The organism is Bacillus sp. FSL R5-0434 (assembly GCF_038004745.1).
GTDB lineage: Bacteria > Bacillota > Bacilli > Bacillales > Bacillaceae > Bacillus > Bacillus halotolerans.
In genome coordinates, this window is the sequence record NZ_JBBORV010000001.1 from 1,506,517 (window position 1) to 1,737,202 (window position 230,686).

231 protein-coding genes, 2 pseudogenes, 2 riboswitches and 1 other annotated feature (2 of these 236 running past the window's edge) are annotated in these 230,686 nt (G+C 43.6%); of the genes and pseudogenes, 207 read left to right on the forward strand and 26 right to left on the reverse strand.

Annotation, left to right across the window (positions count from 1 at the left end):
* Both ktrC and ade read left to right on the forward strand, forming a co-directional pair.
* A protein-coding gene (ktrC, locus tag NYE43_RS07865; RefSeq protein ID WP_010334094.1) for a Ktr system potassium transporter KtrC crosses the window boundary here: on the forward strand, positions 1–149 show its final stretch. 517 nt of this gene lie to the left of the window's left edge; only the last 149 of its 666 coding nucleotides appear in the window; its start codon lies off the left edge, out of view; its stop codon occupies positions 147–149.
* A 156-nt stretch (positions 150–305) separates the two neighbouring features.
* A complete protein-coding gene (gene ade / locus NYE43_RS07870; RefSeq protein ID WP_341061509.1) occupies positions 306–2,039 on the forward strand; it encodes an adenine deaminase in 1,734 nt (577 codons plus the stop codon).
* Positions 2,040–2,073: 34 nt separating this feature from the next.
* On the opposite strand, the gene rnjA is transcribed toward ade, so the two are convergent.
* Positions 2,074–3,741: a ribonuclease J1 gene (rnjA, locus tag NYE43_RS07875; RefSeq protein ID WP_127695317.1), complete on the reverse strand. Its 1,668-nt coding sequence runs from the start codon at positions 3,739–3,741 to the stop codon at positions 2,074–2,076.
* Between the two features lie 5 nt (positions 3,742–3,746).
* Positions 3,747–3,956: an RNA polymerase subunit omega 1 gene (gene rnpZA, locus NYE43_RS07880; RefSeq protein WP_010334097.1), complete on the reverse strand. Its 210-nt coding sequence runs from the start codon at positions 3,954–3,956 to the stop codon at positions 3,747–3,749.
* Positions 3,957–4,337: 381 nt separating this feature from the next.
* Here rnpZA and NYE43_RS07885 point away from each other — a divergent pair, with 381 nt between their 5' ends.
* Positions 4,338–5,111, forward strand: a complete 774-nt coding sequence (locus tag NYE43_RS07885; RefSeq protein WP_101860680.1) for a Cof-type HAD-IIB family hydrolase — start codon at positions 4,338–4,340, stop codon at positions 5,109–5,111.
* Between the two features lie 41 nt (positions 5,112–5,152).
* Here the strand turns inward: NYE43_RS07885 and def (NYE43_RS07890) are convergent, their stop codons facing one another.
* Both def (NYE43_RS07890) and NYE43_RS07895 read right to left on the reverse strand, forming a co-directional pair.
* Positions 5,153–5,707 carry a peptide deformylase gene (gene def, locus NYE43_RS07890; RefSeq protein ID WP_044156028.1) on the reverse strand — a complete coding sequence of 185 codons (555 nt, stop codon included), beginning with the start codon at positions 5,705–5,707 and terminating at the stop codon, positions 5,153–5,155.
* Between the two features lie 109 nt (positions 5,708–5,816).
* Positions 5,817–5,972, reverse strand: a complete 156-nt coding sequence (locus tag NYE43_RS07895) for a YjcZ family sporulation protein (protein WP_024121259.1) — start codon at positions 5,970–5,972, stop codon at positions 5,817–5,819.
* 218 nt (positions 5,973–6,190) lie between these two features.
* On the opposite strand from NYE43_RS07895, the gene NYE43_RS07900 reads away from it, so the two are divergent.
* From NYE43_RS07900 to lpdA, 5 genes are all read left to right on the forward strand, one after another.
* Positions 6,191–6,862, forward strand: coding sequence for a YkyA family protein (locus NYE43_RS07900; RefSeq protein ID WP_103671635.1), 672 nt, complete (start codon positions 6,191–6,193; stop codon positions 6,860–6,862).
* A gap of 408 nt (positions 6,863–7,270) precedes the next feature.
* Positions 7,271–8,386: a pyruvate dehydrogenase (acetyl-transferring) E1 component subunit alpha gene (gene pdhA, locus NYE43_RS07905; protein ID WP_024121261.1), complete on the forward strand. Its 1,116-nt coding sequence runs from the start codon at positions 7,271–7,273 to the stop codon at positions 8,384–8,386.
* Positions 8,387–8,389: 3 nt separating this feature from the next.
* Positions 8,390–9,367, forward strand: coding sequence for a pyruvate dehydrogenase complex E1 component subunit beta (gene pdhB, locus NYE43_RS07910; protein ID WP_014113660.1), 978 nt, complete (start codon positions 8,390–8,392; stop codon positions 9,365–9,367).
* A gap of 114 nt (positions 9,368–9,481) precedes the next feature.
* Complete coding sequence (gene pdhC / locus NYE43_RS07915) at positions 9,482–10,810, forward strand: pyruvate dehydrogenase complex dihydrolipoyllysine-residue acetyltransferase (protein ID WP_024121262.1); 1,329 nt, start codon at positions 9,482–9,484, stop codon at positions 10,808–10,810.
* Positions 10,811–10,814: 4 nt separating this feature from the next.
* The gene (gene lpdA, locus NYE43_RS07920) at positions 10,815–12,227 is read left to right on the forward strand and encodes a dihydrolipoyl dehydrogenase (protein ID WP_024121263.1); all 1,413 of its coding nucleotides are present in this window, start codon (positions 10,815–10,817) and stop codon (positions 12,225–12,227) included.
* 45 nt (positions 12,228–12,272) lie between these two features.
* Here lpdA and slp read toward each other — a convergent pair whose 3' ends face one another.
* Positions 12,273–12,647 (reverse strand): peptidoglycan-associated lipoprotein Slp, encoded by a 375-nt coding sequence (gene slp / locus NYE43_RS07925; protein WP_024121264.1) that lies wholly within the window; start codon positions 12,645–12,647, stop codon positions 12,273–12,275.
* A gap of 431 nt (positions 12,648–13,078) precedes the next feature.
* Here slp and NYE43_RS07930 point away from each other — a divergent pair, with 431 nt between their 5' ends.
* Complete coding sequence (locus NYE43_RS07930; RefSeq protein ID WP_010334106.1) at positions 13,079–13,198, forward strand: GapA-binding peptide SR1P; 120 nt, start codon at positions 13,079–13,081, stop codon at positions 13,196–13,198.
* A 36-nt stretch (positions 13,199–13,234) separates the two neighbouring features.
* On the opposite strand, the gene speA is transcribed toward NYE43_RS07930, so the two are convergent.
* Positions 13,235–14,707: an arginine decarboxylase gene (gene speA, locus NYE43_RS07935; RefSeq protein ID WP_024121265.1), complete on the reverse strand. Its 1,473-nt coding sequence runs from the start codon at positions 14,705–14,707 to the stop codon at positions 13,235–13,237.
* A 185-nt stretch (positions 14,708–14,892) separates the two neighbouring features.
* Between speA and NYE43_RS07940 the strand changes: the two genes are divergently transcribed.
* Entirely contained in the window at positions 14,893–15,159 is a 267-nt protein-coding gene (locus tag NYE43_RS07940; protein WP_024121266.1) for a UPF0223 family protein, read from the forward strand.
* Positions 15,160–15,222: 63 nt separating this feature from the next.
* On the opposite strand, the gene NYE43_RS07945 is transcribed toward NYE43_RS07940, so the two are convergent.
* A protein-coding gene (locus NYE43_RS07945) for an IS3 family transposase (RefSeq protein ID WP_341061516.1) occupies positions 15,223–16,373 on the reverse strand; the annotation gives its coding sequence in 2 pieces (ribosomal slippage) (positions 15,223–16,100 and positions 16,100–16,373; 1,152 coding nt in all).
* A 113-nt stretch (positions 16,374–16,486) separates the two neighbouring features.
* Entirely contained in the window at positions 16,487–17,125 is a 639-nt protein-coding gene (locus NYE43_RS07950) for a YktB family protein (RefSeq protein WP_341061517.1), read from the reverse strand.
* A gap of 238 nt (positions 17,126–17,363) precedes the next feature.
* Here NYE43_RS07950 and NYE43_RS07955 point away from each other — a divergent pair, with 238 nt between their 5' ends.
* From NYE43_RS07955 to NYE43_RS07965, 3 genes are all read left to right on the forward strand, one after another.
* Complete coding sequence (locus tag NYE43_RS07955; protein WP_010334110.1) at positions 17,364–17,552, forward strand: hypothetical protein; 189 nt, start codon at positions 17,364–17,366, stop codon at positions 17,550–17,552.
* Between the two features lie 137 nt (positions 17,553–17,689).
* The gene (suhB, locus tag NYE43_RS07960; protein WP_095714834.1) at positions 17,690–18,487 is read left to right on the forward strand and encodes an inositol-1-monophosphatase; all 798 of its coding nucleotides are present in this window, start codon (positions 17,690–17,692) and stop codon (positions 18,485–18,487) included.
* Positions 18,474–18,929, forward strand: a complete 456-nt coding sequence (locus NYE43_RS07965) for a GNAT family N-acetyltransferase (RefSeq protein WP_341061520.1) — start codon at positions 18,474–18,476, stop codon at positions 18,927–18,929. The genes suhB and NYE43_RS07965 overlap by 14 nt, the downstream gene beginning before the upstream one ends.
* Positions 18,930–19,028: 99 nt before the next feature.
* Here the strand turns inward: NYE43_RS07965 and NYE43_RS07970 are convergent, their stop codons facing one another.
* The 3 genes from NYE43_RS07970 to NYE43_RS07980 all read right to left on the reverse strand — a co-directional run bounded on the left by NYE43_RS07970 (position 19,029) and on the right by NYE43_RS07980 (position 22,178).
* Positions 19,029–19,943 carry a class I SAM-dependent methyltransferase gene (locus NYE43_RS07970; RefSeq protein ID WP_216394602.1) on the reverse strand — a complete coding sequence of 305 codons (915 nt, stop codon included), beginning with the start codon at positions 19,941–19,943 and terminating at the stop codon, positions 19,029–19,031.
* 232 nt (positions 19,944–20,175) lie between these two features.
* Positions 20,176–20,274, reverse strand: coding sequence for a hypothetical protein (locus tag NYE43_RS07975; protein ID WP_232350979.1), 99 nt, complete (start codon positions 20,272–20,274; stop codon positions 20,176–20,178).
* 338 nt (positions 20,275–20,612) lie between these two features.
* Positions 20,613–22,178 (reverse strand): M4 family metallopeptidase, encoded by a 1,566-nt coding sequence (locus NYE43_RS07980; protein WP_095714832.1) that lies wholly within the window; start codon positions 22,176–22,178, stop codon positions 20,613–20,615.
* A gap of 349 nt (positions 22,179–22,527) precedes the next feature.
* Between NYE43_RS07980 and NYE43_RS07985 the strand changes: the two are divergent.
* Both NYE43_RS07985 and NYE43_RS07990 read left to right on the forward strand, forming a co-directional pair.
* Positions 22,528–22,716: pseudogene (locus NYE43_RS07985) on the forward strand (RNA polymerase sigma factor); the annotation flags it as partial.
* A complete protein-coding gene (locus NYE43_RS07990; RefSeq protein WP_095714831.1) occupies positions 22,713–23,006 on the forward strand; it encodes a zf-HC2 domain-containing protein in 294 nt (97 codons plus the stop codon). The pseudogene NYE43_RS07985 and the gene NYE43_RS07990, both read left to right, overlap by 4 nt.
* 44 nt (positions 23,007–23,050) lie before the next feature.
* Here NYE43_RS07990 and NYE43_RS07995 read toward each other — a convergent pair whose 3' ends face one another.
* Both NYE43_RS07995 and NYE43_RS08000 read right to left on the reverse strand, forming a co-directional pair.
* Entirely contained in the window at positions 23,051–23,656 is a 606-nt protein-coding gene (locus NYE43_RS07995; protein WP_341061525.1) for a hypothetical protein, read from the reverse strand.
* A 272-nt stretch (positions 23,657–23,928) separates the two neighbouring features.
* Positions 23,929–24,117 carry a YlaF family protein gene (locus tag NYE43_RS08000; RefSeq protein ID WP_010334117.1) on the reverse strand — a complete coding sequence of 63 codons (189 nt, stop codon included), beginning with the start codon at positions 24,115–24,117 and terminating at the stop codon, positions 23,929–23,931.
* A 111-nt stretch (positions 24,118–24,228) separates the two neighbouring features.
* Between NYE43_RS08000 and typA the strand changes: the two genes are divergently transcribed.
* Entirely contained in the window at positions 24,229–26,067 is a 1,839-nt protein-coding gene (gene typA, locus NYE43_RS08005) for a translational GTPase TypA (protein WP_010334118.1), read from the forward strand.
* Between the two features lie 55 nt (positions 26,068–26,122).
* The gene (locus NYE43_RS08010; protein ID WP_024121276.1) at positions 26,123–26,440 is read left to right on the forward strand and encodes a YlaH-like family protein; all 318 of its coding nucleotides are present in this window, start codon (positions 26,123–26,125) and stop codon (positions 26,438–26,440) included.
* Between the two features lie 58 nt (positions 26,441–26,498).
* Here NYE43_RS08010 and NYE43_RS08015 read toward each other — a convergent pair whose 3' ends face one another.
* Entirely contained in the window at positions 26,499–26,708 is a 210-nt protein-coding gene (locus tag NYE43_RS08015) for a YlaI family protein (protein WP_105954170.1), read from the reverse strand.
* Positions 26,709–26,794: 86 nt separating this feature from the next.
* Positions 26,795–27,424 carry a YhcN/YlaJ family sporulation lipoprotein gene (locus tag NYE43_RS08020; protein WP_024121277.1) on the reverse strand — a complete coding sequence of 210 codons (630 nt, stop codon included), beginning with the start codon at positions 27,422–27,424 and terminating at the stop codon, positions 26,795–26,797.
* 154 nt (positions 27,425–27,578) lie between these two features.
* On the opposite strand from NYE43_RS08020, the gene NYE43_RS08025 reads away from it, so the two are divergent.
* Positions 27,579–28,907, forward strand: coding sequence for a PhoH family protein (locus NYE43_RS08025; RefSeq protein ID WP_268498753.1), 1,329 nt, complete (start codon positions 27,579–27,581; stop codon positions 28,905–28,907).
* 4 nt (positions 28,908–28,911) lie between these two features.
* Here NYE43_RS08025 and NYE43_RS08030 read toward each other — a convergent pair whose 3' ends face one another.
* Positions 28,912–29,397: a hypothetical protein gene (locus NYE43_RS08030; RefSeq protein WP_103671640.1), complete on the reverse strand. Its 486-nt coding sequence runs from the start codon at positions 29,395–29,397 to the stop codon at positions 28,912–28,914.
* A 103-nt stretch (positions 29,398–29,500) separates the two neighbouring features.
* On the opposite strand from NYE43_RS08030, the gene glsA reads away from it, so the two are divergent.
* The 4 genes from glsA to pyc all read left to right on the forward strand — a co-directional run bounded on the left by glsA (position 29,501) and on the right by pyc (position 35,744).
* A complete protein-coding gene (gene glsA, locus NYE43_RS08035) occupies positions 29,501–30,430 on the forward strand; it encodes a glutaminase A (RefSeq protein ID WP_341061528.1) in 930 nt (309 codons plus the stop codon).
* Between the two features lie 97 nt (positions 30,431–30,527).
* Positions 30,528–30,809, forward strand: coding sequence for a YlaN family protein (locus NYE43_RS08040; protein ID WP_003221339.1), 282 nt, complete (start codon positions 30,528–30,530; stop codon positions 30,807–30,809).
* A 202-nt stretch (positions 30,810–31,011) separates the two neighbouring features.
* Positions 31,012–32,223 carry an FtsW/RodA/SpoVE family cell cycle protein gene (locus NYE43_RS08045; protein WP_106020361.1) on the forward strand — a complete coding sequence of 404 codons (1,212 nt, stop codon included), beginning with the start codon at positions 31,012–31,014 and terminating at the stop codon, positions 32,221–32,223.
* 74 nt (positions 32,224–32,297) lie between these two features.
* Positions 32,298–35,744 carry a pyruvate carboxylase gene (pyc, locus tag NYE43_RS08050; RefSeq protein WP_341061532.1) on the forward strand — a complete coding sequence of 1,149 codons (3,447 nt, stop codon included), beginning with the start codon at positions 32,298–32,300 and terminating at the stop codon, positions 35,742–35,744.
* 410 nt (positions 35,745–36,154) lie between these two features.
* On the opposite strand, the gene ctaA is transcribed toward pyc, so the two are convergent.
* Positions 36,155–37,075 carry a heme A synthase CtaA gene (ctaA, locus tag NYE43_RS08055; RefSeq protein WP_095714822.1) on the reverse strand — a complete coding sequence of 307 codons (921 nt, stop codon included), beginning with the start codon at positions 37,073–37,075 and terminating at the stop codon, positions 36,155–36,157.
* A 350-nt stretch (positions 37,076–37,425) separates the two neighbouring features.
* On the opposite strand from ctaA, the gene cyoE reads away from it, so the two are divergent.
* The 6 genes from cyoE (at position 37,426) to ctaG (ending at position 43,431) form a co-directional block, all read left to right on the forward strand.
* Positions 37,426–38,343, forward strand: a complete 918-nt coding sequence (gene cyoE, locus NYE43_RS08060) for a heme o synthase (RefSeq protein ID WP_010334129.1) — start codon at positions 37,426–37,428, stop codon at positions 38,341–38,343.
* 238 nt (positions 38,344–38,581) lie between these two features.
* Complete coding sequence (gene coxB, locus NYE43_RS08065) at positions 38,582–39,652, forward strand: cytochrome c oxidase subunit II (protein WP_326230661.1); 1,071 nt, start codon at positions 38,582–38,584, stop codon at positions 39,650–39,652.
* 32 nt (positions 39,653–39,684) lie between these two features.
* Positions 39,685–41,553 (forward strand): cytochrome c oxidase subunit I, encoded by a 1,869-nt coding sequence (gene ctaD / locus NYE43_RS08070; protein WP_024121286.1) that lies wholly within the window; start codon positions 39,685–39,687, stop codon positions 41,551–41,553.
* Positions 41,553–42,176, forward strand: coding sequence for a cytochrome c oxidase subunit III (gene ctaE / locus NYE43_RS08075; protein ID WP_010334132.1), 624 nt, complete (start codon positions 41,553–41,555; stop codon positions 42,174–42,176). Before ctaD ends, ctaE begins: the two co-directional genes overlap by 1 nt.
* 2 nt (positions 42,177–42,178) lie before the next feature.
* The gene (gene ctaF / locus NYE43_RS08080) at positions 42,179–42,511 is read left to right on the forward strand and encodes a cytochrome c oxidase subunit IVB (protein WP_024121287.1); all 333 of its coding nucleotides are present in this window, start codon (positions 42,179–42,181) and stop codon (positions 42,509–42,511) included.
* A 26-nt stretch (positions 42,512–42,537) separates the two neighbouring features.
* Complete coding sequence (ctaG, locus tag NYE43_RS08085) at positions 42,538–43,431, forward strand: cytochrome c oxidase assembly factor CtaG (RefSeq protein WP_024121288.1); 894 nt, start codon at positions 42,538–42,540, stop codon at positions 43,429–43,431.
* Between the two features lie 33 nt (positions 43,432–43,464).
* Here the strand turns inward: ctaG and NYE43_RS08090 are convergent, their stop codons facing one another.
* Entirely contained in the window at positions 43,465–43,827 is a 363-nt protein-coding gene (locus tag NYE43_RS08090; protein WP_106020356.1) for a YugN family protein, read from the reverse strand.
* 139 nt (positions 43,828–43,966) lie between these two features.
* Here NYE43_RS08090 and NYE43_RS08095 point away from each other — a divergent pair, with 139 nt between their 5' ends.
* From NYE43_RS08095 to coaD, 8 genes are all read left to right on the forward strand, one after another.
* On the forward strand, positions 43,967–44,413 hold the full coding sequence (locus NYE43_RS08095) for a CBS domain-containing protein (protein WP_010334136.1): 447 nt from the start codon (positions 43,967–43,969) through the stop codon (positions 44,411–44,413).
* 85 nt (positions 44,414–44,498) lie between these two features.
* The gene (locus NYE43_RS08100) at positions 44,499–45,536 is read left to right on the forward strand and encodes a CAP domain-containing protein (RefSeq protein WP_024121290.1); all 1,038 of its coding nucleotides are present in this window, start codon (positions 44,499–44,501) and stop codon (positions 45,534–45,536) included.
* A 439-nt stretch (positions 45,537–45,975) separates the two neighbouring features.
* Complete coding sequence (locus NYE43_RS08105) at positions 45,976–46,374, forward strand: YlbD family protein (RefSeq protein WP_103671645.1); 399 nt, start codon at positions 45,976–45,978, stop codon at positions 46,372–46,374.
* Positions 46,375–46,389: 15 nt separating this feature from the next.
* A complete protein-coding gene (locus NYE43_RS08110) occupies positions 46,390–46,629 on the forward strand; it encodes a YlbE-like family protein (protein ID WP_024121292.1) in 240 nt (79 codons plus the stop codon).
* Positions 46,630–46,756: 127 nt separating this feature from the next.
* A complete protein-coding gene (ricF, locus tag NYE43_RS08115) occupies positions 46,757–47,206 on the forward strand; it encodes a regulatory iron-sulfur-containing complex subunit RicF (protein ID WP_010334140.1) in 450 nt (149 codons plus the stop codon).
* 54 nt (positions 47,207–47,260) lie between these two features.
* On the forward strand, positions 47,261–47,533 hold the full coding sequence (locus NYE43_RS08120) for a YlbG family protein (protein ID WP_024121293.1): 273 nt from the start codon (positions 47,261–47,263) through the stop codon (positions 47,531–47,533).
* A gap of 322 nt (positions 47,534–47,855) precedes the next feature.
* Positions 47,856–48,413 (forward strand): 16S rRNA (guanine(966)-N(2))-methyltransferase RsmD, encoded by a 558-nt coding sequence (gene rsmD, locus NYE43_RS08125; protein ID WP_105954181.1) that lies wholly within the window; start codon positions 47,856–47,858, stop codon positions 48,411–48,413.
* A gap of 1 nt (position 48,414) precedes the next feature.
* The gene (gene coaD / locus NYE43_RS08130; protein ID WP_024121295.1) at positions 48,415–48,900 is read left to right on the forward strand and encodes a pantetheine-phosphate adenylyltransferase; all 486 of its coding nucleotides are present in this window, start codon (positions 48,415–48,417) and stop codon (positions 48,898–48,900) included.
* A gap of 12 nt (positions 48,901–48,912) precedes the next feature.
* Here coaD and ylbJ read toward each other — a convergent pair whose 3' ends face one another.
* Positions 48,913–50,139, reverse strand: coding sequence for a sporulation integral membrane protein YlbJ (gene ylbJ, locus NYE43_RS08135; protein WP_103671646.1), 1,227 nt, complete (start codon positions 50,137–50,139; stop codon positions 48,913–48,915).
* A gap of 180 nt (positions 50,140–50,319) precedes the next feature.
* Here ylbJ and NYE43_RS08140 point away from each other — a divergent pair, with 180 nt between their 5' ends.
* A complete protein-coding gene (locus NYE43_RS08140) occupies positions 50,320–51,099 on the forward strand; it encodes a patatin-like phospholipase family protein (RefSeq protein WP_024121297.1) in 780 nt (259 codons plus the stop codon).
* Between the two features lie 4 nt (positions 51,100–51,103).
* Positions 51,104–52,129, forward strand: coding sequence for a protease DdcP (gene ddcP / locus NYE43_RS08145; RefSeq protein ID WP_185847990.1), 1,026 nt, complete (start codon positions 51,104–51,106; stop codon positions 52,127–52,129).
* A gap of 44 nt (positions 52,130–52,173) precedes the next feature.
* Here ddcP and NYE43_RS08150 read toward each other — a convergent pair.
* From NYE43_RS08150 to NYE43_RS08160, 3 genes and pseudogenes are all read right to left on the reverse strand, one after another.
* Positions 52,174–53,324 (reverse strand): IS3 family transposase gene (locus NYE43_RS08150; RefSeq protein ID WP_341061539.1). Its coding sequence is split into 2 segments (ribosomal slippage): positions 52,174–53,051 and positions 53,051–53,324, totalling 1,152 coding nucleotides; the frame shifts between segments, so codons are not numbered across the junction.
* A 110-nt stretch (positions 53,325–53,434) separates the two neighbouring features.
* The gene (locus NYE43_RS08155) at positions 53,435–54,682 is read right to left on the reverse strand and encodes a nucleotidyltransferase (protein WP_340927219.1); all 1,248 of its coding nucleotides are present in this window, start codon (positions 54,680–54,682) and stop codon (positions 53,435–53,437) included.
* Positions 54,679–54,862, reverse strand: a pseudogene (locus NYE43_RS08160) (hypothetical protein). The gene NYE43_RS08155 and the pseudogene NYE43_RS08160 overlap by 4 nt, the downstream one beginning before the upstream one ends.
* A gap of 27 nt (positions 54,863–54,889) precedes the next feature.
* On the opposite strand from NYE43_RS08160, the gene NYE43_RS08165 reads away from it, so the two are divergent.
* From NYE43_RS08165 to gerR, 3 genes are all read left to right on the forward strand, one after another.
* On the forward strand, positions 54,890–55,408 hold the full coding sequence (locus tag NYE43_RS08165; RefSeq protein ID WP_024121301.1) for a YceD family protein: 519 nt from the start codon (positions 54,890–54,892) through the stop codon (positions 55,406–55,408).
* 21 nt (positions 55,409–55,429) lie between these two features.
* Positions 55,430–55,609, forward strand: a complete 180-nt coding sequence (gene rpmF, locus NYE43_RS08170; protein ID WP_003154457.1) for a 50S ribosomal protein L32 — start codon at positions 55,430–55,432, stop codon at positions 55,607–55,609.
* Between the two features lie 144 nt (positions 55,610–55,753).
* A complete protein-coding gene (gerR, locus tag NYE43_RS08175) occupies positions 55,754–56,335 on the forward strand; it encodes a sporulation-specific transcriptional regulator GerR (RefSeq protein ID WP_185847988.1) in 582 nt (193 codons plus the stop codon).
* 53 nt (positions 56,336–56,388) lie between these two features.
* Here the strand turns inward: gerR and NYE43_RS08180 are convergent, their stop codons facing one another.
* Positions 56,389–56,871: an N-acetyltransferase gene (locus NYE43_RS08180; RefSeq protein ID WP_024121303.1), complete on the reverse strand. Its 483-nt coding sequence runs from the start codon at positions 56,869–56,871 to the stop codon at positions 56,389–56,391.
* A 160-nt stretch (positions 56,872–57,031) separates the two neighbouring features.
* Between NYE43_RS08180 and NYE43_RS08185 the strand changes: the two genes are divergently transcribed.
* The 53 genes from NYE43_RS08185 to sirC all read left to right on the forward strand — a co-directional run bounded on the left by NYE43_RS08185 (position 57,032) and on the right by sirC (position 115,751).
* The gene (locus NYE43_RS08185) at positions 57,032–57,928 is read left to right on the forward strand and encodes a 2-dehydropantoate 2-reductase (RefSeq protein ID WP_185847987.1); all 897 of its coding nucleotides are present in this window, start codon (positions 57,032–57,034) and stop codon (positions 57,926–57,928) included.
* 70 nt (positions 57,929–57,998) lie between these two features.
* The gene (gene bshC / locus NYE43_RS08190) at positions 57,999–59,618 is read left to right on the forward strand and encodes a bacillithiol biosynthesis cysteine-adding enzyme BshC (protein ID WP_185847986.1); all 1,620 of its coding nucleotides are present in this window, start codon (positions 57,999–58,001) and stop codon (positions 59,616–59,618) included.
* Between the two features lie 125 nt (positions 59,619–59,743).
* A complete protein-coding gene (mraZ, locus tag NYE43_RS08195; protein ID WP_003221402.1) occupies positions 59,744–60,175 on the forward strand; it encodes a division/cell wall cluster transcriptional repressor MraZ in 432 nt (143 codons plus the stop codon).
* 68 nt (positions 60,176–60,243) lie between these two features.
* Positions 60,244–61,179: a 16S rRNA (cytosine(1402)-N(4))-methyltransferase RsmH gene (rsmH, locus tag NYE43_RS08200; protein ID WP_044155985.1), complete on the forward strand. Its 936-nt coding sequence runs from the start codon at positions 60,244–60,246 to the stop codon at positions 61,177–61,179.
* A 39-nt stretch (positions 61,180–61,218) separates the two neighbouring features.
* Positions 61,219–61,572: a cell division protein FtsL gene (gene ftsL, locus NYE43_RS08205; RefSeq protein WP_003232200.1), complete on the forward strand. Its 354-nt coding sequence runs from the start codon at positions 61,219–61,221 to the stop codon at positions 61,570–61,572.
* A gap of 5 nt (positions 61,573–61,577) precedes the next feature.
* Positions 61,578–63,722 (forward strand): penicillin-binding protein 2B, encoded by a 2,145-nt coding sequence (gene pbpB, locus NYE43_RS08210; RefSeq protein ID WP_445662055.1) that lies wholly within the window; start codon positions 61,578–61,580, stop codon positions 63,720–63,722.
* Positions 63,723–63,847: 125 nt separating this feature from the next.
* Positions 63,848–65,788, forward strand: coding sequence for a stage V sporulation protein D (locus NYE43_RS08215; RefSeq protein WP_024121311.1), 1,941 nt, complete (start codon positions 63,848–63,850; stop codon positions 65,786–65,788).
* Between the two features lie 174 nt (positions 65,789–65,962).
* The gene (locus NYE43_RS08220; RefSeq protein ID WP_024121312.1) at positions 65,963–67,447 is read left to right on the forward strand and encodes a UDP-N-acetylmuramoyl-L-alanyl-D-glutamate--2,6-diaminopimelate ligase; all 1,485 of its coding nucleotides are present in this window, start codon (positions 65,963–65,965) and stop codon (positions 67,445–67,447) included.
* Positions 67,448–67,558: 111 nt separating this feature from the next.
* Positions 67,559–68,533, forward strand: a complete 975-nt coding sequence (gene mraY, locus NYE43_RS08225; RefSeq protein WP_185847985.1) for a phospho-N-acetylmuramoyl-pentapeptide-transferase — start codon at positions 67,559–67,561, stop codon at positions 68,531–68,533.
* The gene (gene murD, locus NYE43_RS08230) at positions 68,534–69,889 is read left to right on the forward strand and encodes a UDP-N-acetylmuramoyl-L-alanine--D-glutamate ligase (protein WP_024121315.1); all 1,356 of its coding nucleotides are present in this window, start codon (positions 68,534–68,536) and stop codon (positions 69,887–69,889) included.
* Positions 69,890–69,948: 59 nt separating this feature from the next.
* A complete protein-coding gene (spoVE, locus tag NYE43_RS08235; protein WP_003221421.1) occupies positions 69,949–71,049 on the forward strand; it encodes a stage V sporulation protein E in 1,101 nt (366 codons plus the stop codon).
* A 123-nt stretch (positions 71,050–71,172) separates the two neighbouring features.
* Complete coding sequence (gene murG, locus NYE43_RS08240) at positions 71,173–72,264, forward strand: undecaprenyldiphospho-muramoylpentapeptide beta-N-acetylglucosaminyltransferase (protein WP_024121316.1); 1,092 nt, start codon at positions 71,173–71,175, stop codon at positions 72,262–72,264.
* A gap of 31 nt (positions 72,265–72,295) precedes the next feature.
* A complete protein-coding gene (murB, locus tag NYE43_RS08245; protein WP_185847984.1) occupies positions 72,296–73,207 on the forward strand; it encodes a UDP-N-acetylmuramate dehydrogenase in 912 nt (303 codons plus the stop codon).
* Between the two features lie 129 nt (positions 73,208–73,336).
* Positions 73,337–74,128, forward strand: coding sequence for a cell division protein FtsQ/DivIB (locus tag NYE43_RS08250; RefSeq protein ID WP_024121318.1), 792 nt, complete (start codon positions 73,337–73,339; stop codon positions 74,126–74,128).
* Positions 74,125–74,820, forward strand: coding sequence for a DUF881 domain-containing protein (locus NYE43_RS08255; RefSeq protein WP_059292825.1), 696 nt, complete (start codon positions 74,125–74,127; stop codon positions 74,818–74,820). The genes NYE43_RS08250 and NYE43_RS08255 overlap by 4 nt, the downstream gene beginning before the upstream one ends.
* A gap of 21 nt (positions 74,821–74,841) precedes the next feature.
* Positions 74,842–75,549 carry a DUF881 domain-containing protein gene (locus NYE43_RS08260; protein WP_095713794.1) on the forward strand — a complete coding sequence of 236 codons (708 nt, stop codon included), beginning with the start codon at positions 74,842–74,844 and terminating at the stop codon, positions 75,547–75,549.
* A gap of 17 nt (positions 75,550–75,566) precedes the next feature.
* Positions 75,567–75,932 (forward strand): small basic family protein, encoded by a 366-nt coding sequence (locus NYE43_RS08265; protein ID WP_010334164.1) that lies wholly within the window; start codon positions 75,567–75,569, stop codon positions 75,930–75,932.
* A 174-nt stretch (positions 75,933–76,106) separates the two neighbouring features.
* On the forward strand, positions 76,107–77,429 hold the full coding sequence (gene ftsA, locus NYE43_RS08270) for a cell division protein FtsA (RefSeq protein WP_024121323.1): 1,323 nt from the start codon (positions 76,107–76,109) through the stop codon (positions 77,427–77,429).
* Between the two features lie 35 nt (positions 77,430–77,464).
* Complete coding sequence (ftsZ, locus tag NYE43_RS08275) at positions 77,465–78,613, forward strand: cell division protein FtsZ (protein WP_024121324.1); 1,149 nt, start codon at positions 77,465–77,467, stop codon at positions 78,611–78,613.
* A 307-nt stretch (positions 78,614–78,920) separates the two neighbouring features.
* Complete coding sequence (locus NYE43_RS08280) at positions 78,921–83,228, forward strand: S8 family serine peptidase (protein WP_341061548.1); 4,308 nt, start codon at positions 78,921–78,923, stop codon at positions 83,226–83,228.
* Positions 83,229–83,422: 194 nt separating this feature from the next.
* Positions 83,423–84,352 (forward strand): sigma-E processing peptidase SpoIIGA, encoded by a 930-nt coding sequence (spoIIGA, locus tag NYE43_RS08285; protein WP_341062721.1) that lies wholly within the window; start codon positions 83,423–83,425, stop codon positions 84,350–84,352.
* A 62-nt stretch (positions 84,353–84,414) separates the two neighbouring features.
* Positions 84,415–85,134 carry an RNA polymerase sporulation sigma factor SigE gene (gene sigE / locus NYE43_RS08290; protein ID WP_024121327.1) on the forward strand — a complete coding sequence of 240 codons (720 nt, stop codon included), beginning with the start codon at positions 84,415–84,417 and terminating at the stop codon, positions 85,132–85,134.
* A gap of 139 nt (positions 85,135–85,273) precedes the next feature.
* Positions 85,274–86,056, forward strand: a complete 783-nt coding sequence (sigG, locus tag NYE43_RS08295; RefSeq protein ID WP_010334169.1) for an RNA polymerase sporulation sigma factor SigG — start codon at positions 85,274–85,276, stop codon at positions 86,054–86,056.
* A 156-nt stretch (positions 86,057–86,212) separates the two neighbouring features.
* On the forward strand, positions 86,213–87,007 hold the full coding sequence (locus NYE43_RS08300) for an ABC transporter ATP-binding protein (protein WP_103671382.1): 795 nt from the start codon (positions 86,213–86,215) through the stop codon (positions 87,005–87,007).
* An 8-nt stretch (positions 87,008–87,015) separates the two neighbouring features.
* A riboswitch (TPP riboswitch) is annotated at positions 87,016–87,118 on the forward strand.
* 90 nt (positions 87,119–87,208) lie between these two features.
* Positions 87,209–88,489, forward strand: coding sequence for an acetylornithine deacetylase (locus tag NYE43_RS08305; protein ID WP_341061551.1), 1,281 nt, complete (start codon positions 87,209–87,211; stop codon positions 88,487–88,489).
* Positions 88,490–88,571: 82 nt separating this feature from the next.
* Positions 88,572–88,817, forward strand: a complete 246-nt coding sequence (locus NYE43_RS08310) for a YlmC/YmxH family sporulation protein (protein WP_010334173.1) — start codon at positions 88,572–88,574, stop codon at positions 88,815–88,817.
* Positions 88,818–88,978: 161 nt separating this feature from the next.
* Complete coding sequence (gene pgeF, locus NYE43_RS08315) at positions 88,979–89,815, forward strand: peptidoglycan editing factor PgeF (RefSeq protein ID WP_095713799.1); 837 nt, start codon at positions 88,979–88,981, stop codon at positions 89,813–89,815.
* Positions 89,816–89,821: 6 nt separating this feature from the next.
* Positions 89,822–90,514, forward strand: coding sequence for a YggS family pyridoxal phosphate-dependent enzyme (locus NYE43_RS08320; protein ID WP_024121332.1), 693 nt, complete (start codon positions 89,822–89,824; stop codon positions 90,512–90,514).
* On the forward strand, positions 90,511–90,963 hold the full coding sequence (gene sepF / locus NYE43_RS08325) for a cell division protein SepF (RefSeq protein ID WP_024121333.1): 453 nt from the start codon (positions 90,511–90,513) through the stop codon (positions 90,961–90,963). The genes NYE43_RS08320 and sepF overlap by 4 nt, the downstream gene beginning before the upstream one ends.
* Positions 90,964–90,969: 6 nt before the next feature.
* Positions 90,970–91,242, forward strand: a complete 273-nt coding sequence (locus NYE43_RS08330) for a YggT family protein (protein WP_003221463.1) — start codon at positions 90,970–90,972, stop codon at positions 91,240–91,242.
* Between the two features lie 61 nt (positions 91,243–91,303).
* Entirely contained in the window at positions 91,304–92,077 is a 774-nt protein-coding gene (locus NYE43_RS08335) for a YlmH family RNA-binding protein (RefSeq protein WP_103671385.1), read from the forward strand.
* A gap of 94 nt (positions 92,078–92,171) precedes the next feature.
* A complete protein-coding gene (gene divIVA, locus NYE43_RS08340; protein WP_010334179.1) occupies positions 92,172–92,666 on the forward strand; it encodes a septum site-determining protein DivIVA in 495 nt (164 codons plus the stop codon).
* 62 nt (positions 92,667–92,728) lie between these two features.
* Positions 92,729–92,956 (forward strand) — a binding site (T-box leader).
* A 51-nt stretch (positions 92,957–93,007) separates the two neighbouring features.
* A complete protein-coding gene (gene ileS, locus NYE43_RS08345; protein WP_198097469.1) occupies positions 93,008–95,773 on the forward strand; it encodes an isoleucine--tRNA ligase in 2,766 nt (921 codons plus the stop codon).
* A gap of 144 nt (positions 95,774–95,917) precedes the next feature.
* Positions 95,918–96,292, forward strand: coding sequence for a sporulation-related RNA polymerase-binding protein YlyA (gene ylyA, locus NYE43_RS08350; protein WP_024121336.1), 375 nt, complete (start codon positions 95,918–95,920; stop codon positions 96,290–96,292).
* Positions 96,293–96,402: 110 nt separating this feature from the next.
* Positions 96,403–96,867: a signal peptidase II gene (gene lspA / locus NYE43_RS08355; RefSeq protein ID WP_010334181.1), complete on the forward strand. Its 465-nt coding sequence runs from the start codon at positions 96,403–96,405 to the stop codon at positions 96,865–96,867.
* 1 nt (position 96,868) lies between these two features.
* Positions 96,869–97,780, forward strand: coding sequence for an RluA family pseudouridine synthase (locus NYE43_RS08360; protein WP_024121337.1), 912 nt, complete (start codon positions 96,869–96,871; stop codon positions 97,778–97,780).
* Positions 97,781–97,963: 183 nt separating this feature from the next.
* Positions 97,964–98,509, forward strand: a complete 546-nt coding sequence (gene pyrR / locus NYE43_RS08365; RefSeq protein ID WP_024121338.1) for a bifunctional pyrimidine operon transcriptional regulator/uracil phosphoribosyltransferase — start codon at positions 97,964–97,966, stop codon at positions 98,507–98,509.
* A gap of 175 nt (positions 98,510–98,684) precedes the next feature.
* A complete protein-coding gene (pyrP, locus tag NYE43_RS08370; RefSeq protein ID WP_341061560.1) occupies positions 98,685–99,992 on the forward strand; it encodes a uracil permease PyrP in 1,308 nt (435 codons plus the stop codon).
* 146 nt (positions 99,993–100,138) lie between these two features.
* Positions 100,139–101,053 carry an aspartate carbamoyltransferase catalytic subunit gene (locus NYE43_RS08375; RefSeq protein ID WP_216394497.1) on the forward strand — a complete coding sequence of 305 codons (915 nt, stop codon included), beginning with the start codon at positions 100,139–100,141 and terminating at the stop codon, positions 101,051–101,053.
* Positions 101,037–102,323 (forward strand): dihydroorotase, encoded by a 1,287-nt coding sequence (locus NYE43_RS08380; protein ID WP_198097466.1) that lies wholly within the window; start codon positions 101,037–101,039, stop codon positions 102,321–102,323. Before NYE43_RS08375 ends, NYE43_RS08380 begins: the two co-directional genes overlap by 17 nt.
* On the forward strand, positions 102,320–103,414 hold the full coding sequence (locus NYE43_RS08385) for a carbamoyl phosphate synthase small subunit (RefSeq protein ID WP_059352883.1): 1,095 nt from the start codon (positions 102,320–102,322) through the stop codon (positions 103,412–103,414). Before NYE43_RS08380 ends, NYE43_RS08385 begins: the two co-directional genes overlap by 4 nt.
* The gene (gene carB, locus NYE43_RS08390; protein WP_341061564.1) at positions 103,399–106,614 is read left to right on the forward strand and encodes a carbamoyl-phosphate synthase (glutamine-hydrolyzing) large subunit; all 3,216 of its coding nucleotides are present in this window, start codon (positions 103,399–103,401) and stop codon (positions 106,612–106,614) included. The genes NYE43_RS08385 and carB overlap by 16 nt, the downstream gene beginning before the upstream one ends.
* A complete protein-coding gene (pyrK, locus tag NYE43_RS08395) occupies positions 106,611–107,381 on the forward strand; it encodes a dihydroorotate oxidase B electron transfer subunit (RefSeq protein WP_024121343.1) in 771 nt (256 codons plus the stop codon). Before carB ends, pyrK begins: the two co-directional genes overlap by 4 nt.
* The gene (locus NYE43_RS08400; protein ID WP_024121344.1) at positions 107,381–108,316 is read left to right on the forward strand and encodes a dihydroorotate dehydrogenase; all 936 of its coding nucleotides are present in this window, start codon (positions 107,381–107,383) and stop codon (positions 108,314–108,316) included. The genes pyrK and NYE43_RS08400 overlap by 1 nt, the downstream gene beginning before the upstream one ends.
* Complete coding sequence (gene pyrF, locus NYE43_RS08405) at positions 108,285–109,004, forward strand: orotidine-5'-phosphate decarboxylase (RefSeq protein ID WP_024121345.1); 720 nt, start codon at positions 108,285–108,287, stop codon at positions 109,002–109,004. Before NYE43_RS08400 ends, pyrF begins: the two co-directional genes overlap by 32 nt.
* A complete protein-coding gene (gene pyrE, locus NYE43_RS08410) occupies positions 109,001–109,633 on the forward strand; it encodes an orotate phosphoribosyltransferase (RefSeq protein ID WP_024121346.1) in 633 nt (210 codons plus the stop codon). The genes pyrF and pyrE overlap by 4 nt, the downstream gene beginning before the upstream one ends.
* A 144-nt stretch (positions 109,634–109,777) precedes the next feature.
* A riboswitch (SAM riboswitch) is annotated at positions 109,778–109,883 on the forward strand.
* 158 nt (positions 109,884–110,041) lie between these two features.
* Entirely contained in the window at positions 110,042–110,743 is a 702-nt protein-coding gene (locus NYE43_RS08415) for a phosphoadenylyl-sulfate reductase (protein ID WP_024121347.1), read from the forward strand.
* Positions 110,744–110,754: 11 nt separating this feature from the next.
* A complete protein-coding gene (gene cysP, locus NYE43_RS08420; RefSeq protein WP_044155948.1) occupies positions 110,755–111,819 on the forward strand; it encodes a sulfate permease in 1,065 nt (354 codons plus the stop codon).
* Between the two features lie 48 nt (positions 111,820–111,867).
* Complete coding sequence (gene sat, locus NYE43_RS08425) at positions 111,868–113,016, forward strand: sulfate adenylyltransferase (RefSeq protein ID WP_024121349.1); 1,149 nt, start codon at positions 111,868–111,870, stop codon at positions 113,014–113,016.
* A 12-nt stretch (positions 113,017–113,028) separates the two neighbouring features.
* The gene (gene cysC, locus NYE43_RS08430; RefSeq protein WP_010334195.1) at positions 113,029–113,622 is read left to right on the forward strand and encodes an adenylyl-sulfate kinase; all 594 of its coding nucleotides are present in this window, start codon (positions 113,029–113,031) and stop codon (positions 113,620–113,622) included.
* Positions 113,623–113,722: 100 nt separating this feature from the next.
* Complete coding sequence (cobA, locus tag NYE43_RS08435; RefSeq protein WP_103671396.1) at positions 113,723–114,496, forward strand: uroporphyrinogen-III C-methyltransferase; 774 nt, start codon at positions 113,723–113,725, stop codon at positions 114,494–114,496.
* Complete coding sequence (sirB, locus tag NYE43_RS08440; RefSeq protein ID WP_284560615.1) at positions 114,497–115,282, forward strand: sirohydrochlorin chelatase; 786 nt, start codon at positions 114,497–114,499, stop codon at positions 115,280–115,282. It abuts the gene before it with no gap.
* Complete coding sequence (sirC, locus tag NYE43_RS08445) at positions 115,263–115,751, forward strand: precorrin-2 dehydrogenase (protein ID WP_106020671.1); 489 nt, start codon at positions 115,263–115,265, stop codon at positions 115,749–115,751. Before sirB ends, sirC begins: the two co-directional genes overlap by 20 nt.
* A 38-nt stretch (positions 115,752–115,789) precedes the next feature.
* Here sirC and rqcH read toward each other — a convergent pair whose 3' ends face one another.
* Entirely contained in the window at positions 115,790–117,502 is a 1,713-nt protein-coding gene (rqcH, locus tag NYE43_RS08450; RefSeq protein ID WP_341061570.1) for a tRNA modification protein RqcH, read from the reverse strand.
* Between the two features lie 121 nt (positions 117,503–117,623).
* On the opposite strand from rqcH, the gene NYE43_RS08455 reads away from it, so the two are divergent.
* From NYE43_RS08455 to spoVM, 17 genes are all read left to right on the forward strand, one after another.
* Complete coding sequence (locus NYE43_RS08455) at positions 117,624–120,296, forward strand: calcium-translocating P-type ATPase, SERCA-type (RefSeq protein WP_341061572.1); 2,673 nt, start codon at positions 117,624–117,626, stop codon at positions 120,294–120,296.
* Between the two features lie 84 nt (positions 120,297–120,380).
* Positions 120,381–121,256: a YicC/YloC family endoribonuclease gene (locus NYE43_RS08460; RefSeq protein WP_024121354.1), complete on the forward strand. Its 876-nt coding sequence runs from the start codon at positions 120,381–120,383 to the stop codon at positions 121,254–121,256.
* Between the two features lie 76 nt (positions 121,257–121,332).
* On the forward strand, positions 121,333–121,602 hold the full coding sequence (gene remA / locus NYE43_RS08465; RefSeq protein WP_003154355.1) for an extracellular matrix/biofilm regulator RemA: 270 nt from the start codon (positions 121,333–121,335) through the stop codon (positions 121,600–121,602).
* A gap of 7 nt (positions 121,603–121,609) precedes the next feature.
* A complete protein-coding gene (gmk, locus tag NYE43_RS08470; RefSeq protein WP_168747782.1) occupies positions 121,610–122,224 on the forward strand; it encodes a guanylate kinase in 615 nt (204 codons plus the stop codon).
* Positions 122,225–122,227: 3 nt separating this feature from the next.
* The gene (gene rpoZ / locus NYE43_RS08475) at positions 122,228–122,431 is read left to right on the forward strand and encodes a DNA-directed RNA polymerase subunit omega (protein WP_003221520.1); all 204 of its coding nucleotides are present in this window, start codon (positions 122,228–122,230) and stop codon (positions 122,429–122,431) included.
* 79 nt (positions 122,432–122,510) lie between these two features.
* Positions 122,511–123,731 (forward strand): bifunctional phosphopantothenoylcysteine decarboxylase/phosphopantothenate--cysteine ligase CoaBC, encoded by a 1,221-nt coding sequence (gene coaBC / locus NYE43_RS08480; protein ID WP_341061576.1) that lies wholly within the window; start codon positions 122,511–122,513, stop codon positions 123,729–123,731.
* Complete coding sequence (priA, locus tag NYE43_RS08485; RefSeq protein ID WP_341061578.1) at positions 123,728–126,145, forward strand: primosomal protein N'; 2,418 nt, start codon at positions 123,728–123,730, stop codon at positions 126,143–126,145. The genes coaBC and priA overlap by 4 nt, the downstream gene beginning before the upstream one ends.
* A gap of 26 nt (positions 126,146–126,171) precedes the next feature.
* Positions 126,172–126,654 carry a peptide deformylase gene (gene def, locus NYE43_RS08490; RefSeq protein WP_024121358.1) on the forward strand — a complete coding sequence of 161 codons (483 nt, stop codon included), beginning with the start codon at positions 126,172–126,174 and terminating at the stop codon, positions 126,652–126,654.
* 4 nt (positions 126,655–126,658) lie between these two features.
* Complete coding sequence (gene fmt / locus NYE43_RS08495; protein WP_059292801.1) at positions 126,659–127,612, forward strand: methionyl-tRNA formyltransferase; 954 nt, start codon at positions 126,659–126,661, stop codon at positions 127,610–127,612.
* Positions 127,599–128,942 carry a 16S rRNA (cytosine(967)-C(5))-methyltransferase RsmB gene (gene rsmB / locus NYE43_RS08500; protein WP_341061582.1) on the forward strand — a complete coding sequence of 448 codons (1,344 nt, stop codon included), beginning with the start codon at positions 127,599–127,601 and terminating at the stop codon, positions 128,940–128,942. The genes fmt and rsmB overlap by 14 nt, the downstream gene beginning before the upstream one ends.
* 3 nt (positions 128,943–128,945) lie before the next feature.
* Complete coding sequence (gene rlmN / locus NYE43_RS08505) at positions 128,946–130,037, forward strand: 23S rRNA (adenine(2503)-C(2))-methyltransferase RlmN (RefSeq protein ID WP_024121361.1); 1,092 nt, start codon at positions 128,946–128,948, stop codon at positions 130,035–130,037.
* A gap of 6 nt (positions 130,038–130,043) precedes the next feature.
* On the forward strand, positions 130,044–130,808 hold the full coding sequence (gene prpC, locus NYE43_RS08510; protein ID WP_044155932.1) for a protein-serine/threonine phosphatase PrpC: 765 nt from the start codon (positions 130,044–130,046) through the stop codon (positions 130,806–130,808).
* Entirely contained in the window at positions 130,802–132,751 is a 1,950-nt protein-coding gene (gene pknB / locus NYE43_RS08515) for a Stk1 family PASTA domain-containing Ser/Thr kinase (RefSeq protein WP_341061585.1), read from the forward strand. Before prpC ends, pknB begins: the two co-directional genes overlap by 7 nt.
* 14 nt (positions 132,752–132,765) lie before the next feature.
* Complete coding sequence (gene rsgA, locus NYE43_RS08520; RefSeq protein ID WP_024121364.1) at positions 132,766–133,668, forward strand: ribosome small subunit-dependent GTPase A; 903 nt, start codon at positions 132,766–132,768, stop codon at positions 133,666–133,668.
* Between the two features lie 3 nt (positions 133,669–133,671).
* Positions 133,672–134,325 (forward strand): ribulose-phosphate 3-epimerase, encoded by a 654-nt coding sequence (gene rpe / locus NYE43_RS08525; RefSeq protein ID WP_024121365.1) that lies wholly within the window; start codon positions 133,672–133,674, stop codon positions 134,323–134,325.
* 74 nt (positions 134,326–134,399) lie between these two features.
* On the forward strand, positions 134,400–135,044 hold the full coding sequence (locus NYE43_RS08530; protein ID WP_316961226.1) for a thiamine diphosphokinase: 645 nt from the start codon (positions 134,400–134,402) through the stop codon (positions 135,042–135,044).
* 83 nt (positions 135,045–135,127) lie between these two features.
* Complete coding sequence (gene spoVM, locus NYE43_RS08535; protein WP_003221545.1) at positions 135,128–135,208, forward strand: stage V sporulation protein SpoVM; 81 nt, start codon at positions 135,128–135,130, stop codon at positions 135,206–135,208.
* 71 nt (positions 135,209–135,279) lie between these two features.
* On the opposite strand, the gene rpmB is transcribed toward spoVM, so the two are convergent.
* Complete coding sequence (rpmB, locus tag NYE43_RS08540) at positions 135,280–135,468, reverse strand: 50S ribosomal protein L28 (protein ID WP_003221548.1); 189 nt, start codon at positions 135,466–135,468, stop codon at positions 135,280–135,282.
* A gap of 278 nt (positions 135,469–135,746) precedes the next feature.
* Here rpmB and NYE43_RS08545 point away from each other — a divergent pair, with 278 nt between their 5' ends.
* The 13 genes from NYE43_RS08545 (at position 135,747) to ftsY (ending at position 150,789) form a co-directional block, all read left to right on the forward strand.
* On the forward strand, positions 135,747–136,109 hold the full coding sequence (locus tag NYE43_RS08545; protein ID WP_024121367.1) for an Asp23/Gls24 family envelope stress response protein: 363 nt from the start codon (positions 135,747–135,749) through the stop codon (positions 136,107–136,109).
* A gap of 15 nt (positions 136,110–136,124) precedes the next feature.
* Complete coding sequence (locus NYE43_RS08550) at positions 136,125–137,768, forward strand: DAK2 domain-containing protein (protein ID WP_101861204.1); 1,644 nt, start codon at positions 136,125–136,127, stop codon at positions 137,766–137,768.
* Between the two features lie 139 nt (positions 137,769–137,907).
* Positions 137,908–138,570, forward strand: a complete 663-nt coding sequence (gene sdaAB / locus NYE43_RS08555; protein ID WP_024121369.1) for an L-serine ammonia-lyase, iron-sulfur-dependent subunit beta — start codon at positions 137,908–137,910, stop codon at positions 138,568–138,570.
* 23 nt (positions 138,571–138,593) lie between these two features.
* Complete coding sequence (gene sdaAA / locus NYE43_RS08560; RefSeq protein ID WP_024121370.1) at positions 138,594–139,496, forward strand: L-serine ammonia-lyase, iron-sulfur-dependent, subunit alpha; 903 nt, start codon at positions 138,594–138,596, stop codon at positions 139,494–139,496.
* A complete protein-coding gene (recG, locus tag NYE43_RS08565) occupies positions 139,474–141,522 on the forward strand; it encodes an ATP-dependent DNA helicase RecG (protein WP_326374116.1) in 2,049 nt (682 codons plus the stop codon). Before sdaAA ends, recG begins: the two co-directional genes overlap by 23 nt.
* A 107-nt stretch (positions 141,523–141,629) precedes the next feature.
* Positions 141,630–142,196, forward strand: a complete 567-nt coding sequence (fapR, locus tag NYE43_RS08570) for a transcription factor FapR (protein WP_095713823.1) — start codon at positions 141,630–141,632, stop codon at positions 142,194–142,196.
* A 13-nt stretch (positions 142,197–142,209) separates the two neighbouring features.
* A complete protein-coding gene (gene plsX, locus NYE43_RS08575; RefSeq protein ID WP_024121373.1) occupies positions 142,210–143,208 on the forward strand; it encodes a phosphate acyltransferase PlsX in 999 nt (332 codons plus the stop codon).
* An 18-nt stretch (positions 143,209–143,226) separates the two neighbouring features.
* Entirely contained in the window at positions 143,227–144,180 is a 954-nt protein-coding gene (fabD, locus tag NYE43_RS08580; RefSeq protein ID WP_095713824.1) for an ACP S-malonyltransferase, read from the forward strand.
* The gene (fabG, locus tag NYE43_RS08585) at positions 144,173–144,913 is read left to right on the forward strand and encodes a 3-oxoacyl-[acyl-carrier-protein] reductase (RefSeq protein ID WP_101863348.1); all 741 of its coding nucleotides are present in this window, start codon (positions 144,173–144,175) and stop codon (positions 144,911–144,913) included. Before fabD ends, fabG begins: the two co-directional genes overlap by 8 nt.
* Before the next feature lie 83 nt (positions 144,914–144,996).
* Positions 144,997–145,230, forward strand: a complete 234-nt coding sequence (acpP, locus tag NYE43_RS08590; RefSeq protein WP_003154310.1) for an acyl carrier protein — start codon at positions 144,997–144,999, stop codon at positions 145,228–145,230.
* A 139-nt stretch (positions 145,231–145,369) separates the two neighbouring features.
* Entirely contained in the window at positions 145,370–146,119 is a 750-nt protein-coding gene (gene rncS, locus NYE43_RS08595) for a ribonuclease III (protein WP_010334220.1), read from the forward strand.
* A 100-nt stretch (positions 146,120–146,219) separates the two neighbouring features.
* On the forward strand, positions 146,220–149,780 hold the full coding sequence (smc, locus tag NYE43_RS08600; RefSeq protein ID WP_283912979.1) for a chromosome segregation protein SMC: 3,561 nt from the start codon (positions 146,220–146,222) through the stop codon (positions 149,778–149,780).
* A 19-nt stretch (positions 149,781–149,799) separates the two neighbouring features.
* Complete coding sequence (gene ftsY, locus NYE43_RS08605; RefSeq protein WP_044155917.1) at positions 149,800–150,789, forward strand: signal recognition particle-docking protein FtsY; 990 nt, start codon at positions 149,800–149,802, stop codon at positions 150,787–150,789.
* A 39-nt stretch (positions 150,790–150,828) separates the two neighbouring features.
* Here the strand turns inward: ftsY and NYE43_RS08610 are convergent, their stop codons facing one another.
* A complete protein-coding gene (locus NYE43_RS08610) occupies positions 150,829–151,314 on the reverse strand; it encodes an Ig-like domain-containing protein (protein WP_095713826.1) in 486 nt (161 codons plus the stop codon).
* A gap of 178 nt (positions 151,315–151,492) precedes the next feature.
* Between NYE43_RS08610 and NYE43_RS08615 the strand changes: the two genes are divergently transcribed.
* From NYE43_RS08615 to rnjB, 83 genes are all read left to right on the forward strand, one after another.
* Positions 151,493–151,825: a putative DNA-binding protein gene (locus NYE43_RS08615; protein ID WP_024121379.1), complete on the forward strand. Its 333-nt coding sequence runs from the start codon at positions 151,493–151,495 to the stop codon at positions 151,823–151,825.
* Between the two features lie 13 nt (positions 151,826–151,838).
* Entirely contained in the window at positions 151,839–153,179 is a 1,341-nt protein-coding gene (ffh, locus tag NYE43_RS08620) for a signal recognition particle protein (protein ID WP_024121380.1), read from the forward strand.
* A gap of 105 nt (positions 153,180–153,284) precedes the next feature.
* The gene (gene rpsP / locus NYE43_RS08625; RefSeq protein WP_003220815.1) at positions 153,285–153,557 is read left to right on the forward strand and encodes a 30S ribosomal protein S16; all 273 of its coding nucleotides are present in this window, start codon (positions 153,285–153,287) and stop codon (positions 153,555–153,557) included.
* Positions 153,557–153,802 (forward strand): KH domain-containing protein, encoded by a 246-nt coding sequence (locus NYE43_RS08630; RefSeq protein ID WP_024121381.1) that lies wholly within the window; start codon positions 153,557–153,559, stop codon positions 153,800–153,802. The genes rpsP and NYE43_RS08630 overlap by 1 nt, the downstream gene beginning before the upstream one ends.
* Positions 153,803–153,923: 121 nt before the next feature.
* A complete protein-coding gene (locus tag NYE43_RS08635; RefSeq protein WP_024121382.1) occupies positions 153,924–154,310 on the forward strand; it encodes a YlqD family protein in 387 nt (128 codons plus the stop codon).
* Positions 154,311–154,314: 4 nt separating this feature from the next.
* Complete coding sequence (gene rimM, locus NYE43_RS08640) at positions 154,315–154,839, forward strand: ribosome maturation factor RimM (protein WP_044155911.1); 525 nt, start codon at positions 154,315–154,317, stop codon at positions 154,837–154,839.
* Positions 154,836–155,567: a tRNA (guanosine(37)-N1)-methyltransferase TrmD gene (gene trmD / locus NYE43_RS08645; RefSeq protein ID WP_101861208.1), complete on the forward strand. Its 732-nt coding sequence runs from the start codon at positions 154,836–154,838 to the stop codon at positions 155,565–155,567. The genes rimM and trmD overlap by 4 nt, the downstream gene beginning before the upstream one ends.
* A gap of 139 nt (positions 155,568–155,706) precedes the next feature.
* Complete coding sequence (gene rplS, locus NYE43_RS08650; RefSeq protein ID WP_010334229.1) at positions 155,707–156,054, forward strand: 50S ribosomal protein L19; 348 nt, start codon at positions 155,707–155,709, stop codon at positions 156,052–156,054.
* A gap of 144 nt (positions 156,055–156,198) precedes the next feature.
* Positions 156,199–157,047, forward strand: a complete 849-nt coding sequence (ylqF, locus tag NYE43_RS08655; RefSeq protein ID WP_010334231.1) for a ribosome biogenesis GTPase YlqF — start codon at positions 156,199–156,201, stop codon at positions 157,045–157,047.
* A 70-nt stretch (positions 157,048–157,117) separates the two neighbouring features.
* Positions 157,118–157,885: a ribonuclease HII gene (locus NYE43_RS08660; RefSeq protein WP_268509082.1), complete on the forward strand. Its 768-nt coding sequence runs from the start codon at positions 157,118–157,120 to the stop codon at positions 157,883–157,885.
* 28 nt (positions 157,886–157,913) lie between these two features.
* Positions 157,914–159,644 (forward strand): hypothetical protein, encoded by a 1,731-nt coding sequence (locus NYE43_RS08665; protein ID WP_341061606.1) that lies wholly within the window; start codon positions 157,914–157,916, stop codon positions 159,642–159,644.
* Positions 159,641–159,922, forward strand: coding sequence for a FlhB-like flagellar biosynthesis protein (locus NYE43_RS08670; protein ID WP_095713833.1), 282 nt, complete (start codon positions 159,641–159,643; stop codon positions 159,920–159,922). Before NYE43_RS08665 ends, NYE43_RS08670 begins: the two co-directional genes overlap by 4 nt.
* Before the next feature lie 173 nt (positions 159,923–160,095).
* The gene (sucC, locus tag NYE43_RS08675) at positions 160,096–161,253 is read left to right on the forward strand and encodes an ADP-forming succinate--CoA ligase subunit beta (protein ID WP_003238568.1); all 1,158 of its coding nucleotides are present in this window, start codon (positions 160,096–160,098) and stop codon (positions 161,251–161,253) included.
* Positions 161,254–161,281: 28 nt separating this feature from the next.
* A complete protein-coding gene (gene sucD, locus NYE43_RS08680) occupies positions 161,282–162,184 on the forward strand; it encodes a succinate--CoA ligase subunit alpha (protein ID WP_024121388.1) in 903 nt (300 codons plus the stop codon).
* A 60-nt stretch (positions 162,185–162,244) separates the two neighbouring features.
* Positions 162,245–163,144: a DNA-processing protein DprA gene (dprA, locus tag NYE43_RS08685; RefSeq protein WP_326323818.1), complete on the forward strand. Its 900-nt coding sequence runs from the start codon at positions 162,245–162,247 to the stop codon at positions 163,142–163,144.
* Positions 163,145–163,334: 190 nt separating this feature from the next.
* A complete protein-coding gene (topA, locus tag NYE43_RS08690; protein WP_044155905.1) occupies positions 163,335–165,410 on the forward strand; it encodes a type I DNA topoisomerase in 2,076 nt (691 codons plus the stop codon).
* Positions 165,411–165,485: 75 nt separating this feature from the next.
* The gene (trmFO, locus tag NYE43_RS08695; protein ID WP_101861212.1) at positions 165,486–166,793 is read left to right on the forward strand and encodes an FADH(2)-oxidizing methylenetetrahydrofolate--tRNA-(uracil(54)-C(5))-methyltransferase TrmFO; all 1,308 of its coding nucleotides are present in this window, start codon (positions 165,486–165,488) and stop codon (positions 166,791–166,793) included.
* Between the two features lie 67 nt (positions 166,794–166,860).
* Positions 166,861–167,775 (forward strand): tyrosine recombinase XerC, encoded by a 915-nt coding sequence (xerC, locus tag NYE43_RS08700; RefSeq protein ID WP_127695235.1) that lies wholly within the window; start codon positions 166,861–166,863, stop codon positions 167,773–167,775.
* A gap of 12 nt (positions 167,776–167,787) precedes the next feature.
* The gene (gene clpQ, locus NYE43_RS08705) at positions 167,788–168,333 is read left to right on the forward strand and encodes an ATP-dependent protease subunit ClpQ (RefSeq protein ID WP_014663962.1); all 546 of its coding nucleotides are present in this window, start codon (positions 167,788–167,790) and stop codon (positions 168,331–168,333) included.
* A 16-nt stretch (positions 168,334–168,349) separates the two neighbouring features.
* A complete protein-coding gene (gene hslU / locus NYE43_RS08710; RefSeq protein ID WP_024121393.1) occupies positions 168,350–169,753 on the forward strand; it encodes an HslU--HslV peptidase ATPase subunit in 1,404 nt (467 codons plus the stop codon).
* Between the two features lie 38 nt (positions 169,754–169,791).
* Complete coding sequence (gene codY / locus NYE43_RS08715; RefSeq protein ID WP_003220850.1) at positions 169,792–170,571, forward strand: GTP-sensing pleiotropic transcriptional regulator CodY; 780 nt, start codon at positions 169,792–169,794, stop codon at positions 170,569–170,571.
* Positions 170,572–170,952: 381 nt separating this feature from the next.
* Complete coding sequence (gene flgB, locus NYE43_RS08720; RefSeq protein WP_326323819.1) at positions 170,953–171,342, forward strand: flagellar basal body rod protein FlgB; 390 nt, start codon at positions 170,953–170,955, stop codon at positions 171,340–171,342.
* Positions 171,342–171,794: a flagellar basal body rod protein FlgC gene (gene flgC / locus NYE43_RS08725; RefSeq protein ID WP_101861215.1), complete on the forward strand. Its 453-nt coding sequence runs from the start codon at positions 171,342–171,344 to the stop codon at positions 171,792–171,794. The genes flgB and flgC overlap by 1 nt, the downstream gene beginning before the upstream one ends.
* A 10-nt stretch (positions 171,795–171,804) precedes the next feature.
* Positions 171,805–172,125, forward strand: coding sequence for a flagellar hook-basal body complex protein FliE (gene fliE / locus NYE43_RS08730; RefSeq protein ID WP_024121395.1), 321 nt, complete (start codon positions 171,805–171,807; stop codon positions 172,123–172,125).
* A gap of 45 nt (positions 172,126–172,170) precedes the next feature.
* Entirely contained in the window at positions 172,171–173,781 is a 1,611-nt protein-coding gene (gene fliF / locus NYE43_RS08735) for a flagellar basal-body MS-ring/collar protein FliF (protein ID WP_326323820.1), read from the forward strand.
* A 12-nt stretch (positions 173,782–173,793) separates the two neighbouring features.
* Positions 173,794–174,810, forward strand: a complete 1,017-nt coding sequence (gene fliG / locus NYE43_RS08740) for a flagellar motor switch protein FliG (RefSeq protein WP_003231981.1) — start codon at positions 173,794–173,796, stop codon at positions 174,808–174,810.
* Positions 174,803–175,555 carry a flagellar assembly protein FliH gene (gene fliH, locus NYE43_RS08745; RefSeq protein WP_316961233.1) on the forward strand — a complete coding sequence of 251 codons (753 nt, stop codon included), beginning with the start codon at positions 174,803–174,805 and terminating at the stop codon, positions 175,553–175,555. The genes fliG and fliH overlap by 8 nt, the downstream gene beginning before the upstream one ends.
* A complete protein-coding gene (gene fliI / locus NYE43_RS08750) occupies positions 175,552–176,868 on the forward strand; it encodes a flagellar protein export ATPase FliI (protein ID WP_095713837.1) in 1,317 nt (438 codons plus the stop codon). The genes fliH and fliI overlap by 4 nt, the downstream gene beginning before the upstream one ends.
* Before the next feature lie 3 nt (positions 176,869–176,871).
* A complete protein-coding gene (gene fliJ, locus NYE43_RS08755; protein ID WP_010334249.1) occupies positions 176,872–177,315 on the forward strand; it encodes a flagellar export protein FliJ in 444 nt (147 codons plus the stop codon).
* An 11-nt stretch (positions 177,316–177,326) separates the two neighbouring features.
* Positions 177,327–177,941, forward strand: coding sequence for a MotE family protein (locus NYE43_RS08760; protein ID WP_024121399.1), 615 nt, complete (start codon positions 177,327–177,329; stop codon positions 177,939–177,941).
* A gap of 11 nt (positions 177,942–177,952) precedes the next feature.
* Complete coding sequence (locus NYE43_RS08765; RefSeq protein ID WP_216394481.1) at positions 177,953–179,419, forward strand: flagellar hook-length control protein FliK; 1,467 nt, start codon at positions 177,953–177,955, stop codon at positions 179,417–179,419.
* Positions 179,416–179,841 (forward strand): flagellar hook assembly protein FlgD, encoded by a 426-nt coding sequence (gene flgD / locus NYE43_RS08770; protein ID WP_024121401.1) that lies wholly within the window; start codon positions 179,416–179,418, stop codon positions 179,839–179,841. The genes NYE43_RS08765 and flgD overlap by 4 nt, the downstream gene beginning before the upstream one ends.
* Before the next feature lie 21 nt (positions 179,842–179,862).
* Positions 179,863–180,657 carry a flagellar basal body rod protein FlgG gene (gene flgG, locus NYE43_RS08775; protein WP_024121402.1) on the forward strand — a complete coding sequence of 265 codons (795 nt, stop codon included), beginning with the start codon at positions 179,863–179,865 and terminating at the stop codon, positions 180,655–180,657.
* Positions 180,658–180,696: 39 nt separating this feature from the next.
* Positions 180,697–180,912 (forward strand): flagellar FlbD family protein, encoded by a 216-nt coding sequence (locus NYE43_RS08780; RefSeq protein WP_010334253.1) that lies wholly within the window; start codon positions 180,697–180,699, stop codon positions 180,910–180,912.
* Positions 180,909–181,331: a flagellar basal body-associated protein FliL gene (gene fliL / locus NYE43_RS08785; protein ID WP_024121403.1), complete on the forward strand. Its 423-nt coding sequence runs from the start codon at positions 180,909–180,911 to the stop codon at positions 181,329–181,331. Before NYE43_RS08780 ends, fliL begins: the two co-directional genes overlap by 4 nt.
* Before the next feature lie 33 nt (positions 181,332–181,364).
* Entirely contained in the window at positions 181,365–182,363 is a 999-nt protein-coding gene (gene fliM, locus NYE43_RS08790) for a flagellar motor switch protein FliM (RefSeq protein WP_326230111.1), read from the forward strand.
* Positions 182,353–183,489, forward strand: coding sequence for a flagellar motor switch phosphatase FliY (gene fliY, locus NYE43_RS08795; protein ID WP_101861219.1), 1,137 nt, complete (start codon positions 182,353–182,355; stop codon positions 183,487–183,489). The genes fliM and fliY overlap by 11 nt, the downstream gene beginning before the upstream one ends.
* Positions 183,490–183,516: 27 nt before the next feature.
* Positions 183,517–183,879 carry a chemotaxis protein CheY gene (gene cheY, locus NYE43_RS08800; RefSeq protein WP_010334256.1) on the forward strand — a complete coding sequence of 121 codons (363 nt, stop codon included), beginning with the start codon at positions 183,517–183,519 and terminating at the stop codon, positions 183,877–183,879.
* A gap of 14 nt (positions 183,880–183,893) precedes the next feature.
* Positions 183,894–184,553, forward strand: coding sequence for a flagella biosynthesis regulatory protein FliZ (fliZ, locus tag NYE43_RS08805; RefSeq protein WP_044155883.1), 660 nt, complete (start codon positions 183,894–183,896; stop codon positions 184,551–184,553).
* Positions 184,546–185,211, forward strand: a complete 666-nt coding sequence (fliP, locus tag NYE43_RS08810) for a flagellar type III secretion system pore protein FliP (protein WP_024121406.1) — start codon at positions 184,546–184,548, stop codon at positions 185,209–185,211. Before fliZ ends, fliP begins: the two co-directional genes overlap by 8 nt.
* Before the next feature lie 14 nt (positions 185,212–185,225).
* Entirely contained in the window at positions 185,226–185,495 is a 270-nt protein-coding gene (gene fliQ / locus NYE43_RS08815; protein WP_010334259.1) for a flagellar biosynthesis protein FliQ, read from the forward strand.
* Between the two features lie 7 nt (positions 185,496–185,502).
* A complete protein-coding gene (gene fliR, locus NYE43_RS08820; RefSeq protein ID WP_024121407.1) occupies positions 185,503–186,282 on the forward strand; it encodes a flagellar biosynthetic protein FliR in 780 nt (259 codons plus the stop codon).
* Entirely contained in the window at positions 186,282–187,364 is a 1,083-nt protein-coding gene (gene flhB, locus NYE43_RS08825) for a flagellar biosynthesis protein FlhB (protein WP_024121408.1), read from the forward strand. The genes fliR and flhB overlap by 1 nt, the downstream gene beginning before the upstream one ends.
* 32 nt (positions 187,365–187,396) lie before the next feature.
* Entirely contained in the window at positions 187,397–189,430 is a 2,034-nt protein-coding gene (gene flhA / locus NYE43_RS08830; protein ID WP_024121409.1) for a flagellar biosynthesis protein FlhA, read from the forward strand.
* A complete protein-coding gene (gene flhF / locus NYE43_RS08835) occupies positions 189,430–190,527 on the forward strand; it encodes a flagellar biosynthesis protein FlhF (protein ID WP_185847971.1) in 1,098 nt (365 codons plus the stop codon). Before flhA ends, flhF begins: the two co-directional genes overlap by 1 nt.
* Complete coding sequence (locus tag NYE43_RS08840; protein WP_081638301.1) at positions 190,518–191,414, forward strand: MinD/ParA family protein; 897 nt, start codon at positions 190,518–190,520, stop codon at positions 191,412–191,414. The genes flhF and NYE43_RS08840 overlap by 10 nt, the downstream gene beginning before the upstream one ends.
* 1 nt (position 191,415) lies before the next feature.
* Complete coding sequence (gene cheB / locus NYE43_RS08845; protein WP_024121412.1) at positions 191,416–192,483, forward strand: protein-glutamate O-methylesterase CheB; 1,068 nt, start codon at positions 191,416–191,418, stop codon at positions 192,481–192,483.
* 5 nt (positions 192,484–192,488) lie between these two features.
* On the forward strand, positions 192,489–194,501 hold the full coding sequence (cheA, locus tag NYE43_RS08850; protein WP_024121413.1) for a chemotaxis protein CheA: 2,013 nt from the start codon (positions 192,489–192,491) through the stop codon (positions 194,499–194,501).
* A 21-nt stretch (positions 194,502–194,522) separates the two neighbouring features.
* Positions 194,523–194,993: a chemotaxis protein CheW gene (gene cheW / locus NYE43_RS08855; RefSeq protein ID WP_268543887.1), complete on the forward strand. Its 471-nt coding sequence runs from the start codon at positions 194,523–194,525 to the stop codon at positions 194,991–194,993.
* Between the two features lie 18 nt (positions 194,994–195,011).
* Positions 195,012–195,641, forward strand: a complete 630-nt coding sequence (gene cheC / locus NYE43_RS08860; protein WP_024121415.1) for a CheY-P phosphatase CheC — start codon at positions 195,012–195,014, stop codon at positions 195,639–195,641.
* The gene (cheD, locus tag NYE43_RS08865; protein ID WP_101861223.1) at positions 195,638–196,138 is read left to right on the forward strand and encodes a chemoreceptor glutamine deamidase CheD; all 501 of its coding nucleotides are present in this window, start codon (positions 195,638–195,640) and stop codon (positions 196,136–196,138) included. Before cheC ends, cheD begins: the two co-directional genes overlap by 4 nt.
* A 22-nt stretch (positions 196,139–196,160) precedes the next feature.
* On the forward strand, positions 196,161–196,925 hold the full coding sequence (sigD, locus tag NYE43_RS08870) for an RNA polymerase sigma-28 factor SigD (protein WP_010334270.1): 765 nt from the start codon (positions 196,161–196,163) through the stop codon (positions 196,923–196,925).
* Between the two features lie 29 nt (positions 196,926–196,954).
* A complete protein-coding gene (locus tag NYE43_RS08875) occupies positions 196,955–197,458 on the forward strand; it encodes a hypothetical protein (protein WP_024121417.1) in 504 nt (167 codons plus the stop codon).
* Between the two features lie 143 nt (positions 197,459–197,601).
* On the forward strand, positions 197,602–198,342 hold the full coding sequence (rpsB, locus tag NYE43_RS08880) for a 30S ribosomal protein S2 (protein WP_024121418.1): 741 nt from the start codon (positions 197,602–197,604) through the stop codon (positions 198,340–198,342).
* Positions 198,343–198,441: 99 nt separating this feature from the next.
* The gene (tsf, locus tag NYE43_RS08885) at positions 198,442–199,323 is read left to right on the forward strand and encodes a translation elongation factor Ts (protein ID WP_024121419.1); all 882 of its coding nucleotides are present in this window, start codon (positions 198,442–198,444) and stop codon (positions 199,321–199,323) included.
* A gap of 145 nt (positions 199,324–199,468) precedes the next feature.
* On the forward strand, positions 199,469–200,191 hold the full coding sequence (gene pyrH, locus NYE43_RS08890; protein WP_010334275.1) for a UMP kinase: 723 nt from the start codon (positions 199,469–199,471) through the stop codon (positions 200,189–200,191).
* Between the two features lies 1 nt (position 200,192).
* Positions 200,193–200,750 carry a ribosome recycling factor gene (gene frr / locus NYE43_RS08895; RefSeq protein WP_024121420.1) on the forward strand — a complete coding sequence of 186 codons (558 nt, stop codon included), beginning with the start codon at positions 200,193–200,195 and terminating at the stop codon, positions 200,748–200,750.
* A 130-nt stretch (positions 200,751–200,880) separates the two neighbouring features.
* On the forward strand, positions 200,881–201,663 hold the full coding sequence (locus tag NYE43_RS08900; protein WP_024121421.1) for an isoprenyl transferase: 783 nt from the start codon (positions 200,881–200,883) through the stop codon (positions 201,661–201,663).
* 3 nt (positions 201,664–201,666) lie between these two features.
* On the forward strand, positions 201,667–202,476 hold the full coding sequence (gene cdsA, locus NYE43_RS08905) for a phosphatidate cytidylyltransferase (protein WP_081638302.1): 810 nt from the start codon (positions 201,667–201,669) through the stop codon (positions 202,474–202,476).
* A gap of 60 nt (positions 202,477–202,536) precedes the next feature.
* Positions 202,537–203,688 (forward strand): 1-deoxy-D-xylulose-5-phosphate reductoisomerase, encoded by a 1,152-nt coding sequence (gene dxr / locus NYE43_RS08910; protein ID WP_024121423.1) that lies wholly within the window; start codon positions 202,537–202,539, stop codon positions 203,686–203,688.
* Positions 203,689–203,694: 6 nt separating this feature from the next.
* A complete protein-coding gene (rseP, locus tag NYE43_RS08915; RefSeq protein ID WP_103671416.1) occupies positions 203,695–204,963 on the forward strand; it encodes an RIP metalloprotease RseP in 1,269 nt (422 codons plus the stop codon).
* Positions 204,964–204,995: 32 nt separating this feature from the next.
* Complete coding sequence (gene proS / locus NYE43_RS08920) at positions 204,996–206,690, forward strand: proline--tRNA ligase (RefSeq protein ID WP_024121425.1); 1,695 nt, start codon at positions 204,996–204,998, stop codon at positions 206,688–206,690.
* 107 nt (positions 206,691–206,797) lie between these two features.
* Complete coding sequence (locus tag NYE43_RS08925; RefSeq protein WP_341061625.1) at positions 206,798–211,111, forward strand: PolC-type DNA polymerase III; 4,314 nt, start codon at positions 206,798–206,800, stop codon at positions 211,109–211,111.
* Between the two features lie 332 nt (positions 211,112–211,443).
* A complete protein-coding gene (gene rimP, locus NYE43_RS08930; RefSeq protein WP_024121427.1) occupies positions 211,444–211,914 on the forward strand; it encodes a ribosome maturation factor RimP in 471 nt (156 codons plus the stop codon).
* Between the two features lie 33 nt (positions 211,915–211,947).
* Positions 211,948–213,066, forward strand: a complete 1,119-nt coding sequence (gene nusA / locus NYE43_RS08935; RefSeq protein ID WP_095713844.1) for a transcription termination factor NusA — start codon at positions 211,948–211,950, stop codon at positions 213,064–213,066.
* Positions 213,067–213,079: 13 nt separating this feature from the next.
* Complete coding sequence (gene rulR, locus NYE43_RS08940; RefSeq protein ID WP_010334283.1) at positions 213,080–213,355, forward strand: glucose-induced regulator RulR; 276 nt, start codon at positions 213,080–213,082, stop codon at positions 213,353–213,355.
* 1 nt (position 213,356) lies between these two features.
* Complete coding sequence (locus NYE43_RS08945; RefSeq protein WP_024121429.1) at positions 213,357–213,659, forward strand: YlxQ family RNA-binding protein; 303 nt, start codon at positions 213,357–213,359, stop codon at positions 213,657–213,659.
* 19 nt (positions 213,660–213,678) lie between these two features.
* The gene (infB, locus tag NYE43_RS08950) at positions 213,679–215,829 is read left to right on the forward strand and encodes a translation initiation factor IF-2 (protein ID WP_024121430.1); all 2,151 of its coding nucleotides are present in this window, start codon (positions 213,679–213,681) and stop codon (positions 215,827–215,829) included.
* Positions 215,826–216,104 (forward strand): DUF503 domain-containing protein, encoded by a 279-nt coding sequence (locus NYE43_RS08955; RefSeq protein WP_003220950.1) that lies wholly within the window; start codon positions 215,826–215,828, stop codon positions 216,102–216,104. The genes infB and NYE43_RS08955 overlap by 4 nt, the downstream gene beginning before the upstream one ends.
* Positions 216,105–216,120: 16 nt before the next feature.
* Positions 216,121–216,474, forward strand: a complete 354-nt coding sequence (rbfA, locus tag NYE43_RS08960) for a 30S ribosome-binding factor RbfA (RefSeq protein ID WP_010334286.1) — start codon at positions 216,121–216,123, stop codon at positions 216,472–216,474.
* A gap of 84 nt (positions 216,475–216,558) precedes the next feature.
* Complete coding sequence (truB, locus tag NYE43_RS08965) at positions 216,559–217,488, forward strand: tRNA pseudouridine(55) synthase TruB (protein ID WP_341061628.1); 930 nt, start codon at positions 216,559–216,561, stop codon at positions 217,486–217,488.
* An 18-nt stretch (positions 217,489–217,506) separates the two neighbouring features.
* Entirely contained in the window at positions 217,507–218,457 is a 951-nt protein-coding gene (gene ribF, locus NYE43_RS08970) for a bifunctional riboflavin kinase/FAD synthetase (RefSeq protein WP_341061630.1), read from the forward strand.
* A gap of 156 nt (positions 218,458–218,613) precedes the next feature.
* Positions 218,614–218,883, forward strand: coding sequence for a 30S ribosomal protein S15 (gene rpsO / locus NYE43_RS08975; RefSeq protein ID WP_003154182.1), 270 nt, complete (start codon positions 218,614–218,616; stop codon positions 218,881–218,883).
* A gap of 173 nt (positions 218,884–219,056) precedes the next feature.
* Positions 219,057–221,174, forward strand: coding sequence for a polyribonucleotide nucleotidyltransferase (gene pnp / locus NYE43_RS08980; protein WP_341061633.1), 2,118 nt, complete (start codon positions 219,057–219,059; stop codon positions 221,172–221,174).
* Between the two features lie 115 nt (positions 221,175–221,289).
* Positions 221,290–222,249: a polysaccharide deacetylase family protein gene (locus NYE43_RS08985; protein ID WP_024121435.1), complete on the forward strand. Its 960-nt coding sequence runs from the start codon at positions 221,290–221,292 to the stop codon at positions 222,247–222,249.
* A gap of 38 nt (positions 222,250–222,287) precedes the next feature.
* On the forward strand, positions 222,288–223,517 hold the full coding sequence (locus NYE43_RS08990; protein WP_024121436.1) for a M16 family metallopeptidase: 1,230 nt from the start codon (positions 222,288–222,290) through the stop codon (positions 223,515–223,517).
* 78 nt (positions 223,518–223,595) lie between these two features.
* Entirely contained in the window at positions 223,596–223,853 is a 258-nt protein-coding gene (locus tag NYE43_RS08995) for a YlmC/YmxH family sporulation protein (RefSeq protein ID WP_010334291.1), read from the forward strand.
* A gap of 191 nt (positions 223,854–224,044) precedes the next feature.
* Entirely contained in the window at positions 224,045–224,938 is an 894-nt protein-coding gene (gene dpaA, locus NYE43_RS09000; RefSeq protein ID WP_024121438.1) for a dipicolinic acid synthetase subunit A, read from the forward strand.
* 2 nt (positions 224,939–224,940) lie between these two features.
* Entirely contained in the window at positions 224,941–225,543 is a 603-nt protein-coding gene (gene dpaB / locus NYE43_RS09005; RefSeq protein ID WP_101863323.1) for a dipicolinate synthase subunit B, read from the forward strand.
* Positions 225,544–225,668: 125 nt separating this feature from the next.
* Positions 225,669–226,709: an aspartate-semialdehyde dehydrogenase gene (gene asd, locus NYE43_RS09010; protein ID WP_024121440.1), complete on the forward strand. Its 1,041-nt coding sequence runs from the start codon at positions 225,669–225,671 to the stop codon at positions 226,707–226,709.
* 91 nt (positions 226,710–226,800) lie between these two features.
* The gene (gene dapG / locus NYE43_RS09015) at positions 226,801–228,015 is read left to right on the forward strand and encodes an aspartate kinase (protein WP_024121441.1); all 1,215 of its coding nucleotides are present in this window, start codon (positions 226,801–226,803) and stop codon (positions 228,013–228,015) included.
* A gap of 30 nt (positions 228,016–228,045) precedes the next feature.
* Complete coding sequence (gene dapA, locus NYE43_RS09020; protein ID WP_024121442.1) at positions 228,046–228,918, forward strand: 4-hydroxy-tetrahydrodipicolinate synthase; 873 nt, start codon at positions 228,046–228,048, stop codon at positions 228,916–228,918.
* Between the two features lie 177 nt (positions 228,919–229,095).
* Positions 229,096–230,686, forward strand: partial view of a ribonuclease J2 gene (gene rnjB / locus NYE43_RS09025; RefSeq protein ID WP_101861229.1) — the 5' portion only. Its footprint extends 77 nt past the window's final position; only the first 1,591 of its 1,668 coding nucleotides appear in the window; it begins with the start codon at positions 229,096–229,098; its stop codon lies off the right edge, out of view.

Consider the following 230,686-nt stretch of genomic DNA (forward strand, 5'->3'; position numbering starts at 1 on the left):
GTATTAATATTGTAGCGATTAAAAGGGGCAAGGAAGTCATCGTGTCGCCGCTTGCGACTGAAGTGATACATCAAGAAGATATTCTCATCGTCATTGGATCGGTTACGGATATTTCACGTTTTGAGAAAAGAGTTCTTCATACGAAATAGAAGAAATATAAGCCGTCCTTAGGGACGGTTTTTTCATATTATCAGAATATAACAACTTTAATGAACTAAGCGCCAATTTACTAAAATTTTATTGACTACGGATAAGCGTTCCGATAGCATATTGTACCATATAAATAAAAAAGAGGAGGGGGCCATTTGAATAAAGAAGCGCTGGTCAAAAGGCTGAATGCTTCAGCCCGCAGACAAAAAGCTGACATCGTCATTAAGAACGGGAAAATCATGGACGTATATAATCATGAGTGGATTTATGAAGATATTGCGATAACAGACGGAGTTATTGTAGGCCTCGGCCAGTATGAAGGTGAAGAAACCATAGATGCAGAGGGGCAAGTCATTGTGCCGGGATTTATTGATGGTCATGTACATATTGAGTCATCAATGGTGACACCGATCGAGTTTGCAAAAGCCGTATTGCCGAATGGCGTGACGACCATCATTACCGATCCGCATGAAATAGCGAACGTGTCCGGTCAGGAAGGGATCAAATTTATGATTGAACAGGCTCGCCAAACACCGCTGAATATCCATTTTATGCTTCCCTCCAGTGTGCCTGCCGCCAGCTTTGAGAGATCCGGTGCGGTACTTCAGGCGGCCGATTTGAAGCCATTTTACGAAGAGAAAGAGGTATTGGGTCTGGCTGAAGTGATGGATTATGTATCGGTTGAGCAGGGTGAAGCAGACATGGTTAATAAGCTGTTTGATGCCCGGAGCGCGGGGAAACGGATTGACGGACATTTAGCAGGCTTGTCAACTGATCTCATCAATATTTACAGAACCGCTTTTGTCTTGACCGATCATGAGGTAACGACGAAGGAAGAAGCGCTGGATCGTATCAGAAGAGGAATGTACGTCATGATGCGAGAAGGGTCAGTCGCCAAAAATACAATGAAAGTGCTGCCGGCTGTTAATGAAAAGAATGCGCGCCGTTTCTTTTTCTGTACTGATGATAAACACGTAGATGATTTATTGTCAGAGGGAAGTGTGAATCATCAGGTGAAAATGGCTATTCAAGCAGGTCTCGATCCGTTTTTGGCATACCAATTAGGAAGCCTGAATGCAGCGGAATGCTACGGACTAGATACAAAGGGAGCGGTTGCTCCGGGATTTGACGCCGATTTGCTCTTTATTTCAGATGTGGAAAATGTCACTGTCACAAAGACGTTGGTAAAAGGACAAACTGTTGCTGAAGATAATAAAGCAGTCTGTCAGGCACAAGCTCATACGCTAACACCAGATCCGGCGCTGCTTCATTCCGTTAACCTTGCTGCTCCTCTTTCCGAACAGGATTTTCATATGCCAATTGATCCCCAGCAGCAGATGAATGTCATTCAAATCATACCAAATCAGCTTGAAACACGCCTGGTGAGTATTCCGGCTCCGGAAGCACCCATTTTTCAGCCAGACATCGATCTTGACTTGTTAAAGATTGCAGTCGTCGAACGGCATAAGGGATTAAAAGAAACAGGACTTGGTATTGTGAAAGGATTTGGTTTGAAAAGCGGGGCGATTGCAACAACGATTTCACACGATTCGCATAATATCATTGCCGTGGGGACAAATGACACCGATATCGCAGCCGCAGTAAATAAGCTGCAGGAAATTGGCGGCGGATTAACAGTTATAAAAGACGGGGAAGAACTTCACTCGGTTCCTCTGCCGATTGCGGGGTTATTATCCGACCAATCTGCAGAATTGGTGAATCAAAGCTTAATGACGCTTCATGAAAAGCTCTCATTCATCGGTTTCAAAGACCGGTTTAACCCATTTTTGACGCTTTCATTTTTGGCTTTGCCTGTCATTCCTGACATCAAAATGACGACAACAGGGTTGTTTGATGTAAAGTCATTTCAGCATATAGCACTGCAATAAAAAAGATGCACTCCTAAGTGAGTGCATCTTTTTTTTAAACCTCCATAATGATCGGAAGGATCATTGGGCGGCGTTTCGTTTTTTCATATAAGAACGGAGCAAGCGTATCCGTGATCTCATTTTTGATTTCTGACCATTGAGTGGTTTTTCGTTCCATGACTTTTTGCAAGTGGTTTGAAATGAGCTCCTGGGCGTCATTGATCAAATCACCTGATTCTCTCATGTAAACAAACCCTCTGGAAATCAAGTCAGGGCCCGCTGAAATCTTAAATTCATCCATATCTATGCTGACAACGACGATCACAAGACCTTCTTCAGAAAGAATTCTGCGGTCGCGAAGCACGATATTTCCAATATCACCGATACCGCTACCGTCGATATATACTGAACCGGATGGGATTTTACCGGCAACTGAAGCTTCATCGCCTTTAAGCGCCAATACTTCACCGTTATCCATGATAAAGCAGTTTTCTTCAGGGATGCCGCAATCTGTCGCAAGCTTGACATGCATCTTTTGCATTCTGTACTCACCGTGAATCGGCATGAAGAATTTAGGCTTGATTAAACGAAGCATCAGCTTTTGTTCTTCCTGTCCGCCGTGACCGGATGTATGGATATCATTAAGAGGTCCGTGAATAACCTCGGCCCCCGCACGATACAGCTGGTTAATTGTGCGGCTCACGCTGATTGTGTTGCCCGGGATAGGGGATGAAGAAAATACGACTGTATCTCCAGGATTGATTGAAATCTGCCGGTGTGTGCCGTTTGCAATTCTGGATAAAGCCGCCATCGGTTCCCCTTGGCTTCCTGTACACAGGATCGTTACTTTATTGGCAGGAATGCGATTGATTTCATTATGTTCAATAAACGTATTTTTAGGACAGTTAATATAGCCGAGAGTTTGTCCGATTTCGATAGCAGATTCCATACTGCGTCCAAATACGGCAACTTTTCTTCCATTTAATACAGCAGCCTCAATTACCTGCTGCAAGCGGTGAATATTCGACGCAAATGTAGCGAAGATAACTCGGCCGTCCACCTTGCGGAAAATGTCATGAATGCTTTCTCCGACACGGCGTTCAGACATAGTGAACTCCGGGTTTTCACTGTTTGTGCTGTCTGAAAGGAGGCACAGAACGCCTTCTTTGCCGATTTCAGCCATTTTCGTTAAGTTTGCCGGCTCGCCGACTGGAGTAAAGTCGAATTTGAAATCTCCAGTATGTACGATGTTTCCGGGCGGCGTTTTTACAACAATACCGTAGGAATCCGGAATACTGTGTGTTGTTCTAAAGAATGACACAGCCGTTTTGCGAAATTTTACGATATCATCCTCACCGATGATGTTAAGCTTAGTCTGTCTTAATAATCCGTGCTCTTCAAGTTTATTCCGAAGTAAGCCGATCGCGAGTTTACCGCCGTAAACGGGAATATTGACTTGTCTAAGCAGGTACGGGATGCCGCCGATATGGTCTTCGTGCCCGTGAGTGATAAAAAGCCCTTTAATTTTATCTTCGTTTTTAACTAAATACGTGTAATCGGGAATGACGTAATCAATACCGAGCAGTTCGTCCTCGGGAAACTTGATCCCCGCATCAATCAGCACAATTTCATCCTGAAACTGCACCGCATACGTATTTTTACCGATTTCACCCAGTCCTCCAAGGGCGAAAACAGCAGTCTGATCGTTTTTTACAAATTTCATACCGCTCATAACTCCAATACTTTAAAATTTTCACTCTGTTGCTCATATTCTAAAAAAGCACCGTCAACAGGTGTGATAAATTCAATATTAAATTTCTTGTCTTTCAGTTTCGTTCTGACGTCACGCTCTGATACGCCTTCAATATAAAGTGAATCTGTTTTTTCCCGAACAGGTACTTCCTCAGCTTTTTTTTGATAAAATACCTTATAAATCATCCAAATCTCTCCTTAAATGCCGTATGTTAGACTCGCTTATTCTATTATATTCGAAAACGGAATATAAGGAAAGTCTTGAGCAAAATAAGGACCTTTCAAAAAGGGACAGATCCCTTATCAGGCAATGGCTCTCCTGCGGAGCATTCCGTTCCATTGTCTTCTGAGTTTCTTTTTTAACTTCCGAAGCATAACGCAGTCCCTCCTTCGATTGATACTTGTCCAAGGCTGTTTTATACAAATAGTATACGGAGTTTAGCACGGACTTTTCGTGGATATTAATGGAATTTTATTTTGTTTTTGAGGGAAATAGTTTGCTGAACTGAAATCTTTTTGTATGATGAGTGTGGGAATTGCAGATTTAGACGATAAAGGGGAATAACGATGGGCTCAAAATTAATTTTTTTCGATATTGACGGCACGATATATGATCACGACAAAAAGATACCGGAAAGCACAAGAAAAACGGTAGCGGAGCTTCAGAGGCAGGGGCACCATGTGTTTATCGCCAGCGGGCGGTCCCCGTTTCTGGTGAAGCCGATTTTAGAGGAGTTAGGCATTCACTCATTTATTTCCTACAACGGTCAGTATGTCGTCTTTGAAAATGAAGTGATTTATAAGAATCCGCTGCCTGAAGAGGCAATCAGAAGATTGTTAAAGCAGGCGGGAGAAGGAAGCCACCCGGTTGTGTTTATGGCTGAAGATACAATGAAAGCGACTGTTGCTGACCATCCTCATGTCTTGGAGGGAATCGGCAGCCTGAAAACCGACTATCCTGAAACCGATGACCTCTTTTATGAAGGAAAAGAAATTTTTCAGCTTCTGTTGTTTTGCCAGGATGAAGAAGAAAAAATTTATGGGGCTTTTCCAGAATTCGATCTTGTGCGCTGGCATGAGCTTTCGACTGATGTGCTGCCGCGCGGCGGATCAAAGGCGGAGGGGATTAAAAAAGTAATCGAGCGCCTTCCGTTTGATATCAGCGATACATATGCCTTCGGTGACGGATTAAATGATCTGCAAATGATTCAGTTTGTCGGAACAGGCGTTGCCATGGGGAATGCCGTTCCTGAATTAAAAGAAGTTGCGGATTTTGTAACAAAGCCTGTAGACGAGGATGGAATTGCTTATGCTGTCAAAGAATTAGGCCTGCTAAAATAAAAAAGCGGCTGGCACTTATAGTGTCAGCCGCATATTTTCTTTTAGCGGTCAATCGCCATCGCGTTTTCAGGTTCTTTAAATGGATTTTCTTTATCGATATGATCATAAAACATAACGCCATTTAAATGGTCGATTTCATGCTGAAATACAATCGCCGGAAATCCTTTTAAACGAATGTCTATTTGTTCTCCCTCCAGTGTTGTTCCTTTCACTCTGATACGAGCGTAGCGCGGAACATAGCCGGGAATTGCCTCATCAACTGACAGGCAGCCTTCACCGCTTGTTAAATAGCTTCTTTCAACGGAATGGCTGACGATCTTCGGGTTAAACAATGCATAGCTGTATAACTTCCCGGAAGCATCTTCTGCATGGACTGCGATCATCCGTTTATTAATATTAATTTGAGGTGCCGCAAGTCCTACGCCGGGGCGCAGATTGTATTTTTCAGCCAATTCCGGATTTTGGCTGTTTTTTACGAATTCAATCATATCTGCCAGCTGCTGTTTTTCTTCTTCTGTGGCAGGCAGCCCGACAGGCTCTGCTGTCTCTCTTAAGGCAGGGTGGCCGTCGCGCACGATGTTTTCCATAGTAATCAAGAAACTTCACTCCTAAAGCTTAATATGTAAATTATATCGGATTTCTTCGTAAAGGTGCAACGAAACGAATGACCAGCCGTAAATGGCTGGTCAGTGTTTTACTGTGTAATTAGCAACAGCCTCCGCCTAAATAAGCAGCTCCAACAATGATTAACAGAATGAATAAAACAACGATTAACGCAAATGTGCGGCCATATCCTGCTCCGCCATATCCGTAACCATAACTGCAGCAGCCTCCGCCGTAACCATATCCATAACCGTACATGAACATAACCTCCTCTTTTAATTACGCCAGAGCCTTGTAGTAGGCATAGCGTCTACAATAACCTATGTAAAAACAAAAAAGTTGTATGGTCATCTGTCCTGATTTTTGACGATTTAGATTTGTTTTTTTGCTCAGCAAGCCATGCGATAACCACCTGGCTATTGTCAAATATCTCTATGGATTCTATAGTAGAAATTGTCAAGATTGGGGGATTTAACGTGAAAGACAGAATAAAACGGCGCCACGGTGTGAAAATCGGAGCCTTTTGCGCTGTGACTTTCCTATTAACAGGGTGCGTGGGACAGGATCCCGTGGATTCACTTCATGACTCATTAGAAAAAGTCGCTGATCTAGAAAAACCGTTTCAAGAAGAACAGAAAACGCTCGAGGAATTAGAGAAAAAAGAACATGCTCTCTACAATGATGTCATCAAGCTCAATATGGATGATTATAAAAAAATCGTTTCATTATCAGACGAAGCGCTAGAGAATGTAAATAAACGCGAAGAACATCTGAAGCTTGAAAATGAGAGCATCGAAAAATCCGAATCAGAATTTGAGGAAGCCAAAACATCCGCAGAAAATATTAAGGATAAACACATCAAGGCAAAGGCCGAGACTGCGGCAGATCATATGAAAAAAAGATATGATGCATACAGCTCTATGTCTGAAGAATATGAAAAAGCCATTAAACTTGATAAAAAACTGTATAAGCTGCTGAAAGACAAAGACTTGACGCTGGATAAGCTTGATCAGCAGATCGAAAAAGCGAATGCTTCTTATAAAAAAGTCCTTAAACAAAGCGGCGAATTTGATGTGCAAACCGAGAAATATAATAAAGCCCGCAAAGATTTATATGACGCCGCAGGCTATCATATAAAAAAGAGCTGACTATGATCAGCTCTTTTTTTAAATTCTATTCAAAATTTAAATTTCTATTGTAGTACAGTATGATGGGTTATACTAGTACAGTTTGAGGTGCAGGCTGCATCTGTTTTTTTATAGAAAATGTAAAGCGAATACATTTATTGAAAATCAGCGATGAAAACGATTGACGGTTCTTCTTTATATGGTGTAAACTAATCCATGTTAAGCGGTGTTGTATTAGTTTTTTACAACTTCGAAATAATACAGTTCAAAGCAGAGTGTAACTATCCTACATAAATGGTTTCGGCAAACTGGGGATCGGCTAAAATATATACGACTTACTGCTGATACTTTAGGGTACCCTAAGTTTGTATGTATAAAAGGAATGCACGTCTAATGACTGTTTAAAAGAAAGGAAGAGGTGACTTTAGTATGGCTGCAAAAACGAAAAAAGTAATCGTTGATAGTAAGAAGCAATTTGATGCCATTAAAAAGCAGTTCGAAACGTTCCAAATTTTAAATGAAAAGGGAGAAGTCGTGAATGAAGCGGCGATGCCTGATTTAACTGATGATCAATTGAAAGAGCTTATGCGCCGCATGGTATTTACGCGTGTGCTTGATCAGCGCTCTATCTCATTAAACCGTCAAGGACGTCTCGGATTCTACGCTCCTACTGCGGGCCAAGAAGCTTCTCAGATTGCTACACATTTCGCGCTTGAAAAAGAAGACTTCGTTCTTCCGGGATACCGTGATGTGCCTCAGTTAATCTGGCACGGCCTTCCATTATATCAAGCGTTCCTGTTCTCTCGCGGACATTTCCGAGGAAACCAAATGCCTGATGATGTGAATGCCCTTTCTCCACAAATCATTATCGGTGCTCAATACATTCAAACGGCCGGTGTTGCGCTAGGTCTTAAAAAACGCGGTAAGAAAGCTGTCGCAATCACTTACACTGGTGACGGCGGAGCTTCACAAGGGGACTTCTACGAAGGAATTAACTTTGCCGGCGCTTATAAAGCACCTGCGATCTTCGTTGTACAAAACAACCGTTACGCGATTTCAACTCCAGTTGAAAAACAATCTGCAGCAGGCACAATTGCACAAAAAGCAGTAGCTGCCGGTATTGTGGGCGTACAAGTAGACGGAATGGATCCGCTTGCTGTATACGCTGCAACTGCTGAAGCACGCGAACGGGCGATTAACGGCGAAGGCCCGACACTGATTGAAACACTGACATTCCGTTATGGCCCGCACACAATGGCTGGTGACGATCCGACTAAATATCGCACAAAAGAAATCGAAAACGAGTGGGAGCAAAAAGATCCGCTTGTACGCTTCCGTGCGTTCCTTGAAAACAAAGGCCTATGGTCTGAAGAAGAAGAAACAAAAGTAATCGAGGATGCAAAAGAAGAAATTAAGCAGGCGATCAAAAAAGCGGATGCTGAGCCTAAGCAAAAAGTAACTGATTTAATGAAAATCATGTTTGAAAAAATGCCTCATAACCTTGAGGAGCAATTTGAAATTTATACACAGAAGGAGTCGAAGTAAGCCATGGCGCAAATGACAATGATTCAAGCAATCACGGATGCGTTACGCACAGAACTGAAAAATGACGAAAATGTCTTAGTTTTCGGAGAAGACGTTGGTGTTAACGGCGGCGTATTCCGTGCGACAGAAGGATTGCAAAAAGAATTCGGTGAAGACCGTGTGTTTGACACGCCACTTGCTGAATCTGGTATCGGCGGTCTTGCCCTTGGATTAGGCTTAAACGGCTTCCGTCCGGTAATGGAAATCCAATTCTTTGGATTTGTTTACGAAGTAATGGATTCAGTTTCTGGCCAAATGGCTCGTATGCGTTACCGTTCTGGCGGACGCTGGACTTCACCTGTAACCATTCGTTCTCCGTTCGGCGGCGGTGTTCATACTCCTGAGCTTCACGCTGACAGCTTAGAAGGTCTTGTTGCACAACAGCCTGGTATCAAAGTTGTTATTCCATCAACTCCTTACGATGCCAAAGGACTTTTGATTTCTGCGATCAGAGACAACGATCCTGTTGTTTTCTTAGAGCACATGAAGCTTTACCGTTCTTTCCGTCAGGAAGTTCCTGAAGAAGAATACACAATTGAGCTTGGTAAAGCTGACGTAAAACGTGAAGGTACTGACCTTTCAATCATCACTTACGGCGCAATGGTTCATGAATCATTAAAAGCTGCCGAGGAGCTTGAAAAAGACGGCATTTCTGCTGAAGTTGTCGACCTTCGCACTGTAAGCCCGCTTGACATTGATACAATCATCGCATCTGTAGAAAAAACAGGACGCGCGATTGTTGTTCAAGAGGCACAAAAACAAGCCGGTATTGCTGCAAACGTAGTAGCAGAAATTAATGACCGTGCGATCTTGAGCTTGGAAGCACCTGTACTTCGCGTGGCTGCGCCTGATACAGTATTTCCTTTCTCTCAAGCGGAGAGCGTATGGCTTCCAAACCATAAAGATGTTCTTGAAACAGCAAGAAAAGTACTTGAATTTTAATCAAACTGCATAATCGAGAGGGAAGATGAACGTTTTCCCTCTATTATATATCTGTTTTCAATGCTTACGTTGTAAACTTTAAAATTGCTTAATCAAACTAGGAGGTCGAGAACTGTGGCATTTGAATTTAAACTTCCAGATATCGGGGAAGGTATCCACGAAGGCGAAATCGTAAAATGGTTTGTCAAGCCTAACGATGAGGTTGACGAAGATGATGTACTGGCGGAAGTCCAAAATGATAAAGCAGTAGTAGAAATTCCTTCACCTGTTAAAGGAAAAGTATTAGAATTAAAAGTTGAAGAGGGAACGGTTGCAACTGTTGGACAAACGATCATTACGTTTGATGCACCTGGTTACGAAGACCTTCAATTTAAAGGCAGCGATGAGTCTGGCGACGCAAAAACTGAAGCACAAGTTCAGTCTACTGGTGAAGCTGGACAAGATGTTGCGAAAGAAGAGCGTGCTGAAGAGCCTGCTAAAGAAACTGGCGCAGGACAGCAGGATCAAGCTGAAGTTGACCCGAACAAACGCGTGATCGCTATGCCTTCTGTACGTAAATACGCTCGTGAAAAAGGCGTAGATATCCGTAAAGTAACAGGTTCAGGCAACAACGGACGTGTTGTGAAAGAAGATATCGACAGCTTTGTAAACGGAGGAGCGCAAGAAGCTGCGCCGCAAGAAACGGCTGCACCTCAAGAAACAGCTGCTAAACCGGCTGCTGCACCGGCTCCAGAGGGTGAATTCCCAGAAACTCGCGAAAAAATGAGCGGTATCCGTAAAGCAATTGCAAAAGCGATGGTTAACTCTAAACATACTGCTCCTCATGTAACACTAATGGACGAAGTGGACGTAACAAACCTTGTTGCACATCGTAAACAGTTCAAACAGGTTGCTGCTGATCAAGGCATCAAGCTGACATACTTGCCTTACGTTGTAAAAGCTCTTACATCTGCACTGAAAAAATTCCCTGTTTTAAACACGTCAATTGACGATAAAACAGATGAAGTAATCCAAAAACATTACTTCAACATCGGTATTGCTGCTGACACTGAAAAAGGCTTGCTTGTGCCAGTTGTAAAAAATGCAGACCGTAAAGCGATCTTTGAAATTTCTGATGAGATCAACAGCCTTGCAACAAAAGCTCGTGAAGGCAAGCTTGCTCCAGCTGAAATGAAAGGCGCATCTTGCACAATTACAAACATCGGTTCAGCCGGCGGACAATGGTTCACTCCGGTTATCAACCATCCAGAAGTTGCGATTCTTGGTATCGGACGCATTGCAGAAAAAGCGATTGTTCGTGATGGCGAAATCGTAGCAGCTCCAGTCTTAGCTCTTTCTCTCAGCTTCGACCACCGTATGATCGACGGAGCGACTGCGCAAAATGCACTAAATCACATCAAGCGTTTACTGAACGATCCACAATTAATTTTAATGGAGGCGTAATGTTATGGTAGTAGGAGATTTCCCTATTGAAACAGATACTCTTGTAATTGGTGCGGGACCTGGCGGCTATGTAGCTGCCATCCGCGCTGCACAGCTTGGACAAAAAGTAACAGTCGTTGAAAAAGCAACTCTTGGAGGCGTTTGTCTGAACGTTGGATGTATCCCTTCAAAAGCGCTGATCAATGCTGGCCACCGTTATGAGAATGCTAAGCATTCTGATGACATGGGAATCACTGCTGAGAACGTAACAGTTGATTTCACAAAAGTTCAAGAGTGGAAAACTTCTGTTGTTAACAAGCTTACTGGCGGTGTAGCAGGTCTTCTTAAAGGCAACAAAGTAGATGTAGTAAAAGGCGAAGCTTACTTTGTAGACAGCAATTCAGTTCGTGTAATGGATGAGAATTCTGCTCAAACATACACGTTCAAAAACGCAATCATTGCGACTGGTTCTCGTCCTATCGAATTGCCAAACTTCAAATATACTGATCGTGTCCTAAATTCAACAGGTGCTTTGGCTCTTAAAGAAATTCCTAAAAAGCTTGTTGTTATCGGCGGCGGATACATCGGAACTGAGCTTGGAACTGCGTATGCAAACTTCGGCACTGAGCTTGTTATTCTTGAAGGCGGAGATGAAATTCTTCCAGGCTTCGAAAAACAAATGAGTTCCCTTGTAACTCGCAGACTGAAGAAAAAAGGCAACGTTGAAATCCATACAAACGCGATGGCTAAAGGCGTTGAAGAAAAAGCTGACGGCGTAACAGTCACTTTCGAAGTAAAAGGTGAAGAAAAAACTGTTGATGCTGATTACGTACTGATTACTGTCGGACGCCGTCCAAATACTGATGAGCTTGGTCTTGAGCAAGTCGGTATTGAAATGACTGACCGCGGTGTTATCAAAACTGACAAACAGTGCCGCACGAACGTACCTAACATCTATGCAATCGGTGATATCATTGAAGGACCGCCGCTTGCTCACAAAGCATCTTACGAAGGTAAGATTGCTGCAGAAGCGATCGCTGGAGAGCCTGCAGAAATCGATTACCTTGGTATTCCTGCGGTTGTCTTCTCTGAGCCTGAGCTTGCATCAGTCGGTTACACTGAAGCACAAGCGAAAGAAGAAGGCCTTGACATTGTTGCTGCTAAATTCCCATTTGCAGCAAACGGCCGCGCGCTTTCTCTTAACGAAACTGACGGCTTCATGAAGCTGATCACTCGTAAAGAGGACGGCCTTGTAATCGGTGCGCAAATCGCCGGCGCAAGCGCTTCTGACATGATTTCTGAATTAAGTTTAGCTATCGAAGGCGGCATGACTGCTGAAGATATTGCTATGACAATTCATGCACATCCAACATTGGGTGAAATCACAATGGAAGCTGCTGAAGTGGCAATCGGAAGCCCGATTCACATCGTAAAATAATAGAGATGACATAAAAAACAGCCCCGTAAGCGGGGGCTGTTTTATTTATTTAGACAGTACATGCTGTAATGGTTTAATGATGTCTTCTTTCTTTTTCACACATCCCTCTATTTTCACAACGACATGCCGCTGATCAACTACCATGAGAGTAGGGACGGTTTCGATTTCATCTTCCCAGCCTTTTCTGTTATCGTATACCTTCATTTTATCTATTTGATCAGGATAATCCTTTTCTAAATCTAGCAGAGCATCATAATATGACGCCTCTTGATCAATTTGATTTTCATCAGAAAAAAATAGGATTTGAGTATGATGAATGCTGTCAATTCGGCTTTTTTTTATTGGATTGATTGTGGAAAGGGTGCAGCCCGATAAAGCAAATACTATCATCAGTATGGGAAATACCGCGCGATATCGCATCTATCTTCTCCTCTGTATAAACCATAGTAAACTAGTTTTAGTTTATCACGAGTAACCGCGTCATCTGCTTCTTGTTACCTAATTGTTATATAATTGAAACCGTTTTTAAAGAGAGATAACATCTCTTTAAACCGAATACTCTGAACGCACACATTATTCATCGCGAATCATTTGCAATTTCGTTACACTATTCAAAAAAAGTTCGCGAAAACATGAAATCACAATGTCTTTTCAGCATAAGTATCGAATGAAAGCGTTTGTTAAGAAGATGATAATTCATGGAACCGAAAAGAAAAAACATGTTACATTAAAAGTTTTTGAAATAAATGTGTTATACAGTTTATTGTTGACATTTTAAATGTGACATATTAATATAATACCAACAAAAGAAATTAAGCGTTTTCAAAATTAAAAGAAATGGGGAATGAGAGATGGGTACGATTGTTTGCCAAGATTGTAACGAAGCCATTCATTACTTCGAGGATGAGAAGGTTACAACGTTATACGGAACATGCTGCGGACAATGTCAGTGTCCTCTTGATGAAGAGTAAGAAAAAGCATGCGGCTTAGCCGCATGCTTTTTGTATTTATTGAATAGCTTTTTGCTCTTTTATGACTCGAATCATGCTCAAAGTAGAATCCTCCGGTCCTTGAACTGGAAGTCCGGCATCAATGTTTTTGAAGATGTAGCTGATGTTTTCTTCTGTAATAATCTCGCCCGGGATAAAGATAGGAATTCCAGGAGGATACACCATCACAAATTCAGCGATAATCCGTCCTGCTGCTTCTTTTAATGGAACAACTTCTGTATTTGCATAGAAAGCGTCACGCGGCGTCATCGCCAGTAATGGGATTTCTGGAAGCAGTACCTTTGTCTGTTTATGCGTAACATCATTTGCTGACATTTGACGCGCTATCTCTTTTAAAGCTTCCACAAGGCGATCTGCATCGTTCTGGCTGTCACCAGGTGTGAAGATACACAAAATGTTGTACAGATCTGAAAGCTCTACTTCAATATTAAAGGATTCCCGCAGCCACTTCTCGACATCATGTCCTGTGAGCCCCAGGTTTTTAACTGAAATAATTAATTTTGTCGGGTCATAATTGTAAGCGGCTTTAGAACCGATAATTTCAGAACCGACACAGTAAATACCGTCAATTTGGTTCAGACGTTCTCTCGTCTGATTAGCAAGCTTCAACGTTTCTTCAGCAAGCTGATAGCCCTCTGTCGCAAGCCGTTTTCTGGCGACGTCCAAAGAGGCTAGAAGCAAATAAGAAGTAGACGTGGTTGTCAGCATGCTGAGTATCGATTGCACTCTGTCTTTAGAAACAAGGCCTTCTCTCATGTTTAGAATAGAGCTCTGTGTCAGTGATCCGCCTAGTTTATGCACACTTGTCGCAGCCATGTCTGCACCTGCCTGCATCGCTGAAAGCGGAAATTGGTCGTGAAAATGAATATGAACGCCATGTGCTTCATCGACTAGAACCGGCACATCAAAGGAATGGGCTAGTTCTACGATGCTTTTTAAATCAGCAGCTACTCCGAAATATGTCGGGTTGATCACAAGAAGCCCTTTGGCATCAGGATGTTCATTCAGCGCCCGTTTAGCGGATTCAAGTGTAATGCCGTGAGAGATGCCTAGTTCATTGTCAATTTCAGGATGAATAAAGATTGGGACGGCTCCGGAAAATACAATAGCTGACATAATGGATTTGTGCACATTTCTTGGAATGATGATTTTATCTCCAGGTCCGCAGACAGCCATCACCATTGTCATGATTGCGCCGCTTGTTCCCTGAACAGAAAAAAAGGTGTGATCCGCGCCGAAAGCTTCGGCAGCCAAATCCTGCGCTTCTTTAATAATGCCTTTAGGCGCATGCAGGTCATCTAATGGTTCAATATTAATCAAATCTATACTTAACGCGTTTTCACCGATAAATTGTCTGAACTCTGGATCCATTCCTGCCCCTTTTTTATGGCCGGGAATGTGGAATTGAACAGGCTGTCTGCTTGCGTGCTTTTTCAGGCCTGTGTATAAGGGTGTTTCATGTTGCGACAATTGTTTTCCCACCTTTGTAGTAATACCTATGCATATTAGTGTGTATTAAAATCAGTTTCTCAACCGTTTTTTAGACGTAAAACAAATGAATTATATTATGAACTTGAAAGAATGTAAAGAACAATTTATGATCAAATGAAGATGCTTTTTGTAAAAGGAAAGCGAATCTATAAGGAGTGAAGAAAATGGAATACCAATATCCGATGAATGAAGATTGGACAACCGAAGAAGCAGTGGATGTGATTGCATTTTTCCAGCAGGTTGAGCTGGCTTATGAAAAGGGAGCCGACCGTGAAGAGCTGCTTAAGACGTATCGGCGATTCAAAGAAATTGTGCCGGGAAAAGCTGAAGAAAAAAAGCTGTGCGGCGAATTTGAGGAACAAAGTACATACTCTCCTTATCGTACGGTCAAGCAGGCGAAGGAATCTGACCAGGCAAAGATTAAGATGTAAAAGGAAAAGAGCCGGATGAAAGGGGACTGACCCCTGTTTTTGAGACAGGGATCAAAACACCTTTTATACAGCCAATTGCCGATAGCTTATCGGTGATTGGCTGTTTAGTTTCGTTTGAATACGAATGTTGTTATAATAATAAATGTATTCTTTGACAGTGCGTTCTACGATGGCGGTCGTGGTTCGATCAATGCTGTTAAGATAGAACGTTTCAGACTTTAGTGAGGAATGAAACGATTCGATGGAGGCATTATCAGCGGGCGTCCCTTTGCGGGACATGCTCATGGTAATGCCTTTTGTTTTAACAGCTTTCTGATACTCATAAGATGTATACACAGATCCTTGGTCACTATGTAACACGCAGTTCTGAGGCAGTGTTGGCAGCTGATCAAGTGTGTTTAAGACAAAGTCTGTGTCCTGCTTATCTCCAATCGTGAAAGCAATTACTTCTCCATTGTATACATCCAATATACTGGAAAGGTACAATTGTTTCTGTCCATAAGGCAAATACGTGATATCCGTTACTAGTTTTTCAAGAGGATGATCGGACTGAAAGTTCCGATTCAATATGTTATCGACCACGGCATATGGCTGCCCATTCTTCTTGCGTTTTTTCACCTTAACCCGGCACTGCCACTGATTTTTCTGCATGATACGCTGAACCGTTTTATGGTTAATACGCATTCCCTTTTTTAATATAGCTGTAATTTTTCGATATCCATATCGATACTTGTGCTCTCGGCACAACGTGCCGATTTGTTTTTCCAAATGGCGCTTGGGATGATCTTTCATCAGGTTCTTCTTCCAACGATAATAAGACGCTCGTGAGATACCTAAATGAACACAGATATTCTGTACGGTCATTGTGCCGTGCAATACTTCTACAAGTTCGACTGACGTTTGGCTATCAACTTCCTTTCCAATTCGTTGTACTTTTTTAAAACTTCATTTTGTTGTCTCAGATAACGGTTCTCTGCCTGCAGTTTCTCTAATTCGGAAGAATACTCCGGACCTTTTCCGTAAGTGTATTGCTTACCAACAGGCTGTTCAAATCGATGTGTATCCCCAGCTTTATGCCATCTAACCCATGTCTGAACCTGCGTCTTATTCCTGATATTCAATTCCTGCATGATCTCTTTCATAGGCACGCCTGCCAATCTCATTTCTACAGCCTTCTGTTTGACTTCAATCGGATAACTCATTCTTGTTCCCATACAAAAAACACCTCCAAGTCTTATTTCGGATAACAACTATCCGTTTTCAAACTTGAAGGTGTTTTTTATTTGTCTCATCTTATGGGGTCAGTCCCAAAGGTCCCGGCTCTTTTTTATGCTTGTGATACTTTTTGGGTTAAGCGGTACAGAAATGCAAGCTGCTGGAAGGCATCATCGATTCGCTGAAGGAATTCTTGGTTATTCATCTTCAGCACCTCTTCTTTTTGAAGCTGAATGCCGCATAACAGCTCGGCTTTCTTTATTGTCTGCAACCGTTCAAACAATGTCTTGAGTTGTTCCTTGCCCATTTCTGACTGCTTATGGACCCCTGGTTTTGTGTGATCCGCAGACCAAACAAAGCTGTCTGGAATGTGATTTGTAACGCTGTCTTGATTCGCTTCAAGCAATTTGCCGTATTCTTCTTTTATAGGGGACTCATAAATGATCGCGAACCATACAAAAACATGGCTCTCCCACAAGCCGATTTGAAAATGCGGCAGTTTTTTATAGCCTCTTTTGCTGTTTGCGAATGCCACCCAGCTGTCTGTAGGAGGGTTGACTGATCTCCTTGCATGCTTGGCCACATGGGGAAACATTTCATCTCCGGTTAAAGCGGATAATGTCGGGGCAAAGTGATCGCCTAAAGCAGTCAGCTTCGGACGAACCCGCTCTTTTAACACCTCCATGCGTGCGTCTAAGCCGTCTATTGTAAATGTGTTAAAGTCTTCTTCAGTAAAACGCATTTGTGTCATGATTTTCCTCCTTCATGCTAAGTATACATATTTTATCACAGTTAGAACGCGCAGCAAAAAGATGAGCACGCGTTTGAAGAGAGGGGGAATGTGGTAATAAACGAATAGGTAAACACACAATTTTCAGAATCATGTTACAGGTAAATAGAAGAATCATAGGATATAAGAAGTATCATTATTGAATGGCAAAATGGGATGCTTTTTTAAAACAAATGATCTCTGGAAGGGGCGAAAGACAATGAGGCAAGTTGTGAAAGAGGGATTTAGGGAAGAGAAAAACAACCGTGTAGCTGTCTGGAGACTAGAGGTTGATTATGAATTGGCAACCCTTTATGAGGCAATGCAAAAGGAAAATGACGAACAAATTGAGCTAAGCAAAAACAAACTTGAACGTCTCAGAAAAGAATGGATTCGCCTCAACGGGTAAAAAGCTATAGTGAAAACGAACCGCGTGAATGGTTCGTTTTTACGTGAGAAGGCATATTTTTCATTTTCCTTGCTTTTTCACCGCCGTTATCAGTATCCTATAAAATAAAGGTCTACATAGAAAAGAGGTACGCATGAATGACAAATTGGACGGAAATTGATGAGACTGCAAAGAAATGGATAAAAGAAGCAGGCGCAAGAATTAAACAGTCGATGCACGAAAGCCTGACAATTGAAACAAAATCAAATCCGAATGATTTAGTCACAAATATTGACAAGGAAACGGAAAAGTTTTTTATTGACCGCATCCAAGAAACCTTTCCGGGGCATCGCATACTCGGAGAAGAAGGACAAGGAGACAAACTTCACTCGTTGGAAGGTGTCGTCTGGATTATCGATCCGATTGACGGCACGATGAATTTTGTGCACCAGCAAAGAAATTTTGCAATCTCAATCGGTATTTTTGAAAATGGAATTGGCAAAATCGGTTTAATTTACGATGTGGTGCATGATGAACTGTATCACGCGTTTAGCGGTAAAGGTGCTTATATGAATGAAACGAAGCTGTCTCCTTTAAAGGAAACCGTTATTGAAGAAGCGATTCTAGCCATTAATGCGACATGGGTGACGGAAAACAGAAGAATTGACCCGGGTGTGCTGGCACCGCTTGTGAAGAGGGTGAGAGGAACACGCTCTTATGGCTCTGCCGCTCTAGAACTGGCAAACGTCGCTGCGGGAAGAATTGACGCTTACATTACGATGCGGCTTGCTCCTTGGGATTACGCAGCCGGCTGTGTGCTGTTAAACGAAGTAGGGGGCATTTATACAACGACTGAAGGGGAACCGTTCACCTTTTTAGAAAATCACTGTGTGCTGGCCGGAAACCCATCTATACATAAAACAATATTTGAAGAGTATCTTCATGCTGAAAAATAGACCATTTGAACAGGATGACCTCAGTTGGTTAGAGGAAATTGCGGAGGCTCATCCTGTTTGGAAAAAGGAAGAGTTTGGGGAAAAAGATGCAGAAAGCTATATGATCTCCTATTCGATGTATAACGGATCATGGCTTGTTTGGGAAAAAGACGGTCTGCCTGTTGCCGTCAGCTATCATCTCGAATGGGCTCCTTCCAACGGAAAGCCATGGCTGGGAACAGTGCTGGTTGATCCTGCTGAAGAAAGAAAGGGACATGCCAAGAAGATCATTGAACAGATCGGCCAATCGCTTCAAGACAAACATAGAGCACTATTTACAGCGGTTCCGATTGACCGGAATGAATGGATACTGTTTTTGAGCCAATGCGGCTTTGAACAGCTCAAGACGGAGAAAGATGAGGCAGATAAGCCGTACATAATCATGGTAAAGCCTTTAGTTTAAGCTGCCGTATACATGACGGCAGCTTATTTTCATGTGCAAAAAAACCTCCCAATCCTTCACCGTCGATTGAGAGGCGAGCCTGGTGAAGAACCAGGGGGGTTATTTTTTTACGGCATGTATATAATGAATGGTTTCAAACGCTGACAAATAATCCGCTCGTTTCTTGAAGAAAAGGTCATTGATTTCGGCTGGTGTTACATGTTCATAGATGAGTAAACCAGCTGAATCTAATGCTTCTTCGATTTCAAGATAAGTAAAACACGATTTCATCGGTTCACCGCTTGCTGAAGCCATTTTCACCATATGTTCAACTCTATTAGACTTTCCTTTTGTTTCAAAGAGCGTTTCGTCTGCGTAATCAAAAACGATAGAGCTTCCGGAGGGGACATGGGCAAATAATTGGTTAAGCAGGCTTTTATTCTCTTCTTCCGTCAAATAATAAGAAACGCCTAAAAGGCTGAAGAACGTTTTTTGGTTATCAAAGCCTTCATCTAAGAGAGGCTGATAGGAAAACGTTTTGGTAAAGTCCATAGGAACCAAATGAAGATTCGCTGGAATAGTAAGCCTTGCATCATCCAGTCTTTTCTTTTTCAATTGCTGTGTAGCCGGGTAATCAATTTCAAATATGTCTAAGCTGTCTTCCAGCTCTGGATGCCGGAAGCAGAATGTATCTAATCCGGCGCCAAGAATGACATACTGTTTTGCTCCCAGCACCACTTCGTTGTGAAATACTTTCTCACAATATGCTGCTCGAGCTAAGGGCGTAGGGGAAAGCTGGACTTGTGTAATCCACTTTAGTATCTCTTCTGGGTCATCTTGAAACTTTCGGGCAATATCTTTATTGAAAAACTGTATGCCTTGTATCATATTTTGACTAATGTCGGAAAACTCTTTTTCAGAAATAAGGTGTTTGGCAATATAATCGTCAAAAATTTTAGGTGTATCATATTGACTGTGATAGGCTCGGCTAAATGCTGATATCAAAGCTGTTAAACTGGACTCATTTTCCCTCATATCATGTCCTCCTGATAAACAAAAATAAGATTCCCCTGGCCAGGAGAACCTTATTATACACACAAATATACTAATAGTAAATTATAGCATAAATAAAAAATTTTGTCAATGTATTTGAGGTTGGAAGAGTAAGATTCTTCTATTCAATTTTTGGCTGTTTAAATGGGAATGAAAGAATGTTTTTACAATACGAAGTGTATGGTCTTGGGTAAACCGATATGTCCGGCACCTTTTACTTTATACATAACTCATCATGACCTGCTTTTGTAAGTGCCCTGTATAAATCAGCGCTATGCTTATACAGAACAACGTCATCCTGATCACCGCACATAATGAGAAGCGGAGTCGCCTCGCGATGAACATAAGCGGCTTGGGCCTAGCTCTAGAACCTGAAGTTTATTTGTTCGGGTCCAGCAGTCGGGATGAGAGTTTTCATGAGTGTGGAAAAGCTCACCTTCTTCAACAATCTCTTTTGACATCGATGAAGCCCGATTTTTTTAACAATCGGCTGATTTGGCGGATAATGACCGAGTTTGTATTTACACTGTCTGCGATTTGTTCAGAGGCAAGGTGGTCATATGTACGGCTATCATGAAACAGCTGCTGATTTTTAAACAAACTTGAAAATCAAGAAAAAGCCTGAGATATCTCAGGCTTTTCATTTAGAAATTACAAACCGACGGCTTTCCAGGCTGCTTCAACTTTTGCGGCATCAGTTGAGCCATAAAGGTCACGGGCAGACTGAATGAGGGCGGCCTTCGCATCTTTGAAAGTGGAATAAGGCGTAAGGTACGTTGTTAACGCACGGTAATAAATCTGCTGTGATTTAGATATGCCTAGGCTTGTAATGGTATTATAAGCGGCTTTGTTTGGAATTCCGCTGTTTATGTGTACACCGCCGTAATCGCCTTCATCTGTATTCGGAAGGTTTTGATAGTTGGCGTAATTGTCAGGCTGGTCATATTTTGTCGGATTGGACAAACTGCGGAGAGCCGGCTGGCTGACCGTAATGTCTTCACCGATATCCCAGTCTTCTGTATCAGTGAAATAACCGAATACATCAGAGAACGACTCGTTTAATGCCCCAGGCTGGTTTTCATAGACAAGGTTGGCTGTTTCTTGAGTGACACCGTGTGTCATTTCATGCGCCGTCACATCCAATGAGCCGGAAAGCGGGGAGAAGAAGGAGCCGTCTCCATCACCGTAAATCATTTGATCCCCTGTCCAAGCGGCGTTATTATAACGGCTGCCGTAGTGAACAGAAGAAACGATTTTACTGCCTTTGTTGTCATAGCTGTTTCGTTTAAACGTAGAGTAAAAATAATCGTACACTTTACCCAGGTTATAGTGGGCATCTACAGCTGCGCGCTGTGATGAAGTTGTGAATTTATTTGTTGTGCTTGAGACAAGTGTTCCCGGAAGGCGGCTTTGTCTGTTTTGTAAATCATACGTGATAATTTGAGTGCCGGTTGGTTTTGACAGATCTCTTAAAACATATTTGCCGCTTTCATAAGAAATATTCAGAGGAACTGTTGCGCCTTTTAGTGTTGTCCCTGATCCTGTTGCGGCTGCATGTTCTACTTTATTTTGCTGTTTTAAAATGGTGCCTGATTCGGCATCCACTAAGACTTCCCAGTTAGCAGGTTCAGGTTCGATATAGCGAATCGTGACATCGTAAGCCAGACGATAGCCGCCGTCCTCTGTTTCTACCGCTTTTAACTCTGCTTTATCGCTGTTTTTTGCGCTTCCGTTAGAAACGGCGTCAGGTGATTTGCCAATGGCTTTAAAAGCGAGTGCCAGTGCTTTGTCAGAGGATACCTTTTGGCTGTTTTCTGTTTTTGAAGCAGACTGATTGTGCAATTCTCCATTGATCGCATAGACATTGTCAGATTTATCGACGTGAACGATCACTTGTGAATCTTTAATAGGCACTCCGTTAATGACGGGCACATATCGAAAGTGCTTGTACCCAAGAGCGTCAGTTGTGCTTTCCACAAGTTTCAGTCTTTTGGCGGGATCGCCTTTAAACACTTTGCTGTTCTTTTTCAAAAACTGTTTGACAGCTTTGTCATTTGGAGCAGAGAGCTCTGTTTGTGCAATGGCGCTTTTAGGGAGAAAGTTTGTTTGATTCTCCTTAAGCTGGTCATTCTCAGCAGCCTGAACACCCGGAAGGCCGATTGATAAACTCATAAACGAAGCAGCGACAACGACGGACAATTTCTTACCTAAACCCACAATAAATCCCCCTTTTTGAAAATACTGAAAAATCTTTATATCGTTATATTAAACGAGCAATCTGGTATTCTCAACAAAAACTAACATAACTAGACAAAATTGATAGAATTGTCCTGTGTTTATTTTTGTTGAATAATATCAAGATGAGTCAAGTGTCATGTGATGGATGAATTGCAAGAGTTATGTCGTCTTTATATCGAAGGGGGGAGATGAGAAATTTTTGGTTTTTATTGAAACTTTATAACAAGCGGCTTGTCTAACCGGATGAGGCCTTAATAAGAAGTAAAGGATTGTTGTTCGTGTTTGATTTATTCAGTCATTATGTATTGCATTTTGAACAGATATACTGCAAGAGCTCCTGCAGCTAAAGGATCAGCACCAATCCGTTTTGATTTTAAGAGAATTTCAAGAGCTTTCTTATGAGGAAATCGCCGAAATCTTAGGCTGGAGCCTTTCGAAAGTGAAAACCACTCTTCACCAGGCTAGATTAGAGCTCAAGAAAAACATGACGAAAAGAAGAGAGGAGGAGCGGATATGATCTGCTTTCTAGTAAGAGACCTTCTCCCTCTGTATATTGAAGGTGATTGCAAAAAAGAAACGGAAAACTTCATTGAAAAGCATATGAACACCTGCCGCAGCTGCAGAGAAATGTTTGAACAGATGTCTGAGCCTTTTGAGTTTAAAGATGAACAGCCCCCTCAAGATGCTTTTCTGCCTGAAGAAGAAATCCGTTTTAAACAAAGATACTATGGTTTGCTGATTATTAAAGCAGCCTTCTGGTTTGGAGCTGTGTTTGCTGTGATGCTGATCATCAAACTGCTGATATAAAGGAAAAGCGCTTGCCGGATTTACGGACAAGCGCTTTTCTTACATTAAGCTTGCGGATGAAACATTTGGTAGATGGCTGCAAGCTGTTCTTGAGACAGTGCACCGAAGAGCTTTTCATAAAAATCAGCCTGCTCCGGTGTCGCACCAGCTTCTAAAGCTGCATCTTTATCAAAGCTGTACGCTCCATCTTCTGAAACAATGGATGCCTGCAGAATATGAATTTTAAGGGAAACAGCGGCGAAAAATTGGTCAAGCGCGAGTGCTTCTTTTTCTGTGAAGCCGAGCTCAACAGCTTTTTCTGTATCAAATTTGTAGCTGCCGTCTTCAACATACACACATTGTGAAACAATATCGAAGAATTCAGATGTCGATTCCCACAATTTTGCAATGATTTGAGCCTCTTCTTGTGTCATTCCTAACTCGACAGCTTTTTCACTGTCAAAATAATAAACCCCGTCTTTTTCATATATACATTGATTTAATAAATCGAAAAATGTATTCAGGTCTTCATTTGTGATTGTCTCCTGCAAAGCAGGTGTGCTGTGACTAACTGTTTTTGCGCTTGCGGCATCAGGTCCGAAAGTAAGCAGGGTGGCTGAGGTCAGTGCGGCAGTTGTAAGTATGGCTTTTTTTACAAATGGTTTCTTCATGTTTCGTCTCTCCCTTTTGTGAATTGTGGTACAAATCCCATTATAGGGAGAGGCTGGTGTGAGGAAAATAGGCTTTATGGTAGTTTGTGTATATCAATGTCGAACCACTTTTGTTTGGTTAAAAGTGTCATATTTAGAACGATTGTCCATGAATGGATGTTGTTTTGCTTCTTCCCGCCTAGGAAACAGGGGAGATAAGCCTTACGCAACGAAAAAACACCGCATTCATTTGCGGTGTTTTTGATTACAATGTCTTTAGCAAGGATAAGCTTTTAATCGAGTAATCCTTGCTCGCGCATTTTCTTTTTTAACGTAAATCCGCTTCCCATAACGGCGCAAACGAGCACAATGCTGGCGATAATGCCCCACGCGCTTTTTTCGGCGATAAAGACGCCGATCAGCATTATGCTGAAAACCGCTGCAAATGCAAATAATAATAAAAGCCAATTCATTTTTTTCATATTTCCATCCCCTTTTACGTCTTATAATAAGTTTACAGAAAAACGTGACGCTTTTAAAGAGGATGTGTGGTATAATATGAAAGTTATCTAATTTTTTTAGGAGATGAAAAAGTGAAACTTCGAAATGATCTTCGCAACATCGCGATTATTGCCCACGTTGACCATGGGAAAACGACTCTAGTCGATCAGCTTTTACACCAGGCTGGTACATTCCGTGCCAACGAACAAGTTGCTGAACGCGCAATGGACTCAAACGATCTTGAACGCGAACGCGGCATTACAATTTTGGCGAAAAATACTGCGATTAACTATAAAGATACACGCATCAATATTTTGGATACCCCTGGACACGCAGACTTTGGGGGAGAGGTAGAACGGATTATGAAAATGGTTGACGGCGTACTGCTTGTCGTTGACGCATATGAAGGCTGCATGCCTCAAACTCGCTTCGTTCTGAAGAAAGCTCTTGAGCAAAACTTGAACCCGGTTGTTGTTGTGAACAAAATCGACCGTGATTTCGCACGTCCTGAAGAAGTGATCGATGAGGTTCTTGACCTGTTCATCGAGCTTGACGCAAATGAAGAACAGCTCGAATTCCCGGTGGTATATGCTTCCGCGATTAATGGAACAGCGAGCCTTGACCCTAAGCAGCAAGATGAAAACATGGAAGCTTTATATGAAACGATTATTAAGCATGTTCCGGCACCTGTTGAGAATGCAGATGAGCCGCTTCAATTCCAAGTTGCACTTCTTGATTATAACGACTATGTAGGCCGTATCGGAATCGGACGTGTTTTCCGCGGTACGATGAAAGTCGGTCAGCAGGTTTCTCTTATGAAGCTTGACGGTACAGCTAAATCATTCCGTGTGACAAAAATCTTTGGTTTCCAAGGCTTAAAACGGGTGGAAATTGAAGAAGCAAAAGCGGGAGACCTCGTTGCGGTTTCCGGAATGGAAGATATCAACGTCGGTGAAACAGTCTGTCCTGTAGAGCATCAAGAACCGCTTCCGGTGCTTCGCATTGATGAACCGACACTTCAAATGACATTTGTCGTGAATAACAGCCCGTTTGCCGGCCGTGAAGGGAAATATGTAACAGCCCGTAAAATTGAAGAGCGCCTTCAGTCACAGCTGCAGACTGATGTCAGCTTGCGTGTCGAGCCTACAGCTTCTCCAGATGCTTGGGTGGTTTCCGGCCGCGGTGAGCTTCACCTGTCTATTTTAATTGAAAACATGCGCCGTGAAGGCTATGAGCTTCAAGTGTCAAAACCTGAAGTTATCATCAAAGAAATTGACGGTGTACGCTGTGAGCCTGTAGAGCGCGTGCAAATTGATGTTCCGGAAGAGCATACAGGCTCTGTAATGGAATCAATGGGAGCGCGTAAAGGTGAAATGATCGATATGATTAACAACGGTAACGGCCAAGTCCGTTTAATCTTTACAGTGCCTTCCCGCGGATTGATCGGTTACTCAACAGAGTTCCTGTCATTAACACGCGGCTTCGGTATCCTGAACCATACGTTTGACAGTTACCAGCCGATGCAGGCGGGCCAAGTCGGCGGACGCCGTCAAGGTGTGCTTGTGTCAATGGAAAACGGAAAAGCGACATCTTACGGAATTCAAGGGATTGAAGACCGCGGTGTGATCTTTGTTGAACCTGGTACTGAAGTTTATGAAGGAATGATTGTTGGAGAGCATAACCGTGACAACGACCTTGTTGTCAATGTCAGCAAAATGAAACAGCAGACAAACGTCCGCTCTGCAACAAAAGATCAAACAACAACAATTAAAAAAGCGCGCATCATGTCTCTTGAAGAATCTTTAGAGTACTTAAACGAAGATGAATACTGCGAAGTAACGCCTGAATCCATCCGTTTAAGAAAGAAAATCCTTAATAAAAACGAACGTGAAAAAGCGGCTAAAAAGAAAAAAACAGCAGGATTGTCTTAATCCCTTGCAGAATTTGAAAAGATAGAACCCGTACGCTGCAGGGGAGGGAATCTTTTTGAATGACGTAAGCGAACGCCTGTCGTTCTTCGCCGCTCTATATCAAGTGGACCGGCAGCCAGCAGCAGGCATGTGGCTGCTGTATGGCACCATTTTTGTTTTAGCTGTTATTGTGTTTAAGCTTGGATTTGCAAAACGGCTTCCGGTATTAAAATCAGCAGTGGTGTACTTATTTCTGGCTTTAGGCTGCACTGTTTTGACTTTTCTAGGTGTATTTTTGCCTGTGGCAGAGGGATTGGTCGTCGCTGCATTGATTTTAATCATTTACAAAATTCGGCTGTATCAGTCGAAAAAGGAACAGTCCGCAAAATCATGAAAAAAGACTCAGCATCTCGCTGAGTCTTTTTTTGTATTTTGTATGAATAGCTGCCGCTTTATTTTTTAACTTTTTCTTTCTTCTGCTGTCCCGGATGAAATGTGAACTTTCCGGTTTTCAGCCGTTCTTCTGTTTTTTGGGCAATTCGGTCATGGCATTCCTGGCACATATATGTATGGATCGGACGGTTTCTCAGCCGTTTCGCGATCAGGGTTTCATCATCAATTGTTTCAATTTTATCGCAAATGGAACATTGGACCCTCATCATATCACCTCTTTCACTCTAATATGCATTATATCATGGATCAGATGCTGTCCAAAATAAGAAAAAGCTAAAGCCGCAAGGGCTGTAGCTTAATCATTATTGTTCTTTTTCATATGATGATCAGATTGATCGTTTTGTTCCGTTTCCATTTCCTTCTCTTGCTTTCTGTTTAATTGATCGTTTTGCTGCTTGGTTTGCGGTTCATCCTCATCGTCAATCACATCGTTAGGCACTTCCGGAAGCACCCGGCCGACAATCGCGGCCAGTTCATCTAAAATCCCCGTAACAGGACGGCCTTCACTGATCTCTCTTCCCATTTCATTGAGACGGCTGACGGTATCAGGATCAGCAACCACAACTGCATTGGCGCCGTGCCGATCATTTTTTAAAGCCTGTGCCACAGAGTATTTGATGGTTTCGACTTTGCTTCTATCCAGGTTATCGTCGACGTCAATTCCTACTACAGCATATCCTCCAAGCACAACAGCTGTCGCATCCTTGACATCCGGCACTTTTTCAGCAACGCCGACAAGATGCTTGGCAATATCAGTTCTAGTTCCATTGTCTTTTGTTTCCTGAGATGTGTCCTTTACGTGAATCGGTTTTGTTTCCTGCTGTCTTGTTGATTCTTTTTCAATATTTTGCTCCTGTCTTCCCTGTTGAACAGCGCATGCGGACAAAATGAGTGTGAGCTGTATGATAATGAAAAGAATTCGCACTTGCGGTTTCCCTCCTTGAAATGCATTCATTAATTTTATTGTTGAATTAACCTTCTATCTTTATTCACAAAAACATATATTTTAGCAGGCGTTCACCTTTTTCATCGTAAGAGAAGCAGGAAGAACTTTGACCCTTATATCAGGAGGCTGAGACTTGAGTAAAATTTATGTGTTAGATACGAATGTGTTATTACAGGATCCTAACGCTATTTTTTCTTTTGAAGAAAATGAAGTTGTCATCCCTGCTGTCGTTTTAGAAGAGGTTGATTCCAAGAAACGATATATGGACGAAGTTGGGAGGAATGCGAGGCACGTATCTAAGCTGATAGACGCGCTAAGACTGAAGGGGAGGCTGCATGAGAAGGTTCCGCTTGATACGGGGGGGACGCTCAGAATTGAATTGAACCACCGTTCCTTTCACCAGCTTCAAGAAATCTTTATCGAAAAAACGAATGATAATCGTATATTAGCCGTTGCTAAAAACTTAAGCCTTGAAGAAGAGACGAAGGAAGACGGTAGGCCTGTGATCCTTGTCAGCAAGGATGTATTAGTCAGAGTCAAAGCGGATGCCATCGGCCTTCTTGCTGAAGATTTCTTAAATGACAGGGTTGTGGACAATGATGAAATGTACAGCGGATATAAGGATTTATATATAAACCAGCAGCTATTTAGCTCTTTTTACGGAAAAAAACAAATTTCAGTTCAGGATATGAAGCAGCATGCATTTTACCCAAACCAGTTCGCCTTAATGAAGGATGAATTAGGAGGGTCGTCCTCTGCTCTCGGTATTGCGGATAAAACGGGCACGGTCCTAAAACGACTTGTGTTTGATGATGAACACGTATGGGGAATCAGGCCGAGAAATGTTCAGCAGACAATGGCGTTAGAGCTTTTGCTGCGAGAAGATATCCCGCTGGTGACGCTGATCGGAAAAGCCGGAACCGGAAAAACGTTGCTTGCTTTGGCAGCGGGGCTTTTACAGACAGAAGATTTAGGGATATATAAGAAGCTGGTCGTGGCAAGGCCGATTGTTCCTGTCGGCAAGGATATCGGATACTTGCCGGGTGAAAAAGAGGAGAAGCTAAAGCCTTGGATGCAGCCGATTTTTGATAACTTAGAGTTTCTATTTAATGCCAAGAAACCGGGAGAGCTCGAGGCGATTTTGGCGGGGATCGGTTCGATCCAGGTAGAGGCGCTGACGTATATCAGAGGGAGAAGCATTCCTGATCAATTTATAATCATTGATGAAGCGCAAAATTTGACCAGGCATGAAGTGAAAACACTTCTTACAAGAGTGGGAGAAGGCAGTAAAATTGTCTTAATGGGCGATCCTGAACAGATTGATCACCCATATTTAGACAGTCTGAATAATGGTCTGGCATATGTTGTTGAGCGGTTTAAAGGACAACCTATCTCCGGCAGTGTGAAGCTTTTAAAAGGTGAGAGATCCGGGCTTGCCCAGCTTGCCGCTGACTTGCTGTGACGATTTAAATGATGTCGATCTCTTTTATATTGGTGATTGGCTGTTCGTGATCAACTGGATCTTCAAAATAAATATGAACTGGGCCGCCTTCCTGAATCGGCTTGCCTGCCTGGCTGAAATGGACAATACTGTTCAGCGCGGTTTCAAGAGGAACAGCGGCTTTACCGGAACTTGTAATAAATACACATTGTGATGCAGAGCTGAGCGGCTCGGCATTTTTCAGCACATTTCCCAATTTCATTGCGAAGCTGCCGTTCATCAGTTTTTGTTTCTCAAATTGTTTTTCCGTCTTTAATGTAGGCGGCGCAATCCGTCCTTCTCTAATCACACGTTCAGTGTCAAGGCCAGATTCATTCTCAGCCGTATGAAAATTGATTTCTTGGCCGTCCCCTTTACGGTCAAATGAAAATTTGCGATCATCAAAAATCCATACGCTAGGATCAATCGTAATCGGATATGTAACATTGCCTTTTACTTGTATAACGCTCATGGTATAACCCCCTTCTCTCAAAATTATAAAAGTTTTCGCATGAATTGTCACTTTGTGTAACAAATTATATGTATTGAGATGCTCAGGGAGCGAGGGTGGTCGCATGGTATGCCGGCATAATAACGAGCTGGAAGCGTTAGTGAAAGAAGCGAAAAAGGTGACAGGCAAGGGAGCGGTGGCCAGCTATATTCCCGCTTTAGCAAAAGCTGATCAGCACGATCTTTCAGTAGCGATTTATTATTCAAATAATACTTGTCTGTCAGCGGGTGACGTAGAAAAAACATTTACTCTTCAAAGTATATCGAAAGTGCTCTCGCTTGCCCTTGTGTTAATGGAATACGGCAAGGACAGAGTCTTCAGTTATGTCGGACAGGAGCCGACCGGTGATCCGTTTAATTCAATCATTAAGCTTGAAACCGTGAATCCGAGCAAACCGCTAAATCCTATGATAAATGCCGGAGCACTGGTTGTCACCAGCTTGTTGAAAGGACAAACGTCTAAAGAGAGACTCGATTATCTGCTTTCTTTCATCAGAAAACTGACAAACAACCAAGGCATCACCTACTGCCGGGACGTAGCTGAGTCTGAATACAGCACATCTATGATTAATCGGGCGATGTGTTATTATATGAAGCAGTACGGGATTTTTGAGGATGATGTTGAAGCGGTAATGGATTTATATACGAAGCAATGTGCGATTGAGATGAACAGTCTTGATTTAGCAAAAATCGGGGCTGTATTTGCGCTCAACGGCAGGCACCCAGAAACAGGAGAACAAGTCATTTCAAAAGATGTCGCGAGAATTTGCAAGACGTTTATGGTCACCTGCGGAATGTATAATGCAAGCGGAGAATTTGCGATTAAGGTCGGAATTCCTGCGAAAAGCGGAGTTTCAGGAGGGATTATGGGCATTTCACCCTATGATTTTGGCATCGGCATTTTCGGCCCGGCTTTGGATGAAAAAGGGAACAGCATTGCTGGTGTAAAGCTTTTGAAAATAATGTCTGAAACGTACAAGCTGAGTATTTTTTAATTTATGTCATCTGTTTAAATCCTCTTGCATTTTCTGCTGATACCCTTTATGATAAATAGAAGAATTAGGTACTCGCCTGGGGAACGGAGGGATACTTTTGGCTTCAGAGATGATAGTTGACCATCGGCAAAAAGCTTTTGAGCTACTGAAAGTTGATGCTGAGAAGATTTTGAAGCTGATCCGAGTACAAATGGATAACTTAACGATGCCTCAATGTCCTCTATATGAAGAGGTATTAGATACTCAAATGTTCGGACTTTCGAGGGAAATCGATTTTGCTGTCCGCCTGGGATTGGTTGACGAAAAAGATGGAAAAGACCTTTTATACACATTAGAACGCGAATTGTCTGCTTTGCACGACGCGTTTACAGGTAAATAAATGATAAAACTCAAACTAATTAACAGTTTGGGTTTTTTTATAACCGCTTGCTTTTTTCACCGTTAATGACGGTCTCTTTTTGTGCATTTCATCCGAATCGTATAGAGAATCTTCGTGTCATTTGATAAATTGTAGTAAAATAAAAAATATAAATACATAAAAACCATAGGTAATGGAAGTTGGAAGCAGGGAAGAGGATGTTATGTTAAAGAAAATGCTAAAATCTTATGATTACTCACTGATATTCGCAATTGTTTTACTATGCGGATTCGGTTTAGTGATGGTGTACAGCTCAAGTATGATTACGGCTGTTTCTCGGTATGGGGTGAGCAGTAATTATTTTTTCATGCGGCAGCTGTTTGCTTTAATTGCAGGAGGAATCCTTTTTATTGTTATGGCCGTGTTTCCTTACAAAGCACTGGCTCATCAAAAGTTTCAAAAGGTAATGCTGCTTGCTTCTGTGTTTGCGCTTATCTCACTGTTTGTATTCGGGCATGTTGCCGGAAATGCGCAAAGCTGGTTTAAAATCGGCGGAATGAGTATCCAGCCGGGTGAATTTGTCAAGCTGGTGGTCATTTTATATCTAGCAGCTGTATATGCAAAAAAACAAAGCTATATTGATCACCTGTTAACGGGAGTTGCGCCTCCTGTGGTGATGACGGTTATTATCTGCGGTTTAATTGCCATGCAGCCTGACTTTGGTACGGCGATGATTATCGCCATCATCGCAACGTGTATGATTTTGTGCTCTGGTTTCAGCGGAAAGACGCTGGCAAGGCTTGTTTTGCTGGGCGGAATTGTTTTAATCCTGGTCAGCCCGCTTATTTATTTAAATAAGGATGACATTTTAACTAAAGGGCGTTTAGCTCGTTTTGAGAGTCTGGAAGATCCGTTTAAATATGCGGATTCATCTGGTTTGCAAGTGATCAATTCTTATTATGCGATTGGGTCGGGCGGTATTTTCGGTCTTGGGCTCGGTGAAAGTATCCAAAAATACGGGTATCTTCCAGAATCCCATACTGACTTTATCATGGCCGTGATTGCTGAAGAACTTGGCATTTTTGGGGTATTGTTTGTTGTTTTCCTGCTGGGCTTTATCGTATTAAAAGGTTTCTATATTGCGAGAAAATGCGAGGATCCGTTTGGAAGTCTTCTGGCAATCGGCATTTCAAGCATGATTGCCGTACAATCGTTTATTAACCTTGGCGGTGTCAGCGGGCTCATCCCGATTACGGGTGTTACGCTGCCATTCATCAGCTACGGAGGCTCTTCTTTACTGCTTTTATTGGGAAGTATGGGGATATTAATCAATATCAGCATGTTTGTGAAATATTCAGAGAATAAGAAGAAGAGAGAGTCCTTGGCGCCAAAGGGAATGAAAAAGAAACAGCTTGAAAAAACTGTTTATCTGTAAAAAACAAGTGTGTACACGTAAAGGGTATTCCGATATGATAGATTATATTCCATTCGGGTAAGGGGGAAAAAAGTTTGTCACAGCAATCGATACAAAAAGTGTTAGTAGCAAACAGGGGAGAAATTGCAATCCGTATATTCCGTGCTTGTACAGAATTGAATATTCGTACAGTTGCGGTTTATTCAAAAGAAGATTCCGGTTCCTATCATCGTTACAAAGCAGATGAAGCGTACCTGGTGGGCGAAGGGAAAAAACCAATTGATGCCTACCTGGATATTGAAGGTATTATTGATATTGCGAAAAGAAACAAGGTGGATGCGATCCATCCGGGATATGGTTTCTTATCTGAAAATATACATTTTGCAAGGCGCTGTGAAGAAGAAGGCATCGTGTTCATCGGTCCGACTTCTGAACATTTAGATATGTTTGGTGATAAGGTAAAAGCGCGTGAGCAGGCGGAAAAAGCCGGAATTCCTGTTATTCCAGGAAGCGACGGCCCTGCAGAAACGCTTGAAGCAGTCGAACAATTCGGACAAATTCACGGTTATCCGATTATTATTAAAGCTTCGCTTGGCGGCGGCGGCCGCGGCATGAGAATTGTCAGAAGTGAAAGTGAAGTCAAAGAGGCATATGAACGTGCGAAATCAGAGGCAAAAGCAGCCTTTGGCAATGATGAAGTATATGTAGAGAAACTGATTGAAAACCCTAAGCATATTGAGGTCCAGGTTATCGGGGATAATCAGGGAAACGTGGTTCATCTATTTGAACGGGATTGTTCTGTTCAAAGACGCCACCAAAAGGTGATTGAAGTAGCGCCGAGCGTTTCGCTGTCAACTGAATTGAGAGACCAAATTTGTGAAGCTGCGGTTGCGCTTGCTAAAAACGTGAACTATATAAATGCTGGTACGGTTGAATTCCTTGTCGCGAACAACGAGTTTTATTTTATAGAAGTAAATCCGCGTGTTCAAGTTGAACATACAATTACGGAAATGATTACCGGTGTTGATATTGTGCAGACACAGATACTTGTTGCCCAAGGCCACAGCCTACATAGCAAAAAAGTCAACATTCCGGAGCAGAAGGACATTTTTACAATCGGCTATGCGATTCAGTCACGGGTAACGACTGAGGATCCGCAAAATGATTTTATGCCTGACACAGGGAAAATCATGGCTTACCGCTCGGGCGGAGGCTTTGGTGTTCGTCTTGATACAGGAAACAGCTTCCAAGGCGCCGTTATTACGCCATATTACGATTCACTGCTCGTTAAGCTATCAACTTGGGCTTTAACGTTTGAACAGGCGGCGGCCAAAATGGTTCGAAACCTTCAGGAGTTTAGAATCAGAGGAATTAAAACAAACATTCCGTTCCTTGAAAATGTCGCAAAGCATGAAAAGTTTCTGACAGGGCGATATGATACGTCTTTCATTGATACAACGCCTGAGTTGTTTAATTTCCCTAAGCAGAAAGACCGCGGAACAAAAATGCTTACTTATATTGGGAATGTGACCGTGAATGGTTTCCCTGGAATCGGCAAAAAAGAAAAACCGGCGTTTGACAAGCCGTTAGCTGTAAAAGTCGACGTTGATCAGCAGCCTGCAAGAGGAACAAAACAGATTCTAGATGAAAAAGGCGCTGAAGGGCTTGCAAATTGGGTTAAGGAACAGAAATCTGTTCTATTAACTGATACAACATTCCGGGATGCCCATCAGTCTTTACTTGCGACTAGATTCAGATCGCATGATTTGAAAAAAATCGCTAATCCGACGGCTGCGTTATGGCCGGAGCTGTTCAGCATGGAAATGTGGGGAGGCGCGACCTTCGATGTAGCTTACCGCTTCCTGAAGGAAGATCCATGGAAGCGTCTGGAGGATCTCCGCAAGGAAGTGCCGAATACGCTGTTCCAGATGCTGCTTCGTTCCTCAAACGCTGTCGGCTATACGAATTATCCGGATAATGTGATTAAAGAATTTGTGAAGCAATCCGCTCAATCCGGTATTGATGTTTTCCGTATTTTTGACAGCTTAAACTGGGTAAAAGGGATGACGTTAGCCATCGATGCCGTTCGGGATTCAGGTAAAGTGGCTGAAGCGGCAATTTGTTATACAGGTGATATTCTTGATAAAACCCGTACAAAATATGATCTCGCTTACTATACATCTATGGCGAAGGAGCTTGAGGCTGCAGGGGCCCATATTCTCGGAATTAAAGATATGGCAGGTCTGTTAAAACCGCAAGCTGCATATGAGCTGGTGTCTGCGTTGAAAGAAACGATCAATATTCCGGTTCACCTTCATACGCATGATACGAGCGGCAACGGAATTTATATGTATGCAAAAGCAGTAGAAGCAGGCGTTGATATCGTAGACGTGGCGGTCAGCTCAATGGCTGGCTTAACATCGCAGCCTAGCGCGAGCGGATTTTACCATGCGATGGAAGGCAACTCCCGCCGTCCGGAAATGAACGTGCAAGGCGTGGAATTACTATCCCAGTATTGGGAATCAGTTCGTAAATATTATAGTGAATTTGAAAGCGGGATGAAGTCTCCGCATACTGAAATTTATGAGCATGAAATGCCTGGAGGCCAATACAGTAACCTGCAGCAGCAGGCGAAGGGAGTAGGCTTGGGCGATCGCTGGAACGAAGTCAAAGAGATGTACAGACGAGTAAATGATATGTTCGGTGATATCGTGAAGGTTACGCCTTCCTCTAAAGTAGTCGGGGATATGGCGCTGTACATGGTGCAAAATAACCTGACTGAAAAGGACATTTACGAAAAAGGCGAATCATTAGATTTCCCTGACTCTGTTATTGAGCTTTTCAAAGGAAATATTGGACAGCCTCATGGCGGATTCCCGGAAAAACTTCAAAAGCTCATTTTAAAAGGGCAGGAGCCGATCACAGTGAGACCGGGAGAATTGCTTGAGCCGGTATCCTTTGAAGCGATCAAACAGGAGTTTAAAGAGCAGCATAATCTGGAGATCTCAGACCAGGATGCTTTGGCGTACGCCCTTTATCCTAAAGTCTTCTCTGATTATGTAAAAACTGCTGAAAGCTATGGAAATATTTCGGTATTAGATACTCCGACCTTCTTCTATGGCATGACATTAGGCGAAGAAATAGAAGTGGAAATTGAACGCGGGAAAACGCTGATCGTCAAATTGATCTCAATCGGTGAACCTCAGCCGGATGCAACTCGTGTGATCTATTTCGAACTGAACGGCCAGCCGCGTGAAGTGGTCATAAAGGACGAAAGCATTAAGTCTTCCGTTCAGGAAAGATTAAAAGCAGACCGTACAAATCCAAGTCATATTGCGGCTTCTATGCCTGGAACTGTTATCAAGGTACTGATAGAAGCGGGTGCCAAAGTTGATAAAGGTGATCATTTGATGATCAACGAAGCCATGAAAATGGAAACAACGGTTCAGGCGCCATTCTCAGGAACAATCAAACAGATTCATGTGAAAAATGGAGAGCCGATCCAAACGGGAGATCTGCTTCTCGAAATTGAAAAAGCATAATCAAAAAAGAGTGTATATCATTTGATATACACTCTTTTTTAGTGAGGAACGAGATATGAACGTGCAGCTGCTGCAACGAGCGGGGGCTGTTTCAAACGTGTGTGAACGATGCATTGGTTGTCTGCTCGCGGGTGCAGGAATGAGAAAAGCTGATGCTTAATAAGCTTCGTATAATTACGGCTTCTTTTCTGGTGAGAATGAATTGACTTCTTGGGGAAAAGTTATTTTAATTAAAATCCTGTCCCAAACATCGATTGAGCAGCGCGTTTAGAATACATCATCGCCCGAGATTATCCAAACCTTATATAAATCATCAAGTTCAGTATGCAAACCGAAAGTTGAATTATATGAAGCTGCCGAAATGGAATGATAAAAAAGACCAAAGCGTATAAGAGCTTTGGTCTTATGTCTTATACCCGTCTTGATTCGTAACGAAAGCGTGCAATCAATAATAAGAAGTAGCATAAAACCCCAAACAGGCAGGCAATAAAAAATGAGTGCGCAAGCGCAAAGCCCAGCGCCAGTTCAGAATACACGATCATAATGCCGGATAGTGCCTGTAACGTGATAAAAATAAGACACGAAATCCAGCCCCAAAAGATTTGCTTTTGTTCTTTATAGGAAGTAATCGCATGAACAGCGGCAACGATAATCCATACAAACAGGAGCAAGGCTGCAGCTCTGTGCCCCATTTGCACCCATTCGTGGAATTGGGTCGGAAGTCCATTGTTCAGCCGGCTGCACAGCGGCACATCAGGACACGCCAGACTGGATTCTGTATGTCTTACGTATGCGCCAGTATACACAACGATATAGGAATATATCAAAATACCTATCATGTGAAATTGCATTTTCTTGCCGATTTGAAGCGGTTTGACCAGTTTTCTGGCTGATTTATCAGCTTCAAATATAAGCAAAGTTAATATTAAAACAGACGCAAAAGAAATTAGTGAAATCCCAAAATGAAGCGCCATAATAAGCGCGTTTGAACCGAACACAACAGCCAACGCACCAAGCAGTGCCTGAAGAAACAAAAAGATAATGGACATGATAGCGAGAAACGTTGTCTCACGGAAAACAGGTGTGATTTTTCTCCATGACCAAAAGGCAAGGCTTAATACAAGAATAATTGAGATGCCGCTTGCGAATCTGTGGCTCCATTCAATAATAGAAGCGGGATTCAGTTCAGGGAAGAAGCGCCCGTGGCACAGCGGCCACTGTCTGCCGCATCCTTGGCCGGAACCTGTTTTTGTAACGAGGGCTCCCCCGATTAAAACAATAAGCATCACAAATGTTGTCAAAACACCGAGAGCTTTTAATGCTTTATTCATAAATATCCACCTTCTTAACAAACTGCTGCAATTTTTTATACGTACCAAGTGTAAGCGAATATGTGTTTTGTGGCAATTCTTAGAGCCCTTTGTTCACAAAAATATAATAGAATCACGACTTCTGGAAATGTATACTTGATTATTCATGCCGGGTCTGATAGAAATAAGGTAAACGCATTATCGAATTGGCGTTTGCCTTCATCTTTGGTAAAATTCATAAAAAGTTCACAAATAAATTCCTGTTTCTCGTTTAATATTTAATAGGATGTTTTTTTACAAGTTGTTATCTTGTATGATAGAGTTGCAGGTTATTATAAACCTGCGTTAGGTTTGTAAGGGAGGTTTACGTTATGGCTAACTCCAGAATCTTAAATGATACAGCTATAGACGGACAAATTGAAGAAACAACGGCATGGAAAGATTTTCTGTCCCTCATTAAAATAGGGATCGTAAATTCTAATCTCATCACAACTTTTACTGGAATGTGGCTTGCTTTTCATATTTCCGGTTTAAGCTTTTTAGGCAATATAAACACCGTTCTTCTTACTTTATTTGGATCATCTTTGATTATTGCGGGGTCCTGTGCGATCAATAACTGGTATGACCGGGACATTGACCATATCATGGAGCGTACAAAAGTAAGACCGACGGTTACGGGTAAAATTCAGCCGAATCAGGCATTATGGTCTGGAATTTTGCTTGTTGCTTTAGGATTGATCATGCTGCTGATGACCACTGTGATGGCTGCTGTTATTGGTTTTATCGGAGTATTTACTTATGTTGTACTGTACACAATGTGGACGAAACGCCGCTATACGATTAACACAGTAGTAGGGAGTGTTTCCGGAGCAGTGCCGCCTCTGATTGGATGGACGGCAGTAGAAGGAAATATCGGCGTCGTGGCATGGGTATTATTTATGATTTTATTCATTTGGCAGATTCCTCACTTCTTATCGCTTGCCATTAAGAAAACTGAGGACTACAGAGCCGCGAATATTCCAATGCTTCCAGTCGTATATGGATTTGAAGTGACGAAAAGACAAATTATTGTATGGGTTGCGTGCCTGATGCCGCTTCCATTCTTTTTAGGAAGCCTAGGTCTACCGATTGTAATTCTCGGATTGCTGTTAAATATCGGCTGGCTGATTCTTGGTTTGATGGGTTTCCGTTCAAAAAATATCATGAAGTGGGCGACGATGATGTTCGTTTACTCACTGAATTACATGACAATCTATTTCGTTGCAATGGTTGTCTTTACGCTTTTCTAAAAAATAGATATATTGCTTGTTTTATCGCTTCAAAATAACCGATGACAACTAGTGAATGCCGCCTTGACCTTTTGTTTAATCAGGCGGCTTTACTTTTATACATAGATGGCATTTTGAGTAAAAAAAATCATAATTTAAGAGAAGAGGAAATGTAAGTGCTTTATTGGGAGGCGGCCGGATTGCGATGGAATCAATCTATTTTCCGCCGCTGTATTGACCAGAAAAGGGGTTGGGTGAAATGGTAAAGCATTGGCGTCTTATCTTATTATTAGCCTTGGTGCCGCTTCTGTTAAGCGGATGTGGAAAACCTTTTTTATCCACGCTCAAGCCTGCTGGCGAGGTGGCTGATAAACAGTATGACCTGACAGTGCTCAGTACATTGATTATGGTTGTTGTCGTAGCAGTCGTATCTGTTATCTTCTTTTACGTGATTGTAAGATTCAGAAGGTCGCGGGTTGGGGAGAACACGATACCAAAACAGGTGGAAGGGAATAAATTTTTAGAAATCACATGGACAGTGATCCCTATTTTGCTGCTCATCATTCTTGTTATCCCTGTCGTATTATATACGCTTGAACTCGCAGATACATCACCTATGGATAAGAAAAACCGCAAAGCCGAGGATGCTCTCGTTGTCAATGTCAGAGCAAATTTGTATTGGTGGGAGTTCGAGTATCCTGATTACGGCATTATCACAAGCCAGGAGCTGATCGTACCGACAGACCAGCGGGTTTATTTCAGTTTAAAAGCCTCTGATGTAAAACATTCTTTCTGGATTCCTTCAGCAGGAGGAAAAATTGATACCAATACTGATAACGAAAATACGTTCTTCTTAACTTTCGATTCAAAACGCAGCAAAGAGGCGGGAGATACGTTTTTTGGAAAGTGCGCTGAGCTTTGCGGGCCTTCACACGCACTCATGGATTTTAAAGTAAAGGCGCTTTCTGCGAAAGAATTCCAGTCATGGACAAAAGATATGAAAAACTATAAGACGGCAGCAGAAAGTGATTTGGCTAAGCAGGGGGAAGAGCTGTTCAAAGAGAAGAACTGCCTGAGCTGCCATGCGGTCGAGCCAAATGATAAGCGTGCAGAGGCAGCAAGAACGGCGCCAAATCTGGCGACTTTCGGTGAAAGGACAAAAGTGGCAGGGGTAAAGGATGCCAATGAAGAAAATGTGAAAGCCTGGCTGAAAGACCCTGAGAGCATAAAGCCAGGGAACAAAATGACAGGAACATATCCGAAGCTTTCAGACAGTGAAATGGACGCGCTTTATGAATACTTAAAAGGCTTGAAAGCAGAAAGCAAGTAGGGAAGAAAGGGAGATATTGGGGGAGGTCACATATGTTGAATGCGCTTACAGAAAAGCGGACGCGCGGATCTATGCTTTGGGATTATTTGACGACGGTGGACCATAAAAAAATCGCGATACTTTATTTAATCGCAGGTGGATTCTTTTTTCTTGTCGGGGGAATTGAAGCGATGTTTATCAGAATCCAGCTTGCAAAGCCGGAAAATGCTTTTCTCAGTGCTCAAGCGTACAATGAAGTGATGACGATGCACGGGACGACAATGATCTTTTTGGCTGCGATGCCGCTTTTATTTGCTTTGATGAATGCGGTTGTTCCATTGCAGATCGGAGCGCGGGATGTTTCGTTTCCATTTTTAAATTCGCTTGGTTTTTGGCTCTTCTTTTTCGGGGGCATTTTCTTAAACTTAAGCTGGTTTTTGGGAGGAGCGCCAGATGCGGGCTGGACGTCATATGCCTCGCTTTCGCTTCATTCAAAAGGGCACGGCATAGACTTTTTCGTCCTTGGACTGCAAATATCCGGACTGGGGACGCTGATAGCCGGGATTAACTTTTTGGCCACGATTATTAACATGAGGGCTCCCGGCATGACGTACATGAGGCTGCCTTTGTTTACATGGACGACATTTGTGGCGTCGGCATTGATTTTGTTCGCGTTTCCGCCGCTTACGGTTGGCTTGGCTCTTATGATGCTGGATCGGCTGTTCGGCACAAATTTCTTTAATCCTGAGCTTGGCGGTAACACGATTATTTGGGAGCATTTATTTTGGATATTCGGACATCCGGAGGTTTATATTCTGATTTTGCCTGCTTTCGGCATTTTCTCAGAGGTCATCCCGGTGTTTTCCAGAAAGCGTTTGTTTGGATATTCTTCAATGGTTTTTGCGATCGTGCTTATCGGTTTTCTTGGCTTTATGGTTTGGGTGCACCACATGTTTACGACAGGCCTCGGACCGATTGCGAACGCAATCTTTGCAGTTGCCACAATGGCGATCGCGATTCCGACCGGGATTAAGATATTTAACTGGCTGCTGACGATTTGGGGAGGAAATGTGAAGTACACGACGGCCATGCTGTATGCCGTCTCATTTATCCCATCCTTTGTGCTTGGCGGTGTGACAGGTGTCATGCTGGCTGCGGCAGCTGCAGATTACCAGTTCCATGATACGTATTTTGTTGTGGCGCACTTTCACTATGTCATTATAGGCGGAGTCGTATTCGGGCTATTAGCCGGTGTTCATTTCTGGTGGCCGAAAATGTTCGGTAAAATTCTGCATGAAACAATGGGGAAAATTTCATTTGTTTTGTTTTTTATCGGTTTCCATCTTACTTTTTTCATCCAGCACTTTGTCGGTTTAATGGGAATGCCGCGCCGTGTTTATACCTTCTTGCCAGGCCAGGGCCTTGAAACCGGCAACTTGATCAGTACAATCGGGGCGTTTTTTATGGCTGCAGCAGTTATCCTCCTGCTTGTCAATGTCATATGGACTTCGGTGAAGGGCGAATATGTCGGAGATGATCCATGGCATGACGGACGTACGCTTGAATGGGCTGTTTCGTCACCGCCGCCTGAATATAATTTTAAACAGCTTCCATTTGTCAGAGGGCTTGACCCGCTGTGGATCGAAAAGCAGGCGGGACACAAATCTATGACACCGGCTGAACCGGTTGATGATATCCATATGCCAAACGGTTCAATTCTGCCGCTGATCATTTCCTTCGGTCTCTTTGTCGCTGCCTTTGGTCTCTTGTATAGAACCGACCACGCTTGGGGCCTGCCGGTGATCTTTATCGGACTTGGCATCACATTTTTTACAATGCTGCTCCGTTCATTGATTGATGATCACGGTTATCATATTCACAAAGAGGAACTGCCGAACGATGATAAAGGGGTGAAGGCGTAATGCAAATTGAAGAAAAATTCACCGCAGAGACCTTTCCAGCTTCTCCCGAAAAAGCAACACTGGAAGGGAAAAATAAATTTTTAGGATTTTGGCTTTTTCTTGGGGGAGAGACTGTTCTGTTCGCGTCTCTCTTCGCCACTTTTCTTGCACTACGGAATTCAAACGCCGGTGACCCGCCTACGACAGAAATGTTTGATGTCACACTCGTTTTTATCGCCACAATGCTCTTATTAACGAGCAGTTTAACGAGTGTGTATGCGATGTACCATATGAAAAACTTTTCATTTGGCAAAATGCAGCTCTGGCTGGGAATTACCTTGTTATTGGGTGCGGGATTTTTAGGCTTGGAAATTTATGAATTTAAGCATTACACACATGAGTTTGGCTTTACCATCACAAGCTCGGCGCTTGGCTCATCGTTTTATACGCTTGTCGGCACACATGGTGCACACGTGGCGTTTGGCCTTTTGTGGATCAGCACGCTGATGATCCGCAATGCAAAAAGGGGCTTAAGCTTATATACAGCGCCTAAGTTTTACGTGGCCAGTCTTTACTGGCATTTTATTGATGTCGTGTGGGTCTTTATCTTTACCGTTGTATATTTAATGGGGATGGTGGGATAAACATGGTCGATAAAAAAAGCAGAGGACATATCAGCAGCGACCTTGAATATAAGAAAAAGAAGCATGCTCAGGAGATGAAATATCAAGTCATGTCTTTTGGCCTGATGATCGGCCTTACGCTCGTTGCATTTCTGACTGTGGCAACAGACGGCATCGGCAGCTGGTTTACGATTCCTTTCATTATACTGCTCGCGGCTATTCAAGTGATATTTCAGCTGTATTACTTCATGCATATGAATCAGAAAGGGCATGAAGCGCCGGCATTGTTTCTGTATTCAGGCATGTTTGTCGCGTTCATTACGGTGCTTGCGTTTGTTACAATTATATGGTGGTAATTTGAGCAGCCGCCGGAGGTGAAGACATGAATCAGTTAGACGTGTTTGGGTTTCGCGCCATGTGGAGCCCTTATCTTTTTTGTATCCTTTTAGGCATCACGGTGTTTTACATCTTTTTTTACAGACGGTTGACTTCAAAGCCTGACCGTATCACGGGTAAAGAAATGGCCTGTTTTCTGTCGGCGATGCTGTTTTTATATGCAGCCGAAGGAAGCCCGGTTGATCTGCTCGGACATATTATGTTCAGCGCCCATATGGTGCAGATGGCTGTTTTGTATTTAGTGGTTCCGCCTTTATTAATCGCAGGAATTCCCGCATGGGCCTGGGAAAAAATGATTTTTCGGCCTGCCATTAAACCATTTTTTACATTTTTCTCTACACCTTTAATTGCATTGCTTTTATTTAACGGCATTTTTTCTCTATATCATGTGCCGCTAATATTTGATACTGTCAAAACGGATACGCTTTACCATGCGTTAATGACTTGGCTCATCTTCGTGTTAGCGTTTTTTATGTGGTGGCCGCTCGTACACAAGGTGGCTCGGCTCCCGCAGCTCAGCGGTTTGATGAAGCTGGGCTATATTATGGCGGACGGTATGCTGCTCACGCCTGCTTGTGCACTGATCATGTTTAGCGGCACGCCATTATATGCCACTTATACCGATCCGTCTGCCTGGGCGGAAGCAATGAAGCTTTGTGTTCCTGCGGATATGCTGGGACAGGTTCCGTTAACAGGACCGGAAATGTTTAACACACTTCCTTTGTTAGAGGATCAGCAGCTTGGGGCAGTTATGATGAAAATCATTCAGGAAATTGTGTACGGCGCTTTTTTGGCTATTGTCTTTTTCCAATGGGTGAAGAAGGAAAGGGAAAAGGATGGACAGGAGGAGCCGCCTTATATTCAGCAGACGATATCATAAAAGGTACAGCGGCAATCGGCTGTACCTTTTTTATTACATTTGAACTGTTTTCAGCATGTCGGAGATGTCCTGGATGAGTGCCTTGCTTTTGGTCACAACCTGCACTGGGAATTCTTCTGTTTCTCCGTATTCCACTCCGTGCGGGTAATAGTGTTTTCCTAATAGAGGGGGCATTAATTGAATAACGGCGCGGCCGCTTCCGACATCGCCCTCTGCCGCAATGCCTTGAACCCGCAGGTAAAACGTTCCCTCAATCGTCGAAAACTTTCTGTCATAGGTCACTCTTTCATAATCCCATTGACCGGCTCTGATGAGTCCCTTGCTTTCCATCAAATCGTCCAAGAGGCTGAGCTCAGCCTTTACCCCTTCAAGTCCGCTATCAGTAAACTTCAACACTGACCCCTCCTTATAAAAATTACCTTTCCTGACAATCATAGTATGAAAGCGTTAAACTTTCAATGAATCTTCTTCTTTTGAAAGTATGCAAAAATGAAAATTTGACGAAAATATCACTAGATAAAAGGAGGTTTTACGGATGACAAAAATAAAAGATCTGATGACAGCTGACTTGCAATATTGCACGGTATTAGATAATGTATATGAAGCTGCGGTAAAGATGAAAGACGCGGATGTAGGAGCCATTCCGGTAGTTGATGAGGATGGAGAAACACTGGTCGGCATCGTAACCGATCGTGATCTGGTGTTAAGAGGCATCGCCTCAAAAAGGCCAAACTCGCAAAAAATCACTGACGCTATGACTGAAAAACCTGTCAGTGTGGAAGAGGACGCGCCAGTTGATGAGGTTCTTCATTTAATGGCATCCCATCAGCTCAGGCGCATACCTGTAACCAAAAACAACAAGCTGACTGGTATTGTCACGCTTGGCGATCTTTCCTTATCTGAACAAACAAATGAACGTGCCGGCAGTGCTTTATCAGATATTTCAGAGGACGAAAACAGAGAGCAAGGCTTTTTGCATTAACACATAAATCTTTGACATGTTAAATAGGCTGTATTGTAATGAAAAATAAGGCAAGACATGCAATTCACATCACGGGGGTGATAGATTGAAAAATATATTAAGAGCCATGGTTATCCTCTTGATTATTTGCGGAACTTACGTTCTGTTTATTCAATATGGGGCTGTTCCTGAAAAAAAATCAAATGACAGCGAACCTCAAGTCTCTAACGAGGAAGCGGCAAGCGGCAAACGAATACATATGCCGACTTCAGGATTATTGTCCTTTATGGGCAAATCCGCCGACGATGTAAAGAAAAAACTTGGGGAACCGGAACGTATTGACCCCTCGGCTTATGATTACGAATGGTGGGTTTACAATCAGGGAAAAGACCAGTATGTGCAAATCGGGATGCTGCACAATAAAGTGGTCACATTATTTGCGGCGGGAAATGATATTAACGCAAAGCCCTTCAAAATCGGTGAGTCAACGGGAGAAGTATTTAAGACAACCCAGGTGGCTCCGTTTGTAAATGTAGAGTATAAAGGAAATTCCTATCGGTTTGAGTTTTCTGAAGAGGACATCAACACCAGACCGACTGTAAAAGTAGGGAAGATGTACGTCCAGCTGTATATGGACAAATTTGAAGGGAAGCTATCCAGCATCAGGGCGTTTGATGCGCAAACCTTTGTCAAGCAAAGACCTTATGAGGTAGTGTACCGCGGTGAGTTAGTAGAACCGCAAACCGTTACGGAAGATAAGTGGAAAGAGATCCAATCAACGAGTGAAAAGCAAATACTCGATTTGACCAATGTTATTCGTGTCAAACATGGGTTAGCTAAGCTTGAGTGGGATCAGCCGACGGCCGAAGTGGCTTTTGGCCACAGTGAGGATATGAAAGAAAACAACTATTTCTCCCATGTATCGAAGAAATACGGCACGCTGAAGGACCGCTTAGAAAAAGGGGATGTCGACTTTGAGCAAGCGGGAGAAAATATCGCGTACAATTATGTGGACGGTCCGGCTGCTGTAGAAGGCTGGCTGAATAGTGAAGGCCATCGAAAAGCGCTTTTACATTCAGACTACACGCACCTTGGCGTCGGTGTAGACCGGAAGTATTACACTCAAAACTTTATTAAACGCTGAAATCAGCCGCGGACGACAGGTTCTGCGGCTTTTTATTGTTTCTGCAAAGGCTTTAGAACAAGGTGATTGCAGCAGACGAAGCTTTCTCAATGGATACTGTGAGTGACATTACCAAAAAAATGAACTTTTAAGGAGCTGAAGCTGGATCAACGTGTTGCTGTCCGGCTCTTTTTTGATGAGGAGACTTTAAGATCGGCCGGGGGCGATTAAGGATCTTGTTCTGATGGGCTTTGGAATGCGGAATCCCAAACATTTGCAAAAGGCAGGAATCTTGATTTCAGGAACAATTAAGGCCCCGGCTTTATCGGGGGAGGAAGCTTCTGTTATTCTGCGCTTCTTGTTTTACGAGAAAATGATTTTTCGATGAATATTAGGCGAACACAATGGCTCACAAACCGATACATTGTAGTAGGTATATTTTTCGGAGGGGGTGAGGATTGTGGCCAATCAACATGCCAATCATTCAATTAATGACTTTAAACAATTCGTTAAAAAACATCCCAAGCTGATTAAAGAAGTGCGCAAAGAACAAAGAAGCTGGCAGGACGTGTACGAAAATTGGGTCCTTTTCGGAGAGAAAGACCCAATTTGGGACCCGTACAGAGAACCGGAGGAAGCCGCAGAAGCGGCACCCGAAACATCAGAAAAAAATGATTTTGTTTCTAAAATGGTTACAGCTGTGAAAAAGATGGATGTCAATCAAATGAATGAACAGATCAATAAAATGAGCCAATCGATCTCATCGTTGCAAAGCCTTCTCAACACATTTTCCGGAAGCGGACAGAAGCAATCTCAGCCAGGACCCGGACAGCATCCTTTTTCTTTTCGGAAGGATTAATAAAGGAGAGCTTATATGCGCAAAGACGTTCAGGAATTTATTTTAGCAGATAAAGAACGAAAACGATTCTTAAGAGAACAGCCGATATGGTATCGGAGGCTTGCGAGAAAGCCGGATGACCTGGCTTCATTTCAGCTTGAGATGATGAATTTTTACGAAAAAACCATTCCGCATCGGGTGAATCAATTTACGAACGGGATTCAAATGGCGCAAATGATGATGCAAATGTTCCAGGCAATGCGGACAAAAGATTAAAAGACCCGAAAATGGGTCTTTTTCATTGTGTAAACTAGGGAGGCTTTTACAACTCCATTTTTAAGTGCGGCTAAGCATTTTCCAATTGGCTGGTTTCATGGTAAACTAACAACTGGAGGTGCGTGCTATGTATGCGACGATGGAATCCGTGCGGCTTCAAAGTGAAGCTCAGCAGCTTGCCGAGATGATTCTGCAGTCGGAGACGGCTGAGAACTACCGCAATTGTTACAAGCGTCTCCAGGAAGATGAAGAGGCAGGGCGGATTATTCGTTCTTTTATCAAAATAAAAGAGCAATATGAGGATGTGCAGCGTTTTGGCAAATATCATCCTGACTATAGAGAAATATCCCGAAAAATGAGGGAGATCAAACGGGAGCTCGACCTGAACGATAAGGTGGCCGACTTCAAAAAAGCAGAGACGGAACTGCAGTCTATTCTTGATGAAATCAGCGTTGAAATTGGGACAGCTGTATCAGAGCATATTAAAGTTCCGACTGGGAATCCTTATTTTGACGGTTTGTCTTCATGCGGAGGCGGCTGCGGATCAGGCGGCGGCTGCGGATGCAAAGTGTCATGACGAGACTGGCCGTCTCGTCTTTTACATATAAGAGAAATCAGGCAGGTGAATGTATTGGAGAATAGACGCCAAGGCATGATTGTGTATCTTCATTCTTTAAAGCAAAGCAAAATGCTGAGAAAGTTTGGAAATGTGCATTATGTGTCAAAACGCTTAAAATATGTCGTGCTGTATTGTGATATGGGCCAAATTGAAAAAACAATGGACAAGATCTCATCTTATTCTTTTGTTAAGAAAGTTGAGCCTTCATATAAACCGTTTTTAAAATTGGAATTTGAGTCAAAGCTTGATAAAGCAAAAGAATATGATTATAAAATCGGAATATAGCTGTATAAAAAAATCCCCGCAGGTTTCTGCGGGGTCCTTCTATTCCTTAACAAGTTAAGGAGAAGGCAAAGGGAGAGGAGAAACCGGAGGAAGAACTTATGGGGAAACGTAAGTCTTCTCCGCGGTTGGCAACAACATCCTCTGGATGCTGTTGCTTATAGTATGGACAATGATCATTCCGCTTATACACTTGTATATGAAGATTAGCGCTCATTGTTTGAAAGAATGCTTTATGATAAGATAGGATTGGTTTTTTCTTATACATAACGGCGTCCGGCCGAACAAGGAAACAAAATAGCTTTTAGAAAAAGTGGTGTGGAACATGAGAGTAATTTCTGGATCAAAAAAAGGCCGTTCACTAAAGGCAGTGCCGGGAACATCAACGAGACCGACAACCGATAAAGTGAAGGAATCCATTTTCAATATGATTGGCCCTTATTTTGACGGGGGCAGGGGACTTGACTTATTCGCAGGAAGCGGAGGTCTTGGTATTGAAGCGCTTTCACGAGGGTTTGAGCATTGTGTATTTGTTGACCGTGATTTTAAAGCGATTCAAACGGTGAAATCGAACTTGAAAACATTAGAGCTTACAGCATACGCAGATGTGTACCGTAATGATGCGGAACGTGCTTTGCACGCAGCTGCGAAAAGAGAAGCGGGCTTTCACGGGATTTTTCTTGATCCTCCGTATAAGGAACAAAAACTGAAGGCGCTCTTAAGTGTGATAGACGAACAACAAATGCTGGAGGATGGCGGCTTTATCGTCGCAGAGCATGACAAAGACGTCGAGCTTCCCGAAGCAGTAGGTGATCTAGTGATAACAAGAAAAGAAACCTACGGCCTGACAGGGGTGGCGATCTATAAAAAGAGGGGGTTGTGATGTGACGAGTATAGCTGTCTGTCCCGGCAGTTTTGATCCGGTGACCTACGGGCATCTGGATATCATTAAACGCGGGGCCAATATATTTGATCAAGTGTATGTGTGTGTGCTGAACAATTCTTCAAAAAAGCCGCTATTCAGTGTAGAAGAACGCTGTGAGCTTTTGAGAGAAGTGACAAAAGACATTCCGAACATAACAGTTGAAACGTCACAAGGGCTGTTAATTGATTATGCAAAAAGAAAAAATGCAAAAGCCATTTTAAGAGGCTTGAGAGCGGTGTCTGATTTTGAGTACGAGATGCAGGGAACATCCGTAAACCGTGTGCTTGATGAATCAATTGAAACCTTTTTTATGATGACAAATAACCAATATTCTTTCTTAAGCTCAAGCATAGTAAAAGAAGTGGCAAAGTATAAAGGTGCGGTGTCAGAATTTGTACCGCCGGAAGTCGAGAAGGCGCTTCAGGAAAAATTCAGGCAAGGATGAGTGTTTTTAAGCTCATCCTTTTTTTGTACCGTTTGTCAGTCTGTAAGAAAAAATGAAAATGTACGTAAACAGTGCACATAACGTGACAGCAGGGCCAATCTGCACAAGCAGATTCCATCCGCTGATAAGAGCTGTCGGCAGCTCACCTGTATCAAGAGATTTAAAAACGTACTGATCATGGTCATGCCACGCAGTGTAAAGAGGTTTCCATAACAGAATGACAAAAACGGCGGCATAAATGCCTTGCAGCACACGCGCGATAAAGAATGGTTTAAATCTGATGTCCGTCTCTGATAAAATGCCTGCCACCTGAGCCTGAACGGAAAAGCCGCTGAATCCGAGGATAAAGCTGACAACAACAGCTTTTTGCAAAAGGGAGACATCTGTCTCGCTGACAAGCTTGCTTCCTAATGTGATTTCAAACATTCCTGATAATAGAGGAATGTCCAATTGAGCGGGAAGCTGAAACAAGGTCAGTGCGCCTTTTGTAACAATAGAGAGAATATCGGTCAGCTGTACGACGGATAACAAACGATTAAAGACAGAAAACAAAATAATAAAACCGCCTACCATTAGAAGCGTTTGAACGGATGAGGTTACAGCGTCGCCCAAAATTTTTCCTAAAGGCCGTTTTTCCGCAAGCCTTGCGGTGTGAAGCGCATGTAAAGCATCTTTGATAGAAGGCAAAGCTATGGTTTTATTTCTCATGAGCTGGCGCTCTTCTTTACGCCCGTAGGAGCGCATCGTTAAACCGACAGCCAAATTGCCCAAATAGTGTGCAGATGCTAATAAAATACCTAATGACGCATTCTGAAAAAAGCCGACGGCGACAGCTCCAAAAATAAAGAGCGGGTTGGATGAATTGGTGAAGGAAGCAAGCCGTTCTGCTTCTACTCTTGAAATCTGTTTTTCCTGCCGCAGCCTTGCCGTCAGTTTTGCGCCCGCGGGGTTCCCTGATGCCATGCCCATGGCCAGAACGAAGCCGCCGACACCCGGCACGCGGAAAATAGGGCGCATAAAAGGCTCAAGCAGAACACCGACAAACCTTACAATACCAAAGCCGATTAATAGCTCAGACAGTATGAAAAACGGCAGCAAAGACGGAAATACGACCTCCCACCACATGGACAGCCCGGTTTTAGAGGCTTCGAATGAGGCCTGCGGATGTGAGATGACAGTCGCTGTTAAAAAAATAAAAAACGCAGCAATCAAAAGTGTATGAATCTTCGACAAGTTCATTCTTACCTCCCCGACGCTAAAAATGCACAATGACATGTATATCATGATAAAATATGGTATGACTCGAAACGGCCAAGCAGTACCTGTCCTCTTGACCCTTTGTACTAATATACGAGCATAGGGGTTCAGTTTAGACCATAGAATTCCGTATACAGGGAATTCGGGCAGGAGGTTAACATGTTGGCCAAACCTAAAATCGGGTTAGCGTTAGGATCGGGAGGCGCCAGAGGACTTGCTCATCTCGGCGTGCTTTCCAGTTTACATAAGCACCAAATTGATGTGGATATGATTGCGGGGAGCAGTATGGGCGCTTTGGTCGGCAGCTTCTATGCCGCGGGGCATGACGTGGAAACGATGAAAAAAGTCGCCAAGGCTTTCAAACGGCGGCTCTATGCTGATTATACGGTACCGAAACTCGGTTTTTTGAGAGGTGACCGTGTCAGGCAGCTCGTGCATGCTTATACATTCGGCAAACCGATTGAGGAACTCAAAATCCCTCTTGGAATTGTCGCGTGTGATCTGCAGACAGGAGAAAAGATTGTTTTCCGCAAAGGGTCAGTGTCAGATGCGGTTCGGGCAAGCATCAGCATACCAGGCATTTTTATTCCGCAGAAGCTGGACGGACGGCTTCTCGTAGACGGCGCGGTGGTCGACCGTATTCCGGTTTCTGTTGTAAAAGATATGGGGGCTGACATTATCATCGCTTCAGATGTCTCCAGGGTTCGGAAAACCGAAAAGGCGGCGCATATTTTTGATGTAATCATGCAAAGTATGGATATACTGCAAAATGAATTGGTGCGACATCAAACGATTGCCGCTGATATCATGATTCGCCCTTCTCTTGAAACATACAGCTCCAGCTCGTTTGCCAATATTGATGAAATGATATCGGCAGGCGAGGAGGCAACAAACCGAATGATCAGCCAGATAAAAAAAGAAATAGAGAATTGGGAGGGCTAATAACTTGCTACGTAAAAAACATTTCAGCTGGATGCTTGTCATCCTCATACTGATTGCCGTTGTATCATTTATAAAACTGCCATACTATATTACAAAACCGGGAGAAGCGACAGAGCTCGGCTCACTGATAAAAGTGGAGGGGGGCTACCTGGAAACAGGGAGTCTGTCCTTAATGACTGTCAAAGTGGGACCGGCTAATCCATTTACATACGCATGGGCTAAAATGCACCCCTATTATGAAATTGTTCCTGATGAAAGCATCAAGGAAGAAGGCGAATCAGATAAGGAATATATGAAACGGCAGCTGCAAATGATGAAAAGCTCTCAGGAAAATGCCGTCATCGCCGCATATCAAAAGGCAGGAAAAAAAGTAAGCTATTCCTTTAACGGCATCTACGCAAGCTCAGTTGTCGAAAACATGCCAGCGAAAGGGAAAATAGAAGTCGGCGATAAAATCATCAGTGCGGACGGAAAAAACTATCAGTCTGCTGAAAAGCTGATCGATTATATCAGCAGCAAAAAAGCCGGGGATAAAGTAAAGTTAAAAATCGAAAGAGAAGAAAAAGAAAAGACGGTCACCCTTGCGTTAAAACAATTTCCTGATGAGCCTGGCCGTGCCGGAATCGGGGTTTCGCTGTATACGGACAGAAACGTCAAGGTAAAGCCTGATATTGATTTCGAAATCGAAAATATCGGCGGCCCGTCAGCGGGATTAATGATGTCGCTTGAAATCTATAATCAGCTGACAAAAACAGATGAAACAAAAGGCTACGACATTGCAGGCACCGGAACGATTGATATTGACGGGAAAGTCGGCCCGATCGGCGGCATTGACCAAAAAGTTGTTGCCGCAGACAAAGCCGGCAAAGACATTTTCTTCGCTCCGAATCAAAACGGCGCCAGCAATTCTGATTACAAAAATGCAGTAAAAACAGCGAAAGACATTGATTCGGACATGAAGATCGTGCCTGTTGATACGCTGCAGGATGCGATTGATTATTTGAATAAGCTGACAGCGAAAAGCACCTGATATGGGACTGACCCCCGTTTTTGAGACAGGGATCAAAACACCTTTTATACAGCCAATTGCCGATAGCTTATCGGTGATTGGCTGTTTAGTTTCGTTTGAATACGAATGTTGTTATAATAATAAATGTATTCTTTGACAGTGCGTTCTACGATGGCGGTCGTGGTTCGATTAATGCTGTTAAGATAGAACGTTTCAGACTTTAGTGAGGAATGAAACGATTCGATGGAGGCATTATCAGCGGGCGTCCCTTTGCGGGACATGCTCATGGTAATGCCTTTTGTTTTAACAGCTTTCTGATACTCATAAGATGTATACACAGATCCTTGGTCACTATGTAACACGCAGTTCTGAGGCAGTGTTGGCAGCTGATCAAGTGTGTTTAAGACAAAGTCTGTGTCCTGCTTATCTCCAATCGTGAAAGCAATCACTTCTCCATTGTATACATCCAATATACTGGAAAGGTACAATTGTTTCTGTCCATAAGGCAAATACGTGATATCCGTTACTAGTTTTTCAAGAGGATGATCGGACTGAAAGTTCCGATCTAATATATTATCAACCACGGCATATGGCTGCCCATTCTTCTTGCGCTTTTTCACCTTAACCCGGCACTGCCACTGATTTTTCTGCATGATACGCTGAACCGTTTTATGGTTAATACGCATTTCCTTTTTTAATATAGCTGTAATTTTTCGATATCCATATCGATACTTGTGCTCTCGGCACAACGTGCCGATTTGTTTTTCCAAATGGCGCTTGGGATGATCTTTCATCAGGTTCTTCTTCCAACGATAATAAGACGCTCGTGAGATACCTAAATGAACACAGATATTCTGTACGGTCATTGTGCCGTGCAATACTTCTACAAGTTCGACTGACGTTTGGCTATCAACTTCCTTTCCAATTCGTTGTACTTTTTTAAAACTTCATTTTGTTGTCTCAGATAACGGTTCTCTGCCTGCAGTTTCTCTAATTCGGAAGAATACTCCGGACCTTTTCCGTAAGTGTATTGCTTACCAACAGGCTGTTCAAATCGATGTGTATCCCCAGCTTTATGCCATCTAACCCATGTCTGAACCTGCGTCTTATTCTTGATATTCAATTCCTGCATGATCGCTTTCATAGGCACGCCTGCCAATCTCATTTCTACAGCCTTCTGTTTGACTTCAATCGGATAACTCATTCTTGTTCCCATACAAAAAACACCTCCAAGTCTTATTTCGGATAACAACTATCCGTTTTCAAACTTGAAGGTGTTTTTTATTTGTCTCATCTTATGGGGTCAGTCCCTATCCAGGTGCTTTTTTATATGCTCAAAAAACGGTGTTCATCCTCGTCATATCGTATTGGGGCATGTCCGTATTCTTGTAAATCAAACTCGGTTCTAAGGGGCTCTTCTATCGCAAGGCTGTAGATTCTGCTTGCTTTAATATCCAGATCGAGAGCGGGGTGGGAAAAGGAGGCCAGCTTGCTGACAAGCGGAACGGACAGCTCCTTTTTCTTTTCTGATAAAAAGGCCTGTCCTTTTTTCGTCATCCCAAGTAGTCTGATATAAGGCACCTCTTCGACATTGAGCAGACGGTGAATCTCCTGTTTTTTCGTTCTCGTTAAAATGTGTGTACTCATCCGCTGAAGCCTCGTCCACGTATATCGCTTTGTTTTCAGAAACTCCATAAATTCCTGATAGGAGCTGGCTTTTCTGATTGAACGGAGGATTCTGTTCTCCAGCCCTTCCTCAACCTCGTATATGTGCTGTAATTCTAAGGCTGTGAGAGTCGAAAGACTATATTTCAAGTAAGAAAAATAGCTTTCTGGTGTATGCCACAGCCCGAAAGACTTGCGGTAATCCGCTAATTCCCGTGCAGCTGCTGCGGGAAGAAACGTAACGCAGTCTTCAAAAGGCTTTTCAATCAGAGCTTTTCTGATGCTGGTCGCGCTGGCGATATGGCTGTCTTCATCAGGAAGGTCGGCATCATGATAATCCGAGGAGATTCTCGATGTCGTATAGGGTTTCATTTTATATCCGCCGGAAAGAATCGATTTCACATAATGGTACCCCAAAATGTTGTTCGGCTTCGACATATCAAGTCCGTTTTCTGTATGTAAAATCGATTTGAAGGCGATAGCAGCAGCTGATGGATAACTGGCCCCCTTTTTAAGCTCTTCTTTGATATATTGATCAAACGAATCTTTATGCTCATCCATCACCTTTGCGGTTTCTAAAAACGGCTCAATCTGTCCGTTCTCACTCCCGAAAAACAGTGCCTCGCATCCCAGTTTGTTCAAAGTGGAGACGCTGCCGTGTGCAAAAATCTCCGCTTTTTGCACCGCGTAAAGATAAGGCAGTTCGATTACGAGGTCGACTCCGCTTTGAAGCGCCATTTTTGTGCGGGCCCATTTGGATACAACAGCAGGCTCCCCGCGCTGCAGAAAATGTCCGCTCATCACCGCAACAGCCGTGTCACATCCGGTTTGCCGCTTGGCTGTTTGGGCATGATAAAGATGTCCGTTATGAAAGGGATTGTACTCAACCACCAATCCGACAGCTTTCATATTTTTTCCGCCTTTCTTGCTATGTTTAAAAACGTATGGTACATTTGCAATTGAAAACTCTTACGTCTTTTTTGATTTAAGTGTATGCATAGTATATTCAGCTGTCAACGATGCTTGGCTGGCAGCATTATGCTGTAAAGAAAAAATATTGACAAAAACATTCTTAAAAGCTATAATCATGTTTGTTGCTTTCCTGAGGTGATACAAATGAAATGGACGATTTATCAGTTGCATCAAATGAAAAAACCGAGTTTTGAGTTTGATGAGACAGTTGAGTTACATGAGCTGACAAAGCTGAATTCTGACATTCGCCGCATTTCTCCTGTAAGGGTGAAAGGCAGAGCGGATATCAAATCTAAGCAGGTTTCGTTTGATTTTACGATCTCAGGCGAAATGATTTTGCCATGCTCAAGAACACTCGTTGATGTTCCGTATCCATTTACAATTTCGACAAAAGAACTGTTTATATTTCATCAGACGGATGATATAGAAGATGATGACGTTCACACTGTTGAGGACGATACTATCGACTTAACTCCGATCGTGAAAGAAGAAATTCTTTTAGAAATCCCTATGCAAATCTTTTGTGAATCTGAACAAGAAAAAGGAGCTGCTCCTCAAGAAGGAAAGGACTGGCAAGTCATTTCAGAGGAAGACAAGAAGAACAAAGTCGATCCGAGACTTGCAGCCCTTGAAAAGCTCTTAAAACAAGATGATGAATCTTAACTCTTTAAGGAGGTGGGAATAATGGCTGTACCTTTTAGAAGAACTTCTAAAATGAAAAAAAGATTGCGCCGTACACATTTCAAACTTAATGTACCTGGTATGACAGAATGTCCGTCATGCGGAGAGATGAAATTGTCTCACCGTGTATGCAAAGCATGCGGATCATACAACGGCAAAGACATAAATGTAAAAAGTAACTAATAAGAAAAGCGCAGGGTGAAAACCCTGCGCTTTTTCTTTTTTTCTTCCTGTCAGCTTGCAGAAAATTTGTGAGTGCAAATAGTCTATCTAATCTATTACCGGCATATGTATGAGATAAATAAGCTGACATGGAGGGAGATTGATTTGACCATTACAAGACAAGATGCTTGGACACAGGATGAGGATTTGCTGCTGGCAGAAGTAGTGCTTCGTCATATTCGCGAGGGCGGAACACAGCTTTCTGCCTTTGAGGAGGTCGGAAGGGCACTGACCAGAACAGCCGCTGCCTGCGGATTCAGGTGGAACTCTTATGTGAGAAAGCAATACCAATCAGGCATAGAACTGGCAAAAAAACAGCGGAAAGAACTAAGGAAACAAATTGGGGTTCATTCCGTCAATATGCCGAATTCCGTCAAGCAGGCTGCCCCGGCAGCTTCAGAGGGGAAAAGAGATTTGTCCATTCAGGATGTGATTGAGTTTCTCGAACAGTTTAAAGAAGCGCCGTCCGCGCAAGAATTCCACATTGAAAAGGAAAAAATGAAGGAGCAAATTCAGTCGCTGCAAAAAGAACTCGAGGATTTACGGAGTGAAAACCAAACATTGAGAAACCAGTTGGAGATGACAGAAGAGGACTACAAGGCACTGATCGATATAATGGATCGAGCCAGAAAAATGGTTGTTTCGAAAGAAGACGGGAGACTGAAAAAAACAGCTCAAGAAACGTAATGAACCATCAAATGAACCGGCCCTAGGATCATCAAAGGCCGGTTGTTTCATTTCTATGCTGATTCACCCGGTGTCATTTCGCCATCCATATCCGGATGCCAGATGAGCGGGTTTTCCCCTTTGTCCCGCGCCATGTCATATTTGACTGGTTCAAAGTTCATTTTACTAAAAAACTCTGCTGATTTAATCCGAGAATTTGTTCGAATCGGCATTCTGAATGATTTGGCGAATTCAACCAATGCTGTACCGTAGCCCCTGTTTTGATAACCTGGAAGGACCTCAAGCTTCCAAAGCTCTAAGTAATCCTGATGTTGGTCGAAGTAAGGATTTGATTTGCCATTGACTTGATACAGACTCATTCGCGCTACCAGTTTATCCCCGAAATAAATCCCATAAAAAGGCGAAGTGCTGTCATTTTCAATGATATTATCTTGAAGATCTTCAAGCATTGAGAGCTCTTGTATACCGTATTCTTTGAATTTCTTGAATTCTTCAAGCGTTTTATAGTTGACGAGCAGACGTTCTACTTTAATCAAACCAATCTCCCCCTTTGTTGTTCTCTACATATATTGTAAACGCTTTATTTAAAAAATCCAAATATTTAAACTTTAATTTAAGTGTTTTGAAATCTCTGTGAAGTATTTTTTTCATACTTCTGCTATGATAATACGTAAATGTTAAATTGGGTGTGACATCATGAAAATTGGAATTCTCGGCGGGGGCTCCGTCGGTCTTTTATGTGCCTATTATTTATCTTTGGATCATGAGGTGACTGTTTTGACAAGGCGGGATGAACAGGCCGCAGCGATTCAATCGGAAGGGATTCAGCTTTATAAAGCCGGAAAAGCGTTCAATGCTCATTGCAGCGCGGGCACAGCTATTGATTCATGTTTTGACCTTCTTGTCGTGACAGTGAAACAGCATCAGCTTCAGACTGTTTTCCCGATGCTTGAACGAATCAAAAAAACAAATATTTTATTTTTGCAAAACGGTATGGGCCATATACACGGCCTTAAAGACTGGGGTGCTGACCATTCCGTTTATGTTGGGGTTGTTGAGCACGGAGCTGTAAGGAAATCGGATACAGCCGTTGAACATACAGGCATTGGTGCGATAAAATGGAGCGCGTTCAAGCAAGCTGAACCAGATCTCCTGAACGCGGTGCTTCAGCATAACCATTCCGAATTCCCAATTCGCTATGAGATGGATTGGTATCGCCTGCTGACGGGCAAGCTGATCGTAAACGCCTGCATCAATCCGTTAACTGCGCTTCTGCGTGTGAAAAATGGAGAGCTGTTGACTGTGCCTGCTTATTTTTCTTATATGAAGCTCGTTTTTCAAGAGGCGTGCAGCATTTTGCGGCTGGAAGATGAAGAGGCGGCCTGGGAGCGTGTACGTGCAGTTTGTGAGCAAACGAAAGACAATCGCTCTTCCATGCTGGTCGATGTGGCCGCCGGACGGCAGACGGAGGCTGACGCCATCCTCGGATATTTGCTGAAAGAAGCACAGCTTCAAGGCCGCGACGCTGTTCACCTTGCGTTTTTACATGGCAGCATCAAAGCTTTGGAGCGAAACCCAAACAAAGTCTTTTGAGCTTTTCTGGTAACATGCTATACTCATTTCGGATAACTAACTATTTATTGGAGAAAGGAAGTTCTAGAAGATGCAGCTAACTGAACTTTCCATCAAAAATCAGAATGTGTTTGTACAGCACTATATAGATGGTAAAGAAGAAATGTCTTCTTTTTTTGATTACAGCATTCATCATAAGGATATGTGGCAAGAAAGACTGAAAGGTTTATCCTCGCGGGTTTTCGCAAGAGAGGAATTGACAGCCTATTTATCCTCTTATCACAACAAATTCGGCTCAAGCGCCATGCAGCATTCTATTGAGAAGCTGAAGGATCCGTCAAGTGTTGCTGTTGTCGGCGGACAGCAGGCAGGGCTTTTAACAGGACCGCTTTACACCATACATAAAATCATCTCAATTATTGTTTTAGCAAAGGAAAAGGAAGAACAGCTGCAAGTGCCTGTTGTACCGATCTTTTGGGTTGCCGGAGAAGACCATGATTTGGATGAAATTAATTTTGTCCACACGTCAGAAGAAAGCGGTCCGGTGAAAAAAAAGCTACCGCAGTCTTACTGGAAAAAGTCATCTGCCGCCAACACACCGCTTGACCAAGAAAAATGCGCCGCATGGATAGACGATGTGTTTGCGGCTTTTGAAGAAACAGACCATACGAACACACTTCTAGAACATGTGAAACGATGTTTAAGGGAATCTGTTACGTTTACTGATTTCTTTGAACAGCTGATTGCGGATCTGTTTCAAGAGGAAGGCTTAGTATTGTTAAATTCCGGAGACCCGGGAATTAAAAAGCTGGAAACCGCCATGTTCCAAAAGATCCTCCGTGACAATGATGAACTTGCACACGCTGTTTCTAAACAGCAGGACTTCATGCGCGAAGCGGGCTACAAGCCGATTATCGAGTCTGGAAAAGAGCAGGCAAATCTGTTTTATGAATATGAAGAGGAACGCTTTTTAATTGAGAAGGACAACGGCCGTTTTGTGATTAAGGAGCTTGATCTGGCATGGTCGATGGATGAACTTTATACGCATATAGAAGAACATCCTGAACGCTTCAGCAATAATGTTGTAACGAGACCGTTAATGCAGGAATTTTTGATTCCTACCTTGGCATTTATCGCGGGCCCCGGTGAAATCAACTATTGGGGTGAGCTCAAACAGGCTTTTGCAGCGATGGGCTTTAAAATGCCTCCTGTTATGCCGAGGCTGAACATCACGATAGTCGAGCGCCATATTGAGAAAAAACTGGTTGAACGAAAGATATCATTACAAGAGGCGATAGAAGGCGGGACGGAAAACCAAAAAGAAAAATACTTTGAACACCAGATTCCAGAAGAGTTTACCGCGGTGATTGAGCAAGCAAAAAACCAGATTGAAGCAATTCATAAAACCGTCCGGCAGGAGGCGCTTAAGGTTGATCAGAGCATGGAGCCTTTGCTCCTGAAGAACGCGGCGTTTATTCAGGACCAGCTTCAGTTTTTAGAGCGTACAGTGACAAAACGAATTGAAGAAAAAGAAGGCTATGTCTTAAGGGATTATGAGAGAATCCAAAATAGCATTAAACCGCTGCTCGCACCGCAAGAGCGAATTTGGAATATCATGTATTATTTAAACAGGTACGGTCCAAAATTCTTCACATCATTCAAGAATCTGCCATTTTCTTTTCAAAATCAACATCAAGTTGTCAAACTTTGAAATAAAGTTTTAAAGAACCCTGAATAGTTCAGGGTTTTTTTTTATGTATAAACAGTGTAAAATGAAGTTGTGGAGAGAAGTGGTGGATAGTGGTGAGTTAAGGAGAGAAAGTGGGGCAAAAGATCATGTTTATGGGTGAATACCAGCATACAATCGATGCGAAAGGCCGCATGATCGTACCCGCTAAATTCAGAGAAGGCCTCGGTGAGCAGTTTGTGCTGACAAGAGGACTTGATCAATGTCTCTTCGGCTACCCTATGCACGAGTGGAAACAGATTGAAGAAAAACTAAAAGCTCTTCCTCTCACAAAAAAAGATGCCCGCGCATTTACCCGTTTTTTCTTTTCAGGTGCGACAGAATGCGAACTGGACAAGCAGGGCAGGGTGAATATCGCATCATCTCTATTGAATTACGCAAAACTGGAAAAAGAATGTGTTGTTATCGGGGTTTCGAATCGAATTGAATTGTGGAGTAAAGTAATTTGGGAACAATACACAGAAGAGCAAGAAGATTCATTCGCTGAAATTGCTGAAAACATGATTGGGTTTGATATATAATGAATCTTCGTGTATAACACTCTAAAAACAATTTCAATTCATCCTGATAAAAGGTGGGACCAACACAAATGTTTCAACACAAGACAGTACTTCTTCGTGAAACCGTTGACGGCCTAAATATTAAACCGGACGGTACATATGTAGACTGCACACTCGGCGGAGCTGGGCACAGTACATATTTATTACAGCAGTTATCAGAGAAAGGGCGTTTAATCGCTTTTGACCAAGATGACACGGCATTACAGCATGCAGAAGAAGCGTTGTCCGATTATCAAGGACAGCTTATTCTGATTAAAAGCAACTTTAGGTATTTAAAAGAATGTTTACATGAACACGGCATTACTGAAGTAGACGGTATTTTATTTGATTTAGGGGTGTCTTCCCCGCAGCTGGATACACCGGAAAGAGGATTCAGTTACCATCATGACGCACCTTTGGACATGAGGATGGACCAGTCGGCCACGCTTACGGCGAAAGAGGTCGTAAATGAGTGGCGCTATGAGGATCTTGTCCGTATTTTCTTTAAATACGGTGAAGAGAAGTTCAGCAAACAGATCGCCAGAAAAATTGAGGAGGCAAGAAGCAAATCTCCTATTCAAACTACGGGCCAACTGGTCGATCTAATAAAAGACGCGATTCCCGCTCCGGCCAGAAGGAGCGGAGGACATCCCGCAAAACGCGTGTTTCAGGCAATCAGAATTGCTGTGAACGATGAACTGAAGGTTTTTGAAGAGGCTTTGGAGCAAGCGATTGACGTGTTAAAGCCGGGGGGCAGGGTATCAGTGATTACCTTCCACTCACTTGAGGACAGAATTTGTAAATCTACGTTTAAAGAGAAGTCGTCACTTCCGGAACTTCCTCCGGGTCTTCCTGTTATACCGGAAGAGTTTGAACCGGAGCTCAAGCTTATCACAAGAAAACCGATCACGGCATCTGAAGAAGAGTTGGCAGAAAACAATCGTGCTCGTTCTGCGAAGCTTCGAATTGCTGAAAAAAGAAAATAACAATACGCGAACGCAAACTTAAAAGGAGGTCATCAGCCTATGAGCAATTTAGCTTATCAACCAGAGAAACAGCAACGGCATGCGATCAGTCCTGAGAAAAAAGTGATTGTCAAGAAAAGGGCTTCCATTACACTCGGAGAAAAGGTGCTTCTCGTCCTCTTCGCTGCGGCAGTGCTGAGCGTATCGCTTTTGATCGTATCGAAGGCATATGCGGCTTACCAAACAAATATAGAGGTGCAAAAGCTTGAGGAGCAAATTTCTTCCGAAAACAAGCAGATTGGTGACCTCGAAAAAAGCGTTGCTGATTTAAGCAAGCCGCAGCGCATTATGGATATTGCGAAAAAGAACGGCTTGAATTTAAAAGATAAAAAAGTGAAAAACATACAGGAATGATTCAAATGCCAAAAAAGAATAAATTTATGAACAGAGGAGCGGCGATTCTAAGTATTTGTTTCGCTCTCTTTTTCTTTGTCATCCTTGGGAGAATGGCATATATTCAAATAACCGGAAAAGCCGACGGTGAAGTGCTTGCGACAAAAGCGACAGAGCAGCATGAAAAGAAACGGACAATCGAAGCGAGCCGGGGCTCCATTTTAGACAGAAATGGAAAAGTGATTGCTGAGGATACAGCTACGTATAAGCTGATCGCTGTTCTTGATGAAAAAATGACAACTGACAAAAAGCATCCGCAGCATGTCCAGAACAAGGAAAAAACAGCGGAAGAACTGTCTAAAGTGATAGATTTGGACAAGGCTGAAATCCTTGATATCTTAAATAAGAAGGGTGCAAAACAAGTTGAGTTCGGATCAGCAGGCCGGGATATTACCTATTCCCAAAAACAGAAAATCGAAAAGCTGAAACTTCCGGGAATTTCATTTTTGCGTGATACAAAGCGGTACTATCCGAACGGCATATTTGCGTCCAACTTAATCGGCTATGCCGAGGTTGACCAAAAAACAAATGAAATTACGGGCGCGATGGGCTTAGAAAAAGTGCTGGATCAGTATTTGAAGGAGCGGGACGGATACGTAACATATGAAAGTGACAAATCCGGCTGGGAGCTCCCGAACAGCAAAAATAAAATTACAGCGCCAAAAAATGGTGACAATGTATATTTAACCATTGATCAGAAAATTCAAACCTTTTTAGAAGACAGTATGACAAAAGTGGCGGAAAAGTATAAACCGAAAAAAGTCATGGCCGCAGTTGTTGATCCGAAAACGGGCAAAGTGTTAGCAATGGGTCAGCGTCCAAGTTTTGACCCGAATACGCGTGATGTGACGAATTACTATAACGATTTGATTTCATATGCGTATGAGCCCGGGTCAACGATGAAGATTTTCACACTCGCTGCTGCCATACAGGAGAATGTGTATAACGGCAATGAAAAGTACAAGTCCGGAACATATATAGTTGGCGGAGAACCTGTAAGGGACCATAATGATGGTGTAGGCTGGGGGCCAACAACATATCATGACGGTGTTGTAAGGTCTTCAAATGTTGCTTTTGCCAAACTGGCTAATGAAAAATTGGGCTATTCCCGGTTTAATGAGTATCTTCATAAGTTCAATTTCTATCAAAAAACAGGCATTGACTTGCCGGGTGAAGCATTAAGTAAAATCAATTTTAAATATGAATTTGACAAAGCATCGACTGCATATGGCCAAGCCTCTGCTGTTACACCAATTCAACAGCTGCAGGCTGCAACTGCGATAGCAAATGACGGTAAAATGATGAAACCCTATGTCATAGACCATATTGTTGACCCTGACAAGAAAAAAACCATTTATCAAAATAAACCTCAGTCCGCCGGTACCCCAATTTCTGCGGATACCGCTAAAAAGGTTCGTAATATTTTAGGTGATGTCGTTACCTCTGATATTGGTACTGGACAGCCATATAAAATTGAAGGTTTTGATGTGGCTGTTAAAACCGGAACAGCGCAAATTGCCGGACAGAACGGTTATCTATCTGGACGCGATAATTACGTATTTTCCGTAATGGGAATGGCGCCTAAAGATGATCCTGAGCTGCTTATCTATGTTGCAGTGCAGCAGCCGCAATTAGAAAATGATGAAACAGGTTCTAATCCAGTATCTGAAATCTTCAACCCAACAATGAAAAACAGCCTACACTACCTGAACATTGAACCGACTGAAACGTCTGATTCAAATAAGGAAGAAACGAAAGCGCAGGCGATGCCTGACTTAACAGATCAAACTGTAACAGGTGCTCAAAAGAAAGCGAAAGACGAAAACCTCACACCGATTGTGATCGGAAGTGATATTGCAGTAAAAGAGCAATATCCAAAAGCGGGTGAGGAAGTTTTGACCAATCAGAAGGTCTTCCTGAAAACGGGGGGCAAAATCAAGATGCCTGATATGACAGGCTGGTCGAGAAGAGAGGTTCTTCAATACGGCGATTTGGCAGGAATTCATATTGAAGTGAGCGGACAAGGTTACGCTGTGAGCCAAAGCGTTAAGAAGGACAAAGAAATAAAAGACGGAACCGTGATCAAGGTGAAGTTTAAGAATCCTGATTAAATAGAAAGAAAGCTTACCCCGTCGGGTGAGCTTTCTTTTTTTATATCTCCAAAGAGGAGCGCCGTTCTACCTGTCCACACGCAGGCATAAAATGAAACAAGCCTAAATAAGGAGTGAACGGTGCCTTGCGCGTCTCGAATGTAACGGTTAGAAAACGTTTATTATTTGTTTTGCTTTTTGGAGTGATCGTATTTCTGATCATTGATACAAGGCTGGGGTATGTTCAGTTTGTCATGGGAGAGAAACTGACTTCTCTGGCGAAGGATTCCTGGAGCCGGAACCTGCCGTTTGAGCCGGAACGGGGAGAGATCCTTGATCGGAACGGCGTTAAGCTTGCCACAAATAAAAGTGCACCGACCGTATTTGTCGTGCCGCGCCAAGTCCAGAATCCGCTGAAAACGAGCAAACAGCTGGCTGCGGTGTTAAATATGTCTGAAGAAAAAGTATATAAGCACGTCACGAAAAAAGCATCGATAGAAAAGATTACGCCAGAAGGGAGAAAAATTTCAAATGAGAAGGCAAAAGAAATCAAAGCGCTCGATTTAAAAGGGGTGTATGTAGCGGAGGATAGTATCCGCCATTATCCGTTCGGCAGCTTTTTATCTCATGTACTTGGGTTTGCCGGTATTGATAACCAAGGACTTCTTGGGCTTGAAGCCTATTATGATGATGATTTAAAAGGAGAAAAAGGCTCTGTTAAGTTTTATACAGATGCCAAAGGGAAGAAAATGCCCGATGAAGCGGATGACTACACGCCTCCTAAGGATGGACTCGATATGAAGCTGACTGTGGATTCGAAGGTGCAAACTATAATGGAACGAGAGCTTGATAATGCTGAAGCTAAATATCATCCAGACGGTATGATTGCAGTCGCAATGAATCCGAAAAACGGAGAAATACTTGGAATGGCAAGCAGACCTGACTTTGATCCGGCTGATTACCAATCTGTTGACCCGTCCGTTTACAATCGGAATCTCCCTGTATGGAGCACATACGAGCCGGGTTCTACCTTTAAGATTATTACACTTGCGGCGGCTCTGGAGGAGCAGAAAGTCAACCTGAAACGTGACCAATTTTATGATAAAGGGCATGCAGAAGTAGACGGAGCAAGACTGCGCTGTTGGAAAAGGGGCGGCCACGGGCTGCAAACGTACCTTGAAGTTGTGCAAAACTCCTGTAACCCCGGCTTCGTTGAATTGGGCGAGAGATTGGGCAAAGAAAAGCTATTCAAATATATAAAAGGCTTTGGATTTGGCCAAAAAACCGGGATTGACCTGCAGGGGGAAGGAACAGGGATTTTATTTCCACTTGACAGAGTAGGCCCGGTTGAGCAAGCGACAACCGCCTTCGGACAGGGAGTATCCGTCACGCCGATTCAGCAGGTTGCAGCCGTTTCTGCCGCTGTTAACGGCGGCACGCTCTACACACCTTATATAGCAAAAGAGTGGCTTGATCCGGTAACCAAAAAAACTGTCAAAAAACAATCGCCAATCGCCAAGAAACAAGTCATTTCTAAGGAAACATCAAAACAAATCCGCTATGCTTTAGAAAGCGTCGTTGCAGAAGGCACCGGACGCAATGCGTTTGTCGAAGGCTATCGTGTCGGCGGAAAAACAGGAACAGCACAAAAGGTTAAAGATGGAAAATACCTCGAAAACAACCACATTGTATCATTTATCGGTTTCGCTCCGGCTGACGACCCGAGTCTTGTCGTCTATGTCGCGGTGGATAACCCGAAAGGCACGATTCAGTTTGGCGGAACCGTTGCAGCACCTATTGTGGGAAGTATTATGAGAGACAGCCTGCCGGAGCTTGGTGTTAAGCCTAGGAAAAATCAAATCGAAAAAAAATACCAATGGAACGACACAAAAACAATAGAAGTTCCGAATGTTGTAGGGATGTCTGTCTCAGATCTTGAGTCACTCTTGGTGAATCTGAATATAGATGCTTCCGGAAAAGGAAGCAAAATCGTCAAACAATCACCAGCTGCAGGAACAAAAGTAAAAGAGGGCTCTAAGATACGTGTTTATTTGACTGAAGAAGATGAAAAGGAGGCAGCCGATTGATTCGGGCTGCCTATTATTTTATTGCAGAAAAATGCTGATATCTTTCAAGATTAGCTGGATGTATCCTTTTTTTTACGCTAAAATATGAACTGTATGCTTAAAAGTCATTATCACATCATTTGATGTGACTTCAATGATAAAAAGAACGAATAGAATGTTGAGAGGTTTGATACGATGAAACTTACAAAGCTGCTTACATACTTAACAACCGAACCTTCTGTAAATGACTCACAAGACCCTGAAATAACTTCAATTGAGATGGACTCCAGGGAAGTAAAGAAAGGGAGTCTTTTTGTATGTGTAAAAGGGTATACGGTAGATGGCCATGATTTTGCGCAAAAAGCAGTTGAAAACGGCGCAGCGGCTATTGTGGCTGAAAAGGAGCTCGATGTGGATGTGCCTGTCATCATTGTCCGGCAGTCACTGCGGGCGCTCAGCGTTTTGTCTGATGCGTTTTACGGACAGCCGACAAAGAAACTGCAGCTGATCGGAATAACGGGCACAAACGGAAAAACATCAACGACCCATATGGTTGATGAGATTCTCAAAAAAGCGGGGAAACGAACAGGCTTAATCGGCACGATGTACATTAAAATCGATGACGAAACACTTCCTGTTAAAAACACGACACCGGAAAGCGTCACGTTGCAGCAAACATTTAAAAAAATGAATGACAAGCATGTCGACACGGCCATCATGGAGGTTTCTTCTCACGCTTTGTCACTGGGACGGGTTCACGGCTGTGATTATGACATTGCCGTGTTTACGAACTTAACACAGGATCACCTTGACTATCACAAAACGATGGATGAGTACCGACAGGCAAAAAGCCTGCTGTTTTCTCAGCTTGGCGGGGCATTCAACCATGAAAATCCAAAACGGGCTGTTTTAAACGCGGATGATGAGGCAAGCGCTTATTTTGAAAAGGTGACTGCAGCACATATTTCTACATATGGAATTAAAAACAATGCTGATGTAATGGCGAAAGATATCAAAACTACTGCACAGGGCACAAGTTTTGAACTGGTGACGAACAAAGGCACTAAGCACATCACGATGTCTCTCGTTGGACAGTTTAACGTGTATAACGTGCTCGCGGCTGTTACGACATGTATTGCGGCAGGCATTCCGTTTGAAACCATTACAGAAGCTGTGGAAGAATTGCATGGCGTAAGAGGCCGTTTTGAACTGGTTAATCAGCAGCAGGAGTTTCCGGTTATTGTTGATTACGCGCATACGCCGGACAGCCTTGAAAACGTGCTGAAGACATGCAGAGACATGGCGGAAGGAAAGCTTTTTGTTGTTGTCGGCTGCGGCGGAGACAGAGATAAGACGAAACGCCCGAAAATGGCGAAAATCGCTGTTGAGCTGGCTGACGAACCGATTTTCACTTCAGATAATCCAAGAAGCGAAGATCCGCGTGCCATTTTAAGAGATATGGAAGCAGGGGTAGAGAACGAATACTACCACAGCATTGCAAATCGCGAGCAGGCGATCTTCTTTGCCATTGCCAACGCCAAAAAAGGCGACGTTGTCCTCATTGCCGGGAAAGGCCATGAAACCTATCAGCAGATTGGGAACGAAACCTTTGACTTTGACGATGCCGAAGTGGCGGCAAGAGCGATTGTCGAACTGAATAAAAATAAGACGAATTCATAGGAAAGAGATGTTATTGAATGATGGAGCTTGAAAAGATTTTTCATATGGAAAAAAATCATGAATATGATAACTACGTATGTCGTTTGAAAGAAACAGGAGGAGAAAAGGACAATGCTTGAGCAAGTCATTCTGTTTACAATTTTAATGGGTTTTTTAATCAGTGTTCTGCTCTCTCCGATTCTTATTCCGTTTTTAAGAAGATTAAAATTCGGCCAGAGTATTAGAGAAGAGGGACCGAAATCACACCAGAAAAAATCAGGGACACCGACAATGGGCGGAGTCATGATCATACTGTCTATCATTGTGACAACTATTGTGATGACACAGAAGTTTTCAGAAATAAGTCCGGAAATGTTCCTGCTGCTGTTTGTCACGATCGGTTACGGTTTACTCGGCTTTTTGGATGATTACATCAAAGTCGTAATGAAACGAAATCTTGGTCTGACGTCAAAGCAAAAACTGATCGGACAAATTATCATCGCAATTGTGTTTTATGCGGTGTATCATTACTACAATTTTGCGACGGATATCCGCATTCCTGGGACTGATCTGTCAATTGATCTTGGATGGGCTTACTTTATCCTTGTGCTATTTATGCTTGTCGGCGGATCAAACGCCGTCAACCTGACTGACGGTCTTGACGGTTTATTATCAGGGACGGCAGCTATTGCTTTTGGCGCCTTTGCCATCCTGGCTTGGAATCAATCCCAATATGATGTTGCTATTTTCTCAGTCGCGGTTGTCGGAGCGGTGCTGGGCTTCCTGGTATTCAATGCGCATCCAGCCAAAGTGTTTATGGGAGATACAGGATCACTTGCATTGGGAGGAGCAATCGTCACCATTGCCATTTTAACGAAATTAGAAATCCTGCTGGTCATTATCGGCGGTGTATTCGTCATTGAGACATTATCCGTTATTCTGCAGGTCATCAGCTTTAAAACGACAGGTAAACGAATCTTTAAAATGAGTCCGCTTCACCACCATTATGAGCTTGTCGGGTGGTCTGAATGGAGAGTTGTTGTAACATTTTGGGCTGCGGGACTTTTGCTTGCCGTATTAGGAATTTACATCGAGGTGTGGTTATAAGTGGAAAACGATCTATTTTTGCAAAATCAGCATTTTTTAGTCCTTGGGCTCGCGAAAAGCGGGTTTGCGGCGGCGTCTATTCTTCATGAAAAAGGTGTTTATGTTACAGTCAACGACCAAAAGCCTTTTGATGAGAACGAACCAGCCCAGAAACTTTCTGAAAAAGGGGTCGAAGTTGTCTGCGGAGAGCACCCTGTTTCTCTGTTTGATCAGCATCAGATTACTGTACTGATCAAAAACCCGGGAATTCCATATGAAAATATTATGGTTCAGGAAGCAGAAAAAAGAGGCATCCCGATTTGGACAGAAATTGAGCTTGCCTACCATCTGACTAATGCCAAATTTATCGGGATTACCGGATCGAACGGAAAAACGACAACGACAACGCTGATTTATGAAATGCTGAAGGCAGACTCTCAAAAGGCGCTGATCGCCGGAAACATCGGTACAGTCGCAAGTGAGGTTGCCTATCACGCTGATGGAGATGAATGGATCGTAACGGAACTTTCGTCATTTCAGCTGATGGGAACGCACGACTTCAGGCCTGAAATCAGCCTGATTTTAAACGTGTTTGATGCCCATCTGGATTATCATCATACGAGAGAAAACTATGAAAAAGCGAAACAGAAAGTGTATCTGCATCAGAAAGCTTCAGATAAAGCAATTGTCAATCAGGATGATGAAACAGTCGTGCGCCTGGCTGAAGCCGGAGAAGCCGGAATTGTTCCTTTTTCAGTACACAAACAGCTTGAACACGGCGCTTATGTAAAAGACGGCATGATTATGTACAGCGGCGAAGCTATTCTTCCTCTGGAAGAGGTTGTGCTGCCAGGTGCGCATAATCTGGAGAACATTTTAGCCGCGATTGCGGCAGTGAAAACGGCTGGAGCGTCCAACGAGGCCATCAAAAAAGTGCTGACAAGCTTTACCGGCGTCAAGCACCGTCTCCAGTATGTCACAACGGTGAAGAACCGTAAGTTTTATAATGACAGCAAAGCAACAAACGTTTTGGCGACAAGCAAGGCGCTTTCGGCTTTTGAAAAACCTGTCATTCTGCTTGCAGGCGGACTGGATCGCGGAAACGGCTTTGATGACTTAAAGCCTTACATGAAGCATGTCAAAGCGGTGCTTACATTCGGACAGACAGCACCGAAACTTGAACAGCTCGGAAATGAGCTGGGAATACAACATGTCAAACGTGTCGATAATGTTGAACAAGCAGTATCTGCGGCGTTTGCGCTCTCAAATGAAGGAGATGTCATTCTGCTTTCACCTGCGTGTGCGAGTTGGGATCAATTCAAAACATTTGAAGAACGCGGTGACATGTTTATAGACGCCGTGCATATGCTTAAGTAAGGGCTTGTCTTGGAGAAATCGGCAGCCCTAATGACTTTAAGCTTGGGGTGTCGATTGATTTGACTACTAAAAAAACATCGCCTGATTTGTTATTGGTCATCATTACGTTATTATTATTAACAATTGGATTAATTATGGTGTACAGTGCGAGTGCGGTATGGGCGGATTATAAATTTGACGACTCATTCTTTTTCGCGAAACGGCAGCTGCTGTTTGCGGGCATCGGAGTTATTGCCATGTTCTTTATTATGAATGTTGATTATTGGACATGGCGGACATGGTCTAAATTGCTGATGGTTATCTGTTTTTTCTTGCTGGTGCTTGTTTTAATACCAGGCGTAGGCATGGTGCGGAACGGCTCAAGAAGCTGGATCGGAGTCGGTGCATTCAGCATACAGCCTTCAGAGTTTATGAAGCTTGCGATGATAGCATTCCTTGCTAAATTTCTCTCTGAAAAGCAAAAAAACATTACATCATTCAGACGTGGATTTGTCCCGGCGCTCGGCATCGTGTTTTCCGCATTTTTGATTATTATGTGCCAGCCTGACCTCGGAACAGGAACGGTAATGGTCGGTACTTGTATTGTCATGATTTTTGTAGCCGGTGCGCGAATCGCCCATTTCGTCTTTCTCGGGCTGATCGGCCTGAGCGGATTTGTCGGGCTGGTACTGTCGGCTCCATACCGGATTAAACGGATTACCTCTTACTTAAATCCGTGGGAAGATCCGCTTGGCAGCGGCTTTCAAATCATTCAATCGCTTTATGCGGTAGGGCCTGGCGGATTGTTCGGAATGGGGCTTGGCCAAAGCAGACAGAAATTCTTTTATCTGCCCGAACCGCAAACGGACTTTATTTTCGCCATCTTGTCAGAGGAGCTTGGGTTTATCGGCGGGTCGCTTATTTTGCTTCTGTTCAGCGTGCTGCTGTGGAGAGGAATCAGGATCGCGCTCGGTGCACCAGATCTATATGGCAGCTTTGTCGCTGTGGGGATTATTTCAATGATCGCAATCCAAGTTATGATCAATATCGGCGTTGTGACGGGCCTTATTCCGGTAACTGGCATCACGCTGCCGTTTCTGAGCTACGGAGGTTCATCGTTGACCCTGATGCTGATGGCTGTCGGCGTGCTGCTGAACGTGAGCCGGTACTCGAGGTATTAATGAATTTTATTAGTAAAGCGATCCTATGAAACAGGAAGCTGGGAAACAATTGAAGCGATAACCCTGTCCATAAAAACAGGGTTATCGTTATGTTATAGAGAAACTGAGACTGGGGGAAGAGTTATGCGAATTGCAATAAGCGGAGGCGGCACAGGGGGACACATTTATCCTGCGCTTGCCTTTATCAAAGAGGTGCAGCGCCGCCATCCTGATACGGAATTTTTATATATCGGAACAGAAAACGGATTAGAGAAAAAAATTGTAGAACGGGAAAATATACCGTTTCGTTCCATTGAAATTACAGGTTTTAAAAGAAAGCTTTCATTTGAAAACGTAAAAACGGTGATGCGTTTTCTAAAGGGCGTTAAAAAAAGCAAATCGTATTTAGCGGAATTTAAGCCGGATGCCGTGATTGGAACGGGCGGTTATGTGTGCGGGCCGGTTGTATACGCTGCTGCAAAAATGGGGATTCCGAGTATCGTTCATGAACAAAACAGCCTGCCGGGCATCACCAATAAGTTTCTTTCAAAATATGTTAATAAAGTAGCAATATGTTTTGAGGAAGCAAAATCACATTTTCCAAGTGAGAAAGTTGTATTTACGGGAAACCCGAGAGCCTCTGAGGTCGTCTCAATAAAGACGGGCCGCTCAATGGCTGAATTCGGACTCTCTGAAGAGAAAAAAACCGTATTAATCTTCGGCGGAAGCAGAGGCGCCGCACCGATTAACCAAGCGGTCATTGATATGCAGGATGCGCTGAAATCAAGAGCGTATCAAGTACTGTATATTACGGGCGAGGTTCACTATGAGAAAGTAATGACTGAGCTGAAAAACAAGGGTGCAGCTGACAATATGGTCACAAAACCGTTTCTCCATCAGATGCCAGAATATTTAAAGGCAATTGATGTGATTGTAGCAAGAGCGGGTGCGACGACCATTGCGGAAATTACGGCACTAGGAATCCCAAGTGTGCTGATTCCAAGTCCGTACGTAACGGCGAATCACCAGGAGGTCAATGCGCGATCTCTCGGTCAGCATGATGCTGCGATTGTGTTGAAAGAAACAGAACTCAGCGGGGAAAAGCTGATTGAAGCGCTTGACCGGATTGTGCTCGATGAACAAACATTAAAGGATATGAGCGAACGGACAAAGTCACTCGGTGTTCCTGATGCGGCTGCCCGTTTATACAGCGTACTCGAAGATTTGAAAAAATAATAGAAAAGCAAATGGAATGCGGAGGTTTACGATGGAGAAAGTGATACAAGAATTAAAAGAACGCGAAGTCGGCAAGGTGCTTGCAAATGAACCGCTCGCAAATCATACAACAATGAAAATCGGCGGTCCTGCGGATGTATTGGTCATTCCAAGCAGTGTAGATGCTGTCAAGAACATCATGGATGTTGTGAAAAAATATGAAGTAAAGTGGACAGTCATCGGCCGCGGGTCAAACCTTCTTGTATTAGATGAAGGAATCAGAGGCGTGGTCATCAAGCTGGGCGCGGGTCTTGACCACTTGGAGCTTGACGGGGAACAAGTCACTGTCGGTGGCGGTTATTCAGTCGTGCGTCTTGCTACATCGTTGAGCAAAAAAGGCTTGTCGGGATTAGAATTCGCTGCCGGAATTCCGGGATCCGTTGGAGGGGCTGTCTATATGAATGCAGGCGCTCACGGGTCTGATATGAGTAAGATCCTTGTCAAAGCGCATATTTTATTTGAAGACGGCACGATCGAGTGGCTGACAAATGAGGAGATGGAATTCACCTACAGAACGTCCGTATTGCAAAAGAAACGTCCTGGTGTTTGTCTTGAAGCCGTTCTGCAGCTTGAACAAAAGGATAAAGAATCAATCGTTCAGCAAATGCAAAGCAATAAAGACTACAGAAAGAATACACAGCCGTATTCAAGCCCTTGTGCAGGAAGCATATTCAGAAACCCGCTTCCGAACCATGCCGGCAATCTAGTGGAAAAAGCAGGCTTAAAAGGATATCAAATCGGCGGTGCGAAAATATCGGAAATGCACGGGAACTTTATCGTCAATGCGGGCGGAGCATCAGCAAAAGATGTGCTTGATCTGATCGACCATGTGAAAAAGATGATCCGTGAAAAATACGAGATTGAGATGCACACAGAGGTTGAAATCATCGGTGAAAATCGCTGATTCAAGTTCTGAACTGAAGCTGTTCATATGATATACTGTAAGCAAACGACAAACGGCATCATAGTATGCCGTTTGTTTTGGAATAGGCAGACTTTTAAGGCTGTTTCATTTGAATGAGGTGAACAGGCAATGAATCCGGGGCATGACCGAGAAAAAATCGTAAATATTGAAGAACGGATCCCTAAAATTAAAGAGCAGAGAAAACAGAAGGCAAACCGCCGGCTTATTTCATTTATTATGCTCTTTTTTATGATGGTGCTGATCATCGTGTATCTGCAGACACCGATCAGTAAAATTTCATCAATCTCTGTTACCGGCAATGAGAATGTTTCCAAAAAGGAAATTATTGATCTTTCCGATATCAAAAGCGGAGATACTGAATTTTGGAGTCTGGATAAGAAAAAAACAGCAAAAAAGATTCAGCAAAATAAATTAGTAAAAAAAGCAGAAATCAGCAAATCCCTTCCTAATAAAATCAACATTGCGATCGAAGAATATAAAGCGATTGCTTATTTAGAAAAAGACAATGTGTATTATGAAGTCCTTGAAAACGGTTCAGTTTTGCCAGACGAAGTAACGCCGGATGATGCGGGACCAATTTTGGTGAATTGGACAGACGCTAAAAAACGTGTTCAGATGGCCAAGCAGCTCGATGCTTTGTCAAATTCTATAAAACAATCGATTTCAGAAGTGTATTATACTCCTGTCAAAATGGATCAAAACCGGATTAAATTATATATGAACGACGGGTATGTCGTCACTGCATCCATCAAAACCTTTGCAGACCGAATGAAAACGTATCCTTCTATTATTTCACAGCTCAGCGGCAGTAAAAAAGGGATTATTCATTTAGAAGTTGCAACCTATTTTGAGGAGTTTGGAAAAAGCGATTCGTCTGCCAAAAAGGAAGATGAAAATTGAGGGGCAAATCAGCCGTCCTTCTTTCTTTGATTATGCTTATCGCCGGCTTTTTAATTTCTTTTTCTTTTCAGACGACAAGAGAAAACCACAAAAGCATGACAGAGACGGAAGAATGGAAAAAAGAATATGCCCTGCGGGATGAACTGCTGAAACAAGAGAAAGAAAACAAGGACCTTGAAAAAGAACTGTATCAAAAGCAGAACAAAGTCCGTCAGACTGAAAATAAGCTGAAGAACGAAAAAACAGAATACTATAACGTCCTGGAAGATGTAGAAAAGTACAGAATGTATATTGGGGAAGTCGGTGTACAAGGAGAGGGCGTTCAAGTGACTTTGGAAGATGCTTCTTACATACCGGAAGGAGAGAACGTGAACAGCTACATCGTTCACGAAAGCCATCTCTTTCAAGTCATAAATGAACTGTATATATCTGGTGCGGCAGCCGTCTCCGTCAACGGCCAGCGGCTGACCCATGATTCCTACATCAAGTGCAACGGGCCGGTCGTAACGGTAGACGGGGTGCAGCACCCCGCCCCGTTTGTCGTTTCTGCCATCGGAGATCCTGATGTCCTGCTTCCTTCGTTAAATATAGCAGGAGGCCTGATCGATCAGCTTTCTATGGATCATATTTCTGTTACTGCAGAAAAAAAGAAAAATGTACAAATGGAACCCATTCTGAAAACGAAGGAATGACTGGAAAAGCGGGTGAAGTGATTGAAAATAAAGCGTTCCTTCATTAGCATCAGCGTGCTTATGGTTATATTCGGCCTTATGATATCTGTTCAATTTAATTCTTTAAAGCATCCACAAGTCCGAGATACAAGAGATATGTGGGATATAAGAGAAGAGCTTACATCAGAGCAGAAGAAGCAGGAAGAGCTGCTGGCTGAAATTAAAAAGTATGATAAATTGCTGAATACCTATACACAAAACAAAGAATTGACAAAAGAAACAGCGCTCAATAATACATTACAAACCTTAAAAAAAACAGCCGGCATGACCGATATAACAGGTAGCGGAATTGTCATCACCCTTTCTCCGCTTTTTTCTGAAAGCGTAACTGGAGAGGCGATCAAAAATCCACCGCCGGATTTACTAAAGAAGCTGATCAATGAACTCAACTCCTATGGTGCTGAGCATATCTCAATAAATGAGCGAAGAGTTGTGAATTCTTCAGTGATACGGGACATAAACGGCACAACAAAAATAGACGGATACAGCCTTGATGATTATCCTTTAACAGTAAAAGTGCTTGCTGAAGATCCGGACAAGCTGTACAGCAGGGTAAAGGGGTCCGATTTAGAGGATATCTTTGCTTCTGAAAATGTAGCGTTAAAAGCAGGTAAATCTGACAGCAGCCTGACTTTAAAAGCTTATGACAGAGCAGTGGACGTACAACAGCTAAAACCGCTGAAAGACTAAAAGGGAGGAGAATTGTCATGTGGCTGCCCGTGCTTGGACTCGTGCTCGGAATAACGATCGGATTGATGACAAACTTAACGATACCGAGTGAATACTCAAATTATTTATCACTTGCGGTGCTTGCTGCACTTGATACTCTAATCGGCGGAATCAGGGCGCATTTACAAGGTACATATGATGAAATGGTATTTGTTTCCGGTTTCTTTTTTAATATTATATTGGCAATAAGTTTAGCTTTTCTGGGAGTCCATCTTGGTGTAGACTTGTATTTAGCAGGTATATTCGCATTTGGAGTCAGGTTATTTCAGAATATAGCCGTTATAAGAAGAAATCTACTAACAAAGTGGACTCTTTCTAAAAAAAATAAAAAAAATGTGATATAAAAGAGGATATACATAGGATATAACGAATATTTTCAATAAACATAAAATGTGAAAAGCACATAAGGAATATTCCGTTGTTATTTTTTGTTACACACTTGTAAAGCCACATTCATTGTATTGTTGTTCCGCAAATAATAGAATAGAAATGATCGAAATGTGAGGAGGTGCCATAGAATGAACAACAATGAACTTTACGTCAGTCTTGACATCGGTACGTCCAATACAAAAGTGATCGTCGGAGAAATGACAGATGATTCCCTAAATATTATCGGTGTGGGAAATGTACCGTCTGAAGGGTTGAAAAAAGGCTCAATCGTTGATATAGATGAGACCGTTCATTCTATAAGAAAAGCGTTTGACCAAGCTGAAAGAATGGTAGGTTTTCCGCTTAGAAAAGCTATTGTCGGCGTTAATGGAAATTATATCAATATTCAAGATACAAACGGTGTTGTAGCAGTTTCCAGTGAAAATAAAGAAATTCAAGTAGAAGATGTCCGCCGCGTCATGGAAGCGGCTCAGGTTGTTTCAATACCGCATGAACAGCTGATAGTCGACGTCATTCCTAAACAATTTATCGTAGATGGAAGAGATGAAATTACCGACCCGAAAAAAATGCTAGGTGTGCGTTTAGAAGTAGAGGGCACACTGATCACCGGTTCAAAAACAATATTACATAACTTGCTTCGCTGCGTTGAAAGAGCCGGTGTTGAAATAACTGATATTTGTCTACAGCCGCTGGCAGCCGGTTCTGCTGCTTTGTCAAAGGATGAGAAAAATCTCGGTGTGGCTCTCATTGATATAGGCGGAGGGTCAACCACCATTGCCGTGTTCCAGAACGGACACCTGACTTCTACCCGTGTCATTCCTCTCGGAGGCGAAAATATCACCAAAGATATCTCCATCGGATTGAGAACGTCCACAGAAGAAGCGGAACGTGTGAAAAAACAATTTGGACATGCCTACTATAACGAGGCTTCAGAAGATGAAGTATTTGAGGTAACCGTTATAGGCACCAATCAAAAACAAACATTTACACAGCAGGAAGCAGCGAATATCATTGAAGCAAGAGTCGAAGAAATTCTTGAGATTGCTTCAGAAGAACTTCGCAATATGGGAATTAGCGATCTGCCGGGAGGCTTCGTGCTGACAGGGGGGCAAGCAGCAATGCCTGGTATCATGTCACTAGCGCAGGATGTGCTGCAAAACAATGTCAGAGTGGCGAGCCCGAATTATATCGGTGTAAGAGATCCTCAGTATATGACGGCAGTTGGCATGATTCAATTCGCCTGCCGGAATGCAAGAATTCAAGGCAGAAAAATTGGCTTCAAGATGCCTGAAGAAGCGATACAGGAAATCGCCGTCTCATCAGCAGAGGAACAAGAGCAGCATCATCACCAAAATGAGATGCAGCAACGGCCAAAAGGAAAACAAAAAACACAAGCCGAACATAACAAACAGAGCAAAATGAAAAAACTATTAAGCATGTTTTGGGAATAGATAGATAGTCATTCGGCAGATTAGGAGGATTTAGCATGTTGGAGTTCGAAACAAACATAGACGGCTTAGCATCAATTAAAGTAATCGGAGTAGGAGGCGGCGGTAACAACGCGGTCAACCGAATGATTGAGAATGAAGTGCAAGGAGTAGAGTACATCGCGGTAAATACGGACGCTCAAGCTCTTAACCTGTCAAAAGCGGAAGTGAAAATGCAAATCGGCGCAAAGCTGACTAGAGGATTGGGAGCAGGTGCGAATCCGGAAGTCGGGAAAAAAGCCGCAGAGGAAAGCAAGGAGCAGATTGAAGAAGCGCTAAAAGGCGCTGACATGGTATTCGTAACAGCTGGTATGGGAGGCGGAACAGGAACAGGTGCCGCACCGGTTATTGCGCAAATCGCAAAAGATTTAGGAGCATTAACAGTCGGAGTCGTTACAAGACCGTTTACGTTCGAAGGTCGCAAAAGACAGCTGCAGGCGGCGGGCGGAATTTCTGCAATGAAAGAAGCGGTGGACACGCTGATTGTGATCCCGAACGACCGTATTCTTGAAATTGTTGATAAAAACACGCCGATGCTTGAAGCATTCCGTGAAGCTGATAACGTACTCCGTCAGGGGGTTCAAGGTATTTCTGACCTGATCGCTACTCCTGGTCTCATTAACCTAGACTTTGCTGATGTGAAAACGATCATGTCAAACAAAGGATCTGCTTTAATGGGTATTGGTATTGCGACTGGAGAAAACCGTGCTGCAGAAGCTGCGAAAAAAGCCATTTCCAGTCCGCTTCTTGAAGCAGCAATTGACGGCGCGCAAGGCGTCTTAATGAACATTACTGGCGGAACAAATCTAAGCCTTTATGAAGTTCAGGAAGCAGCAGACATTGTCGCTTCTGCATCTGATCAGGATGTAAACATGATTTTCGGTTCTGTTATTAACGAAAATCTTAAAGACGAGATTGTGGTTACTGTGATTGCCACTGGTTTTATCGAACAGGAGAAAGATGTTACGAAACCCCAGCGTCCATCATTAAACCAGAACATCAAATCACATAATCAGAGTGCTCCAAAACGTGAGCCGAAACGAGAGGAACCACAGCATCAAAACACAGTCAGCCGTCAAACCTCACAGCCGGCTGACGATACGCTAGATATTCCGACATTCTTAAGAAACCGCAATAAACGCGGCTAATTGAAAGGACAAAATCGTTTTCGATTTTGTCCTTTTTTTATTTTTTCCTCAACCATTTCCATTCATCCCTTATGCCTTTTGCACTATGTCTTCCTACACATAACAACAAATCAACCTATTATACCTACTGATATTTCATGACCATATTATCATTTTCATTTATATGGAAATAAGATGACAGAAAACGACAATATCTGTAATTGAGATTGTCTACAGTTAACGTACAGCGAAGCTTTGACAAACAAATTGAATGTTAAAGGAGGGACGACATTTTTTTACAAAGTGGTTTAAAAAAGGGGGATGAAAAATGAGGAAACAAACGAAAAACAGACTGATCAGTTCTGTTTTGAGTACAATTGTCGTCAGTTCACTGCTGTTTCCGGGTGCAGCCGGGGCAAGCAGCAAAGGTGCTGCTTCTTCTGTAAAACAGGAGCTTCAATCTTCTGAATCGATTCAAAATAAGATTTCCAGCTCATTAAAGAAAAGCTTTAAAAAAGAAGAAAAAACTACCTTTCTGATCAAATTTAAAGATCAAGCTGACACCCAAAAAGCAGCAAAATCAGCTGTCAAAAAAGCGAAATCTAAAAAGCTGACCGCTGCTAAAACGGAATATCAAAAGCGTTCGGCCGTCGTGTCTTCGTTAAAAGTGACAGCTGATGAAGCTCAGAAAGACGTCTTGAAATACTTAAACAGCCAGAAAAATAAAGGGAACGCCGATGATATTCACTCCTATTATGTGGTAAATGGAATTGCTGTACATGCTTCAAAAGAAGTCATGGAGAAAGTGGCGCAGTTCCCTGAAGTAGAAAAAGTGCTTCCGAATGAAAAGCGGCAGCTTTTTAAGTCATCCGCTTCCCCATTCAATATGAAAAAAGCACAAAAAGCGATAAAAGCAACTGACGGTGTAGAATGGAATGTAGACCAAATAGACGCACCGAAGGCTTGGGAGCTTGGCTATGACGGAACGGGTACGGTTGTCGCCTCCATTGATACCGGGGTTGAATGGGAACATCCTGCATTAAAAGAAAAATATCGCGGGTATCATCCGGAAAGCCCCAATGAGCCTGATCATGACATGAACTGGTTTGATGCTGTAGCGAACGAGTCCAGTCCATATGATGATCTTGATCACGGTACTCATGTAACAGGTACAATGGTTGGTTCTGAGCCTGATGGCACGAATCAAATTGGTGTCGCACCTGGTGCAAAATGGATTGCTGTTAAGGCGTTTTCTGAAGATGGCGGGACAGACGCTGACATTTTGGAGGCTGGTGAATGGATTTTAGCTCCAAAGGACGCAGAGGGCAACCCTCATCCAGAAATGGCTCCGGATGTCGTCAATAATTCTTGGGGCGGGGGCTCCGGTCTTGATGAATGGTACAGAGATATGGTCAATGCCTGGCGGGCGGCCGACATTTTCCCGGAATTCTCTGCGGGAAATGCGGACCTCTTTAACCCGGGAGGACCTGGTTCTATTGCGAATCCTGCCAATTATCCGGAAGCGTTTGCGACAGGAGCGACTGATATTAACAAAAAGCTTGGCGATTTTTCACTCCAGGGACCGTCGCCATACGATGAAACAAAGCCGGAAATTTCTGCTCCAGGCGTAAACATCCGGTCTTCAGTTCCCGGCCAGACATATGAAGACGGTTGGGATGGCACGTCGATGGCAGGACCGCATGTTTCTGCTGTTGCTGCGCTATTGAAGCAGGCAGACGCCTCACTTTCTGTCGATGAGATGGAGGATATATTGACAAGCACGGCTGAGCCATTAACGGATTCTACATTCCCTGACTCTCCGAATAACGGATACGGTCATGGTTTGGTGAACGCTTTTGATGCCGTATCAGCGGTTACAGACGGTTTAGGAAAAGCTGAAGGGCAAGTTTCTGTCGATGGGGAAGATGACGAGCAGCCTGGCTTTCAGCATGAGAAAGTAAATGAAGCTTATGAAGGTGCCAGCCTTCCGCTTACCTTGACAGCTGAAGACAATGTGAGTGTGACATCCGTGAAATTGTCCTATAAGCTGGATCAAGGCGAATGGAACGAGGTCAAAGCTAAACGAATCAGCGGAGATCATCTGAAAGGAACGTACCAGGCGAAAATCCCAAATATAAAGGGGACCGCATTAAGCTATAAGTGGATCATTCAGGATTTTGGCGGCCATGTTGTCGAGTCTGACATATATGATGTATCCGTGAAACCTAGCATCACTGTTGGATACAGGCAGGATTTTGAAACAGAACCAGGCGGCTGGCTTACGAGCGGAACAAATAATAACTGGGAGTGGGGAGTTCCGGAATCAGGCCCTAATGCAGCTGCATCAGGAGAAAAAGTATATGGGACAAACCTGACTGGAAATTATGCCAATGGAGCGAATATGAATCTCACTATGCCTCCAATTGACGTGCCTGATTCAGGCGGCCTGTTTCTTCAATTTAAAAGCTGGCACAACCTGGAAAATGATTTTGATTATGGCTACGTTTTTGTTTTACCGGAAGGCGAAACGAATTGGGAGCAGGCAGGGGTCTATAACGGAAAGACTTCAAACTGGACCAGCGAAGAAATTAATTTATCCGCATACAGAGGCCAAAACATTCGAGTGATGTTTAACCTTCAGTCTGATGAAAGCATTGCAAAAGAGGGCTGGTACGTTGATGATGTTCAGCTTTCAGACAAATCTTCCGGGAAAACAGCCAAAAAGAATAAGCTGGGCGTACAAAAACCGGCAGAAAAGCAAAAGAAAAAAGCGGTTAACCCAAAAAAGGCTAAGCCATCAACAAATACAGCTGCCAAAACAAAACATAGTGCTGATATGCAGCCGCAAGCATTGCCGCTCAGAGCACAGGTCAGTGTGGTTGAAACAGGAAAATCAACCTATTCAGATCAATCAACCGGACAGTACAAGCTGACGCATAAAGCAGGAGACTACACGCTTATGGCAGAAGCTTACGGCTATCAATCAAAAACGCAAAAAGTGTCTTTGCAGGCAGATCAGACAACCCAAGCTAATTTTACGTTAGAAGAAATAAAGAAAGGCACATTAAAAGGCACTGTCATCAATAAAACAACAGGAGAGCCGGTAAAAGGCGCTTCCGTCTATGTTATCGAGGATGCCGCTGTTGAACCGGCAACTACAAACGACAAAGGAGAATATACACTTGAGGCCTACGAGGGCTCTTACACCATTAAAGTGGCTGCACCGGGCTATTACAGTGATGAATTTTCTGTTGATTTAAAAGGTGATATCACAAAAGAAACTGTGCTGAAGCCTTTCGTCGGATATCCGGGCGAGATCGGATACGATGACGGAACAGCGGAGAATGCAAATTCCTATTTCGCGGCCGGAAACGGCTGGGCGGTTAAAATGTCACTTGCTGACGGCAAGGAAAAAGGCATGCTGACAGGAGGGCTATTCAGATTCTGGGATACGGAGTTCCCTGATCCTGGCGGCACAGAGTTTAAGGTCGAGGTTTACGATGCTACAGGGAAAGATGGAGCACCCGGCAAAAAAATTGCGGGACCATATAACGCGGAAGCTCTTCGTAATGGCGAATGGACGAAAGTCGATCTCAGCTCGAAGGGGATTATGGTTGATAAAGACTTTTATCTTGTATATATCCAGTCAAAACCCGATCCATATTCACCAGGCTTGGCAATGGATGAAACCGGGCAGTACTCAGATCGCAACTGGCAGTATGTTAACGGAACATGGCAAAAAGGAGATAAAGAAGACGGCAACTATATGATTCGCGCGTTAGTCGATTATGAAGCTGCCGTACCTGTCATTACTTCTCCTGAAGATAAAGCATACACCAATAAGGAGAACGTCACGGTAAAAGGAAAGGCATCTCCGGGGACGACTGTAACCCTTTATAATGGTGATAAAGAAGCAGGGGAAACGAAAACTGCCGAAGATGGCACGTTCGAGGCAGGAGTTTCACTCAGCAAAGGGGAAAACAAGCTGACAGCGGCTGCATCAACAGACTCCGGAACGACAGATGCTTCAAGTCCTGTCACGGTCACACTTGATCAAGACAAGCCTGAACTGACGCTCGACAATCCAAAGAATGGCGAGAAAATCAATAAAGAAGCGGTGACTGTTAAAGGCACTGTTTCAGATGACAACTTGAAAGAAGTAAAGGTTAATGGCAAAAAAGCAACGGTCACAGACGGTTCCTACTCTGCCCGTATCCTTTTGGAAAACGGAAGCAACGAAGTAAAGGTGACAGCCACTGACTTAGCAGGCAACAAAACGACGAAAAAAGCTGTCGTCGATGTGAATTTTGACCAGCCAGTCATTACCGGACTGATTCCTGGTGAGGACAAAACCTTAAAAGCCGGTGAATCGGTCAAAATCGCTTTTTCAAGCGCGAAAGGCGCAGATGCAACGTTTGTCATTCGCCTGCCGCTCACAAATGCAAGAGCGAATGTACAAAACGCTACCGAGCTGCCGTTAAGAGAAATTTCTCCGGGACGATATGAAGGCTACTGGACAGCAACTTCTTCTATTAAAGCAAACGGAGCTAAAGTAGAGGTTATCGTTCGAGACGGTTACGGCAATGAAACCAGAAAAACAGCGAATGGAAAACTTTATATCAATACTGAAAAGTAAGTGTAAGAAAGCTGCCGCTCTTGGCAGCTTTTTTTCTATATACTTTCATTTATTCCCTCGACAAATTAAGCAGTTATCCCTGAAAAATTGTATGGGCCTCTCAACATTAATTGACAGACTTTCCCACAGAGCTTGCTTTATACTTATGAAACAAGAAGGGGAACAGCGTGATGCAAGAAAGAAAGGGGTCAGGTGTGAAAATCTATTTAGATGTCATTTGGCTGTTAAACTTTTGTTTTGACGCACTGTTGCTTTTACTGACGGCTTTTATTTTGAAACGCCATGTGAAAAAAAGAAGATTGATAAGCGGCGCGTTTATCGGGTCAAGTATTGTCCTTTTGATGTTTACTCCTTTCTCGCCGATCGTTGAGAACCCGGCCGGAAAGCTCGCTTTTTCGGTTGTCATTGTGCTCGTGACATTCGGTTTTAAGCGGTTTCGCTATTTCTTTCAAAATTTGTTTTCCTTTTATTTTGCTACTTTTCTAATGGGAGGGGGAATAATCGGAGCACATTCATTGCTGCAGTCAAACTCTATTGTCAGAAACGGTGTCATGATCACCAATCAAACCGGATTTGGCGACCCGATCAGCTGGATGTTTATCGTGGCTGGCTTTCCAGCGTTATGGTTTTTTTCCAAGAGAAGAATCGAAGATATTGAAACAAAAAACATTCAATATGAGGAACGAGTCAGGGTACAGGCGGACCTGGGCGGCCAAACACTGCACGCAAGAGGCCTGGTGGATTCCGGCAACCAGCTGTATGATCCGCTCACAAAAACGCCGGTCATGATTCTTCACATTGATAAGCTTGAACCAATTTTCGGAGAGGCTGAAACGGTGATTATCCGAAGTGCAGACCCGATGGAAGCGATTGAACAGCTTGATGATTCGTTTCGTTTTTTAGATAAAATGAGGCTGATCCCATATCGGGGAGTAGGCCAGCAGCATCAATTTTTATTATGTATCAAACCGGATCATGTAACGATTATGACAAAAGATGAAATGATTTCCGCGGATAAATGCTTAATCGGCATCAGCACGTCAAAGCTGTCGGCAGATGGAGATTTTGACGCGATTATTCATCCGAAAATGCTGTCCGGAAAGGCCATTAAGCACGTATCCTAATGTTCGCAAATGTCCGTTACTTATCATACTCATAAGACGTGACATTTAGAAGGGAGAGGAAGATGAAAAAACTTAAATTGCGGTTGACGCACCTCTGGTATAAGCTGCTGATGAAACTGGGCTTAAAAAGCGATGAAGTGTATTACATAGGCGGGAGTGAAGCTTTGCCGCCGCCATTATCAAAAGACGAGGAGCAGGTTCTATTAATGAAGCTCCCAAGCGGCGACCAGGCGGCCCGCGCTATATTGATCGAACGCAACCTGCGGCTTGTCGTCTATATCGCACGGAAATTTGAAAACACGGGAATTAATATTGAAGATTTAATCAGCATCGGCACCATTGGATTAATCAAAGCTGTGAATACCTTCAATCCGGAAAAGAAAATCAAGCTGGCTACATATGCCTCTCGCTGTATCGAGAATGAAATCCTGATGTATTTAAGGAGAAACAACAAAATCCGTTCAGAAGTTTCTTTTGATGAACCGCTTAATATTGATTGGGACGGCAATGAGCTTCTGCTTTCTGATGTGCTGGGCACGGATGACGACATCATCACAAAGGACATTGAAGCAAATGTGGATAAAAAGCTTCTAAAAAAAGCGCTCGAACAGTTAAATGAGAGGGAGAAACAAATCATGGAACTGCGTTTTGGGCTTGTCGGCGAAGAGGAAAAGACCCAAAAGGATGTTGCGGATATGATGGGGATTTCCCAATCCTATATTTCCCGTCTGGAAAAAAGAATCATTAAAAGATTGCGAAAAGAATTCAACAAAATGGTGTAAAAAATTTTTGCGGCTTAATCCCTTGATTCTACAAGGATTTCCCAATTATGACTATTTTTCGGTTTGAGTGCAGTGCATATTTTTCCCACCCGAGGAGATACTTAACGTTGTACAGCAGCTCCTGTAGGGAGGGAAAAAAGTGTCGAGAAATAAAGTCGAAATCTGCGGGGTGGATACCTCCAAATTACCCGTACTCAAGAATGAAGAAATGAGAAAGCTGTTTAGGCAATTGCAGGACGAAGGTGATGATTCAGCCAGAGAAAAGCTTGTAAATGGGAACTTGCGTCTTGTCTTAAGTGTCATTCAAAGATTTAATAACAGAGGGGAGTATGTTGATGACTTATTTCAAGTCGGCTGTATCGGACTAATGAAATCCATTGATAATTTTGATCTAAGCCACAATGTTAAGTTTTCAACATACGCTGTACCTATGATTATCGGAGAAATCCGCAGGTATTTGCGCGATAATAACCCGATACGTGTCTCGAGATCACTCAGGGATATCGCATATAAGGCACTTCAGGTAAGAGAGCGGTTAATCAGTGAGACAAGCAAGGAGCCGACGGCAGAGGATATCGCCAAAGTTCTTGAAGTACCGCACGAAGAAATCGTGTTCGCACTCGACGCCATTCAAGATCCGGTATCTCTTTTTGAACCGATCTACAATGACGGCGGAGATCCGATTTATGTCATGGATCAAATCAGTGATGAACGCAACAAAGATACACAATGGATTGAAGAGCTGGCTTTGAAAGAGGGCATGAGAAGACTGAACGAGAGGGAAAAAATGATTTTAAGAAAACGGTTCTTCCAAGGAAAAACGCAAATGGAAGTAGCTGAAGAAATCGGCATTTCCCAGGCACAGGTGTCCAGACTGGAAAAGGCAGCAATCAAACAAATGAATAAGAATATTCATCAATAGCATGCACGCCGAAAGCCTTTAAAACAATTTCTGTTTTAAAGGCTTTTCTATTTGGAAACGAGCGGTTTACGTTTTCGAAAAAGTAAGGTATCCTAGTCCGTACACAGTTTTGTGAAAATTAAAATAATTCTTTGGCTTGGAAAGAGGAGGACCACAATGATTTTGCAGCTTGACAATGTCTCACTAAAACGGAATGGAAAATGGATACTAAAGGATATTCATTGGAAAGTAGAAGAAAAGGAGAATTGGGTGCTTTACGGATTAAACGGAGCTGGGAAGACCGCGCTGTTAAATATGTTATGCTCTTACTATTTTCCGACAGCAGGCGAGATGCAGGTGCTTGGTCATGTATTCGGAAAAACGGAGCTGGGAGATAAACTCAGACGAAAAATTGGCCTTGTCTCAGCGGGGCTTCAGCAAAAATTGTATCCGGCAGATTCAGCTTTTGAAATTGCTCTGAGCGGGGCATATGCTTCTATTGGCTTGTATGAAACACCAAGTGCGGAAATCAGAGAAAAAGCGATTGCCCTGCTCGAGGACTTAGGAGCCATTGATTATGCCGACCGCCGCTACGAAACTCTTTCTCAAGGAGAGAAACAAAGAGCTTTAATCGCAAGAGCGCTAATGGCTGATCCGGAGCTGCTTATACTGGACGAACCAGTTACAGGACTTGATTTTATTGCCCGGGAAAAACTGTTAGATACGATTACGCACATTGCAAGCAGGGAAAATGCGCCGTCTATTCTTTATGTTACGCATCATGCGGAAGAAATTTTGCCGATTTTTGATAAAGCCCTCTTGTTAAAAAAGGGAGAAGTCTTTAGGTCAGGACACATGAAAGACATGCTGACAGACGAATCACTTTCTTCTTTTTTTGATACGCCGATCCGTGTATTATGGAATCAGGATCGTCCGTTTTTAACAAGAGCTGAGCCGGTGACAAATGCATAACAACATACGATTCATCCTGGGGGTGCTTTCGAAGCTGAGAGAGACGCTGGTCTCAACCCTTATTGACCTGATCTGGATCATACCAGCGGAGGGAAGCGGTGAAAAAAGCGGAGAATGCAGCAGCTTGCACTCTGCTTTCTTTATTAAGCCGTTTCATGAATATGAAACGGCTTTTTTCTATTAAAAATAGGAGCGGATAACATGATTGATCAAGTAGAATCTTTACTGAAAAAAGCGGAAGAACAAAAGGACGAGCTCATTGAGCTTGCGAAAACGCTGATTTCTTTTAAAACACCGGCGCCGCCTGCGAGAAATACAGACAGCATCCAAACATGGATTGCACAGTTTTTGCTTGAACGGGGATTTTCTATCGACAAATGGGACGTTTATCCAGGAGATCCCAATGTTGTGGGTGTTTTAAAAGGAACAAATTCAGCCGCCTATCAAAGTTTAATCATCAATGGGCATGTCGATGTGGCAGAGGTAAAAGAGGGCGAGGACTGGGTGCATGACCCATTTTGTCCCAGTGAGAAAAACGGTTTCTTAATCGGCCGGGGCGCTTCAGATATGAAAGGCGGAATGGCCTGTGTGCTGTTTGCTTTAAAGCTGATTCGTGAAGCGGGCGTTGAGCTCCCGGGCGATTTGATTCTGCAATCGGTCATCGGGGAGGAAGTTGGAGAGGCCGGCACGCTTGAATGCTGCAAAAAGGGCTATCACGCAGACTTTGCAGTTGTGGCGGATACGAGCGATATGCATATTCAAGGTCAAGGCGGAGTGATTACAGGCTGGATCGAAATGAAAAGCAGTCAAACGTTTCACGATGGAACAAGACGGAATATGATCCACGCTGGCGGAGGAACCTTCGGGGCGAGCGTAATCGAAAAAATGGCAAAAATCATTTCTGGACTCGGTGAGCTGGAGCGACATTGGGCCATTATGAAAAGCTATCCTGGCTTTACCCCCGGTACAAACACAATTAATCCCGCTGTTATAGAAGGAGGCAGACATGCGGCCTTTATAGCGGATGAGTGCCGATTATGGATTACCGTCCATTTTTATCCCAATGAAACGCATGAAGAAGTGGCTGCTGAAATAGAAGATTACATCAACAGGCTGAGTGACAGTGATATTTGGCTGAGGGAAAACCGTCCTGTCTTCAAATGGGGAGGCTCTTCAATGATTGAAGAAAGAGGAGAAATTTTTCCGGCCTTGGAAGTTGATTCGGCTCATCCCGGCGTTTTAGCCCTTACGGCGTCACACGAGGAGATCAAACGGGAACGCCCGGTCATTGACGTATCTCAAACCGTAACCGATGGTGGATGGCTTTATCATGCCGGTATTCCAAGCGTAATATACGGACCGGGCGATTTATATAATGCTCATGCCGTTAATGAAGAGGTATCGATTGAGCAGCTCTTAGATTATACGAAAATCATGCTCACGTTTATCATAAGATGGTGCAGCCGCAAAAAAGAACAATGATCATGAAAATTTCTCCTTGCTGACAAGGTTCAGCCCGCCCGTTCATATACTAGAAAAAAGGACCGAAAAAGGACGTGATGGGATGATCAGCATTTCAGAATTTCAAGTAAAGGATGTCGTCAATGTCTCTAACGGAAAAAAATTAGGGAGCATCGGTGATATTGATATCAATGTCACCACAGGAAAAATTCAGGCGATTATACTAGGGGGAAATGGAAAAGTTCTCGGTTTTTTTGGAAAGGAAGAGGAAATGGTCATTCCTTGGCGAAATATAGTTAAAATCGGAGAAGATGTCATTTTAGTCCGATTAAGTGAATCCCACGCTTAACCTGCTTTTTTGCCGCTGATTGTCAAATGCCGGAAGTCTGAACTCTTCCGGCACATTTCATTTATGAAATATGTAAATCGGCGCTAAACGAATGCAGAAAGATGTGGTAAAATAAGTGGGAAATTACGCCTTATAAATGTTTGTCGAAAGGTTGGATCATCATGAATACATATCACCCATTCAGTCTCACCACCCCCTCGACACTCATGATACAAGACTGGAAACAAACGAATCAAAACGATGCAGAAGTCATTGCCGGATTTACTACGAAAAACGGCGGTGTCAGTCAAAAACCTTTTGAGTCGTTAAATACAGGATTGCACGTTCATGACAAAGATGCAGATGTGGTTAAAAATCGTGAATATATAGCCGATATGTTTAATATTGATTTGCAGTCTTGGGTATTTGCTGACCAGACACACGACAATCGCGTCCAAAAAGTGACGCAGAGGGATAGGGGAAAAGGCGCCCGTGAGTATCACTCAGCTTTTAAAGCAACAGACGGGCTCTATACAAATGATAAAAATGTATTTTTGGCATTATGCTTTGCTGATTGTGTGCCCCTATTCTTTTTCGATCCGGTGAAATCGCTTGTCGGGATCGCTCATGCCGGATGGAAAGGCACGGTCAAACAGATTGGCAGAGAAATGGTGAAGCAATGGACCGAACAGGAGGGCTCGAAGCTTTCTGATATATACGCTGTTGTCGGACCGTCTATCTGCGGTGCGTGCTATACGGTAGATGACCGTGTGATGAATGCTGTCCGCGCATTGCCGTTTTCAGCAGATCGCGCCGTGAATCAGACGGGGCAGGGGCAGTATCAGCTTGACCTGAAAGAGCTGAACCGACTCATACTGATTGACAGCGGTTTGGCAAATGAGCAGATTTCTGTCAGCGGTTTATGTACGGAAAGTGAGCCGTCACTTTTCTTTTCCCATCGGCGAGATCAGGGGAAAACAGGACGGATGATGTCCTTTATCGGAATGAAGGAGGCATAAAAGATCTTGCGTGTTGTTGATCATTTACGACATATAAACGAACGAATAAACGAAGCATGTAACAGATCGGGCCGCAGATCCGATGAAGTTACGGTTATTGCAGTCACAAAATATGTGTCGCCTGAAAGAGCACAGGAGGCGGTCGATGCGGGCATCACGTGCCTCGGAGAGAACCGGGACGCCGAACTGCTTCGCAAACAGGAAATCATTAAAGGAAATCCGGAATGGCATTTTATCGGCAGCCTTCAATCAAGAAAAGTAAAAGCTGTCGTCAATTCTGTTTCCTATATTCATTCCCTGGACCGGCTTTCATTAGCGAAAGAAATTGAAAAACGGGCTGAAGGTGCTGTCCAATGCTTTGTGCAGGTCAATACCTCGCTTGAGCCCTCTAAACACGGCATGAATAAAGAAGAAGTGATACCATTCATACAGGAGCTTTCCGGCTTTGACAACATTGTTGTGGCCGGACTGATGACAATGGCTCCACTGACTGATGACCAAGATGAGATTAGAAGCTGTTTCCGAACGCTTAGAGAACTTCGTGATCAGGTTCAAGAGCTGAAACAGCCGAACGCTCCATGTACAGAACTGTCGATGGGCATGTCAAATGATTTTGAAATCGCGATTGAAGAAGGGGCTACTTATATTAGAATCGGCTCATCGTTAGTCGGAAATGAAACAGGGGGTGTACAGCAATGAGTATGAAAAATAAACTGAAAAACTTTTTCTCAATGGATGAAGAAGAATACGAATACGAATATATTGAAACTGAGCGGGATTCTCATGAAGAACAGGAACAAAAAGAAAAACCTGCTTATAATGCTGGTAAACCAGCAGCCAAACAGAATGTAGTAAGCTTGCAAAGTGTTCAGAAATCCTCTAAAGTGGTGTTGAGTGAGCCGCGCGTTTATGCGGAGGCGCAGGAAATAGCCGACCATCTGAAGAACAGGCGGGCAGTTGTCGTCAATCTTCAGCGGATACAGCATGACCAGGCGAAACGGATTGTTGACTTTTTAAGCGGCACCGTTTATGCCATTGGCGGCGATATCCAAAGAATCGGTTCAGATATTTTCCTATGCACGCCTGACAACGTAGATGTTTCAGGCACAATTTCTGAGCTCATATCTGAAGACGATCAGAGGTGGTAAAGCGAGATGATCCTTTATCAAGTTTTTTCGGTTTTAAGCTTATTAATTACAATATACTCATTTGCCCTGATCATATATATTTTTATGTCATGGGTGCCGAGTACGAGGGAAACAGCAGTCGGACGGTTTTTAGCGTCGATCTGTGAACCATATCTCGAGCCATTCAGAAAAATCATCCCTCCAATTGCAATGCTGGATATCTCGCCAATCGTAGCCATTCTTGTGCTGCGGTTTGCAACAACCGGCTTGTGGGGGCTTTATCGCATGATTGCGTTTTAAGGTGACAGTTTGATAGGGGGCTTGGCAGCAGCCAAGCCTCTTTACATAGAAGGGAAAGACGATGAGCGATATTTATCAGCACTTCAGAAAAGAAGAGCGTGCCTTTATCGATCAGGCGCTCGAATGGAAAAGAATTGTCCAGGAGCAGTATCGAATGAAGCTGACCGACTTTTTAGATCCCCGGGAACAGGTCATTCTCGATGCGGTCACGGGACAGGCAGATGTAGGACTGGCTTTTTCCGGCGGCTATGACAGAGCGGAGCGAAAACGGGCCATTTTATATCCTGAGTACATCACGCCGGAAGAATCGGATTTTGAGCTTCAGGCGTTTGACGTTCGCTATGCTGAAAAATTTGTGACGGTTGATCACCGGTCTCTCCTTGGTTCGTTAATGGGAATCGGTCTGAAGCGGCAAAAGTTTGGCGATTTAGTGTTTTCAGAGACGGCGGTGCAAATCATTGTCTCAGCTGATACAGCCGATTTTGTTGCGGCTCAGCTTACCCAAGCCGGAAAAGCTGCAGTCAAGCTTGAGAAAATTGACTTGTCAGACCTTGAAATTCCTGCACGAGATGTCGAAATAAGAGATGACACCGTTTCTTCTTTAAGGCTTGACGCGGTCTGCGCCTCTATGAGCAGGCAATCACGCCAGAAATCACAAACGCTGGTGAAAAACGGTCTCGTAAAAGTGAACTGGAAGGTTGTTGAAGACCCTTCTTACCAGGTTGCTGAAGGGGATATGCTCTCTATCAGGGGCTTTGGCCGCTGCAGCCTGACAAAAATCGAAGGGAAAACCAAAAAAGACAAGTGGAGAGTCACGTTTGAACGACAAAAATAGTCGGTTTTTCAGTTTTTTTCTCCATCTGTGCGAAATTTGTTTTATAATGTGAACTAGATAACCGTACTGAAATGTAAAAAATGGAGGTGGCATCATGCCATTAACGCCGAATGATATTCACAACAAGACGTTTACAAAAAGTTTTCGCGGATATGATGAAGACGAGGTAAATGAATTTCTGAGTCAAGTCAGAAAAGATTACGAAATTGTTCTCCGTAAAAAAACAGAGCTTGAAGCGAAAGTCAATGAGCTCGATGAAAGAATCGGACACTTTGCCAACATTGAAGAAACGCTGAATAAATCCATTCTGGTTGCCCAAGAAGCAGCTGAGGACGTAAAGCGCAATTCTCAAAAGGAAGCAAAGCTGATTGTTCGGGAAGCGGAGAAAAACGCTGATCGCATCATCAACGAATCTTTATCGAAATCAAGAAAAATCGCAATGGAAATCGAAGAGCTGAAAAAACAGTCTAAAGTGTTCAGAACACGTTTCCAAATGCTGATTGAAGCGCAGCTTGATCTTCTGAAAAATGATGATTGGGATCATTTGCTTGAGTATGAAGTCGACGCTGTGTTTGAGGAAAAGGAATAAATTCTCTGATTACCTTGACATTTTCTTAGCTTGTCGAATATAATACGTTCATAAATTCAGATGAAAAGACGGTTGAAAGGGACAGTCATGTTTCCATCATGCCTTCATAGCGACCCGGAGATGGTGAAAGTCCGGGATGGCCGGAATCATGTAGATCAGCCCTTAAGTTTCCTTTCTGAACTCACAGTAGGTTAGGACGTTCATCACGTTACGATGCTCGAGAGGAAAAAGCGTAAGCCTGGCTTTTTCTAAAAGGGTGGTACCGCGAGATAAGCTTTCTCGTCCCTTATGGGATGAGAGGGCTTTTTTTATTTTCTGAAAAAATTGGTGGAGGAATGAAAATGGATTACAAAGACACGCTCTTAATGCCGAAAACAGATTTTCCGATGCGAGGCAACTTGCCAAACCGTGAGCCTGACATGCAAAAGAAATGGGAGGAGCAGGATATCTACAGTCTAGTACAGGAACGGACGAAAGACCGCCCTAAATTTGTTTTACATGACGGACCTCCGTACGCAAACGGCGATATCCACATGGGCCACGCGCTTAACAAAATTTTAAAGGACTTCATCGTCCGCTACAAATCAATGAGCGGGTACAACGCACCGTATGTACCGGGCTGGGATACACACGGGTTGCCGATTGAAACAGCTCTTACAAAAAACAAAAAAGTGAACCGCAAAGAAATGTCAGTAGCTGAATTCCGCAAGCTATGCGAAGAATATGCCTGGAAGCAAATTGAGGGTCAGCGTGAGCAATTCAAGCGTCTTGGAGTCCGCGGCGACTGGGAAAATCCATATGTGACACTGAAACCGGAATATGAAGCGCAGCAAATCCGCGTTTTCGGTGAAATGGCAAAACGAGGCTATATTTATAAAGGCCTTAAACCGGTTAACTGGTCACCTTCAAGTGAGTCTGCTTTAGCCGAAGCGGAAATCGAATATCAAGACAAACGCTCAGCATCTATTTACGTTGCTTTTGGCGTAAAAGACGGAAAAGGCGTGCTTGAAAATGGCGAGCGCATCATCATTTGGACAACAACGCCTTGGACGATTCCTGCAAACCTCGGCATTTCAGTTCATCCTGATCTGGAATACAGCGTGATTGCAGTCGGTGATAATCGCTTTGTTGTAGCAAGTGCACTGGTTGAAGCTGTAGCTTCTGCATGCGGCTTTGAGCAGTATGAAGTGACAAGAACGATCAAAGGGAAAGATCTCGAAAATATTATCGCTGAACATCCGCTATACGGCAGAGATTCACTCGTTATGCTTGGCGATCACGTGACAACTGACGCCGGAACAGGCTGTGTTCATACAGCACCGGGACATGGGGAAGATGACTTTATCATTGGCCAAAAATACGGCTTAGACGTCCTTTGTCCGGTTGATGAAAAAGGTGTGATGACAAGCGAAGCTCCTGGCTTTGAAGGTATGTTCTATGATGATGCAAACAAAGTGATCACACAGCAGCTCGAAGAAAAAGGCGCGCTCGTGAAGCTTGAATTCATTACACACTCCTATCCGCACGATTGGAGAACAAAGAAACCAACCATTTTCAGAGCAACTGCGCAATGGTTTGCGTCTATTAAAGATTTCAGATCAGACCTGCTGGATGCCATTAAAGAAACCAAATGGGTTCCTGAATGGGGCGAGCAGCGTTTGCACAACATGGTTCGTGACCGCGGAGACTGGTGTATTTCCAGACAGCGTGCATGGGGTGTGCCGATTCCGGTATTTTATGCTGAAAACGGCGAGCCAATCATCACAGATGAAACGATTGAGCACGTTTCAGAATTGTTTAGACAACATGGTTCAAACATTTGGTTTGAAAAAGAAGCGAAGGATCTTCTTCCGGAAGGCTTTACGCATCCTGGAAGCCCGAACGGCACTTTTACAAAAGAACAGGACATCATGGATGTTTGGTTTGATTCTGGTTCTTCCCACCAAGCGGTGCTTGAAGAACGCGAGGATCTCGTTCGGCCGGCTGATTTATACCTTGAAGGCTCTGACCAATACCGGGGCTGGTTTAACTCATCTCTATCAACAGCAGTAGCCGTAACAGGAAAAGCGCCATATAAAGGTGTGCTCAGCCATGGGTTTGCACTGGATGGAGAAGGACGCAAAATGAGTAAATCCATCGGTAACGTCGTCGTTCCAGCAAAAGTCATGAAACAGCTTGGCGCCGACATTTTGAGATTATGGGTGTCTTCTGTTGACTACCAGGCGGATGTTCGCGTGTCTGATGCGATTCTGAAGCAGGTTGCTGAAGTATACCGTAAAATCCGCAACACGTTCCGTTTCCTTCACGGCAACCTGTTCGATTTTGATCCAAAAACAAATGCGGTGGCTGTTGAAGATCTTCGTGAAGTCGATCAGTACATGCTGGTTAAGCTAAACAAACTGATTGATAAAGTGAAAAAAGCGTACGACGAGTACGAGTTTGCGGTTGTGTATCACAGCATCCATAATTTCTGTACAATTGAATTAAGCTCATTCTATCTGGATTTCGCTAAGGATATTGTATACATTGAGCACGCGGATCATCCGGATAGACGCAGCATGCAGACTGTATTCTATGAAACGCTGCTTGCGTTAGTGAAGCTTACAGCACCGATACTGCCTCATACCGCTGACGAATTATGGTCTCACTTAACATTTGTTGACGAGCAGAGCGTTCAGCTGACAGACATGCCGGAAACGATTGCGGTTCCAAACAGCGAAGCGACAGAAGATAAGTTTGACCGTTTTATGTCTCTTCGTGATGATGTGCTAAAAGCGTTAGAAACAGCGCGAAATGAAAAAATCATTGGTAAATCATTGGAAGCAAGCCTGAAATTGTATCCGAATAAAGAAAACAAAGAGCTATTAGCTTCTATTAAAGAAAATCTTTCTCAGCTGTTTATTGTTTCTGAATTAACCATCAGCGAAGAAAATGAAGCGCCAAACGATGCGCAAAGCTTTGAGACAGGGAAAATCGCTGTCGAGAAAGCTGAAGGTGAAATGTGTGAGAGATCCCGTGTGATTTCTAAAGATGTAGGTGCGAACCCGAAATATCCTACATTGTCACTGCGCAACGCTGAAATCGTTGAAAAGTATTATCAGAACTAATGAAAAGAGCCCGGCGCAAAAGCCGGGCCTTTTTTTGTGCCAAGAGTGACATCGTTTAGAATGGCAGGAAAAATCTTATGGGCTTTAGATCATCATTCACAGGTAACAATATAGGTATTACGTTAAGAGCAGGAGTTGTGATGAATGAATGATCAACTGACCGCAATTTATACGGAACTTCTTCTGATGAAAGAAGAATTACAGTCGAGATTATTTGAGTATTCTTGCTTTCAGGTTTCAACAAGCCCGCAAGCAGCAATCAATCATAAACAAAAAGCAACTCTGATCTATCATATTAAAGAAGAGCTTCAAGACGTTCTTCTCGCATTGTCGAAAATTGAGGACGGCACATTCGGATACTGTGAAGAAACTGGAGCTCCCATTCCTCTTTCAAAGCTGGCTGTGCTGCCGACAGCGCGGACAGCAAATGATTTTCTGTATTCAGTCCAATTTGAAAAAAAAACACTTCCTCTGTGGAAATCAACTGATATTGAATATGATCAGGCGCTGTATGAATAACAGCGCCTCTCCGATTAAGTCTGTATAGAGGCTGATATTTCTTTACTCCAGTGCTTTTTATTGATAAAATGCATAATGGACTAAAGTAACCGTATAATGGAGGAACGTTTGTGCTGTATTACGTTATCGCACTACTTATTATCGCAGCTGATCAACTGACAAAATGGCTTGTCGTCAAGAACATGGAACTTGGACAAAGCATACCGATCATTGATCAGGTATTCTATATCACCTCCCATCGCAATACGGGTGCGGCGTGGGGGATATTAGCCGGTCAGATGTGGTTTTTCTACCTCATCACAACTGCAGTCATTATTGGTATTGTTTATTACATACAGCGTTATACGAAAGGGCAAAAGCTTCTTGGTGTTTCCCTTGGACTCATGCTTGGCGGCGCCATCGGCAATTTTATCGATCGGGCTGTCAGACAGGAAGTGGTGGATTTTATCCATGTCATTATCGTCAATTACAATTACCCGATTTTTAATATCGCGGACTCTTCATTATGTGTCGGCGTAATGCTTTTATTTATACAAATGCTGTTGGACAGCGGGAAAAAGAAGAAGGAGCAATAGCATGAATCAATTTGACATAACCGCTTCAGAAGAACAAAAAAGTGAGCGGATTGATAAATTTCTGGCATCGACTGAAAATGGTTGGTCGAGAACCCAGGTGCAGCTATGGGTGAAGGACGGACAAGTTGTCGTGAACGGAAGCCCTGTAAAATCGAATTATAAAATTCAGCCGGGGGATCAGGTGACTGTCACTGTGCCTGAGCCTGAAGCGCTCGACGTGCTGGCAGAACCTATGGATCTGGATATTTACTATGAAGATCAGGATGTGCTGGTCGTCAATAAACCTCGCGGAATGGTTGTGCACCCAGCTCCCGGGCATCTTACGGGTACACTTGTAAACGGCCTTATGGCTCATTGTACGGACCTATCCGGAATAAATGGCGTGATGCGTCCGGGGATCGTACACAGAATCGATAAGGACACGTCTGGCTTATTAATGGTGGCGAAGAATGATATGGCTCACGAGTCACTTGTAAACCAATTGGTCAACAAAACGGTTACGCGGAAATATACGGCAGTTGTCCATGGGCTTATTTCTCACGATGACGGTACAATTGATGCGCCGATCGGGCGGGATAAGAAAGATCGGCAAAGCATGACTGTAACACGTGATGGAAAAAACGCCGTCACTCATTTTCATGTTCTTGACCGCTTCCAGGAATTTACGCTTGTGGAATGCCAGCTTGAAACAGGAAGAACGCACCAAATCCGTGTGCATATGAAGTATATCGGATTCCCGTTAGCAGGAGATCCGAAATACGGGCCGAGAAAAACGATCGATTTTAACGGACAGGCGCTTCATGCCGGAATTTTAGGTTTTCAGCATCCGCGCACTGACGAATATATCGAATTTGAGGCACCGCTTCCTGATGATATGTCTGCTTTAATCGAAAATCTGAGAAAAACCCGTTGACAGGGCATCTCTTTTCTGAAATAATAAACGAAGCTGAATAGATTCTTTAAAACAGTCCAGAGAGGCTGAGAAGGATAACGGATTGACGGGATACGTGTATATGCACGCATCTTGTCCTAAAACCCCTCTCTGCCAATGGCAAGAGGGGTTTTTTCTTCTAAATGAACTGTGAGGTGTCACATAATGAATCAAAAAGCTGTCATTCTCGACGAACAGGCAATCAGACGTGCGCTGACCAGAATTGCTCACGAAATGATTGAACGCAATAAAGGGATGAACAACTGCATCCTTGTCGGTATCAAGACAAGAGGCATTTACTTGGCAAAACGCCTCGCCGAACGGATAGAACAGATTGAAGGGAATCCTGTAACGGTTGGAGAAATTGATATCACCCTTTACAGAGATGATCTATCCAAAAAAACGAGCAATGAAGAACCGCTTGTGAAAGGTGCAGATATACCGGTAGACATCACAGATCAAAAAGTAATTGTCGTAGATGATGTTCTTTACACAGGAAGAACGGTCAGAGCCGCAATGGACGCCCTTGTCGATGTAGGCAGACCTTCCTCAATTCAACTGGCTGTGCTTGTTGACAGAGGACACAGAGAACTGCCGATCCGAGCAGATTACATCGGGAAAAACATCCCGACTTCAAAAGCTGAAAAGGTTATGGTTCAGCTTGATGAGGTTGACAAAAACGATCTCGTCGCCATTTATGAAAATGAATAATGTATCACCTTTTTAAACGCAATCCAGAGAGGTTGCAAAGAGGTGCACAGCGAAGCCCCGAAAGTATGCGGCCGGTCTTTGTATGCCTCTTTGCGTAAAAACAGCAAAGAGGTTTTTTTATACAGTTATTAAGTCATCCTAATAGGAAAAGTCATCAATCAGGGGGAAAATCATCATGAGTAAGAAAAAAGTTAATTTAGGAGTCAGGGAAATCCCGAAACCTTTCTCTTGGGTTTCGTTCAGCCTGCAGCATTTATTTGCGATGTTTGGCTCAACGATTTTGGTTCCGAAGCTGGTCGGAATGAGTCCTGCTGTTGCATTGGTGACGAGCGGTATCGGAACACTTGCTTACCTTCTGATCATGAAAGGACAAATACCAGCGTATCTCGGTTCATCCTTTGCCTTTATTTCTCCGATCATCTTGGTAAAAGCGACCGGCGGACCCGGAGCGGCAATGGTTGGTGCGTTTCTGGCAGGGCTTGTGTACGGGCTGATTGCCTTGCTGATCAGACAGCTCGGAACAGGCTGGCTGATGAAGCTTCTCCCGCCTGTCGTCGTAGGTCCGGTTATTATCGTCATTGGACTGGGTCTGGCCGGCACAGCGGTAAATATGGCCATGTATGCTGATCCGAATGCAAGTGAGCTGGTTTACAGCTTAAAACATTTCAGTGTTGCAGGTGTCACTTTAGCGATCACGATCATTTGTGCGATTTTCTTGCGTGGCTTCTTAAGCTTAATCCCGGTCTTGATCGGAATCATCGGCGGATACTTGTTTGCCTTGACTCAAGGAATTGTCAACTTTCAGCCGGTGCTTGACGCGAAATGGTTTGCAATCCCTGAATTTATCATCCCGTTTAAAGATTATACGCCGTCAGTGACACTTGGCATCGCCGCAGCAATGGTCCCTGTCGCATTTGTTACCATGTCAGAGCATATCGGCCACCAGATGGTGCTGAGCAAAGTTGTAGGACAAGACTTCATTAAAAAACCGGGTCTCCATCGCTCGATAATGGGCGACAGCGCGGCCACAATCCTTGCTTCCTTGATTGGCGGCCCGCCTACAACAACTTATGGAGAAAACATTGGCGTACTGGCCATTACGAGAGTGTTCAGCGTCTTTGTTATCGGAGGCGCGGCAGTGATTGCCCTTTGCTTCGGCTTCATCGGCAAAATATCTGCGCTTATCAGTTCAGTCCCGTCAGCGGTTATGGGAGGCGTTTCCTTCCTGCTGTTCGGCATCATCGCTTCAAGCGGCTTGAGAATGCTGATTGACAACAAAATTGATTATGAAAATAACAGAAACCTCATCATCACATCAGTCATCCTTGTAATCGGCGTAGGTGGCGCTTTTATTCAGGTGTCTGAAGGAGGATTCCAAGTGTCAGGCATGGCGCTTGCGGCAATTGTAGGTGTCATCTTAAACCTGATTCTTCCGCAAGCAAAGGAAGAGCAGGCAGACACATCCGAACAACATCATATTTAAACCTTTTAATGAAAGTCCAGAGAGGCTTGGAAGGGTTATAAAGAGAAGAAAGCTTCACGCTGCTCCTCTATTTAACCGTACCCCGAGTCTATCCAAGACCGGGGTTTTTTCAGCCTTAAACAAGTTGAAATGAGAGGAGAAAGAAAATGAAGCATTTAACGACGATGAGTGAACTCAGCACTGGGGAAATCAAAGATTTGCTTCAAACTGCTCAAGACCTTAAAAACGGAAAAACAGACCATCAGCTGACAGGTAAATTTGCAGCGAATCTGTTTTTTGAACCAAGCACGAGAACACGATTCAGCTTTGAGGTAGCTGAAAAGAAACTGGGCATGAATGTCCTGAATCTTGACGGAACAAGCACCAGCGTACAAAAAGGCGAAACCTTATATGACACAATTCGAACGCTCGAATCAATCGGTGTTGACGCGTGTGTCATCAGACACAGTGAGGATGAGTACTACAAAGAGCTTGTCGGACATGTAAATATCCCGATTCTGAATGCGGGAGACGGGTGCGGCCAGCACCCAACACAATCATTGCTTGATTTAATGACAATCAATGAAGAATTCAATACGTTCAAAGGCCTTACCGTCTCCATTCACGGCGACATTAAGCACAGCAGAGTCGCGAGGTCTAATGCTGAAGTGTTAACAAGACTTGGTGCCCGCGTTCTGTTTTCCGGTCCGCCGGAATGGCAGGATGAAGAAAATACGTTTGGCGCGTATGTCTCAATAGATGAAGCAGTAGAGACTTCGGATGTTGTCATGCTGCTGCGTATTCAAAATGAAAGACATCAGTCAGCTGTCAGCCAGGAAGGCTATTTAAATGAATTCGGCTTGACTGTAGAACGGGCTGAACGTATGAAGCAGCATGCGATTATTATGCACCCGGCGCCTGTGAACAGAGGAGTGGAGATTGATCACAGCTTAGTAGAAAGTGAAAAATCAAGAATCTTCAAACAAATGCAAAATGGCGTATTTATCAGAATGGCAGTGTTACAGCGAGCCTTACAAACCAATGCGAAAAGAGGAGAAGCAGCGTATGTCATATCTCATTAAAAACGGCTGGATACTTAACGAAAATGGTGAAAAAACAGAACAGGATATTCGGGTGACAGGAGAGGTCATCTCAGAAATCGGCAAGCTTGATGCAGCAGATGGAGAAACGGTTATTGACGCGAAAGGATTGCTCGTTTCACCGGGCTTTGTTGACCTCCATGTACACTTTAGAGAGCCTGGCGGAGAGAAAAAAGAAACCATTGAAACCGGCGCAAAAGCGGCGGCACGCGGCGGTTATACAACAGTAGCAGCCATGCCGAATACACGGCCGGTTCCTGATACGAAGGAGCAGATGGAATGGGTGCAAAGCCGCATTAAAGAAACATCATGCGTCAGAGTCCTTCCTTATGCATCTATTACGATCAGACAAATTGGCGATGAGATGACAAACTTTGAAGCATTAAAAGAAGCTGGGGCATTTGCATTTACAGATGACGGCGTCGGTATACAGACAGCAGGAATGATGTATGAAGCAATGAAACGCGCAGCCGCGATTGACAAAGCGATTGTCGCACATTGCGAGGATAACTCCTTAATTTACGGAGGCAGCGTCCATGAGGGGACGTTTTCAAAAGCGAACGGGCTTAACGGCATTCCTTCTGTGTGTGAATCGGTTCATATTGCCCGTGACGTGTTACTGGCTGAGGCGGCAAACTGCCATTACCATGTATGCCATATCAGCACGAAAGAATCTGTGAGAGTCGTGCGTGATGCGAAAAAAGCGGGAATTCGGGTCACAGCAGAAGTTTCACCTCACCATTTACTGCTTTGTGAAGAAGACATTCCCGGGCTCGACACAAACTATAAAATGAACCCGCCGCTGCGCGGTGCGGAGGATAGAGAAGCGCTGATTGAAGGACTTTTAGACGGAACGATCGACTTTATAGCAACCGACCACGCGCCGCATACAGAAGAAGAGAAAAACACAGAAATGAAGCTGGCGCCGTTCGGAATTGTCGGTTTGGAAACAGCGTTCCCGCTTCTTTACACACATTTTGTTAAAAACGGCAGCTGGACGCTGAAACAGCTGATTGATTATATGACAATCAAGCCTTGCGAAGCGTTTGGTCTCCCATATGGAACACTGAAAACGGGACAAGCAGCTGACATCACGTTAATCGACCTGGAAAGAGAAGCAGTGATAGACAAAGAAACATTCTTATCTAAAGGTAAAAACACACCATTTAACGGCCTTAACTGCAGCGGCTGGCCAGTCGCTACAATTGCAGCAGGAACGCTTGCTTATGAAGAAGGGAGACTTGTGAAATGAAAAGACGATTAGTACTGGAAAACGGAGCGGTATTTGAGGGGAAAGCCTTCGGGAGCTTGGAGCACAGCATGGGAGAAGTCGTTTTCAATACCGGTATGACTGGTTATCAGGAAATTTTGTCAGACCCTTCTTATTGCGGGCAGATCGTTACGTTAACATATCCGCTTATCGGAAATTACGGCATTAACCGTGATGACTTTGAATCCATTACGCCTTTTGTTAAAGGATTGATTGTAAAAGAATTATGTGAACTGCCTTCCAACTGGCGTTCAGCTTACACATTGGATGAGTATTTAAAAATGAAAAACATTCCGGGACTGCAAGGAATTGATACGAGAAAGCTGACGAGAATGATCCGCACGGCAGGCGCGCTAAAAGGAACGTTTGCCTCACCTGATGAAGATATCGAAGCAGTACTGAAAAGACTGAACGAAACTGAACTGCCGAGAAATCAAGTATCCCAAGTGTCAGCCAAAACAGCATATCCTAGTCCGGGAAGAGGCAAACGCATTGTCTTGGTGGACTTTGGCATGAAGCACGGCATTTTAAGAGAGCTGAACAAACGGAAATGTGACGTCATTGTTGTGCCTTACAATGTAACAGCAGAAGAAGTCCTTCAACTGAAGCCAGACGGCATCATGCTTTCTAACGGACCTGGCGACCCGAAAGATGTGCCTGAAGCAATTGAAATGATAAAAGGTGTTCTTGGAAAAGTGCCATTATTCGGAATTTGTCTCGGCCACCAGTTATTTGCGCTGGCGTGCGGAGCCGATACTGAAAAAATGAAATTCGGTCACAGGGGCTCTAACCATCCGGTAAAAGAGCTTGCAACCGGAAAAGTTGCCTTAACATCCCAAAACCATGGCTATACAGTTTCATCTATCAATGAAACAGAGCTTGAAGTCACACACATCGCGATAAACGACGATACGATTGAAGGGCTGAAACACAAAACACTGCCGGCATTTACGGTTCAATATCATCCGGAAGCATCACCCGGTCCTGAGGACGCTAATCATCTATTTGACAGATTTATCGAAATGATCGAAACAACAGAGAAAGAAGGGGAAGCGGTATGCCAAAACGCGTAGACATTAACAAAATTTTAGTAATTGGGTCAGGACCAATTATCATCGGTCAGGCAGCTGAATTTGATTATGGGGGAACTCAAGCCTGCCTTGCATTAAAAGAAGAAGGCTATGAGGTTATTCTTGTCAACTCAAACCCGGCGACGATCATGACCGATACAGAAATGGCTGACCGGGTTTACATCGAACCGCTGACATCTGAATTTCTGACACGGATCATCAGAAAAGAGCGTCCTGACGCCATTCTTCCTACACTCGGCGGGCAAACAGGCTTGAATCTTGCGGTTGAGCTTTCTGAGCAAGGTGTGCTGGAGGAGTGCGGCGTTGAGGTGCTCGGCACAAAGCTGTCTGCAATCCAGCAAGCTGAGGACCGTGACTTGTTCAGAACATTAATGAATGAGCTGAATGAACCCGTCCCTGAAAGTGAGATCATTCACTCGCTAGAAGAAGCCGAGAATTTCGTCAGCCAAATCGGATTTCCTGTCATTGTCCGCCCTGCATATACATTAGGCGGCACAGGCGGAGGGATTTGCTCCACTGAAGCCGAGCTGAAAGAAATTGTTGAAAACGGCTTAAAATTAAGCCCGGTTCACCAATGTTTGCTTGAAAAAAGCATTGCCGGCTACAAAGAAATCGAATACGAAGTCATGAGAGACAGCCAAGATCATGCGATTGTCGTTTGTAATATGGAGAACATTGATCCGGTCGGAATCCATACAGGAGACAGTATTGTCGTCGCACCGAGCCAAACGCTCAGCGACCGGGAATATCAGCTCCTGCGGAATGTATCTTTAAAACTGATCCGTGCGCTTGGAATTGAAGGCGGATGTAACGTACAGCTCGCTTTAGATCCAGACAGCTTCCAATACTACATCATTGAAGTGAACCCGCGTGTCAGTCGTTCATCTGCCCTTGCATCAAAAGCGACAGGCTATCCGATCGCAAAGCTCGCAGCTAAAATCGCCGTCGGCCTTTCATTAGACGAGATGATGAATCCGGTGACAGGTAAGACATACGCAGCGTTTGAACCAGCGCTGGACTATGTCGTATCTAAAATACCGCGCTGGCCATTTGATAAGTTTGAATCAGCAAACAGAAGGCTCGGCACTCAGATGAAAGCGACGGGAGAGGTAATGGCGATTGGCCGCACGCTTGAAGAATCGCTGCTGAAAGCTGTGCGTTCACTGGAAGCTGATGTGTATCATCTTGAATTAAAAGATGCCGCTGATATTTCAGATGAGCTTCTCGAGAAGCGGATTAAAAAAGCCGGAGACGAGCGTTTATTCTACCTGGCTGAAGCGTACAGAAGGGGCTACACAGTTGAGCAGCTTCATGAATTCTCTGCCATCGACCTCTTTTTCCTGCATAAGCTGTTCGGAATCGTTCAGTTTGAAAAAGAGCTGAAAGCAAATGCGGGCGATACAGATGTGCTGAGACAGGCAAAAGAACTCGGATTTTCTGATAAGTACATCAGCCGCGAGTGGAAAATGAAAGAATCTGAGCTTTACAGCATGAGAATACAAGCGGGAATCGCACCGGTATTTAAAATGGTGGATACGTGCGCGGCGGAATTCGAATCAGAAACGCCATACTTCTACAGCACATATGAAGAAGAAAATGAATCTGTTGTTACAGATAAGAAAAGCGTGATCGTACTTGGCTCCGGCCCGATTCGAATCGGCCAAGGGGTTGAATTTGACTACGCTACGGTTCACTCCGTGTGGGCAATTAAACAAGCAGGCTATGAGGCAATTATCGTCAATAATAACCCGGAAACCGTGTCGACCGATTTCAGTATCTCAGACAAGCTGTACTTTGAACCGCTTACGATCGAAGATGTCATGCATATCATTGACCTCGAACAGCCGATGGGCGTTGTCGTGCAATTTGGCGGACAAACTGCAATCAACCTTGCTGACGAACTTTCTGCACGCGGAGTCAAAATCCTTGGAACGTCATTAGAAGATTTAGACCGTGCGGAAGACCGGGATAAGTTTGAACAGGCGCTGGAAGAACTTCAAGTGCCGCAGCCGCTTGGCAAAACTGCGACATCGGTTGATCAGGCGGTAAACATCGCAAGCAACATCGGATATCCGGTACTGGTGCGCCCTTCATATGTGCTTGGCGGACGGGCGATGGAAATTGTCTATCATGAGGAAGAGCTGCTCCATTACATGAAAAACGCAGTCAAAATCAATCCGCAGCATCCAGTCTTAATTGACAGATATCTGACTGGGAAAGAAATCGAAGTGGATGCGGTGTCTGACGGCCAAACCGTTGTCATTCCGGGAATCATGGAGCACATTGAGCGTGCGGGCGTGCACTCCGGAGACTCCATCGCGGTCTATCCGCCGCAGTCTCTGACGGAAGACATTAAGAAAAAAATTGAACAATATACAATCGCACTTGCGAAAGGGCTGAACATTGTCGGCTTGCTCAACATTCAATTCGTCCTGTCAAAAGGTGAAGTATACGTGCTTGAAGTCAATCCGAGATCAAGCAGAACGGTGCCGTTCTTAAGCAAGATCACGGGCATCCCGATGGCGAACCTCGCGACAAAAGTCATTCTGGGGCAAAAGCTGGCTGAGTTTGGCTACAATGAAGGCCTGCAGCCTGAACAGCAGGGTGTATTTGTAAAAGCGCCGGTCTTCTCCTTCGCGAAGCTGAGAAGAGTGGACATTACGTTAGGGCCTGAAATGAAATCAACAGGTGAGGTCATGGGCAAAGATTCCACCCTTGAAAAGGCGCTCTATAAAGCGCTGATAGCTTCAGGAATTCAAATTCCTAACTACGGTTCCGTGCTTTTAACAGTGGCTGATAAGGACAAAGAAGAAGGGCTTGCCATCGCTAAACGATTCCATGCAATCGGGTATAACATTTTAGCGACCGAAGGAACGGCCGGGTATCTCAAGGAAGCGTCAATTCCAGCGAAGGTCGTCGGAAAAATCGGCCAGGACGGCCCGAACTTGCTTGATGTGATCAGAAACGGAGAAGCCCAGTTTGTCATCAATACGCTGACAAAAGGAAAGCAGCCGGCAAGAGACGGATTTAGAATCAGACGTGAATCAGTAGAAAACGGTGTTGCCTGCTTAACATCTTTAGATACGGCAGAAGCCATTTTGCGGGTGCTGGAAAGCATGACGTTCCGTGCCGATCAAATGCCGGCAATCAACACAAATCAGGAGGCGGCAATCACTATATGAAAAAAGCGTATTTGACGGTGTGTGCTAACCAGCAAATTGCAGACCGGGTGTATCAAATGGTTCTAAAAGGGGAGCTTGTCCAAGGGTTTACTGTCCCGGGACAGTTCCTTCACCTGAAAGTGAGCGAAGCGGTTACGCCTCTTTTGCGAAGACCAATCAGCATTGCTGATGTTAACTTTGAAAAAAATGAAGTCACCATGATTTATCGAGTAGATGGGGAAGGAACAAGACTCTTGTCGCTGAAGCAGAAGGGAGATCTCGTAGATGTCCTCGGGCCTTTGGGCAATGGCTTTCCAGTAGATGAAGTCCAACCCGGAAAGACGGCTTTGCTGGTAGGAGGCGGTGTAGGAGTCCCGCCTCTCCAAGAACTGTCGAAACGTTTAAAGGAAAAAGGCGTAAAGGTCATACACGTTTTAGGATTCCAATCGGCAAAGGATGTTTTTTACGAAAAAGAATGCCGACAGTACGGCGACACATATGTAGCAACAGCTGACGGAAGCTACGGGGAAACCGGGTTTGTCACAGATGTCATTAAACAAAAAAATCTTGAATTTGACATTCTCCTCAGCTGCGGGCCGACACCGATGCTAAAGGCGCTCAAACAAGAATACGCCCACAAAGAGGTTTACATTTCCATGGAAGAACGAATGGGCTGCGGTATTGGTGCATGCTTCGCCTGTGTGTGCCATACAAACGAAAGTGAGACATCCTATGTAAAGGTATGTCTTGACGGACCTGTATTTAAAGCTCAGGAGGTGGCGCTGTAATGCTAGAGGTGAAATTGCCGGGTCTGGATTTGAAAAATCCGATCATTCCCGCATCAGGCTGCTTCGGTTTTGGAAAAGAGTTTGCGCGTTTTTATGATTTGTCTTGTCTCGGAGCAATCATGATCAAAGCTACGACAAAGGAGCCCCGCTTCGGGAATCCGACGCCTAGGGTAGCTGAGACTGGCGCTGGTATGCTCAATGCGATCGGTCTGCAAAATCCAGGGCTGGAAAGCGTCTTAGAAAATGAGCTGCCATGGCTTGAGCAATTTGATACGCCTATTATTGCCAATGTCGCCGGCTCACAGGTCGAGGATTATGTTGAAGTCGCAGAACTTATCAGCAAAGCGCCTAATGTCCATGCGCTTGAATTGAACATTTCCTGTCCGAACGTCAAAACAGGCGGAATTGCTTTTGGCACAAATCCTGCCATGGCTGCTGATTTGACGAAGGCTGTTAAAAAAGTGTCAGATGTGCCTGTATATGTGAAGCTTTCTCCGAATGTGGCAAACATCACAGAAATTGCGGTAGCGATTGAAGAAGCGGGTGCGGATGGTCTAACGATGATCAACACATTAATCGGCATGAGGCTCGATTTAAAATCAGGCAAGCCAATATTAGCCAATAAAACTGGAGGGCTTTCGGGTCCTGCTGTAAAGCCTGTTGCGATCCGCATGGTGTATGAGGTCAGCCAGGCTGTCAGCATTCCGGTTATCGGGATGGGAGGCGTTCAGACGGCCGAAGACGCATTGGAATTTCTTCTGGCTGGAGCAAGTGCGGTCGCTGTCGGAACAGCAAATTTCGTGAATCCTTTCGCATGCCCTGACATCATTGAGCAGCTCCCAGCTGTTTTACGCCAATACGGCTATGAATCTGTTGAAGAATGCATCGGAAGGAGCTGGAAGCATGAAAAACAACCTGCCCATCATCGCGCTTGATTTTGCATCAGCTGAAGAAACACTGTCATTTTTAGCGCCTTTTCACAAAGAACCGTTATTTGTGAAGGTTGGAATGGAGCTTTTTTATCAAGAAGGCCCGGCTATCATTGCACAATTAAAAGAAAGAAACTGTGAGGTCTTTTTAGATTTAAAGCTCCATGACATTCCGACCACGGTGAATAAAGCAATGAAGCGTCTCGCCTGCCTTGGAGTCGATCTCGTCAATGTTCACGCAGCCGGAGGCAAAAAAATGATGGAAGCAGCCCTGGAAGGCTTAGAGGAAGGCACGCCAGCAGGAAAACAACGTCCGTCACTTATTGCGGTAACCCAGCTGACAAGCACATCTGAACAAATGGTGAAGGATGAGCTGCTCATCAGAAAGCCTCTCATCGACACGGTTGTGCATTACAGCAAACTGGCGGAGAATAGCGGACTTGATGGAGTGGTGTGCTCTGTTCATGAAGCAAAAGCCATTTACGAAGCAGTGTCGCCGTCGTTTTTGACGGTGACCCCGGGTATCCGTATGTCAGCAGACACTGCGAATGATCAAGTCCGCGTTGCAACGCCTTCTATAGCAAGAGAAAAAGGGTCATCAGCAATTGTTGTGGGACGCTCTATTACAAAAGCTGCAAATCCGCTAAAAGCCTATGAAGCTGTCAAACTCGAATGGGAGGGAATCAAACAATGAAACAAATCATCGCAAAACATCTATTAGACATTCAAGCTGTATTTTTACGCCCGAATGAGCCGTTTACATGGGCGAGCGGCATATTATCGCCAATTTACTGTGACAATCGCCTTACCCTTTCTTTCCCAGAGGTAAGAAATGATGTTGCTGCAGGCATCAGCAAGCTTATCCAGGAGTATTTCCCGGAAGCTGAGATGATCGCAGGAACAGCGACAGCAGGTATCCCTCATGCGGCATTGGCGGCTGACCGTTTGAACCTGCCGATGTGTTATGTGAGAAGCAAACCGAAAGCACATGGAAAAGGCAATCAAATTGAAGGTGCAGTTCAAAAAGGCCAAAAAACAGTTGTCATAGAAGATTTAATTTCCACAGGGGGCAGTGTACTCGAAGCTGCAGCAGCTCTGAAAACCGCTGGCTGTGAAGTGCTTGGTGTGGTATCAATCTTTACGTATGGACTTCCTAAAGCGCAGGAAGCGTTTGCTGAGGCTGGTCTTCCATACTACTCGTTAACTGATTATGACACACTGACAGAGGTTGCACTTGAGAATGGAAATATTCATTCAGATGACCTGAAGAAGCTGCAAACATGGAAAATGAATCCCGAGTCAAAAGATTGGTTTAAAAATTAAAAAATAAATTTCAGTATTGTGAAGGGCTTTAATGCCTTGCCATGATTGAAAACAGGCCCTTGGGTCTGTTTTTTTATTAATCCTATAAAAAAACTCGGGTTGACTTATGTTAGAATTGTGCTAAAATTTACTACAAATCTGAAAAACTTATCAAGAGCGGCTGAGGGACTGGTCCTATGAAGCCCGGCAACCTGCACAATGTGTAAGGTGCTACTTCCAGCAAAATGTATTCCATTTTGAAAGATAAGGGCTACATGCAGTTCCTGTCTTTCTTTCCGCCGGATTGAAAGTTTTTTATTTTAAGAGGGGCTGTTTACGGAGATAACAGCAGCCGCATCACATTACAATTGGGAAAGACAACCGGCAGAAAGCTACTGTTTGTTTGTCTCCGAAAGGAGGAAAGAAGAAATGTTAACGTACGATAATTGGGAAGAACCAACGATTACATTTCCGGAGGACGATCCTTATAAAGGGGCGCTGTCAGTTTTAAAATGGGCTTACGGCCATTACGGCAATCAGCTTGTTTATGCCTGCAGTTTCGGAATTGAAGGAATCGTTCTGATTGACTTAATCTATAAAGTGAAAAAAGACGCAGAGATTGTATTTCTCGATACAGGGCTTCATTTTAAAGAAACCTATGAAACGATAGAACGCGTGAAAGAGCGCTATCCCGGCCTCAATATCATCCTGAAGAAACCGAACCTTACTCTTGAGGAACAGGCGGAAGAACATGGTGATAAACTGTGGGAAAGAGAGCCGAACCAATGCTGCTATCTCAGAAAGATCGTTCCTTTAAGAGAGGCGCTTTCCGGCCACCCGGCATGGCTTTCCGGCCTGCGCCGCGACCAAGGGCCAAGCCGTGCCAATACGAATTTCTTAAACAAAGATGAGAAATTCAAATCAGTAAAAGTTTGCCCGCTTATCCATTGGACTTGGAAAGACATTTGGAGATACACCTCTCGGAATGAGCTGGACTACAATCCGCTCCACGATCAAGGGTATCCAAGTATCGGCTGCGCGCCTTGTACGTCACCTGCATTTACCGCAGAGGACTTGCGCTCAGGCAGATGGAACGGTATGGCGAAAACAGAATGCGGACTGCATGAATAAGGAGCTGCAAAATGGAATTAGCCGCTATTTTATTTAGCTTGTTTTTCGCAGTGAATATTGGCGCAAGCGGCGCTGCAGCTTCAATGGGAGTTGCTTACGGCTCTGGGGCCATCAAAAAGAAAACCTACGCTTTGATCATATGTGCCGTTGGTGTTCTGGCCGGGGCTGTCATTGGCGGGGGCGAAGTTGTGAAAACCATCAGCTCTGGGATTATCCCGGAACAGACGATCACGCTGACGATTGTTTGCATCATTATCGGGGCTGCTGCACTGTCGCTTTTTACAGCTAATCTGCTCGGCATTCCTTTATCGACAAGTGAAGTCACGGTCGGGGCGGTTGTCGGTGTGGGCGTTGCGTACAAAGTATTGTTTGTAAACAATCTTCTGATTATTGTTTCATTTTGGATTTTCGTTCCGCTGTTCGCTTTTGGTTTTACATTTTTTGTAGCAAAGCTGTTTCGTTATTTTAAAATCGAAATTACGTCTTCCCGTAAACAAAACATCCTTGGCATCCTTTTGCTATGCGCTGGTTTTTTTGAAGCATTTTCTGCGGGCATGAACAATGTAGCGAATGCTGTTGGACCGTTAGTGGCTGCCGGCGTACTGGATGTAGCGAAAGGAACCCTGTATGGGGGAGTTTTTGTAGCCCTGGGCGCACTGATATTAGGCCGCAGGGTGTTAGAAACAAACGGGAAGAAAATCACGCGGTTTTCAAAAGGGGAAGGCATTCTCCTATCCGGAACAGGAGCAGGGCTGGTGATCATCAGTTCTATATTTGGAATGCCGGTGCCCTTGGCGCAAGTAACGTCATCGTCTATTATCGGAATAGGCATGGCGAAAAACGGACCAAACGTATTTCATAAACAGGTCGTTCAAACGATGCTGAAAGTATGGATCGTGTCGCCGTTTTTATCTTTATCCATCTCCTATCTGCTTGTATCTATGTTTTTAAAGGCGGATTATTATTCAATCTTTATCATGGTAAGTGTGCTTTTAGCGGCAGGCGGTGCCGTCAGCCTGACAAAAGCCATTCGTAAAGAGAGACGCTCTGTCCACGATCAAGGCGGGGGAATCTAACTATTAATCTGAGTTATTTTATCTGTTAACTAGGAGGAAATGAATATTATGAGCTTAGCACCACATGGAGGAAAACTGGTAAACCGAGTAAATGAGTCATATGAGGTAAGCGGCATTCAGAAAGAAATTGAACTTGATTTGATTTCTTTTGCCGACCTGGAATTGATCGGAATCGGCGGATACAGCCCGATCGAAGGCTTCTTAAATGAGAAAGATTACGTATCTGTTGTTGAAAACATGCGTCTTGCTTCCGGCGTTGTATGGTCTATTCCGATCACGCTGCCGGTAGATGCACAAAAAGCAGCCGAACTGTCAGTCGGCGAAACAGTAAAATTAACGTATGACGGAGAAACATACGGCGTTATCCAAATCGAAGACTTATACGTGCCTGACAAACAAAAAGAAGCTGTTAACGTGTATAAAACGGATGATCAGGCTCATCCAGGGGTAAAAAAGCTGTTCAGCCGCGGTGATACATATGTCGGCGGTCCGATCACACTGATTAAAAAAGCTTCCAAACAATTCCCTGAGTTTACATTTGAACCGACGGAAACAAGACGCCAGTTTGCAGAAAAAGGCTGGGAAACAATTGTCGGTTTCCAAACGAGAAATCCTGTTCACAGAGCGCATGAATATATTCAAAAAACGGCTCTTGAGACAGTGGACGGTTTGTTTTTAAACCCGCTTGTCGGCGAAACAAAATCTGATGACATCCCCGCTGATGTCCGGATGGAAAGCTATCAAGTGCTTCTTGACAACTATTACCCGAAAGACCGTGTCTTCCTTGGCGTTTTCTTGGCTGCAATGCGTTATGCCGGTCCGAGAGAAGCGATTTTCCATGCGCTTGTCAGAAAAAACTACGGCTGCACGCATTTCATTGTCGGCCGCGATCACGCCGGTGTCGGTGACTATTACGGCACGTACGAAGCCCAGGAGCTGTTTGACACATTTAAACCTGAAGAACTCGGCATTACACCGCTGAAATTCGAGCACAGCTTCTTCTGCGAAAAATGCGGAAATATGGGAACAGCGAAAACGTGCCCGCACGGCAGAGAGCATCACGTGATTTTATCAGGCACCAAGGTGAGAGGGATGCTGAGAGACGGTGTACTGCCGCCTGCAGAATTCAGCCGCGCAGAAGTTGTAGAGGTGTTAATCAAAGGCATGAAGAAAAAAGAAGAAGCAGGCGTTTCTTAAGGGGGACTGGCAGTGACAAATCGCGATATCGTATGGCATGAAGCCTCTATTACAAAAGAAGAGTATCAGCAAAAAAACAAGCATAAAAGCTCCATTCTCTGGCTGACGGGCTTAAGCGGATCAGGCAAATCAACCATTGCCAATGCTGCTGCGAGAGAACTTTTTGAGCAAGGCTACCAAGTTATTGTGCTGGATGGTGACAACATTCGCCACGGTTTAAATAAAGATCTCGGTTTTTCTGATGAAGACCGAAAAGAAAACATCCGCCGAATCGGAGAGGTAGCGAAACTTTTTGTGCAGCAGGGCACCATTGTCATTACTGCTTTTATCTCTCCTTTCCGTGAGGACAGAGACCAGGTTCGCCAGCTTGTGGAAGCAGGCGAATTTAACGAAGTTTATATTAAATGCGACCTCGATATTTGTGAACAAAGAGATCCAAAAGGGCTCTACAAAAAAGCAAGAAACGGAGAAATTCCGTTCTTCACAGGCATTGATTCTCCATATGAAGAACCGGAAGCTCCTGAGCTCGTCCTTGACTCAGGACAATATGATCGTGAAGAGTGCAAAAATCAGCTGATCGAGTTTGTAAAGCAGCAACTGAGCTAAACGCCGCTCAGCTGTGTTCTTCTCAGATGCCGAAAATGCAAACAAGAACAACATCACAGCGAACGTTCTGGAAGAACTCGAATAGATCGGGGGAAAGACGATGGGGAAAGTATATATTGTAGGAGCGGGTCCCGGAGATCCTGATCTGCTGACAATTAAAGCGCTGAAAGCCATTGAAAAAGCTGATGTAATCCTATATGACAGATTAGTAAATAAAGAGATTTTGCATTATGCCAAGGAGCAGGCGGACCTGATCTACTGCGGGAAGCTTCCAGATTTTCATACAATGAAGCAGGAAACCATCAATCGGTTTCTTGTGAAGTATGCGCAAAAAGGGAAAACCGTTGTCAGATTGAAAGGCGGAGACCCATTTGTGTTCGGCAGAGGAGGGGAAGAAGCGGAATGCCTTTCTGAAAATAGCATTCCGTTTGAAATTGTCCCCGGTATCACATCGGGAATCGCGGCGGCTGCTTATGCCGGGATTCCTGTCACTCATCGGGACGCGGGCTCTAACGTGGCTTTTGTAACGGGGCATTATAAAAAAGAAGAGGATTTTGAGGAAAAGTGGAAAGCGCTGGCCACAGGGATTGATACACTTGTCATCTATATGGGCATTAAAAATGTGCAGCAGATCGAAAAAAAACTCCTGGAAAACGGCCGGGACGGTTCTACTCCGGCAGCGTTTATTCATTGGGGAACAACGGACAAGCAAAAATCTGTTTTTTGTACAGTTGACACCCTTTCAGAAACGGTGAAAAAAGAAGACATTAAAAATCCGAGTTTAATTGTTGTTGGAAATGTTGTAAATTATCACTATAAGCTGGAATGGTTTGAATCTGAGCTGAAAAAACAAGATTTAAGCGAGGCGTTGTAAATGAAACAAGCGATTTTATATGTCGGCCACGGCAGCCGGGTAAAAAAGGCTCAGCAAGAGGCCGCTGCATTTTTGGAAGGATGCAAAGCGCACATCTCTGCCCCTGTTCAGGAAATCAGTTTTTTAGAGCTGCAGGAGCCGGCAATTGAGACAGGGTTTGAAGCATGTGTGAAGCAAGGCGCCACTCATATCGCAGTGGTGCCTCTGCTTCTTTTAACGGCTGCTCATGCAAAACATGATATTCCGGAAGAAATTGCCCGTGCCGCATCCCGGTATCCTTCAGTCCATATCTCATACGGAAGTCCGATTGGGATTGACGAAGAAGTTGTCAAAGCTGTCTATCATCGTGTTAAAGACATAGGCGTTCCGTACGAAAACGCCAAGGTTGTGCTCATCGGCAGGGGAAGCTCAGATCCAGATGTAAAAAGAGACGTAACCGGCATTGCCGGATTGCTCCAAAACATCATGCCCGTCAAGGAAGTGATTCCATGTTTTATGACAGCATGCGGTCCCAATTACAAAGAGGTTTTTTCTGAGCTGAAAAAAGATGACGGCGTAACGACCTTTATTGTTCCGTATTTGCTGTTTACCGGGATGCTGATGAATGAGATTGAACGTGAGGTCCAGAAATTGAAGGCCAAAAATCCAAATGTCTACCTCTCTTCCTATATCGGTTTCCACCCGCATGTGAAAAAGGCATTTTTACATCGTGTGAAAGAAACTGCTGACAACCATGAGGGGCAATTTAATTTTGACGGAGGCTCATATGCTCCCGCTTCACATTAGTTTGCAGAAAAAAAAGGTTGTGATCGCAGGGGGCGGCAGTATTGCGCTCAGAAGGTTAAAAACGGTGCTTTCTGAGGGAGCGGATATTACGCTTGTCAGTCCGGTTGCGGAACCGGAAATCAGGCAGATGGCAGACAATCGCCAAATCAAGTGGCTGAGCCGGAAGATTGAGAAAGAGGATTATCTCGACGCTTTTTTGATTATTGCCGCGACGGATGACGCCGCTGTGAATAAAGAGATCGCTCAAAATGCATCGCCTTCCCAGCTTGTCAACTGTGCCAGTGACGCTGAGCTGGGCAATGTGTACATGCCGAAAATCGTAAAAAGAGGGCATGTTACGGTTTCTGTTTCGACAAACGGAGCCAGTCCAAAGCATACGAAGGAACTTGCTGAAAAAGTGGACATGCTCATTGACGGCGACTTTGTCAGCGAAGTAGACAGGTTTTATCAGATCAGAAGAAATAAATAAGCCAGAGCAGTTGCTGCTCTGGCTTTTCTTTATATAAATCAGCTTTTTTTCAGCCTGATAACAGTATCCGCATCAGGCGTGACAAAGACGGTATGCTGGCTGTCATAAGTCACGAATCCGGGCTTTGCGCCGTTCGGCTTTTTGACGTGCCTGATTTTTGTATAATCAACAGGCACAGAACTTGAATCTTTTGCTTTTGAAAAATAAGCTGCAATTGTGGCGGCTTCAATAATTGTTTGTTCATCCGGCTCGCTGCTTCTGATGACAACATGGGAGCCCGGGATATCCTTCGTGTGAAGCCATATGTCGTCTCTGGCAGCTGCTTTGGTCGTTAAATACTCGTTTTGACGGTTGTTTTTGCCGACTAAAATAGTGTGACCGGAAGAGGATTCGTATGTTTCTAAAACAGGGTTGTTCTGTTTTTGTTTTTTCTGCCCTTTTTGCTGCTTAGGACGTAAATATTTCCCCTCCGCAAGCTCTTCTCTGATTTCACTGATATCACGCGGAGAAGCGGACGACAGCTGCTGAATCAGCTGGTCGAAGTATTCAATTTCTTGCTTAGCCAGCCTGATTTGTTCTTCGACAACGGCAACTGAGTTTTTCGCCTTCTGATACTTAGTGAAATAGGCCTGTGCATTCTCTGAAGGCGTCTTGTTCGGATTCAGCGGGATAGCGATTGTCGGATTTTCCTCATCATAGTAGTTGATGACTTCAGCCTGCTTGTCGCCTTTTTTCATCATATATAAATTTGCAGTCAGCAGCTCCCCGTAAAGCTGAAATTCCTTAGCGTTTTCCGAATACTCCAGTGTTTTTTCTAGTTTTTTGATTTTGTTGGCGTTTTTTTTCCGTTCATTCACAACGAACCGCTCAAGATCCTGAGCCTGCTGTTTAACCCGGTCCCGCTCAGCTTTTCCGAAATAAAAACGGTCCAGCAGCTCACTTAATGAATCGAAGCGGCGTGCTTCTCCTTTAAGGTGAGTCAGCTCCAGCAGATAAAAATATTCCTTCCCGTTAACAGTCGTAATGTTAGGGTTGAAACGGTGCTCCCTTACCTCTGCAAAGAGCTCCAGCAACGCTTTTGGCAGTGTCACTTTGTTGGCAAGGCCCGCTCTGTGGACAGCTTCTTTTGCGAAGAGCGGAGAAACACCGGAAAAATGGTCAACAATTTGTTTATCTAGCCGTCCTTCTTGAAAACTGAGATGACGCAACATGTCATCTTCAGTCGCTTCTAGCGGTGAGATCTTGTCCTGGGCCGGCGGAAGCTTATAATCGTAGCCCGGCAGTACGGTGCGATAGCTGTTCATTGACGGTGATAGATGTTTCAGCCCGTCGATGATCGCATTTTCCTCTCCGTCCGTCAGAATGATATTGCTGTGGCGGCCCATAATTTCGACATAAAGCTTTCGATGCGTTTCATCGCCGATTTCATTACGGCTTTTAATATGAAAAATCATAATGCGGTCAAGGCCCGCCTGTTCAATTTTTTCAATAAATCCGCCTTCAATATGCTTTCTTAGCAGCATGCAAAACATCGGCGGTTCACTCGGGTTTTCATACGTTTGTGCCGTGATATGCACCCGTGAATAGCTTGGGTGTGCCGATAATAAAAGCTTTTGGTTTTTTCCATTGGCGCGGATGTGAAAAATCACATCGTGCTTATAAGGCTGATGGACTTTCGTGATCCGTCCGCCCATTATTCGCTCGTTCAGTTCGTGTGTCATTCCGTATGTAAACATGCCATCAAACGACATATATAATACACCCTCTCATTCTTCCTGCATTCGATAATTATAGCATGAAATGGGACGAGTCAGAATAAGCATGCTTATAGAGTGATATCTCTATAAGAGAGCAGGGGAGTGGACGAGCGGAATGAAGTTTCATGAAATGGGACAAACAGATTTATTAGAGGCAACAAATACGTCCATGAAACAAGGATTAACTGAAAAAGAGGTGAAAAAACGCCTCGACAAGCATGGGCCAAACGAGCTGCAAGAAGGGAAAAAAACATCAGCGCTTATCTTGTTTTTGGCGCAGTTTAAAGATTTCATGGTGCTTGTGCTGCTTGCGGCAACATTAATTTCAGGGTTTCTTGGTGAATATGTGGACGCGGTTGCGATTATTGCGATTGTGTTTGTGAATGGCATACTTGGGTTCTTTCAAGAACGGCGTGCAGAGCAATCTCTTCAGGCATTAAAAGAGCTGTCAACTCCTCATGTGATGGCGCTCAGGGAAGGAAGCTGGACAAAGATCCCTTCTAAAGAACTGGTGCCGGGCGACATTGTGAAGTTTACAAGCGGCGACCGGATTGGAGCAGATGTCCGGATTGTCGAAGCGAAAAGCCTGGAAATTGAAGAATCAGCGTTAACCGGAGAGTCAATCCCGGTTGTGAAACATGCGGATAAATTGAAAAAACCCGATGTGTCGCTGGGGGATATTACGAATATGGCCTTTATGGGAACCATCGTCACCCGCGGCAGCGGTGTCGGTGTTGTCGTCGGTACAGGAATGAACACGGCTATGGGGAAAATCGCTGACATGCTTGAATCGGCGGGAACTCTGTCAACCCCGCTGCAAAGAAGGCTCGAGCAGCTCGGGAAAATTTTAATTGTTGTCGCTTTGCTGCTCACTCTACTTGTTGTCGCTGTCGGCGTGATCCAAGGACACGATCTGTACAGTATGTTTTTAGCCGGTGTTTCGCTAGCGGTAGCCGCCATTCCAGAAGGGCTGCCAGCCATTGTGACAGTAGCGCTGTCATTGGGTGTACAGCGTATGATCAAGCAAAAATCAATCGTGAGAAAGCTTCCCGCGGTTGAGACGCTTGGGTGTGCCTCTATTATTTGTTCAGACAAAACAGGAACAATGACGCAAAACAAAATGACGGTCACACATGTATGGTCCGGAGGAAAAACGTGGAGAGTGTCGGGCACAGGCTACGATCCGAAAGGAGGCTTCACACTGAACGATAAAGAGGTCAGTGTGAATGAGCATAAGCCGCTGGAGCAAATGCTATTGTTCGGAGCGCTTTGTAACAATTCGAATATTGAAAAAAGAAACGGTGACTATGTGCTTGACGGAGATCCGACAGAGGGAGCGCTGCTTACCGCGGCAAGAAAAGGCGGCTTTTCAAAGGAGTTTGTGGAATCCCATTACCGGGTGGTTGAGGAGTTTCCGTTTGATTCAGCACGAAAAATGATGACTGTCATTGTAGAGGATCAGGACAGAAAGCGCTATATCATTACAAAAGGCGCGCCGGATGTACTGATGCAGCGGTCCTCCCGTATTTATTATGACGGCTCTGCCGCTCCTTTCTCAAATGAGAGAAAAGCAGAAACAGAGGCAGTATTACGGCAATTGGCTTCCCAGGCGCTCCGAACGATTGCCGTTGCCTATAGACCGGTAAAAGCAGGGGAAACACCGTCAATGGAGCAGGCGGAAAAAGACCTGACAATGCTTGGCCTTTCAGGCATCATAGATCCGCCGCGCCCTGAAGTCAGACAGGCGATTAAAGAATGCCGTGAAGCGGGAATTAAGACTGTCATGATTACAGGGGATCATGTTGAGACAGCAAAAGCTATAGCGAAAGATTTGCGCCTCCTCCCGAAAAACGGAAAAATCATGGACGGCCAGATGCTGAATGAGCTTTCGCAAGAAGAGCTTTCTGACGTAGTGGAGGATGTGTATGTGTTTGCCCGCGTTTCTCCTGAGCATAAATTGAAAATAGTCAAAGCGTATCAGGAAAACGGACATATCGTTGCAATGACAGGAGACGGCGTCAATGACGCGCCGGCTATCAAACAGGCTGACATCGGCGTTGCCATGGGTATTACAGGAACGGATGTGGCGAAGGAAGCATCATCCCTCATTCTCGTAGATGATAATTTTGCAACCATTAAATCAGCAATTAAAGAAGGCAGAAACATCTATGAAAATATTAGAAAATTTATCCGATACCTGCTGGCTTCTAACGTAGGAGAAATTCTGGTCATGCTTTTCGCCATGCTGCTTGCCCTTCCTTTGCCGCTCGTGCCGATTCAGATTTTGTGGGTCAACTTGGTGACAGATGGATTGCCGGCGATGGCGCTCGGCATGGATCAGCCGGAAGGAGACGTTATGAAGCGGAAGCCGCGTCACCCGAAAGAAGGGGTGTTTGCCCGCAAGCTTGGATGGAAGGTGGTCTCCAGAGGATTTTTAATCGGTGCTGCCACGATTTTGGCTTTTATCATCGTGTATCACCGCAATCCTGAGAATTTGTCTTATGCGCAGACAATTGCGTTTGCGACGTTGGTGCTGGCTCAGCTCATTCACGTATTTGACTGCCGGAGCGAAACGTCCGTTTTTTCCAGAAATCCGTTTGAAAACTTGTATCTGATCGGCGCTGTATTGTCATCGATTTTACTGATGCTGATGGTCATTTACTATCCGCCGCTTCAGCCGATTTTCCATACGGTTGCCATCACGCCGGGAGACTGGATGCTGGTCATCGGCATGTCGGCCATCCCTACTTTTTTGCTGGCGGGGTCACTTTTGACAAGAAAAAAATAAATTCATATGATATAATCTTAGGGGTAATAGCATGTCTATTGCCCTTTTATTTTGAGAACAGGGAAGAAATTGGGTGTTTTATTTATGATACGAAGTATGACAGGCTTCGGCAGTGCAAGCAAAACACAAGATGATCTCTCTGTAAGCGTTGAACTTAAATCTGTGAATTACAGGTTTAAAGAAGTGAACGCTCGTTTGCCAAGGCCTTTGCTATATTTAGAAGATAAGCTGAAACAGACGATTCTGCAGTACATACAGCGCGGAAGAATTGAGCTTTTCGTCTCCGTTGACAGTGATATGCTTGTAGAGAGAAGGCTTGACATTGATTGGCCGCTTCTCGATGAGTTTGTCGCAGCTGCAGAGGATATGAAAAAGCGATATCAATTGTCCGCAGAGCCTGATGTCATGGACTTCTTCAAGCTTGATCATGTCGTCCAGATTCATGAGGAACAGACTCAAAATGAAAAGCTTGAGGAGTTAATAACAGCTGCTGCAGAGGAAGCCGTAAAAGGACTCTGTGAGATGCGCGAAAAAGAGGGGCTGCTTTTAGCCAAAGACTGTCTGATGCATATTGATCAGCTTGAAGAGCTGGCCGAAAAGACCGAATCTTTGGCAGCCGATGCGGTATCTCGTTACAGGGAACGGCTGTACGCCAGAATAAAGGAATGGACCGAAGACGTGTTGGACGAGAGCCGGCTTGTTACAGAATGCGCTATTTTTGCAGATCGTTCTGATATTACAGAAGAGATTACAAGACTGAAGAGCCACTTCGCTCAGTTTCGTGATATATTAGCTGAAGGCGGAGCTGTCGGGCGCAAACTCGACTTTCTTGTCCAGGAGCTGAATCGGGAAGCAAATACAATTGGCTCAAAAGCAAATGATCACCAGATCACAAAGCTTGTCGTCGAAATGAAAAGTTCTATTGAAAAAATAAAAGAACAAGTGCAAAATATAGAATAGTGACTGTGCGTATTGTTTACAGACGGACTTGCTAGGCTAAACTAGAGACGTCTATTTTACAGGGGGAACGTAGAAGATGACGATTAAACTGATTAATATCGGATTTGGCAATATTATCTCCGCCAATCGGATGATTTCGATTGTCAGCCCGGAGTCTGCGCCAATCAAACGGATGATCCAGGATGCAAGAGACCGCGGAATGCTAATTGACGCTACATACGGACGAAGAACCCGTGCAGTTGTCGTCATGGATAGTGATCACATTATCTTATCTGCCGTCCAGCCTGAGACAGTTGCACACAGACTTTCTGTTAAAGAAGAAATTATGGATGAAGGGCAGGGGTAATTGCCGCATGAAAGAAAGAGGGTTATTAATCGTTCTCTCAGGTCCCTCAGGAGTTGGTAAAGGAACGGTTCGGCAAGCGATTTTTTCGCAGGAAGACACAAAATTCGAGTATTCGATTTCAGTAACAACGAGAAACCCGCGAGAGGGCGAAGTGAACGGAGTCGATTATTTTTTCAAAACGAGAGAAGAATTTGAGCAAATGATTGCAGACAATAAGCTGCTTGAATGGGCAGAATATGTCGGCAATTATTACGGCACTCCGGTCGATTATGTTGAACAGACGCTCCAAGAAGGAAAAGACGTCTTTTTAGAAATCGAAGTTCAAGGCGCTCTTCAAGTGAGAAATGCTTTCCCGGAAGGCTTGTTTATTTTCCTTGCGCCTCCAAGTCTTTCTGAACTGAAGAACAGAATTGTGACAAGAGGAACGGAAACAGATGCTCTGATTGAAAATCGCATGAAAGCCGCAAAAGCTGAGATCGAAATGATGGACGCATATGATTACGTTGTGGAAAATGATAATATCGAAACGGCTTGCGACAAAATCAAAGCAATCGTTCTCGCTGAACATTTGAAGCGTGAGCGCGTTGCACCAAGATATAAGAAAATGCTGGAGGTTGAATAACTGATGTTAGATCCATCAATTGACTCATTAATGAATAAATTGGATTCAAAATACACGCTCGTAACCGTTTCTGCTAGACGCGCGCGTGAAATGCAAATCAAAAAAGACCAGATGATTGAACATACGATTTCACACAAATATGTAGGCAAAGCTTTAGAAGAAATTGATGCAGGCCTGCTTTCGTTTGAAAAGGAAGACCGCGAATAGTAGCACAAGTAGCAACCTATATCATGTAGGTTGTTATTTTTTTCCGTGCTGTTTTTATATTGCAGAGGGGGAGAAGTCATTGCTGAACAATCGAAATGTGTTACTTTGCGTGAGCGGAGGCATCGCTGTTTATAAAGCCTGTGCGCTGACAAGCAAACTGGTGCAGGCGGGGGCAAATGTTAAAGTCATTATGACTGAATCTGCGTGCCAGTTCGTATCACCGCTGACATTTCAGGCATTGAGCCGCCATGAAGTATATACAGATACATTTAAAGAACAAAATCCAAGCGTCATCTCTCATATAGACGCAGCTGACTGGGCCGACCTGATTATCGTAGCGCCGGCTACGGCCAATGTGATTGGAAAACTGGCCAACGGCATTGCAGATGATATGCTGACAACAACCTTATTAGCGGCAACAGCTCCGGTATGGATTGCGCCCGCCATGAATGTGCATATGTATGATCATCCGGCAGTCAAACGCAATATTTCTGTCCTATATCAGGATGGTTTTCGTTTTATTGAGCCGAGCGAGGGCTATTTAGCATGCGGTTACGTCGGAAAAGGAAGATTGGAAGAACCCGAAAACATCGTGAAGCTTGCGGGAAAGCATTTTGCAGAGGAAAAAAACGCGCCTTTAGAAGGGAAATATGTTGTGATTACAGCAGGCCCGACACGGGAGGCAGTTGATCCTGTACGTTTTTTCACGAATAAATCGACGGGTAAAATGGGATACGCATTAGCTGAGGCTGCGGTGCAACTCGGTGCAAACGTGACCTTGATCTCAGGGCCGGTTTCGCTTGATGTCCCTAAAGGGCTTTCACAGTTTATCCCGGTCCAATCGGCTGCGGACATGCGCGATGCGGTGCTCTCTGTGTATGAGAGAAGCGACGTCGTCATAAAAACAGCTGCTGTTGCCGATTTTACGCCAAAAACAGTATTTGACCAAAAAATGAAAAAACAAGACGGCGGAATGACCCTTGAATTAAAAAGAACAGTCGACATCTTAAAAGAACTGGGCGAGAAAAAACAGCATCAGCTGTTAGTCGGTTTTGCTGCTGAGACACAAGATGTGGAACATTACGCCCGCAAAAAGCTTTCTGCCAAAAATCTTGACATGATTGTGGCGAATGACGTGAAAGCGGCAGGGGCCGGTTTTGGTGCTGATACGAATATTGTGACGCTCTTTTTCAAAGACGGGCGCAAACGCGAGCTGCCGAAGATGTCTAAGCTCGATGTTTCGTTTGACATTCTTGGAGAAGTCGCAGCCCTCTTAAAACAAACCGGAGAGCACTCATGAATTTTGCCGAAGTCATCGTTGATGTCAGCACCAAAAATATAGACAGGCCGTTTGATTACAAAATCCCAGACCATCTTAAAGGTATGATCAAAACGGGAATGAGGGTCATTGTTCCGTTTGGCCCCCGTAAAATTCAAGGGTTTGTGACAGCTGTCAAAGATACGTCTGATCTCTCAGGTAAATCTGTCAAAGAAGTGGAGGATTTATTAGATCTTACGCCTGTTTTGACAGAAGAGCTGATGCATTTGTCTTCATGGCTGTCAGACAAAACGCTGTCTTTTAAGATTACGGCGCTTCAAGCGATGCTGCCTGCCGCATTAAAGGCAAAATATGAAAAAGAGCTGAAGATTGCGGAAGGTGCGGATATCCCGCCGCAGGTAGAACGACTGTTTTCTGAAACAAAGAGCTTGCTGTATTCCGATATACCTGATCACGATACGCTGAAAATCATCCAGAAGCAGGTTCAAAAAGGCCATATCGATGTAACTTATAAAGTGGCGCAAAAAGCGAACAAAAAAATGGTCAGGTATATTCAGGCCAATGCCGGTAAAGAAGAGCTCTCCAAGCAGGCTGAGGGTTTATCCCGACAAGCGGCTAAACAGCAGGCGATCCTGCACTTTTTCATGACAGAACCGGAAGGCACGAAAATACCTGCTGCGGACCTGTGCAAAAAAACAGACACAAGCTCAGCCACCATCAAGACCCTGATCCAAAAGGGGCTTCTGAAAGAAACCTATGAAGAGGTTTACAGAGACCCCTATCAGGACAAAATGTTCAAAAAAACAGAACCTCTGCCGCTGACAGACGAGCAGAGCGCGGCCTTTCAGCCGATACGCCGGACGTTAGATAACAATGAACATCAAGTGTTTCTCCTGCACGGAGTGACGGGAAGCGGCAAAACGGAAATTTATCTCCAGTCGATTGAAAAAGTGCTTGCGAAAGGAAAAGAAGCCATCGTACTTGTACCGGAAATATCGTTAACGCCGCAAATGGTTCATCGATTTAAAGGGCGTTTCGGCTCTCAGGTAGCCGTGATGCACAGCGGGTTATCCACTGGTGAAAAGTATGACGAGTGGCGCAAAATCCACCGCAAGGAAGTACGGCTTGTCGTTGGCGCGAGGTCCGCTATTTTTGCCCCGTTTGAAAATCTCGGGATGATTATCATCGATGAGGAGCATGAATCGTCCTATAAACAAGAGGAAATGCCGCGCTACCATGCGAAAGAAGTAGCGATCAAGAGAGCGGAGCACCACCGCTGTCCGGTTGTGTTAGGTAGTGCTACACCGACGTTAGAGTCATATGCACGGGCGCAAAAAGGAGTGTACGAGCTGCTTTCGCTGAAACACCGCGTCAATCACCAAGTGATGCCTGAGGTTTCGCTTGTGGATATGAGAGAGGAGCTCAGAAACGGCAATCGCTCTATGTTTTCAATAGAATTGATGGAAAAGCTTGAAGAAACCATTGCCAAGGGTGAACAGGTTGTGCTGTTTTTAAATAAAAGGGGCTATTCCTCCTTTGTGATGTGCAGGGACTGCGGATATGTCCCGCAATGCCCTCACTGCGACATTTCCATGACGTATCACCGTTCCGGCCAGAGGATGAAATGCCATTATTGCGGACATGAAGAGCCTGTTCCGCATACTTGTCCTGAATGCGGGAGCGATCATATCCGTTTTTTCGGAACGGGAACACAAAGAGTGGAAGAAGAATTAACAAAGGTGCTGCCACATGCAAGAGTCATACGGATGGATGTTGATACGACCTCTCGGAAAGGTGCCCATGAAAAATTATTGTCTGCTTTCGGAGAAGGAAGAGCAGATATTCTTCTTGGAACGCAAATGATTGCGAAAGGGCTTGATTTTCCGAATGTGACACTTGTCGGAGTCTTAAGCGCTGACACAACACTGCACATTCCTGATTTCAGATCTGCTGAAAAAACGTTTCAGCTGCTAACACAAGTCAGCGGCCGCGCGGGAAGACATGAAAAACCCGGCAATGTCATCATTCAAACGTACACACCGTCCCATTACAGCATCCAGCTGACGAAAACGCATGATTATGAAACGTTTTATCAGCATGAAATGGCGCACAGGAGGGAGCAATCCTACCCGCCGTATTACTATTTGGCTCTTGTGACGGTTTCTCACGAGGAAGTGGCAAAAGCGGCTGTAACCGCTGAGAAAATCGCACACTTTCTGAAAGCAAACTGCGGGGCAGATACGAAAATACTTGGTCCAAGCGCATCGCCGATCGCCAGGATCAAAGATAGATATCGTTATCAATGCGTGATAAAATACAAACAGGAAACCCAGATATCAGCTTTATTGAAGAAGATACTGGAACATTATAAACGCGAAATTGAACAAAAACATGTAATGATTTCAATTGATATGAATCCTTATATGATGATGTAAGATCTCACGTCTTGGAGGGTAATGAATTGGCAGTAAAAAAGGTCGTCACACATCCCGCGGAGGTTTTGGAAACGCCCGCGGAAACCGTGACTGTTTTTGATAAAAAGCTAAAAAAACTGCTTGATGATATGTACGATACCATGCTCGAAATGGATGGAGTCGGACTGGCAGCGCCGCAGATCGGTATTTTAAAAAGAGCGGCTGTTGTTGATATCGGAGAAGAAAGCGGCAGAATTGACCTTGTGAATCCGGAAATTCTTGAACAAAGCGGCGAGCAAACCGGAGTTGAAGGATGCTTGAGTTTTCCCGGCGTCTACGGAGATGTCACGCGTGCCGATTATGTGAAAGTGCGGGCGTATAACCGTCAGGGAAAACCGTTTATTCTTGAAGCAAGGGGCTTTTTCGCGAGAGCCGTGCAGCATGAAATGGACCACTTGGACGGCGTGCTGTTCACATCAAAAATAAGCAAATATTATACAGAAGATGAACTAGCGGATATGGAAGGATGATTTGATGACGAGAATCGTGTTTATGGGAACACCCGATTTTTCAGTTCCTGTGTTAAAAACCCTGATAGATGACGGATATGAAGTAGTGGGGGTCGTCACTCAGCCGGACCGTCCGAAGGGCAGAAAAAAAGTGCTCACGCCTCCGCCTGTGAAGGAAGAAGCTTTGCGTCACGGTATCCCGGTTCTTCAGCCTGAAAAAGTCAGACTGAAAGAAGAAATTGAAAAGGTGCTGGCATTAAAACCGGATCTCATTGTGACGGCAGCGTTTGGGCAAATTCTGCCTAAAGAGCTTCTCGACAGCCCTAAGTACGGATGCATTAATGTCCATGCGTCTCTTTTGCCTGAACTGAGAGGCGGGGCTCCTATCCATTATTCCATTCTCCAAGGAAAGAAAAAAACCGGAGTTACCATTATGTACATGGTGGAAAAATTAGATGCAGGCGATATGATTTCTAAAGTGGAAGTAGACATTGAAGAAACCGACAATGTCGGAACCCTGCACGATAAATTAAGCGTTGCTGGCGCGAAGCTTCTGTCTGAAACAGTTCCTCAAGTTATAGCCGGCGACATATCACCTGAAAAGCAGGATGACGAGAAAGCTACGTATGCGCCAAACATTAAAAGAGAACAAGAGCTGATTGACTGGTCCAGAGCAGGAGAAGAGCTTTATAATCAAGTTCGAGGTTTAAACCCATGGCCTGTTGCCTATACGACTTTAAATGGACAAAACCTGAAAGTGTGGGCGGCCAAGAAAACAGCGGCGCCGGCAAAAGCCGAGCCCGGCACAGTCATTGCTATTGAAAAAGAAGGAATTATCGTGGCCACAGGAAACGATACGGCACTGTTATTAACAGAGCTGCAGCCTGCCGGCAAAAAACGCATGCGAGGCGAAGACTTCGTCCGTGGCGCTCATGTTGAGACAGGTGATATGTTAGGAGTGCACAATGAAAACAAATAGCGTTCGTGATATTGCGCTGGAGGCGCTGGTCAAATTAGAACAAAATCAGTCATACAGTAACCTGCTCCTGAAATCGGTTATTAAATCCAATAAACTGAGCGATCAGGACCGGGGGCTTTTGACTGAACTAGTGTACGGTACATTGCAAAACAAAATCGCGCTGGATTATATGCTCAAGCCGTTTATCAACAAGCCGCAAAAGGCGAAGCCGTGGGTTATCCAGCTTCTCCGCCTGTCCCTATATCAAATGGAATATTTAGAAAAAATCCCGGACCGGGCAGTCATCCATGAAGCGGTAGAGATTGCTAAAAACCGCGGGCATAAAGGCATTGCCTCATTTGTCAACGGCGTGCTTCGCTCTATTCAGCGTGAAGGAGTCCCTTCCTTTGACGCCATCGAAGATCCTGTTCTCCGGCTTGCGACAGAAACCAGCCATCCTGAATGGCTCGTGAAAGAGTGGGCAGACGCATACGGATTTGATGCGGCTGAAAAGATTTGCCGCATTCATCTCATTCCGCCTAAGCAAACGCTGCGTATCAATCAAATGAAAACAGACAGAGCGGAGATACTTGATCAAATGGCAGCTGAAGGAATCGAAGCAGAAAAAGGCGATCTCGCCGAGGATGCTGTGAAGCTTGTTAAGGGAACAATCGCCGGAACTCACTTCTTCCAGACCGGTGAAGTGTCCATCCAGGATGAAAGTTCCATGCTGGTTGCCCGGGCCCTTGACCCTAAGCCAGGTGAAACGGTGCTTGATGCGTGTGCGGCACCGGGCGGAAAGTCAGCCCATATCGCTGAATTAATGGAGAACAAGGGAAGTGTGACATCGCTTGACCTTCACAAACATAAGGTGAAGCTGATCAAAGAAGCGTCAGAACGGCTTGGCCTTTCCATTATTGATGCGAAAACAATGGACGCGAGAAAAGCGGGAGAAACGTTTAAAAGTGAACAGTTTGACCGTATTTTGGTTGACGCTCCATGCTCAGGCTTTGGCGTGATCAGAAGAAAGCCGGATATGAAATACACCAAAACCCCGAATGACAGCTCCCGGCTTGCTGAAATCCAGCTGTCTATCTTAAGGGAAATTGCGCCATTAGTAAAAAAAGGTGGCACTCTTGTCTACAGTACGTGTACAATGGATCGGACAGAAAATGAAGAAGTTATCCATGCTTTTATACAAGAACATCCTGATTTTGAACCCGATTTGTCTCTTGAAAAGCGGCTGCCCGAAAAGGCGAGACCCTTTGTTCGGGATGGGAGGCTTCAAATCCTTCCGCATTATTTCGGAACAGATGGTTTCTTTATTTGCAGCATGAGAAAGAAGGGATAAGCAATGACAGAACTTAAAAAAACAAAGATCAGAAAAGAATTGCGGACAGAGCGTCCTTCAATTTATTCTTTTGAATTAGACGAAATCAAACAATGGCTGACAGACAACGGAGAGAAACCGTTCCGCGCGGCACAGATTTTTGAATGGCTTTACGAAAAACGAGTATCTTCTTTTGACGAAATGACAAACCTGTCAAAGGATCTGCGTGAGAAATTAAACACTCATTTCGTATTAACGACGCTGAAAACAGCAGTTAAACAAACTTCTCAAGATGGTACGATGAAGTTTTTATTCGAGCTTCACGACGGTTATACAATCGAAACCGTTTTAATGAGACACGAGTATGGTAATTCTGTATGTGTAACGACACAAGTCGGCTGCCGCATTGGCTGCACATTCTGCGCATCAACGCTCGGCGGCTTAAAACGAAATCTTGAAGCGGGCGAAATTGTCGCTCAAGTGGTGAAAGTTCAAAAAGCGCTGGATGAAACGGATGAACGCGTCAGCTCTGTCGTCATCATGGGAATTGGCGAACCATTTGATAACTTTAACGAAATGCTCGCCTTCTTAAAAATCATTAACCATGATAAGGGACTGAATATCGGTGCCCGCCATATTACTGTTTCTACAAGCGGAATCATCCCGAAAATTTACGAATTCGCTGATCAGCAAATGCAGATTAACTTTGCGATTTCTCTGCACGCGCCAAATACAGAAATCAGAAGCCGTTTGATGCCGATTAACAGAGCGTACAAGCTGCCTGATTTAATGGAAGCCGTTAAATATTACATTAATAAAACAGGACGCCGGATCAGCTTTGAATACGGTCTGTTCGGCGGCGTAAATGATCAGGTGGAGCACGCTGAAGAGCTTGCAGACTTGCTGGAAGGCGTAAAATGCCACGTGAACTTGATTCCGGTAAACTATGTGCCTGAACGGGATTACGTCCGCACACCGCGCGAGCAGATTTTTGCTTTTGAGAAAACGCTGAAATCCCGCGGAGTAAATGTCACGATCCGAAGAGAGCAAGGCCATGACATTGACGCAGCCTGCGGTCAGCTTCGCGCGAAGGAGCGTCAAGACGAGACGAGGTGATGAGGGTTGTTAACAGCCTTAAAAACAGATACAGGGAAAATCCGCCAGCATAATGAAGATGATGCGGGTATTTTTAAGGGGAAAGACGATTTTGTATTAGCGGTTGTCGCTGATGGCATGGGCGGCCATCTTGCTGGAGATGTTGCAAGCAAGATGGCTGTGAAAGCCATGGGAGAGAAATGGAATGAGGCAGATACGATTCCTGCGGCGCCGTCAGAGTGTGAAGAGTGGCTCATTGAACAGATTCTAGCGGTAAACAGCAAGATTTACGATCATGCCCAAGCGCACGAAGAATGCCAAGGCATGGGAACAACCATTGTATGCGCTCTTTTTACAGGCAAAACGGTTTCCGTTGCTCATATAGGCGACAGCAGATGCTATTTGCTTCAGGACGATCTTTTCGTTCAGGTGACAGAGGATCATTCTCTTGTGAATGAACTGGTTCGCACCGGTGAAATCTCCAGAGAAGATGCTGAGCATCATCCGCGCAAAAATGTGCTGACGAAGGCGCTCGGAACAGATCAATCTGTCAGTATTGACGCACGTTCTTTCGAAATTGAACCCGGAGACAAACTCCTTTTATGTTCTGATGGACTGACGAATAAAGTGGAAGTCACTGAATTAAAAGACATCCTGCAAAGCGATTCAGCTCCTCAGGAAAAAGTAAACCTGCTTGTGGACAAAGCCAATGAGAATGGCGGGGAAGACAATATTACAGCAGTTTTGCTTGAGCTTGCTTTACATGTTGAAGAGGGTGAAGATCAGTGCTAATCGGCAAGCGAATCAGCGGGCGTTACCAGATTCTCCGTGCCATAGGCGGCGGGGGAATGGCCAACGTTTATTTAGCTGAGGACATTATTCTTGATCGTGAAGTCGCAATCAAAATCCTGCGGTTTGACTATGTGAATGACAATGAGTTTATCAGGCGTTTCCGAAGAGAAGCCCAATCGGCATCAAGCCTTGATCACCCGAATATTGTCAGCATTTATGATTTGGGCGAGGAAGATGACATTTACTATATTGTCATGGAATACGTAGAGGGCATGACGCTAAAAGAATACATAACAGCAAATGGGCCGCTTCACCCCAAAGAAGCGCTCAGCATCATGGAACAAATTGTCTCAGCCATTGCCCATGCCCACCAAAATCATATTGTCCACAGGGATATTAAACCGCATAACATTTTGATCGACCATATGGGCAATATCAAAGTAACGGATTTTGGAATTGCGACTGCACTGACTTCGACAACAATCACCCACACCAATTCTGTGCTGGGCTCAGTCCATTATTTATCCCCCGAACAGGCGCGGGGCGGTCTGGCCACAAAAAAATCAGATATTTATGCACTTGGGATTGTCTTATTTGAGCTGTTAACCGGCCGAATCCCGTTTGATGGAGAATCGGCTGTCAGCATCGCCTTAAAGCATCTTCAGGCTGAAACCCCTTCAGCGAAAAGGTGGAATCCCTCAGTACCCCAAAGCGTTGAAAACATCATATTAAAGGCAACCGCCAAAGATCCTTTTCATCGCTATGAAACTGCTGAAGATATGGAAGAAGATATTCGAAGAGCTTTTGACGCGGACAGGCTCAACGAAAAGAAATTTACGATTCAAGATGATGAAGAAATGACGAAAGCGATTCCGATTATTAAGGATGAAGAGCTTGCGAAAGCTTCTAATGAAACCGAAGCTGACATGACATTTCCTCAAGAAAACCAAACGAAGAAAAAAGCTAAGAGAAAAAAATGGCCGTGGATTTTGCTCACCATATGTCTGATTTTTATCACGGCAGGAGTTCTCGCCGTCACTGTTTTTCCTTCTCTTTTTATGCCAAAGGATGTCAAAATACCCGATGTAGCAGGGATGGAATATGAGAAAGCGGCAGATCTTCTAGAAAAAGAAGGCTTGCAGGTAGATTCAGACGTTTTGGAAATCTCAGATGAGAAGATCGAAGAAGGCCTGATGGTCAAAACCGATCCTAAAGCCGAGTCCACTGTTAAAGAAGGAGCAATGGTTACGCTTTATAAGAGTACAGGTAAAGCAAAAAAGCAGATCGGTGATGTGACGGACCAATCAGTCGACAAGGCAAAAAAAGTGTTAAAGGAACAGGGCTTTAAAAATGTAACGGTGGATGAAGTAAATAATGATGAGAAAGACGCCGGCACTGTCATAGACCAGAATCCGTCAGCAGGGACCGAACTTGTGCCGGACGAAGATCAAGTTAAGCTCACAGTCAGCATCGGGCCGGAAGATATTACGCTCAGAGATTTAAAAACATACAGTAAAGAAGCAGCCTCAGGATATCTGGAAGATAACGGGCTCAAGCTGGTGGAAAAAGAAGCGTACTCAGATGACGTTCCGGAAGGACAGGTTGTCAAACAAAAACCGGCAGCGGGAACGGCGCTAAAGCCGGGAAATGAGGTCGAAGTGACATTTTCTCTCGGACCTGAGAAGAAACCGGCGAAAACACTGAAAGAAAAAGTCAAGATCCCATATGAGCCTGAAAACGAAGGGGACGAGCTTGAGGTGCAAATCGCGATTGACGACGCGGACCACAGCATTTCTGACACTTACGAACATTTTAAGATTAAAGAGCCCGTAGAACGGACGATCGAACTGAAGATTGAACCTGGCCAAAAAGGGTACTATCAAGTGATGGTAAATAATAAAGTCGTCAGCTACAAAACAATTGAGTATCCGAAAGATGAATAACAAGGAGGGAAAATATGCCTGAGGGCAAAATCATTAAAGCGCTAAGCGGCTTTTATTACGTACTGGATGAATCAGAGGATTCAAATAACGGAAAAGTTATACAATGCAGAGGAAGAGGCATTTTCAGAAAAAATAAAATCACCCCTTTGGTCGGTGATTATGTTGTTTATCAAGCTGAAAATAATAAAGAAGGATATCTTCTGGAGATTAAAGAAAGAACCAATGAACTTATCAGGCCGCCGATCTGCAACGTTGATCAAGCGGTGCTTGTTTTCTCGGCGATGCAGCCATCTTTCAGCACAGCATTGCTCGACCGTTTCTTGGTTCTCGTAGAAGCGAATGACATCCAGCCGATTATTTGTATTACAAAAATGGATTTAATTGAAGATCAACATACACAAAAGCTCATTCAAGCGTATGCTGAAGACTACCGGAACATTGGCTATGACGTATATCTTACCTCTTCTAAGGACCAAGACAGTTTAACGGAGATCATCCCGCATTTCCGCGGCAAAACAACGGTCTTTGCCGGCCAGTCGGGGGTTGGAAAATCCTCGCTTCTCAACGCGATCAGTCCCGAGCTGGGTTTGAGAACAAACGAGATTTCCGAGCATTTAGGCCGCGGGAAGCACACAACCCGCCATGTGGAGCTCATTCACACGTCCGGAGGTCTGGTTGCGGATACGCCGGGTTTCAGCTCTCTTGAGTTTACAGACATAGAAGAAGGAGAGCTGGGCTACACCTTCCCTGACATCAGAGAAAAAAGCGCATCATGCAAATTCAGAGGGTGTTTGCATTTGAAAGAGCCGAAATGTGCAGTCAAACAAGCTGTTGAAGAAGGGGAATTAAAGCAGTACCGCTACGACCATTATGTTGAATTTATCACAGAGATCAAAGACAGAAAGCCGAGGTATTAGATCATGGTAAAGATTGCACCTTCTATTCTTTCCGCTGATTTTGCCGCTTTAGGCAAAGAGATTCAAGATGTAGAAAAAGGCGGAGCCGATTACATTCATGTTGATGTCATGGACGGCCATTTTGTCCCGAATATTACGATTGGGCCGCTGATTGTAGAAGCCATTCGTCCGGTGACGAAACTGCCCCTGGATGTACATTTAATGATTGAAGAGCCGGATCGTTATATCCCGGCTTTCGCAAAAGCTGGAGCAAATATCCTGTCTGTACATGCCGAAGCCTGTCCGCACCTTCACCGGACAATCCAGCTTATGAAAGAGCAGGGTGTAAAAGCTGGCGTTGTCCTGAATCCGCATACACCTGTTCAAGTAATTGAGCATATTTTTGAAGAACTTGATCTCGTACTCTTAATGACGGTGAACCCTGGATTTGGCGGACAGAAATTTATTCATTCTGTTCTTCCGAAAATAAAAGAAGTGAAACGAATGGCAGAGGAAAAAGGGAAACATGATCTGCTAATTGAAGTAGACGGCGGCGTCAACAAAGAAACAGCCCCGCTAGTCATCGAAGCGGGCGCAAATTTACTTGTTGCCGGTTCTGCTGTTTATGGCCAAACTGACCGCGAAAAAGCTATTTCTGAGATAAGAGGAAACAAATAAGCAGCAGGAGAAAGAGCCGGGCGTATTTAGCCCGAGCTCTTTTTCCTGTACCCAGAAGCAGAAAGGAAAAAGAGATGAGAAAAATCAATATCGTTGCGGGAGGCCCAAAAGATTTGATCCCTGACCTGACTGGTTATACGGCTGATCACACGATCTGGGTCGGGGTTGACAAGGGCACAGTCACGCTTTTAGATGCCGGCATCATTCCTGATGAAGCTTTCGGAGATTTTGACAGCATTACGGAGCAGGAACGCCGGCAAATCGAAAAAGCCGCGCCCGCTCTCCATGTGTACCAGGCAGAAAAAGATCAAACTGATTTAGACCTCGCTCTTGATTGGGCCCTCGAAAAGCAGCCGGATATCATTCAAATCTTCGGAATTACGGGAGGCAGAGCAGATCACTTTTTAGGAAATATTCAGCTGCTGTACAGGGGAGTAAAAACAAATTCGAAAATGAAGCTTATAGACAAACAGAATGATATTCAGATGTTCTCTCCAGGTGAATATTCTCTTCTTATCGATCAAAACAAACGGTATATCTCCTTCATCCCATTTACAGAAGAAGTGGATGAGCTGACCCTCATCGGTTTTAAATATCCGCTAAATAAGTGTCATATTACGCTTGGTTCGACACTATGTATTAGTAACGAACTCATTCATTCACGAGGTACTTTTTCGTTTGCGAAAGGCATATTAATAATGATAAGAAGCACGGATTAGCTTCTGCTTTCACTCATTTGTTGAAATTAATGAACCTTAAAGCGATGAACAGGCGGTTACGGGACTTATAGGAGGGGACAAAAATGAAATTTTACACCATTAAATTGCCGAAGTTTTTAGGAGGAATTGTCCGGGCGATGCTGGGCTCATTTAGAAAAGATTAAAGCCCAGGGGTTCAAGCCCCCTTTCACCACATAAAAACGCCTGCCACATATCAGGGCAGGCGTTCATTTTGTTATACACGCTCAACTTTACCGGATTTCAAAGCTCGAGCAGATACATATACTTTTTTAGGTTTTCCGTTCACAAGGATACGAACCTTTTGAAGATTCGCGCCCCAAGTGCGCTTAGAAGCGTTCATTGCGTGAGAACGGTTATTCCCAGCTGTTGTTTTTTTACCTGTGATAACGCATTTACGTGCCATTTGTTTCCCTCCTCACTTGCACAAAACATCTACTTTTTCACTTTCATATGTTCTTAGATGCTTTCGATATGGATACTTTAAATAATTTACCACAGCTAAAAAACGTTTGCAACTATTGTTTCATCATCTTTCAAGAAAATTCACTTGACATCTTGCGCAAACAGCGGCGCTATAGTATATGTAAAGAGACGTGCAGCGTTTGTCGCGTCTTTTCTTTTCATAATGGAATTCATATAGTAGAATAGCTGTAACTCTATGCATTCGAAGGAGGAACTAGTGTGTCCATTGAATTAAGAACGAAATACGGGCAGATTGATATATCGAATGAAGTCATTGCAATGGTTGCCGGCGGCGCTGCGATTGACTGTTACGGCATCGTTGGAATGGCCTCTAAAAACCAAATTAAAGACGGACTGACTGAAATCCTTCGGAAAGAGAATTTCAGCAGAGGTGTTCAAGTTCGCCAAGAAGCAGAACAGATACATATTGACATGTATATCATTGTCAGCTACGGCACAAAAATTTCTGAAGTGGCACATAACGTCCAAACAAAAGTAAAGTACACAGTAAATCAAACAGTCGGACTTGCAGTGGACTCTGTCAATATTTATGTCCAAGGCGTACGAGTGACGAACCCGTAGTTAGGAGGAGTAGGATTGTCTATCAGAACATTAGACGGCAGAACCTTTGCCGAGATGATTCTTGCAGGTGCACAGAATCTGTCGCAAAACGCGAGTGCGGTTGACGCGCTCAACGTGTTTCCGGTGCCGGACGGTGATACGGGAACAAACATGAACCTGTCAATGACTTCCGGGGCAAGAGAAGTGGAGCATTTGGAGACAACTGATATCGGTAAAGTGGGCTCCGCGTTATCTAAAGGATTGCTCATGGGGGCAAGAGGGAATTCTGGAGTCATCCTGTCCCAATTGTTCCGAGGATTCAGTAAAAGCATTGAAACAAAAAAAGAAATTAATGCAAAAGAGTTTGCCGCCGCGCTGCAAGCGGGTGTCGATATGGCTTACAAAGCAGTCATGAAGCCTGTGGAGGGCACCATCTTAACAGTTGCAAAAGATGCTGCGAAACAAGCGGTGGCCCTGGCGGAAAAAGAAACCGATATCATTGCGCTGATGACATCGGTGACAAAGGAAGCTGAGGCATCCTTAAACCGGACACCGGAATTGCTACCTGTCCTGAAGGAAGTAGGAGTCGTTGACAGCGGAGGCAAAGGCCTGCTTTGTGTGTATGAAGGTTTCCTCGCTTCATTAAAAGGAGAGACCGTTCCTGAGAAAACCGTTCTTCCGTCACTTGATGACATGGTCAGCGCAGAGCATCATAAGAGCGCGCAGAGCATGATGAATACAGATGATATTGAATTCGGTTTCTGTACAGAAGTGATGGTAAGGCTCGATCAGAATAAAAGAGAATTTGATGAAGGCACATTCAGAAATGACCTCAGCCAATTTGGTGATTCTCTTTTGGTTATTGCAGACGAGTCTCTGGCGAAGGTTCATATTCATGCTGAAGAGCCGGGAAACGTGTTAAACTACGCTCAAAATTACGGTGAATTAATAAAAATCAAAATTGAAAACATGAGAGAGCAGCACACTTCCATCATCAGCCAGGACAGCGAGAAAGCGGCAAAGCAGCCGTACGGCATTGTGACTGTTGCGATGGGAGAAGGCATTTCTGATTTATTCAAAAGCATTGGCGCTTCCGTTGTGATTGAAGGCGGCCAGACGATGAATCCGAGCACTGAGGATATTGTCGATGCTGTAAGATCTGTAAATGCAGACACTGTGTTTATCTTACCGAATAACTCCAACATTATCATGGCTGCCAATCAAGCCGCAAGTGTGATAGGCGATAAGGTTTTTGTCATTCCTGCCAAAACGGTTCCGCAAGGGATGTCAGCGCTGCTGGCATTTAATCCGGATCAAGAGCCTGAAGCAAATGAAGCCAATATGCTAAGTGCCATTCAGCAAGTAAAAAGCGGACAGGTGACATACTCAGTCAGGGATACTCATATTGACGGACAAGACATAAAAAAAGGCGACTTTATGGGAATTCTGAATGGAACGATTATCGGCAGTGCAGAAGATCAGCTGGGTGCTGCAAAAATGCTCTTGTCAGAAATGATCGGAGAAGAGGACGAAATTGTCACCATTCTTTATGGAGAGGATGCGTCTCAAGAAGAAGCTGAAGAGCTTGAAGCGTTTCTCAACGACAAGTACGAAGAGATTGAGGTTGAAATCCACAACGGAAAACAGCCGCTGTATTCGTATATAGTTTCTGCAGAATAGAAGGGCAAATTGCCCTTCTATTCTTATGTCTGCTTTTAAGTGCGGCAGCGCTGTAACGCGCCCGCTTGCCATTTTATATCCGATCAATTAGTCTAGAAGCAAAGCCGCTTATAAGCTCTGATTCATAAGGAGGAATAGCATGAAATACAGAAGCGTTTTTGATATTATCGGCCCGGTTATGATCGGTCCGTCCAGTTCGCATACAGCAGGAGCGGCGAGAATCGGGAGAGTGGCCAGAAGTTTATTTGGCAGAGAGCCTGAGCGCATCGTTGTGTCCTTTTACGGCTCTTTTGCTGAAACATATAAGGGTCACGGCACAGATGTGGCAATCATCGGCGGTCTGCTTGATTTTGATACATTTGACGAACGGATTAAAACCGCTATACAAATTGCAGAAGATAAAGGAATTGATATAGAGTTTCGAGTCGAAGACGCTGTTCCGGTTCACCCAAACACAGCTCGAATCAGCATTTCTGATGAAAAGGGAGAACTTGAACTGACGGGAATTTCGATAGGCGGAGGAAAAATTGAAATCACAGAATTAAACGGCTTTGAGCTCCGTCTGTCTGGAAACCACCCTGCCATTCTAGTTGTCCATAATGACAAGTTTGGCACCATTGCAGGAGTTGCCAATGTCCTTGCGAAATTCTCAATCAACGTCGGCCATATGGAAGTCGCCCGCAAGGATATTGGGCAGCTTGCGCTGATGACAATAGAAGTGGATCAAAATATTGACGATGATGTTCTCGATGAGCTGTCGAAGCTGCCGAACATTATTCAAGTGACAAAGATTGCTGACTAGCGAAGGGTCAGGAGGAGCCAGTTATGTTTCGTAATGTAAAAGAATTAATTGAGATAACGAAAGAAAAGCAAATGTCCATCTCTGACATCATGATCGCTCAAGAGATGGAAGTAACAGAAAAAACAAAAGAAGAAATTTTTCAGCAGATGGATCACAATCTGACTGTTATGGAAGCGGCAGTTCAGAAAGGGCTTGAAGGGGTTACGAGTCAAACGGGCTTAACAGGCGGGGATGCCGTTAAATTACAGGCCTACATTCGATCTGGAAAAAGCCTGTCGGGAGCGCTGATTTTAGATGCGGTATCGAAAGCTGTGGCAACAAATGAAGTGAATGCCGCCATGGGAACAATCTGTGCGACACCGACAGCCGGATCTGCGGGTGTAGTGCCGGGTACGTTATTTGCCGTGAAAGAAAAACTGAACCCCACAAGAGAACAAATGATCCGCTTTTTATTTACGGCCGGAGCTTTCGGCTTTGTCGTAGCAAATAATGCAAGTATTTCCGGTGCGGCCGGCGGGTGTCAGGCAGAGGTAGGATCTGCCTCGGGCATGGCAGCTGCGGCAATTGTTGAAATGGCAGGCGGAACACCTGAGCAAAGTGCGGAGGCCATGGCCATTACATTAAAAAATATGCTCGGCCTTGTGTGTGATCCTGTTGCGGGCCTTGTTGAAGTGCCTTGTGTGAAGCGGAATGCAATGGGCGCATCAAACGCGATGATTGCTGCTGATATGGCATTAGCAGGCATTACAAGCCGAATCCCATGTGACGAGGTCATCGATGCGATGTATAAAATCGGCCAAACGATGCCCACTGCCCTTAGAGAAACAGGCCAGGGCGGTTTAGCGGCCACACCGACGGGAAGAGAATTAGAGAAAAAAATATTCGGAGGAGCGCTGGGTTCAAGTGAAACAACATCAGCAAACTAGTATAGCCAACATTAAGGGCATTGGGCCGGAAACAGAAAAAACATTAAATGAACTCGGTATTTATGACATTTCTGATCTTCTGAATTATTTCCCTTATCGCTATGATGACTACGAGCTGAGGGATTTAGAAGAAGTACAGCATGATGAAAGAGTCACAGTTGAAGGGAAGGTTCATTCAGAGCCTTCTCTTACCTATTACGGAAAAAAACGAAACAGGCTGACATTTCGCCTTCTGGTCGGCCATTATTTAATCACTGCCATTTGTTTTAACCGTCCTTATTTAAAGAAAAAGCTTTCGCTGGGCTCTGTTGTGACGATTTCCGGTAAATGGGACAAGCACCGTCAGACCATTTCTGTTCAGGAATTAAAAAATGGGCCGCATCAAGAGGATAAAAGCATTGAACCAGTTTATTCTGTGAAAGAAAATGTCACCGTCAAAATGATGAGACGTTTTATTCAGCACGGGCTGACACAATATGCGGACTCAATACCTGATCCTCTCCCGGAAAATCTTAAAATTCGCTATAAGCTGCCGGACTATCATCAAGCGTTAAAAGCGATGCACCAGCCAGAAACAAGAGAAGCATTAAAGCTGGCCAGACGCCGATTCGTTTACGAAGAATTTTTATTATTTCAGTTGAAAATGCAGGCCTTCCGAAAGGCGGAAAGAGAGCAGTCGCAAGGGATACGGCAGCGTTTTTCAAACGAAGAACTCATGACATTTGTCAAAAGCCTCCCGTTTCCTCTCACCAACGCCCAGTCCCGCGTGCTTCGCGAAATAACAGCAGACATGTCTTCCCCATACAGAATGAACCGTCTTCTTCAAGGAGACGTCGGATCAGGAAAAACGGCAGTCGCTGCCATCGCGCTTTATGCGGCCATTTTATCCGGATATCAGGGAGCGCTTATGGTTCCGACAGAAATTCTTGCTGAACAGCATGCTGATTCCCTTGTTTCACTGTTTGAAAAGTGGGATGTCAATGTCGCCCTTCTGACAAGCTCTGTAAAAGGGAAGCGCCGAAGGGAATTGCTTGAGCGGCTTGCTGCGGGAGAGATTGATATTCTTGTAGGAACCCATGCTTTAATCCAGGATGAGGTCGAGTTTAAAGCGCTAAGTCTTGTCATCACGGATGAGCAGCACCGATTTGGAGTTGAACAGCGGAAGAAGCTTCGGAACAAAGGGCAGGATCCCGATGTTCTCTTTATGACAGCCACTCCGATTCCGAGAACCCTGGCGATTACTGTTTTCGGTGAAATGGATGTCTCCGTCATTGATGAGATGCCGGCGGGGCGAAAACAAATCGAGACCTATTGGGTGAAACATGACATGCTGGACCGCATTCTGGCATTCGTCGAAAAAGAATTAAAGCAGGGCAGACAGGCGTATATTATCTGTCCGCTGATCGAAGAATCAGACAAGCTTGATGTGCAAAACGCTATAGATGTATACAATATGCTTTCTGAGGTTTTCCGTGGAAAATGGAACGTCGGTCTTATGCACGGAAAACTGCATTCCGATGAAAAAGATCAGGTGATGAGGGAATTCAGCGCGAATACGTGTCAAATTCTCGTATCAACCACTGTTGTTGAAGTCGGAGTGAATGTCCCGAATGCAACGATTATGGTCATTTACGACGCCGATCGCTTTGGTTTGTCCCAGCTTCACCAGCTGCGCGGTCGTGTCGGCCGCGGCGAGCACCAATCCTACTGCATTCTTATGGCTGATCCGAAATCAGAAACAGGAAAAGAACGGATGAGAATCATGTCGGAAACCAATGACGGCTTTGAACTGTCTGAAAAGGATTTGGAACTGAGAGGCCCGGGAGATTTCTTTGGAAAAAAACAAAGCGGAATGCCTGAGTTTAAGGTGGCGGACATGGTTCATGATTACAGAGCGCTTGAAACGGCAAGGCAGGACGCTGCAAATCTGGTGGCTTCGGAAGCGTTCTGGAACGATCCTGAATATGGGGCGCTAAGAGAGCATTTGCTGAAAAGCGGAGTCATGGACGGGGAAAAATTGAGCTGAGGTAAGAAGTTTTTGGTGTTTAGCCAGAAACAATCATTGCATTCCAATCTATGAAATTATATACTACTATTAGTACCTAGTCTTAATTTGCCGGATGGTGTTTAGATATGAGAAGAAATAAGAAAGAACGCCAGGAATTACTTCAGCAGACGATCAAAGCAACCCCATTTATTACAGATGAAGAATTAGCGGGAAAATTCGGAGTTAGCATTCAGACGATTCGTTTGGACCGCTTGGAGCTTTCCATACCGGAGCTAAGAGAAAGAATTAAGAACGTGGCAGAGAAAACGCTTGAAGATGAAGTGAAGTCCCTGTCACTAGACGAAGTCATCGGAGAAATTATTGACCTTGAGCTGGATGATCAGGCGATTTCTATTTTAGAAATAAAACAGGAGCATGTATTCAGCCGGAATCAAATTGCGAGAGGACACCATTTATTTGCTCAGGCGAATTCTTTGGCCGTTGCAATTATAGATGACGAATTGGCGCTGACTGCAAGTGCAGACATCCGCTTTACCAGGCAGGTAAAGCAGGGTGAGCGCGTCGTTGCGAAAGCGAAAGTGACGGCGGTTGAGAAAGATAAAGGAAGAACGGTTGTCGAAGTGAACAGCTATGTTGCAGAGGAAATTGTTTTTTCTGGACATTTTGACATGTACCGTTCAAAACATTCATAAAGGTGGAGCATGCATGAGAATAGCTGTAGATGCAATGGGAGGAGACCACGCTCCCAAAGCTGTTATTGACGGAGTTATGAAGGGTATAGAGTCATTTGATGATCTTCATATTACACTTGTCGGTGACAAGACAACAATAGAATCGTATTTAACAACATCATCAGACCGCATCACGGTGCTGCACGCAGATGAAGTGATTGAGCCTACGGACGAACCGGTCCGCGCCGTGCGGAGAAAAAAGAACTCCTCTATGGTCCTGATGGCGCAGGAAGTTGCAGAAGGCAGAGCTGACGCCTGCATTTCAGCAGGAAATACCGGCGCGCTAATGACAGCCGGCCTGTTTATTGTGGGAAGAATTAAAGGAATTGACCGCCCTGCGCTTGCACCGACACTGCCGACTGTATCAGGCGGCGGATTTCTGCTCCTTGATGTCGGCGCCAATGTAGATGCCAAGCCTGAGCATCTCGTTCAATACGCCATTATGGGTTCTGTTTATTCCCAGCAAGTCCGAGGCGTGACTTCACCGAGAGTCGGACTTTTGAATGTCGGAACAGAAGATAAAAAAGGAAACGAATTAACGAAGCAGACGTTCCAATTATTAAAAGAGGCAAACATCAACTTTATTGGAAACGTGGAAGCACGGGACCTTTTAGACGATGTAGCAGATGTCGTAGTAACGGACGGATTTACCGGGAATGTTACACTCAAAACGCTTGAAGGCTCTGCGATGTCCATTTTTAAAATGATGAAAGAAGCGCTCACGTCAAACTTTACGTCTAAGCTTGCGGCCGCTGTGCTGAAGCCGAAGATGAAGGAAATGAAAATGAAAATGGATTATTCCGAATACGGCGGAGCAAGTCTTTTCGGTTTGAAAGCGCCGGTAATCAAGGCACACGGCTCTTCTGATGCCCGTGCGGTTTACCATGCGATCCGCCAAGCCAGAGAGATGGTCAGCCAAAACATGGCTGCGCTCATTCAGGAAGAAGTAAAAGAAGAAAAAACAGATGAATAGTCTGGAGGTTTTTACATCATGAGTAAGATTGCATTTTTATTCCCTGGTCAGGGATCTCAATTTATCGGCATGGGGAAAGAGCTTTATGATCAGGTTCCAGCTGCAAAACGTCTGTTCGATGAAGCGGACGAAACATTGGAAACAAAGCTCAGCTCACTGATTTTTGAAGGTGATGCCAAAGAATTAACCCTTACATACAATGCGCAGCCTGCTTTGCTGACGACTAGCATGGCTGTGCTTGAAAAATTTAAAGAATCAGGCATTACACCTGATTTCACAGCCGGACACAGCCTTGGAGAATATTCTGCACTGGTGGCGGCTGGCGCAATGAGCTTTAAAGACGCTGTTTATACTGTCAGAAAACGCGGTGAGTTCATGAACGAAGCGGTGCCGGCCGGAGAAGGAGCGATGGCTGCCATTCTCGGCATGGATGCCGACGCATTGAAACAAGTAACCGATAAAGTCACTGAGGATGGCCACCTTGTGCAGCTTGCCAACCTCAACTGTCCCGGACAAATCGTTATTTCCGGAACGGCAAAAGGAGTAGAGCTTGCATCTGAACAGGCAAAAGAGAACGGCGCTAAACGTGCGATTCCGCTTGACGTAAGCGGTCCGTTCCATTCTGAACTGATGAAGCCTGCTGCTGATAAGCTGAAGGAAGTCTTGGACTCCTGTGAACTGAAAGACGCAGACGTGCCGGTGATCTCAAATGTTTCTGCAGATGTGATGACAGATAAGGCAGACATTAAAGAGAAACTCATTGAGCAGCTGTACTCCCCGGTTCGTTTTGAGGAAACTGTTAACAAGCTGATCGCAGAGGGTGTTACGACGTTTATTGAAATCGGTCCCGGCAAAGTGCTTTCAGGCCTTGTGAAAAAAGTAAACAGACGCTTAAAAACCATTGCCGTATCAGACCCGGAAACGATTGAACTGGCAATTCAAACGCTTAAGGAGGAGAATGAGAATGCTTAATGAAAAAACAGCTGTTGTCACTGGCGCATCCCGCGGAATCGGCCGTTCAATCGCCCTTGACTTGGCCAAAAACGGTGCAAACGTTGTCGTTAACTACTCAGGCAGCGAAGCGAAAGCAAATGAAGTCGTAGATGAAATCAAATCAATGGGCAGAAAAGCGATTGCTGTCAAAGCCGATGTATCAAATCTTGAAGATGTACAAAACATGATAAAAGAAGCGATTTCTGTTTTCTCTACGATTGACATTCTAGTGAACAACGCCGGAATTACAAAAGACAATCTCATCATGAGGATGAAAGAAGATGAGTGGGATGATGTCATTAACATTAACCTGAAGGGTGTTTTCAACTGCACGAAAGCTGTCACAAGACAAATGATGAAGCAGCGTTCAGGCCGGATTATTAATGTATCGTCTATCGTCGGCGTCAGCGGAAATCCTGGACAAGCCAACTACGTGGCTGCAAAAGCAGGTGTGATCGGCTTAACAAAGTCTTCAGCTAAAGAGCTCGCAAGCCGCAACATCACAGTTAATGCGATTGCGCCTGGATTTATCTCAACTGATATGACAGATAAGCTTGCTAAAGACGTTCAAGATGAAATGCTGAAACAAATTCCGCTCGCTCGCTTTGGCGATCCCGGCGATGTCAGCAGCGTCGTCACGTTTCTTGCTTCAGAGGGAGCGCGTTACATGACAGGCCAGACGCTTCATATTGACGGCGGAATGGTAATGTAAGTTTTTTCTCGAAAATTTCATCATAGTTACTCTAGTTTTTTAAAAACGAATCCACTATAATACTTGAGGGGAGGTGAATTGCTATGGCAGATACATTAGAGCGTGTAACGAAAATCATCGTAGATCGCCTTGGCGTTGATGAAGCAGACGTCAAACTTGAAGCTTCTTTCAAGGAAGACTTAGGTGCTGATTCCCTGGATGTAGTTGAGCTTGTTATGGAACTTGAAGACGAGTTTGATATGGAGATTTCTGACGAAGATGCTGAAAAGATTGCAACAGTCGGCGACGCTGTGAACTACATACAAAACCAGCAATAAGCTGATGCTAAAAGTCCCGCCGAAACGCGGGGCTTTAGCCCTTTATTCGTGCAGTTATTACAGCATGCCGCTTTTACGCGCGCTGTATCCGGTTTAGTCAGAGAAGCGCGGTGAACCTGATGTGCCTATGGAGGTTACTATGTCAAAACACTCACATTATAAAGATAAGAAAAAGTTCTATAAAAAAATAGAACAATTTAAAGAGTTTCAAGAACGGATCTCGGTTCACTTTCAAAATGAAAAGCTTTTGTATCAAGCATTTACACATTCATCTTATGTGAATGAGCATCGGAAAAAGCCGTATGAAGATAATGAAAGGCTTGAATTTTTAGGTGACGCTGTTTTGGAACTGACGATCTCCAGATTCTTATTTGCCAAGTATCCGGCTATGAGTGAAGGAGATTTGACGAAATTGAGAGCCGCGATTGTATGCGAACCGTCTCTCGTTTCATTGGCTCACGAACTGTCATTCGGCGATCTTGTCCTATTAGGGAAAGGCGAGGAAATGACGGGCGGCAGAAAACGCCCTGCACTTTTGGCGGATGTCTTCGAAGCATTTATCGGAGCCTTGTATCTTGACCAGGGATTAGAGCCGGTCGAAAGTTTCTTAAAAGTCTATGTGTTCCCTAAAATAAACGATGGTGCTTTTTCTCATGTGATGGATTTTAAAAGCCAGCTGCAGGAATACGTGCAGCGGGACGGCAAGGGCTCGCTGGAGTATAAAATATCCAACGAAAAAGGACCTGCCCATAACCGTGAATTCGAAGCCATCGTATCTCTAAAAGGTGAACCACTCGGAGTCGGAAACGGCCGTTCAAAGAAAGAAGCCGAACAGCACGCTGCTCAGGAAGCTCTAGCTAAATTGCAAAAACACCATACGAAACAATAAAATCCCCCTAAGTTATAAGGGGGATTTCAGTATGTTTGCCGTCTTATTTCATCCATGTTTATGATAAAATTGAAATACTTATTACATAAGGAGGATCGCTATGTTCCTCAAACGTTTAGACGTTATAGGATTTAAATCATTTGCAGAACGGATTTCCGTTGATTTTGTAAAAGGCGTCACTGCGGTTGTCGGCCCGAACGGAAGCGGAAAAAGCAATATCACAGACGCTATTCGCTGGGTTCTTGGAGAACAATCAGCACGTTCCCTTCGCGGCGGGAAAATGGAAGATATTATTTTTGCCGGCAGTGATTCGAGAAAACGGTTAAATCTTGCCGAAGTTACACTTACGCTTGATAATGACGATCATTTTTTGCCGATTGACTTCCATGAGGTCAGTGTCACAAGACGTGTGTACAGATCTGGCGAGAGTGAATTTTTAATTAACAATCAGCCGTGCCGCTTAAAAGATATTATTGATTTATTTATGGACTCAGGACTTGGAAAAGAAGCATTTTCGATTATCAGCCAAGGGAAAGTGGAAGAAATCCTGAGCAGCAAAGCGGAGGATCGCCGCAGTATCTTTGAAGAAGCAGCAGGGGTGCTCAAATACAAAACGAGAAAGAAAAAAGCAGAAAACAAGCTGTTTGAAACCCAGGATAATTTAAACCGGGTAGAAGATATATTACATGAGCTGGAAGGCCAGGTTGAACCTCTTAAAATACAGGCCTCAATCGCGAAAGACTACCTGGAGAAAAAGAAAGAGCTTGAGCACGTTGAAATTGCGCTGACCGCTTACGATATTGAAGAGCTGCACGCCAAATGGTCAAGCCTTCAGGAGAAAGTGCAAGCCGCTAAGGAAGAAGAGCTTGCTGAATCGTCTGCTATTTCAGCAAAAGAAGCGAAAATTGAAGATGCTCGAGACAAAATTCAAGCCCTCGATGAATCAGTGGACGAGCTCCAGCAAGTCTTACTTGTGACAAGTGAGGAGCTTGAAAAGCTGGAAGGGCGCAAAGAAGTACTGAAAGAACGCAAAAAAAACGCTGTGCAAAACCGAGAGCAGCTTGAAGAAGCCATCGTACAGTTTCAGCAAAAAGAAGGTGTGCTGAAAGAAGATCTTGCGAAGCAGGAAGCTGTTTTCGAAACGCTTCAGACAGAAGTGAAAGATTTAAAAGCACAGGTGAAGGAAAAGCAGCAGGCTCTCAGTCTTCATAATGAAAATGTCGAAGAGAAAATTGAACAGCTGAAAAGCGATTACTTTGAGCTGTTAAACAGCCAGGCTTCGATTCGCAATGAGCTCCAGCTGCTTGATGACCAGATGTCCCAATCAGCCGTTACCCAGCAGAGGCTGGCTGATAATAATGAAAAGCATCTGCAGGAACGGCGCGATATTTCCGCCCAAAAAGCTGCGTGTGAAACCGAGTTTGCCCGCATAGAGCAGGAGATTCACAGCCAAGTCGGCGCGTATCGTGAAATGCAGGTCAAATACGAGCAGAAAAAGCGTCAATATGAGAAAAATGAATCTGCTCTTTACCAAGCGTACCAATACGTCCAGCAGGCGAGATCGAAAAAAGACATGCTTGAGACGATGCAGGGAGATTTCTCCGGCTTTTATCAAGGTGTTAAAGAGGTGCTGAAAGCGAAAGAGCGGCTTGGCGGAATTCGCGGGGCAGTCCTTGAGCTGATTTCAACAGAACAAAAGTATGAAACGGCCATTGAAATCGCACTCGGAGCTTCAGCACAGCATGTCGTGACCGATGATGAACAGTCCGCACGGAAAGCGATTCAATATTTGAAACAGAATTCGTTCGGCCGGGCGACATTTCTGCCGCTTTCTGTCATCAAAGACCGTCAGCTTCAAAGCAGGGACGCGGCAACTGCGGAGCAGCACCCGTCATTTCTCGGGGTTGCCAGTGATCTTGTCACATTTGATCCCGCGTATCGCCGTATCATTCAAAACCTGCTTGGCACCGTTCTGATTACAGAGCATTTAAAAGGCGCAAATGAGCTTGCGAAGCTGCTTGGACACCGTTACCGCATTGTTACTCTCGAGGGCGATGTCGTGAATCCTGGAGGTTCAATGACGGGGGGCGCCGTTAAAAAGAAAAACAACTCCCTGCTAGGAAGAAGCCGGGAACTAGAGGATGTCACCCAGCGGCTCGCTGAGATGGAAGAAAAAACAGCGCAGCTTGAACAAGAGGTCAAAACCCTTAAGCAATCCATTCAGGAGATGGAGAAAAAGCTGGCTGAATTAAGAGAGGCCGGGGAAGGCTTAAGAGTAAAGCAGCAGGATGTGAAAGGCCAGCTGTATGAGCTTCAAGTCGCTGAGAAGAATATCAATACTCACTTAGAGCTCTATGATCAGGAAAAATCAGCTCTGTCAGAAAGCGATCAAGAGAAGAAAGCGCGCAAACGCGAGCTGGAAGAAAAGCTTTCTTCCGTATCCGAAAAGATGAAACAGCTTGAAGAGGATATTGATAGACTGACAAAACAAAAACAGACACAGTCCTCTACAAAAGAGTCTCTCTCCAATGAGCTGACTGAGCTGAAGATCGCAGCAGCGAAAAAAGAGCAAGCATGTAAGAGCGAAGAGGACAACCTCGCTAGATTAAAGAAAGAGCTCCAAGAAACAGAGCTTGCTTTAAAAGAGACGAAAGAGGACCTAAGCTTCTTAACGTCAGAAATGTCATCAAGCACAAGCGGCGAAGAAAAACTGGAAGAGGCCGCGAAACATAAATTGAATGACAAAACAAAAACAATTGAATTGATTGCGTTAAGGCGTGACCAGAGGATCAAACTTCAGCAGGGGCTTGATACGTATGAGCGCGAGCTGAAAGAAATGAAGCGCCTGTATAAACAAAAAACAACGCTCTTAAAAGACGAAGAAGTAAAACTAGGCCGAATGGAAGTCGAGCTTGATAATTTGCTGCAATACTTGCGGGAAGAATACAGCTTGTCCTTTGAGGGAGCTAAAGAGAAATACCAGCTTGAAACAGATCCTGAGGAAGCACGAAAGCGCGTGAAGCTGATTAAACTCGCAATAGAAGAGCTTGGAACGGTAAACCTCGGAAGCATAGATGAGTTTGAGAGGGTTAACGAACGCTATCAATTCTTGTCAGAGCAAAAAGAAGATTTAACAGAAGCAAAAAATACCCTGTTCCAAGTGATTGAGGAAATGGACGAAGAGATGACGAAACGCTTTAACGACACATTCGTCCAAATCCGCTCTCACTTTGATCAAGTCTTCCGCTCCTTATTCGGAGGAGGACGAGCGGAATTAAGGCTTACCGATCCGAATGATCTGCTGCATTCCGGGGTAGAAATTATCGCGCAGCCGCCGGGAAAAAAACTGCAAAACTTAAACCTTTTGTCTGGCGGAGAGCGTGCGCTTACTGCTATTGCGCTCTTATTCTCAATTTTAAAGGTGCGCCCTGTGCCGTTTTGTGTTCTAGACGAGGTAGAAGCCGCGCTTGACGAAGCAAATGTGTTCCGGTTTGCGCAGTATTTGAAAAAATACAGTGCCGATACCCAGTTTATTGTGATTACCCACAGAAAAGGCACTATGGAGGAAGCCGATGTGCTTTACGGCGTGACAATGCCGGAATCAGGTGTTTCTAAGGTCATCTCAGTGAAGCTGGAAGAGACAAAAGAATTCGTTCAGTAACGAGGAAAGAGGTTATAAGATGAGTTTTTTTAAAAAATTAAAAGAGAAAATCACAAAGCAGACAGATTCCGTATCTGAAAAGTTTAAGGACGGCCTTGAAAAGACGAGAAACTCCTTTCAAAACAAAGTGAATGATCTCGTGTCCCGTTACCGTAAAATTGATGAGGACTTCTTCGAAGAGCTTGAAGAGGTTCTGATCAGTGCTGATGTCGGTTTTACAACGGTTATGGAGCTGATAGACGAGCTCAAGAAAGAAGTGAAGCGCAGAAATATTCAAGATCCGCAGGAAGTGCAGTCTGTTATTTCTGAAAAGCTGGTGGAGATTTATAACAGCGGAGACGAACAAATTTCTGAGCTGAACATTCAGGAAGGGCGTTTAAATGTCATTCTCCTGGTCGGCGTAAATGGAGTCGGCAAAACGACAACGATCGGAAAGCTTGCTCATAAACTAAAGCAAGAAGGAAAGTCTGTTGTACTCGCTGCCGGAGACACTTTCAGAGCAGGAGCGATTGAACAGCTTGAAGTATGGGGAGAACGTACGGGTGTGCCTGTCATTAAGCAGGCGGCCGGCAGCGATCCTGCGGCTGTCATCTATGATGCTGTTCACGCTGCCAAAGCGAGAGAAGCAGATGTATTGATTTGTGATACGGCAGGGCGTCTTCAAAATAAGGTAAACCTGATGAAGGAGCTCGAAAAGGTGAAGCGCGTTATCGAAAGAGAAGTGCCCGAAGCGCCTCATGAGGTGCTGCTCGCCCTTGATGCCACGACTGGACAAAACGCAATGGCACAGGCGAAGGAGTTCTCTAAAGCAACAAACGTTACAGGAATTGCTTTAACAAAGCTTGACGGCACTGCAAAAGGCGGCATTGTCCTTGCGATTCGCAACGAGCTTCATATTCCGGTTAAATTAGTCGGCTTAGGAGAAAAAGTTGATGATCTTCAGGAGTTTGACGCTGAATCTTACGTATACGGGCTCTTTTCAGATTTAGTGGAAAAAGCGGAGGATTAAAAAGATAAACAGCCCCCAAAAGCATTGGGGGCTGTTTTGTTATCGTCTCACTTGATAGGCGAAATGATAAAGGCTGTTATCAGTGGATAGCAATCTCGCATCACCTGAATAAACCCTGAATGGAATAATGTCATAGTAATGAACGGAAACAGATGTGTAATACGTGTAGTATCCAGCAGCAGGTCCTAAATACATTGGAACGTTAAACTTTCCGTTTTCATCAGTTGTTCCCGCAGCTGTCTGTGTTGTATTCCCGACTTTTGTATCTGCTTCGAAGCTGACTGGTGTGTTTGGCACTGGCGCTCCATTTTCGTCGAGCAATGTACCGCTTATCGTAATATTGTACTTGACTCGCCAAAATTGGCCCTGTCCGTAATTGATTTTGCCGTACACGCCTCCGTCCGTGCTAATATTTGAGATGGAGGCCCTATAAGTGGCTCCGGCCGCAGCTGCTTGCTGGGCTGGAAAAATAAATGGTAACACGGCAGCCAAGCATAACATAACCAACAAACCGATTTTTTTCATGAGAATCCTCCTTTAAAATAGGGTTCATATACAATATCGGAATAAATTAGAAGATGTTTAGTTAATATTGGAAAAAAGTGATCATTGCTTTGACAAGATAAAAACTTGACACTCACATTAAAACCATGTAAACTAAGTTATCGTAAAGGGATTTGACTTAACAAAGGGGAGAGCTCATATGTCGCTCGAAAAGACAACGAGAATGAATTATCTGTTTGATTTTTATCAGTCGTTGTTGACGTCTAAACAGAAGAGCTATATGTCGCTTTATTATTTGGACGATTTCTCCCTTGGCGAAATAGCCGAAGAGTATGAGGTTTCAAGACAAGCTGTTTATGATAACATCAAACGAACAGAAGCGATGCTTGAACAATATGAAGAAAAGCTGCTCCTTTTGAAAAAGTTTCAGGAGCGTAAAGAGATGTTTAATAAGCTGAAGGAGCTTGCTTCCGGTACTAAAGAAGAGGAAGAAATTACAGCTCTGATTGAAGCGCTTGAGAAATTAGATTAGGAGGCGGCAAACTATGGCATTTGAAGGATTAGCCGACCGACTGCAGCAGACGATTTCTAAAATCCGCGGAAAAGGGAAAGTCAGCGAACAAGATGTAAAAGAAATGATGCGTGAAGTTCGTCTTGCGCTGCTTGAGGCTGACGTTAACTTTAAAGTAGTAAAGGATTTTGTGAAAAAAGTAAGTGAACGGGCTGTAGGCCAAGACGTCATGAAAAGCCTGACGCCCGGCCAGCAGGTCATTAAAGTCGTTAAAGAGGAACTGACAGAGCTGATGGGCGGCGAAGAAAGCAAAATTGCCGTCGCGAAGCGGCCGCCGACTGTTATTATGATGGTTGGTCTCCAGGGTGCCGGTAAAACGACAACGAGCGGTAAGCTTGCAAATCTGCTGCGCAAAAAGCATAATCGCAAACCGATGCTGGTTGCTGCCGATATTTACCGTCCTGCTGCAATCAAGCAGCTGGAAACGCTAGGCAAGCAGCTCGACATGCCTGTTTTTTCCCTTGGTGATCAGGTCAGCCCTGTAGAAATAGCCAAGCAGGCTATCGAAAAAGCCAAGGAAGAACACTATGATTATGTCATTTTGGATACAGCAGGCCGTTTGCATATCGACCATGAGCTTATGGATGAACTGACCCAAGTGAAAGAAATCGCGAATCCGGAAGAAATCTTTCTGGTTGTCGATTCAATGACCGGGCAGGATGCCGTGAATGTAGCCAAAAGCTTTAACGAACAGCTCGGTTTAACCGGTGTTGTGTTAACGAAGCTTGATGGAGACACGCGCGGGGGTGCTGCACTTTCCATTCGTGCGGTGACAAACACGCCGATTAAATTCGCCGGTTTAGGCGAAAAACTTGATGCATTAGAAGCATTCCATCCTGAACGCATGGCATCAAGGATTCTCGGCATGGGTGACGTGTTAACATTGATTGAAAAAGCTCAGGCAACCGTCGATGAAGACAAGGCCAAAGAGCTGGAACAAAAAATGAGAACAATGAGCTTCACATTGGATGATTTTCTGGAGCAGCTCGGACAGGTCAGAAACATGGGGCCTCTGGATGAGCTTCTGCAAATGATGCCGGGTGCAGGTAAGATGAAAGGCTTGAAAAATATTCAAGTTGATGAAAAGCAGCTGAATCATGTGGAAGCGATCATTAAATCGATGACTGTTCTTGAAAAAGAACAGCCGGATATCATTAATGCCAGCCGGCGCAAGCGGATTGCGAAAGGAAGCGGGACGTCCGTACAGGAAGTCAACCGTCTGCTTAAGCAGTTTGACGAAATGAAAAAAATGATGAAGCAGATGACAAACATGTCAAAAGGAAAGAAAAAAGGATTTAAGTTACCTTTTATGTAATCGGTTATACATGATAAAACCGTTGTTAAGAAAAAACACTTTACAAACACTTTTATCATTGTTAATATACTATCTTGTTGAAATATTTTCGGAGGTGCTAGTAAAATGGCAGTAAAAATTCGTTTAAAACGTATGGGAGCAAAAAAATCTCCTTTCTATCGTATTGTTGTAGCAGATTCTCGTTCACCGCGTGACGGCCGTTTCATCGAAACAGTCGGCACTTACAACCCGGTTGCAAAACCAGCGGAAGTAAAAATCGATGAAGAGCTTGCTCTTAAATGGCTTCAAACTGGAGCGAAACCATCTGATACAGTTCGCAACTTGTTCTCTAGCCAAGGAATCATGGAAAAATTCCACAACGCTAAACAAGGCAAGTAATGACTGATCAACACTTGGAAGATTTGATTGTCACGATTGTGACGCCGCTTGTTGATCATCCAGATGACATTCGGGTCATAAGAGAAGAAACCGATCAAAAGATTGCGCTGCGCTTATCTGTTCATAAGTCAGATACCGGTAAAGTTATCGGGAAGCAAGGCCGGACTGCAAAAGCGATTCGAACAGCTGTATTTGCAGCTGGCGCACAGTCTTCTAAGAAAGTTCAATTTGAAATATTTGACTAAAAGGGAGAGGGCCGGCACCTCCCCTTTTTTTACACGCAAAAAACGGGTAAACTGATAGAAGATAAGACAAGATAGAAAAGTCTGGTCTTGAAAAAGTTTTAAAAGCAGGGAGCTTGGTGCGATGCAAATTATTCACCGTGTAGCCGTTATGCAAGTCTTAACCGAGCGCAGCAAAGAAAAGCTTTTATCTACTTTCACAGAAAAGAAGCAAATGCTTGAACGAGAATGCAGCCAGCTCTATTTTCAGCTTAGAAAACATGAAAAAGAACAGCAGAACCCAGATGTAATTGAACAATTTAAAAAGGCAATAGAAAAACGAAAAGATAATATGAAAATGATCGATTTTCAAATTACCCAAGTACATACATTACCGCTTGGCAGTGAAATGAAAGAAAAGGAAATCGATGCGCTGCTGACTATTGAAGTCGGAGATGACTGGCATGAGAAAACAGCAGCAAACACCATCGTCATAAAAGACGGAACAGTAATTGAAATTCGCCAGAGGTGATCATATGACAAAGCGATGGTTTAATGTCGGTAAAATTGTAAATACCCACGGAATTAAAGGCGAGGTGCGGGTCATTTCAAAAACGGATTTTGCCGAAGAACGGTACAAGCCGGGCAACACGCTGTATTTGTTTATGGACGGACGCCAAGAACCGATAGAAGTAACGGTAAACACGTACAGGCTGCATAAGCAATTTCATCTGCTGCAGTTTAAAGAAAGACAAAGCCTGAATGAAGTAGAGGAACTGAAAAACGCCATCATCAAAGTTCCTGAAGAGGATTTGGGTGAGCTGAATGAAGGAGAATTTTATTTCCACGAAATTATCGGCTGTGAAGTTTTTACCGAAGAAGGCGAACTGATCGGAAAGGTGAAAGAAATTTTAACACCGGGAGCCAATGATGTATGGGTAATCGGGCGTAAAGGTAAAAAAGACGCGCTGATCCCTTACATTGAATCAGTCGTTAAACAGATTGATGTCAGCGAAAAGAAAATTGAGATTCAACTCATGGAAGGATTAATAGACGAATGAAAATCGATTTTTTGACGCTGTTTCCTGAAATGTTTGAAGGGGTGCTCGGTTCATCCATTCTTCAAAAAGCCCAAGAAAAAGAAGCAGTGCAGTTCCAGATCGTCAATTTCCGGGAGTATTCTGATAACAAGCATAATACAGTGGATGATTATCCTTACGGTGGCGGAGCAGGTATGGTTCTGAAGCCTCAGCCTGTTTTTGACGCGGTTGAGGATCTGGCCTCAAAAGCCGACAGTCCGCCGCGCGTTATCCTCGTCTGCCCGCAAGGTGAGCGTTTCACACAAAAAAAAGCCGAGGAATTGGCAAAGGAAGAGCATTTGCTGTTTATCTGCGGCCATTATGAAGGCTATGATGAGCGAATCCGCGAGCATTTGGTGACAGATGAAATATCAATTGGCGACTTCGTTCTGACAGGCGGTGAGCTGCCTGCGATGATGATTGCTGACAGTGTCGTCAGGCTGCTTCCGGGTGTGCTTGGCAAAGAGGCTTCCCATATAGAGGATTCGTTCAGTACGGGGCTCTTGGAGCATCCGCATTATACAAGACCGGCAGATTATAAAGGTTTAAAAGTGCCTGAAACACTTCTATCAGGAAACCATGCTAAAATCAAAGAATGGCGGAATAAAGAATCGATCAGAAGAACCTATTTAAGACGCCCGGATCTTCTGAAAGACTATCCGCTTACAGAGCAAGCAAGAAAATGGATTTCTGAATGGGAAAAAGAATAGATTTTATTGCATAGGCTATGAAATTGTGATAAGATACTACTTGTGGCTTGAACGGGCTTATCCGTTGAAAGCTTGAAAACGATGTTCCGCTGTGCCGGGTTTTGAGGCCAAGAGCATCTGTTGGAAGGAGTTGAAAACGATGCAAAAACTAATTGAAGATATCACAAAAGAACAGCTTCGTACTGATCTTCCTACATTCCGTCCTGGTGACACTTTACGTGTACACGTAAAAGTTGTTGAGGGTAACCGTGAGCGTATCCAGATCTTTGAAGGTGTTGTGATTAAGCGTCGTGGTGGTGGAATCAGCGAAACGTTCACAGTTCGTAAGATTTCTTACGGTGTTGGCGTTGAACGTACTTTCCCTGTACACACACCAAAAATCGCGAAAATCGAAGTTGTACGTTACGGTAAAGTACGCCGTGCTAAGCTTTACTACCTGCGTGAACTTCGCGGAAAAGCGGCTCGTATTAAAGAAATCAGACGATAATGATAACGAACGAAAAGAGCTTGTTACCAGTAACAAGCTCTTTTTTTATACAGAATTTGAAAATGCCGGTCAGGCATCGTAAAATACATAAAGAACAACTAAGAATCTTGCACACTCAGAAGATAAAGGCGGTGTTCGTGTCACATGACAATCCAATGGTTCCCTGGCCATATGGCAAAGGCAAGACGGGAAGTAACCGAAAAATTAAAATTAATCGATATTGTATATGAATTGGTAGATGCCAGAATCCCGATGTCATCAAGAAACCCAATGATTGAAGACATCTTGAAAAATAAGCCGAGAATTATGCTGTTAAATAAAGCTGACAAAGCAGATGCGGCAGTCACACAGCAGTGGAAAGAGCACTTTGAGAACCAAGGAATCCGCTCTCTGTCTATTAATTCTGTAAATGGCCAAGGATTAAATCAAATCGTTCCGGCTTCAAAAGATATCCTGCAGGAGAAATTTGACCGGATGAGAGCAAAAGGTGTAAAGCCAAGAGCGATCCGGGCGCTGATCATCGGCATTCCGAACGTCGGAAAATCAACGCTTATCAACCGGCTGGCAAAGAAAAACATTGCGAAAACCGGAGACAGACCGGGTATCACAACATCTCAGCAATGGGTCAAAGTCGGAAAAGAATTAGAGCTTTTAGACACTCCGGGGATTTTATGGCCTAAATTTGAGGACGAGCTTGTCGGATTGAGGCTGGCAGTCACAGGGGCTATTAAAGACTCGATTATCAATCTTCAGGATGTTGCCGTGTTTGGCCTCCGTTTTCTCGAAGAACATTATCCTGAACGGCTTAAAGAACGCTACGGGCTCGATGAGATACCCGAAGACATCGCGGAGCTGTTTGATGCAATAGGTGAAAAACGCGGCTGCCTCATGAGCGGTGGGCTTATTAACTACGATAAAACGACTGAAGTGATCATTCGTGATATCCGCACAGAAAAGTTCGGGAGGCTGTCATTCGAACAGCCGACGATGTAAAGACGCGCAGAAATGCGGGTCTTTATTTTTTCCTGACAGGACCGATACATACAGTAAGGGAGAAGAGAAAGTGAATACATTAACCGTAAAAGACATTAGAGACCGTCTGCAAGAGGTAAGAGATGACCAGGACCCATTTCTTGCCCAATGTGAAAATGATCCGAGAAAAAGCGTACAAGCGCTTGTAGAGCAATGGCTGAAAAAGCACGCAAAGGAAAAAGCGCTAAAAGAACAGTGGGTGAATATGACCTCCTATGAAAGGCTTGCGAGAAACAAGGGGTTTCGTTTTATTGCAGGAGTAGACGAAGTAGGCCGGGGCCCATTGGCAGGGCCGGTTGTCGCCAGCGCAGTCATCCTTCCTGAGGAATGCGAAATACTTGGGCTCACAGACTCAAAAAAGCTTACAGAAAAAAAGCGTGAGGAATATTACGATCTCATTATGAAAGAAGCTGTGGCAGTCGGCATAGGAATTGTAGAAGCAGCTGTTATTGATGAGATCAATATTTATGAAGCCTCAAAATTGGCAATGGTCGAAGCAATCCGCGATTTGTCCGATACACCCGATTATTTGCTCGTTGACGCGATGACACTGCCGCTCGATACGTCTCAGTCTTCAATTATAAAAGGTGATGCCAAAAGCGTGTCTATCGCAGCAGGTGCGTGTATTGCGAAAGTAACGAGAGACCGGATGATGAGCGCATATGCCGAAAAATATCCGCAGTACGGCTTTGAAAAAAATAAAGGCTATGGGACAAAAGAGCATCTTGAAGCGCTCGCAGCTTATGGACCGACCGACTTGCACCGGAAAACTTTCGCTCCTGTTCAATCTTACAGATAATCTAATGGACAAGGAGGCACCTTTTGAAATGAACATACGAAATGATGTACAGCAGGCGCTCAAAAACCTTTTTGGAAACACTGCAGCTCCGCAGGAAACATCAAATACAACCGACGAATCAAATACCGTAAAGCGTCTCCTTTTAGGAAAAGTGCTTCGTTTATTAGGGGACCAGCATGCACTGATCCAAGTAGGGAATCAAACGATTCAAGGCAAACTTGAAACCCAGCTTCGCCCTCAGGCGTATTACTGGTTTTCCTACGAAAAAAAAACAGCGGAACAGACAGGCCGTCTCCAGGTTGTTCAAAGCTTTGACCAAAAACCGAAAACCATTCAGGATGCAGCGGGCAAGCTTCTGAACGCTATTTCAGTGAAGCCGTCAAACGCATCCCTTATGCTGGCAGGCGCAATGCTGAAAAGCAAAACACCCATCACAGAAAATGATATCAAAACAGCCTTCCGCTGGATGGACACGCTGCATGCGACAGACACAAAAAAAGCCATCGAAACAGTTTTATTTGCCTTAAAGCGGGATCTTCCCGTTCACCCCGATGTTTTGAGCGGAGTTCATGCTGTCAAATCGCCTGTACCGCTCCATCAGCACTTATCTCAGCTGATTCAGGCTATTCATCAAAATCCTCAGCCGAGCCAGGCGCTGACAAAGCTAAAAGAAGCCGTTACGGCACTTTTTAATAGCGAAACAGATGTCCATGCAGAACGTCTTATCGAGAAGCTTATCTCGTTAACGGATCATAACAGATCTGCCTCTTCAGTCAGTACAGCTGGAAACCGGGAGCTTAGCGCAGCAGACGGCTCCGCAGGAAAGGCAGACTGGGCGCCTGCAAACCCGCAGGAGCAGCAGCGAAACACACGAGACGGTGCCGCTAAAACTGTCTCAGACATTCCAATGAAAGAGGCAGGAAGGCTGCTGGCCACACTGACGGAAGCTGCGGATAAAAACGGCAATCCAATCGTAAAAGAAGCAGCGAATTGGATAAAGGCTGTTGTTTCCTCTAGTCAAAATAAGCCTGAGTCAGCAGCATCTGCTTTGCAGGCCGCGCAAGTCACGGATCAAGAAGCAGAAGTGTTTTTAAAGGCTGTTCAGCAGACAGCTCCTAATTTGGCGGATAAGGCAGATGTTCTTTCCTTCTTATCCAAAGTGAAAATGGCAATAGGCGCTCGAGATGAGCTTGCTTTTATTAAAGCGTTTGAACAAGGTGCCGCAGTGCTGCCCGATGATATTCAATCAGTTAAGATGGCTCTTCATGCTGCCAGAGCGTCACATGAGTTAGCGGAACCTGTCAAACAGGAAGCGGATCAGCTCTTCCATAAATTAAACGGTCAGCTTCTCATGCAGCAGGATCATCCTTCCTACAGCCAAATTGTGATGTCATTTCCGATGTTTTCAAAATCGGGGGTTCAGGACATGACTGTTCTGTTTAAAGGACAAAAAGAAGCGGATGGAAAGCTCGATCCTTCCCATTGCCGGCTCTTGTTTTTACTGCAATTAGATACGTTAAAAGAAACAGTTGTTGACTGCCTGATACAGCAGCAAGTCATGACGATTACAATTGAGACGGACTTTGAACTTCAGCCGGCAATCGATCCGATGGTGCCCGCCCTCAAGCAATCGCTCAAAGAAATGGGCTACAGTCTTTCAGGAGTTAACGCTAAAAAACGCCTTCAATCTGATGAAAAGGCTACAATTGATCAATACATAACAAGCATCAGTGATCAGGGAGTGGATGTGAAAATATGAACGAGCAAACGCCTTTAAGAAAAGCCATAGCTCTCCATTATGACGAAAAAATAGACAAGGCGCCAAGAGTAATTGCAACCGGGAAGGGCCATGTTGCTGACAACATTATCAAAGAAGCTAAAAAGGCGGGGGTCCCGATCCAAGAAGATCGGACCCTTGTCGAATTAATGCGCCATTTGACTGTAGATGACCAGATCCCGGAAGCACTTTATGAAACAGTAGCCGAGATTTTTTCTTTCATTTACAGATTGGACGAAAGTGTAAAAAATAAAAAATAGCTAAAATATTCCCCATTCTCCGCTTGAAATTTATGTTTTTAATAAAATAAAAGTTTGAATGTTTAGAAGGATTTTAAGATTTTGCATCGAACTCTAGACAATTCTTCCAGTATTATATAGAATGAAAGCGCAGTCTATTTTTAGTTTTGTTACATAAGTTAGGAGGATGGGAAATGAATATCCATGAGTACCAGGGAAAAGAAGTCCTCAGAAAATATGGGGTATCTGTTCCTGAAGGTAAAGTGGCTTTTACAGCAGAAGAAGCAGTTGAAAAAGCAAAGAGCTTATCCAGCTCGGTTTATGTCGTAAAGGCTCAAATTCATGCTGGCGGTCGAGGCAAAGCTGGTGGGGTAAAAATAGCAAAATCATTAGACGAAGTAAAAGCGTATGCCGAAGAACTTTTAGGTAAGACCCTCGTTACGCATCAAACGGGTCCGGACGGGCAAGTAATAAAACGCTTACTTATTGAAGAAGGCTGCGATATTAAAAAGGAATACTATGTGGGGTTAGTGCTTGACCGTGCCACTTCAAGAATTGTTCTGATGGCCTCTGAAGAAGGCGGAACAGAAATTGAAGAAGTAGCAGAGAAAACACCGGAAAAAATCAAAAAGGCTGTCATTGATCCGGCTGTTGGCCTCCAAGGCTATCAAGCTAGAGAAATTGCATTCGCTATCAATATTCCAAAAGAGCTTGTGGGGAAAGCTGCTAAATTTATGCTTGGACTATACAAAGCGTTTGTTGAGAAAGACTGCTCAATCGCCGAAATCAATCCTCTCGTTGTAACTGGAGACGGGAATGTGATGGCGCTTGATGCGAAACTAAATTTTGACAGCAACGCATTATACAGACAAAAAGATATTATGGAATACAGAGATTTGGACGAAGAAGATCCAAAAGAAATTGAAGCGTCTAAATACGATCTGAGCTACATTTCCCTTGATGGAAATATCGGATGCATGGTAAACGGCGCTGGACTAGCAATGTCCACGATGGATATCATTAAACATTATGGAGGAGAACCGGCCAACTTCCTTGATGTCGGGGGCGGCGCAACCGCAGAAAAAGTCACGGAAGCATTTAAAATCATTCTTTCTGATCAAAATGTTAAAGGGATTTTCGTCAACATTTTCGGAGGCATTATGAAATGTGATGTCATCGCAGAAGGGGTTGTTGAAGCGACAAGACAAGTCGGTTTAACATTGCCGCTTGTCGTCCGTCTTGAAGGAACAAACGTGGATCTAGGGAAGAAAATCCTTAGTGAATCAGGATTAAATATTACATCTGCGGAATCCATGGCTGACGGCGCGCAGAAAATCGTATCTTTAGTATAGGAAAGAATGAAAGGCAGGGGACCAAATAATGAGTGTTTTTATCAATAAAGATACAAGAGTTATTGTACAAGGAATTACAGGTTCTACCGCTTTATTCCATACGAAGCAGATGCTTGAATACGGCACAAATATCGTGGGCGGTGTGACACCTGGAAAAGGCGGAACTGAAGTGGAAGGGGTACCTGTATTTAATACAGTGGCTGATGCAGTTCATACGACTGGCGCAAATGCGTCTGTTATCTATGTTCCGGCACCGTTTGCAGCTGATGCAATTATGGAAGCGGTAGATGCGGAGCTTGATCTGGTCATTTGCATCACAGAGCATATCCCGGTTTTAGATATGGTAAAAGTGAAACGCTTCATGGAAGGCAAGAAAACGAGATTAATAGGACCGAACTGTCCTGGCGTCATCACGCCTGATGAATGTAAAATCGGCATTATGCCCGGATATATCCATAAAAAGGGTCATGTAGGCGTTGTATCGCGTTCAGGAACATTAACATACGAAGCAGTACATCAGCTGTCAGAAGCGGGTGTAGGACAGTCTACAGCCGTTGGAATCGGCGGCGATCCTGTAAATGGAACCAACTTCATTGACGTTTTAAAAGCGTTTAACGAAGATCCTGAAACACACGCTGTCATCATGATCGGCGAAATCGGCGGCACAGCTGAAGAGGAAGCTGCTGAGTGGGTAAAAGCCAACATGACAAAACCGGTAGTCGGATTCATTGGCGGTAAAACAGCACCTCCAGGGAAGCGCATGGGACATGCAGGCGCCATCATTTCCGGCGGAAAAGGCACGGCTGATGAAAAAATCAAAACACTTAATGAATGCGGAATCGAAGTTGCAGAGACACCTTCTGTCATGGGAGAAACATTAATTAAAGTGTTGAAAGAAAAGAATTTATTTGAAACGTGCAAAACTCATTAATAGAGAAGGGACAGCCATCTTGGCTGTTCCTGCTTTTGCTGTTAAAAGGAGGTTCTCATATTGGATCAGGCCGCTGCCTGTTTAATCACTTGCAGAATCAACCAATTACTATCCCCGTCTCTTCTATTAAAATGGTGGAAAGCTGATCCGTCATTGTCACTGTCAAATCCTTCATGTGCATTAGAAACAGCTTCGCGCGGCAAAGTAAAGGCTGCGGCACTAAAAAATAAAATAGAAGAACAATATCCAAAACTTCAGCATTTACTCTCTGTATATCATCAGCAAGGCATTAATGTCATCCCAATATCCTCAGATCAATATCCATTCTGGCTGAAAACCATTTATGATCCGCCTCCCGTGCTGTTTGCAAAAGGTGATATATCCCTTCTTTCTCAAGGGAGAAAAATAGGAATTGTAGGTACGAGACATCCGACAGCCTATGGAATTCAGGTTGTCAATCATCTTACAATAGAGCTTTGCCATAAAAAGTGGGTGATTGTCAGCGGGCTGGCGTCTGGGATTGACGGATTGTCCCATGCTGCAAGTATTAAGGCAAAGGGGCGGACAATCGGAGTCATCGCAGGCGGATTTCAGAACATTTATCCTCGAGAAAATCTTCAATTAGCAGAACACATGGCTAAACACCATCTTCTTCTGTCAGAGCATCCACCTGAAACCAAACCCCAAAAATGGCATTTCCCTATGAGAAACCGTATCATTAGCGGGTTAAGTGAGGGCATTATTGTTGTGCAGGGCAAAGAAAAAAGCGGTTCTTTGATTACCGCATACCAAGCGCTGGAACAAGGGAGAGAAGTATTTGCCGTACCCGGTTCTGTATTTGATCCTTACGCCGGAGGTCCTATAAAATTGATTCAAGAGGGGGCTAAAGCCATATGGTCAGCAGAGGATATTTATGCAGAGCTTCCGGAGAAAAACGTTCAATATACGGAACCCTTTTGAATTATCGTTTGACAAACAGCGTTGTAATATTTAATAATAGTGAGGATTTAAAGTTGCATATTGTTTTGTATTTAAATAATGACGTTCATCATAAAGAATGAAATGTTGAAAGCCAAATAAAGACAGCTGCAAATATAAAATAAAATTTGAAATACTTGAAGAGAGAGAACACCTCTTGAGGGGGATGAAAATGTCTGATTATCTAGTCATCGTGGAATCGCCCGCTAAGGCGAAAACGATTGAACGTTACTTAGGTAAAAAATATAAAGTGAAAGCATCAATGGGACATGTCCGGGATCTTCCAAAAAGTCAAATGGGAGTTGACATAGAACAAAATTTCGAACCGAAATATATAACCATTCGAGGTAAAGGTCCGGTACTAAAAGAGCTGAAAACGGCTGCCAAAAAAGCTAAAAAAGTTTATCTCGCAGCCGACCCCGACAGAGAAGGGGAAGCGATTGCATGGCACTTGGCCCACAGCCTTGATTTAGATCTTCATTCAGACTGCCGTGTTGTGTTTAACGAAATTACGAAAGATGCAATTAAAGAATCATTTAAGCATCCCCGCATGATCAATATGGATTTGGTGGATGCACAGCAGGCGAGACGTATATTAGACAGGCTCGTCGGATATAAAATCAGCCCAATCCTTTGGAAAAAAGTCAAAAAAGGACTCAGCGCTGGCCGTGTTCAATCTGTTGCCCTCCGTTTAATTATTGATCGTGAAAAGGAAATTAACGACTTTAAGCCAGAGGAATATTGGACAATAGACGGCACGTTCTTAAAAGGACAGGAGACGTTTGAAGCGGGCTTTTTCGGTAAAAACGGCAAAAAACTCCCTTTAAAGAGTGAAGCGGATGTAAAGGACATACTTTCTCAGCTCAAAGGCAATAAGTATACAGTTGAAAAAGTAACTAAAAAGGAACGTAAACGTAATCCGGCCTTGCCATTTACAACTTCCACCCTTCAGCAGGAAGCAGCGCGTAAGCTCAATTTCAGAGCGAAGAAAACGATGATGATTGCGCAGCAATTATATGAAGGAATTGATCTTGGAAAAGAAGGAACTGTCGGTCTGATCACATATATGAGAACGGATTCAACCCGCATTTCCAATACAGCAGTTGATGAAGCGGCAGCGTTTATTGATCAAACGTACGGAAAAGAGTACTTAGGCGGCAAAAGAAAGCCCGCTAAAAAGAATGAAAATGCTCAGGATGCCCACGAAGCGATCCGCCCGACGTCGGTTCTCAGAAAACCAAGCGAATTAAAAGCAGTCCTTGGCAGAGATCAGCTGAGACTGTATAAATTAATTTGGGAACGTTTTGTTGCCAGCCAAATGGCATCTGCTGTCTTAGATACAATGAGTGTTGATTTGACAAACAACGGTTTGACTTTTCGTGCAAACGGAAGTAAAGTCAAGTTTTCCGGCTTTATGAAAGTGTATGTTGAAGGCAAAGACGATCAATTGGAAGAAAAAGACCGGATGCTGCCTGACTTGCAAGAGGGAGACACTGTTTTATCTAAGGACATAGAACCGGAACAGCATTTTACCCAGCCGCCTCCGCGCTATACTGAGGCCCGTTTGGTTAAAACGCTTGAAGAACTCGGGATCGGCCGTCCTTCCACTTATGCTCCGACGCTTGATACGATTCAGCGGCGCGGGTACGTTGGTCTGGATAATAAACGGTTTGTTCCCACAGAATTAGGGCAGATCGTGCTTGAGCTGATCATGGAATTTTTCCCTGAAATCATTAACGTTGAGTTTACGGCAAAAATGGAAAAAGACCTTGATAATGTTGAGGAAGGCAATATAGAATGGGTACAGATTATTGATAACTTCTATACCGATTTTGAAAAGCGCGTGAAAAAAGCCGAATCAGAAATGAAGGAAGTAGAAATTGAACCGGAATATGCCGGAGAAGATTGTGAATTGTGCAGTTCTCCTATGGTGTATAAAATGGGCCGATACGGTAAATTCTTAGCTTGCTCCAATTTCCCCGATTGCCGGAATACAAAGCCGATTGTCAAACAAATCGGTGTGAAGTGTCCGAGCTGCGGAGAAGGAAATATTGTTGAGCGAAAATCGAAAAAGAAACGGGTTTTTTACGGCTGTGACCGTTATCCGGACTGTGAATTCGTTTCCTGGGACAAACCAATTGAACGAAAATGTCCGAAATGCGGAAAAATGCTTGTTGAGAAAAAGCTCAAAAAAGGCATACAAGTCCAATGCGTGGAATGCGATTATAAGGAAGAACCACAGAAGTAGCGGTGAGCAGGGTCTTGCTCACCTTCTTTGTGTGTTAAAAGAAGACAATGAATAATAAACTAGGAGATGTGAAAGATGAACCAACAAACAGTGAATGTAATCGGAGCCGGACTCGCAGGCAGTGAAGCGGCGTGGCAGCTTGCCAAACGGGGGATTCAAGTCAGATTATATGAAATGCGCCCAGTCAAACAGACACCTGCCCATCATACTGATAAATTTGCAGAACTGGTATGCAGCAACTCTTTACGCTCCAATACACTTGCTAACGCTGTAGGTGTATTAAAAGAAGAAATGCGTGCGCTTGATTCGGCAATTATTGCTGCGGCTGACGAATGCTCAGTGCCTGCCGGCGGCGCACTCGCTGTAGACCGGCATGAATTTGCGGCAAGTGTGACAAACCGGGTGAAAAACCATCCCAATGTTACCGTCGTTAATGAAGAAGTAACAGAAATACCTGAAGGACCAACGATTATCGCAACTGGTCCGTTAACTTCAGAATCACTGTCTGCACAGTTAAAAGAGCTTACTGGAGAGGACTATTTATACTTCTATGATGCAGCGGCGCCTATCGTAGAGAAAGACAGCCTTGACATGGATAAAGTGTATTTGAAATCCCGTTATGACAAGGGAGAAGCGGCTTATCTAAACTGCCCGATGACAGAAGAAGAGTTTGACCGTTTTCATGAAGCTTTGACATCAGCGGAAACTGTGCCGTTAAAAGAGTTTGAAAAAGAGATTTTCTTTGAGGGCTGCATGCCGATTGAAGTAATGGCAAAACGAGGAAAGAAAACAATGCTTTTCGGACCGATGAAGCCAGTGGGATTAGAGCATCCTGTTACCGGAAAACGTCCATATGCAGTCGTTCAGCTCAGACAGGATGATGCGGCGGGAACTCTCTATAATATTGTAGGATTCCAAACTCATTTAAAATGGGGAGACCAAAAGGAAGTCCTCAAATTGATTCCTGGACTTGAAAATGTGGACATCGTCAGATACGGTGTTATGCACAGAAATACATTCATTAATTCTCCAAGCTTGTTAAAACCGACTTACCAATTTAAAAAACGGAACGATTTGTTCTTCGCAGGACAAATGACGGGAGTAGAAGGATATGTGGAATCGGCTGCTTCTGGGCTTGTAGCAGGTATTAATGCGGCTAAACTTGTTTTAGGAGAAGAGCTTGTCACTTTTCCTCAGGAAACAGCAATAGGCAGTATGGCTCACTATATTACAACAACAAACCAGAAGAACTTCCAGCCAATGAATGCAAACTTTGGGCTTTTGAAAGATTTGCCTGTTAAAATTAAAAATAAAAAAGAGCGTAATGAACAGTACGCAAATCGGGCGATCGAGACAATTCAAACAATTTCGAAAACAATATAGGTATTGATTGCAACTTGATCGCGATTTGTGATACCATTTAAAAGCCCTTCCTGGGGAGGTATTTGGCATGGAGAATGTTAAGAATTTCGTAAAGTTATTCGTTGAATATTTACAAATTGAAAAAAATTATTCACAATATACTATTGTGAATTATGTGGATTCAATTGAAGAATTCGAGACTTTCCTGCGCGTTCAAGGTATAAATGGATTTGAAAAAGTTGCATATCAAGATACTAGAATTTTTTTGACGGAAGCCTATGAAAAGGGTTTATCGAGAAGAACAATCAGCAAAAAAATTTCTGCATTGAGAAGCTTTTACAAATTTCTGATGCGAGAAAAGCTAATTGATGATAATCCGTTCCAGCTTGTTCATCTGCCGAAACAAGAGAAACGGATACCGAAGTTTCTATATCAAAAAGAGCTTGAGGAACTGTTTGAAGTTTCAGATATAAGCCAGCCGACCGGCATGAGGGATCAAGCGCTATTAGAGCTTCTCTATGCCACCGGAATGAGGGTCAGTGAATGCTCTTCCATAAGTGTTCACGATCTTGATTTATTTATGGATACAGTGCTTGTTCACGGGAAAGGCAAGAAGCAGCGTTATATCCCTTTTGGGTCTTACGCCCGCGAAGCGTTGAAGTTATATATGAATAGCGGAAGACAGTGCTTGCTGAAAAAAGCAAAAGAACCTCATGATCTATTATTCGTGAATCAAAGAGGCGGACCGCTTACAGCCCGAGGCATTAGGCACATTTTAAGCGGGCTTGTCAAAAAAGCGTCCGGCACTTTACATATCCATCCGCATATGCTTCGACATACGTTCGCCACTCATCTATTAAACGAAGGAGCAGATTTGAGGAGCGTTCAAGAACTGCTCGGGCATTCCAATCTGTCTTCGACACAGATATACACGCACGTTTCGAAGGAAATGTTGAGAAACACATATATGTCTCACCATCCAAGAGCTTTTAAGAAAAATTAAAGGAGGCCCTTTATGTCATCTTTTCATGCGACCACAATCTTTGCAGTACAGCATAAGGGACGAAGCGCAATGTCCGGAGACGGTCAAGTTACATTTGGTCAGGCTGTTGTAATGAAACATACTGCGAGAAAAGTAAGAAAACTGTTTAACGGCAAGGTTCTCGCAGGATTTGCGGGATCTGTTGCAGACGCTTTCACTCTATTCGAAAAGTTCGAAGCGAAACTTGAAGAATATAATGGCAATTTAAAACGGGCTGCTGTTGAGCTTGCAAAGGAATGGCGAAGCGACAAAGTGCTTAGAAAGCTTGAAGCCATGCTGATCGTTATGAATCAAGATACCTTGCTTCTCGTATCGGGAACTGGTGAGGTTATCGAGCCGGATGACGGCATTCTGGCAATTGGATCAGGCGGCAATTACGCTTTGGCAGCCGGAAGAGCGCTGAAAAAGCATGCCGGGGAGAGCATGACTGCAAGTGAGATTGCTAGAGCTGCGCTGGAAACAGCGGGCGAAATTTGTGTATACACGAACGATCAAATCATACTGGAAGAGCTTGAATAGAAAGGACTTGAGGCGCATGGAAAAAAAACCGTTAACACCAAGACAGATTGTAGATCGGTTAGACCAATACATCGTCGGTCAGCAAAACGCGAAAAAAGCTGTCGCCGTGGCATTAAGAAACCGCTATAGAAGAAGTCTCCTGGATGAAAAGCTGAAAGACGAGGTCGTTCCGAAAAACATTTTAATGATGGGGCCTACCGGGGTAGGGAAAACTGAAATTGCCAGACGAATCGCTAAGCTTTCTGGTGCGCCATTTATCAAAATTGAAGCAACAAAATTTACAGAAGTCGGCTATGTAGGCAGAGACGTTGAATCAATGGTCAGAGACCTTGTGGAAACTTCTGTTCGTCTTATAAAGGAAGAAAAAATCAACGAAGTGAAGGAGCAGGCAGAAGAAAATGCTAACAAACGCATTGTTCGCCTGCTAGTTCCAGGGAAGAAAAAACAATCAGGCGTTAAAAACCCGTTTGAAATGTTTTTCGGCGGCAGCCAGCCAAACGGCGAGGACGAAACGGAAAGCCAGGAAGAAGCAAACATTGAAGAAAAAAGAAAACGCATGGCTCATCAGCTGGCATTAGGAGAGCTTGAAGACCACTATGTTACTGTAGAAGTTGAAGAGCAGCAGCCTTCTATGTTTGACATGCTGCAGGGCTCGGGTATGGAGCAGATGGGCATGAATATGCAGGATGCACTGAGCGGATTGATGCCAAAGAAAAAGAAACGCCGTAAAATGACAGTCAGAGAAGCCAGAAAAGTCCTGACGAATGAAGAGGCAAGTAAACTCATCGATATGGATGAAGTCAGCCAGGAAGCTGTCCATCGGGCAGAAGAGAGCGGAATTATCTTTATCGACGAGATTGATAAAATTGCAAAAAACGGTGGCGCGTCATCTTCAGCTGATGTATCAAGAGAAGGTGTTCAGCGTGATATTCTCCCAATCGTTGAGGGTTCTACCGTTGTCACTAAATACGGTTCAGTTAAAACAGACCATGTATTGTTTATTGCAGCGGGAGCATTTCATATGGCCAAACCGTCTGATCTGATTCCTGAACTGCAAGGGCGTTTTCCAATTCGTGTAGAACTGAGCAAACTGACGGTTGACGATTTCGTGAGAATTTTAGTTGAACCCGATAACGCGCTCTTGAAACAATATCAGGCATTATTGCAGACAGAGGGTATATCTCTTGAATTTTCTGACGAAGCTATTCATAAGATTGCTGAAGTCGCCTATCATGTGAACCAGGAAACAGATAATATCGGTGCGAGACGCCTTCATACAATACTCGAACGTCTGTTAGAAGATCTCTCTTTTGAAGCTCCGGATGTAACAATGGAGAACATAACGATTACACCGCAGTATGTGGAAGAAAAGCTCGGAACGATAGCTAAAAACAAAGATTTAAGTCAATTTATATTGTGAAAATTTAATAAGAGGAATGTTTAGGAGGATCATTTATCATGGCTTTATTACAAAAAACAAGAATTATTAACTCCATGCTGCAAGCTGCGGCAGGGAAACCGGTTAACTTTAAAGAAATGGCGGAAACGCTTCGGGATGTAATTGATTCCAATATTTTCGTTGTGAGCCGCAGAGGAAAACTGCTCGGTTACTCTATCAACCAGCAAATTGAAAATGACCGTATGAAAAAAATGCTTGAAGATCGCCAATTCCCAGAGGAATATACGAAGAATCTGTTCAACGTCCCTGAAACATCTTCTAACCTGGATATCAACAGTGAGTATACTGCTTTCCCTGTTGAAAACAGAGACTTGTTCCAAGCTGGTTTAACAACAATTGTGCCGATCATCGGAGGCGGAGAAAGATTAGGTACACTCATTCTTTCACGTTTACAGGATCAATTTAATGATGATGATTTAATACTTGCTGAATACGGCGCTACAGTTGTCGGAATGGAAATTCTGAGAGAAAAAGCAGAAGAAATTGAAGAAGAAGCAAGAAGCAAAGCAGTCGTACAAATGGCAATCAGCTCTCTTTCTTATAGTGAGCTTGAAGCAATTGAACACATCTTTGAAGAGCTTGACGGAAACGAAGGTCTCCTTGTTGCAAGTAAGATTGCAGACCGTGTCGGCATTACCCGCTCAGTTATTGTTAACGCACTCAGAAAGCTTGAAAGCGCCGGTGTAATTGAATCAAGATCATTAGGAATGAAGGGTACTTATATCAAAGTGCTGAACAACAAATTCCTGATTGAATTAGAAAATCTGAAATCCCATTAATGAATAGAAGAACCTCTTAAAAAGGGGTTCTTTTTTTTATTCAAATAAAGGAAATCAATAAGCTTTATTTCCTGGGCGAAAAGTCTTTCTTTGTAATACTTTTAATAAAGTTTATTATTTTCTTCATAAAAACAGAAAAATGACGAAATAAATGGGGAAAATACAGAAATTCAGCTATTTTCAGCCTTATATCAATGTAAAAAACATAGTTCAAATAATCTAGGACTATGTACCTAGTTGTAAAATAGATATATATGAGGACATTTTTTTACACGAACTTCATAGACTTTATGCCTGTTATTTCTTACAATAAGCATATGGTTTTACAAATCTCGACAAGGATATTGAGGGTGAAAAAAACTGAAATGGAGGTAAGTGGATTTGAGCTTATTTTCTGGAACGATACAAAATCTTGAAAATGCCTTGGGTAGAGCGAATATTAAGCAAAAAGTCATAACTAATAATATTGCTAATATAGATACACCGAACTATAAGGCGAAAAAAGTCTCTTTCCAAAATTTATTAGATCAAGAATCCTCTCGTCTCGAATCTATAAAAACGGACTATCGGCATGTTGCTTTTTCTGATGCTGATTCAAATTATTCAATTGTAACGAGCGGAGATACATCTTATCAGCAAAACGGAAATAACGTTGACGTTGACAAAGAGATGACAGAACTAGCTGAAAATCAGATTAACTATCAAGCTTTAGTTGAAAGAATGAACGGCAAATTCAATTCTCTGAAGACCGTGCTAACAGGAGGAAAATAATGACATCTTTTCAAAGCTTAAATGTTTCAGCATCAGCTTTAACAGCTCAGCGCCTCAGAATGGATGTTGTATCGTCTAACTTGGCGAATATGGATACGACAAGAGCCAAGCAGGTAAACGGTGAGTGGGTGCCTTACAGAAGGAAAATGGTTTCGCTTCAGTCAAAAGGTGAATCGTTCTCGTCGATTTTGAATTCTAAAATGAGCGGAAGCGGCAATGTCGGAAATGGGGTAAAGGTTACAAAAATCACTGAAGATAACTCTGATTTTAATCTGGTCTATGATCCGAGTGACCCTGATGCAAACGCTGAAGGATATGTGCAAAAGCCGAATGTTGATCCATTAAAAGAAATGGTAGACCTTGTCAGCAGCACGAGATCATATGAGGCCAATGTCACAGCGATGAATGCTTCAAAGGGAATGCTGATGAAGGCTCTAGAAATCGGAAAGTAAGGTGATGAATGTGATCAATGCAATTTCTCCTTTTCAGGTTCAAAATACTCAAAACACTCAAAATGCAACAAATCAATTAAACAATAGCCAAAAAACAGACTCTTCAAATCAAACAAGCTTTTCGGAGCTTTTAAAAAACTCTATAAGTTCGTTAAATGAGTCCCAAGTAGCTTCTGACAATATGACTAATGCCTTGGCTGCAGGAAAAGATGTGAATCTTGATGAGGTCATGATCGCCGCTCAAAAAGCAAGCATCTCTCTGACTGCTGCAACTGAGTTCCGCAACAAAGCTGTGGAAGCATACCAGGAGATTATGAGAATGCAAATGTAGGGGGTCTGACGAGAAAGAGAAAGAGTGGAATGACCGGGGGTTAACATGAATCGTACTCTAATGCAAATGAAAAACAAAACGAGTGAGTTTTGGAAAAATAGATCTAAATTACAAAAGGTTTTAATGATTAGTGCTTTAGCGGCAATTATCATTCTTGCCATTATTATCAGTATTCTTTCTTCTAATCAGAAAATGGCGCCGCTGTACAAAGATTTGTCAGCTGAAGAAGCCGGACAGATCAAAGAGGAATTGGATGCAAAAAAAGTGCCTAGCGAACTTTCAAATGGCGGTACGGTCATTAAGGTTCCGGAAGATCAGGTTGATTCACTGAAAGTTCAGCTGGCGGCAGAAGGGCTTCCTAAAACCGGATCAATTGATTACTCATTTTTTGGACAGAACGCCGGCTTTGGTTTAACAGATAATGAATTTGATATGGTGAAAGTCAAAGCCACACAAACGGAACTATCCAATCTGATTAATGAAATGGACGGTATCAAAAATTCAAAAGTAATGATTAACCTTCCGAAAGACGCTGTCTTTGTCGGTGAAGAGCAATCAGCAGCATCTGCTTCAATCGTCCTGCAGACTCAGCCTGGATACACTCTGGATCAAAGCCAGATCAACGGATTATATCATCTGGTATCAAAAAGTGTGCCGAACTTAAAAGAAGATAACATCGTCATCATGGACCAGAACTCTACATACTATGACAAAACAGACAGCGGTTCAGGGTCCTACGCTGATAGTTATTCTTCGCAGCAGGGAGTTAAATCCCAAGTTGAAAAAGACATTCAAAAACATGTTCAGTCATTGCTTGGAACGATGATGGGGCAGGACAAAGTTGTTGTTTCTGTCACGGCTGATATTGACTTTACAAAAGAAAATCGCACAGAAGACATCGTCGAGCCTGTTGACAAAGAAAACATGGAAGGCATCGCGGTCAGTGCTGAAAAAGTATCGGAAACATATCAGGGAGACGGCGCAGCTAATGGCGGAACTGCCGGAACCGGTGATGAAGATGTAACAAACTATCAAGCTGACGGTGAAAATACCGAAAGTGGGAACTACGAAAAAAGCAGTAATAAAATCAATTACGAGGTTAATCGAATCCATAAAGAAATAGCTGAAAGCCCTTATAAGGTAAGGGATTTAGGGATTCAAGTAATGGTAGAGCCGCCTGATGCCAAAAACACAGCGTCGCTATCAACTGAAAGACAGGATGATATACAAAAAATCCTTTCAACTGTTGTCAGAACATCATTGGATAAGGATGAAACACAGAACCAGAACCTTTCTGATGAAGATATCAATAATAAAATTGTTGTCTCCGTTCAGCCTTTTGACGGAAAAGTAAGTCTGGATACTGATACGGAAAAATCCTCCGGTATACCAATGTGGGTATATATCGTAGGGGGCGTATTGATCGCAGTTATCATCATTCTGATCATTATGTTTATCAGAAAGAAACGCGTTCAAGAGGATGAATTTGAGGAATACACGTACGAAGTGCCTCAGGAGCCTATCAATTTGCCTGATATTAATGAAGAGGAAAATGAAACAGAGGAAACAGTCAGACGAAAACAGCTTGAAAAGATGGCGAAAGATAAGCCTGAAGACTTTGCAAAACTGCTGAGAAGCTGGCTGGCCGAGGATTAGGAGGGATTAGAAATGGCGAGACGTGATCAAGACAAGCTTACAGGAAAACAAAAAGCAGCCATTCTCATGATTTCCTTAGGTTTAGATGTGTCAGCTTCTGTATATAAGCATTTAACCGATGAAGAAATTGAAAGGCTTACCCTTGAAATATCAGGAGTTAGAAGTGTCGATCATCAAAAAAAGGATGAAATTATAGAGGAATTTCATAATATAGCGATTGCCCAGGATTATATTTCTCAGGGCGGTTTAAGCTATGCCAGACAAGTTCTTGAGAAGGCGCTCGGAGAAGATAAGGCTGAAAACATACTAAACAGGCTGACTTCTTCTCTGCAAGTTAAACCATTTGACTTTGCCAGAAAAGCAGAGCCTGAACAAATTTTAAATTTCATCCAACAAGAGCATCCGCAAACGATGGCTTTAATCTTGTCTTACCTTGACCCTGTGCAGGCCGGACAAATTTTATCCGAGCTGAATCCTGAGGTACAGGCAGAAGTCGCAAGAAGGATTGCGGTAATGGACAGAACGTCACCTGAAATTATTAATGAAGTAGAACGGATTCTGGAACAGAAATTATCCTCCGCATTTACTCAGGATTATACACAAACCGGCGGAATCGAAGCTGTTGTTGAAGTGTTAAACGGTGTAGACAGAGGAACAGAAAAGACGATATTGGATTCTTTGGAAATTCAGGATCCTGATCTTGCTGAAGAAATCAAGAAGCGGATGTTTGTCTTTGAGGATATTGTTACCCTTGATAACCGAGCAATTCAGCGGGTTATACGCGATGTTGAAAACGACGATCTGCTCCTTTCATTAAAGGTGGCAAGCGAGGAAGTCAAAGAAATTGTATTCAACAATATGTCACAGCGTATGGTTGAAACATTCAAAGAAGAAATGGAATTTATGGGCCCTGTACGTTTGAAGGATGTAGAAGAGGCTCAATCAAGAATTGTAAGCATCGTCAGAAAGCTTGAAGAAGCCGGTGAAATTGTTATAGCAAGAGGCGGAGGAGACGATATTATTGTCTAATATCATTAAACAAGAATCATCTTTTTCCCCACAGCAGGAAAGAAGAAAGCTTTCTTTACAAGAGGTTCGGATCGATCATTCACATCTTTTACAGACTGAAGAAAATCCGGAAGCGTTAATGGCCCGGATCAAAGAAGAAGCTGATCTGATTTCCGAGCAAGCGAACAGCCAGATGGAAGACATCCGCCGTCAAATTGAGCAGGAAAAAAATGATTGGGCGGCTGAAAAACAGCAGCTTATTGAAGAAGCGAAAACAGAAGGTTTCGAACAAGGTGTGGCATTAGGAAGAGCTGAAGCCTTACAACAGTATACTGAGCTGCTCGATCAGGCAAACAGCATAACAGAGATGTCCAGAAAAGCTGTAGAGGATAAGCTTGAAGATGCCTCCGGAGAAATCGTTGAGCTTGCCGTTGCGTTAGCTAAAAAAGTATGGCAGCAAAAATCTGATGATAAAGAGGCCTTTATCCTGCTTGTGAAACAGGTGGTAAACGAAGTAAAGGAATATGACGATATATCAATATATGTGGACCCTTATTACTATGAAACAGTTTTTCAGCATAAAGACGAAATCCAGCAGCTTCTTTACAAAGAATGCCGGCTGGGTTTATACGCCGATGAAAAAGCTGAAAAAGGATCATGCTATATAGAAACTCCTTTTGGAAGAGTTGATGCAAGCATTGATACCCAGCTGGTGCAACTGAAGCATAAGCTCCTCACAGCACTGGAAGCAGGTGCGGATCAATGAAGACACAGAGTCTGATAGATTGCATAGAAATGACAGACTCGTATAAGCGTTATGGAAAAGTGAAACGGGTGATCGGCCTGATGATCGAATCAAAGGGGCCGGCAAGCTCAATAGGCGACCTGTGCCTGATTTATGCAAAAGGTCAATCAGGTAAAGTCATCAAAGCTGAAGTTGTTGGATTTCAGGAAGAAAATATTTTGTTAATGCCCTATTTAGAGGCCGCTAGCATTGCCCCCGGGAGCATTGTTGAAGCCACTGGTGAATCTCTTCGTGTAAAGGTAGGAGCCGGTCTGATCGGACAAGTCATTGATGCGTTTGGCGAACCGCTCGACGGAAAACTTTTGCCGAAAGGACTTTCGCCTGTATCGACGGAGCAATCACCTCCTAACCCGATGAAACGCCCGCCTATCCGTGAAAAAATGGGTGTTGGAGTCAGGTCTATTGACAGTCTGCTGACTGTCGGAAAAGGCCAGCGGATTGGTATTTTCGCAGGAAGCGGCGTCGGAAAAAGCACGTTAATGGGAATGATCGCTAAACAGACCGAAGCTGATTTGAACGTAATTGCACTCGTCGGAGAACGCGGTCGAGAGGTTCGGGAGTTTATTGAAAAAGACTTGGGAGCAGAGGGTCTGAAGCGGTCAATTGTAGTTGTTGCTACCTCAGACCAGCCTGCATTAACGAGGTTGAAAGCCGCATATACGGCGACAGCCATTGCTGAGTACTTTCGTGATAAAGGGCAAAATGTCATGTTTATGATGGATTCTGTCACAAGGGTGGCGATGGCTCAGAGGGAGATCGGACTTGCCGCTGGAGAGCCCCCGACGACAAAAGGATATACACCCTCTGTGTTCGCTATTTTACCTCGTTTACTAGAGAGAACAGGTGCAAATGAACACGGAACAATCACAGCGTTTTATACAGTGTTAGTCGACGGGGATGACATGAATGAGCCTATTGCTGATACTGTTCGCGGAATCTTAGACGGACACATTGTGTTAGACAGGGCTCTTGCTAATAAAGGCCAGTTTCCTGCCGTCAATGTGTTAAAAAGCATCAGCAGGGTGATGTCAAACATCTCGACAAAACAGCACTTAGACGCAGCGAATAAATTCCGTGAACTTTTATCAACGTATCAAAATTCTGAAGATCTCATTAATATTGGAGCTTACAAAAGAGGGTCCTCAAGAGAAATTGATGAGGCGATACAATTTTATCCGCAGCTTATTCAATTTCTGAAGCAGGGAACAGAAGAATCAGCATCATTGGAAGAAAGCATTGCTGCATTAACTAGTTTGACAGGAAATGAGGAATAGAACGTGGCCTATCAATTTAGATTCCAAAAGCTGCTGGAACTAAAAGAGAACGAAAAAGACCAGTCTTTGTCTGAGTATCAGCAATCAGTTTCTGAATTTGAAACTGTAGCGGAGAAACTATATGAGAATATGAGCAAAAAGGAATTGCTTGAGCAAAATAAAGAAAACAAACTGAAAAGCGGGATGAGCGTTCAAGAGATGAGGCATTATCAGCAATTTGTCTCAAATCTTGAAAACACCATTTATCACTACCAAAAGCTCGTCATTATGAAAAGGAATCAAATGAACCAAAAGCAAGAAGTGTTAACAGAAAAAAATATTGAAGTGAAGAAGTTTGAAAAGATGCGTGAAAAACAGTTTAAAATGTTTGCTCTTGAAGACAAAGCTGCAGAGATGAAAGAAATGGACGATATTTCGATCAAGCAGTTTATGATTCAAGGCCATTAGGAGCGAATGTAATGTCCGGCAAAAAGAAAGAATCAGGTAAGTTCCGATCGGTTTTGCTGATCATTATCCTTCCGCTGATATTTCTGCTTATAGCAGGGGGGATTGTTCTCTGGGCGGCTGGTGTCAATGTCTTAAAGCCGATACAGGAAGCTGCAGCCAAAACGCCAGTTCTTAAAGAATTGGTTCCTGAGACCGAAGATAAAAAAGATACATCATCAACAGCTAAGAATAACAGTAATACGGCGGCTCTGGAAAAAACCATTAAGGATCAAAAAAGTGAGATCAGTATATTGAATAAGGATTTGGATACAAGCAAATCTGAAATAGACAGGCTGAATCAAAAGATTCGTTCTCTTGAAAAAACAGCGGAAGACCAAAAAAAGACACCGAAGGATAACACAGAAGATTCATCAAGTTCTGATAAAGCTTCTGATGATAAAGTCATCAGTGTTTATAAAAGCATGGACAGCGGAAAGGCTGCCAAAATCATTGCCCAATTAAAGGAGAAAGAAGCGCTGAAAATATTGAATGGACTGAGCAAAAAGCAGCTTGCTGAAATTTTGGCAAAAATGACTCCTGAGCAAGCGGCAACATATACAGAAAAAATTGCTGCCAGCCAAGAATAGGGGGAATAAAGGTGAAGCTGCTTGAATTAGCCGGACCTCGGCTGCAAACTACAGCAGGGACAGCTGCTAAAACAATCAAAAATAGCCAGGGAGTTTTTCAAAATTGGCTTATGTCTGAAGCCGGCTCGAAAGAACCTTCATCACAAGGAAATGGGACTCTGACTGACGATCAGCTTTTAAAAGATGCATGTAAAAAGATCAGTGATTGGCTAAATGCAACTCCTGAAAATCAAGACAAGGAAAAAGCCGATCTTCTGCAAACGTTAAGTAAACTAACAGGAAAGCAGCTGGATGAATCCGCTCAGCAAATGTTACAGAATCTGCTGCAAGCAGTTGAATTAAAATTGGCTGACGGAACTGATCAACTGCACATGGGGCAAATACTTGCAGACAAAACCATTTCTGAAGAGAAAACTGCTCTGACTGCAAAGTATTCAGCTGGTGATGCCGCTACTGATGAACTCAAGTCTGACAGAGAGCAAGAAGTTCAGGAAAATGAGGCATCAGCAGAAGATGATAAAACGCTTATTCATATCCAAATGCTTATCAGTCAGCTTTTAGAAGGAAATAAAATGACTGACCGTGATCATCAAGCTCATACTGTCTACAAAAATGGAGATGAATTTCTTTCGGCATTAGAAAAAAAAGGCATATCTGAACAGCTTATTCAGGATCTTAAACAGCAGATATTTACAAAAGACGAGTCAAGTTCAAAGCTTTATAAGATGTCAAAGTCAGAGCTGAAAAGTTTTCAAAGCTTAATGGAACAGATGTCAGTGCTTCCTCAAAAAGGGACGAAGGAATGGAATATAGCTGAAAGTCAGCTGAAAGCTTTTTTGTTATCGAAATCATCCGAATCGTCACTAGAGGTCGGAAAACGTGCCCTTTCGCCGGACACTCTGACGTCAGGTAATAAAAGTACGGCAGATTCCTCTGTAAGTATTCAGCCTATTGATAGTAAGTCAGGAATTCAAATGATGTTTTCAGGCTACCGGAGCACCGGAGGAGTTCAGACACTCGATTTGCAGCTCTCATCTGATTTGCATGCAGCCGATACGAAAACGGTTGCTGATCAAGTGATCAGTGCATGGAAGCAGATGAAATATACACCCTTTGGGAGGTCAACCGGCAGTTTTACAATTCGGCTGAACCCTGAACATTTAGGATTTGTCACAATTAAGCTGACCAATGAAAATGGAATGTTCCAGAGTAAAATCATTGCATCCAGCCAATCTGCAAAAGAGCTGCTCGAACAACATCTGCCTCAGCTGAAGCAATCACTGCCGAATATGGCTGTCCAAGTTGACCGTTTTACATTGCCGATTCAAAGCGGAGACCAGCCGATATATGGCCAGCTTGCTGATGAACAGAAACAGCAGCAAGAGGGACAGAAGCAGCAAAGACAGAAAAAGCAATCAAACGAGTTTGGAGACTTGCTTGATGAAGTGTCAATGGTTGAATTGGAGGAAGAAGAATGACATCAATAAGCTCAGAATATAAATTGCCTGAAAAAACAAGCAGCACTGCCGCTGCAAGCAACAGCAGCCTGGGAAAAGACGAGTTCTTAAAAATATTAATGACTCAAGTCCAAAACCAAGATCCGCTTAATCCGGTTGATGACAAAGAATTTATCAGCCAGATGGCGACTTTTTCAAGCCTGGAACAGATGATGAATCTGAATACGACGATGACTAAATTCGTTGAAAACCAAGATCCGTTTACAACGTATGTTGATTGGATGGGAAAAGAAGTATCTTGGACTGATGGTAAAAGTGCAACAGATAAAACAGGCACCGTAAGCTCTGTTAAACATTCTAAAGGTAATTATTATCTTGTTCTTGATGATGGGACCGAGATCAGTCCGGCGAATGTCATGTCTGTGGGACAATCATCTAAATAAAAACATCTGGGGGAATATATTATGTTACGTTCACTTTATTCTGGAATCAGCGGTATGAAAAACTTTCAAACAAAACTTGATGTTATCGGCAATAACATTGCCAACGTAAATACAGTGGGATTCAAAAAGAGCCGGGTTACCTTTAAAGATATGGTAAGTCAAACGATTGCCGGCGGTTCTGCTGCTGGTGCAACAATCGGCGGAACAAACTCTAAGCAGATCGGTTTGGGTTCATCATCTGGCACAATTGATACCATCCATTCAACAAGCGCGACACAAAGCACAGGAAGAACGCTTGATTTAGCGATTGACGGAGACGGTTATTTTCAAATCGATACAGGTGATGGAACGGCTTACACAAGAGCCGGAAACTTCTATTTAGATAATACCGGAACATTGGTGACTGGTGACGGCTACCATGTGTTAAATATGACGGGAGGAACAATAAAAATTCCTCTAGATGCTCAAAGCTTTAGTATCGGATCTGATGGAAAAGTGTCAATTGTTGATGCTGGCGGTAAACCACAAGATGGCGGTCAGATCGGGATTGTTACTTTTGCAAACAGTGACGGTTTAGATAAAATCGGAAGCAACTTGTATCGTGAATCTTTGAACTCTGGAACTGCTAGTGCAGCTAATCAGCCTGGTGATGGCGGTACAGGTGCCTTGAAGTCAGGATTTATAGAAATGTCTAACGTTGATTTAACTGACGAGTTTACCGAAATGATTGTTGCTCAGCGCGGGTTCCAATCAAACTCCAAGATTATTACAACATCGGATGAAATCCTTCAAGAGCTGGTTAACCTTAAACGTTAAGGAGGGAGGGGAGGCGAGTAATCGCTTCTCCGCTGTTTTATGATTAAAGTAACCCGTTTAAATGGGCAGCCCTTTACGCTGAATGCGTTATTTATTGAACAGATTGAATGCTTTCCGGATACTACAATCACACTGTCTAACGGTAAGAAGTTTGTAGTAAAAGAAGATGAAGAAGCTGTTCTGGAGAAGATTGTGTCTTTCTATCAAAAAATACAAATATTTTCAATGGACCATGGAATAGAGGAACCGGAATGAAGAAAAAATTATTGATCATTTTACTAATTATTCTTATCGTAATTGGTGCTCTCGGGGCGGCGGCTTATTTTGTTTTAGGCGGAAAGTCCGAAAAAAGTGAGGCAAAACGAAGTATTGATGAAATCGTTGCATCTTCTGTTGATGTAGCAGAAATCACAACGAATTTAAAGTCCGATAACATTATTCGCTTAGCGATTAAACTTGAAACTGACTCTGATAAATCAAAAGAAGAGCTTGAAAAACGTGATTTTCAAGTGAAAGATGCTGTTATATCACTGCTGGCTGATACGAATGCTGATGAGATTGAGGGAGACAAGGGAAAAGAAACCTTTAAGAAGGAACTAAAAGATAAAGTGAATAGCTACCTCCAAGAAGGAAAAGTAGAAAAAGTGTATATTACCTCTTTTAATCTGCAATAAAGCATAATTTGACAGAATACGGAGGTGAGGAAAATGTCAGGAGAAGTTCTCTCCCAAAATGAAATAGATGCACTGCTTTCTGCAATATCAACGGGTGAAATGGATGCTGAAGAGCTGAAAAAAGAAGAAAAAGAGAAAAAAGTAAAGGTTTATGATTTCAAACGCGCGCTGCGGTTTTCTAAAGACCAAATCCGCAGTTTAACAAGAATTCATGACAATTTTGCAAGACTTCTTACAACTCACTTTTCTGCTCAGCTCAGAACATATATCCATATATCGGTCAGCTCTGTTGATCAGGTTCCATACGAGGAATTTATCCGATCCATACCGAATATGACGATCCTGAATTTATTCGATGTCCATCCGATGGAAGGCAGAATTATGATGGAGGTTAACCCGACAATTGCCTATACGATGATGGATCGTGTGATGGGGGGCATCGGGATCAGTCATAATAAGGTTGATAGTTTAACAGAAATTGAAACAAAAATTATTTCTAATTTATTTGAAAATGCACTGGGAAATTATAAAGAAGCTTGGCAGTCCATTGCTGATATTGAACCCGAAATGACTGAGTTTGAAGTGAATCCGCAATTTGTTCAGATGGTATCTCCTAATGAAACGGTTGTTGTTATTTCACTCAACACCCAAATCGGCGAAATCAGCGGTGTCATTAATCTTTGTATCCCGCATATCGTCCTCGAGCCGCTCATACCAAAGCTTTCGGTCCATTATTGGATGCAATCAGAAAGAAATGAACCGAAACCTGAGGAAACAAAGTCGCTTGAAAAACGTATCATGGCAGCACAAATACCTGTCGTGGCCGAACTCGGCACATCTGAACTGACAATAGAAGAGTTTTTAAGTTTAGAAGTCGGAGACTGCATAACTTTGGACAAATCAGTAACAGATCCTCTTACTGTATTGGTCGGAGATAAGCCGAAATTTTTAGGACAAGCCGGCCGGGTGAATCGAAAACAGGCAGTGCAAATTTTAGACCACGACATAAGAGGTGAACAAGATGGAGAATAACAGATTATCTCAAGATGAGATTGACGCGCTTCTTAACGGCACGAGCAGCACACCTGATGAGCCTGAGGCTCCGGAAGTGCATGACTTATCGGACATGGAGCGTGATGCGATCGGTGAAATCGGAAATATTTCATTCGGCAGTTCAGCGACAGCTTTATCCACGCTTTTAAATCAAAAAGTTGATATTACGACTCCAAACGTAACTGTCATCCCAAGAAGCAAAATCAGTGATGCGTTTCCTGAACCGTATGTTGCAATTGAAGTGAATTATACGGAAGGTTTCAGCGGCAGCAACCTGCTAGTCGTCGAACAAAGTGACGCGGCGATTATTGCGGACCTAATGATCGGGGGAGACGGGAAAGGTGCAGATCCTTCACTTGGAGAGATCCATTTGAGCGCGGTTCAAGAAGCGATGAACCAAATGATGGGGTCGGCAGCAACGTCAATGTCTACTGTATTCAGTAAAAAAATTGATATTTCACCCCCGCGTGTAGAACTGCTTGATGTAAATGAAGAAAAAGGAACAGACCGTATTCCTGCTGATGAAATGCTGGTTAAAGTTTCTTTCCGCTTGAAGGTGGGCGAGTTAATAGACTCTAACATCATGCAGCTATATCCGCTGACATTTGCTAAAGATTTGATCTCGAGCCTTATGAACACGGAGGAAAGTCCAGCTGAGGAAACAACGCCGGAGCCTGAGGTTACATATGAACAGCCGAAAGAGCCTGTGATGTCCGAGCCGCGGAACGAACCGCAGCAGCAAGCGCCGGCTAAAAGGCAGGGGAAACCGAAGAAAGCCGCGCCTGTTCAAGTTTCACCAGTGGAATTTTCATCATTTGATCCAAATGAGAGCACACAAGCTCCTATAAACAATCTGGATATGCTTTTGGATATCCCGCTTTCGATCACTGTTGAACTCGGCAGAACGAAAAGAAGCGTAAAAGAAATTTTAGAACTTTCAGCCGGAAGTATTATTGAGCTGGATAAATTAGCCGGTGAGCCGGTAGATATTTTAGTGAATCAGCGTATCGTCGCCAAAGGCGAAGTCGTGGTCATTGAGGAAAACTTCGGAGTAAGGGTCACTGACATATTAAGCCAGGCAGAACGCATTAATAATTTAAAATAAAGAAACACGAGGAGAGAGAAAAAAATTATGGCACATAGAATTTTAATTGTAGATGACGCAGCATTTATGAGAATGATGATCAAAGATATTTTGGTAAAAAACGGTTTTGACGTAGTGGCAGAAGCCGAAAATGGCGCTCAGGCTGTAGAAAAATTTAAAGAGCATTCTCCTGACTTAGTTACAATGGATATCACAATGCCAGAAATGGACGGTATTACTGCACTAAAAGAAATTAAACAAATTGATGCTCAAGCTAAAATCATTATGTGTTCTGCCATGGGACAGCAATCAATGGTTATCGATGCTATTCAAGCCGGTGCTAAGGATTTTATCGTGAAACCTTTCCAGGCGGACCGTGTGCTTGAAGCAATCAACAAAACATTAAGCTAAAGGGTGTACGACTGTTGAAAAAGAGTCAATGTTTCATTGCTTTTATATGTTTTTTCATTTTATTCAGTGTGCATCCGCTTGCTGCTGATGCGGCGGCATCTGATGATTCAACTGTAAACGAATGGTTTCAAAAGAAAGAGGAAAAGACCGCAGATAAGCCAGAGCAAAAGAAAGAAAAAACGACACAAACTGCTGATGAGACGGAGGGAGCTGCTGCTCCTTCTGTTTCAGCTTTTGATTTTGTGAAGATGATTTTCGCTTTATTGTTTGTCATCGCGCTGATTTACGGGCTTGTTAAGCTTATGAACAAAAGAAACCGGCTGCTAAAGCCTTTTCAATATGTTGAAAATATTGGCGGAACATCGGTTGGCCAAAACCGATCTATCCAATTGATTAAAGTCGGCAACAGTGTTCTCGTCGTTGGGGTAGGAGAGACGATCCAGCTCCTTAAAGAAATTGAGGATGAAAAGGAAATCGAAGTCATACTCAGCCAGCATGAAGAGGCGATGTCAAGCAAAATAGAGTGGCAAAAGCTTGTCAAACCCCTAAAGGGTTCTGAGAATCAGCCGCAGCAAAAGCTGCCTTCATTTTCAAAGGCATTAAAAGAGCAGCTTGAAGAGCTAAAACAAAACCGTTCAGAAGGAAAAAAGAAAGGCCCACGTCATCATGAATGAGTTTATAAATATTTTCAGTTCTAGCGATCCGGGTAACGTCAGTTCAACTGTTAAATTACTATTATTGTTAACTGTATTTTCAGTGGCGCCTGGAATATTGATTCTTATGACTTGTTTTACCCGCATCGTCATCGTTCTGTCGTTTGTCAGAACTTCACTGGCGACGCAATCAATGCCGCCCAACCAGGTCCTTATCGGCCTTGCGCTATTTTTAACATTTTTTATTATGGCTCCTACTTTTTCAGAGATTAATAAAGAAGCGCTGACACCATTGATGGACAATAAAATCAGTTTGGACGAAGCGTATACAAAAGCTGAGGAACCGATTAAAGAATTTATGAGTAAGCACACAAGGCAGAAGGATTTGGCACTGTTTATGAATTACGCGAAAATGGATAAACCCGAATCATTAAAAGATATTCCTCTTACAACGATGGTTCCCGCTTTTGCCATTTCGGAGCTCAAAACAGCGTTTCAAATAGGCTTTATGATTTTTATCCCCTTTTTAATTATTGATATGGTAGTGGCGAGCGTTCTGATGTCAATGGGGATGATGATGCTCCCTCCAGTTATGATTTCTCTGCCCTTTAAAATTTTACTTTTTGTTTTAGTAGACGGCTGGTATTTAATTGTGAAATCTTTGCTTCAGAGCTTTTAGGGTAGGTGCTAAACGTGAATTCAGAATTTGTAATTTCTATGGCGGAAAAAGCCGTATATGTAACGCTGATGATCAGCGCGCCTCTGCTTGCGATCGCTTTATTGGTCGGATTAATCGTCAGCATCTTTCAGGCGACAACTCAAATCCAGGAACAGACTTTGGCGTTTATTCCCAAAATCGTGGCAGTCCTCTTGGCACTGATTTTTTTCGGGCCATGGATGCTGTCGACCATCCTTTCGTTCACAACAGAGCTGTTTTCTAATTTAAATCGTTTTGCAGGGTAATACAGTGATGAATTCGATTATTGATTTATTTCCTGCTTTTTTATTGGTTTTTATTAGAATCTCTGCTTTTTTTGTAACGGTTCCGCTATACGGCCACAGAAACGTTCCGGCTGTTCATCGTATCGGATTTGCTTTTTTTCTTGCAGTCATTTGCTTCAGCACGATTGATAAACCTCCGTCTTTGGAGGTTGACGAGCAATATATGCTGCTGGCATTTAAAGAAGCTCTGGTGGGTCTGTGTCTTGGTTTGATTGCTTATATGATGATTGCTGCTGTTCAGATAGCCGGTTCGTTTATTGATTTTCAGATGGGTTTTTCAATTGCGAACGTTATCGATCCGCAAACGGGCGCACAGAGTCCATTGATCGGCCAGTTTATCTATACGATGGCTCTTTTGTTTATGCTGAGTGTCAATGCGCATCATTTGCTGCTGGACGGTATTTACTACAGCTTTCAGTATATTTCGGTTGATCAGGCATTTCCGAATTTTGGCGATGAAAAGTTTGCCTATCTTATCGCCAAAAGCTTTAATGCAATGTTTATTATCGCATTTCAAATGTCGGCGCCGGTTGTGGCCAGTTTGTTTCTTGTGGATCTTGCATTAGGCATCGTGGCCCGGACAGTTCCCCAATTAAATGTATTTGTCGTCGGTCTGCCTTTAAAGATTGCCGTCAGTTTTATCATGCTCATCGTATGTATGTCCGTTATCTTCGTCGTTGTTCGGAATGTTTTCGGCTTAACGATTGAAACGATGCGGAATCTTTTAGCATTGGTCGGTGTTTCTTAATGAAGCTAAGAATTGACCTCCAATTTTTTGCGGGAGAAAAAACAGAGAAAGCCACTCCGAAAAAACGGAAGGATACTAGAAAAAAAGGGCAGGTTGCAAAAAGCTCTGATGTGAATACCGCCGTTTCATTATTAGTCATCTTCCTTTCGTTTATTGCGATCGGCCCGTATATGAGAGACAGGCTGCTGTCATTTATAGAGACATTTTACACGGAGTCACTCACAATGAAGCTCTCAGAATCAAATGTGCATATCCTGTTTATCAGCTTATTAAAGGATACTGGCATTGTACTTGCTCCGATTCTGCTTGTTGCCCTTGTTGCAGGAGTTGTAAGCAACTATATGCAGGTGGGATTTTTATTTTCTACGGAAGTGATCCAGCCTAAGCTTGAAAAATTGGATCCGATAAAAGGCTTTAAACGGATATACAGCATGAGGGCGATTGTAGAGCTGCTTAAATCGATACTGAAAATTGCTGTTGTAGGGTTTGCGGCGTTTGTTGTGCTTTGGATGCACTATGGAGAAATTCTCCGCCTTCCGCTTCTGACACCTGAAGAAGCACTTTCCTTTGTTTCAAAACTCACCCTGTGGATGGGGCTGAGCGGAGCAGGGGCTTTGTTGATTCTTGCCGGACTCGATTATTTGTATCAGAGATTTGACTATGAGAAAAATATCAAAATGTCAAAGCAGGATATAAAAGATGAGTACAAAAAATCTGAGGGAGATCCGATTATTAAGTCTAAAATTAAGCAACGACAGCGGGAAATGGCGATGAGGCGGATGATGCAGGAAGTGCCGAAAGCTGATGTCATCATCACAAACCCGACCCACTATGCGATCGCACTTAAATATGACGAAGAAAAAATGGATGCACCATACATTGTTGCAAAAGGTGTTGACCACCTTGCATTAAAAATTAGGAAGATTGCTAAAGAGCATGATGTCATGATGGTAGAAAACAGGCCGCTTGCCCGTGCGTTATATGATCAGGTTGAAATTGACCAGGCAGTGCCGGAAGAGTTTTTTAAAGTCTTGGCAGAAATCCTGGCTTACGTATTTAAAACGAAACAAAAAGTAAATTGAATTTTACGATTCAAAAGGAGAGAAAAAACAGCATGTCAACAAGAGATTTATCCGTTTTAATAAGTGTTGTCCTCATTGTGGCAATGCTGGTGATACCATTTCCTCCATGGCTGTTAAGTATTTTGATCATTATTAATATTTCTCTTGCGTTGATCGTGCTTCTCACCACAATGAATATGCAAGAACCGCTGCAGTTTTCGATTTTTCCGTCACTGCTGCTGCTTTTGACCTTATTTCGTCTGGGCTTGAATGTGTCAACGACGCGTTCGATCCTTTCGCACGGCGAAGGAGGGAAGGTTGTTGAGACCTTCGGTAACTTCGTTGTCGGCGGAAATGTTTTAGTTGGACTTGTTGTATTTATTATCTTAATTATTATTCAGTTTATCGTCATCACAAAGGGCGCGGAACGTGTTTCCGAGGTTGCGGCAAGATTTACGCTTGATGCAATGCCAGGGAAGCAGATGAGTATTGATGCTGATTTAAATGCAGGCATGATTAACGAACAGGAAGCGAAACACCGCCGTGAAAAAGTAGCTCGAGAAGCAGACTTTTACGGTGCGATGGACGGTGCCAGCAAATTTGTGAAAGGTGATGCAATTGCTGGAATTATTATTGTGATGATCAATATCATTTTCGGAATCATTATCGGTATGCTGCAGCAAGGCATGGCGATACAAGAGGCAGCCTCTCATTTTACGATGCTGACTGTAGGAGATGGAATTGTATCGCAAATTCCGGCGCTGTTAATTTCTACAGCTACAGGTATTGTCGTGACAAGAGCAGCCTCCGAAGGAAACTTAGGTCATGACATCACAGGCCAGCTGTTCGCTTATCCAAAGCTCTTATATGTTACAGCAGCAACTATTCTGCTTCTTGGCTTGTTTACTCCAATTGGTATTCTCCTAACAGGGCCGCTTGCAGGGCTGCTTGCTTTTGGCGGTTATACGCTATCTAAAACAGGTAAGGAAAAAGAAGAAGTGGAAGAGATTCTTGAGGAAGAGGCTGAAGTTGACGAGCTCAAAAGCCCCGAAAGTGTTGTGCAGCTTCTGCATATAGATCCGATAGAATTCGAGTTTGGCTATGGTCTGATTCCGCTGGCGGATGCTAATCAGGGCGGGGATTTATTAGACCGAATTGTGATGATTCGCCGTCAGCTGGCGCTGGAACTTGGGCTTGTCATTCCTGTCGTGCGTATCAGAGACAATATCGCTTTGCAGCCTAATGAATACCGATTGAAAATTAAAGGAAATGAAGTAGCAAAAGGCGAGCTATTACTAGATCATTATCTAGCAATGTCGCCTACGCCTGAAGACGACCTGATTGAAGGGATCGAAACAGTAGAACCGTCGTTTGGGCTTCCAGCCAAATGGATTGGCGAATCGGTGAAGGATGAAGCTGACATGCTGGGCTATACAGTTGTAGATCCGGCTTCAGTTGTCTCAACACATATTACAGAGAAAATTAAGCAGCATGCTCATGAATTAATCGGCAGACAGGAGACGAAACAGCTTATTGATCATTTGAAAGAAACGTATCCGGTCCTGGTGGAAGAGGTTACGCCAAATCCATTATCTGTCGGAGATATTCAGAAAGTGCTGGCTAAACTGTTAAAAGAAAAAGTTTCAATCCGCAATTTGGTAACCATTTTTGAAACACTTGCCGATTATGGAAAACTGACAACGGACTCTGATCTTTTAACAGAGTACACAAGACAGGCACTTGCTAAGCAAATTACTGCCCAGTTTGCCAAAGAAAATGAAGTGTTAAAAGTGATCACTTGTTCCGGCCGTGTAGAAAAGGCAATTGCTGACGGTGTACAGCAGACAGAACATGGGAACTATTTGTCGCTTGAACCAGATGTGTCGGAAAGCATTGTGCGCTCTGTTGCAAAAGAAGCCGAACAGCTCTCAATACGGCAAGAGACTGCGATTCTTCTTTGCTCGCCTCCTGTAAGGATGTATGTGAAACAGCTTCTGGAACGATATTTTCCGGATCTTCCTGTTCTTTCTTATAACGAGCTTGAGGCTAATGTCGAAGTTCAAAGCATTGGAGTGGTGGATATTTAATGAAAATCAAAAAATTTACTGCTGCTTCAATGCAAGAAGCGGCACAGCTTATCAGAAAAGAACTAGGCAATGAAGCGGTTATACTGAATTCCAAAAAAATCAATAAGCGTAAATGGTTCGGACTTTTAAAAAAACCGGCTGTTGAAGTGATTGCCGTATTGGATCAAGATTTTCTTGAGAAAAAAACAGCTGAAAAGGCAGCAGAGCCGAAACAAACGTCAAAACCTCCTGTCAGCAGTCCGAAAATAGAGGAGAGGATAATCCCTCAAATTCCGGCTCAATCTGAGCCAGGTGATTTTTCAGCATATCAATCCGTACTTCCTGAACCGCTCAGAATAGCCGAACAGCTTTTGGGAGAAACCGGCGTTAATGAATCAATTAAGACCCGTACTATGAAAAAAATACTGCGATTCTCTGTTGAATCGGGCGGACTTACGGAAGAAAACGTGGTCGGTAAACTTCAGGATATACTGTGCGCGGCACTACCTCCAGCAGACAAGTGGCAGGAGCCTATTCGTTCGAAGTATATCGTGCTGTTTGGTACGACGGGCGCGGGTAAAACAACAACGCTTGCAAAACTAGCAGCGTCTTCTCTGCTTGAAAAACAGAAAAAAATTGCTTTTATTACAACAGATACTTACCGGATTGCAGCAGTTGAACAGTTGAAAACATATGCCGAGCTGCTGCAGGCTCCTCTGGAAGTCTGTTATACAAAAGAGGAATTTCAGCGGGCGAAAGAATTATTTGCTGAATATGATCATGTATTTATCGATACAGCAGGAAGAAACTTCAGAGAACAGCAATATATCGATGAACTGAAAGAGACGATTCCTTTTGAAAGCAGCATTCAGTCATTTCTCGTTTTGTCAGCGACTGCAAAATATGAAGATATGAAACAAATTGTCAGACGTTTTTCATCTGTTCCTGTCAATCAGTTTATTTTTACGAAAATAGATGAGACTGCTTCCTTAGGCTCTGTATTCAGTATACTGGCAGAATCAAAGATAGGCGCCGGGTTTATCACAAACGGCCAGAATGTGCCGGAGGATATACAGACAGTCTCGCCGCGGGAGTTTGTAGGGATGCTGTGCAGATGAACAGATTTGACCAAGCAGCAACTTTACGGGCGAAAATGAAGAAGCGTGAGCGCGATCTGCCGATTGTTTTTGCACAGAAAGCTAAAACACTTGCAGTCATCAGCGGCAAGGGCGGTGTCGGAAAATCCAACATCACTTTAAATATGGCTCTTGCGCTGCAGGATAAAGGCAAGAAGGTACTGCTTATTGATCTTGATATCGGAATGGGGAACATTGATATATTAATGGGAAACTCGTCTTCCGCGACTATTATTGACGTTCTAACTGAGCGCAAGCCTTTTATGCAATCCATATCTACTGGGCCAAAGGGTCTTCGGTATATATCTGGCGGAACTGGGCTGGATGTGATGTTTCAGCTGGACCAGAAAAAATGGACCTTTTTTGCTAATGAGCTTTCTCATGCGTTAAGTCAGTTTGATTATGTACTGTTTGACATGGGGGCGGGCTTATCAAAAGACCAGCTGCCTTTTATTTTATCAGCAGAAGACATTTTGATCATAACAACCCCGGAGCCTACAGCCATTATGGATGCATACAGCGCTGTCAAACATTTAGCTTTGACAGGAAATCAGCTTTCAATGAAAGTAGCTGTCAATCGGTGCCGTGATCAAAAGGAAGGGCTTGACGCTTTTACCCGCCTTTCCCGGACCATTCACATGTTTTTAGGCGAAGCGGTTCAGTTTGCCGGTTCAGTCCCTGACGACGGGATCGTGAGCAAAGCAGTTGTCGAACAGGTTCCTTTTTTATTAAAAAGTCCTCAGGCAAAAGCCAGCCGGTCAGTCCGTCTCCTAGCGGACGCCTTGTTTGAAAGAGAAGAAACTAGACACAAAGAAGAAAAACAGACATTTATTGAGAAATTATCTTCTTTTTTAATGAGGAGGGCTTAATTTGATTCGTGTGCTTGTAGTTGATGATTCGGCTTTTATGAGAAAAATGATAAGTGATTTTCTAACCGAGGAAAAGCAGATAGAAGTAATCGGAACTGCGAGAAACGGAGAAGAGGCACTTAAAAAGATAGAATTGCTGAAACCGGATGTTATCACACTTGATATCGAAATGCCGGTGATGAATGGAACAGACACACTGCGGAAAATTATTGAGCTTTATCAGCTGCCGGTCATTATGGTTTCAAGCCAGACCCAGCAAGGAAAAGAGTGTACGATTAACTGTTTAGAGATAGGCGCCTTTGATTTTATCACAAAGCCATCTGGTTCTATATCTTTAGATTTATACAAAATTAAAGAACAATTAGTTGAGCGGGTCATCGCGGCCGGACTTTCCGGTCAGCAAAAAGCTGCGGCTCCGGCGGTCAATAGGCCTGAGCCTAAACGCATCGCTAAGCCTGCATTGAGTCAGTCAAAATCTGGAACAGGCAGACATATTGTTTGTATCGGCACGTCAACAGGCGGACCAAGGGCGCTTCAAAAGGTGATACCAAAGCTTCCTAAGGATTTAAACGCGCCTGTAGTCGTTGTACAGCACATGCCTGAAGGCTTTACTGCTTCTCTGGCTGATCGGCTGAACCATCTGTCTGACATTCGTGTAAAGGAAGCAAAAGATGGCGAAGCAGCTCTTAACGGCTGTGTGTACATAGCTCCGGGGGGAAAAAACATATCCGTTATCAAAAACAGCGGCGGCCTTAAAATCGTTCTTGATAATCACGATACGCCAAGCCGTCATAAACCATCAGCAGACTACTTGTTCCGTTCTGTCGGCAAACTTGCAGACTATGAAAAAGTAGCGGTCATTATGACCGGAATGGGCAGTGACGGTACTGCCGGTCTTAAGGACATGCTTGCGTCCGGCAATGTGAAAACCCTCGCAGAGTCTGAAGAATCTTGTGTTGTATTTGGGATGCCGAAAGCAGCCGTTAAGGCGGGCCTTATTCATGAAATTAAACATGTGGAAGATATCGCAGCATCCATCACAAGCTGTGTGAAAAAAGAGAGGGTGTGATTCAAATGGATATGAATCAATATTTAGATGTCTTTATTGATGAAAGTAAAGAACATTTACAAACATGTAATGAAAAGCTTCTCCTTTTAGAGAAAGACCCGACAGATCTTCAGCTCGTCCACGATATATTCAGGGCTGCTCATACACTAAAAGGTATGAGCGCAACGATGGGGTATACGGATTTAGCCCATTTAACCCATCTGCTTGAAAACGTATTGGATGCTTTTCGAAACGGAGATATGGCAGTTACATCAGACTGGATGGATATCTTGTTTGAAGCGCTGGATCATCTGGAAGCAATGGTTCAGTCTATTATTGACGGCGGGGATGGTAAAAGAGATATCTCTGAAGTGAGCGCAAAGCTTGACGTGAACGGTGCGCATGCTGAGACTGCTGCTTCAGCGGAACCTGCTGAAGCGAAGGGTTCAGCATCTGATTGGGGATATGATGAGTTTGAACGAACAGTGATAGAAGAAGCGGAGGAGCAAGGTTTCAAACGGTATGAAATCACAATTTCTCTGAAAGAAGACTGTATGTTAAAAGCGGTTCGTGTATATATGGTTTTTGAGAAGCTCAATGAGATCGGAGAAGTAGCCAAAACAATACCGAGTGCGGAAGTGCTTGAGACGGAAGATTTCGGCACTGACTTCCAGGTTTGCTTCTTAACGAATCAAACGGCTGAAGACGTTGAACAGATCATCAACGGAGTTTCAGAGGTCGAGCATGTTGAAATTATTCAGGGCTCGCCTTTACAACCAGCTGAAAAACCGGAAGAGCCTCAGGCGGATACACCAGCTGCTGCACCTGTTAAGCAGGACAAACCAAAGCAGCCTGCTAAAAACGATGAACAGTCGAAGCATACATCAGGCGGGTCTAAAACAATTCGTGTCAATATCGACAGGCTTGATTCTTTAATGAACTTATTTGAAGAGCTTGTCATTGACCGCGGACGTCTTGAGCAGATTGCAAAAGAGCTTGAGCACAATGAATTGACTGAAACAGTCGAGCGAATGACGAGAATTTCCGGCGATTTGCAGTCTATTATTCTCAATATGAGAATGGTTCCGGTTGAAACTGTTTTTAACCGTTTCCCAAGAATGATTCGCCAGCTTCAAAAAGAGCTGAATAAAAAAATCGAACTCTCCATCATCGGCGCGGAAACAGAACTCGATCGAACAGTAATTGATGAAATTGGAGATCCGCTCGTTCACTTAATCAGAAACAGTATTGACCATGGAATTGAGTCTCCGGAAACACGTTTGCAAAAAGGAAAACCTGAGTCTGGAAAAGTTGTGCTGAAAGCTTATCACAGCGGAAATCATGTCTTTATTGAAGTAGAGGATGACGGGGCAGGCCTTAATCGCAAAAAAATCCTTGAAAAAGCGCTTGAGCGCGGTGTCATTACAGAAAGAGAAGCTGAAACCTTAGAAGACAATGAAATTTATGAATTGATATTTGCTCCGGGGTTCTCTACTGCTGATCAAATTTCGGATATTTCCGGGCGGGGTGTCGGGCTTGATGTTGTGAAAAATAAACTCGAGTCACTCGGCGGTTCAGTCAGTGTGAAATCTGCAGAAGGACAAGGATCACTATTCAGCATTCAGCTTCCGCTTACACTGTCCATTATTTCAGTTCTGCTGATCAAATTGGAAGAAGAGACATTTGCGATTCCGATTTCTTCTATAATTGAAACGGCAGTTATAGACAGAAAAGATATTCTGCAAACGCATGACCGTGAAGTAATCGATTTTAGAGGGCATATTGTCCCTGTCGTTTATTTAAAAGAAGAGTTTAAAATAGAAGATACAAGACAAGATGCGGAACAGCTCCATATCATTGTCGTGAAAAAAGGCGACAAACCTACTGCATTTGTGGTGGACTCCTTTATTGGCCAGCAGGAAGTTGTGCTGAAATCACTCGGAGATTATTTAACAAACGTCTTTGCAATTTCCGGAGCTACTATTTTAGGAGACGGAGAAGTAGCGCTCATTATCGATTGTAATGCACTGATTATTTAACCATACGAGGAGGTGTCTCACATGACTGTAGAAATTAAAACAGGCGAAAAAATGATTGTCTTTATGGTAAATGGCAAAGAATATGCCATTTCTGTCACTCAGGTGAAATCAATTGAGAAATGGCAAAAGCCAACGAGAGTGCCAGGCGTTGAACCTTATATTTGCGGAGTGATCAATTTGCGCGGCGTGGTGACTCCGGTTATTGATTTAAGAAAGCGTCTCAGCTTGCCTGAGTATGAAATTACCGATGAAACACGAATTATCATTATTGCTTATCGTGATATTGAAGTCGGCTGGATAGTGGATGAAGCAAATGATGTTATAACAGTTCATGAAAGTGAAATAGAATCCGCTCCGGAAAGTGTTCAAAAAGACACGTATGTGTCGATCAAACAGATTGTAAAACAAGAGAACAGGCTCTTAAATATTATTGATGCAAATGCGGTTTTGGATAAAGAATCATCTCAGTCCGCTGTGCCCGATCAAGCTTAATCTTAAAGGGGTTATGACATGAGTATTTTTAATGGAATCAAAGAAGAGCAGATGGACATTTTGCGGGAAGTCGGCAATATCGGAGCCGGCCACTCTGCTTCTGCAATGGCCCAGCTGTTAAATAGAAAGATTGATATGGAAGTCCCGTTTGCAAAGTTACTATCATTTGATGAACTTGTAGACTTTTTCGGCGGAGCAGAAATGCCGGTCGCCAGCATCTTTTTAAGAATGGAAGGCGATTTGACGGGCTCAATGTTCTTTATAATGCCTTTTTATCAGGCGGAGCAGTTTATCAGAGAGCTGATCGGCAACCCGGATTTTGATATAGAAAACCTGGGTGAAGATCATATGAGTTCTTCCGCTTTGCATGAACTGGGCAATATTTTAGCAGGATCATATTTAACGGCATTGGCTGATTTGACGAAACTCCAGCTTTACCCGAGTGTTCCAGAAGTTTCACTGGACATGTTCGGTGCTGTCATCAGTGAAGGTCTGATGGAGCTCAGTCAGGTTGGAGAACATGCAATTGTTGTTGATACGTCAATTTTTGACCAAAGCCATCAGCAGGAGCTAAAAGCGCATATGTTTATGCTGCCGGACTATGATTCATTTGAAAAGCTCTTTGTCGCCTTGGGTGCTTCATTATGAGTACAACTGAGGCTGCTGTTGTAAAGGTTGGAATTGCGGATGTGAAGATCGCCCGCTTCCCGGATTCGATCCGGACGTCTGGCTTAGGGTCGTGTGTAGGGCTGGTGCTTTACGATAAAGAAAAGCAAACGGCGGGGCTTGTTCATGTCATGCTGCCGGATTCGACGTTATCAAAAACAGCTGAACTCAATCGGGCAAAATATGCCGATACCGCTGTAAAAGCTACGATTGATATGCTGGTAGAAGCGGGCTGCCGAAAGTTTGCGTTAAAAGCAAAGCTTGCCGGCGGATCAGAGATGTTTAAATTTAAAATGACGAATGATTTGATGAAGATCGGACCGAGAAATGTCTTAGCGATAAAGGAACAGCTGTCATTATATAATATTCCGATTATCAGTGAAGATACGGGAGGCTCAAGCGGCCGGACGATAGAATTTGAACCGAAGACCTGTATGCTGCATATTCGAACTGTTAAACAAGGTGAAAAAACGATTTAATTAAGGTATTAGGGGGATAACAATGCAATCCTTGAATTATGAAGATCAGGTGCTTTGGTCGCGCTGGAAAGAGTGGAAAGATCCTAAGGCCGGTGATGATTTAATGCGCCGTTACATGCCGCTTGTCACATATCATGTAGGCAGAATTTCTGTCGGACTGCCAAAATCAGTGCATAAAGACGATCTTATGAGCCTTGGTATGCTTGGTTTATACGATGCCCTTGAAAAATTTGACCCCAGCCGGGACTTAAAATTTGATACCTACGCCTCGTTTAGAATTCGCGGTGCAATTATTGACGGGCTTCGTAAAGAGGATTGGCTGCCCAGAACCTCGCGTGAAAAAACAAAGAAGGTTGAAGCGGCGATTGAAAAGCTTGAACAGCGCTATCTTCGGAATGTATCGCCCGCAGAAATTGCAGAGGAACTCGGAATGACGGAACAGGATGTAGTGTCAACAATGAATGAAGGTTTTTTTGCAAATCTGCTGTCAATTGACGAAAAGCTTCATGATCAGGATGACGGGGAAAACATCCAGGTCATGATCAGAGATGACAAAAATGTCCCGCCGGAAGAAAAGATCATGAAAGATGAGCTGATTGCGCAGCTTGCGGACAAAATTCACGAACTCTCTGAAAAAGAACAGCTTGTGGTCAGTTTGTTCTATAAAGAGGAATTGACATTGACGGAAATCGGACAGGTATTGAATCTTTCTACGTCCCGTATATCACAAATACATTCAAAGGCACTATTTAAATTAAAGAATCTGCTTGAAAAAGTAATTCAATAAAGAATTCTCATGATTAGCGAGTGAAAAACATGTCAACACTATTATGGCTTTTAAGCTTCACGCTTCACGGCGTTCTTCTGTACGCTGTCATTATCCTGTATATGAGGCTCGCAGCTGTGAAAGAAACAGAAAAGCAGCAAAAGAAGCTGCTGGAAGAGACGGAGAACACACTTGCGGCATTTCTTCTTGAACTAAAAGAAGAAAATGAGAAGTTGATAGACAACTTGGATGTACCTTCTGTTCAAACTGAAGAAAAACAGAAGGAAGAGCATCAGCAGGCTGAACAACATTCAGAGCGAGGTGCTGTTCAGGAAGAAAACAACGCTCTTCCCGAGCATATCGAAGGTCTGATCAACGAGGTTGAGAGGGCGGAAGAGAACGTAAACAGCGATGCCCGTTCATTTGAAGATGAAGTTATGGCATTATATGAACAGGGATATTCAGCTGGTGAAATTGCTCAGAAATTGAAGAGCGGAAAGACAGAAATCGAGCTATTTCTAAAATTTCGCTCCAAAGCTGTAAAGCATTCTTGATTGTCGCATAAAGCTGTGTTATATTATTTCTTGGTGTTAAATACACACGCTTAACGATTTATGCAGAGGGTGCTGCAGGCGGCAGTTCTGCACAAAAATGACCTAAGCGGAGGAAAAAAACCATTATATTAGGAGGAAATAACATGTCAGTCATTTCTATGAAGCAATTGCTTGAAGCTGGTGTTCACTTCGGTCACCAAACACGCCGTTGGAACCCGAAAATGAAGCGTTACATTTTCACGGAGCGTAACGGAATCTACATCATTGACCTTCAAAAAACAGTCAAAAAAGTAGAGGAAGCTTACAACTTCACTAAAAATCTTGCTGCTGAAGGCGGAAGAATCCTTTTCGTCGGCACAAAAAAACAAGCTCAAGATTCTGTTAAAGAAGAAGCTCAACGCTCTGGCATGTACTATGTCAACCAACGCTGGTTGGGCGGTACATTAACAAACTTTGAAACAATCCAAAAACGTATTAAACGTCTTAAAGACATTGAAAAAATGCAAGAAAACGGTACGTTTGAAGTACTTCCTAAAAAAGAAGTCGTTCAATTGAAAAAAGAATTAGAGCGTCTTGAAAAATTCCTAGGCGGAATTAAAGAAATGAAGGATCTTCCTGATGCATTGTTCATCATCGATCCTCGCAAAGAACGCATCGCTGTTGCGGAAGCTCGCAAATTAAACATCCCTATCATCGGAATTGTAGATACTAACTGTGATCCTGATGAAATCGATGTTGTTATTCCTGCGAACGATGACGCTATCCGCGCTGTTAAACTTCTAACTTCTAAAATGGCAGATGCAATCTTAGAAGCGAAGCAAGGCGAAGAAGAAGCGGAAGTTGCTGAAGAAACTGCACCAGAAACTGAAACAACAACTGCGTAACCTATTCAAAAGGTGATAAGAGGGACTGCCTTTTATCACCTTTTTTCAAGAAAAATGTCATGATACATATCTTGTTTAAACATATAAGGAGGAATACAAATGGCTATTACTGCACAGCAAGTAAAAGAACTGCGTCAAAAAACTGGCGCGGGTATGATGGATTGTAAGAAAGCGTTAACTGAAACTGATGGAGATATGGACAAAGCAATTGACCTTCTTAGAGAAAAAGGAATTGCAAAAGCAGCGAAAAAAGCTGACCGTATCGCAGCAGAAGGTTCAACTCTTATTAAAACTGACGGCAACAAAGGTGTTATTTTAGAAGTAAACTCTGAAACTGATTTCGTTGCGAAAAACGAAGGCTTCGTAGAGCTTCTTAACACATTAGCTGACCACCTTCTTGCAAACACTCCTGCAGATGTTGAAGAAGCAATGGGCCAAAAAATGGACAACGGCTCTACTGTAGAAGAGTACATTACAAGTGCAGTTGCTAAAATCGGTGAGAAAATCACGCTGCGCCGCTTTGCTGTTCTTACAAAAGATGACAGCTCTGCATTCGGTGCTTACCTTCACATGGGCGGACGCATCGGCGTATTAACTGTTCTTAACGGTACAACTGACGAAGAAACTGCGAAAGATATCGCAATGCATGTTGCTGCGGTTAACCCTCGTTACATTTCTCGTGACCAAGTATCAGAAGAAGAAACAGACCATGAGCGTCAAATCTTAACTCAGCAAGCTCTTCAAGAAGGAAAACCTGAAAACATCGTAGCGAAAATGGTTGAAGGCCGTCTGAACAAATTCTTCGAAGAAATTTGTCTTTTAGACCAAGCATTCGTTAAAAACCCAGATGAAAAAGTGAAACAAGTTGTTGCAGCGAAAAACGCAACTGTTGAAACTTTCGTTCGCTATGAAGTTGGCGAAGGTATCGAAAAACGTCAAGAAAACTTTGCTGAAGAAGTAATGAACCAAGTGAAAAAATAATGGTGAAAAGATGTCGCGATCAAGTCGCGTCTTTTCAGGCAGTATAGGGGACACACTTTGTGTTCCCTATTTTTAAAACTATATTTACAAACCTTTTTTTCTCTTGCATAATAGAAAACGGCAATGTTTACACTTGGAGGTTATTATGGAAAAACCAAAATACAAACGTATCGTATTAAAGCTTAGCGGGGAAGCATTGGCAGGGGAACAGGGTAACGGAATTAACCCTACTGTCATTCAATCCATTGCAAAGCAAGTGAAAGAAATCGCTGAGCTTGAAGTCGAAGTGGCTGTTGTAGTAGGCGGCGGCAACTTATGGCGCGGAAAAACAGGAAGTGACCTGGGCATGGACCGCGCAACTGCAGACTATATGGGGATGCTGGCGACAGTGATGAACTCGCTTGCTCTTCAAGACAGCTTGGAAACACTCGGAATCCAGTCCAGAGTGCAAACATCCATTGAAATGAGACAAGTTGCTGAACCGTATATCAGAAGAAAAGCGATACGCCACTTAGAGAAAAAACGTGTCGTTATTTTTGCTGCGGGTACAGGAAACCCATATTTTTCAACTGATACGACAGCTGCACTGCGCGCTGCTGAAATTGAAGCAGACGTTATTTTAATGGCTAAAAACAATGTTGACGGTGTGTATAATGCTGATCCTAGAAAAGATGAATCAGCTGTAAAATATGAATCGCTTTCTTACCTTGACGTTCTAAAAGACGGTTTGGAAGTGATGGATTCAACAGCATCATCTTTATGCATGGATAATGACATTCCGCTAATCGTCTTTTCTATTATGGAAGAAGGAAATATTAAACGCGCCGTGACAGGCGAATCAATCGGAACGATCGTGAGGGGGAAATAACGTGTCAAAAGAAGTATTAACACAAACGAAAGAAAAAATGGAAAAAGCAATTGCTGCTTATCAGCGTGAATTGGCTACTGTACGCGCAGGCCGTGCGAACCCATCTTTATTAGATAAAGTAACAGTTGAATATTACGGAGCGCAGACACCTTTAAATCAGCTGTCTTCTATTAACGTGCCTGAAGCTCGTATGCTGGTCATAACACCATACGACAAGTCAGCAATCGGTGATATCGAAAAAGCAATTTTAAAAGCGGATTTAGGCTTAACGCCAACGAGCGACGGCAATATGATTCGCATTGCGATTCCTGCGCTAACAGAAGAAAGACGTAAAGAATTAGTCAAAGTTGTAAAAAAATATGCTGAAGACGCAAAAGTAGCTGTACGAAATGTACGCCGTGATGCGAACGATGATCTCAAAAAACTTGAGAAAAACGGAGACATCACTGAAGATGAGCTGCGTGCTTCCAATGAAGATGTTCAAAAACTGACAGATGAATATGTGTCAAAAATTGACAGTGTCACAAAAGACAAAGAAAAAGAAATCATGGAAGTTTAATGAAAAACTATGTACAATAGATAATAGTGAAAAGACCCTCTCATGTTTACAGGGGGTTTTTTTGTTAATACTGTTGATTACATTAGTTATCAGCAGGGAATGCAACCTTTTTGGGTGACGGAGGAATCTCATGCTCAACATACTCAAAAATTGGAAGAACCAGCAAACTGCGGCTTCCAACTTAGAACGCTATACAAAAGAAGACATACTTAAGGGAGAAATCCCCGAACACATCGCCATTATAATGGATGGAAATGGCCGTTGGGCTAAAAAACGCTCTCTCCCCCGAATTGCAGGCCACCACGAAGGAATGAAGGTGGTTAAAAGGACAACTAAGCTTGCTAACGAATTGGGTGTCAAAGTACTGACCCTGTACGCATTTTCAACAGAAAACTGGAAGCGGCCAAAAATGGAAGTTGATTTTTTGATGAAGCTTCCTGAAGAGTTTTTAAATACGTATCTACCGGAACTTGTTGAGGAGAATGTGCAGGTCCGGATTATAGGAGATGAATCAGCCTTGCCGCCGCACACAATGCGTGCGATTGAAAAGGCTGTAAAGGATACGGCGCAAAATGACGGGCTGATCCTTAATTTTGCTCTCAACTATGGAGGGCGTACTGAAATTGTCACTGCTGCAAAAACACTCGCGGAAAAAGTGAAGGATGGTTCTTTGAAAATAGAAGACATTGATGAATCGCTTTTTTCTAATCATTTAATGACTGAATCTTTGCAGGATCCTGAACTTTTAATTCGAACGAGCGGCGAGATTAGACTAAGCAACTTTATGCTTTGGCAGGTTGCCTACAGTGAATTTGTCTTTACTGACGTTCTGTGGCCTGATTTTAAAGAAAATCATTTCTTGCAGGCGTTAGGAGAATATCAGCAACGGGGCCGGAGGTTTGGCGGAATTTAGAGGATGGTGGACATGAAACAAAGAATTTTGACAGGTGTTCTGGCAGCAATTGTATTTTTATTTTTAGTTATTGTCGGGAATTTGCCGTTCACCATATTAGTTTATGCAATGGGCAGTGTAGCACTTTTTGAGCTTTTGCGGATGAAAAAACTTAAGCTTGTTTCACTGCCTGGATTGATCAGTCTTTTATTGTTATGGATGTTCTTAATGCCAAGCCAGTATTCTTTTTTTGAAGCGAATGGTATCTCGAAAATTGAAACGGCTTTGTTCGCAGTACTGATTTTACTGACGTACACAGTATTGGTGAAGAACACTTTTACCTTTGATGAAGTCGGCTTTATTACCCTTGCAACGATTTACATCGGAATGTGTTTTCATTATTTTATTGAAATCAGAAACCTTGATCAGCACGGGCTGACATACATTTTTTATGCCTGTGTCGTGATTTGGTCGACTGATTCCGGTGCATATTTTGTCGGGAAATCGCTTGGGAAACGAAAATTGTGGCCTGAAATCAGCCCTAATAAAACAGTTGAGGGATTTGTAGGCGGAATCGTCATTGCACTTGTACTTTCGACGATTTTTCAGCTTGTCGCAAACTTGCCGATCCCATATTTCTATCTGCTTTTGATCACACTGTTTTTGTCTGTTTTCGGACAGATTGGGGATTTAGTAGAATCCGCTCTGAAAAGACATTACGATGTAAAGGATTCTGGGAAAATCCTTCCCGGGCATGGCGGTGTGCTAGACCGTTTTGACAGTTTTTTGTTTGTCATGCCTTTCTTGTACTTTCTGCTTGCCCTTTTTTCATAAAAAAGTCTAATATGAATATGAGACTGAATATGCAGCAAAAAGAATAGGAGTAGTGGCACTTTGAAAAATATTTGTCTTTTAGGAGCAACAGGATCAATCGGCGAACAGACTCTTGACGTATTGCGTACGCACCAAGACCAATTTCAGCTGGTATCTATGTCGTTCGGCAAAAATATTGATAAGGCCGTGCCGATGATAGAGGCCTTTCAGCCGAAGTTTGTATCTGTCGGTGATCTGGATACATATCACAAATTAAAACAAGTTTCTTTTTCATTTGATTGCCAGATCGGGCTTGGAGAAGAAGGCCTGATTGAAGCGGCAGTTATGGAGGAAGTCGATATTGTTGTCAATGCCTTGCTTGGAAGTGTCGGTCTCATCCCTACGTTAAAGGCGATCGAACAGAAAAAAACAATTGCGCTTGCAAATAAGGAAACTCTTGTCACTGCCGGGCATATAGTTAAAGAACATGCTAAGAAATACAATGTTCCGCTGCTGCCCGTTGACAGTGAGCATTCAGCCATTTTTCAAGCCCTACAAGGCGAACAGGCTAAAAACATTGATCGCCTTATCATTACGGCGTCCGGCGGAAGTTTTCGGGACAAGACGCGGGAGCAGCTCGAATCAGTTACAATTGAAGATGCATTACAGCACCCGAATTGGTCAATGGGTGCAAAAATTACAATTGATTCGGCTACAATGATGAATAAGGGATTAGAGGTGATTGAGGCGCATTGGCTTTTCGATATTCCATATGAACAAATCGATGTGGTCTTACATAAGGAGAGCATCATCCATTCCATGGTAGAGTTTCATGACAAAAGTGTGATTGCACAGCTCGGCACTCCTGATATGAGGGTTCCGATTCAATATGCGCTCACCTATCCCGACCGATTGCCATTGCCAGACGCCAAAAGGCTCGAGCTGTGGGAAATCGGCAGTCTTCATTTTGAGAAAGCTGACTTTGACAGGTTCCGCTGCTTACAATTTGCCTTTGAATCAGGTAAAATAGGAGGAACAATGCCGACTGTGCTAAACGCGGCAAATGAAGTGGCTGTCGCCGCCTTTTTAGCGGGCAAGATATCGTTTTTAGCGATTGAAGACTGTATCGAAAAGGCATTAAACCGCCATCAGCTTATTCAAAAGCCAAGCTTGGCAGACATTCAGGAAGTGGACAAAGATACCCGGGGATACGTCAATTCAATACTCACATAAGGTGGTATGTTCGTGAATACAGTTATAGCGTTTATCATTATTTTCGGAACGCTCGTTTTCTTCCATGAACTGGGCCATTTGTTGTTAGCCCAAAGAGCGGGAATTCTGTGCCGTGAATTTGCGATCGGCTTTGGTCCAAAAATCTTTTCATTCAAAAAAAATGAAACGGTGTATACGATCAGACTTCTCCCGGTCGGCGGATTTGTCCGCATGGCCGGTGAAGATCCGGAAATGATTGAGGTGAAACCCGGCTACACGATCGGGCTTCTTTTTAACAAAGAGGATCAGGTTGAAAAAGTCATCATCAATCAAAAGGAAAAATACCCGGATGCTTTAATCATCGAGGTGGAAACGGCGGACCTAGAGCATGACATGAAGATCACCGGCTATGAACAGGGGAAAGAGGATGAGCTTTCCAGCTTTACTGTGAGTGAAACCTCCTTTTTCATTGTAGACGGAGAAGAAGTTCAGATCGCGCCGTATAACCGCCAGTTTGGTTCCAAACCTGTGTGGCAGCGAATTAAGGCGATTGCCGCAGGTCCGATTATGAATTTCATATTGGCTTATGTCATTTTAGTGATGCTTGGGCTGATTCAGGGTGTTCCGTCAAATGAGCCTATGCTTGGACAACTGACAGACAACGGACGGGCAGCCGAAGCAGGGCTAAAAGAAGGAGATTACATTCAAAGCATTAACGGAGAGAAGATGAGGTCCTGGACCGACATTGTCTCTGCGGTAAAAGAAAACCCGGAAAAAGAAATTGACGTTGAGGTAAATAGAGATAACAAAACGCTCCACATTTCAGTTACTCCGGAAGCCGTTAAAGATGAGAACAAAAAAACAATCGGCCGCTTTGGTTCTTACGCGCCAACTGAGAAAGGCGTTCTCTCAGCAGTTGCTTATGGTGCAACATCAACTGTTGATGTTACAAAAGCGATATTAACAAATCTCAGTAAATTAGTGACAGGACAATTTAAAATTGATATGCTTTCAGGTCCTGTCGGCATATACGATATGACAGACCAAGTGGCAAAAACGGGAATCATTAATTTATTCCAGTTTGCTGCATTTTTAAGTATTAACCTAGGTATCGTCAACCTGCTTCCGATTCCGGCTCTTGACGGCGGAAGACTGTTGTTTCTATTTATAGAAGCCATTCGGGGCAAACCGATCAACAGAGAAAAAGAAGCCTTTGTGGTGTTTATCGGAGTCGCTTTCCTAATGCTTCTTATGCTGGTCGTTACATGGAACGATATCCAGCGGCTGTTTTTGTAAATGAAAAGTAAATCAATCAGAGGTGCGAAGAAATGAGACAAAGCTTGACGCTTATTCCTACGCTCCGAGAAGTTCCAGCTGATGCCGAAGCGAAAAGTCATCAGCTTCTTCTAAGAGCAGGATTTATCAGACAGAATACGAGCGGGGTATACAGCTATATGCCTCTTGCGTATAAGGTTATTCAAAACATTCAGCAGATCGTCCGTGAGGAAATGGAAAAAATCGACGCTGTAGAAATGCTTATGCCCGCGCTGCAGCAGGCTGAGACATGGCAGGAATCAGGCAGATGGTATACGTACGGTCCTGAACTGATGAGACTTCAAGACCGTCACGGCCGTGAATTTGCTTTAGGGGCAACGCATGAAGAAGTGATCACTTCACTCGTTCGCGATGAGGTTAAATCCTATAAGCGGCTCCCTCTGACTCTGTACCAAATCCAGTCTAAATTCAGGGATGAAAAACGCCCGCGCTTCGGTTTATTAAGAGGCCGCGAATTCATTATGAAGGATGCTTATTCTTTCCATGCTTCTGAAGAGAGCTTGGATGAAACATATCAAAAAATGTACAATGCGTATTCTAATGTTTTCGCACGCTGCGGCATTAATGTAAGACCTGTTATCGCTGACTCAGGTGCCATGGGTGGAAAAGATACACATGAGTTTATGGCACTTTCTGAAATCGGAGAGGATACCATTGCGTACTCTGATGAATCACAATATGCAGCCAATATCGAAATGGCTGAGGTTCTTTATCAGGAAGTCACTTCAAATGAAGAGCCTATCGCTTTAGAAAAAGTGCACACTCCTAATGTGAAAACGATCGATGAGCTGACTGCATTTTTACAGGTTTCAGCTGAAGCCTGCATTAAATCGGTATTGTTTAAAGCGGATGACCGTTTTGTTCTGGTGCTTGTAAGAGGGGATCACGAAGTGAATGATATTAAAGTGAAGAATCTCCTGCATGCAGAGGTTATGGAACTTGCTTCTCATGAAGAGGTCGTTCAGCAGCTTGGAACAGAGCCTGGTTTTGTCGGACCTATCGGTGTGAATCAAGAGATTGACGTCTATGCAGATTTCGCTGTTAAAGCAATGGTTAATGCTGTTGCCGGTGCGAATGAAGGAGATTATCATTATAAAAATGTCAACGTAACCCGTGATGCGCAAATTAAAGAATTTGCCGATCTTCGCTTTATTAAGGAAGGCGACCCGTCACCAGACGGCAAAGGCACGATCCGTTTTGCAGAAGGAATCGAAGTCGGACAAGTCTTTAAGCTTGGAACTCGTTATTCTGAAGCGATGAATGCGACATATTTAGATGAAAACGGACGAGCACAGCCAATGCTGATGGGCTGTTACGGAATCGGTGTTTCCAGAACCCTTTCTGCTATTGCTGAACAGCATCACGACGAAAAAGGCTTAATATGGCCAAAAAGCGTCGCGCCGTATGATCTTCATATTCTTGCACTGAATATCAAAAACGATGCGCAAAAAGAATTGGCTGAAAAGCTGTACGCTGATTTAAAGGCGAAAGGCTATGAAGTGCTGTATGACGATCGTGCGGAACGCGCCGGCGTAAAATTTGCTGACTCGGATCTAATCGGTCTTCCAATCCGTATTACTGTCGGCAAACGGGCTGATGAAGGAATTGTGGAAGTGAAAATCCGCAAAACAGGTGAGTCAACAGAAGTTTCTGTTGATGAGTTATCTGGTTTTATCAGCAAGCAGTAAACACCATAACGATTTATCAAAAAACATGTTAAAATAGAAATAATAGAAGGTACCTCATTGCCTGAGGTACCTTCACTTATGATGTTTTTAGGGGGGATACTGTCTTAATGGAACAGTTATCAGTAAACAGAAGGCAGTTTCAAATTCTTCTGCAGCAGATTAATATGACAGATGATACCTTCATGACATACTTTGAAGATGGCGAAATTAAAAAGCTGACGATACACAAAGCATCTAAATCTTGGCATTTTCATTTTAAATTTAAATCTTTGCTGCCTTATCAAATATATGACATGTTAACCATGAGGTTGACGCAATCGTTTGCCCATATTGCAAAAGTGACGTCTTCAATCGAAGTGCATGATGCCGAGGTTGATGAAGGCCTCGTGCAGGATTACTGGACACGCTGCATTGAAGAGCTGCAAGGCATTTCACCGCCGATTATCAGTCTCTTAAGCCAGCAAAAACCAAAGCTGAAAGGCAACAAACTGATTGTCAAAACAAAAACGGATACAGAAGCATCTGCTCTTAAGAACAAATACAGTGCGATGATTCAAGCGGGATACCGTCAATTTGGGTTTCCGGATTTACAGCTTGATGCTGAAATATTTGTATCTGATCAAGAAGTGCAAAAGTTTCGGGAACAAAAGCTAGCTGAAGATCAAGAACGGGCGATGCAGGCTTTAATTGAAATGGAGAAGAAAGATAAAGAAAGTGATGAAGATCAAGCTCCTTCAGGGCCTCTTGTTATCGGCTATCAAATTAAAGATAACGAGGAAATCAGAACACTTGACAGCATAATGGACGAGGAACGGAGAATTACGGTTCAGGGTTATGTGTTTGATGTGGAAACCAGAGAATTGAAAAGCGGGCGCACGCTGTGCATCTTCAAAATTACTGACTACACAAATAGTATCTTAATTAAAATGTTTGCAAGAGAAAAAGAAGATGCGGCCTTGATGAAGTCTCTGAAAAAGGGCATGTGGGTAAAAGCGCGCGGAAGCATTCAAAACGACACCTTTGTCCGAGATCTGGTCATGATTGCAAACGATGTAAATGAGATAAAAGCAAAAAACCGTGAAGACACGGCGCCTGAAGGAGAAAAAAGGGTAGAATTGCATCTGCATTCCCCAATGAGCCAAATGGATGCTGTAACAGGCATCGGAAAGCTTGTTGAACAGGCGAAAAAATGGGGGCATGAGGCGATCGCTTTGACTGACCATGCTGTCGTTCAATCCTTCCCAGATGCGTATTCTGCTGCCCAAAAACATGGAATTAAAATGATTTACGGAATGGAAGCAAATATCGTGGATGACGGGGTGCCGATTGCTTATAATCCCGCACACCGTTTGCTTGATGAAGAAACATATGTCGTTTTTGACGTCGAAACAACCGGACTTTCCGCTGTGTATGATACGATTATTGAACTGGCGGCTGTAAAAGTGAAAGGCGGGGAGATCATTGATAAGTTTGAGTCATTTGCCAACCCGCATCGTCCGCTTTCGGCGACAATCATTGAACTGACAGGCATCACTGATGATATGCTGGTCGACGCGCCGGATGTAATAGACGTGATAAGAGATTTCAGAGAATGGATTGGCGATGATATTCTCGTCGCCCATAATGCAAGCTTCGATATGGGATTTTTAAACGTTGCTTTCAAAAAACTTCTCCAAGTTGAAAAAGCAAAAAATCCTGTCATTGATACACTGGAGCTCGGCCGTTTTCTTTATCCGGAATTTAAGAATCACCGTCTGAACACGCTGTGTAAAAAGTTTAACATTGAACTTACACAGCACCACCGCGCGATCTACGATACCGAGGCAACCGCTTATTTGCTTTTGAAAATGCTGGAGGATGCTGCTGAAAAGGGCATTCAGTATCATGACCAGCTGAATGAAAATATGGGTCAGTCCAACGCTTATCAAAGGTCAAGACCGTATCATGCAACAGTGCTGGCGGTGAACAGCACAGGCTTGAAAAACTTATTTAAGCTCGTTTCACTTTCCCATATTCATTATTTTTACAGAGTGCCGCGTATTCCAAGATCTCAGCTTGAGAAATACAGGGAAGGCCTTCTGATCGGTTCAGCTTGCGACAGAGGAGAGGTTTTTGAAGGCATGATGCAAAAGTCGCCGGAAGAGGTGGAGGATGTTGCGTCATTCTACGATTATCTCGAGGTTCAACCGCCTGAGGTGTACCGCCACTTGCTTGAGCTAGAACTGGTTCGCGATGAAAAATCGCTGAAAGAAATCATTACGAATATCACCAAACTCGGTGAAAAGCTTAATAAACCTGTTGTCGCAACAGGAAATGTTCATTATTTGAATGATGAGGACAAAATTTACAGAAAGATTTTAGTATCCTCTCAGGGCGGCGCGAATCCGCTGAACAGACACGAACTCCCGAAAGTGCATTTCAGAACGACAGATGAAATGCTTGAAGCCTTTTCCTTCTTAGGAGAAGAAAAAGCGAAGGAAATCGTTGTCACCAACACACAAAAGGTTGCGTCTTTAATTGAAGACATCAAGCCGATTAAAGATGATTTATATACGCCGAAAATCGAAGGCGCTGATGAAGAGATCAGAGAAATGAGCTATCAGCGTGCACGTAGCATTTACGGAGAGCAGCTCCCTGAAATCGTTGAAGCGCGTATTGAAAAAGAACTGAAAAGTATCATCGGCCACGGCTTTGCTGTTATTTATTTGATCTCTCATAAACTCGTAAAGAGATCTCTCGATGACGGGTATCTGGTAGGGTCACGGGGATCGGTAGGTTCTTCATTAGTTGCGACACTTACTGAGATTACAGAGGTGAACCCGCTGCCACCGCACTATATATGTGCTGAATGCCAGCATTCTGAGTTCTTTAATGACGGATCTGTCGGTTCAGGTTTTGACCTGCCTGACAAAATGTGTCCTCATTGCGGAACGCCTTTGAAAAAAGACGGGCACGATATTCCGTTTGAAACGTTCCTAGGATTTAAAGGGGATAAAGTACCTGATATCGATTTGAACTTCTCAGGGGAATATCAGCCGCAGGCCCACAATTATACAAAAGTATTGTTCGGAGAAGACAACGTATATCGTGCAGGAACGATCGGCACGGTTGCAGAAAAAACAGCCTACGGTTACGTAAAAGGCTATGCCGGCGACAATAATCTCCATATGCGCGGCGCCGAAATCGACCGGCTTGTGCAAGGCTGTACAGGTGTAAAACGGACGACCGGACAGCACCCTGGCGGTATTATCGTAGTTCCGGATTATATGGATATTTATGATTTCTCTCCGATTCAGTTTCCGGCAGATGCGACAGGTTCTGAATGGAAAACGACTCATTTTGACTTCCATTCTATTCATGACAACCTGCTGAAGCTTGATATTCTGGGGCACGATGACCCGACGGTAATCCGTATGCTTCAAGATTTAAGCGGAATTGATCCGAAAACGATTCCGACAGATGACCCTGAAGTAATGAAAATCTTTCAAGGAACCGAATCACTCGGTGTCACACAGGAACAGATTGGATGTAAAACGGGCACTCTGGGTATTCCTGAATTCGGAACCCGCTTTGTCCGGCAAATGCTTGAAGACACAAAGCCGACAACGTTTTCTGAGCTCGTTCAGATTTCAGGGCTGTCTCACGGAACAGATGTATGGCTCGGCAATGCGCAAGAGCTCATTCACAATAATATTTGTGAGCTGAGTGAGGTGATCGGCTGCCGTGATGACATTATGGTTTATTTAATCTATCAAGGGCTCGAGCCGTCACTGGCGTTTAAAATTATGGAATTTGTCCGTAAAGGAAAAGGTTTAACGCCTGAATGGGAAGAAGAAATGAAAAATAACAATGTACCAGACTGGTATATCGATTCCTGCAAAAAGATTAAATACATGTTCCCGAAAGCCCACGCCGCGGCTTATGTATTAATGGCGGTCCGTATTGCTTACTTTAAAGTGCATCACGCGCTTCTGTATTATGCGGCTTATTTTACGGTTCGTGCAGACGACTTTGATATTGATACAATGATCAAAGGCTCCACAGCAATCAAAGCTGTAATGGAGGATATCAACTCCAAAGGGCTTGATGCGTCGCCGAAGGAAAAAAACCTTCTCACAGTATTAGAATTAGCGCTGGAAATGTGTGAAAGAGGCTATTCATTCCAAAAAGTCGATTTATACCGCTCCAGCGCAACGGAATTTATTATTGACGGCAACAGCCTGATCCCGCCGTTTAATTCTATTCCTGGATTAGGTACGAACGCCGCTCTAAATATTGTAAAGGCCCGTGAAGAAGGAGAATTTCTCTCAAAAGAAGATTTGCAAAAGAGAGGGAAAGTATCAAAAACGATTTTAGAGTATTTAGATCGTCACGGCTGTTTGGAGTCATTGCCGGATCAAAACCAATTATCGCTGTTTTAGCATATAAAAGCCGAATTTCTTAAGAAATTCGGCTTTTATGCATACATGAGCGGCAAAAGTGCAATCGTATGAGTAGAGCCCCTGTGATCAGCTTAACAGCGTAAAGGTAACGTATATCCATTTGCAATAAAAATATGGTTATGGTATAGTTTTATTGGAAATGCTAACGATTACCGAGGCAAAGAGTGGGGAAACCCGCTCTTTTGTATTGAACAAGACAATTTTGTCTCGACATGTTCATCGTTTACTTTAAAGCCCCTGCTCTTTTGAAGCAGGGTTTTTATGCAGAGTGACGAGACGAATATGATATCGACAGCACAAGGAGGAAGAACATGAGCAAAAAAGTGACTGACACCGTTCAAGAAATGGCTCAGCCAATCGTAGACAGCCTTCAGCTCGAACTCGTTGACATTGAATTTGTCAAAGAGGGTCAAAGCTGGTTCCTTCGCGTGTTTATTGATTCCGATGACGGTGTGGATATTGAGGAATGTGCCAAAGTAAGCGAAGCTCTAAGCGAGAAGCTTGATGAGGCAGACCCAATCAGCCAAAATTACTTTCTTGAGGTTTCATCCCCGGGAGCTGAGCGTCCATTAAAGAAAAAAGCCGATTTCGAAAAATCACTTGGGAAAAATGTATACATTAAGACCTATGAGCCGATTGACGGCGTAAAAGTGTTTGAAGGACAGCTGGCTGAATTCGATGGACAAACAGTGACAGTTGAGATGACAATCAAAACAAGAAAGAAACGGATCGATATTCCGTATGAAAAAATAGCTAACGCAAGATTAGCTGTAACATTCTAATGAATACAAGTTTTAAGGGGGGAGACCGTTAACATGAGCAGTGAATTATTAGATGCTCTCACCATTCTTGAAAAAGAAAAAGGCATCAGCAAAGAAATTATCATTGAAGCAATCGAAGCTGCTTTAATTTCTGCTTATAAGCGAAATTTTAATCAGGCGCAGAATGTACGGGTGGATTTGAACCGTGAAACAGGTACAATCCGTGTATTCGCAAGAAAAGATGTCGTTGATGAGGTATACGATCAAAGACTGGAGATCTCAATCGAAGAGGCGCAAAGCATCCACCCGGAATATATGGTAGGCGATGTTGTAGAGATTGAAGTAACGCCTAAGGATTTCGGACGCATTGCGGCCCAAACAGCGAAGCAGGTCGTGACACAGCGTGTGCGCGAAGCTGAACGCGGTGTGATCTATTCTGAGTTTATTGACCGTGAAGAAGACATCATGACTGGTATTGTCCAGCGCCTGGACAATAAATTTATCTATGTGTCTTTGGGCAAAATTGAAGCCTTGCTGCCGGTTAATGAACAAATGCCAAATGAAAGCTATAAGCCTCATGACCGCATTAAGGTTTATATCACAAAAGTAGAAAAAACGACGAAAGGCCCGCAGATTTATGTGTCAAGAACACACCCAGGCCTCTTGAAGCGTTTATTTGAAATCGAAGTGCCGGAAATTTATGATGGAACTGTAGAGCTGAAATCTGTTGCCAGAGAAGCAGGCGACCGTTCGAAAATTTCTGTTCGCACTGATGATCCTGATGTGGATCCGGTGGGCTCTTGCGTCGGTCCTAAAGGCCAGCGTGTACAGGCGATTGTCAATGAATTAAAAGGTGAAAAAATTGACATTGTCAACTGGTCGAATGATCCTGTAGAATTTGTCGCGAATGCGCTCAGCCCTTCGAAAGTGCTGGATGTCATCGTGAATGAAGAAGAAAAAGCGACAACTGTTATTGTTCCTGATTACCAGCTGTCTCTGGCGATTGGCAAAAGAGGGCAAAACGCACGCTTAGCTGCTAAATTGACAGGCTGGAAGATTGATATTAAGAGCGAAACAGACGCAAGAGAGCTTGGAATCTATCCGAGAGAACTTGAAGAAGACGACGAAGAGCCGCTCTTTACGGAGCCTGAAATTGCTGAATCGGATGAATAAGAGGTGACCTTAGGTGAATAAACACAAAAAGATCCCGTTACGCAAGTGTGTAGTGACTGGAGAAATGAAGCCTAAAAAGGAACTAATCCGAGTTGTACGTTCAAAAGAAGGCGAAATCTCAGTAGATCCGACCGGGAAAAAGAACGGGCGGGGTGCTTATTTAACGCTGGATAAAGAGTGCATCTTAGCAGCAAAAAAGAAAAACACTTTGCAAAATCAATTTCAATCACAAATCGATGACCAGATTTTCGAAGAATTGCTGGAACTGGCGGAAAAGGTGAAAAAATAAAATGTCTGGAATGGAATGGTTTCCCTTGCTGGGTCTGGCCAATCGAGCTCGTAAGGTCGTGTCAGGCGAGGACTTGGTTATTAAAGAAATCAGGAATGCGCGTGCGAAGCTTGTCCTGCTTACAGAGGATGCATCATCTAACACAGCAAAGAAAGTAACCGACAAGTGCAATTATTATAAAGTTCCTTATAAAAAAGTCGCGGATCGCGCGATTCTTGGACGCTCTATCGGTAAAGAATCCCGTGTCGTTGTCGCCGTCACTGACCAAGGTTTTGCGAATAAGCTGATCAGCTTGCTCGATTAATATTTTTGGGGGTGAACGAATGGCTAAAATGAGAGTATACGAATATGCAAAAGCGTTAAATGTTTCAAGTAAGGAAATTTTGACCGCACTGAAGAACATGGATTTAGAAGTGAATAATCATATGGCCATGCTTGAAGAAAAGGCCATTAAACAGCTTGATGCCAAATTTAAAAAAGGCGGCGCAGCCGTTAAATCTCAAAAGCCTGCGGAAACGAACAAAAACAAACAGCCGCAAGGGGTAAATCAGCAGTCTGCTGGAAATCAACCAAATAAAATTCGAGACGGAAAGAAGAATGACGTGCAGAATAATCAATTTAACAAAAACAAGAAGAATAACAACAACAAAAAAAATAAACGCAACAATAACAACAACAGAAACCAACATCAGCAAAAGCCTGTGAAGCCGAAAAAAGAGCTTCCTGAAAAAATTACGTTCTCAGGCACTTTAACAGTCGGCGCACTGGCCGAAGAGCTTGGCAAAGAGCCTTCTGAACTCATCAAAAAACTGATGCTTCTTGGTGTTATGGCAACCATTAACCAAGAGCTCGATAAAGACACAATCGAACTGATTGCATCAGAATACGGTGTTGAAACTGAAGAAGTTATTGTCCTTGAAGAAACTGAATTAGAGAAATACGAAGAGCCTGACAAAGAAGAGGATCTTGAAATTCGTCCTCCTGTCGTTACAATCATGGGTCACGTTGACCATGGGAAAACAACGCTTCTTGACAGCATCCGTAAAACAAAGGTTGTTGAAGGAGAAGCTGGCGGAATCACTCAGCATATCGGAGCCTACCAAATCGAAGAAAACGGCAAGAAAATCACTTTCTTGGATACCCCGGGTCACGCCGCATTTACAACAATGCGTGCACGCGGTGCGGAAGTAACCGATATTACGATCCTGGTTGTAGCTGCGGATGACGGTGTAATGCCGCAAACAGTAGAGGCGATCAACCACGCGAAAGCGGCAGAAGTACCGATCATCGTTGCTGTGAACAAAGTTGATAAAGAAGCTGCAAACCCTGACCGTGTGATGCAAGAACTGACAGAATACGGACTTGTGCCTGAAGCTTGGGGCGGAGAAACGATTTTTGTTCCGCTTTCCGCTTTAACTGGAAAAGGCATTGATGAACTCGTTGAAATGATTTTGCTTGTCAGTGAGGTAGAGGAACTGAAAGCGAACCCGAACCGCCAGGCAAAAGGAACTGTTATTGAAGCGGAACTTGATAAAGGCAGAGGGTCAGTTGCGACATTGCTCGTACAGACTGGAACACTGCATGTCGGTGATCCGATTGTAGTCGGCAATACATTTGGCCGTGTCCGTGCAATGGTCAATGATATTGGTCGCCGTGTAAAAACAGCGGGACCGTCTACTCCGGTTGAAATTACCGGTCTAAATGACGTGCCTCAAGCGGGAGATCAATTCCTTGTCTTTAAAGATGAAAAAACAGCTCGTTCTGTTGGAGAAGCCCGTGCTTCCAAACAGCTTGAAGAGCAGCGCAGCGATAAAGCAAAGCTGAGTCTTGACGACTTATTCGAGCAAATTAAACAAGGTGATGTAAAAGACATCAACCTCATCGTAAAAGCTGACGTTCAAGGATCTGCCGAAGCTTTAACAGCCGCACTTCAAAAAATTGAAGTTGAAGGCGTTAAAGTCAAAATCATCCACACAGGCGTTGGTGCAATCACAGAATCTGACATTATTTTAGCATCTGCTTCCAATGCAATTGTTATCGGGTTTAATGTGAGACCGGACGGTAATGCTAAGAGTACGGCTGAAGCTGAAAACGTAGATATTCGTCTTCACCGTATTATTTACAAAGTAATCGACGAGATTGAAGCAGCTATGAAAGGTATGCTTGATCCTGAATATGAAGAAAAAGTAATTGGTCAAGTAGAAGTCCGCCAAACATTTAAAGTGTCTAAAATCGGTACGATTGCCGGAGGATATGTTACTGAAGGAACGATTACGCGCGACAGCGGCCTCCGTTTAATTCGTGACGGCGTCGTAATCTTCGAAGGTGAAGTGGACGTTCTGAAACGCTTTAAAGACGATGTGAAAGAAGTTTCACAAGGCTACGAATGTGGTATAACGATTAAGAAATACAATGACATTCGTGAAGGTGACATCCTTGAAGCGTATGTCATGCAAGAAATTGAAAGAACGTGATCGGATTTGCGGAATGTGAATGCATCATTTATGATGCAGGATCGTTAAAAGAAAAGCGCGCCGTTCTGAAGCGGATCTTAACCAGGGTTCAAAATAAGTTCAATGTTTCGATTTCGGAGATTGGCTATCAGGACACATGGCAAAGAACCAGCTTTGGAATTGCCGCTGTTTCTTCCTCTCGCGTTCAGACAGAAAAAGAGTTGCAGCGTGTTCTTGCGTTTATCGACTCTTTTCCTGAAATTGAACGGACGATCACTAGAACAGAGTGGTTTTAACTTAGAGGTGATTGAATTGAGTATGAGAGCAAACCGTGTCGGCGAGCAAATGAAAAAAGAACTCGGTGATATTATCAGCCGAAAGCTGAAGGATCCGAGAATTGGTTTTCTGACAGTAACGGATGTACGTGTATCAGGTGATTTACAAATTGCAAAGGTGTATATTTCCGTTCTCGGAGACGAGAAAAAACGGGAGGAAGCACTGAAAGGGCTTGCTAAGGCGAAAGGGTTTATTCGCTCTGAAATCGGCAGCCGCATCAGACTTCGTAAAACGCCTGAAATTGAATTTGAGTTCGATGAATCAATTGATTACGGAAATCGAATCGAAACATTGATTCACCAATTGAATTCAGAGAACCCGTCTGAATAACAAATGAAGAGGATAGGCGTTCGTCGTCTGTCCTCTTTTCTGCGTTTTGAAGAAAATCCTCACAACAGAAGGAGTGAAAGGCATATGGTTAACGGAGTTCTCCTTTTACATAAACCGGTCGGCATGACATCACATGATTGTGTCATGAAGATCCGGAAGCTGCTAAAAACAAAAAAAGTCGGACATACGGGAACGCTTGATCCTGAGGTATCAGGTGTGCTTCCGATTTGTGTTGGCCGGGCTACAAAAATTGTCGAATATTTAACTGAGAAGTCTAAAACATATGATGCTGAAATTACGCTTGGTGTTTCAACGACGACAGAGGATCAAACCGGAGAAACTGTTGAAACAAAGCCAGTAGATCAAGCTGTTGATGAAGCAGAAGTAGAAAAGGTTTTAAACAGTTTAAAGGGACAACAAAACCAGATTCCCCCGATGTATTCCGCAGTAAAGGTAAACGGCAAAAAATTATATGAATATGCAAGAGCGGGACTTGAAGTAGAACGGCCAAAACGTCTTATTACCATTGAAGATATTGTGCTCACTGCAGGGGTTAAACATAATGGAGAGACAGCGAGTTTCCGGTTTACAGTAACATGTTCAAAAGGAACCTATGTGAGGACACTGGCGGTTATGATTGGCGAAAAGCTCGGATATCCGGCTCATATGTCTCATTTGATCCGTACGGCATCCGGTGACTTTTCTCTTGATGAATGCTTTACGTTTGAAGAGCTGGAAGCTCAAGTCGAGTCCGGAACTGTAGCAGACCATACAGTCTCTATTGAACGTGCGCTCAATCATTTGCCGAAATGGATCATAAGTGATACATTAGCTAAGAAAGTAGAAAATGGGGCTTTGCTTGAAACACCAGAACAATTCTCGGATCTGACAATTGACGACCGTCTCGCAGTCTATACGGAATCCGGAAGCTGTCTGGCGATTTATTTCCCTCATCCTACAAAACACGGGCTGTTAAAGCCGGCAAAAGTATTGATGCAAAAAAGCGAACAATAGAAAAAAGGTGACCGTTCTGTGAAGACGATACATATTACACATCCGCATCATTTAATAAAAGAGGAGCAGCCAAAGTCTGTGATGGCGTTAGGTTATTTTGACGGCGTTCATTTAGGGCATCAAAAGGTAATCGGCACAGCTAAACAGATAGCTGAAGAAAAGAATCTGACATTAGCTGTGATGACCTTTCACCCCCATCCTTCCCATGTGCTGGGCAGGGATCAGGAACCAAAGGATCTGATTACCCCTCTTGAAGATAAAATCAGCCAAATTGAACAATTAGGCACGGAGATACTGTATGTCGTTAAATTCAATGAAGTGTTTGCTTCTCTGACTCCTAAGCAGTTTGTTGATCAGTATATTTTAGGCCTTAATGTACAGCATGCAGTGGCAGGCTTTGATTTTACGTACGGAAAATACGGCAAAGGAACAATGGAAACGATGCCGGTTGATTTAGATGGAAAAGCTGATTGCACAATGGTGGAAAAATTGACGGAGCAGGATAAAAAAATCAGCTCCAGCTATATTCGGACTGCACTTCAAAACGGAGACGTTGAACTGGCCAATGTCTTGCTTGGACAGCCCTACTTTATTAAAGGAATTGTCATTCACGGAGATAAAAGAGGGCGGACAATCGGGTTTCCGACGGCCAATATCGGCTTGAATAACAGCTATATTGTCCCGCCGACCGGTGTATATGCCGTCAAGGCGGAAATAAACGGCGAGATTTACAACGGCGTTTGCAATATCGGCTATAAGCCGACGTTTTATGAAAAACGTACGGAACAGCCTTCAATTGAGGTCAATTTATTTGATTTTGATCAAGAAGTATACGGAGCCGCTATAAAAATTGAATGGTATAAACGTATTCGGAGCGAGCGCAAGTTCAACGGCATTCAAGAATTAACAGAGCAAATTGAGAAAGATAAGCAGGAAGCGATCCGTTATTTCAGCAATTTGCGGAAATAACATGCAGCGCACACAAATTTTATTCTAAAATATTTGCATATAGGCTCGATTTTTAGTATGATAGTTTTCGTAGTCTTAAAACCTTTGCTTGGCAATCCGAAGTCACCGACGGTTGCTAGGTAACTGGGGCTAAATATTATTTGGAGGTGAAACAGGATGGCAATTACTCAAGAGCGTAAAAACCAACTCATCAGCGAGTTTAAAACACACGAATCTGATACTGGATCTCCAGAAGTTCAGATCGCTATCCTAACTGATTCAATTAACAACTTGAACGAGCATTTACGTACTCACAAGAAAGACCACCATTCACGTCGCGGTCTTCTTAAAATGGTAGGTAAGCGTCGTAATCTTCTTACGTATCTGCGTAATAAAGACGTAACTCGTTACCGTGAGTTAATTAACAAACTAGGCTTACGTCGATAATCGTAAAAAGCGGGAGGATTCCCGCTTTTTTATCGTATAAAAGCGAAAAATTTTTATAATCAATCATTGAAATCCTTTTACATACTACTTTGACATTGATATGTTCAATCCATTTCGTTCATAATAGGAGTAATTGATTATTTCACACAACGAAGAGAGGAGTTCGTAATCGTATGGGACAAGAAAAACATGTCTTTACCATAGATTGGGCCGGAAGAACGCTTACTGTTGAAACCGGCCAGCTTGCCAAACAGGCAAATGGTGCTGTTATGGTTCGCTACGGCGATACAGCAGTACTCAGTACAGCAACCGCTTCAAAAGAACCGAAGCCGCTTGATTTCTTCCCGCTTACTGTAAACTACGAGGAAAGATTGTATGCGGTAGGTAAAATACCTGGCGGGTTTATTAAAAGAGAAGGACGTCCAAGTGAAAAAGCTGTTTTGGCGAGCCGTTTAATCGACCGTCCGATCCGGCCTTTGTTCGCCGATGGATTCCGTAATGAAGTTCAAGTCATCAGCATCGTCATGAGTGTTGATCAAGACTGCTCTTCAGAAATGGCTGCTATGTTCGGTTCATCGCTTGCACTTTCTGTATCAGACATCCCGTTTGAAGGACCGATTGCAGGGGTAACTGTCGGACGCATTGATAATCAATTTGTTATTAACCCGACGGTTGATCAGCTTGAGAAAAGTGATATCAATCTTGTCGTTGCCGGAACTAAAGATGCAATTAACATGGTGGAAGCAGGGGCAGACGAAGTTCCTGAGGAAACGATGCTAGAAGCGATTATGTTCGGCCATGATGAGATTAAACGCCTGATTGCATTCCAAGAAGAAATTGTTGCAGCTGTCGGCAAAGAAAAATCAGAAATTAAGCTTTATGAAATTGATGAAGAGCTGAGTGAAAAAGTAAAGGTTTTAGCAGAGCAAGATCTGCTGAAAGCAATCCAGGTTCATGAAAAGCATGCCCGCGAAGATGCCATTAATGAAGTAAAAAACACAGTTGTGGCAAAATTCGAGGATGATGAGCATGACGAGGAAACAATCAAACAAGTCAAACAGATTTTGTCCAAGCTTGTCAAAAATGAAGTGCGCCGCCTTATTACTGAAGAGAAAGTAAGACCTGACGGCCGCGGAGTCGATCAAATCCGCCCGCTTTCTTCTGAGGTTGGCCTCTTGCCGAGAACACACGGTTCCGGATTGTTCACAAGAGGACAGACCCAAGCTCTCAGCGTTTGTACGTTAGGTGCTCTCGGAGATGTGCAAATCCTTGATGGTTTAGGTGTCGAAGAATCGAAACGGTTTATGCATCATTACAACTTCCCGCAATTCAGCGTCGGGGAAACTGGACCGATGCGCGGACCGGGACGCCGTGAAATTGGACATGGAGCTCTTGGTGAGCGTGCGCTTGAGCCTGTTATTCCGTCTGAAAAAGACTTCCCTTATACTGTCCGTCTTGTATCTGAAGTGCTTGAATCAAACGGTTCTACTTCTCAGGCAAGTATCTGTGCAAGCACACTTGCGATGATGGATGCCGGTGTACCGATTAAAGCACCAGTCGCAGGTATTGCAATGGGACTTGTCAAATCAGGCGAACATTATACTGTTCTGACTGATATTCAAGGTATGGAAGATGCGCTTGGAGACATGGACTTTAAAGTTGCCGGAACTGCAAAGGGCGTAACGGCGCTGCAAATGGACATTAAAATTGAAGGCCTCTCCAGAGAGATTCTTGAAGAAGCGCTTCAGCAGGCGAAAAAAGGAAGAATGGAAATCCTCAACAGTATGCTTGCTACATTAAGCGAATCAAGAAAAGAGCTTTCTCAATATGCGCCTAAGATTTTAACAATGGCTATTAATCCTGATAAAATCCGCGATGTCATCGGACCTAGCGGAAAACAAATCAATAAAATCATCGAAGAGACCGGTGTTAAAATTGATATCGAGCAGGATGGCACAATCTTTATTTCGTCGACAGTTGAAAGCAGCAACCAAAAAGCGAAGAAAATCATCGAAGACCTCGTCAGAGAGGTTGAAGTCGGCCAGCTTTACTTAGGTAAAGTGAAACGAATTGAAAAGTTCGGCGCTTTCGTTGAAATTTTCAGCGGAAAAGACGGTTTGGTGCACATTTCAGAGCTTGCGCTTGAGCGCGTAGGAAAAGTTGAAGATGTTGTCAAAATCGGAGACGAGATTCTTGTGAAGGTTACTGAAATCGATAAGCAAGGACGGGTCAACTTGTCTCGTAAAGCTGTGCTCCGTGAAGAGAAAGAAAAAGAAGAACAAAAATCTTAAATGAAAACATAAAAGGAGCCTGGGAGACCCGGCTTCTTTATTTTGACGCTTTAAAAAGCAAGCGGGTTCTACCTTGTCCTTCTCCTTCATAATGTGAGGTGAGGGGGGACAGAACATGTACAAAAAATTTGTACCGTTTGCCGTTTTTCTATTTCTTTTTTTTGTTTCATTCGAGATGATGAAAAATCCGCACACACTTGATTATATAGGGGCAATGAAACAAGATACGGTGACCGTCTCGGCGTCCAAAGACCCGCTATATGAAGAATTGCTTCAAAAGGCGCCAGATTATGAAGTAAAGCCTCAGAATGCAAGAATAGACAAGGTGTGGAAAAGCATTCCCGGTTACAATGGTTTAAAGGTCAATATTGAAAAATCATATAAAAAAATGAAAAAGCACGGTGAGTTTCGGGAAAACGATTTAGTGTACAGTCAAGTAAAACCAAGCGTTCATCTTGAGTCTCTTCAGCCAGAGCCTATTTACAAAGGGAATCCGGAAAAACCGATGGTGGCTTTTTTAATTAATGTGGCATGGGGAAACGAATATTTGGAAAGAATGCTCCCTGTCCTTCAAAAGCATAACGTGAAGGCTACGTTTTTTCTGGAAGGCAATTGGGTGAAAAACAATGAACAGCTGGCTAAAAAGATTGCGGAAAAAGGACATGAAATCGGAAATCATTCATACAATCATCCGGATATGAGCAAACTGACTACAGGAAGAATTTCCGAACAGCTCGACAAGACGAATGAGCAAATAGAAAAAACGCTCGGCGTCAAGCCGAAATGGTTCGCTCCGCCAAGCGGGAGTTTCAGGAAAGCGGTTGTTGACATTGCAGCTGAGAAACATATGGGAACGGTGATGTGGACGGTTGATACAATCGACTGGCAAAAACCGGCTCCGTCTGCACTTCAAACCCGGGTGTTAAGCAAGATACATAATGGTGCCATGATTTTAATGCATCCGACCGATCCCACGGCGGAAAGTCTTGAAGCGCTGATTACAAAGATAAAAGATAAAGGATATGCGCTTGGAACAGTCACTGAACTAATGGATGAAACAAGACTGTTGAAGTAACAGGGCAGGCAGCTAGTCTTTGAATAGGAGGAACAAATTTGATTAAACGATATACGTGTCAAAATGGTGTAAGAGTTGTGCTTGAAAATAACCCGACAGTCCGTTCTGTCGCGATCGGCGTTTGGATTGGTACAGGCTCGCGGCACGAAACGCCGGAGATAAATGGGATTTCCCACTTTTTGGAGCATATGTTCTTCAAAGGGACGAGCACAAGATCTGCACGTGAGATAGCAGAATCTTTTGATCGTATTGGCGGTCAGGTCAATGCGTTTACCTCAAAGGAATATACCTGCTATTATGCAAAGGTGCTTGATGAGCATGCGAATTACGCACTTGACGTATTAGCAGATATGTTCTTTCATTCAACTTTTGATGAAAACGAGCTGAAAAAAGAAAAAAATGTAGTTTACGAAGAAATAAAAATGTATGAAGACGCGCCCGATGATATTGTTCATGATTTACTGAGCAAAGCCACGTACGGGAATCATTCTTTAGGCTATCCGATTCTAGGCACAGAAGAAACGCTTGATTCCTTTAACGGCGACTCTCTCAGACAGTACATGCATGATTATTATACGCCGGACCGTGTCGTTATTTCTGTAGCGGGTAATATTTCAGAAAGCTTTATAAAAGATGTAGAAAAATGGTTCGGATCATATGAGGCAAAAGGCAAAGCGACAGGTCTACAGAAGCCCGGATTCCATACAGAAAAACTCACAAGAAAAAAAGAAACAGAACAAGCCCATTTATGTCTGGGATTTAAAGGGCTGGAAGTCGGTCATGAAAAGATTTATGATTTGATCGTCCTTAATAATGTGCTCGGAGGCAGCATGAGCAGCCGCCTGTTCCAAGATGTTCGTGAAGATAAAGGGCTCGCTTATTCTGTTTACAGCTATCACAGCTCATATGAGGACAGCGGCATGCTCACCATTTATGGCGGAACAGGTGCAAATCAGCTTCAGCAGCTGTCAGAAACCATTCAAGAAACCCTTGCAACATTAAAGCGCGACGGCATAACGCCGAAAGAGCTGGAAAACAGTAAGGAGCAAATGAAGGGAAGCTTGATGCTGAGCTTAGAAAGCACGAACAGCAAAATGAGCCGAAATGGTAAAAATGAACTGCTGCTCGGAAAACACAAAACATTAGACGAAATTATTAATGAATTAAATGCTGTAAACTTAGAACGTGTCAACGGTCTTGCCAGACAAATGTTTACGAATGACTATTCTCTGGCTCTTATCAGCCCCTCTGGCAATATGCCGTCATAAATCTGAAATGCCTGCCCTGAAACGGAGCAGGCATTTTTTTATCCTTTTGATCATACATAGTACAAGGGGGTGACAGAGATGCGGCTCAGTGAATTATCCGGGAAGGAAATTGTCGACATCAAAAGAGCTGAACGGCTGGGAGTACTGGGTCAGACCGATTTAGAAATCAATGAACAGGATGGTCAGATCACAGCGCTCCTCATTCCGACAGTCAAATGGTTTGGTTTGAGAAAACACGGTCAAGACATTCGTGTCCCCTGGAATCATATTCAAAAGATCGGATCAGATATGATCATTTTAGATGTCCCTGAGGAAATTTCTCCTCACCAAGAGTAACTATAGAAAAGGCCCAACTCTGCAGGTTATGGGCTTTCATGAAAACATCCAAACATCGGCTGAGTCAGCCGATGTTTTTTTGTGTGAAAAAAGCGTATGTTTTAATTCACCGCTATTTCCTTTTGATCATAAGATGAAGGGGAGCTTAACAGCTAGGGATCCAGTATATACAAAGAAGGTGAACGTTTAACATGTTAACCGGATTGAAAATTGCAGTTATCGGCGGTGACGCAAGACAGCTCGAAATTATTAGAAAGCTCACTGAACAGCAGACTGACATCTATCTCGTCGGTTTTGACCAATTGGATCACGGTTTTACTGGAGCTGTAAAATGTAACATTGATGAAATTCCTTATCAGCAAATAGACAGTATCATTCTTCCTGTGTCAGCGACAACAGGAGAAGGTGTCGTATCAACCGTATTTTCAAATGAAGAAGTTGTTTTAAAACAGGAGCACCTTGACCAAACGCCTGCACACTGTGTCATTTTCTCAGGGATTTCTAACGCCTATTTAGAAAACATTGCAGCTCAAGCAAATAGAAAACTTGTTAAGCTGTTTGAGCGGGATGACATTGCGATATACAATTCTATTCCGACAGTAGAAGGAACCATCATGCTGGCCATTCAGCACACAGATTATACGATACACGGATCTCAGGTGGCGGTTCTCGGGCTGGGACGCACCGGAATGACGATCGCCCGTACATTTGCCGCGCTTGGAGCGAATGTAAAGGTCGGGGCAAGAAGTTCAGCGCATCTGGCGCGCATCACCGAAATGGGGCTCGTTCCGTTTCACACTGATGAACTCAAAGAGCATGTCAAAGATATAGATATTTGTATTAATACCATACCGAGCATGATTTTGAATCAAACTGTGCTTTCTCGCATGACACCGAAAACCTTAATATTGGATCTGGCTTCACGACCCGGCGGAACCGATTTTAAATATGCTGAAAAACAAGGGATCAAGGCACTCCTTGCCCCAGGTTTGCCGGGGATTGTCGCTCCTAAAACAGCAGGGCAGATCCTCGCCAATGTCTTGAGCAAGCTTTTGGCTGAACTACATGCTGAGGAGGGGAAATAAGAATGTCGTCACTAAAAGGGAAAAGAATCGGATTTGGACTGACCGGCTCGCATTGCACATATGAAGCGGTGTTTCCGCAAATTGAGACGCTAGTCAATGAAGGAGCGGAAGTCCGGCCGATTGTCACATTTACTGTAAAATCGACTGATACACGCTTTGGAGAAGGAGCGGAATGGGTTAAAAAGATTGAAGACCTTACCGGATATGAGGCAATTGATTCAATTGTAAAGGCTGAACCCCTCGGGCCAAAGCTTCCGCTGGACTGCATGGTAATTGCGCCTTTAACCGGAAATTCGATGAGCAAGCTCGCCAACGCCATGACAGACAGCCCTGTACTGATGGCTGCAAAAGCAACAATTAGAAACAATCGGCCGGTCGTTCTCGGTATATCAACAAATGACGCTCTCGGTTTAAACGGCACAAACCTAATGAGGCTCATGTCTACCAAAAATATCTTCTTTATTCCATTTGGGCAAGACGATCCCTTCAAAAAACCGAATTCAATGGTTGCCAAAATGGATCTGCTTCCTCAAACCGTTGAAAAGGCGCTGATGCATCAGCAGCTTCAGCCAATTCTCGTTGATAATTATCAGGGAAATGACTAAATATACAGAAAATCTTTCCCAAACAAAAAATTTCGGTCATCACCCGCATATTCTATGGTAAAATAAAACGTAAAATTATAGTCAAATCAATTCAATGAAGCTGATTGGCGGAAGGAGTTTTACAGATGGGAAGAGGTTTACACGTAGCTGTTGTCGGAGCGACAGGAGCTGTAGGACAACAAATGCTTAAAACACTTGAAGACAGAAATTTTGAAATGGACACACTTACATTGCTATCTTCAAAACGCTCTGCGGGTACCCAAGTCACATTTAAAGGCCAAGAGCTGACTGTACAGGAAGCTTCTCCTGAAAGCTTTGAAGGGGTAAATATTGCTTTGTTCAGCGCCGGCGGAAGCGTATCACAGGCATTGGCACCCGAAGCTGTAAAACGCGGCGCTATTGTTATAGATAATACAAGTGCGTTCCGTATGGACGAAAATACACCGCTTGTTGTGCCTGAAGTTAACGAGGCAGACTTGCACGAACACAACGGCATTATTGCCAACCCTAACTGCTCTACAATTCAAATGGTGGCTGCGCTGGAACCGATCCGCAAAGCTTACGGCTTAAACAAAGTTATCGTATCAACTTACCAAGCGGTATCAGGAGCGGGAAATGAAGCTGTAAAAGAGCTGTACAGCCAAACAGAGGCGATTTTGAACAACGAAGAAATCAAACCAGAGATTATGCCTGTAAAAGGGGATAAAAAACACTATCAAATCGCTTTCAATGCGATTCCGCAAATTGATAAATTCCAAGATAACGGCTATACGTTTGAGGAAATGAAAATGATAAATGAAACAAAAAAAATCATGCACATGCCTGAGCTTCAAGTAGCGGCTACATGTGTGAGACTTCCGATTGAAACCGGCCATTCAGAGTCCGTTTACATCGAGGTAGACCGAGATGACGCTACTGTGGAAGATATTAAAAATCTATTAAAAGAAGCTCCTGGCATTACACTTCAGGACGACCCGAGCCAGCAGCTTTATCCGATGCCTGCCGATGCAGTCGGCAAAAACGATGTGTTTGTAGGCCGCATCCGCAAAGACTTGGACAGAGCAAACGGTTTTCATTTATGGGTAGTTTCTGATAACCTATTAAAAGGCGCGGCATGGAACTCTGTTCAAATTGCAGAAAGCCTGAAAAAACTAAACCTCGTATAAAAGAAAGAATTTCCCAAAGACGAATAGAAGAGAGTAAGGCGCAAATAGCCTGCTCTCTTCTGTTACGTCCGAATAATTTGGAGTGAAAACAGTGAAGATAATTGTTCAGAAGTTTGGCGGGACATCTGTAAAAGATGACAAAGGCCGTAAACTGGCTTTAGAGCACATTAAAGAAGCAATCAGTGAAGGATATAAGGTTGTCGTTGTCGTTTCCGCGATGGGCCGGAAGGGTGATCCGTACGCAACAGACTCTCTGTTGGGACTGCTTTACGGCGACCAGTCTGCGATTTCCCCGAGAGAGCAGGATCTGCTTTTATCATGCGGAGAGACGATTTCTTCTGTCGTCTTTACGAGCATGCTGCTGGATAACGGTGTAAAAGCATCTGCGCTGACAGGGGCTCAGGCTGGGTTCTTAACGAATGATCAGCATACAAATGCGAAAATCCTTGAAATGAAACCGGAGCGTTTATTCAGTGTGCTTGCGAATCATGACGCAGTAGTCGTCGCAGGATTCCAAGGCGCTACTGAAAAGGGCGATACAACAACGATCGGAAGAGGGGGCAGCGATACGTCTGCAGCTGCACTTGGGGCGGCAATTGACGCTGAATACATCGATATTTTCACAGATGTTGAAGGTGTGATGACTGCTGATCCGAGAGTAGTGGAAAACGCGAAACCGCTTCCTGTGGTAACATATACAGAAATCTGCAACCTGGCGTACCAGGGAGCGAAAGTGATTCATCCGCGAGCTGTGGAGATTGCGATGCAGGCTAAGGTTCCGATTCGCGTCCGCTCAACATATTCCAAAGATAAAGGCACATTGGTGACATCACATCATTCTTCCAATGTCGGCAGTGATGTTTTTGAACGGCTGATTACCGGAATTGCCCATGTCAAAGATGTCACACAGTTCAAAGTGCCTTCAAAAATCGGTCAGTATAACGTTCAGACTGAAGTTTTTAAAGCGATGGCGAGTGCAGGAATCAGCGTTGATTTCTTTAACATTACACCTAGTGAAATCGTTTATACGGTGGCTGGGAACAAGACGGAAACAGCTCAGCGCATCTTAATGGATATGGGTTATGACCCGATGGTGACGAAAAACTGTGCAAAAGTTTCGGCGGTCGGTGCCGGTATCATGGGCGTCCCGGGTGTAACGTCTAAAATTGTGACAGCTCTATCAGAGAAAGAGATTCCTATTCTGCAGTCGGCGGACAGCCACACGACCATCTGGGTGCTTGTACATGAAGAGGACATGGTTCCTGCTGTAAACGCTTTGCATGAAGTGTTTGAACTTTCTAAGTAAATGTGATTGAATCATGATGAGGTGAAAAAAATGAATTTCGGAAATGTGTCTACAGCTATGATTACACCTTTTGACAATAAAGGGAATGTAGACTTTCAAAAATTGTCTACACTGATTGATTACTTGTTGAAAAACGGAACAGATTCTTTAGTAGTAGCGGGAACAACAGGAGAATCACCAACCCTTTCAACAGAAGAAAAAATAGCACTATTTGAATATACGGTCAAAGAAGTGAACGGCCGGGTGCCTGTCATTGCGGGTACTGGCAGCAACAATACGAAAGATTCCATTAAGCTGACCAAAAAAGCTGAGGAAGCAGGCGTAGATGCGGTGATGCTTGTTACGCCGTATTATAATAAACCTTCACAAGAAGGAATGTATCAGCATTTTAAAGCTGTTGCTTCTGAAACATCTCTTCCGGTTATGCTGTACAATGTGCCGGGGCGCACCGTTGCTTCTCTTGCTCCTGAGACGACAATCCGGTTGGCGGCGGATATTCCGAATGTTGTTGCGATTAAAGAAGCGAGCGGAGATCTCGAAGCGATTACAAAAATTGTTGCGGAAACGCCTGAAGATTTCTCCGTTTATTCTGGGGATGACGCCTTGACGCTTCCTGTTCTGTCAGTAGGAGGAAGAGGTGTCGTTTCAGTCGCAAGCCATATAGTAGGCTCTGATATGCAGCAAATGATCAAAAATTATACAAATGGGCAAACAGCTAACGCGGCACTGATTCACCAGAAACTGCTGCCGATTATGAAGGAACTGTTTAAAGCGCCTAACCCGGCTCCTGTGAAAACAGCTCTTCAGCTGAAAGGCCTTGATGTCGGTTCAGTGCGTCTTCCTCTCATCCCATTAAACGAAGATGAACGTCTGAGCTTAAGCAGCGCGATCAGCGAACTGTAAGAAAAATTTCATACAGTGAAACAAACGCGGTCATTCTCATTCCACCTGAGTTTGACCGTTTCTTATACATATTGGTTTTCCCTAAACCTTCTGCTTTATCTTGTTTTCTAAATTTACTTTCAGTTATAATAGGAACAAGTGATGATGGACGGGTATGAGACTAGGAGGATATAGATTTTGAAAAAGAAAAATACAGAAAACGTTAGAATTATCGCCCTTGGCGGTGTCGGAGAAATTGGGAAGAACCTTTATGTCATCGAAATTGATTCAGACATATTTGTCGTTGATGCCGGCCTTATGCATCCAGAAAACGAAATGCTCGGTATTGATGTGGTGATTCCTGACATATCATATTTGATTGAACGATCTGACCGCGTTAAGGCTATCTTTTTAACACATGGGCATGATGAGAATATCGGCGGCGTTTTTTACTTATTAAACAAGCTTTCTGTTCCTGTATACGGAACAAAGCTAACGCTTGCACTATTAAGAGAAAAATTAAAACAATACGGACATAACCGAAAAGCTGATTTAAGAGAAATTCACTCAAAATCTGTCATTACATTTGAATCAACAAAGGTATCATTCTTTAATACGATCCACAGTATCCCTGATTCAGTAGGCGTCAGTTTAAAAACATCACTTGGATCTATTGTATGCACGGGAGACTTCAAATTTGACCAAACACCCGCACTTAATCAATCGTGCGACATTGGCGAGATTGCCAAAATCGGCAACAGCGGCGTACTTGCTCTGCTTTCTGACAGTGCTAATGCAGAACGTCCGGGTTACACCCCTTCGGAAGCTGCTGTCAGCGGAGAGATTTCGGACGCACTGTACAATTCAGAGAACCGGGTAATCATTGCGGTTTTCGCATCCAATATTAACCGAATTCAGCAAGTCATTCATGCAGCGGCTCAAAATGGCAGAAAGATTGCCATTGCCGGAAAAAACCTTCAATCGATCCTTCAGCTTGCAAGAAAGCTTGGATATATTGAAGCAGATGATGAACTGTTTATTTCAATTCAGGACGTCAAAAAATATCCGAAGCGCGAAGTAGCGATTGTAACTGCCGGCAGCCATGGTGAACCATTGGCAGCTCTGACAAGAATGGCAAACAAAGCTCACAAGCAGCTGAATATCGAAGAAGGGGATACAGTTGTCATTGCATCCACTCCGATCCCTGGGCAGGAACTTATTTATTCTAAAACAGTTGATTTGCTTGCCAGAGCCGGCGCACAAGTCATTTTTGCCCAAAAGCGTGTGCATGTATCTGGACACGGCTCACAGGAAGAGTTAAAGCTGATGATCAATCTGCTTAAACCAAAATATTTAATTCCTGTAAACGGCGAATACAGAATGCAAAAGGCTCATTCGAAAATCGCTGAAGATATCGGCATGAAGCGCAGTGATATCTTCTTAATTGAAAAAGGAGACGTTGTCGAGTTTCGCGGCCAAAACGTAAAGATCGGTGATAAAGTGCCATACGGCAATATTTTAATCGACGGTTTAGGTGTAGGCGACATCGGAAATATTGTGCTGAGAGACCGCCGCTTACTTTCACAAGACGGCATACTGATTGTTGTCATTACACTTGATAAACAAAAGAAACATCTTGTATCAGGTCCTGAGATTATCACACGCGGTTTTGTTTATGTAAGAGAGTCTGAAGGCCTTATCGTACAGGCTACGGAGCTTGTACGCTCTATCGTGACAGAAGCAACTGAAACATCAAACGTTGAATGGTCAACACTTAAGCAGGCAATGC

What these genes read in the sequence shown, in the direction of transcription:
- rnjA (WP_127695317.1), bottom strand. Translation starts at nt 3,741, where the DNA reads ATGAAATTTGTAAAAAACGATCAGACTGCTGTTTTCGCCCTTGGAGGA.
- rnpZA (WP_010334097.1), bottom strand. Translation starts at nt 3,956, where the DNA reads ATGATTTATAAGGTATTTTATCAAAAAAAAGCTGAGGAAGTACCTGTT.
- NYE43_RS07885 (WP_101860680.1), top strand. Translation starts at nt 4,338, where the DNA reads ATGGGCTCAAAATTAATTTTTTTCGATATTGACGGCACGATATATGAT.
- NYE43_RS07895 (WP_024121259.1), bottom strand. Translation starts at nt 5,972, where the DNA reads ATGTACGGTTATGGATATGGTTACGGCGGAGGCTGCTGCAGTTATGGT.
- pdhA (WP_024121261.1), top strand. Translation starts at nt 7,271, where the DNA reads ATGGCTGCAAAAACGAAAAAAGTAATCGTTGATAGTAAGAAGCAATTT.
- pdhB (WP_014113660.1), top strand. Translation starts at nt 8,390, where the DNA reads ATGGCGCAAATGACAATGATTCAAGCAATCACGGATGCGTTACGCACA.
- lpdA (WP_024121263.1), top strand. Translation starts at nt 10,815, where the DNA reads ATGGTAGTAGGAGATTTCCCTATTGAAACAGATACTCTTGTAATTGGT.
- slp (WP_024121264.1), bottom strand. Translation starts at nt 12,647, where the DNA reads ATGCGATATCGCGCGGTATTTCCCATACTGATGATAGTATTTGCTTTA.
- NYE43_RS07930 (WP_010334106.1), top strand. Translation starts at nt 13,079, where the DNA reads ATGGGTACGATTGTTTGCCAAGATTGTAACGAAGCCATTCATTACTTC.
- NYE43_RS07940 (WP_024121266.1), top strand. Translation starts at nt 14,893, where the DNA reads ATGGAATACCAATATCCGATGAATGAAGATTGGACAACCGAAGAAGCA.
- NYE43_RS07950 (WP_341061517.1), bottom strand. Translation starts at nt 17,125, where the DNA reads ATGACACAAATGCGTTTTACTGAAGAAGACTTTAACACATTTACAATA.
- NYE43_RS07955 (WP_010334110.1), top strand. Translation starts at nt 17,364, where the DNA reads ATGAGGCAAGTTGTGAAAGAGGGATTTAGGGAAGAGAAAAACAACCGT.
- suhB (WP_095714834.1), top strand. Translation starts at nt 17,690, where the DNA reads ATGACAAATTGGACGGAAATTGATGAGACTGCAAAGAAATGGATAAAA.
- NYE43_RS07965 (WP_341061520.1), top strand. Translation starts at nt 18,474, where the DNA reads ATGCTGAAAAATAGACCATTTGAACAGGATGACCTCAGTTGGTTAGAG.
- NYE43_RS07970 (WP_216394602.1), bottom strand. Translation starts at nt 19,943, where the DNA reads ATGAGGGAAAATGAGTCCAGTTTAACAGCTTTGATATCAGCATTTAGC.
- NYE43_RS07975 (WP_232350979.1), bottom strand. Translation starts at nt 20,274, where the DNA reads ATGTGCGGTGATCAGGATGACGTTGTTCTGTATAAGCATAGCGCTGAT.
- NYE43_RS07990 (WP_095714831.1), top strand. Translation starts at nt 22,713, where the DNA reads ATGATCTGCTTTCTAGTAAGAGACCTTCTCCCTCTGTATATTGAAGGT.
- NYE43_RS07995 (WP_341061525.1), bottom strand. Translation starts at nt 23,656, where the DNA reads ATGAAGAAACCATTTGTAAAAAAAGCCATACTTACAACTGCCGCACTG.
- NYE43_RS08000 (WP_010334117.1), bottom strand. Translation starts at nt 24,117, where the DNA reads ATGAAAAAAATGAATTGGCTTTTATTATTATTTGCATTTGCAGCGGTT.
- NYE43_RS08015 (WP_105954170.1), bottom strand. Translation starts at nt 26,708, where the DNA reads ATGATGAGGGTCCAATGTTCCATTTGCGATAAAATTGAAACAATTGAT.
- NYE43_RS08030 (WP_103671640.1), bottom strand. Translation starts at nt 29,397, where the DNA reads ATGAGCGTTATACAAGTAAAAGGCAATGTTACATATCCGATTACGATT.
- glsA (WP_341061528.1), top strand. Translation starts at nt 29,501, where the DNA reads ATGGTATGCCGGCATAATAACGAGCTGGAAGCGTTAGTGAAAGAAGCG.
- NYE43_RS08045 (WP_106020361.1), top strand. Translation starts at nt 31,012, where the DNA reads ATGTTAAAGAAAATGCTAAAATCTTATGATTACTCACTGATATTCGCA.
- ctaA (WP_095714822.1), bottom strand. Translation starts at nt 37,075, where the DNA reads ATGAATAAAGCATTAAAAGCTCTCGGTGTTTTGACAACATTTGTGATG.
- cyoE (WP_010334129.1), top strand. Translation starts at nt 37,426, where the DNA reads ATGGCTAACTCCAGAATCTTAAATGATACAGCTATAGACGGACAAATT.
- coxB (WP_326230661.1), top strand. Translation starts at nt 38,582, where the DNA reads ATGGTAAAGCATTGGCGTCTTATCTTATTATTAGCCTTGGTGCCGCTT.
- ctaD (WP_024121286.1), top strand. Translation starts at nt 39,685, where the DNA reads ATGTTGAATGCGCTTACAGAAAAGCGGACGCGCGGATCTATGCTTTGG.
- ctaE (WP_010334132.1), top strand. Translation starts at nt 41,553, where the DNA reads ATGCAAATTGAAGAAAAATTCACCGCAGAGACCTTTCCAGCTTCTCCC.
- ctaF (WP_024121287.1), top strand. Translation starts at nt 42,179, where the DNA reads ATGGTCGATAAAAAAAGCAGAGGACATATCAGCAGCGACCTTGAATAT.
- ctaG (WP_024121288.1), top strand. Translation starts at nt 42,538, where the DNA reads ATGAATCAGTTAGACGTGTTTGGGTTTCGCGCCATGTGGAGCCCTTAT.
- NYE43_RS08095 (WP_010334136.1), top strand. Translation starts at nt 43,967, where the DNA reads ATGACAAAAATAAAAGATCTGATGACAGCTGACTTGCAATATTGCACG.
- NYE43_RS08110 (WP_024121292.1), top strand. Translation starts at nt 46,390, where the DNA reads ATGCGCAAAGACGTTCAGGAATTTATTTTAGCAGATAAAGAACGAAAA.
- ricF (WP_010334140.1), top strand. Translation starts at nt 46,757, where the DNA reads ATGTATGCGACGATGGAATCCGTGCGGCTTCAAAGTGAAGCTCAGCAG.
- rsmD (WP_105954181.1), top strand. Translation starts at nt 47,856, where the DNA reads ATGAGAGTAATTTCTGGATCAAAAAAAGGCCGTTCACTAAAGGCAGTG.
- ylbJ (WP_103671646.1), bottom strand. Translation starts at nt 50,139, where the DNA reads ATGAACTTGTCGAAGATTCATACACTTTTGATTGCTGCGTTTTTTATT.
- NYE43_RS08155 (WP_340927219.1), bottom strand. Translation starts at nt 54,682, where the DNA reads ATGAAAGCTGTCGGATTGGTGGTTGAGTACAATCCCTTTCATAACGGA.
- NYE43_RS08165 (WP_024121301.1), top strand. Translation starts at nt 54,890, where the DNA reads ATGAAATGGACGATTTATCAGTTGCATCAAATGAAAAAACCGAGTTTT.
- rpmF (WP_003154457.1), top strand. Translation starts at nt 55,430, where the DNA reads ATGGCTGTACCTTTTAGAAGAACTTCTAAAATGAAAAAAAGATTGCGC.
- NYE43_RS08185 (WP_185847987.1), top strand. Translation starts at nt 57,032, where the DNA reads ATGAAAATTGGAATTCTCGGCGGGGGCTCCGTCGGTCTTTTATGTGCC.
- bshC (WP_185847986.1), top strand. Translation starts at nt 57,999, where the DNA reads ATGCAGCTAACTGAACTTTCCATCAAAAATCAGAATGTGTTTGTACAG.
- mraZ (WP_003221402.1), top strand. Translation starts at nt 59,744, where the DNA reads ATGTTTATGGGTGAATACCAGCATACAATCGATGCGAAAGGCCGCATG.
- rsmH (WP_044155985.1), top strand. Translation starts at nt 60,244, where the DNA reads ATGTTTCAACACAAGACAGTACTTCTTCGTGAAACCGTTGACGGCCTA.
- ftsL (WP_003232200.1), top strand. Translation starts at nt 61,219, where the DNA reads ATGAGCAATTTAGCTTATCAACCAGAGAAACAGCAACGGCATGCGATC.
- pbpB (WP_445662055.1), top strand. Translation starts at nt 61,578, where the DNA reads ATGCCAAAAAAGAATAAATTTATGAACAGAGGAGCGGCGATTCTAAGT.
- NYE43_RS08220 (WP_024121312.1), top strand. Translation starts at nt 65,963, where the DNA reads ATGAAACTTACAAAGCTGCTTACATACTTAACAACCGAACCTTCTGTA.
- mraY (WP_185847985.1), top strand. Translation starts at nt 67,559, where the DNA reads ATGCTTGAGCAAGTCATTCTGTTTACAATTTTAATGGGTTTTTTAATC.
- murG (WP_024121316.1), top strand. Translation starts at nt 71,173, where the DNA reads ATGCGAATTGCAATAAGCGGAGGCGGCACAGGGGGACACATTTATCCT.
- murB (WP_185847984.1), top strand. Translation starts at nt 72,296, where the DNA reads ATGGAGAAAGTGATACAAGAATTAAAAGAACGCGAAGTCGGCAAGGTG.
- NYE43_RS08250 (WP_024121318.1), top strand. Translation starts at nt 73,337, where the DNA reads ATGAATCCGGGGCATGACCGAGAAAAAATCGTAAATATTGAAGAACGG.
- NYE43_RS08265 (WP_010334164.1), top strand. Translation starts at nt 75,567, where the DNA reads ATGTGGCTGCCCGTGCTTGGACTCGTGCTCGGAATAACGATCGGATTG.
- ftsA (WP_024121323.1), top strand. Translation starts at nt 76,107, where the DNA reads ATGAACAACAATGAACTTTACGTCAGTCTTGACATCGGTACGTCCAAT.
- ftsZ (WP_024121324.1), top strand. Translation starts at nt 77,465, where the DNA reads ATGTTGGAGTTCGAAACAAACATAGACGGCTTAGCATCAATTAAAGTA.
- NYE43_RS08280 (WP_341061548.1), top strand. Translation starts at nt 78,921, where the DNA reads ATGAGGAAACAAACGAAAAACAGACTGATCAGTTCTGTTTTGAGTACA.
- sigE (WP_024121327.1), top strand. Translation starts at nt 84,415, where the DNA reads ATGAAAAAACTTAAATTGCGGTTGACGCACCTCTGGTATAAGCTGCTG.
- NYE43_RS08300 (WP_103671382.1), top strand. Translation starts at nt 86,213, where the DNA reads ATGATTTTGCAGCTTGACAATGTCTCACTAAAACGGAATGGAAAATGG.
- NYE43_RS08305 (WP_341061551.1), top strand. Translation starts at nt 87,209, where the DNA reads ATGATTGATCAAGTAGAATCTTTACTGAAAAAAGCGGAAGAACAAAAG.
- NYE43_RS08310 (WP_010334173.1), top strand. Translation starts at nt 88,572, where the DNA reads ATGATCAGCATTTCAGAATTTCAAGTAAAGGATGTCGTCAATGTCTCT.
- pgeF (WP_095713799.1), top strand. Translation starts at nt 88,979, where the DNA reads ATGAATACATATCACCCATTCAGTCTCACCACCCCCTCGACACTCATG.
- sepF (WP_024121333.1), top strand. Translation starts at nt 90,511, where the DNA reads ATGAGTATGAAAAATAAACTGAAAAACTTTTTCTCAATGGATGAAGAA.
- NYE43_RS08330 (WP_003221463.1), top strand. Translation starts at nt 90,970, where the DNA reads ATGATCCTTTATCAAGTTTTTTCGGTTTTAAGCTTATTAATTACAATA.
- NYE43_RS08335 (WP_103671385.1), top strand. Translation starts at nt 91,304, where the DNA reads ATGAGCGATATTTATCAGCACTTCAGAAAAGAAGAGCGTGCCTTTATC.
- divIVA (WP_010334179.1), top strand. Translation starts at nt 92,172, where the DNA reads ATGCCATTAACGCCGAATGATATTCACAACAAGACGTTTACAAAAAGT.
- ileS (WP_198097469.1), top strand. Translation starts at nt 93,008, where the DNA reads ATGGATTACAAAGACACGCTCTTAATGCCGAAAACAGATTTTCCGATG.
- ylyA (WP_024121336.1), top strand. Translation starts at nt 95,918, where the DNA reads ATGAATGATCAACTGACCGCAATTTATACGGAACTTCTTCTGATGAAA.
- NYE43_RS08360 (WP_024121337.1), top strand. Translation starts at nt 96,869, where the DNA reads ATGAATCAATTTGACATAACCGCTTCAGAAGAACAAAAAAGTGAGCGG.
- pyrR (WP_024121338.1), top strand. Translation starts at nt 97,964, where the DNA reads ATGAATCAAAAAGCTGTCATTCTCGACGAACAGGCAATCAGACGTGCG.
- pyrP (WP_341061560.1), top strand. Translation starts at nt 98,685, where the DNA reads ATGAGTAAGAAAAAAGTTAATTTAGGAGTCAGGGAAATCCCGAAACCT.
- NYE43_RS08375 (WP_216394497.1), top strand. Translation starts at nt 100,139, where the DNA reads ATGAAGCATTTAACGACGATGAGTGAACTCAGCACTGGGGAAATCAAA.
- NYE43_RS08380 (WP_198097466.1), top strand. Translation starts at nt 101,037, where the DNA reads ATGTCATATCTCATTAAAAACGGCTGGATACTTAACGAAAATGGTGAA.
- NYE43_RS08385 (WP_059352883.1), top strand. Translation starts at nt 102,320, where the DNA reads ATGAAAAGACGATTAGTACTGGAAAACGGAGCGGTATTTGAGGGGAAA.
- carB (WP_341061564.1), top strand. Translation starts at nt 103,399, where the DNA reads ATGCCAAAACGCGTAGACATTAACAAAATTTTAGTAATTGGGTCAGGA.
- pyrK (WP_024121343.1), top strand. Translation starts at nt 106,611, where the DNA reads ATGAAAAAAGCGTATTTGACGGTGTGTGCTAACCAGCAAATTGCAGAC.
- NYE43_RS08400 (WP_024121344.1), top strand. Translation starts at nt 107,381, where the DNA reads ATGCTAGAGGTGAAATTGCCGGGTCTGGATTTGAAAAATCCGATCATT.
- pyrF (WP_024121345.1), top strand. Translation starts at nt 108,285, where the DNA reads ATGAAAAACAACCTGCCCATCATCGCGCTTGATTTTGCATCAGCTGAA.
- pyrE (WP_024121346.1), top strand. Translation starts at nt 109,001, where the DNA reads ATGAAACAAATCATCGCAAAACATCTATTAGACATTCAAGCTGTATTT.
- NYE43_RS08415 (WP_024121347.1), top strand. Translation starts at nt 110,042, where the DNA reads ATGTTAACGTACGATAATTGGGAAGAACCAACGATTACATTTCCGGAG.
- cysP (WP_044155948.1), top strand. Translation starts at nt 110,755, where the DNA reads ATGGAATTAGCCGCTATTTTATTTAGCTTGTTTTTCGCAGTGAATATT.
- sat (WP_024121349.1), top strand. Translation starts at nt 111,868, where the DNA reads ATGAGCTTAGCACCACATGGAGGAAAACTGGTAAACCGAGTAAATGAG.
- cobA (WP_103671396.1), top strand. Translation starts at nt 113,723, where the DNA reads ATGGGGAAAGTATATATTGTAGGAGCGGGTCCCGGAGATCCTGATCTG.
- sirB (WP_284560615.1), top strand. Translation starts at nt 114,497, where the DNA reads ATGAAACAAGCGATTTTATATGTCGGCCACGGCAGCCGGGTAAAAAAG.
- sirC (WP_106020671.1), top strand. Translation starts at nt 115,263, where the DNA reads ATGCTCCCGCTTCACATTAGTTTGCAGAAAAAAAAGGTTGTGATCGCA.
- rqcH (WP_341061570.1), bottom strand. Translation starts at nt 117,502, where the DNA reads ATGTCGTTTGATGGCATGTTTACATACGGAATGACACACGAACTGAAC.
- NYE43_RS08455 (WP_341061572.1), top strand. Translation starts at nt 117,624, where the DNA reads ATGAAGTTTCATGAAATGGGACAAACAGATTTATTAGAGGCAACAAAT.
- NYE43_RS08460 (WP_024121354.1), top strand. Translation starts at nt 120,381, where the DNA reads ATGATACGAAGTATGACAGGCTTCGGCAGTGCAAGCAAAACACAAGAT.
- remA (WP_003154355.1), top strand. Translation starts at nt 121,333, where the DNA reads ATGACGATTAAACTGATTAATATCGGATTTGGCAATATTATCTCCGCC.
- gmk (WP_168747782.1), top strand. Translation starts at nt 121,610, where the DNA reads ATGAAAGAAAGAGGGTTATTAATCGTTCTCTCAGGTCCCTCAGGAGTT.
- rpoZ (WP_003221520.1), top strand. Translation starts at nt 122,228, where the DNA reads ATGTTAGATCCATCAATTGACTCATTAATGAATAAATTGGATTCAAAA.
- priA (WP_341061578.1), top strand. Translation starts at nt 123,728, where the DNA reads ATGAATTTTGCCGAAGTCATCGTTGATGTCAGCACCAAAAATATAGAC.
- fmt (WP_059292801.1), top strand. Translation starts at nt 126,659, where the DNA reads ATGACGAGAATCGTGTTTATGGGAACACCCGATTTTTCAGTTCCTGTG.
- rsmB (WP_341061582.1), top strand. Translation starts at nt 127,599, where the DNA reads ATGAAAACAAATAGCGTTCGTGATATTGCGCTGGAGGCGCTGGTCAAA.
- rlmN (WP_024121361.1), top strand. Translation starts at nt 128,946, where the DNA reads ATGACAGAACTTAAAAAAACAAAGATCAGAAAAGAATTGCGGACAGAG.
- rsgA (WP_024121364.1), top strand. Translation starts at nt 132,766, where the DNA reads ATGCCTGAGGGCAAAATCATTAAAGCGCTAAGCGGCTTTTATTACGTA.
- rpe (WP_024121365.1), top strand. Translation starts at nt 133,672, where the DNA reads ATGGTAAAGATTGCACCTTCTATTCTTTCCGCTGATTTTGCCGCTTTA.
- NYE43_RS08530 (WP_316961226.1), top strand. Translation starts at nt 134,400, where the DNA reads ATGAGAAAAATCAATATCGTTGCGGGAGGCCCAAAAGATTTGATCCCT.
- spoVM (WP_003221545.1), top strand. Translation starts at nt 135,128, where the DNA reads ATGAAATTTTACACCATTAAATTGCCGAAGTTTTTAGGAGGAATTGTC.
- rpmB (WP_003221548.1), bottom strand. Translation starts at nt 135,468, where the DNA reads ATGGCACGTAAATGCGTTATCACAGGTAAAAAAACAACAGCTGGGAAT.
- sdaAB (WP_024121369.1), top strand. Translation starts at nt 137,908, where the DNA reads ATGAAATACAGAAGCGTTTTTGATATTATCGGCCCGGTTATGATCGGT.
- sdaAA (WP_024121370.1), top strand. Translation starts at nt 138,594, where the DNA reads ATGTTTCGTAATGTAAAAGAATTAATTGAGATAACGAAAGAAAAGCAA.
- fapR (WP_095713823.1), top strand. Translation starts at nt 141,630, where the DNA reads ATGAGAAGAAATAAGAAAGAACGCCAGGAATTACTTCAGCAGACGATC.
- plsX (WP_024121373.1), top strand. Translation starts at nt 142,210, where the DNA reads ATGAGAATAGCTGTAGATGCAATGGGAGGAGACCACGCTCCCAAAGCT.
- fabD (WP_095713824.1), top strand. Translation starts at nt 143,227, where the DNA reads ATGAGTAAGATTGCATTTTTATTCCCTGGTCAGGGATCTCAATTTATC.
- fabG (WP_101863348.1), top strand. Translation starts at nt 144,173, where the DNA reads ATGCTTAATGAAAAAACAGCTGTTGTCACTGGCGCATCCCGCGGAATC.
- acpP (WP_003154310.1), top strand. Translation starts at nt 144,997, where the DNA reads ATGGCAGATACATTAGAGCGTGTAACGAAAATCATCGTAGATCGCCTT.
- rncS (WP_010334220.1), top strand. Translation starts at nt 145,370, where the DNA reads ATGTCAAAACACTCACATTATAAAGATAAGAAAAAGTTCTATAAAAAA.
- smc (WP_283912979.1), top strand. Translation starts at nt 146,220, where the DNA reads ATGTTCCTCAAACGTTTAGACGTTATAGGATTTAAATCATTTGCAGAA.
- ftsY (WP_044155917.1), top strand. Translation starts at nt 149,800, where the DNA reads ATGAGTTTTTTTAAAAAATTAAAAGAGAAAATCACAAAGCAGACAGAT.
- NYE43_RS08610 (WP_095713826.1), bottom strand. Translation starts at nt 151,314, where the DNA reads ATGAAAAAAATCGGTTTGTTGGTTATGTTATGCTTGGCTGCCGTGTTA.
- NYE43_RS08615 (WP_024121379.1), top strand. Translation starts at nt 151,493, where the DNA reads ATGTCGCTCGAAAAGACAACGAGAATGAATTATCTGTTTGATTTTTAT.
- ffh (WP_024121380.1), top strand. Translation starts at nt 151,839, where the DNA reads ATGGCATTTGAAGGATTAGCCGACCGACTGCAGCAGACGATTTCTAAA.
- rpsP (WP_003220815.1), top strand. Translation starts at nt 153,285, where the DNA reads ATGGCAGTAAAAATTCGTTTAAAACGTATGGGAGCAAAAAAATCTCCT.
- NYE43_RS08630 (WP_024121381.1), top strand. Translation starts at nt 153,557, where the DNA reads ATGACTGATCAACACTTGGAAGATTTGATTGTCACGATTGTGACGCCG.
- NYE43_RS08635 (WP_024121382.1), top strand. Translation starts at nt 153,924, where the DNA reads ATGCAAATTATTCACCGTGTAGCCGTTATGCAAGTCTTAACCGAGCGC.
- rimM (WP_044155911.1), top strand. Translation starts at nt 154,315, where the DNA reads ATGACAAAGCGATGGTTTAATGTCGGTAAAATTGTAAATACCCACGGA.
- trmD (WP_101861208.1), top strand. Translation starts at nt 154,836, where the DNA reads ATGAAAATCGATTTTTTGACGCTGTTTCCTGAAATGTTTGAAGGGGTG.
- rplS (WP_010334229.1), top strand. Translation starts at nt 155,707, where the DNA reads ATGCAAAAACTAATTGAAGATATCACAAAAGAACAGCTTCGTACTGAT.
- ylqF (WP_010334231.1), top strand. Translation starts at nt 156,199, where the DNA reads ATGACAATCCAATGGTTCCCTGGCCATATGGCAAAGGCAAGACGGGAA.
- NYE43_RS08665 (WP_341061606.1), top strand. Translation starts at nt 157,914, where the DNA reads ATGAACATACGAAATGATGTACAGCAGGCGCTCAAAAACCTTTTTGGA.
- NYE43_RS08670 (WP_095713833.1), top strand. Translation starts at nt 159,641, where the DNA reads ATGAACGAGCAAACGCCTTTAAGAAAAGCCATAGCTCTCCATTATGAC.
- sucC (WP_003238568.1), top strand. Translation starts at nt 160,096, where the DNA reads ATGAATATCCATGAGTACCAGGGAAAAGAAGTCCTCAGAAAATATGGG.
- sucD (WP_024121388.1), top strand. Translation starts at nt 161,282, where the DNA reads ATGAGTGTTTTTATCAATAAAGATACAAGAGTTATTGTACAAGGAATT.
- topA (WP_044155905.1), top strand. Translation starts at nt 163,335, where the DNA reads ATGTCTGATTATCTAGTCATCGTGGAATCGCCCGCTAAGGCGAAAACG.
- trmFO (WP_101861212.1), top strand. Translation starts at nt 165,486, where the DNA reads ATGAACCAACAAACAGTGAATGTAATCGGAGCCGGACTCGCAGGCAGT.
- xerC (WP_127695235.1), top strand. Translation starts at nt 166,861, where the DNA reads ATGGAGAATGTTAAGAATTTCGTAAAGTTATTCGTTGAATATTTACAA.
- clpQ (WP_014663962.1), top strand. Translation starts at nt 167,788, where the DNA reads ATGTCATCTTTTCATGCGACCACAATCTTTGCAGTACAGCATAAGGGA.
- hslU (WP_024121393.1), top strand. Translation starts at nt 168,350, where the DNA reads ATGGAAAAAAAACCGTTAACACCAAGACAGATTGTAGATCGGTTAGAC.
- codY (WP_003220850.1), top strand. Translation starts at nt 169,792, where the DNA reads ATGGCTTTATTACAAAAAACAAGAATTATTAACTCCATGCTGCAAGCT.
- flgC (WP_101861215.1), top strand. Translation starts at nt 171,342, where the DNA reads ATGACATCTTTTCAAAGCTTAAATGTTTCAGCATCAGCTTTAACAGCT.
- fliF (WP_326323820.1), top strand. Translation starts at nt 172,171, where the DNA reads ATGAATCGTACTCTAATGCAAATGAAAAACAAAACGAGTGAGTTTTGG.
- fliG (WP_003231981.1), top strand. Translation starts at nt 173,794, where the DNA reads ATGGCGAGACGTGATCAAGACAAGCTTACAGGAAAACAAAAAGCAGCC.
- fliI (WP_095713837.1), top strand. Translation starts at nt 175,552, where the DNA reads ATGAAGACACAGAGTCTGATAGATTGCATAGAAATGACAGACTCGTAT.
- NYE43_RS08760 (WP_024121399.1), top strand. Translation starts at nt 177,327, where the DNA reads ATGTCCGGCAAAAAGAAAGAATCAGGTAAGTTCCGATCGGTTTTGCTG.
- flgD (WP_024121401.1), top strand. Translation starts at nt 179,416, where the DNA reads ATGACATCAATAAGCTCAGAATATAAATTGCCTGAAAAAACAAGCAGC.
- flgG (WP_024121402.1), top strand. Translation starts at nt 179,863, where the DNA reads ATGTTACGTTCACTTTATTCTGGAATCAGCGGTATGAAAAACTTTCAA.
- NYE43_RS08780 (WP_010334253.1), top strand. Translation starts at nt 180,697, where the DNA reads ATGATTAAAGTAACCCGTTTAAATGGGCAGCCCTTTACGCTGAATGCG.
- fliL (WP_024121403.1), top strand. Translation starts at nt 180,909, where the DNA reads ATGAAGAAAAAATTATTGATCATTTTACTAATTATTCTTATCGTAATT.
- fliM (WP_326230111.1), top strand. Translation starts at nt 181,365, where the DNA reads ATGTCAGGAGAAGTTCTCTCCCAAAATGAAATAGATGCACTGCTTTCT.
- fliY (WP_101861219.1), top strand. Translation starts at nt 182,353, where the DNA reads ATGGAGAATAACAGATTATCTCAAGATGAGATTGACGCGCTTCTTAAC.
- cheY (WP_010334256.1), top strand. Translation starts at nt 183,517, where the DNA reads ATGGCACATAGAATTTTAATTGTAGATGACGCAGCATTTATGAGAATG.
- fliP (WP_024121406.1), top strand. Translation starts at nt 184,546, where the DNA reads ATGAATGAGTTTATAAATATTTTCAGTTCTAGCGATCCGGGTAACGTC.
- fliR (WP_024121407.1), top strand. Translation starts at nt 185,503, where the DNA reads ATGAATTCGATTATTGATTTATTTCCTGCTTTTTTATTGGTTTTTATT.
- flhB (WP_024121408.1), top strand. Translation starts at nt 186,282, where the DNA reads ATGAAGCTAAGAATTGACCTCCAATTTTTTGCGGGAGAAAAAACAGAG.
- flhA (WP_024121409.1), top strand. Translation starts at nt 187,397, where the DNA reads ATGTCAACAAGAGATTTATCCGTTTTAATAAGTGTTGTCCTCATTGTG.
- flhF (WP_185847971.1), top strand. Translation starts at nt 189,430, where the DNA reads ATGAAAATCAAAAAATTTACTGCTGCTTCAATGCAAGAAGCGGCACAG.
- cheA (WP_024121413.1), top strand. Translation starts at nt 192,489, where the DNA reads ATGGATATGAATCAATATTTAGATGTCTTTATTGATGAAAGTAAAGAA.
- cheW (WP_268543887.1), top strand. Translation starts at nt 194,523, where the DNA reads ATGACTGTAGAAATTAAAACAGGCGAAAAAATGATTGTCTTTATGGTA.
- cheC (WP_024121415.1), top strand. Translation starts at nt 195,012, where the DNA reads ATGAGTATTTTTAATGGAATCAAAGAAGAGCAGATGGACATTTTGCGG.
- cheD (WP_101861223.1), top strand. Translation starts at nt 195,638, where the DNA reads ATGAGTACAACTGAGGCTGCTGTTGTAAAGGTTGGAATTGCGGATGTG.
- sigD (WP_010334270.1), top strand. Translation starts at nt 196,161, where the DNA reads ATGCAATCCTTGAATTATGAAGATCAGGTGCTTTGGTCGCGCTGGAAA.
- NYE43_RS08875 (WP_024121417.1), top strand. Translation starts at nt 196,955, where the DNA reads ATGTCAACACTATTATGGCTTTTAAGCTTCACGCTTCACGGCGTTCTT.
- rpsB (WP_024121418.1), top strand. Translation starts at nt 197,602, where the DNA reads ATGTCAGTCATTTCTATGAAGCAATTGCTTGAAGCTGGTGTTCACTTC.
- tsf (WP_024121419.1), top strand. Translation starts at nt 198,442, where the DNA reads ATGGCTATTACTGCACAGCAAGTAAAAGAACTGCGTCAAAAAACTGGC.
- pyrH (WP_010334275.1), top strand. Translation starts at nt 199,469, where the DNA reads ATGGAAAAACCAAAATACAAACGTATCGTATTAAAGCTTAGCGGGGAA.
- NYE43_RS08900 (WP_024121421.1), top strand. Translation starts at nt 200,881, where the DNA reads ATGCTCAACATACTCAAAAATTGGAAGAACCAGCAAACTGCGGCTTCC.
- cdsA (WP_081638302.1), top strand. Translation starts at nt 201,667, where the DNA reads ATGGTGGACATGAAACAAAGAATTTTGACAGGTGTTCTGGCAGCAATT.
- rseP (WP_103671416.1), top strand. Translation starts at nt 203,695, where the DNA reads ATGTTCGTGAATACAGTTATAGCGTTTATCATTATTTTCGGAACGCTC.
- proS (WP_024121425.1), top strand. Translation starts at nt 204,996, where the DNA reads ATGAGACAAAGCTTGACGCTTATTCCTACGCTCCGAGAAGTTCCAGCT.
- NYE43_RS08925 (WP_341061625.1), top strand. Translation starts at nt 206,798, where the DNA reads ATGGAACAGTTATCAGTAAACAGAAGGCAGTTTCAAATTCTTCTGCAG.
- rimP (WP_024121427.1), top strand. Translation starts at nt 211,444, where the DNA reads ATGAGCAAAAAAGTGACTGACACCGTTCAAGAAATGGCTCAGCCAATC.
- nusA (WP_095713844.1), top strand. Translation starts at nt 211,948, where the DNA reads ATGAGCAGTGAATTATTAGATGCTCTCACCATTCTTGAAAAAGAAAAA.
- NYE43_RS08945 (WP_024121429.1), top strand. Translation starts at nt 213,357, where the DNA reads ATGTCTGGAATGGAATGGTTTCCCTTGCTGGGTCTGGCCAATCGAGCT.
- infB (WP_024121430.1), top strand. Translation starts at nt 213,679, where the DNA reads ATGGCTAAAATGAGAGTATACGAATATGCAAAAGCGTTAAATGTTTCA.
- truB (WP_341061628.1), top strand. Translation starts at nt 216,559, where the DNA reads ATGGTTAACGGAGTTCTCCTTTTACATAAACCGGTCGGCATGACATCA.
- rpsO (WP_003154182.1), top strand. Translation starts at nt 218,614, where the DNA reads ATGGCAATTACTCAAGAGCGTAAAAACCAACTCATCAGCGAGTTTAAA.
- pnp (WP_341061633.1), top strand. Translation starts at nt 219,057, where the DNA reads ATGGGACAAGAAAAACATGTCTTTACCATAGATTGGGCCGGAAGAACG.
- NYE43_RS08985 (WP_024121435.1), top strand. Translation starts at nt 221,290, where the DNA reads ATGTACAAAAAATTTGTACCGTTTGCCGTTTTTCTATTTCTTTTTTTT.
- NYE43_RS08995 (WP_010334291.1), top strand. Translation starts at nt 223,596, where the DNA reads ATGCGGCTCAGTGAATTATCCGGGAAGGAAATTGTCGACATCAAAAGA.
- dpaA (WP_024121438.1), top strand. Translation starts at nt 224,045, where the DNA reads ATGTTAACCGGATTGAAAATTGCAGTTATCGGCGGTGACGCAAGACAG.
- dpaB (WP_101863323.1), top strand. Translation starts at nt 224,941, where the DNA reads ATGTCGTCACTAAAAGGGAAAAGAATCGGATTTGGACTGACCGGCTCG.
- asd (WP_024121440.1), top strand. Translation starts at nt 225,669, where the DNA reads ATGGGAAGAGGTTTACACGTAGCTGTTGTCGGAGCGACAGGAGCTGTA.
- dapA (WP_024121442.1), top strand. Translation starts at nt 228,046, where the DNA reads ATGAATTTCGGAAATGTGTCTACAGCTATGATTACACCTTTTGACAAT.